Source organism: Psychroflexus longus (assembly GCF_020164595.1).
GTDB lineage: Bacteria > Bacteroidota > Bacteroidia > Flavobacteriales > Flavobacteriaceae > Psychroflexus > Psychroflexus longus.
On the sequence record NZ_JAIQZE010000002.1, the window covers coordinates 57,672 to 262,260 of the forward strand.

The window sequence follows — 204,589 nt, forward strand, 5'->3', positions numbered from 1 at the left end:
ATAAAAAAATCCCGAATGCAATATTCGGGATTTAGGTATTATGAAATTATAAAAAATTAGTCCTGGACTTGAAAAGTAATAGGAAGGGAATAAAGTACCCCTACATTTTGACCTCTTTGCTGGCCAGGCTTCATTTTGGGTAATTTTTTTATGACTCTTTCACCTTCAGATTGTAATCTTGGGTGAGGAGCTCTAGCTGCAACATTTGTAATATTTCCGTTTTTATCAATTTTAAATTGAACGTAAACTCTATTGATACCGCTTAATCCAAGATCGGCAGCAAGACCAGTATCAAAGTTTTTATTTACAAATTGACTTATCTTTTTGCTCATGCATTGCTTACGCTCTTCATTGTTATTTAAGCCTTCACAACCTGGAAAAATTGGCACACTTTCAATAACAGCAAAAGGAACATCACCTATTTCTTCCTCAACTTCCTCTACTTCTTCAACTTCAACCACTTCATTCTGGTCAGTCTCAGTAGACTCAATAACGACTTCTTCCACTTCCTCATCATCTTCAACAACCTCAATTACTTCTGGTGCTGGTGGCGGTGGTGGTGGTGGTGGTGGAGTTTTTTGTATTTCAGTAATTGGCACATCTTCCTCATCTAACATGTCAAGATCTACAACACCAGTATCGATAGCATCTCTATCATAGGTCTTCCATTCGATCATTGTCAACGTAATTGCTAAGACAACCACAAGTCCAATTTGAAAAAAAAGAAGACTTTTTCTGGAAAGATCTTTCTTCGGATTCTTTTTTGGTTCCATATTATTATTTTAAATAGTTTACTAAAGTATAAAAAAAATGAAATTTACTTTCAATTTGAATTTATATTTTCAAAAATCTTTTTTTTGAACAATTGAAATGTAAAATAACTTATTATAACTCCTAAGCTGTTTGCTATGATGTCATAAACATCAAAAACTCTATAATCTGTTGTTACTTCTTGTAAAATCTCAATAACAATACCAAAACTAATAATTCCTAAAGAAATCAAAACATTTTTTTTAAAAGGTTTTGATGAGTAAGGGACTATAGCTAAGAGCCAAACAGTGTTAAGAAAGAAATAAGCAATAAGATGATAAAGCTTATCTTCATATTGAACCTCTAGTTTTGGTAAGCTACTAATATCTGATAAAGACAAATAAAATATTAGAAGTGTACATAAAATTGCAAATACTAGAAGCAATTTACTACTCAATATGAGACTTATAAGTTTCTGCATCCATCAACTCTTTGATCTCGTCTTGATTTGCTATTTTCATTTTGATCATCCATCCTTTTTGGTAAGGCTCCTCATTTACCATTTCTGGCTCATCTTCTAGTTCTTCATTGAATTCTAAAATTTCGCCACTCAGCGGTAAATAAAGATCAGAAACTGTTTTTACTGCTTCTACAGTACCAAAAACTTCATCTTTATCTAAGGTTTCTCCAACGGTTTCCACTTCTACATATACTATGTCTCCAAGTTCACTTTGAGCAAAATCAGTAATACCAATAGTTGCTGTGTCTCCGTTAATCTCGATCCATTCGTGATCTTTCGTGTACTTTAAATTGTCTGGTGTGTTCATTCGTTAGTTATTTATTTAATTTCCAAAGTTATATCTCAACGTAACTCCTGTTCTAATCGTTGTTTGAGGAAATATCGTTGAAATTGCATTTTGCGAAAATACGTGATCGTAGAAAAATAATGCGGTTAAATTCTTAGTAAATGCATAATCTGCTACAAAATTTATTGACCAGATGTCCTGTCCTGAAGTTACTCGATTACTCAGCACATCTAAATTTCTTATAATGGTTTCATTTCTTCTCAAAGAAAGGTCCGCTTTTATGTTCAAATCGCTACTCAACACTCTCCTATTTCCTTCAAATTGAGTCACAACTGTTAGGTCTTTTATCCTGTATCCCAACCCCACGATATACTCATCTCCCTGCATTTCTGTAAGCAAATTATTATTGAAGCTTAGAGACAGAGCCCGGTCTCTTCTTACTTCAGCAATCACACTTATAGAGTTTTTCATTTCAAAATCAAACTTAACTAGAGGACTGAACTCTTCTATAAGGTTGACATTGGAAACAAATAACTCTGGTCTAAAGTTGCCATTTTCATCTAAATTGAAATTTCCGAAGGGATCTCTTCTGTTGAATTCTAGGTTAGATTGAAACTGATTGATTGTATAAGTGGATCTGTAGCCATGTTGAATCGAGAAACGATTGAAGTTTTCTCTGAACCAGGTCAGTCTCATAAATCCTGTGTATTTCAAATTCCATCCTGGTATTGGTATATCTCTGAGTATTCCCAGGTCTTCACTTTCTGGACTTGATCCTGTATAAGCCGATAAGAAAGACGGCAGCAGTACAGCCTGGCTAGTTCTTCCAAACCCAACTGGAAAACCATTTTCATCTATATTATTAGGATCATTAAGATTGATTCCTGCTTGTTCTGCTAATCTATTGGCAACTATAAATCGATTTTCTCTAAACTGTTCAAAATTCTCGGAAACATCTCTTGTACTCGTGCTGAACGAAGTGCGTATCATGTTGGTAGAAATACTGAAGTTCCCAAATGTGTTCGGAATGATGGAATTGTATTCCATCGTTTCCGGATCTACCCTGAAATTCTCAGTATAGGTATCAGAATACAATCTATTGGCGATTAAGTCAACAGTAAGTCCTGGTAAAAGTTTCAATCCTGCCTGGATATCCAGCTGTTGATTATCTGTCCTAGTGTATTGCTCATTGAAATCCTGATACATGGTAAGCCATCCTCTTCTTGCTGCTTCTCGCCTTACGTCGTTCTGGCTCCCAAAAGTAAAACCAGCAGTAGGTTTCAAAGTTCCACCAAAACCAACATCATTGGTATAGCCTGGCAAGAAAATACCTTTTGTGTCAGAATAATTAATTTGTACTCTATCCAAAGCGGTCACAATTCCGATAAGTGTATTCACTGCTTTATCACCAACGCTTAATTCTGTGTCCGAATTTGATGTAGAATTATTTTGATTTCCTCCTTGATTTTCTTGCAGTCCTTGTCCAGGTCGACGTCTTCTTACATTCCTTTTGATCTCTGCCGGATTTTGAGCTCTCTTTTTTGTCAATCCCAGGTAAGAGTAAAGGCTAGACATATTTAGGTTTGAATTGATTTGATGACTCGCCGAATTTTGAACAGAGTTACCTAGGTCTGGTATTCCTTCTAGCCCACGTAAAATTTCTGACCCTTTAGTCCATAGAAAATCACCCGTGTAAGAATATTGTGTCTGAACAAATTTTAAAAAAGGAATTTTATTAAAAGGTAAGGTATAGTTAAGCTGAAGCTGTTGATAGTGCCTGTTTGGTATTCCTACATCAAAGAAATCATCGAAAATACCAATACTGTTGTCCTGGACATTATTTTCGTCTATGTAATTCCTTACAATCCTATTAGTAGAGGCATTAAAATTGAAATTAAGAGCTTTGGTCAGGCTATAATCTATAGCGTATTCCCAGTCAAAAAAGTAATTCCTTTGGAATAACTTCGGAGTTCCAAGGCTTCCTGGAGGCAAATTAAATTCTCTATACCTCAACTCATTGTATTGTCTATTCACATTTGCTCCTGCAGTAATACTATTGGGCAAAAGGTTGACGTTAAAATCTTTAAAAATTGCAAAATACGGACTTTCAAAAAGACCAATATTTTCCAAAGGTTTAACTTCCAATGGCTGGAAATTAAAACCATAGGTAAGTGCGGCATCTACATTTTGATCCAGAGATTGTCTTATTTCGAAATCTCTGTAATCTGTTTGATTATAACTTGCAGATAAAGTGAAATTCTCGATATCATACGGCATTGGTGTTTTATCATCATTGGTCCTGTCTTTTCTAAGACCAATCACACTTATTCCCTGCCTTCTGGTATAAGTTTCTGCCTGTTCTTGAAATTCTGCTCTTTGATCCTCATCAGTAGTGTTATTTAAGAGGGTTTCAAGTTCAAGATCACCATATACAGGGTCAAATTGTGGAGTGATGAGTTCTTCTCCTCTATTGTAATTAAGTGGGATTTTTACGCCCCACTGTTGAGGCAAGACTTGACCTAAATTAAGTCCAGTTACCACATCATATTGTTGTATATCTTCTCTGCTCCTTTGGTTTGGACCTTGCTCAATAGCTCCAAAACCAATGGTAGACATTCTCCCACTTGCGGACACATTTGCGAAATCTGCAAAATTGGTGTCAAGATTTAAAACTGCAGCCCAACCTCCCTCATTTTTCAATCCCGACAGCCTCAACTCATTAAACCAAACTTCACCAGAGACATTTTGACCACTAGAATTCTTTAAGCCTAGCATCATGACTCGTATGTTTCCAAAACTAGGATTACCAATGATTCCTACTTTAAAACCGTCTGTTGTGTTTGGATCAATAATTTCTTTTCCAGATTCATCGAAATATTTAAGTTCAAGGTTATCATTGAGCGTTTTAGCTTTAATCTTTTGAAGCAAATCTAAAGATAAATTCAAATCATTTTCTAAGGGCCAAACTCCTCTAGGTGTGAAGTCTTGTGGGTCCGAAACTTTCAAAGGAATTTCAATTTGATAATAGTTATTTGTGAAATCAATACCCATTCTTATAAACGCCGTAAGCTGGTCGTCTTGAAGCTGTGTGTTTGGTGGTGCCAATGATTGTGCATGCAGATACATTTCTAAGCGTTCGTATTGACGCATGTCTATTTGATAATTTTTGAAAACACCTCTAGAATCTTCAGACTGTAAGTTGCTCACTCTTAAAGCCAATGATTTTTCATCTTCTCTAATGGCCACGTTATTATTCACCAATTCTTCCCTGATGACTCCAGGTGGAGTCACATAATTTGAAGTAATTTCTTCGCTAACTGCTTCAGAGTTGAACTGAGTATTTCCAGTAGTTGGATTCGACCCGTATGGTAAAATGGGTAGGTCGTAAGTAAAATAATCACCTCTAACCAACTCCAATGTTCCAAACCTAAGAATGGTTTCCTGACTGAAGTCTGTCATGAACATTCTCATGAACCTTATAGATCTGAGGTCACTTATTCCCCCGATAGCAAATTCTTCACTAGTTCTCAAAGGAACTCTAAACTGAACCCATCTTGCTTCTATTTCTTGTCCATTCTGAAGCGTCGTAATCACTTCCTGAACATCTGTAATGTAATCTGAATTTATCCCTTGTCTGGAACTTGTATTATTTTCTACACTCATGTTTGGAAAAACAGGAACTTCATACTCAAAGTAACTATCAATCGTATTCATGGTGTTGTCCATATTTACATCTTCAACATCCGGGAAAGCAGAATTACCACGATTATTTTCTGTGACCTCCACAGGATTGTTACCTTCAGTTCCATTAAAATTTCTGTACCGATTCAGAATATCTCCGTTTCTATCCAAATAATACTGGTAATCGTCATTGGAAGGGTCTTCGAAATTTGAAAATTCGGGAAACTTTACGGCTTCATCTTGATTATTCAAACCGTCGAAACCGACGTCTTGATTTATTCTTTCTTGCCCATTCGTATCAAAAGCATAGACCAGGGATTGATTGCTTGGTACTTTAGCGTAATTAGTCGATAAAGTATTGGAGCTTCCGCCATCTTCTGGTAAGCCATTTTCAAATTGCTTTCTTCCATCTTTCAAAATATCTTCAGATATACTTCCAAAGTTGAGCACTACTTTTCCTCCAGTATTTGTAGCGTTTTCAGGATAAATGAAAGGATCCATCACCCAAAATTCCACATACTCTACATTGGATTGTTCAAAATCTGTGGTTTGCAAACCTCTCATTATACCCCCAAAATTTTGATTTGGGTTGGGAAGTGTATTATCGCTAGTGGCTGCCGAATTGTAGTTATACATTCCTCTTTCACTGGGCCTGTACACCAAATCCAATGGAAATAAGGTTTGAATTTGTCCAGGTACGATATCAATATTGGGAAATATTTCATTCACGAGAATTCGTCTTGAGTAGTACTGTGAAAGATCCTCGTCTGTTACATCTCCTGGTCTTTGAAAGCTATAAAAAATGGGGTCTATAGTATACCAATTGAGCTTGGCTCTAAAATCATTTGTGCTTATATCATTGTTGGCATCGTAAGTACCGTTCGCATCATTTGGTCCTCTGTAACCTACAGGAGCGCTTGACAACTTCCAAGCTTGAGGATCTATAACAGAGATAGACGTTTGAGAACCTTCAAAATCGTCTACATAACTTGTAGCATCTCCTTCAAAGTCACTTGCATTTGGGCTTCCAGGCAATAAATAAGCAAATTCTCCTCTAAGAGAAAAATTCGATTCTACATCTGTATCAATATTTGGTAGTTTATTCACCATTCTGGTGAAGAATGGAACTGTAGTATTGTAATTGAAATTAACTCCGTAAATACTATTATTCACAGGTTCGGTCCCGTAATCTGCTTTTTGGGTTATTGGCCTTTCGTTTAAATTTAAAAATGTTCCGCCTATCAGTAATTCTTCACTGAATCTATGCTGAACATCAATTCCTGTAAATCGCTTGGTTTGTCTTCCAAATAAAGCATTATTTTCTGTAGACACCTTAATTGGAGTATCCGAAGCTAGTAAGGCATCATCGAGGATATTTACCCTTCCCAACTCATAATCTACCGTATAATCTATTCCTTCCTGAAGTATTCTGCCTCCTGCGGAAACAGTCACTGAGCCCCTGGGAACGTTGAAGGCGCCAATAGGGATTCCACCCGTATTAGAAGCTTTATAGCGTCCAGATAATTTGAATTTATTTTTCTCAGCTCCTTCTTGCTGAGCCTGTATTTTGGTAGTAGCATAAAGACTTCTGAAAACATACTTGGATTGGTTTTCGTTATAAGTCTGAGGATCATCGTAATTTTCAGAACCAGCGTTTGGATTCAAATCCAATTTGTTAAAGAGGTGCTCGCCAAAAGGCTCTACTTTAGTAAACTTTAAAATTCCGTTTTGGGGATCAATAGTGATATTGGGCACAAAGTCAAAAAAGCCGTCGCCACCATTCACTGGGTCATTATTAAAATTTAAATTATCAAGATCTAAAACCTGCAAAAGATTAGTCTCACTTACATCATCTGGAAGAGGGGTCGTGCTTCCTGGCGCTTCGGTAATGAAGTTGACAGGCTGTGGATCTGCATATAAAACATTGAATCTAAATCCGTCCTGCTCGAGTCCGGAAGCCCCTAGACTGTAGAAGTTTTTCATCATCAGATCCCAAATTGGCTCCTGCACAAAGGTGACTGGACTTTTAAGAAGTTTTACTATTAAGTTTTGATTAAGCGCAATTTGTTCATCCTGTTGTTCCGGGTTTTCCTGAGTTTCTGTTCCTGAACGTCCTCCGTTTCCAAATTCTCCAACGCGAAATACCCGCCCGTCAGTTGTGGTATATTCAAAAGCAACTCCTAAAACCTCGTCATTGTTAAGACGTTGATTCAAAGAAATATATCCTAGCTGAGTGTTTAAGTAATATTCATTGGGCTGCAGCTCTCTTGCATTTTCTAAAATTGCATAATCACGACCTTCAGAAACAGAAGACTGCGCAGAACCGAAGCCCTCTTGTATAGAGGCTAAGTCTCTTATCTGATTTGTCAATACAGACTGCCCAGTGCCAAGAGCGCTGGGATTGAACAAGTTATTAGCATTATTAGGCCTCCCGTTGGGGTTCAATATAAAATTAGGGACTGGAGATGGTATTGGGCTACCTGTATTGTCATCTTGTAATAACCCTAGATTTTCAGGTTCACTTTCACCAAGATCTTGTAAAGCAATAATATTCCTTGCATTGGATGTCGTTGCCGAATTATTTGTCCGATTGGTGACCCAAACCTGGAGTCTTGTGATCTGTATCCTGCTGTTGATGAAGGGATAGTTTTCTAAAGCCCGATCATATTCGTCTCTAAAAAAATGAGCAAGAAAGAAGTGCCTGTTTTCATCATAATCCAAAGCAAATTTATCAAACTCTCGCACTGTCGCTCCACCTTGTATATTTACACTTTGTCTTTCTGAATTTAATTCTGAAAACACTCCTGTTATTGTAGTCTTTCCGAATTGAAGTTGTGTCTTAACACCAAATAAGCTCTGTGAGCCCTGTATGAGCGTACTATTTAAGGGCATTTGTACATTACCTACTTCAATCTTTTGGATGATATCGTCTTCAGAAGGTGTGTAATCCAATTTGATTTGATTCTGAAAATCAAAAGTTGATTCCGTATCATATTCAGCATTAACTTGTAGACGTGTCCCAACAGAAGCCTGTAAACTCATGCTGATACGTTGATCAAAATCAAAAGTGAGATTGCTTTGATTTCTTGGAGATAACGAGGGATTATCCTGTTTACCATATAGAATACCCATGTCTACAGCAACAGACCCCCTGGGTTGTACATCGATTTCATTTCCTCCAAATACTGACTGAAAAAAAGAATTGTTCACGTAAAAAATAGGAATCAAATTCTTTTGATTCTCTTCATCGCCTTTTCCTGATGCAGCATCTGATTTTTGTTTGAAGTAAGCCTTCATTTGCTCTTCAAGTACAAGAGCTTCAAATTCTTCTGGTGTGAGAACAAGTGGATATTTGGTATTTACAGATCCTATTTTTTCTGTGTAGATGTACCGATCTAAAACAGGATCATACTCATATTTAGAAACTATACTTGATGGGTTTGGCATAGATATATTGCCAAAAGAAGGGCCTTTGGGAATAGAATCCTGCTCATCCTGAGCATAAACATCAGATGCAAATAATATGACTGCAACAAGTAAAAATACAGGGCAAGAAATTATGTTGATGAGTCGATGAGTAATCTTCAAATGCTTTATAGATTTTTTAAGGCGAGTTTGATTATCTCTTCAACGCTGGCATTTGGATTATTATTACAAATTTTGGTAATAATTTTTCCAGATTGCTTCCTTGTGTAACCCAGGGTTTCTAAAGCTGATAAGGCTTCTTCTTTATTGGCATGACTTGGGGAGCTAACAATTTCTGTAAGCGCTTCTGTACTTTTAAATTTATCTTTTAAGTCTAAAATAACACGTTGGGCAGTTTTCTTACCAATACCTTTTACACTTTGTATGGTATCTGTGTCTTCACTCGTAATCGCCTCAATCACCTGTTCCGGAGTGAGAGAAGACAGCATTATTCTAGCTGTACTCGCTCCAATACCAGACACAGATAGTAGTTGCCTAAATACCAGACGTTCTGCCTTATCCATAAATCCATATAAAGTGTGGGAATCCTCTTTAACCTGAAGATGGGTGAATATTGTGATTGATTCTTCATCCCTTAAACGAGAAAAGGTATGAAGTGAAATATTCACCTCATACCCTATCCCATTACAATCTACAACTATATGTGTTGGGTTTTTTTCTAAAAGTTTACCTCGAAGCTGAGTTATCATCTTAACTTAATTTTAGGAATCAAATGTAACAAAATTAAGTTTAGAACCTCAAGGTCTTTACCTTTTATAAGCCTCCGAATAACAGGATCTACTAAGCCTTGCGCTTGCTTTTTTGCTGAGCATCTACAACTGCAACGGCAGACATGTTTACCATCTCATCTACACTCGCCCCCAATTGAAAAACATGAGCTGGTTTATTAAGTCCCATCAAAATTGGACCTATTGAGCCTGCACTATTAAGTTCTTTCATTAACTTGTAAGTACTGTTAGCAGAATCAAGATTCGGATAAATTAATGTGTTGACCTTTTTTCCATTAAGTTTAGAAAAAGGAAACTTATCCATTCTCATTTTCTTATTGAGAGCGAAATCAATTTGCAACTCCCCATCAACTGCAATTTCCGGATAATTTTTGTGTAAATATTCTACTGCTTCTTTCACCTTTGATGCATTCGGATTGCTGGATGATCCAAAATTGGAATACGAAGCCATAGCGATAACAGGGTCTATTCCAAACATCTTTACAGTTTTGGCTGTCATCTGAGCAATTTTAGCCAAAACTGTAGAATCTGGATTTATGTTGATAGAAGTGTCACTTATAAAGATAGGCCCCCTTTTGGAGTTCATTAAGTTGGTGGCTGCTACATTGGTAACTCCTTTTTCTTTTCCAATTAATTCTAAAATAGGCTTTAAAACTGCAGGATAAGCTCTAGAATATCCAGATAACATTGCATCTGCATCTCCGTTCTCCACCATCATTGCTGCAAAATAGTTTCGCTCTCTTATCAATTTTTTAGCATCATATAGTGTGACACCCTTCCTACTTCTTTTCTTCCAAAGAGCTTCCGCATATTCATGTCTCTGTTTTTGCTCTTCATCAGATTTAGGGTCTATAATGATAATATCCTCTCCTTCAAATTCAATTTCCCTCATCAATTCAAGAATCACATCTCTCCTGCCAAGAAGTATAGGTGTCGCGATTTTTTCATCATAAACCTGTTGAGCGGCCTTTAAAACATCCAGATGATCAGCTTCTGCATAAACGATACGTTTAGGGTCTTGTTTTGCTCGGTTAATTAGAAGTCTTGTTATCTTATCCTCACTTCCCATGCGTTCCAGAAGGTCTTCTTTGTAAGCTTCCCAATCCTCAATTGGAGTCTGAGCTACACCAGAATCCATAGCTGCTTTGGCAACGGCAGGTGGTACTTCAGCAATAAGTCTGGGATCAAAAGGTTTCGGTATGATATAATCTCTTCCAAAGTTGAGGCGTGTTTCAGCATAAGCAATATTCACTTGCTCTGGTACCGGTTCTTTAGCAAGTCTAGCCAGCGCTTTGACAGCAGCCATTTTCATCTCTTCGTTGATTTGTGTTGCGCGAACATCCAAGGCTCCTCTGAATATATATGGAAATCCAAGAACATTATTGACCTGATTTGGAAAATCTGTCCTCCCCGTTGCCATGATCACATCTTTTCTTGTTTCTAAAGCCAAATCATAATCGATTTCCGGATCTGGATTGGCCATAGCAAAGACAATAGGATTTGGTGCCATTTTTTTAAGCATTTCTGCCTTTAAAACTCCACCCACCGAAAGCCCTAAAAACACATCTGCATTTTCAATAGCCTCGTCTAAATCTTTTATTTTTCTTGTTGTTGCAAACTCTATCTGCTTAGTAGATAAGTCATCTCTGCTTTTATCAATTATCCCCTGGCTATCAAACATCAGGATATTTTCTTTTTTAACCCCAAGCAAGACATAAAGTTTTGTGCAAGCAATAGCAGCAGAACCTGCTCCAGATACAACAATCTTAACTTCATCGATTTTCTTGTCTGCTAGCTCTAATGCATTCAAAAGTGCCGCGGCAGAAATAATAGCTGTTCCGTGCTGATCGTCGTGCATCACAGGGATAGGCAATTCTGCTTTGAGTCGTTCTTCGATTTCAAAAGCTTCCGGAGCTTTGATATCCTCTAAGTTGATACCTCCAAAAGTTGGTGCGATATTTTTTACTGTTTCAATAAAAGCATCTATGTTTTTGGTATCGACTTCAATATCAAACACATCGATATCAGCAAATATTTTGAACAGTAAGGCTTTACCTTCCATTACTGGCTTGGAGGCTTCAGCTCCTATATCACCGAGTCCTAGAACGGCTGTCCCGTTGGATATCACCGCTACCAGATTTCCTTTATTGGTGTATTTATAAGCATTTTGAACATCCTTTTCTATCTCCTTACAAGGCTCGGCTACTCCAGGAGAGTAGGCTAGCCCCAAATCTCTTTGAGATGCGTGTTTCTTGGTAGGCACGACTTCTATTTTACCTGGTCTTGGTTTAGCGTGATAGACTAAAGCTTCTCTTCGTTTTCTTGATGTACTCATAGGTTTCTTACTCTTGTTGAGTTCGATTCAACTTCAACATATATTAAAAAACAAAGGTACGTCTTAAGTCTAATTCTGAAAGAAATCCTTACCAATATTAGGATCGAAACTTAAGAGTTAACAGATTGATGTGCTAAGAATGTTGACTTTAAAATGGAACTTAACAGGGATAGAATGAACCTTTTACAATTGAAAAAATGTCTATTTGGATTGACTTTTAATCAGAATCACTTAAAAATATTAGCTAACTACTTGACTTTATATAACTGATATTTCTCTTTAAGCCTTCAAATTTTGTTCGCTTAACGGCAGATTTTCTAAAGATTTCATTAAACACCTCCTTGGTGATTTCTTCCCACTCCTTCTTATCATTAGACAGTAAATCTGGGTGAGGATTGAAAAGCGGTTCATTATGAGGTTTACTGAAACGATTCCAGGGACACACGTCCTGGCAAATATCACAACCAAACATCCAGTCTTCAAATTTATCTTGGAAGCCGTTAGGAATTTCATTCTTCAATTCAATGGTGAAGTAAGAAATGCATTTGCTCCCATCCACTTTGTAGGGCTCATAAATCGCATCTGTGGGACAGGCATCAATACATTTGGTGCATGATCCACAATGATCGGTCACTGGAGTATCGTACTCTAAGTCAATATCAAGAATCAATTCGGCAATGAAATAAAACGAACCAGTTTGTTTTGAGAGTAAATTGGAATGTTTGCCAACCCAGCCTAGACCACTTTTGGCGGCCCATGCTTTTTCCAAAACAGGCGCAGAATCAACAAAAGCTCTGCCACCTATTTCTCCAATTTCCTCCTGAAGGGTGAACATGAACTCCTTCAGCTTAGATTTTATAACGTGATGGTAATCTCTCCCATAAGCATATTTGCTCACTTTGTAGGTGTCGTCTCTTTGAGTTTCTTCTGGGAAATAATTATAAAGTAAAGAAATCACGCTTTTAGAACCTTCGACAAGTTTAGTAGGATCTAAACGTTTGTCGAAATGGTTTTCCATATACTGCATCTCACCATGAGCATTTTGCTTTAGCCAATTTTCCAATCGTGGGGCTTCTTCTTCTAAAAATTCAGCTTTAGAAATTCCACAAGATAAAAACCCAAGGCGATCTGCTTCAGCTTTTATCAGTTGGGTGTTGGTATCTTTAATTGAGATAAGCTTATCGTTTTGAGAATTTCACAAAGGCATTTTTTGGCTTCAAACTAATGAGAGGCTGGATTTCAATTTCTGGTTTGACTTCTTCGATTTTGAATTTTTTCAAAAGCTGATGAAGAGCTAGAGTGATTTCGTACATAGCAAAATTATTACCAATACATTTACGGGGTCCGGCGCCAAAAGGAATGTAAAAATCGGTTACGCTCCTCGTCTTTGCAAAACGGTCTGGATTGAAATCTGTAGGATTATCCCAATTTTTCGCATTCCTGTGTATTTGATGTACAGAAAAAAGTAATGTGGTATTTTTTGGAATCTCAAATCCTTTAAAAGAATCGTCTTCAATATTTTGCCTGTCGATAAAGTAAACCGGAGGAAATAAGCGCATAGATTCTTCAATCACATGTTGGGTGTATTTACTTTCTTTTAGCACCTCAAAAAGTGATTTCTCCTCGAGATCTTTAATTTCTGAAAATAACTTTTCCTGAACCTTATCTTTTTGTCCGATCAACTGTATGGTGAAAGACAAGGCATTGGAGGTAGTTTCATGCCCGGCAATAAAAAGGATGAGAATTTCATCTATAAGCTGTTCTTCGTTCATCTTTGAACCATCCTCATAGCTCAATCCCATTAGCATATCCAAAAGGTCTTTTCCTTCTTGTTTGGAATCTCTCCTTCTTTTTATAATACCCGATAATAAATCTCTTGCATCCTGACTTAAACCTAAATTCCGTTTAAGTTGGCCACTTAACGTAAACCACCATTTTTTATAAGGCTGTCTCAACTCTTTGACTAGCATTTTCTGAGTCTCTTCAGTGATAAACTGTAATCTTGCTATTTCTTCTGAATTTATGGCGTCACTGAAAAGACTTTTGACTACCACTTTAAAAGCTAAATCATTAAATATTGGAAATATATCAATCGTCTTATCGACTTCAATTCTCTCTAATTCCTTATCAATGGCTTCTACCATAAAATCTAAAAGCGTATAAAGATTTTTTCTATAGAAAGCAGGTTGAATCAATTTTCGCTGAAATTTCCACTCGTCTCCTTCAGAAGTTAATAAACCATGACCTACATATTTAGCCAGATCTTTGGTTTGAATCTCTGTTTTTCTAAAATTCTTTTGATTATTTCTTAGTGCGTATATAGCAAACTCGGGATCTCTAGAAAAGACCACAGAATTTCCAAATCCGAGATTTAATCTGAATGTATCCCCTAGCTTGTTGAAATTTTTTTGATGAAAGGGAAGAGGATTATTCAATATTCCGCCTGCATGTGTGAAAAAATCAATCGAAGGAACTTCTGGAAGTTGTTTTAAATCTGACATAAATAATAATTAAAATAATCCACCCTGGTTACTTTCTCTAAGTCTTCCAAGGTGTTTATAGGCAGATTCTGTCACTTCTCTACCACGAGGAGTTCTGTTGATAAATCCCTTCTGAATAAGAAAAGGTTCGTAAACCTCTTCTATAGTCTCTGCGTTTTCACTCACCGCTGTAGCCAAAGTTGTAAGCCCGACGGGGCCTCCTTTGAATTTATCGATGATGGTGAGTAATATTTTATTGTCCATATCATCAAGACCGAAGGCATCAACATTTAAAGCTTTCAAACTATATTTTGAAATTTCCATATCGATTTTGCCATTGCCTTTTATCTGGGCAAAATCTCTTACTCTCCTTAAAAGTGCATTGGCAATCCTTGGAGTTCCTCTGCTTCTGCCAGCAATTTCGATAGCAGCTTCACTGGTTATAGACACACCAAGAATAGAAGCACTTCTCAAAATAATATCGCTGAGTAACTCAGTCGAATAGTACTCCAGCCTACTGGATATTCCAAACCTTGCCCGCATGGGTGCAGTAAGTAATCCAGATCGTGTAGTTGCTCCAACTAAGGTAAAAGGATTTAAGTTGATTTCGACACTTCTGGCATTTGGACCAGATTCGATCATAATATCAATCTTGAAATCCTCCATTGCTGAATATAAATATTCTTCAACAACAGAACTAAGTCTGTGGATTTCATCAATAAACAATACATCCCTGGGTTCGAGATTAGTCAACAAACCCGCGAGGTCTCCAGGTTTATCTATAACCGGACCTGAGGTAATTTTAATGCCTGTTTCTAATTCGTTAGCAAGAATATGCGCTAAAGTAGTTTTGCCAAGTCCGGGAGGACCATGAAAAAGCGTATGATCAAGAGCTTCACCACGTAAATTAGCAGCTTTAACAAAGACCTGTAAATTTTCCAGTACGTGGGATTGACCCGCAAAATCATCGAATGAGAGTGGTCTTAAAGCTTTTTCAACTTCTTGATCTTGAGGTGTGAAGTTTTCACCGGAGGCATCTAAATTTTCATTCATAAAACAAAGATAAATAAAAAAGCCTCCAAGGAGTTAATGCTTGGAGGCTTCTATTTTATATTGATAAATTATTCATTCATCTCTTCTTCATTGTCTTGGATAGGAACGTTTTGTGGTACGAAGTCCTGACCTGCAATAATATAATCTGTGTCTTCTTTATTCCTTTTACTGTAATCGTAAGACCATCTATACACTTTAGGAATTTCACCTGGCCAGTTACCGTGAATATGTTTCACCGGCGTAGTCCATTCTAGTGTATTTGATTTCCAAGGATTTTGCTCTGCTTTTTTACCATAAAATATCGAGTGAATAAAATTATACACAAAGAAAATTTGAGCTGCAGCTGTGATAAAAGCAAATACAGAAATTAAAATATTAGTGTCTGCTAAATCATCAAAATATGGAAATTCAGTAAACTTATAGTAACGTCTTGGTAATCCTGCCATACCTATAAAGTGCATTGGGAAGAAAATACCGTAAGCACCAACAGCAGTTATCCAAAAATGGACATAGCCTAAATTTTTACTCATCATTCTTCCAAACATCTTTGGGAACCAGTGATATATACCAGCAAATAAGCCATATAATGCTGAAATACCCATAACTAAGTGGAAGTGAGCAATTACAAAGTAAGTATCGTGAACGTTGATATCAAGTGTACTATCTCCTAAAATAATACCAGTCAAACCACCTGTAACAAATGTAGATACAAGACCTATAGAAAATAACATGGCGGGATTCAACTGTAAGTTACCTTTCCAAAGGGTGGTTATATAGTTGAAAGCTTTTACTCCTGAAGGGATAGCAATCAATAATGTAGTAAATGTAAATACAGAACCTAAGAACGGATTCATACCGGACACGAACATGTGGTGACCCCATACAACAGTAGATAAGAATGCAATAGCAAGAATAGAAGCAATCATTGCTCTATAACCAAATATTGGCTTTCTCGAGTTAGTCGCGATGATCTCCGAAGTAATACCAAGTGCAGGTAAAAGGACGATGTAAACTTCAGGGTGTCCTAAAAACCAGAAAAGGTGTTCATACAATACTGGAGAACCTCCTTGATAGGATAAAACCTCACCTTGAATATAAATATCACTTAAAAAGAATGAGGTGCCAAAACTTCTATCCATCAACAATAATAGACCTGCAGCTAATAAAACCGGGAAAGAAACAACACCAATGATGGCAGTAACAAAAAACGCCCAGATTGTCAGCGGGAGTCTTGTCATTGTCATGCCCTGTGTTCTTAGATTTAAAACTGTAACAATATAATTTAATGAACCTAACAAAGAGGAAGCGATAAATATAGTAATCGCTACCAACCATAAGGTCATACCAAGTCCAGATCCACCAATAGCTTGTGGTAAAGCACTAAGCGGAGGATAGACAGTCCAACCGGATGATGCAGGACCAGCTTCAACAAAAAATGAAGAAACGATCACAACGCATGAAAGGGCGAATAACCAGTAAGATAACATATTCATGAATCCAGAGGCCATGTCTCTAGCACCAATTTGTAAGGGAATAAGTAAATTACTGAATGTACCACTAAGGCCAGCAGTTAAAACGTAAAATATCATGATAGTACCATGAATTGTAGAAAGAGCTAAATAGATACTCGGATCCATGACTCCATCTTCTCCAAAACGACCTAATAAAACTTCATAGATCCAGAACGTTTCGTTTGGCCAGGCTAATTGAAGCCTCATGAGCATGGACATGGCTATACCAATGAAACCCATGATAAGACCTGTGATCAAATATTGTTTAGCGATCATTTTATGATCGGTACTGAAGATATACTTTTCTATGAAAGTTGGCTCATGATGTCCTTCCTCGTGTGCATGATCGTTAGCAAGTGGTTGTGCAGCTACTGACATATATATTCTTGTTTAATTTTATAATTAATTTTGGGCTGTTAATTCTCCAAATGTTTGTTGTTCCGAAATCCATTTCTGATACTCTTCTTCTGTTTCGACAACAATTTTCATTTGCATGTTGTAGTGAGATACACCACAAATCTTGTTACACAATAAATAATATTCAAATTCATAGTCCTTTTCATCTGGACCTAGATTGTCATTATTTTGACGAATTTCGTTGATATTTTTAACTTTTTCAACCATGTATTCGCTATTTCGGATTTCTTTAGAAGTTGTTGTAGGGGTGAAACCAAACTGGGTTGTCATACCAGGCACAACGTTCATTTGTGATCTAAAGAAAGGGAAATAGGCAGAGTGCAAAACGTCCTGAGATCTAAATTTGAAAAGGACTTGTCTATCTACTGGCAGGTGAAGCTCTGTGGTAATTATGTCATCTTGTGAGTAAGGATCGGACTCATTAAGTCCTAATTGATTTATACCTTCTATAAATCTAACGTTTGCTTCTCCAAGTGTTCCATCTTCACCAGAATATCTAGCTCTCCAGTCAAATTGGTAAGCATAAATTTCTACAACAAGCGTATCATCTGTTTCCTGAACATTCATGATTTCCGACCAACTGAATAAGCCATAAATAATCAAGGCTGCAAGAGTTATAACAGGTATGATAGTCCAAATAAATTCAAGCTTGTCGTTATCCGCATAGAAGAGGGCTTTCTGACCTTTTTTACCTCTGTATTTGTAAGCGAACCAGTGAATCAAAAACTGTATAATCACTTGTACGAACATGATAAGTCCAAGAGAAATGAAAAATAATTGGTCATAATCTTCTGCATGAGAAGAAGCACCGGGAGCGTAAAATTTACTTAAACTCCAAAACGAATAGATCATTAAGCCATAAAGAAAAACCGTAAAAGCCAGAAATATTTTTCCTTGCTTTTGGTTGTCTTCATTAGTGGCTATTTGTGAATCATCGCTTTCAATGGGCTGAGATAATTTGAAGATTTTTGAAATCTGCCAAATCGTAATCCCTAGTAAGGCGGCGACTAATATGATAAGTAATGCGGTCATCTTCTATCTTTCTTTTAAATAGTTTTAATAATGGAAATGTTTGCTTTCTTCTAAAAAAGCACCGTGTTGTATTGTCAGCGGAGCTTTCGCTAATGCTTTGAAAACAGTAAATATAAATACTCCTAATACCAGTAATATTGAACTAATTTCAGGAATACCGATCGTCCAGGATTCTCCAACTGTACCTGGCATAATCATAACGAAAAAGTTAAGGTAATGTCCCAAAAGGATTATAACCCCAGCAAAAACGATTATCCAATTAATTCTCTTGAAATCTGAATTGATAAGAATAAGCATTGGTAATACCCAATTCAAAATAACAGTACCGAAGAACAATACAGGATAATCTTCTAGCCTTTGTGCGTAATAAGTAACCTCCTCTGGGATATTTGAATACCATATCAAGAGAAATTGAGAAAACCATAGGTAAGCCCAGAATATTGAAAAGCCCATCATGAATTTACCTAAATCATGGATATGACTATTGTTGACATGCTCTAGATAGCCTTTTCCTTTTAAGTAAATAGTTACTATCGCTATAGTGGTTACTGCTGAAACTAAAATACTGGCTAACACAAACCATCCAAACAAAGTACTAAACCAGTGAGTATCAATACTCATGATCCAGTCCCAAGACATCATAGATTCTGTTACGATGAAAAACACCAAAAAACCAGCCGAAAGCTTGAAATTACGCTTGTGAAGCCTCAAGTCAAAACCTTCATCCATTTTTCTAGAATTCTTGATAATCAGTTTAGAAAACAATATCCATCCAGCTAAATATATAAAAGCTCTAATTAAGAAAAAGGGCGTATTTAAATAAGCTACCTTATTCTGAATGATTTCATCGTGAGCGACAACTTCAGGGTCCATCCACACAAATAAATGATTTAGATGTAAACTTGAAAGTATTAAAAGTAAATATACAATGATACCTCCTGGAACTAAGTAGGAAGAAATACCTTCCATAACTCTAAACAGTACCGGAGACCACCCTGATTGCGATGCATTTTGTAATGCGTAGAATACAAAAACACCGAGTGAAATTAGAAATAAGAATAAAGCAGGAACATAAATTGCAGCCCATGGTTTATTTTGTAGTTGGTGATAAATGTGTTCAGCATGCTCATCCTCACCGTGTGCATCAGAATTAGATGAAGAATTAGCTTCCATGGCGACACTTTCACCTTCGTGAGACGCACCGTCTGAATGTAGCATTTCTTTAACCTCTTCTACAGAAGATGGAGCATCTATGAAACTGTAAGCCAAACCAATAGCCCCTAAAACAATAAGGATTAAAGAGAATGATTTTATTTTACTTGACATTGTGTACATAATATCTCAGCTATGTATTATAATTAGTTTTATTCTGATTCTGTTTCAAATTCCCTTGGCTCTTTACCTTCCAATTCAGCTTTCAACTTCATGACATAATGGTCAACAAGCCATAGCTCTTCATTGTTCATTTGTGATGCATAAGAGCCCATAGTATTTATACCATGCCACATCACATGATAAACACTACCTTCTGTAATTGCTCTACCCTGATCATCATAACTAGGAACACCAAGAATTTTTTCTCTTTGTACCAAATAACCTTTACCATTACCATTTTCACCGTGGCATGTAGCACAGTAGATGTTATAAAGTTCTTTTCCTTTAGCTAGGTTTTCTTCTGTGTAAGGAACTTCATTTTTTAATTCTTCCTTCGCTTTTGCATAACCCTCTGCATTATCTTCATATTCGTATGGGGTAAAACCACGGGATATTGAACCCTCTACAACAGTCAACGCTTCCTGCTCATTTGGAAATATCTCATATTCTCCATAGGTATCGTAAGGTACAGATACGTACATGTTTGGAAAGTACTGATAGTTACGCTCCGTTTTATCAGAACAAGAGATAAAAGCTAAGGAAAAAACTATAAGTAATATAGTAATCAAACTTTTCATAAACTTATTTATTATCAATTAATTTAATTTCAGAAGCTCCGTTCTTATGTAAAACTTCAGCAATAGCTTGCACATTATTTTCGTTTACTGAAATTTCCATCAAAAATTTATCGTCTGTAGTTCTTACATCAGGGTTTTCAGATTTTTTAAAAGGCCATAATTTACTTCTCATATAAAAAGTAATAACCATAAGGTGTGCAGCAAAAAATACTGTCATTTCAAACATAATAGGTACAAAGGCAGGCATGTTTTCTATATAACTGAAACTTGGCTTACCACCAATGTTTTGAGGCCAGTCTTCTATCATAATAAAATTCATCATCCAGGTAGCTATAGCCAAACCGACTAACCCGTATAGGAATGAGGTAATCGCCAGACGTGTATGAGATAGCCCCATAGCTTTGTCCAGACCGTGTACAGGAAACGGACAAAAGACCTCATTGATATTGTATTTTTTCTCACGCAAAGCTTTAACGGCCTGCATCAATATATCATCGTCTGTAAAAATCGCATGTAAAGATTTTGATGCCATTATGAGTTTGATTTTGAATTAAACTGTGCTGAAAAGTCTGGTAAAGGTTCTTGTTCTGGTTCATTATACAACTTCGCATCATCCCCCTTTTCAGCCCTTATCTTTTTATATTTTTCTCCTGAAGATTTTAAAATGGACTTCACTTCTGCTTGTGCAATCACAGGAAATGTTCTTGAGTATAGTAAAAATAATACAAAGAAAAATCCAATGGTTCCAACAAAAATACCAATATCAACAAAGGTTGGGGAAAACATTGTCCAGGCAGATGGCATATAATCTCTATGCAATGATGTCACAATAATTACAAAACGCTCAAACCACATACCAATGTTTACTACGATAGATATAAAGAATGAGAACATAATGCTTCTTCTCAACTTTGGAAACCACATAAGTTGTGGAGAAAACACATTACAAGTCATCATTGACCAGTAAGCCCAGGCATAAGGACCTGTTGCCCTGTTAAGGAAAGCATACTGTTCGTATTCTACTCCGGAGTACCAAGCCATGAATAATTCTGTAATGTAAGCAACACCCACAATAGAACCGGTAATCATAATGACTATATTCATCAACTCAATATGCTGAATGGTAATATAATTTTCTAGGTTGGATACTTTTCTCATAATAATAAGAAGCGTATTCACCATTGCAAACCCTGAAAATACAGCTCCCGCAACAAAATAGGGAGGAAATATAGTGGTGTGCCACCCCGGGATTACAGAAGTAGCAAAGTCAAAGGATACAATAGTGTGAACTGACAAAACAAGAGGTGTTGCCAAACCAGCTAGTACAAGAGAAACTTCCTCGAAACGTTGCCAGTCTTTCGCTCTACCACTCCATCCAAAAGCAAGTATTCCATAAATATGCTTTTGGAATGGCTTTACAGCTCTGTCTCTAATCATCGCAAAATCGGGCAGTAAACCTGTCCACCAGAATACTAAAGAAACCGATAAATAAGTTGAAATTGCAAATACATCCCAAAGTAAAGGAGAATTGAAGTTTACCCACAAGGATCCGTATTGGTTTGGAATAGGAAGAACCCAATAAGCTAACCATGGACGACCCATGTGAATAATTGGGAACAAGCCAGCTTGTACTACGGCAAAAATAGTCATTGCTTCAGCAGATCTGTTTATGGCCATTCTCCACTTTTGTCTGAAAAGCAAGAGTACTGCCGAGATAAGTGTTCCTGCGTGGCCAATACCTACCCACCATACGAAGTTAGTAATATCCCAAGCCCAACCAATAGTCTTGTTGAGACCCCAAGTACCAATACCTTCGGAGACAGTGTAGACTATACAGCCTAAGCCCCATAAAAAGGCGATGAGTGCAATTGAGAAAGCAACCCACCATGATTTATTTGCCTGCCCTTCAACAGATCTTACCACATCCAATGTAACATCATGGTAAGACTTATCTCCTGTAACTAAGGGTTTTCTAATAGGCGATTCGTAATGAGACATAATTTAATATAAATTTGTTCCTAATTAGTTGATTAAGCTTCTGTTGTGTTTCTAACTTTAGTATGGTACATGACATTTGGCTTGGTACCTAAATACTCTAGAAGATGATACATTCTATCATCCTGAGTCTTTTTATACACAACACTTTCTTTATCATTAATATCTCCAAATACCATTGCGCCATTGTCACAAGCTGCAGAACAGGCAGTTTGGAATTCTCCATCTTCAATAACCCTTCCTTCTCGCTTAGCGTCAAGTATAGTTTTTTGTGTCATTTGTATACACATAGAACATTTCTCCATGACACCACGTGATCTTACAGTCACATCTGGGTTTAATACCATACGACCAAGATCATTATTCATGTGGTAATCAAACTCATCATTTTGATTATACAAGAACCAGTTGAAACGTCTTACTTTATAAGGACAGTTGTTAGCACAGTATCTTGTACCGACACAACGATTGTAAGTCATGTGGTTTTGACCTTGACGTCCGTGAGCAGATGCTGCAACAGGACAAACAGTCTCACAAGGAGCATGGTTACAGTGCTGACACATTACAGGCTGAAAAATAACCTGCACATCTTCTGCTGAAGCCACTTCAAGATCTCCATAAGTACCAATAGCACTGCTCAATCCAGAAATATCATTTTTCTTGTCATAATCACCCTGGATCGTATCTTCAGAAGAATAGTATCTATCTATTCTTAACCAGTGCATATCCCTACTCTTGCGGATTTCATCCTTACCGACTACAGGGACGTTGTTCTCACTGTGACAAGCAATAACACATGCGCCGCAACCAGTACAGGCGTTTAAGTCGATCGATAGATTAAAATGATGACCAATAGATCTATCAAATTCATCCCACAAGTCAACATCTGGACTCGTTACTTCAACTTCTTGGTGATTCAGAGAAACTTCAGGAACAGCATTCCAGTGTTTTTTATCTTTAGTATTGAATATCTCTAAGGAAGTTTCCTTTACGATATCTTTTCTACCCATCATTGTATGGTGCAACTGGACACAAGCAAACTCATGAACACCATCTACTTTATCAACTTTTACAGTTTGATTGACATCAAAGTTTTGATATAAAGGATAAGCATTTACGCCAACCTGCATTTCTTCTTGTATGGATTCTGTTTTACCATATCCTAATGCAACACCTATTGAACCTGGAGCTTGTCCTGGCTGAATAATCACAGGTAGTTTAGCTAGTTTTTTATCACCGATAGCAACTGTAACGTAATTACCGTTCAAAGCACCATTAGCAACATTGGTATTTACAAGACTTAAGCTTTCAGCATCATACTTAGACATTGTTACATAATTGTCCCAAGAAGTTCTAGTTATGGGATCTGGCATCTCTTGCAACCATGGATTATTAGCCTGACGACCGTCACCCATAGATGTTTTAGTATATAAAGTCAATTCAAATCCTTCTGAATCACTCTTTGAAAGAAGTTTTTTAGCTCCGGCTGAAATATCAATAGTCGAAGTTTCTTCTACTTTTGATAAATCCATGTCGTAAACGAAACTACCATCATGAAGTGATTGATTCCAGGATATGCCTTCAAATGTAGACTTGAAATTATCTTTTACGTATTCATAGTATTTAAATGAACTGTTATTCAGTTTCAACAAACAATCCTCAAATTGCTTTGTATTGAATAACGGTTTTATTGTAGGCTGCATCAAGCTAAAGTCATTCTTAGTAACTCTAACATCTCCCCATGATTCAAGGTAATGTGGGGTTGCCGCAATAAATTTACAAAGTTTAGCAGTTTCGTCTTTCTTCATTGAAAAACTCACTGTAGTATCTACGTTTTCTAAAGCTGAAACAAAATCATCAGCATTAGGAAGAGAATAAACAGGATTCACACCGGCTACCATAACACTTCCAACATTACCTGCATTAATTTCTGAAATCATAGTCTGAATTTCAGAATTTTTGCCTTGACGAATTAGACGAGGATTTTCAATATTGAAAACCTGACTGGATAGTTTTTCGTTGATTTCTAAAGCCATTGACTGTGCTTCGACTGAATCTAATCCAGTAACAAAAATAGCTCCAGAAGGCTTAGATTTCAATTGAGTAATTGCGTTGTCAACGTGGCTTTGTAAGGCATCACTCAAGTTTGTTGAAGCAACTCTACCAACAATCTGGTTATAAACTTCAACCACAATTTGCTTCTGCAGAGAAGGCTTAACAGGAACTCTTTTATCTGCGTTGGCTCCACTCAAAGTCATGTTTGCTTCGAATTGAACGTGGCGAGACATTTTACCATTTTTAGGGACTCTGCTCTTGCTGTAGCCGGAATCAAAAGCACCTCCCTGCCAGTCTCCAAGGAAATCAGCACCAACAGATACAATCATTTCTGATTTTGAGAAATCATAATTAGGTAAAGCTCTGTATCCATATTTAGCTTCAAATGCATTTAAAGCTGCTTCGTCAGAAACCGTATCATATATAACGTGCTCCACATTCGGATACTTTTCCTGAAATTCTTTAATAAGTTTCTCAGTAGATGGAGAAGCAAAGGTCTTAGTTAACAGATAAGTCTTTTTATCAGAATTAGCTTTTAGTTCTGTTTCAAGAGAAGAAAAGAATTCAGTCCATGTTACATCTCTATTCTCAATTTGAGGATTTTGAAGACGCTTTATATCATATAAATCTAGTACAGATGCATGAACTCTAGCTTTACCAGCAGAAAGCCCATTAGATTCTTTATTGGTTTCAATTTTGATAGGTCGACCTTCTCTGGTTTTCACAAGGATACTTGCAAAATCAAAGCCGTCGGCAATGGTTGTCGCATAATAATCCGCAACACCAGGAACAATTCGTTCTGGCTGAACAACGTAAGGAATCGACTTAATAACCGGACCTTCACAAGCCGCTAAAGATGCGGCTGCCGTGCTAAACCCGACATACTTAAGAAAGTCTCTACGCGATGTTTGAGAACTCTCCAGCTTTTCCTTATCACCTAAAAACTCATCTGCAGGAATATGTTCTGCAAATTCATTTTGTTCAAGCGCTTCTACAAGAGGGCTGTTTTCCTCAAGTTGTTCAGCACTTTTCCAATATTTTTTTTCTGATGACATATTAAACTTTAATTTTCTTTATTGATATTAATAATGACACTTCCCACATTCCAGACCACCCATTTCTGCAGCGGTTAACTGATCAACATCGTACTTTTTAGAAAGCTCTTCATGTATTTTTTCGTAGTAGGCGTTACCTTCAACCTTAATGTTGGTTTCTCGGTGACAATTGATACACCAGCCCATAGTTAAAGGCGCGTATTGTTTTTGAATTTCGTAAGTTTCAACCGGACCGTGACAGGTTTGGCAATCAATTTGGCCAACAGTTACGTGTTGTGCATGGTTGAAGTAAGCAAAATCCGGAAGATTATGTATACGAATCCATTTCACAGGCTTGGTGTCTCCAGTAAAAGATTGAGTGGAAGTATCCCAGCCCGTAGCTTCGTAAAGCTTTTGGATTTCAGCGTTGTAATCGACCCCATATTCTTTTTCACCCTCAGCTTGAGTTTCTGGCGCGACTTCAGCAATCTGCTTGTGACAATTCATACAAACATTCAAAGAAGGAATACCTGAGTGTTTAGATACTCTTGCGGAAGAGTGACAATATTTACATTCGATTTGGTTTTCACCAGCATGTATTCTATGAGAGTAATGTATCGGCTGAATTGGCGCATAACCTTGATCAACACCAACTTGCATTAAAAATCCATATCCACCCCAGGCTACTGCCAGCAATAAAAACACCACTGCCACAAGAACTAAAAATTGATTCTCTGCAAATGCTACCCAAATTGGTTTTCCCTTAGGCTTATCAGCTCTTACAGGAATTCCATTAACCTCAGCAAAACGATTTAAAGTTTTATTGACAAGATATAAGATAACTGAAAGTACAAGCAAGACCACTGCAAGTAACCCGAGTACTATTTCAGTAGAAATACCACCACCACCTTGTGCATCTGCAGCTGGAGCAGCAGCTACATCGACTTTAGGCTCTGGTTTAGGCATTTCAACATAAGCTAATATGTTATTGATATCTTCTTCACCCAGCTGTGGGTAAGCATTCATAGCTACTTTATTCCATTCCTCATACAATTGAACAGCTTGTGAATCTCCAGATTTTATCAACTCCTGGCTATTGACAATCCATTTGTACAACCAATCCATTTCTCTTCGATCTGTAACCTTGTGTAATGCAGGTCCAGTTGCATTTTTGTAACGCTTATGACAAGCTGCACAAAGAGAATTGAATAACTCTTTTCCTTTAGCATCATCAGCATTCGCAACTACTTCAGGCACATAATCGCCGTATCCTCCTTCTTCTTCGTCTTGTGCAAATGTTGTAAAGGTGAAAAGCAAAAGAAACATTAAGAAGAAATGTTTCAAATTTAATGGGCGTTCCATCGTCTTTCTCATATGTATTTTATTAATCTTTTTGAATGTGATGCCCGTAAAAATATAGGTTTAAGCACCAAAAAAACTGACTACAAAAGTAATACTTAAAAGACGTTTCTGGAATACCTACATATGTTAAATGGCAATTTATAATCTTTCTAAATTGGAATTTAAATGCTTTATTTTGCGTTAAACTGTACATTTGCTTTAAAACCAATGAGATGTTAAAAAATAAAGTTTTTACCTGTTTATTAGTTGTTTTTTATTTTTCAGTAAATCTATGTGTTGCACAAGATAAATTAAACGCTACTGAACTAAACATGGTAAAAAAATTAATTAAAGAAAAGCATCAATTAGAATCTAACAACGAGTTAAAAAGCTCTTATAAATTACAAATATTTTCAGGTTCTATAGACGATGCCAAGGACACCAAAGCTAAATTCGAGACTTTAGAATTTGACATAGATTCAAAAATAATTTATCAAACTCCAAATTATAAAGTCTGGGTTGGAAACTACAGAAACAGAATCCAGGCCGATAGAGCTTATGATAAAATAAAATCTGAATACCCAAATACGCTTATCATTCGACCTGGAAAATAATCTGAATCTTAAATTTCAGAATAGAGTTAATACATCGAATATAAAATTTAATATATCCTCATAAGGTTTAATTCGTATTGAAGGCTAGACGACTATGGAAAATAAAACAGGCATATTAATTTTTTCAAGATCGACACTTGCCGAATGCTCTGTCAAAAAATTTAATGGTAACCATAGTTTTTTTGAAAGTCAAAAAAAAAGACTTGAAGCCTTATGTGCAAAAACAGGACTTGATGTCATTTGGTTTGGCGAAAAGCATCAAAAAGGAAAAAATTTTGGTGAACGGTTCTGCCATTCCATCGCTTCAGTATTTTCAAAAGGTTACGATAGTCTAATCATAATTGGAAATGATTGTCCACAATTAAAATTTAATCATCTTCAGTCTAGCATAAAATCTCTCGAGTCTGGAAATGCTTCTCTGGGAAGATGTTTTGATGGTGGATTTTATTTATTGGGTATCCAAAAAAAGCACTTCAAATATTCCGAATTTATCAACTTATCATGGAATTCACATAAAGTAAGTAATGAGTTGGTAAAATCACTAAAGCCTAAAGTTGAAATAGATTTTCTATCAATTTTTAAAGATGTTGACAATCAAAGTGACTTCCTAAGTTTACTTGATTTCTCAAAGCAACTTTACACTGATGTTATATTGATATTAAAAAGAATACTCAAATTCTTCAATATTCATTTTCAAGACCCTACTTTGTTTGTAAAAGAAGGTGTTACTGGCGTCTATTTCAACAAAGCACCTCCGTCGGTTTAGAACAAAGTTATTTAAATCAACACTATCTCTATCTTATTCAAAATTATTTAAACCATAGGGTAAGCACCCTTAAAAACTTATTGTATATGGCAGATTCCTATTATGATCCAAAAGACCTAAGAAAATTTCCAAAAATTACAGAATGGAGCGAAGAACTAGGTACAAAATTCTTTGACTACTATGGAAAGGTTTTTGAAAAAGGAGCGCTTTCCGAACGTGAAAAATCACTGATTGCATTGGCCGTTTCGCATGTGGTGAAATGCCCTTATTGCATAGACGCTTATACACAAGATGGATTACAACGCGGTATCACAAAAGAAGAAATGATGGAGGCTGTGCACACAGGAGCAGCTATTGAGTCTGGCGCTACCCTGGTTCATGCTACTCAAATGATGAAAAAATACGACAAGTTGAGTCATTAAAGTTAAATGCAGAACTCTCAACTTCAAATTTTAAAAATACTGAAATGGCAACTAAATCACTTCTAGCAAGAAAAAAGTTGATGGCTAAAGCAGAAGAGCAACTTAAATACCTGTCTAATGGGATTTTTAAAGATGAGCTTCCAACCTTTAGGCATCAATTGGAAAAGATTGACGATTTTCCACTTAAACCCAAAGCCTTGGAAATTTTACAACTCAATCTTGGATATATGTGCAACCAAGTTTGTGAACATTGCCATGTGGATGCTGGTCCAGACCGAAAGGAAATTATGACCAAAGAAACCATGCAGCAATGTCTCGAGGTCATCAAAACTACCAAAGCTCATACGCTTGACCTGACGGGTGGTGCTCCAGAAATGAACCCTAACTTTAGATGGTTTGTAGAGGAAGCCGCTAAACTGGGAGTGAAAGATTTTATTGTGAGATCCAATCTTACCATCATAAGAGCCAATAAAAAGTACTTCGACTTACCTGAGTTTTTTAAAAAACATAATGTCCATGTCGTCAGTTCAATGCCACACTGGACCAAAGGCAAAACGGACAAACAACGCGGAAGTGGCGTTTTTGACAAATCGATAAAAGCCTTGCAAGATTTGAATGCCATCAGTTATGGAATGCCTGACTCGCCTTTACAATTGGATCTGGTTTATAATCCCTCGGGGGCATTTCTACCTTCCAATCAGGAAGCTTTGGAACAAGACTTCAAAAAAGCTTTAAAAGAAGATTTCGACATTCAATTTAATAGTTTGTTTACCATCACCAATTTACCGATTTCAAGATATTTAGATTACCTAATAGCTTCAGATAATTACGAAGACTATATGTATAAACTTGTAGATGCCTACAATCCTGCAGCGGTTAAGAATGTGATGTGTAGAAATACACTTTCCATAAGTTGGGACGGCTGGCTGTACGATTGCGATTTCAATCAAATGCTGGAAATGAGAGTTAATAGTCCTGTACAACACATCAAAGATTACAACGAAGAGCAACTTCAGAATAGATCCATTTGTGTTTCACAGCATTGCTACGGGTGTACTGCTGGCGCAGGCAGTTCTTGCCAGGGAAGTGTTGTATAACAAACAAATTAAAAAGAAAATGAGTTACTTAGAAACAACTTACAATGTCTATAAAGACGCAGCACTTACCCCAGATGTGGGCTTATGTTGCACAACCAATCCTGTATGGGAATTGCCTGGATTGAAGATTCCTAAAATCATGCAGGAAATGAACTATGGCTGTGGAAGCACTGTTCATGCAAGAGACTTATCCAATAATCCAAAAATGCTTTATGTGGGCGTTGGTGGTGGTATGGAATTATTGCAGTTTGCGTATTTCAATCGCCAAAAAGATGGCGTCATCGGTGTTGACATGGTCGATGAAATGCTGGAGGCTTCCAGAAAGAACTTCAAAGAAGCTGAAAAAGTCAATCCATGGTTCGAAAGTGATTTTGTGGATTTGAAAAAAGGCGATGCGCTCAATTTACCAGTCGCGGATAATAGCATTGATGTAGCTGCACAAAACTGCCTCTTCAACATTTTTAAAGCCGAAGAACTTAAAAAAGCTATTAAAGAAATGTACCGCGTACTAAAGCCCAACGGCAAACTGGTGATGAGTGATCCCATTTGTGAGCAGGATATGAATGAGACTTTAAGAAACGATGACAGGTTGAGAGCCTTGTGCCTAAGCGGAAGTTTGCCATTGGCAGACTATGTCAAAGCACTTACCGATGTTGGCTTTGGTACTATCGAAATAAGAGCAAAAAAGCCATACCGCATACTGGACCCTAAACACTATCCAACCGAGGAATTGATTTATATTGAATCTGTAGAAATTGCTGCCATCAAAGATCCAATGCCAGAAGATGGACCTTGCATTTTTACAGGGAAAGCAGCTATTTACTATGGAGATGAGCCGTTATTTGATGATGATAATGGACACATCTTGCTTAAAAATCAACCCCTTTCTATTTGTGATAAAACAGCTGCGGCTTTATCAAAATTGAAAAGAGATGATATCTACATAAGCGAATCCACCTTTCATTACGATGGTGGTGGATGTTGCTAAAGAAACCAATAAATTTAGGTTTTACTAAAAACGAGTCTCTACCTTTGTTGAAATAAAATAGGCTTCTGAAGCTGATTATCATGAATTTAAAATTTAGTTTATTTTTAATTGTATCTCCGTTAATTGGTTTTGCTCAAAGCAAAATGGACGATGCCATCAAGGAATACAATTCTAATTCAGTAGAGTACATTAGTGTAGAAGACTTGATACAGCTGAAAAATTCAAACGCCAACATCAAACTTTTAGACACGAGAGAAGCTTCAGAATATAGTATAAGTCATATTCAAGATGCCGTTTATGCTGGATATGATGATTTTAAATTAAAATCAATAGTAGATAAAATCAATACCAAAGATACCATTGTGGTCTATTGTTCGATTGGTGTACGTTCGGAAGATATTGGAGAACGCCTACAAAAAGCAGGATATAAAAACGTTTTCAACCTCTACGGCGGAATTTTTGATTGGGTAAATAACGATCAAAAAGTCTACGGTCACGAGGGAAAACTAACCAGTAAAGTTCATGCCTACGACAGATTTTGGGGTAATTACTTAGAAAAAGGGCAAAAAGTATATTAATGGATAGGTTGGTTATAGTTTTTGCAAAGAATCCTGAACTTGGAAAGTGTAAAACACGTTTGGCCAAAAGCATTGGGAATGAAAAAGCTTTAGAGGTTTACAAAGAATTGATCAAACACACGGCTAAAACAATCAGCAACGTTAGCGCCAGTCGGGCAATATTTTATTCAAAAGAAATTCAAAAAAATGACTTCTGGGACGATTCTCTATTTCATAAACTAGTACAGAGCGGTGGTCATCTTGGCGAAAAAATGCAAGCTGCTTTTGAGTGGGGTTTTGCTCAAGGTTATTCTAAAATTTGTATTGTTGGCAGTGATTTATTTGAACTGGAAGCCTCAGATCTCGATAAGGCTTTTCAAAAATTAGAACAAAATGATCTGGTTTTTGGACCTGCCAACGATGGCGGTTATTATCTGATGGGTATGTCTGCATTATATAAAGAAGCCTTTTTAGAAAAAGCCTGGAGTACCGAAACCGTCCTTGAGCAAACTCTGAAAGATTTAAAGAATCAAAACATCAGGCTTCTGGAAACCAAAACCGATATTGACATTGTAGAAGATTTGGTGAAACATCCGGAATTTCATCGTTTAATACCACATCGGATTTTAAAAAAACTAACATAACTTATGAAAGACAGACTAGAAAAAACTGTAAGCTACCTTGAAAAAAAAGGATTTGAAAATCCTGAAATCGGGATCATTCTCGGCACTGGCCTTGGAAAACTGATTGACCAAATAGATATTGAAAAAGAAATAAGTTACAACCACATCCCACACTTCCCGACAGCCACGGTGGAATTTCACCAGGGTAAATTTATTTTTGGCAGCTTGGGTGGCAAAAAAGTAGTTGTAATGCAGGGCCGTTTCCACTTTTACGAAGGCTACTCCCTACAAGACATTACCTACCCGGTGAGGATCATGAAGGAATTAGGCATCCAGAAACTTTTGGTGTCCAATGCCGCTGGCGGGATCAACAAAACATACAAAAAAGGCGATTTGATGCTTATCGATGACCACATCAATCTGCAGGGTGGCTCACCATTAGCCTTCAAAGGCGTTTCACAATTTGGCGAGCGTTTTGTCGACATGTTGGCGCCTTACGATAATGAGATGAATACACAATTCAAAGCCATAGCGAAAGAACATGATATCACCCTTCACGAAGGCGTCTACGCTTCTGTTGTGGGACCTCAATTGGAAACTCGCGCGGAATATCGCTATCTCGGCATCATTGGAGCAGATGCAGTGGGAATGAGCACAGTGCCAGAAGTTATCGTTGCCAATCACCTAAAGTTGCCAGTTTCGGCCATTTCGGTTTTAACCGACGAGTGTGATCCCGATAATTTACAACCTGTGAATGTCGAAGAAATCATCGCTGTGGCCAGTAAAGCAGAACCCAAACTCGTACAGCTTTTTAAAAGCCTTATAAAAAATATGTAGGGCGTTTTCGGGCTTTTCGCTACAAGTCCACCTGTGGTTTTGGAGAGTTTTAAAGCTATAAAAAAAGCTTCTTTGCAGTCGCTTTTTTATAGTTACATCTCTATTCCAAAACCACAGTGCGGGCTTTCCACTTCAATCCCTAACGCAAATTTTAAGTTTGATTGATCAATAAAGTTTTAAGTTTGCAGCAACCAATTTAATAGTAATGATCTCCAAGTGCTTTATCAGTCTCAGTATTTTATTGTTGAGCATTTGTGGCTTAGCCCAGAAAAAAAGATCAGATGTCTTTCATGCCGATTACCTCTACGGTAGAATTATGAGGCATAGTCCTCAAATCTTGCATCTTATCCAAGGGCCAACCCATGGAATACTGTTTTCCTGGGAGCGCAAGACATACGGCGACAAAGACTGGCAACAACTGTACAATTACCCAAGTTATGGGGCTTCCCTTTTAATTCAGGATATGGGTTCGCCGGAATTGGGGAGAGTTTATAGTTTACACGGAGAATACAGATTCTTTTTCTGGGAGCGAAAATTGAGTCTTAAAGCTGGTCTTGGTGCTGGCTACATTCCCAACACTTACGATCCCGAAACCAATCCTAAAAATACGGCTTACGGCTCCGCACTAACGGCTTCCATAATCTTTGGCCTCGAATATCGCTTTGAGAATATTTTTGATTTGCCTTTGGACCTTAAATTTGGTGGGTTTCTGGTGCATTACTCCAATGGGAAAACCAAGTCGCCTAACACGAGTACAAACAATTACGGCTTACAAGCCGGCTTAAGCTACAAGCTCTCAGAAGCGGAAAGAGCCTATAAAACATCAATTTTGGAACCCGTTTCTACGTCTTGGTCTTGGGATATTATTGCCGCATCAGGAGCCAATGACAGCGGCATTTGGGGAGAAGCAAACGAAGCATTTTTAACGCTTACGACTTCTGTCAACAAACGCCTTTCTCACCGTAGTAGATTAAACTTAGGACTAGATGCTTTTTTTACACCCTCCGTCAAAACCTTTATTCAATACCGAGCATCAGCGTTTCCAGAAGAAGATCAGTTTCAGGGAGATGAAGACTGGAGACGAGTTGGCTTGTTTTTGGGTCATGAATTATATCTTGGACAGTGGAGCGTTATTTCGCAAGTGGGATATTATGTGTATTACCCCATCGAATACCTGGATAGAGAATACATCAGAGTGGGTTTACGTCGTTACATCACCGATAAGTTTTATGTCTCGCTCATGCTTAAATCGCATTATTCTAAAGCTGAAGCTATAGAATATGGTATAGGTCTACGCTTATGAAAGTTTACACGCTAAGGTCGCTAAGTTCTCCGCAAAGTGTACAAGTCTTAAACGTGAGGGCATTTTTAGTTGAGAACTACGCTAGTCATAAAACCCAGTTGAGTTACATTTGATCTGAACTATGAAAAAAATTACTATTATCCTACTTTTAGTTTTAGCGCTCATGGCTTGTGACGCTGATTCAACGCAAGATTGTTTGCGAGGAAGTGGTGCAGCTGAAACACGTGATTTAAATATTTCAGATTTGGAGAGCATCACCATCAGAGAAAATATTAGGCTGGAAATCACTTATAGTTCTGAAGAAAGTCTTGTGGCTGAAGGAGGAAAAAATCATTTGGATCGATTAAAAATCATTCAAAATGGTAGTGAGTATGAATTCAAAGTTAACGGACTTTGTACCACTGGTTTTTCTAAAGCCCCTATTGTATTAAAATTAAAAAATTCAAAACTAACTTATGTGAGGAATTCTTCACAATTCAAAGTGTTAAGCACCAATACTTTAGAATTCGAAAAACTTACATTGATATCAGAAAATTTTAATGAGCCAGATGCACTAAATCTTGGGGACTTCAATATAAAAGTCAATAATAGAAGGGTAAACCTGGTGGGGAATGGCATATCCGATTTTGAGATTTCGGGAAGGACCCAACAGTTTTACTTTAATACTGCTTCCGGTTCAGGAACAGTTATGGCGAGGCATTTAGAGGCACAAGAAATTACTTTTTTTCACCGCTCCTTCAGAAATGCCATTGTAAATCCTAGCCAGTCATTGAAAGGAGAAATTCGATCCACAGGGAACCTTATCAGCGCAAAAAAACCTCCAAAAGTGGAGGTTGAAGAATTTTATACGGGAAAACTTATCTATGAATAAGTTCATATACTTTTAAATTAATCTCTGGAAACTTCAAGAATTTCAAAGTTCAGTATTCCATTAGGGACTTCTATTTCGGCAGTATCCCCCGCTTTCTTACCCAACAAACCTTTTCCTATAGGAGAATCTACAGAAATTTTACCTGTCTTTAAATCAGCTTCACTTTGTGCAACCAACTTATAGGTCATTTCTTTGTTCATTTTGGTGTTTTTCAATCTCACGTTACTGTGGATTAAAACTTTTGTAGTATCAAGTTGAGACTCATCGATCACTCTGGCATTCGCAACAACCTCTTCAAGTTTTGCAATGCGCATTTCCAACATACCTTGCGCTTCTTTGGCAGCATCATATTCAGCATTTTCGCTTAAATCACCTTTATCTCTTGCATCTGCGATATCTTGGGAAGCCTTAGGCCGTTGTACATCTCTCAATTGATCAAGTTCTGACCTTAGCTTTTTTAAACCATCTTCTGTATAGTATGATACTTTACTCATAATCTTATCGTTTATATATAACAAAAAAAGAATCTCGCGGGTTTCGAGATTCTATATTACAAATATAATATTTTTGTGGCTCTAAAGTCATAATCACCTAAAAATTAATATGAAAGCAATTCTTCTTTTAATTCTATTTACACTTTGTGTCAGTTGCGAGAGCGATGATAATTTAAGAAGAAATCCAAATTTGTTGAATATTAATGTAAACTACGAGATCAATTTAAACTTAACTCAGTTCAATAACCTTAACTTTAGCGGTAACTCGGTTTATGTACCTGGTCAGGGAAATCAAGGTCTTATCATTGTAAATTCAGGTAGTAGTTATTTGGCTTGGGATGCAGCGGATCCTAATCTTGTTCCAAGTGAATGCTCAAGACTTATTATTGATGGTTTGAATGCTGAGTCTACCTGTGATGAACCTCCAAATAGTTATAGCCTGATAACAGGTCAACCCCTAGTAGAAGATTTAAGATATCCACTATTTGCTTACAGGATAACTGAAAGCGGCGGAGTACTCAGAATATTTAATTAAGCCTATTTTTGATTCTATCCCTATCAAAATCAAAATTCACTTTGTCATTTATTTTAAAATTTTCGGTTGAAATCGCAAAAATTGATTTTGAATTGAAGTCGATTTCTATAAGATAATGTGAGCCTTTAAAATAACTCGATAAGACCTTGCCTTGATATTTTTGAGTTGTAACCACCCTAATCTCGTGAGGGAAGATAACAACTCTTTCATCTACTAGGTCGAGATTAAATTCATAGGTGTCAAGCACATTGACATCTCCAAAAAGTGATGCACAATATTCATTTTTGGGACGGTTATACACCTGCTGTGTAGTTCTAAAATCAAGAGCCTTTCCTTCTTTAAGAACCATAGTAAAATCAGAAAATGGCAAAACATCATCTGCATCGTGAGTAGCAAATATGCAGGTAATTTCTTCTTTTTTCAAAAATTGAAAAAGTCGACGCCTTAATCTATGTTTCAAAAATTGGTCAATATGGCTAAACGGTTCATCTAGTAAAATCAGTTCTGGAGGATTTGCTAAAGCTTGTGCAATTGCTACTCTTTGTTTCTGCCCGCCGCTTAATATTTTTAGTTTTTGATGTTTAACCTCATCGAGATCAAACAGCGCAATAAGTTCATCACTTCTTCTCTGATTTTCTTCTGGCGTTTCTCGGGATAAAAATTTCTGAATATTCTCCTCTGAAGTGGTGAATGGCATCAAATCAAATTCCTGAGACAAGTGTTTAAATTTTTTATAGCCAGGAACAAGATTATAGGCAGGTCCCAAAATTTTCTCTGTTCTCCATTTTATGGATCCCTTATCAAGGTCAAAGAGTCCGTATAAGGATTTAATAAGCGTGCTTTTACCACAACCACTCTCACCTATTAGAGCTAAGTGATCTCCTTTTTTTAATTCAAAATTGATATTTGAAACGCCCTTACCATTTTCGTGTAAATAAGTAAGCTCACTAACATTTAACATGGAAGAATTGTTTATACAAAAGTAACTAAAGTAAAAAGACCGAAGTCGTTTGACATCGGTCTTTTAAAGCTACTGTGAAATTAAATTCTATTGAACTATTAATTTCTTAGTATAAGTCTTACTTCCAGATTCTACCATTATGATGTATACTCCCGAATTCAGAGTTTGAATATCAACTTTCTGTTTATTATCAGAAGTTTTTGAAAGAATTAATTTACCTGTCATATCATAAATATCAACTTTAGCGTTCGCAAGATTTCCGTTTGTCAAACTTAAGCTGAAGCTTTCTTTAGCTGGGTTTGGATAAATCCCGAAAGAATCAAATCCAAAACTTTCATTAGATAATGAACAATTCAACACACCAGAAGGTGGGAGATCAAAAGCTTCTTCCTGGTCTTCTCTGTTATCTGTATCCCCTTGTTTAGCACTCCATCCAAGGCCTCGTTTAGCAAAAACTTCCCATATAAGGCATTGGTTTGCACCACCATTCGCAAGCAGGTCTGCTTCCAATATAGCATCGCGTGCATCGATAAAGCCAGGACTACAAGCCTGTAATTTCATGCCATCAATAACCAGCTGCATATTGATATTATTTCCACCTGTTCCTGTATATAGATTTGAGTCAAACCCATAACGCTCTATAAGTGCCCAGTTCAAATCCCATAACATGGAGGCCCAAACAAAACCAATTCCGTGAGGTTGGCTTAAGTCTAGATTGTTTGTAAGGCCGTAAGTTGCAGGATTTATTTCTGTTGATGTGGAATATCTAAATGGTCTTATCCCTACTCCATCAATAGACTGAGATGTGGCAAAGGTACCTATACCTCTGCCCTCAGTAGCAATATCTCCTTCAGAAATTGTCATCATTAGTCCCAACCAATCACTCCATCCTTCACCCATTTGTTCTGCGTTTGTTAAGCAATCGGCTGCAGAAGCACCTCCGGTTAAACGATTAGAAATCCCATGACCATATTCGTGTGCAATAATCCCATTATCAAAATCCCCATCAACTTCATATGGCCCATTATTAGCTAAAGAACCTAAAACGGTCTCACCATTTTCAAGGGCTTGAATTATCATCTCACCATCAGCCTGACTCAACATAATAGATGGAATGGTAATACCAGTATCGTCACCTCCCATAATAATTGGCTCCCCAGCAACATTATTAACCATGATTACTGCTGAAGCTCCAGCAGCTTGTGCTTTCTCAATCTTACTCACAAAAGCGCATTCTCCTCTTCTAATGATCACAATCTTTCTATTTAATTCTGTGGCATTCAGTAATTGTTCACAAGCATCTAAAGGGTCTGAGCTCGAATCCTCATCAAGTGCCAGAGAAAACTCTCGTGAAACTGGTCTTGAAGAGAGACTAGGGCCAAAAGCAGCGGCAACACCATTATAACCGCCAGCTAGATTACTTGGGTCTGTAATTGATAATGGTTCTATTAATGGGCCAGAAGGTGACCATAAAAACATTTGCATTCGTGGACGAGATCCATCTGGGGGAGTAGCAAAATTTGCATTATTAAGACCATCACCATCTTGAGCCTCGGCTCTTACGTAATCATTGCCTAAACCTCTACCTCCATAATTGGTTTGTTGAAAATTACCAGAGGATTCATCAAAACCATAATGAGCCCACATATCGTGAACGATATTATTCCAATAAAATAAATTGGTGATCGCAGCAGCTTGATTGAACTGAGGTTGTCGATTTAAGTCCAAAGGGAAATTGAAATTTAAACTTTCACCACCATCTGGTGAATAACCTGCAATATTTTCATTCGCAACGTCTTCATAAGCATGTACATTATTACCTCTGGTAATAGTATATTCAGCTCCTTCAATGCCATCGGTATCATGCCAACCAAAAGGGGAAAACTCAAGGTCTTCAGGGTTTGATATTATTTCTCTTGACCCGTGATTTGGAGACTCTATAGGATAAGGGAAAACATTGTAACTTGAACTAAGCATAGAGGTGGAAGCTGCATCTAGAAATGCATCATCAGTGTAAGAAGTTCTTAATTTTTTATCTGTAATGCTAGAATGATCAAAATCACAACTTACCATCCAGTCGTTCTTTTCTAAAATCCTTCCATTGATGGCGTCTATTCTTAGACTCCACCAGTGAGAACCATCCAACATGTGAATTGACATATCCCAGGCTAAATTCAAAACACCTTCTTTTGATTTTTGATATACCAGCTTAACAGGAATCGCGTCGATTGAAATACCAGATTTAGAAAGTAGTAAATCCTCTTTAGAGTTAGATTTTAAAACGTGTATTTTATCAGGTTTTTTTATTCCCAGTTGAGTGGTCGCTGCGATTAGAGCCTCTTGGGGAGATAAAGATGGTTTTTTGTTAGAAATATTTTTTTTAAGATTGGAAGTAAAGTTAAAAGTTGCGTGCTCAACTTGACCTTCTCTGATAGCAAAATTCCCAATAGCATTAAAAATTGGAATACCTTCATATGTCTGCTGAACGTAAACATGTTCTACATTTGTGCTTTTAGAAAAATGTTGAGAACTTATATCTAAATTTGCAAGATCATATGGAGATGTCATATGTTTTAATGGTTTCTGCTCCATATAAGCTTTAATGATGTCAATTTCAGTTTGAGCATTGAGTTGAAATAAAAATCCTGAAATGAATAGGAAAAAAAGTAATTTTAATTTCATATGAAGTTTTTATTAATTTTAAGTAACTTAATTATAAAATTTAATAATTTATAACTAACAACTGTTAATTTTATAGAATCAAAAAAAAGACCACTTAATTTTATTCAAGTGGTCTTTTAAATTATTCAAAACGTTCTACTTATTACTTAGCGTCAGCCCACATAGAAGTTTCATAATCAGCTACCTTACCTTTTAGAATTGCTAAATTTTGTTCTTTTGAAGCAGTTGGATCCATTTGAATAGCTTCGCCTTCAGGTGTATAAACCATATAAAATCCATCTTCCATAGAAGCTAATTTTATGAATTCTCCATTTTCATCCATAGCATTCCAGGTTTTATTCTCTGGCGTATAAACCATTTCTAAAATCTCACCTTTATTTTCTCCTGAAAGCACTTCAACAGTAAAATGATTTTTGGTGGCTGTCATTTTCACGTCTTGATTATTTACTTTAGCATACTGAACTTCTTCTTCACCTTCAGTCATTGCTATAGGATTATCACCAGTCCAGAATTCCAATACATTGAAAAATAAAACATCACCAGCAATAAATAACCCATATACTGGTACAATGTTTAAAGCCCAAAATATTAGATTATCTAAGAATTTGTTGTCTGTCACTCCGTCATTCCAATCTCTCAAAGATTTGAAAGCGCTGAAAGAACCCAAGCAACTTGTGCTTAATAAGGTCATAGATAAAGCTCCGCAAATAAAAATTTTCTTTTTCATTATGTCTAGGTTTTAAGTTAATTAACAATATAACTTTATTATGCTGATGCTAGTTTTAGAAAAACAGAAATTTAACATTATTGAGTCTGGCTAAGTTGTCTTGCGCATAAGAAGGAACTCGTCCACGCAGCTTGAAAGTTAAACCCACCCGTCACCGCATCTATATCTAAAACCTCTCCTATGAAGTATAAATCATTATGAAGTTTACTTTGGAAGTTTTTAAAATTAATTTCCTTAAGGCTAACACCTCCAGCGGTTACAAATTCATCTTTAAAGGTACTTTTTCCATTCACATGAAACTCTCCTGCGCAAAGTTCCTGAGCAAGAGATTGGATTTGGTTCTTACTTATGTTAGACCAATTTAAATCCTGATCAATGGCAAGATGATCCAGAAGACTTTGCCAAAATCGTTTTGGCAATCCTTTAATTGCATTGCTATATAAAACCTGTTTGGGGTGTGTTATTTTCATTTCCTCAAACAGCGATTTTAAAGATTCTATATTATGTTGCGGCAACCAATTCACTCTCAGTTGAAATTGATAGTTTAATTCGTGAAATATTCGAGCACCCCAGGCCGAAAGTTTCAAAATACAAGGACCGCTCATACCCCAGTGCGTAATCAAAAGTGGTCCGGAGGATGTCAGCTGTTTCAGTTTTTGTTTTGAGACCCCTCTGTCTTTGGTGGTATAAACCTCAACTTCTGCATCCAGGCTTATGCCTGAAAGATTTAGTAAACGTTCGTCTTTTACATTAAATGTAAATAAAGATGGTACAGGTTCTACAACATTATGACCAAGCGTTTGAATCAGACGCCACATTTTAGGACTACTGCCCGAAGCTATAATTATTTTTTTTGCAAACATATGAAGTTCCTTGCCTTGCAATTCCCAGGAAAACTCATGTCCTTCAAATTTTGTGATAACATCAACTCCTGCATTAGTTTTGACTTCAACACCAAATTTATCGGCTTCATTCTGAAAACAATCGATGATAGTTTGTGAAGAATCTGAAACTGGAAACACGCGCTGATCCTGTTCAATTTTCAGTTCGACGCCTCGCACCTCCAACCAGGCAAACATATCTCCCGTCATGAACTGATGAAAAGGTCCCAGCAATTCTTTATGACCACGAGGATAATTTTTTGTCAGAGCTTTAGGATCAAATTCTGCATGAGTCACGTTACATCGCCCACCTCCTGAAATCTTGACCTTGCTTAGGACTTGCTTTCCCTTTTCAAGAATTATAACTTTTACTGCTGAATTTAATGCTGCTAGATTAATGCCTGCGAAAAAACCAGCTGCCCCACCTCCAATAATGGCTACATCTGTTTCTGTAATTTTCATTCGGCAAAAGTAATGGAATAGATACTTCTTCTCTAGTAAAAAAACCTACGATAGAGTTGAATATCTTTTTATCTAGCTAATAAAGGGATTCGTATGAAATTTAATCTAAAGATGAGGCTATCTGCTTTGCTAAAAACTTTTGGCCAAATTCAGAATTGAGGTATTTCATATCTTCAGGATTGGAGAGGAAACCAAGTTCTACGGTCACTGCTGGACATTTCAAATTTTTCAAAAGAAAGAAATTTGCTGATTGTAATGCTGAAGTTTTAAAATCTTTACGTTTGAAAGATTCCAAAATTTTAGTCCCAAAATAAGACGATTTAACTGTGAATTCATTTTCAGCAACAAAAACCTCCACTCCATTCCTATCTCTATCTGGAGAATAGTTAGCATGAAGAGAAATAACTAAATCAGGAGAAAGGGCCTCAATTTTGGTGAGCCTGTCTTGTAACGACATAAATTCATCTTCAGTTCTCAATAATATAATTTCAATGTTCTTATCTGAACAAAGCTCTTTGAGGTGAGAAGAGACGTCGGCAACAATTTGCTTTTCCAATATTGAATTGCTTTGCGCACCAGTATCTATACCTCCATGACCTGCGTCAATGACAACTTTAATCTTGTTTGGGTTTGTAGGATCCGCAGACATAAAATTAAATCCAACACAAAAAACAAATAAGAAACGGACTAACCTCATAATACACTTTCGAATGAAATTCTAAAGTAAGAAAATTTTCTATAAAATTTAAGGTTTAGTTATGAAGAAATAAATTTTAACATAGCCCATAAATTCAGAATTTTGATTGATCATTTTATAATGACCATGATTAATTACGGGGGTCAGAAGATAAAATAAATTCTTTGTAATCCTCAGCAAACGTATATAGTTTATCGATCAAATCAAGTCTGTTTTCAGACTTAAGGAAAGAAGCATCAAGTTGTTTACTAGCCAGAAAGTCAAAAAACAGTTCTTGTTTATCTTCAGCAATATGAAGTTCCTCTACCAGAAATCTTTCATTTATGTTTATATCTTTTAAAAATAAAGCTTCAAAATCCTCAAATCCCAAATAACTTGTAGCCTTTTCTGGTGGTTTATCAGACTTAAAAGCACTAAAAATTAGTCTTAGAATATTTCCTATGTTACCATTGGAAGGTTGATACAATTCAGGATGCTTTTTGGCGTCTTTTCGAATTTGGGTGGTTAAATTTTTATCCAGATTTTGAACATCTGTTTTGCTTGATTTGTATCCTGTAACCTTGACTTCGTCTAGGCTTGAAATCTTTAATTCTACAACAGTTTTTCTTTCGAGTTGCTTTTGGTTGACTATCAATTCATACAATTCATAAGCAATAGAGGTAAATTGAATTGTATCACCAATTTTAGCCTCAATCCTGAAATAACCATTAGAATTAGAAACTTCAATCCTGTCATGTGACAAATTTTCTATTCGGATTCCTGAGACTCTACCATCAGCATCATAGACATAACCCTCGACTTCTTGCCCGAACAATTGAGTGGAAACTAGTACAATCAAATAGATTAAATTTTTAAGCAAGGGATGAAGTTTCAATTGGCCTGTAAGATAAGAGATTTCAAAAACCTATGAATCATTAAAACTTAAGTTGAACCTGTTTTAAGTTTAAAAACCCTTTCGTTGATTTAAGGATTAATATATTCTCCTAAAGAATCCAAAACTAAGGGATTCAGGAGACTCACACCTTAATAATGTTGCATAAAAAAAGCTTCTCGGAAAGAGAAGCTTTTGAAGTACGGGCGGAGAGACTCGAACTCTCACACCTTGCGGCACTAGATCCTAAGTCTAGCGTGTCTACCAATTCCACCACGCCCGCATTAATTTTGCGATTGTAAATATAGAGAATAAATGGAACTTTCAAATTAAGTTTCAAGAAAATATTTTATATTGTAAAAACTCAAAAAAAGACCATGAATACTAGACCTTATATTGACAAACACAAACAAAGATTTATAGACGAGCTAATCGAATTGCTGAAAATTCCGTCCATAAGCGCTGATCCTAAGTTCAAAAAGGAGGTTTTGATGACGGCGGGAGCTGTCAAAATCAATTTGGAGGCTGCAGGCTGCGATAAAGTGGAAATTTGTGAAACCACAGGCTTTCCAATTGTTTATGCCGAAAAAATTATAGACGAATCTTTACCTACTGTTTTGGTGTACGGGCATTACGATGTGCAGCCGCCAGATCCTATGGATTTATGGAACAGCCCACCCTTTGAGCCTGTGATTCAAAACACCGACATTCATCCCGAAGGTGCCATATTCGCCCGCGGCGCTTGTGATGATAAGGGGCAAATGTATATACACGTGAAGGCGATGGAAGTCATGATTCAGAATGACCAGTTGCCTTGCAACATCAAATTCATGATTGAAGGCGAAGAAGAAGTTGGGAGCGTAAGTCTGGAGTCCTTTCTTGAACTCAATCGGGAAAAGCTTTCCAATGATGTGATTCTGATTTCCGACACAGGAATGATCAGCAAAGACGTACCTTCCATAACCACAGGCTTAAGAGGTTTAAGCTATGTGGAAGTGGAAGTCGAAAGTCCCAATCGCGATTTACACTCTGGACTTTATGGCGGAGCCGTGGCCAATCCCATCAATATTTTGGCTAAAATGATTGCATCACTACACGATGAAAATAAACACATTACTATTCCCGGATTTTACGATAAGGTCGAGGAATTAAGCTCAGCTGAAAGAGAAAAAATGGCAGAAGCCCCTTTTTATCTAGAAAACTACAAAAAACATATCGGCATTAATGATGTTCATGGCGAAAAAGGTTTCACGACCAACGAGCGTAACTCCATAAGACCAACGCTAGACGTTAATGGCATTTGGGGAGGATATATGGGCGAAGGTGCCAAAACGGTGATTCCTAGTAAAGCTTATGCTAAAATTTCTATGCGTTTGGTGCCCAACCAGGACTGGAGAGAAATCACTGAGCTTTTCAAAACTCATTTTGAGAGCATCGCCCCCGATAGCGTAAAAGTAAAAGTCAAACCTCATCACGGTGGCCAGGGTTACGTCACTCCCATCGATGGAATTGAATATCAGGCGGCAGACCTGGCCTTTCAAGACGCTTTTGGGAAGCCAGCCGTTCCTCAGCGCAGCGGAGGTAGTATTCCCATTGTCTCTATGTTTGAAAAGTATCTGGGAAGCAAAACGGTCTTGATGGGCTTTGGACTTAACTCGGATGCCATCCACTCCCCCAATGAGCATTTTGGAATTTGGAATTACCTCAAGGGCATTGAGACCATTCCATACTTTTACAAACATTTTACTGAACTTTACTTAAAAGAAAAGAAGTAGCATTTGGGCGTTACCCCAATCCTCTCTACAAAATTTAGTGGATTGGGAAGGGGTCGGGCTATCCGTTGCAAGCCATTTCAGTAAAGCTATAAAAATATAAGCCTGGCAAGAGCTTCCGCTAGTCGCTTGGCTAGGCTTTATTTTTTAAAAAAGCTTTACTTTATGGGCTTTCCACTTCTATCCCTAACTCAAAACACTCTAACCTCGAGCCGACAAGGCCTTATGAGGTTTTAGAAACCTCACAAGCCTAACCCCACTCTTCAGGAAATTTGAAAAATTAGAATAGTACTTAAGCCTCACACCGACTTCAGTTAAAACTTTACACCCCAGACGCTGCTTTAAGTTTTGACATAGAGCCTGAAGCTCACTATCGTAAAACTTTGAAAGTTAACGGAGGTAAATCAAAAAAAATACCCTCTTCTATAGAATAAAAGAGGGTTGTTTTAGGTGTGTGTGTTTTTTATCTATTTATATTCCTTCACCGCATCTACAAAAGCTTTGGCATTTTCAACAGGAATATTGGGTAGGATCCCATGTCCCAGGTTCACGATGTAGCGGTCTTTACCAAATTCATCGATCATTTGATGCACCATTTTTTTGATGTCTTTGGGTGGAGAAAACAAACGCGAAGGATCAAAATTTCCCTGCAAAGTGATTTTCCCTCCAGATAAATACCTGGCATTTTTGGCCGAGCAAGTCCAGTCCACACCGAGAGCAGTCGCTCCAGATTTAGCCATCGTGTCTAATGCAAACCAGCAACCTTTACCAAAAGCAATTACCGGAATATCCTCCTTCAACGCATCGATGATCTGCTGGATATATGGCCAGGAAAATTCCTGATAATCGACCGGCGACAGCATCCCGCCCCAGGAATCAAATACCTGTACGGCATCTACTCCTGCTTCAACCTTTCCTTTGAGGTAAGCGATGGTAGTATCGGTGATTTTTTGTAATAATTCGTGAGCCATTTGAGGTTCGGTAAAACAAAATTCTTTGGCTTTATCGAAGTTTTTGGAACCTTGTCCTTGCACGCAGTAACAAAAGATTGTCCAAGGCGATCCGGCAAAACCAATTAGTGGCACCTCATCATTCAGCTCTTTTTTGGTCATTTTGATAGCTTCATAGACATAGCCTAACTCTTCATAAACATCGGGCACAATGACCTGATCCAGGGTTCTTCGGTCTCGAATAGGATTAGGCAACCACGGGCCAACTCCTGGTTTCATCTCCACTTCTATGTTCATTGCTTGGGGTACTACCAAAATGTCACTGAACAAAATAGCTGCGTCGGTACCGACTTGATGAATCGGCATGACAGTAATTTCAGTCGCCAATTCCGGGGTCCGGCAGCGGGTAAAGAAATCGTACTTTTCTTTCAGCTTCATAAAATCGGGCAAATAGCGTCCAGCTTGTCGCATCATCCAAACAGGGGGACGTTCTACTGTTTCTCCTTTTAAAGCTTTTAAAAATAAATCGTTTTTTATCATTGAAATTTGATTGAAATCTAATTGTAATTTAAATCGGTAAACTCACTGATTAAAGTAACTTCACCGCGTCTTTAGCAAAGTAACTGGCGATCATGCTGGCTCCTGCTCTTTTGATAGCCGTCAATTGTTCTAGCATCACTTCATCGTGGTTGAGCCAACCTTTTTCTGACGCTGCTTTAATCATTGCATACTCACCGCTTACCTGATACACAGCTACAGGAACTTCGACTTCATTGGCTATATCTCTCACAATATCTAGGTAACACAAGCCTGGTTTGACCATTACTATGTCGGCGCCCTCGTCTAAATCGGCAAAAGTTTCCTTCAAAGCTTCGCTTCTATTGGCTGGATCCATTTGATAAGTTTTCTTGTCTTTTGGAATGTCTTTCACGTCCACAGGAGCAGAATCTAAAGCATCTCTAAATGGCCCATAAAACGCGGAAGCAAATTTAGCCGAATAGCTCATAATACCAACATCAGTGAAATGTGCATCTTCCAACACACTGCGAATTTCCAGGATTCTTCCGTCCATCATATCACTTGGTGCCACAAAATCAGCGCCTGCCTGTGCATGGCTTAAAGACATTTGTGCCAAAAAAGAATTGGTTCTATCATTGACAATTTTACCCTGGTCCACAATACCATCGTGGCCATACATGGAGTATGGGTCCAAAGCCACATCGGTCATCACCAGCATTTCTGGTGCTGCATCTTTCACAGTTTTGATTGCTCTTTGCATTAACCCGCTAGGATTGACAGCTTCCTCTCCTCGGTTGTCTTTGAGTTTTTCATCAACTTTTACAAATAGCAAAACAGACCTCAAGCCCATCTGCCAAAGTTCCTTGACTTCTTTGGAAAGCAGATCCAAACTAAATCGGTAATAGTTGGGCATAGAAGCAATTTCATCTTTTACCCCTTTACCTTCCACCACAAAAAGTGGAACAATAAAGTCGGTTGGGCTTAAGTGAGTTTCTCGGATCAACGAGCGTATAGATTCATTTTGCCGTAATCGGCGATGTCTTTGTAGGGGAAACATATTACTTAAAATTTGGCTTTTGCTTATTTAAAAAGGCTTGAGTTCCTTCTTTAAAATCTTCAGTTCCAAAGGATTTTCCAAAGTTTTTAATTTCAGTTTCAAAACCATTAACGCCATCTTTATAATTGTCATTAATGGCTTCAATCGCCACTGAGATGGCCTGCATGGAATTATTTAAAATTTTATTTGCTAGTTTTTCAGCTAGTGGAAGTAATTCTTCTAGTGTTGTCACGTGGTTGACTAAGCCGTAATTTTTGGCGGTTTCTGCATCAATCATTCCCGCAGTCATGATCATTTCCATAGCTCTGCCTTTGCCAACCAGTTGCGGTAAACGCTGTGTTCCTCCATAACCGGGTATGACGCCGAGAGAGGTTTCTGGGAGACCCAACCTGGCATTATCGCTTGCGATCCTGAAATGCGCTGACATGGCTAATTCTAATCCTCCACCAAGGGCGAAACCATTAACGGCTGCGATGACAGGTTTTGGAAAGTTAGCGATATAGTCAAAAACTAGCTCCTGGCCTTTAGCTGCTAAATCTTTGCCTTGTTCCACCGAATATTCGGAAAATTCTGAAATATCCGCTCCAGCTACAAAGGCTTTTTCTCCGCTACCTGTAAGAATAACTAAAGCTACATCTTCATCACTTCTAAGAGACTGAAAAGCTTTATGAATTTCTTCAATTGTAGCTCTATTAAGAGCATTGAGTTTTTTAGGTCTATCAATATAAATGGTCGCTATTCTGTCTTGTATGTCAACTTTTAGGTTTTCAAATGTCATGAGTATGGGATTTTGGAAATTTTAGTGTAAAGATAGTGCCTTGATCAGATTTTGAAGTCAGTTTTATATCACCTTTATAAGTTTCAACAATATTTTTGACCATACCCAGGCCTAATCCCATGCCACTGGTTTTAGTGGTAAATCTGGGTTCAAAAATGCGTTCCTGCAAATCTTGAGGAATACCAACACCATTATCTTCTACAGTAATAACCGCATTTTCTTCTTCAGAAAAAATATTTACTGAAATAATTGGGTTTTCTAGATGTTCAGTCGCCTGAATGGCATTTTTCACCAAATTGGTGATGATTCTTATCAATTGACTTCTATCAAATTTAATCTGAATATCCTCTTTTTCAGAAGAAAATTGAATTTTGTTATCGTTGAAAATATCAAGAGCCAATCTGATGATTTCAACAGCATTTAAGTTTTCATTGTGTTGAGCTGGCAGTTTAGCAAAGTCCGAAAATGCCCCGGCAATAGCGCTTAAATTATCAATTTGCTGAATGATGGTTTTAGAAAATTCCTTAACTCTTGTCTTTATATCTGGGTAGTCTGGATCAAATCTTCGCTCAAAGCTTTGCATGCTTAGTCGCATGGGAGTAAGAGGGTTTTTAATTTCGTGAGCTACTTGTCTTGCCATTTGTCTCCAGGCCTCTTCACGCTCGGTTTTAGCAAGCTTTAAGGCACTTTCTTCCAACTCGTCAATCATGTCGTTGTAAGCCTTTACTAATGGCTTAATTTCATAACTTATCTCTTCATAAGATATTTTGGGATTGGACTGATCTAGTCTGGTTTTGGTGATTTTTTTGCTAATGCTTTGTAAAGAACTTGTAATGTATTTTGATAAAAAATAAGCTAATACAATTGCAGAAATCAGCATAAATAAATAGACCTGCGACAAAAGCATAAGAAAATCTCTAAGCTCTTTTTGTAAAAACCCATCATCTTCGATGTAGGGTAAATTTAATATTCCAATGGGTTTGAAATAATTATCGAGTATGTAGGTGTAAGAGGACTGGTAATTTTGATTGTCTAATTTAAAATTTTCAACGTACTTTTTTTCACTAGAATTCTGAAGCGCCTGAACTTTTTCTGAATTCATTTGAGTTTCCAGTGAATCCATATAAAAGGTAGCAATAGAAGATTTTAGCAGATTCCCCTCAAGATCGTAAATATTAATTTCGGTATTATGAATATCCTGAATCTCATATATTTTTTCTTTAAAAATAAGAGGCAAACTTTTGGTCTCTACCGGATAGGTGGTTGTCCTTAAGACGTAATTAATGTTGGCTCTTATTGCGTTTTCCTTTCGGTTGAGTTTTTCTCCATGTAATTCTTTGGCTTCTTCCTTAAATTGAAAAATAGTTACACCTGCAATCAATACAGAAGCTCCAACAACCAATGCAATCATGGAGATGAAGATTCGAGTTCGTAAAGATCGCCTGTAATTGAACATCATGAAGAAGGTTTACGATTCCTAAGGCGTTTGTACAATTTAATCCCGAGCATCAGTACGACACCAAGACCAATTAAACCCACCAGACCCCAAATCCAGCTGATGGCACTTTTAAGTATGACCAAGAAAACGACAGCAAATAGAATAAGCGTAGCACCTTCATTCCAAAAACGCATCCCATTGGAAGTCCATCTGATATCATCCTTTTGAAACTGCTTGAATATGAAATGATTTTTGATGTGGTAAGCAAATAGTAAAACCACAAAAGCAAGCTTTACGTGCATCCATCCTTGCTCCAACCAACCTGGAACGAGAATCAAAAGCCATACTGCAAAAATGGTTGCTAAAATCGCAGATGGCCAGGTGATAATGTACCATAAGCGCTTTGCCATAATTTTAAGCTGTTCACTCAAAATGTCACTATCCGGTTGTGGTTTTTGTCTGGCTTCAATGTGATAAATGAAAATTCTTGGAATATAAAATAAACCTGCAAACCAGGTGATTACAAATATGAGATGTAGCGATTTGATGTAGTTATATTCCACTTTATTGAATTGAATTTAGTATATCAAAGATAAGCATAACATGAAGATTTTAGAAGGATGGCAAGCTCAGGCTTAAAATTAGAAAAATAGCGAAGAAAAAGCACTTTACTTTAATAATTCAAAGACTCAAAAACTAAATAACTCACAGAATCAGAAACTCACAAACTATTTCATGTTGCCTTCACTTTCGCCTCATCTTCAACAATAAGTGTCGATTTTACTTCTCGTCTAAGAAACAAACCAGTTATAATCGTGGAAATTAAATCTGCTAATGGAAATGAAATCCAAACCCCAAATTCTCCATAATAATTCGGCAAAATCAAAATCAACGGGATAAATATAAACCCCTGTCTTGATAAAGTGAGAAGAAGTGCAGGCACAGCTTTTCCGATGGCCTGAAAATAAGCACTCCCTATCAATTGAATTGAAATGATTGGAATAGCAGCAAACACCCATCGCATAGCACTGGTTGTATCGTTTACAACTTTTTGATCTTTAGTAAAAACAGATGCAATTTCTCCAGGGAAAATCATAATAATAGCAAAGACTAAAATGGCCATCACCGAAGCATACAGAATAGCTTTATTGATACTTTCACGCACACGTGAATATTGATTTGCTCCGTAATTATAACCAGAAATTGGTAAAAATCCTTGTGTAACTCCTAAAACAGGGAATAAGGCGAACATAAGCATACGCCCAACGATACCATAAACAGCAACTGAAGATTCTCCACCCAATTCAAATAAGATATTATTCAATAATAAATACGTCACACTTACCACAGCTTGTCTGGACAGTGTAACAAAACCAAGCGCTCCAATTTCTTTCAGAATTGTAAAATCAATTCCAAAATCTGAAAATCTAATTTTCAATTCAGAATGTTTTGATAAGAAAAACCAGATGATGTATCCTAAGCATAAAATGTAAGAACCCGTAGATGCCCAGGCAGCGCCATGCATTCCTAAGTCCATTATATTGATGAAAACATAATCCATAATAAGATTACCTACAGAAGGAATAATCATGGCCACCATAGCAAATTTGGGTTTACCCTCAGCGCGTATAACGCTATTACCCATCATAGCTACTCCAAGCACTGGCACTCCGTATAGGACTATCTTATAATAAATTTTAGCAGGATCGAAAATATCACCTTTCCCACCAAATGCAGGAATTAGATCATCTACAAACGAAAGTCCGAAAATGACCATAGTGACAGTCACCAGTAAAGTAATAGTAATTTGATTACCGAAAGTTTTGAGAGCTTTCTTATCATTATTGGCCCCTAGAGCCCGTGAAATAATGGAAGACCCTCCTATCCCAATAGCCATTCCCAGAGCTGCTATGAAAAAAGAAACAGGAAGCACGACATTGATAGCCGCTATAGCTATAGAACCAATCCAATTGCCTACAAAAATAGTGTCCACCAAAATATTGATGGACATAACCAAAATTCCAATTGATGCAGGAACGGCTTGTTTAATAAGCAGCGGACCTATAGCCTTGTTTCCTAATTCTTCAGAGTTAGCTCTAGCCATTTACTATGCGTTGACTTTTTCATTTTGATGCGCCCATTCATCAATCCAGCGGCTCATAGTTTTGATCCAGTCTTCTCTATCGTTGAGACAAGGGATAAACATAAAATCATCACCGCCAGATTCTTCAAAAATCTCACGAGCTTCCATATTGATTTCTTCCAAAGTTTCTAAACAATCAGAAACAAAAGCCGGGGATACTACCGCCAATTTTTTAGTGCCTTCCAGACCTAACTTCTCAACTGTTCTGTCTGTGTAAGGTTTTAACCAGGGATCAAATCCTAAACGGGATTGAAAACTCGTACTGTAGGTCCCTTCTTTTAATCCTAAAGTTTTTGCCACGCCACGAGTAGTTTCAAAACACTGGTGTCTGTAGCAAAACTGATGTGCTTTGGAAGGCGTTTGGCAGCATGACCCATCCACTTTACAATGTGAATTGGTAATATCGCTTTTTCTGATATGACGTTCAGGAACTCCGTGGTAACTGAACAATAAGTGATCGTAATCAAAATTATCTAGTTTTTCTCCAATACTTCTTGATAAAACAGTCACGTAATCTGGATGATTGTAAAACGGAGGTAATGTGGTAAACGACATTTCTGGGAAATGTTCGCGTCTCAACTCCTCGGCCAAAACGAGAATTGTTTCGGTAGTGGCCATCGCAAACTGAGGATACAAGGGCACCAATAATACCTCATCTACACCTTTATCGTGAAGCTCTTGAAGGCCAGATTTTATATTTGGCTGACCGTATCGCATGGCTAACGAAATAGGAACTGTTGTTTGCTCATCAATTCCTTTTTGCAAGCGCTTTGACAACACAATAAGTGGTGAGCCTTCATCCCACCAAATTTTGGAATAGGCTTCTGCTGATTTTTTGGGTCTAGTATTTAATACAATTCCTTTTACAAGAATTGTTCTGAAAAACTTTGGTAAATCGATAACACGCTCGTCCATCAAAAATTCTCCCAAATAGGTTTTTACATCTTTTGGATCTGTTGATTTGGGCGAACCTAGATTAACTAATAGTACTCCTTTCATGTGCTTAATTTTATCATTTTTTTTAATGCTCACACCTACCTGAATAAATTAGCCGGTGGTAATTGTCACTCAATTGATTAAAATTTATTTTAATCAATAAATTTTAATCGTATCGGTTTCATTACATTTTAAACAAGTTCCAAAATTAAAGCACTTAATTTTAACAATAGCTAATTTTGATAGAATGTTATAATAGGTATAGAAGAAAGCGTTATTTTATTTCATTCAAGAAAAGAACAACTTCTGAAGTCCCTTCGTAGACTTTTACCAATTTATTATTCTTACTGTATAGAAAAGCAGTTGGAAATGGACCGACATTATAAGCATCTGCAAATTTGTAATCTTCATCTCTTAGGATCTCAATATTGCTTAAGTTTTGAAGTTTTGGAGCGTATTTTTCAAAAAAAGAACGGGTAAGTTCCTCTGTATTTGCTGAAATTGTATAAATCTGAACGTCTGCTTTTTTGATCTGATCCGATTTAAGATTCAAAACCTTAAAAGTATCTACACAGTGCCCACAAGTTGGATTATAATATATAAAATAACTAAAGCTGTTTTCTTTAATATCTTCTTTCTCAAAGGTTTCTCCGTTGAGTTGATATAATTCAAAATCTACCAAGCGCTCAGGATAGTTTTGAGCTATATAGGACTGAGTAATTAATAAACTAAAAACTAATAAAATGTTCTTCATGATGTTACGATGTATTGTTTATAGGAAATAATTATTATTTCAATTTCAAAATTAGATATATTTAGATCAATCAATTTCAATATTTAGACAAACTTAATGTTTCAAAATAGCATCAAGGTTAAAAAATAGTCAGATAAAAAAGGATTGACAACTTTAAAGGCAACAATACTTATGTTTGTATATGCCAAAATCTCCCGATATATCCTTATTTACCGATTGGTTTAAATCCAAAGGTTGGAAACCATTTGAATTTCAAACTGAAACCTGGCACGCCTTCGCAAAAGGAAAACACGGTCTATTGAATGCGCCGACAGGTAGCGGTAAAACTTATGCCCTTTGGATTCCAATTTTTTTAGAAATTCTGAAACTGAAAGCGCAACAGAAAAGAAAAACTTCCAGTCTGAAAGCGGTTTGGATTACTCCGTTAAGGGCACTTTCCATTGAGATACAACAAGCAGCAGAACAACTTATTTTTGATCTTGATTTGGATCTTAGTGTAGGTATTCGGACTGGAGATACGCCTCAAAAAGAACGTGCAAAGCAAAAACGCAAAATGCCAGACTTGCTTATTACCACTCCAGAAAGTCTTCAGCTTCTACTCGCTTCTAAAGATTACCCAAAAACATTTAAAGATTGCCAGGCTATTGTCGTCGATGAATGGCACGAATTATTGGGTACCAAGCGCGGGGTACAAATGGAACTGGCACTATCGCGCTTCAAAACCATCAATCCAAAATTGAGAGTGTGGGGAATATCTGCTACCATCGGTAATCTGGAACAGGCACGCGATGTGCTTCTGGGCGTTGATTCGGAAATGCTTGAAAATTCAGTTTTAATTAAAGCAGATCTTGAAAAGAATATCCACGTCCTAAGCATCATCCCTGAAACGATGGAAAAGTTTCCGTGGCGTGGACATCTTGGGTTGCATCTTTTGGAAGAAGTGATCCCTATCATCAAAGCCTCCAAAACCACTTTGCTGTTTACCAATACACGGTCTCAGTGTGAAATCTGGTTTCAAAAGATTTTAGAAAAACATCCTGAATTTGCCGGAGAACTGGCGATGCATCACGGTAGCATCAACAAGGAAACCCGACTTTGGGTGGAAGGCGCTATCCGTAATGAAAGTCTAAAAGCGGTGGTTTGCACATCAAGTTTGGACCTGGGTGTTGATTTTGCTCCTGTGGAAACTATTATCCAAATTGGCGGACCTAAAGGTGTTGCCCGATTTCTACAACGTGCCGGCCGAAGTGGTCATCAGCCAGGCAAAACCAGTGTGATTTACTTCTTACCCACCCATGCCATTGAATTGATTGAAGCTTCTGCTTTGCAAAAAGCAGTTAAGTCAAAAACAGTGGAAGACCGCTTGCCTTACCTCAACAGTTTTGATGTCTTGGTACAGTATTTAACAACTCTAGCAGTGTCTGATGGATTTTATCCCAAAGAAATTTATCCTGAAATTAAATCCACCTTTTGTTTTCAAACCATAACTGAAGAACAATGGGACTGGGCCTTGAGCTTTATCACTAAAGGTGGGGAAGCTCTCCAAACTTATGATGAATATCGCAAAGTGGAAATTGAAGAAGACGGCTTATTCAAAGTCAATCGAAAAGGGATCGCGATGCGGCATCGCTTACAAATTGGGACGATTGTAAGTGATGCGGTTTTGACTGTGAAATATATGACAGGCGGTTTTATAGGGTCGATTGAAGAATGGTTTATTTCGAAACTAAAGCCTGGGGATGTGTTTACTTTTGCCGGCAGGAATTTGGAATTGGTTCGTATCAAGCAAATGCAGGTGTTGGTAAGAAAATCCAAATCTAAAACTTCAAAAGTTCCTAGCTGGATGGGCGGACGATTGACGTTGACGTCTCAAATGAGTGAATTGCTTCGTGAAGAACTCTATAACCAGGATGCTAAAGATAAAAGTCCGGAATTGGTGGCTCTAGAACCGATTTTCCAACGGCAAAACCTGGAATCCATCGTGCCCAGACCTCATCAGTTTTTGATAGAAACCTTTAAGACCCGAGATGGTTATCATCATATTTTTTATCCATTTGAGGGACGTTTTGTCCACGAAGCGATGGGAAGTTTACTGGCCTACCGCATCAGTTTGTTATCTCCGATTTCATTTTCGCTGGCGTTCAACGATTATGGATTCGAATTGCTATCTGATCAACCGGTAGATATGCAATCTGTTCTGGATAATGATTTATTTACAGCAGATTACTTGCTGGATGATTTGTCCAAAAGTCTTAATGCTACGGAAATGGCCAGGCGAAAATTTAGAGATATTGCTGTTATAGCTGGTCTGGTCTTTACGGGATACCCCAACAAGCTGATCAAAAACAAACATTTGCAATCCAGTTCGCAATTGATTTTTGATGTGTTTAAAGATTTTGATCCCGACAACCCTTTGTATCAGCAAGCCTTTACAGAGACTTTCGAACATTCCCTGGAGCAAGGCCGATTGCAAAAAGCTTTGGAGCGTATTGCTACCCAGGACATTGTTTGGAAAGCTTGCGAGAAACCAACTCCCTTTTCCTTCCCCATCATTACCGACCGATTGAGGGAAAAATTGTCTTCAGAAAAACTTAGCGATCGCATTCAAAAGATGATTAAAAAGTTGCAAAAGTCGTGAGTCGTGAGTCGTGAGTCGAATATTAAAATAGCAAATTTGAAATATTCCCCAAACCACCTTCAGTTTAAACTTTACTTTTTAGACGCTGTTTAAAGTGATATACAACATCTAAGTTGGATATCGAAAAGCATCTAAACTTGCAGAGTCAAATTCAAAAAAACTAAATAATTTCCACTCCTTCCGCTTTCAATTCTTCTTGTTGCTGTTTGAATTTATCCTGATCCAGAGCCTTGGTCGCCTGTTCTATTAACCTGACTTCGAAGCCTTCCTTCAGCGCATCTTTAATCGTAAAGTAAACGCAGATATCGCCGGCAAGTCCGCAAACATCAATGGTTTCGCAGCCTTTTTCTTTAAGGTAACCTGCCAGGCCAGTGGATTTTTTGTGGTGGTTATCGTAAAAAGCACTGTAACTGTCGATTTTGGGATCAGTTCCTTTTCTGAAAATGGCTTCAATGCAATTGGTTCTCATTTTGGGATGGAACTCAGCGCCTTTTGTGCTCTGGACACAGTGATCTGGCCATAACGTCTGATCATAACCCTCGATTTCCTTGTTTTCGAAAGGTTTATGGCCTTCGTGATTGGAAGCAAAACTCATGTGATGCTCCGGATGCCAGTCCTGTGTAGCCAACACAAGGTCGTACAGAGGTTGAATAAGGTTGATATGAGACACAATCTGGTCGCCATTTTCGACAGCTAATCCTCCGCCGGGCATAAAATCGAGTTGAGCGTCTACGATGAGTAAAGTTTTCATGAGTTTTTATTTTTGTAGTGATCTCTCAGTTTCTCTCTCTCTTCAAGCAATTGATCTGAAATTCCTATTTTATAAATATGTGGATTTTCAAAACGCTGAAATTCTTCTGAAAATTCTGATAAGCGTTTTCTCGAAAAGGCTTTTATATCCTCAAGAGATTTTGGCGGATAAGTTCTCTTACCGTTTTTCATCACCGATGAAAGTAGTGGCTCTGCTGAGCAGCCTGTAAATGATAGCGTTTTGGAAGGTTCGAAAGGATGATTCATGCGATGAACTTCTGTTTCATCTCTTAAAGTAACGGCATCTGCTCCCGCGAGTTCTCCTTTGGAATTTCGTATCCTGTAAACCTGCTTTTTATGGGGCATCGTGAGTTTGGCAAGATTTTCTGAAAGCTTTATACGAGGTTTCCCATTGGCAAATGCCAGTTTATAAACACCATCCAGTGCCGCATCGGGATCGCCTATGACTAGGTTGGTTCCTACGCCAAAGACATCTATAGGTCCTTTTTGCTCTTTCAAGCTCCTAATGACGTATTCATCCAGCTGGTTTGAAGCTGCAATTTTAACGTCCTGCAAGCCCGCTTCATCCAGTGCGTTTCTACATTTTCTTGCCAGGTAAGATAAATCGCCACTATCCAGGCGAACGCCTTTCAATTCCTCACCACGAGACTTCATTTCTTCACCTACAGTAATCGCATTGGGCAAACCACTTTTGAGCGTATCGTAAGTATCGATAAGGAGAATCGTATTTTTGGGATGGCTTTCGGCAAAATCTCGAAAAGCGGTTAGCTCCTCATCATAACTTTGAACAAACGAATGGGCCATCGTTCCTGAAATGGGAATGTTGAAATCCTTACCAGCAACCACATTGCTGGTCGCTTCAAAACCACCAATAAATGCTGCTCTGCTGGCGTGGTAAGCTCCCGAACTTTGAGCCCGTCGCATTCCAAAATCGATAAGCATTTCTTTCCCTGCAGATTTTCTGATGCGGCTGGCTTTGGTCGCAATAAGCGTTTGAAAGTTGAGTAAATTGAGTAAAATAGTTTCCACGAGTTGAGCTTCCACCATATTGGCCTCGACCTGCAATACCGGTCTTGTAGGAAATACAATATCTCCTTCTTTTGTACTGAAAAGATTACCTTCAAATTTGAAGTCTTTTAAATAGTCCAGGAATTCTGAATCTAAACCCTGATCTTTTAAAAATCCTAAATCCTCATCTGAAAACTGAAAATTTTCAAGAATTCCCAATAGGGTTTCCAAACCTGCAAAAATAGCATAACCTCCTTCAAAAGGGAGCTTTCTGAAAAAATAATCAAATACTGCTGTGTGTTTATGCTTTCCTTGCTGGAAATAGACCTGTGCCATATTGATTTGGTACAAATCTGTGTAGGTCGCCGTAAATTGATGCATAGGTTGAGGTTTTCTCAAATTTAAGAATAGTTATCCTTGAAACTTAACCAGGGCTGATAAATAAATGCTAAAAGCATTTTGATTATTCTATTTCCGGAACTTCGAAGCAAATGCGGGTCCCAAATTTTTCTTCTGAATAGTCCACCCAAATGGTTCCACCATTTTCTTCAATAAAAGTTCGGCAAAGCACTGTCCCTACACCATTGCCTTCTTCCTTTTGAGTGCCTACTGAAGAAATAATGGAAGTATTGTTAAAAAGTCTTCTCGCTACATCTTTCGACATTCCTACTCCAGAGTCTTGAATACACACTCTGTCGTAACCATCTTGTTTTGTAGCTGAAATTGAAATTTCATCTCCAGGATGACAAAACTTTATGGCATTAGAAATCAGATTACGAGTCACCAATTTTAAAGCATTAGAATCCATGTAGATTTGAAAATCTTTTGAGATTTTATTATTGAAGACTAATCCTTTCTTTTTTAAAGGCGTGCTAAAAAAATCTTTTATGCTTTCTACTTCCTGGTATAAATCCATCTCAGTTTTTTGCACTTGAGATTCATTCAAAGATTCACTCGCCCATTTGAGGAGATTGTCAATTAAAAGACGAGTGGAGGTTAAATTTTTATTGATTTCTGGCAACCAGTCTTTGAATTCTTTTTCTGAAATCTGATCTGACAGATACATTTCAAAAATCTGACTCAGACTGTTAACAGGGCTTCTTAAATCATGCGAAATGATCGAAAACAATTTGTTCTTCTGAAGATTGGATTCGTTCAATTTGATGTTTTTGGTTTCAATTTCCTTGTTCTTTTGACTTAGAAGCAGATTGGCTCTAGTCTTGTTTTTTCTGATTTTGAGCAAAAGAAATACGACTATGATCAATCCAAATAATGAAACACCGAGTCCGATAATGAAATTTTCTCTTTGGTTTACTTTTACCTGATTCTCCAGCTGCTGATTTTTCTTTTCGAGCTCAAGTTGTTCTTTCAGGTTTTTGAACTCTATTTCTGCTTCAAGTTTACCTAACTCTTTGCTTTTTTCATCGTTGAATAAACTGTCTTTGAGTTGAGCATGAATTTCTAAAAATTCTAAGGCTTCACTTGGTCTGTCGCTAGATTTTAAAATTTTATAGAGCAATTCTGTAGAAGAAGACTCTTCTGGTAAAGCTTTAATATCTTTGGAGATGGCATAGGCTTTCCTAGCGAAGTAGCTGGCAGAATCCAGCTGATTTTCTTTCAAATAAATTTCTCCAAGCCCGTTGTATATAGATAAACTAGAATATTGGTCATCAATTTTTTCAGCAATAGATCTGGCCTTCTCATAAAAGCGTTTGGCTTCACGGAAATCTTCCAACTTTAGGTAATTATATCCAATGTTTAAAAGATTATTCACCATATAAAATTGGTTGCCTTGTTTACTGAATATCGTTAAAGAAGAATCTAAAGACTGTAGAGCAGATTCATATTTTTTTTGATTCGTCTGAATTATAGAAAGGTTCAGTAAGAGAGTGGCATAAGTTGTTTTATCCAAATCTTTAATGATGGAAACCGCTTTTTTATAAAGTGAAGCCGCCTTGTCATCATCATTGATATTGAGGTAAGTATTTGCAAGATTGTTCAATACAATGGCTTGCAAACGCGGGTTGTTCATCTTTTCGGCCGAAGCCAGGGCATTTTCAAAATAGGTGATGGCTTCAAGATAATTCCCCTGTTTTCGTGAAATGTTGGCCAGATTATTATACATCCCTGAAATAAGCTTTTCCTCGTCGAGTTTTTTAAAAATCTCAAGGCTTTGAGTAAGTTGCTGAATAGCCACATCAAAATTTCCTTTTTTCTCTGAAATGAGCCCTTCCCCAGTAAGAATACTGGCTTTAGATTTCAAATCATCCAATTTTACATTGATAGTTCTAGCTTCCTTAAAAACTTCCAAGGCTTCGTCGTATTTTCCTTGGTTCTGAAAAATGTTGCCTTGATTTATTAAATTATCAACAACGCCTTGTTTATTTTTTGCTTTTTCATGATACTTGATGGATAAATCAAATTTTTCAAGGGCATTGTTATTGTCCCCTTGATTTTTTAAAAGAACTCCATAGGACTGTAGTGCTTTGGCTAGTTCTAGGTCGTTTTCGATTTCTTCTAACAACTGAATAGCCTTTTCAATTTTATTTTTACTTTCTTCTTGATTCCCGGCATAAAAATAATAGACAGATTGATTCTTTAAGGCTACAGCTTTGCCTTTAGTAAAATTGATTTTAGAAGAAAGATTAATGGCTTTTTGGGAATATGGAAGAATACTGTCGTAGTTGACGTTCGCATATTGAAACGCAATTTCATTATAAATCCTGACTTTGATAGAGTCTACTCTTTCCTTCGCCAATTCTGTCTTTAAACTATCGATTTTAGGATGATTAGCAAATGAAGACATTGCTAATAACACAATAACAGTGAAGGATAAATAAAATTTCATCTAGTATTTATAAATAGAAGCAATATATAGCAATTTATAAAATTAATAAGGCTTTAAGAGAATTAGTTTTTATATTTTTTGTAACCAAAATAAGTCCATAATACCAGATAGTAAAGTGAACTAAATACAGATAAGCGTTCAACTTTTCTGTAGAATTCCCACTGGTATTTAATAAGTCTATATTTATTCCTAGACAACGAATTTTCTCGAATTCTATAAATGGCATGAGGTTTCTGTATCCCGTATGCATATTTGATCTCTTTGAGATATTTCAACCATAATCCCATGTCTTGACGTTTACGGATAAGCGGCATATACTTTTTTCCTAAAACATGGGTGTCCACTACTGCTGTAAGACAACTTATAGAATTGGACTTAAGGATATCTGTGTAGGACACATTTTCTGGAACAACAAAATCTGAATACACAAATTCTAGGTTTTCGTTTGATCTTTTATAAGAAGCAAAGACGAAAGCATGATTATTAATTTTCATAACATCTAGAGAGGCTTTAAGGTGGAATTCGAACCAAAGATCGTCGGCATCCAAAAAGGCTAAATATCTACCTTCAGCCAATTCTATAGCCTTATTTCTTGCTACAGCAGGACCGCCGTTTTTATCTAATTTGAAGTATTTAATTCTTGGGTCCTTTCTGGCAAGTTCTTCAATAATATTTTGAGAATTGTCAGATGAACAATCATCTACCAGAAGATGTTCCCAGTGTTGGTAACTTTGATTTTGTACGGAGGTAATAGTGTCTTGAATAAATTTTTCAGCATTGTAAACTGGAGTGATAATAGAAACTATGTCCTCCATCAATAGGCTTTTTTCTCGCCTTTTACGGCATTGATAACGGTTTGAAATACAATCTTGATATCCAAAAGCAAGGACCAGTTTTCCAGATAGAAAATATCGAACTTTACCCGGTTGATGATGTCCTGATCGGTTTCAATTTCGCCTCTGTAGCCACTGACTTGCGCTAAACCAGTGATACCAGGTTTTACAAAATGCCTAACCATAAACTTATCTATGTTTTCAGCAAAATTGTGAGTATGACTTACCATATGAGGCCGTGGCCCTACTACGCTCATATCTCCTTTCAATACGTTAAAAAATTGCGGTAGCTCGTCAATACTCGTTTTTCTCATAAACTTACCAATCTTAGTAATCCGCTGATCATTTTTGTTGGCCTGATGCAAGTCCGCCTCAGGGTTAGGTTTCATAGACCTAAACTTATAACAGTAAAACTCCTTGTAATCCAGCCCGTTTCTCTTTTGCTTGAAAAACACCGCACCTTTACTTTCTAACTTAATCAAAATCGCTATTAAAGGTGTTAACCAAGATAGGATAAAAATAATGACTCCTAGGCTTAGCACTATATCCAGGCTTCGCTTTAAAAGCTGATTAACAGTCGAATCTGTTGGTATTTTCCTAAGAGATATAATGGGAAGATAACCATAATATTCAAAATTTAATTTTCTGGTAAATACATCCTTATTATCTGGTAAAAATTTAAGGACCTTCAGATTATTATCAGCAAAGTTGATAATGGCGTTGATTTGGTCGTTGTTGAGCTCAGCCATCGAGCAGTAAATTTCATCAATTTCATTTTGCAAAATGAACTTAAATATATTTTCAATATTAGTATTGGATCTAATTTTAAACTCTTTGATGCAATTATATCCGTATTCAGGATTATCATCAAAAAAAGACTTCAGCTGTAAGCTTTTAGTTGAGTTCCCTAAAATAACGGTTCTCCTAAAATTTCCTCCAAGATCTTTCCTATACTTTTTTAGAAAAAGATGTAACGAGATTTTAAAAAGGAAAATAATTGCAAAAGACTTACTTAGATATAGAAAAACTCTACCTGGTTCCCTAACTAATTCGTAGAAGATTCCAAAAAAACTAAAAACTATAAGCGCAAAAAGCAAAGCCTGAGAGAGGGTTAAAGAAATGATCTTAATGAGTTTTGTAAATCGATAAACCTCATAAAATCCTAAATACGTAGAAAGTATGATCCAACACATAGTGATGTAAACGTCAAAAAGGAGACTCATCTCTAGGTCAAAATCAAATTGAGAAGAGAAAAGAATAAGAATGGCTAAATCAATTAAATATGATAAAGGCCTTATAAATATAGAATATCGTCCTGATTGAGCCATTGGCTATTTCCTGTTGCGATCTGAAAAATCCTTATGTTCGCTTCTTTGTAATTCTTCCTTGGTCAGTGACTTAAAATAGTCGTAAGTCAACTTCATGCCTTCTGCCCTGTTGACTTTTGGTTCCCATCCCAAGATAGATTTAGCTCTCGAAATATCAGGCTGACGCTGCATTGGATCATCCTTAGGTAGCGGTTTAAAAACTATTTTCTGATCTGTTCCTGTCAACTTAATGATTTCTTCAGCAAAATCTAAAATTGAAATTTCATAAGGATTACCGATATTCACAGGCTCCGCATAATCGCTCATTAAAAGTTTGTAAATCCCTTCTACCTGATCATCCACATAACAAAACGAGCGCGTTTGAGAACCATCACCAAAAACGGTTAGATCTTCTCCTCTAAGTGCCTGACCTATAAATGCTGGAATGACCCGTCCGTCATTTAAACGCATTCTTGGCCCATACGTATTAAATATCCTCACAATCCTAGTCTCTAAGCCATGGAAGCGATGATAGGCCATGGTCATGGATTCCTGGAAGCGTTTGGCCTCGTCGTAAACTCCTCTAGGGCCGATGGTGTTGACGTTCCCGTAGTATTCTTCGGTTTGCGGATGCACCTGGGGATCTCCATACACCTCACTGGTGGAAGCAATCAAAAGTCTGGCGCCTTTTGCTTTGGCTAGGCCAAGTAAATTATGAGTTCCTAATGAACCCACCTTTAAGGTTTGAATCGGTATCTTTAAATAATCGATTGGACTAGCAGGGGAGGCAAAATGAAGGATATAATCTAAATCATCCGGGACGTGCACAAACTTACTCACGTCATGGTGGTAAAACTCAAAATTATCTAGTTTAAAAAGATGCTCAATATTCTTTAAATCTCCTGTGATTAGATTGTCCATACCAATCACCTTAAAGCCTTCGTCTATAAACTTATCGCAAAGGTGAGAGCCCAGAAAGCCTGCAGCACCTGTAATTAAAATTTTTTTCATTATGGAATGATTATTTAGGACTACTAATTTGTTCTACGTACAAAGTTATAATATTTAAGCATATGAGCGCTAAAACTGTTATGGAATAAAAAACTGCACAGTTTTAGAGTTGAACTCCGAAACTGTGCAGTTAACTACTCATGAATCTTATAAAAATACTTAAGCTTTTTGTCTTCCTATAGAAATATAGTGTATTCCTTCTTTAGCTAGCTCCACCGTTGGATATAAATTTCGACCATCAAAAATAACGGATTGCTGTAAGTTAGATTTTAAGCGCTTATAGTCCGGTGTTCTGAAAATACTCCATTCTGTACAGATCAATAGGGCATCTGCACCTTCTGTCACTTCATACATGTCTTTTCCAAAACCTATTTTATCCCCATACTTCTGTTCTACATTATCCATAGCTTCAGGATCAAAAGCTTTCACCTTAGCGCCTGCTTCCAATAATTTATCAATCATATACAAAGCTGGGGCTTCACGAATATCATCGGTTTCTGGTTTGAACGCCAGTCCCCAAATGGCAATGGTTTTGCCTTTTAAATCATCATCAAAAAATGATGAGATTTCCGGATATAATATTGTTTTTTGCTTTTCGTTGACGTCTACGACAGCCTCTAAAATTTTGAAGTCATAGTTAATGTCTTTTCCTGACTTATGCAGTGCCTTGACATCTTTAGGGAAACAGGAGCCGCCATAGCCTATACCGGGGAAAAGGAAACGCTTTCCTATTCTGGAGTCCGTTCCCATCCCAATTCTAACTTTATCTACATCTGCGCCAACTTTCTGACAGTAATTGGCAATTTCGTTCATAAAGGTAATTTTGGTCGCCAAAAACGAATTGGAGGCATATTTAGTCAGTTCAGCTGACTTTTCATCCATGATGATGATTGGATTACCAGATCTTACGAAAGGCTGATACAAGCGCTCCATCACTTCAATTGCTTTTTCACTACTAGAGCCAATCACAATACGTTCTGGCTTGAGGAAATCGTCCACCGCAAAACCTTCTCTTAGGAATTCGGGGTTGGACACCACATCAAAATCTGTTTTACAGTCTTTGGCGATTGTGGCATGGACAAGATCTGCAGTCCCCACAGGAACTGTGCTTTTATCCACAATCACTTTATAGGAGGTGATGTATTCACCAATTTCTTTAGCTACGCCCAACACATATTTTAAATCTGCAGAGCCATCTTCACCTTCTGGAGTGGGCAAAGCCAGAAAAATCACTTCTCCGAAGTCCAAGCCTTCTTTTAAGTCAGTAGTAAAATTGAGCCTTCCCGCTTCGATGTTTCTATCGAACAGCACATCCAGGTGAGGTTCATAAATAGGCACCACGCCAGCCTTCATTTGATCCACTTTGTTTTTATCGATATCGACACAAAGGACTTCGTTACCATTTTCTGCTAAACATGTTCCTGTAACCAGGCCAACATAGCCTGTTCCGATGACTGCTATTTTCATAAGATTGTATTAAGTATTGAATTTTATAAATCAATTAAAATTTATTATTTGGTTTTGAATTTTTCTTTAAATGTCAAAAATATGAATTTCGTGTTTCCGATGAGATATCTTTTCCACATTCTTTTGGGTTCTTGAAGAAATCTGTAGAACCACTCCAGTCCAGATTTCTGCATCCATAGTGGTGCTCGTTTTGTTTTGCCTGAAATGACATCAAAACTTCCGCCAACGCCCATTATGAAGTTTACTTTTTTTAGTACCTCTCTATGTTCATAAAGAAAATTTTCTTTTTTGGGCGAGGAAATGGCGACAAACAGCATATTAGCTCCACTATCTGCGATCTCCTGAGCTATTCCTTGCTCTTCCTCTTTTGAGAAATACCCATTTCTATAACCCGCGATGAGTTCTTCAGAATAGTTCTGTTTATAGTCCTGAACAACTTTACCTACAATATCTTCTTTTGCCCCTAAGCAATATATTTTATACCCTTTATGATGAGCTAATTCAACAAGATTCTCCATCAAATCTATACCTGCCACTCGTTCTTTGATGGGTTGCTTTAAAATTTTAGAAGCCCATATTACAGCTTGCCCATCTGCATTGATAATATCTGCACCATTTACACTTTCACGAAGCTGAACATCCTCTTGCATTGAGACTATTTTCCCTGCATTGACTACGGAGTGGTGGATGTGCTTTCCTTTCTGAATAGATTCGTCAATCAAATCTAATGTTTCCAGCATGGAGAGATTGTGGATTTTTGAATTAAGTAATAGAAGGTGTCCAGACATAGGTCTTTATAATTATTTAGCTGATTTTTACTGATTAAATGTTACTACTTCATCAGTAGGATTTAGATTTTTTAAGAATCTATCAATTTGAGAGAGAGAATAGTCAGTAAATGCTTTCGGGTGACCGATTATTACAAAATCTTCAACTTTATTTTTTTTGTGTAACTTATAAGACTTTTTTAAATAAGATGCTTTGTAGCCATCCACCGAAACAACGCTATTGGATGGGGAGAATAAGAGTCTTAAAATATCTTTTTTTGTTTTTGATATGGCTAAACCATCACCAAAGGCTTGATGTTTATCTTGCTTCATTAGTTTTAGAAAACTAAATTTCCAAAAAAACAAGGGACTTACCTTATGCGAGCTGATCGGGATTTCAGTGAAATTACCGCCAGAGTCTTCTTCCGTTAAATTATCTGAGAATTTATACCTGTTTCTAAAAGGTTCTATACCTCTAAAATCGTAATATTGGTCTGATGAGTTGTAGTAACCACCAGGAAACACGGTGCTATCTATTGCAATATTATTCTTTAATAAGGCTTTTCCTATTCCTTTGAAAGGCTGAGCACTCCAACCACCAGCTCTATAAGCTTTTGGGGCTTTACCTGAAATTCGTTTGAGCGTTTCTGTGTATTTGGTTACTATGCTTGTAATTTCATCTGGTGAAAAATCTGCTAGTTTATACCTTAAAGTGTCAAAGACCCATTTGCTTCCGTCATAATAAGAATCTTCCCAATGTGGATGAATGTGTAGATCTATTCCATGTCCATTTTCTGCTAAATGTCGTATTTGGGCAGTTACTTTGTTATAATCTTTTTCAAGGTTTGGGAATTCATCTTTTTGTTCTTCAAGTTTGACTAGATACCCTACATCGACAAAGCAAACTAACTTCACCTTATATATATCTACAATTTTTAAAATAGCTTCGGTGGGTTTAATGATACAGTTCTCTAAACTTCCACTTTTTTCACCAAAAAACAATTCATAATCTAATGTGATGTATATATTCATACTCTGTATTTGTTGATGTAAGTAAAGGGAAAGCAAAGGTAGTAATACATAATCTGTCTTGCACGTGGAATGTTTCTCTGCCAGTCTGTGTCTTTTGATAAGTGAATTCTTTTTTTGGTTTTAATTCTATTACCCCCTACAATATGAGGCATAGTAAAATATTCAGGCATCTTTACTGATGCTTTACTGCTCCCAAAAACATGTTTATATATCTCATCTAAAACCTGTTCCGGTGATTCTACTAAGTCTTCGTATTTGATTTTCAGGATATTTCTATTGTTTCTGGAAACAACTTCGCCAAAAAGATTGATCATATTATAATACAAAATAGCACTTAAAGGTCGTTTCGAAGTTTGCACCTTTTTAGTAAAAGAATTAATGACCCCTCTTGGGTCTCTAACCATATAAATCCCTTTTATGTTGAGCTTTTTACTTTTCTTCAATAATAAATATCTCGCTATGTATTTGGATGAATCTAAGTACCACTTACTTTTTCGGTTTCCAGAGAGAGCTGAAAAAATATGCTCTTGAATTGAAATATAGCGTTTGTCTGCTTTCTTATTAAAAATAAGCGAAGGAATATTTTTATGACTTTCTTTGTTTTCGCAGTAGAGTCTTTCGTCTTTTATATTACTATCCATAAGATCTGAGGACAAATTCCATGTAGAACAAGATGTGAGCTTTTCTCCACAAGAGCAATCTTTATCTTTATCTACATACTCGATAAATTGATGCATTTCACCTAAAGTTTCAATGTCATCGTGATTGTTTAGCAAGGTTGCTAGTAAAGTAGTGCCGCTTCTTCCAGCCCCTAAAAGATAAATAAGGTTAATTTTATTACTCATTTCTATATTTAATAATTTTCGCAGGTACACCTCCTACAATAGCATAAGCTGGGATGTGTTTGGTAACAACAGAACCTGCGGCAATAATTACATGATCCCCAATTTCGGACCCTGCTGTAATAATAACGTTGGCACCTATCCAAACATCGTCGCCAATTTTAGTTTCGTAGTAGTTTTTCCCTTGTTTCTGGATAGGTGTATCTAATCTTTCAAACTTATGATTCCTTGAGTATATCTTAATATCTGGCCCCATAATCACGTGATTTCCAATAGTTACGTTGGCTTGAATAACTGAGTTTGTTCCTAACTCTGAAAAATCCCCGACAATTGAATTAGGTGAGATTTCAGCACCTTTTTTAACACGTAACTCTATCCCACATTTTTTTAGGTAATTTTTCACAAGCCACTGTCTAATTTTCGGAAAAAACAAACTGTAAGGTCTGTAATCTTCAGGAGTATCCTTAAAAAGAAGGATATAAATTAAAAAAAGGAATTTTTTTCTCATTTTACTTATGGAGGTTTTCTTTTTTTGGGTTAGTTTTCATTAAAAAAAGGGATACAAAAATTGAAAAATATTCCACCCCTTTGATCCTTACTAACATTGATTCTGTAAGGTTTGCTACAAAAAATGAAATTATAATAAAAAGAAAAAGGTGATTTTTCCTTTTCAAACTTAATAAAATTAAGTAAAAAAGAACCACTGCATAGATAATACCTCCAACAATACCATTAATCGTTAAATATTCAAAGAATTGATTGTGTGCATTATACTTTTCTCTTGCGGCTAAATCAAAGTCGTATTCACGATATTTCTTTATTCTTACTTCGTCAACTTTTTCAAAACCTGTACCGAGAAGTATATTTTCTTTAAAAATCTTATATGAAATATTTAGGCGATCAAATCTTGAATCTTCCATAATATTTTCTATTGACAACATTCTTTTGTTTAAGTATTCACTTCCAACTGAAAAAATAATTAATGAAGAAAAAAGAAAAATTATAAGACTAACAATGAAGTACTTAATATTTTTTTTAAAAATTGAAAAAATGCATCCAAAGAAAATCAAAATAAATATGAAAATTGCAACTCTACTAGCTAATTGAAGCATTCCAAGAAAGTAAATGGATAATATAAGTATTCTCAACTTAGTATTAAATTGTTTAGATTTAAATAATAGATAATATGTGGAGGTACAAATGAATAACCCTAAATAAGCAGGATGAGTATCTGCAATTTCTGTAAACCTATGGCTTAAGTGTCTCCATCGAAAAATATAAGACCATGGCTCATTGTAAGCTATAATTTCATAAAATGTATTCAAATAACAAATCAGTAATGTTGTAACACATCCCAAAATTAAACCTCGAAAAGCATACTTAATAAGTTTTTTATTTTCTCCACCTGTCATCCAAAAGGCAAGAGGAATCAGGAGAAAAGACCAATATTTTTCTAATTCTTTAAAGTTAAGTATGTCATCATAATTTAAAGAAGCTATTACTGCCAAAAAGAAAAAAGCAATTACTGGAAAGTAGTTTTTAAAAAATGAATTGCTAAAGTTTTCTCTGTCTTTAAGATAATTGAATATACTAAAAACAATAAAGATTCCTAAAAGTAAATTGTTTATCTGCGTATACATTGGCAGCGTAAAACACACTAAAAACAGTAAAGTATAACTGTTTACGATGTTTACTATACGCATTTGTTTGTACATATTAAATGAATTCGACTTAAGAAAGCGATTTGTAGATATTATAAATCTCTCTGCATACATAATTTAATGAGGCATCTTTAAATGAATTCAATGCTCCGTTAGATAATTCCTTATACCTATCATCTTTAATTGAACTCAATTTTAAAAAATTCTCTTTTAATATTTCAGCGTTACCCAAAGGTGATAAAAAACCGTTAACACCTTCTTCCACCTGTTCTTTAAAATTATTAATATCTGAGGTCAATACTGGAACCCCACAAAAGAATGCTTCAGTAGTTGCAGTTGCAAAACCCTCGGCTCTTGACATTAGTAGGAAGTAGCGTGAAGAATTTAATAAATATCTTAACTGATCTTGTGTCTGATTTTGCTTAATTGTAACGTCATGATTTTTTTGAAGCTTTTCTAATTCACTTAAATAATTTCCAGAACCACAAAAACAAAATTTAATATTAGAATTTTCAGGTAAAGACTTAATGGCTTCTATAACTGTATCTATTCCTTTTCTATGAATAAAAGAGCCTACCATAATAAAGTCATATGTTTTCTTTACATCATTTTCTTTATAAAAAACACTCTCATTAACTCCACAAGGGAGTACCTTTATTTTTTCTAATTCTAACTTTTTACTTATTTCTTGTGCAAGAGTAATTCCAACTGGAATAGAAAAATCAATGTCCTTCGCAATTTTTCTGAAAAATTTCTGATTTGATTCATCAATTTGAGAGTTTATATCTCTACCTAAGAATGTAACAACTATTTTAGTTTCTTTATGAATTTTTTTGTTTAGCCATGCTAATAATATTAAAGGATAAAAATAATGCACATGGATTATATCGAATCTTTTGAATAAAAATGGAATAAACCTTATGAAAGCAAAAATATATTTCAGGGCACTTCCAACTTTGGAAGTGAAAGCTCTTTTCATATAAAAAATATCGAGGGTATCCTCATCATCTATTATATCTTTTAATTCTTCAAATTGATTTTTTACAAAAATACCAGCATAGGCTTTTTGTTTGCTAGGATACATGTTAGTAATAAAAAGTATTTTCATTTATAGGGTATTTGTATTATTGATAGAAGCTATCTTTAAAAAGACGGGTAAACTTATGAGTATATATACATTATTAGTTATCATAGGGTTTGTTATGGTGTAAAATAAAAACACAAAAAAAACTGATTTGAGCATGACTCCTCTAGTTCTAAATGTTTTAGCTAGATATCTATAAGTATAGAAAAAAAGTAAGAAATAAAAAATAAGACCAATAAATCCATACTCACCTACTATCGACGCTATATTACTGTCATATAATCCAATATCATTAGCGAAATAATATCTGTCAGCTTGTTCGTAATATTCGTAAACTTTATTGTTAGCCATTACTGATCCGAAAGAAGCTGCACCAGTACCTACAGGAAAAAACTGATAAAAGATTAAACCAGACAAATAAATCATATTCCCTCTAATATAAGTACTTTCTAAAGTAAATGTTTGAAAAATATTTTGGATGATTGAATCAAAAACGTCTGTAAAAACAGCTAAAAAGACAATTGATAATGATAATGTTGAAAAAACATACAACAACACTAACGCATTTTTAAGGAGTAAGTCCCAATAAAATGCTAAAAAGAAAATGGCTGCTGCAATAATTGAAGTCCTAGAATCTGTTAGGAATATTATAGCGACACAAAAGAATATTTGTAAAAAACTATTTAGGTTAATTTTCGTCTTACTAGACTTTATTTTACTCAGTATATATCCAATGTAAAGAACTGCTAAATAAGCCATGTGATTAGGGTGAGCAATAAATCCAGAGTATCTAATGTTAGGTCTTGCAAAAGTTGATATATTAAAAAGGTTATTGAACTGAACACCCGATATTATATGGATAAAAAAAGATAAAAAAGCAATACCAAAGACAACTTTGAAATACAGGTTTAAATATTTAAAATTATTCTTAAAGATTAAGATGAACCCAATAATTAAAATAAAGAACTTGACATTTATTAGAGTTTGCAGAAAAATGTCAATTAAATTTTTGTTGAAACCGAAAAGTAGACTTACAATTACAGAATATGAAATAAAGACTAATAAAATTAAATTAATTATATGAACTTTCTTTGATGTTAAATAGTAAAAAAGAAGATACACTATAACTGAGAAAAAAATTATCTCATCCAGATATCTAAAAATTGACAAGCTAGTAATCTCAGATAAAATTCTATAAAACACACTTAAAGAGCAGAGTAAAACTAAGATCAATCTTAAGGCTGGCATAAATGATTTACTTAACATAATATCAATAGATTTTCTTCGATATATAAATTACACTGGAAAGATTCCAAAATGCCAAACTAATTGCTGTTGCAACTGCTACACCATTGATTCCATATGTTGGCGCCAAAAGAAAGTTTAATACAATATTGATTAAAAATGCAATTGTTAAAATATTACGGAATACAACCTGTCTACCTGTCATCTGTAAAATAGATCCAACAGGGCCGCAAATTGCATTAAATAATTGACCAAGACACAAAATTATTAAAGCCGTAGAAGCTTTAAAAAATTCATCTCCAAAAATAGAAAGGATTAAATCTTTAAAGATAATAATTCCAGTTACGACTAGAATTGAAATTATTGAATTCAAAATCGTGGAAAATTTCACCAGTTTTTTAAATAAGCTCATATCATCAGCATGGTAGGCATTAGATAATTTTGGCGCCAAAATAGAATCTAAAGCTTGAAAAGTGAAACTTGTTACTACCGAAATTTTTAGCACAACTCCATAAATTCCTACATCAGAGCTATCTTTGAAGATTCCAAGAACTATAGTGTCTGACCAGCCTAAAAAAATGATCATTGATGTTGAAACCAACATTGGTAATGATTGTTTTACAAACTTCCTAGTTGTATAGGTTGATTTACGAACAAAAGGATAATTATATTTAAAAATATACCTTAATGATATAAGAAAAAGAACAAAAATTGCTAAAGTATGTGCGATAATAGTAACAAGTGGGTTCTTGTAAAAAATTATTATACCGAAGAAGAAAATTAAAGTGAAAATAAAACGTCCTCCATTAAATAGAAATGCGTACAATGAATTTTTCTTAAGACCTCTAAATACAGAAGCATTTAATAAAATAAACGTAAAAAATATTACACAAGGAGACACCCATTTTAAAAATATATTTAATTCTGGATCATTAAAAACATGTGTGCTTATCTGTCCAGAAAAGAGAAAGATACATCCCGAAACTAAAAAGGTTAAAAGTAAAACATATGGAAGTACTTTGTAATATATACCTTTTGAATCATGAAAATTACCTGGTATAGAATAAATCTTAACAAAATGAATATCTAGACCTAATCTACAAATAAGAGCCCCTATCATCATAAATGAGAAGCTTAAATTTAATCTTCCTTGTGTTTCTGCACCAAATAATTTCACTGTGTAGAAAATAAACAAATACCCTGCAATAAAGCCTGCTATTCTTATTAACAATGCTATACCACCTTTATTTAATAATTCAGTAAAATCTTTATCTATTTTAATCACTTACAAAGCCAATTTTATATTGTAGTCTTATTTACCATTCAATACACCACAAAAATCTAATATTACTTTATTTTTAAGTTCTAGATTCTTAAACTCGTTGTGTGCCACAAGAAAAACAACTATATCGGCTTTATCTGCAGCCGTTCGATAATTAGTCAGTTTAAAAATCTTATGTGACTTTATATTAGGCTCAACGATAAAATATTCTTCGTTGTTGGCATTTTGTAAGACTTTTTGAGCAATGTATTTAGCTGGTGACTCTCTCAGGTCATCTATATTGGGCTTAAACGCCAAGCCCATAATGGCAATGCTTGGCTTTCGTCCGTGTTTTAGTTCGAATTCTAGCTTTGCGGTTTGGACTTTCTCTGCACACCAAAATGATTTATAATTATTAATCTCTCTGGCAGCTCCTATAATTTTAGATTCCATAGGATAATCCGCTACAATAAAATAAGGATCCACTGCTATACAATGGCCACCTACTCCACAGCCGGGCTGTAAGATGTTTACTCTAGGGTGTTTATTGGCCAGCTTGATGAGTTCCCATACATTGATATTGGCTTTGTCACAAATCAGAGATAGTTCATTCGCAAAGGCAATTTGTACATCGCGAGAGGAATTTTCTACCAACTTGCACATTTCAGCCGTTCGTGCATTGGTTCTGTGTAAATCACCTTTAATAAATTCTTTATAAAATTCTATGGCTTTCTCTGTAGATTTTTCATCAACCCCTCCAATTACCCTATCGTTATGAACTAACTCATGCATTACATTCCCGGGTAAAACACGTTCGGGGCAATAGGCGGCATTAAGCTTGCCTTTAAGTTCAGGCCGCTCCTGATAGATGAAATCTACCATCTTTTCAGTGGTCCCGATAGGTGAGGTCGATTCAATGATATATAGATCGCCTTCTTTCAATAAAGGGATTATAGATTTTGTTGCTGCCTCTACAAAGGATATATCAGGTTCGTTTTTGGCTTTAAAAGGTGTCGGTACAACTATCAGATAGGTATTGGCCTGTACAGGTTTAGTATCTGCTTGAAGAAAGCCTTCTGAAACGGCATCAGAAACAGCCTTCTCGAGGTCTGGCTCTACGATATGAACTTTGCCTTTGTTTATGGTTTCTACTACATCAGCGTTAATGTCAACACCATGGACATAGGTTTTATTTTGAGCGATAAGAGCTGCTGTGGGAAGACCGATATAACCTAGCCCTATCATGACAACTTTTGGTTCTGATATCATTGAGGAAGTTTTTTTATAAAGTTTACAATTTTATCGCAAGCTAAGCCATCCCCATAGGGATTATGTAGTAAGCTCATTTTATTATAGAAAAGATCGTCGCTTAATAACTTATTAGTTTCAGAAACTATTTTTTCTTTGTCAGTTCCAACCAACAAAACTGTCCCAGCATCGACAGCTTCTGGACGTTCTGTAGTGTCACGCATAACCAAAACAGGTTTGCCAAGGCTAGGCGCTTCTTCCTGCACTCCTCCACTATCCGTAATAATAATATGAGACTGGCTCATAAGCCAAATAAAAGCAGGATAGGATAAAGGATTTATTAACGAGATATTCGGCACATCGCCTAAAATGTCAAAAACTGGTTTTTTCACATTCGGATTGAGATGAACGGGATAGATAATTTGCACATCCTCATTTGTTCCCACTATTTCTTTTAAAGCACTACAGATATCTATAAACCCTTGACCATGATTTTCTCGTCTATGTCCTGTGACTAGAATTAACTTTTTATTGGACTCTAAAAGAGGTTTCAAAGATTCTATTTCCTCGTCGGTATATTCTGAAGAATTAACTCTTGCATTACTATACTTCAGCGCATCGATGACCGTATTTCCAGTGACTAGAACAGTGTCATCATCTATATTTTCCCTTAATAAATTTTCTTTCGAAGTCTGGGTAGGTGAAAAATGGTAATCTGCTATACGGCCTGTCACAGATCTGTTGATTTCTTCAGGAAAAGGGGAGCGCTTATTGAAGGTTCTTAAGCCTGCTTCTACATGACACACTTTTGCCCCGGAATAGAAAGCAGCAATACTCGCTGCCATGGTTGTAGTCGTATCTCCATGCACGTAAACATAGTCTGGCTTAAACTCTTCTAAAACAGGCTTTAATGAAGTCAGTATATCTGCAGTTAGCGTATATAAATTTTGATTGGCTTTCATTAAATCCAAATCAAAATCTGGTTTGATTTTGAAAAAATCGAGTACTTGATCCAGCATTTCTCTGTGCTGAGCGGTAATACAAACCTTAGTTTCAAAAGAATTCTGTTTACCTTCAAAAGCTTTCACCAATGGTGCCATCTTAATAGCTTCAGGACGAGTACCGAAAATTATGAGATTTCTAACTTTAATCATATAATTATATTTAAAGATTATTTTTTGATTTGTCAGCCAAACCAAATAAAGTACATAAAAAAAATTATTTAACTTTCCTTAATAACCTTTAATATATTTATTTTCAAAAATCTAAAAAAGAAAAACAAAGTATATATGAACAAAAGAGATGCTGGAATAATTAAATTAGAACGATTATCCTCTTCACTTAATACTCCAAAATTAGAGTCAACAATTTTCAACACTTGATCATTAGTAGATAGGTTATTCTTTAATCTAAGATCATTATCTAAAAGCTCTTGCTTTTGGCTTAATAATTCTCTGAGATTTTGGCTTCCTGTAAAATTGATTGCATTATCATTTGTTTTAGGAAAAACACCAATGTCTTTTTGATCTTTAATAATACTATCAATCTGAGATCTTATAGATTTATTTTGCTTCAATTGCTCTTCATAGCTGTTTAAGGCTAATTGTTTTAAATCATTATAATAAGGATTATTAGTCAAGTAATTGTATAATTCTAATGATAGCACTTTATTAAGTGAAACTCCATTCACAAGTAATGATATTTTATGAGTTGGATATTCACCCCTATTAATTGCATTTCCTATAAAGGAAATGTCATCATATTCATCCAATAAAAGTTCAAATATTTCTTTATTCTCTTGTGACCTATTAACTAGAGAATAAATATCTACAACTGGATCAACCCTTACTTCTTCAATCCTTTCGTATTCATCACCAAAAATACTGCTTAAAAAAACAGTGTCTTTATCCTTTATCTTTTGATTGATAGCTTCTGCTTTGCTGTACAAATACTCAGTACTTCCAAAATTGGTTTTAACTAAAAATTCATTTTTATAAATTTTATCTACCTGCGTTGAAAACATCAACTGAATTCCTATGCCTATAATTAAAACTATCAAAAGTCTAAACTTATGATTCCAAAAAAATTGAAAGATTTGGACAAGCCCAATTAAAATGGATTTGAAAATTGATTTTATTTTATCAAAAACTACACTTAAATCAATTTCGTCGTTTTGGGAGGATTGGTCACTCATAACAGTTGATCATAAATTTGTGTGCAAATATATTTAAAAAGAGGAACTAGGAAAGTTAAAACTAAATTTTAATACGCCCTGTCGTTTTTACCTTCGTAAAAGTTCATAAACGCCTTATTAACTACCTTATTGCCTCCTTGTGTTGGGTAGTCTCCTGTAAAGTACCAGTCACCCAGATTTTTGGGGCAGGCTTCATGGAGTTTATCTACAGTTTGATAAATAACTTTTACTTCTGAAGAGATGCTCTCATCGCTTAGAAGCTGAGCAATGCGATCGGAGACTTCTTCGTAAGTAAAAGGCTCATACATCGCCTTGACGTGGTTTTGTTCCGCCTGATGAGCAAATTCAGATTGGTCTTTACATTTATCATAGATCGCATCTACCGTTTCCTTATAAATACCACGCTCCTTTAGAAGGGAAACTGTTGCTTGAAAGGCCACAAAATCTTCCAGTTTTGCCATATCTATCCCGTAGCAATCCGGATAACGGATCTGTGGCGCTGAAGACACAATGATGATTTTTTTGGGATTTAGACGATCCAGCATTTTTAAAATACTCTTCTTTAGGGTCGTGCCACGAACAATGCTATCATCGATCACGACCAAATTATCAGTAGTTTTTACAACACCGTAAGTCACATCGTAAACGTGAGCCACCAAATCATCCCTACTGCTATCTTCCGCGATAAAGGTTCGCAACTTTACATCTTTGACTGCGATTTTCTCTGTTCGCAATCTCAGACTGAGAATATCTGAAAGCCGCTCATCGGTTAAGCCTTCTTTTTCTTTTAGTATCGCCTGATTTTTCTGTCGGTTTAATTCGTCCTGTGCGGCTTCTACCATCCCGTAAAATGAAGTTTCAGCCGTGTTCGGAATGAAGGAGAATACAGAATTCATGGTGTCATAATCGATAGTTTTCAGCACATCCGGCATCAGTAAGCGACCGAGGTTTTTACGCTCTTTATAAATTTCAGCATCGCTGCCTCTGGAAAAATAAATACGTTCGAAAGAACAGGCTTTACGTTCTCTTGGTTTAAGTATGGTTTTGAAATGAACAGAACCGTCTTTCTTGGTAATGATCGCTTCACCAGGCATCAGCTCATGGACATCTTCGTAAGCGACGTTGAAGGCCGTCTGTATCACAGGACGTTCAGAAGCCACTACCACGACCTCATCATCTTTATAATAATAAGCAGGCCTTATACCATTGGGATCTCTTAGTACAAAAGAATCTCCATGACCGAGCATTCCTGCAATAACGTACCCGCCATCCCAGTCTTTAGAAGATTTTCTTAGTATTTTGTGTACTTTCAGCTGTTCAACTATATGAGGAGAAGCTTCTTTTTTATTGTAACCCTCGCTTTTTAGTTTCTTATAAAGCTTACCAACTTCAGAATCCAGGAAGTGGCCAATTTTTTCCATCACTGTCACCGTATCAGCTTTCTCCTTGGGATGCTGACCTAGCTCTACCAGATTTTGGAATAACTCATTGACGTTGGTCATATTGAAGTTACCAGCCACAATTAAGTTTCGGTGCATCCAGTTGTTTTGTCTTAGAAAGGGATGTACACTTTCTATGCTGTTTTTACCAAAGGTTCCGTAACGCACGTGACCCAAAAACACCTCACCTAAATAGGGAAGCTTAATTTTTTCATTGTCAATATCTTCTAAAATCTCGGGGTGCTCCTTAAGCTCACGATTAATTCTTTCATTCACCTGAGCAAAAATATCCTGAATGGGCTGCGCTTCGTTGGAACGGATTCTACTGATGTATCGATTTCCAGGCTTCACATCTAGCTTTACACTAGCCAAACCAGCACCATCCTGCCCTCGATTGTGCTGCTTCTCCATCATCAAATACATTTTGTTAATGCCATAAAAGGCACTACCATACTTCTCCTTATAATAAGAAAGGGGTTTTAGAAGTCTTAAAGTGGCGATGCCACATTCGTGTTTGATCAATTCACTCATTGGTGTATCCTATAAAAATGCCCTGAAATTTCAGGGTAGTAAGTGTTAAGCTAAATTTATTTCAAATTGAGTTAGAGCTTGAAAACTTTCTAAGCGCTGGTCGACTTCGTCTTTATCCAATTCAAGCATTTTTTCAGTCCCAAATTTTTCAACACAGAACGATGCCAGATTGGATCCGTAAATCACAGCATTTTTCATATTTTCAAAAGAAGTGTCTTTAGTATTCGCTAGGTAACCTACAAATCCACCTGCAAAGGTATCTCCAGCTCCGGTTGGATCAAATACTTCTTCAAGCGGAAGCGCTGGTGCAAAAAACATTTCTTCGTTGTGGAACAACAAAGCGCCGTGTTCTCCTTTCTTTATGACCACATAGTCTGGCCCCATATCTCTTATTTTTCTGGCTGCCTTAACTAGCGAATATTCACCAGAAAGCTGTCTCGCTTCTTCATCGTTAATCGTAATGACATCCACTTTAGCAATCACCTGCTTTAGTAAATCCAATTCTGAATCCATCCAGAAATTCATGGTATCCAATACAATTAATTTTGGATTTTCAACCTGGTCAATCACACTTAACTGAACAGCGGGATGCAAGTTTCCGAGCATCACGATATCAGAATTGATATAGTCTTTTGGTACAACAGGACTAAATTCTGCTAGCACGTTCAATTGCGTGTCCAGAGTGTCTCTGGAATTCATATCGTTATGGTAACGGCCACTCCAGAAAAAAGTCTTGCCACCTTTTACTATTTCTAAGCCTTCTAAATTCACATTTCTATCGGTAAGCAAATCCAAATACTCCTGAGGAAAATCATCTCCAACAACTGAAACTATTCCAGATTCCACGTCAAATTGAGAAGCACTTAAAGCGATGTAAGTCCCTGCGCCACCAAGAATTTTATCTGTTTTTCCGAAGGGCGTTTCAATAGCATCAAAAGCCACAGTTCCTACAATCAATAATTTGCTCATATCTATCGAAATTTTTTGCAAATATAGGCTTTCTATAAGAATTTAATCGGCTGAAGGTTTTATTTCAAAGCCTATAAAAATCAATAAGTAAAAACCATATAAAGACTTAGCGGAATTTGATTTTATACTTCTTGAAAAGAAACTTTTTAATTGAAGACTTTTGTTTTTTTATCCACAAAACCATTTGTAAATACCAGAAGAAGATGTCCTGCTTTTAAGGGCTTCAAATTTGGAGCTTAACAAATGGTCCTTTTAATTTAAAGTAGATTAAAAAATTATTAATGTACATTAATTTAAAAAGTAATGTACATTATTTAAGAAGACAGAGAGGTTGAAATTTAAAACCAAGCTTTAGATTTAATAGTTTGCACATGTTGAAGTTCATGTCAGAGGTTCTGGTTACTTTAAATAGTTTATAAAGCAGTTAAAACGATATCTGTCTAGTCTTTTGTTTTCAAAACCGATTAATGGAACACCCTTAAGTATATTAGACTAGATTTTACTATTAAAGCAGGTCACATAGACTTAGGATTTCAACCTGTTTAGAGCCTGAGATAGCTCACAGAAAAGTTTACTTTCTCCCAAAATCAGCAGGAATTTCTCCCCAGCTTTTGGTTTCCCATTTCAGAATAGGGTTTTTAAAGGTGTTTTTTGAAAGCCAGATTTCAGCTCTTTTGATCAATTCAAATAGTTTTTCATTTTTTGAATTCTTATTAAGCTTGGTCTTGCATTTTTTCTGTCGGATCCAGGACATGGCAATTTTGGAGTCAGTATAAATGGGTAATTCACTTTTCTTGTCTTTCAAGAAAGCTAAGCCATGAACTAAGGCCAAAAACTCTCCTATATTATTAGTGCCATTTGGAAAAGGGCCCATATGAAATAAGACCCGTTTCGTTTTGGTGACCACCCCTCTGTATTCCATTTTGCCCGGATTACCACTCGATGCAGCATCTACAGCAATAGATTTCCATTCGATGCCTTCTGTAGAAAAAGATGTGGAAGTTAGTTTTTTTTGTTTTTGATAGCCAAAAAAACCCATTGCGTAAGCATCTTTGGCCACTTCCTGGCTTGAGAAAGATTTGTATTTGGCATTAGGATAGTTCTGGATTTTCAGTTTACACTCATTCCAAGAGGAATAGATTCCTGGTTCATAACCTTCCCATACGACATAATACTTAGAGGATTTGGCCATAAATTAAGTCAACAGCTTTTCAATCACTTTGGGATAGTGCTCATATTCTAGGCTATGAATTTTTTCTTCCAGAGAGTTAAGGTCTTCATCATTATCCAGTTCTAGTTTGATCTGGGCAATAATTTCGCCTTCGTCATACTCTTCATTGACATAATGTATAGTGATTCCACTTTCTTTATCTCTATTCTTTAATGTCTTTCTGAAAACCCGCTCTCCATACATGCCTTCACCACCATATTTAGGGAGTAAAGAAGGATGAATATTTATTATTTGTTTTGGAAAGGCAGCTAAAAAAGACTCAGGAACTTTCAACAGGAAGCCTGCAAATGCTATAATACTGGGATTAATATCTTTTATAACATTTATAAGAGATGGGGAATCGTATAAGTCCTCTTTTTCAAAATGAACACACTTAATACCAAGGTCGTGTGCCCTTCGTAAAACTTTAGATTTTTTATTATTAGAGAATATATGAGAGACCTCAATATTTTTATTATTTCTGAAATAATGATATATATTTACAGCGTTTGTCCCATTACCTGAGGCAAAAACAACAATCTTTTTTTTTGAATTTAAATTTGAATCTTCCATTTTACTTAATGTTGAATTTGAAATATAAGCAATTTCAAAACTAATTTATAAAATATTATTATGTAAATTTAAACACATTTTCAGCTTAAAAACTTGTTTTAAACTAAAGTTTTATATTTTTGCGCACTGAATTTAAACATAAAAAAATACAATCATGTCAGACATTGCATCAAGAGTAAAAGCCATTATCGTTGATAAGTTAGGCGTTGACGAAAACGAAGTTGTTACAGAAGCAAGCTTTACAAACGATTTGGGAGCAGATTCTTTGGATACAGTTGAGCTTATCATGGAATTCGAAAAAGAATTTGATATTCAAATACCTGATGACCAAGCAGAGAACATTTCTACAGTTGGTCAAGCTGTCTCTTACATAGAAGAAGCTAAAAAATAAACAGTCTTATTTCATGGAATTAAAGCGAGTTGTAGTTACTGGATTAGGTGCACTTACACCTATCGGAAATAATATATCAGAATACTGGGATAGCCTAATACACGGTAAAAGTGGAGCAGCGCCTATCACCTATTTTGATACTAGCCTGTTCAAAACCAAATTCGCTTGTGAAATAAAAAATTTTAATGCCAACGATTACTTCGACAGAAAAGAAGTGAGACGGCTCGACAGGTTTGCACAATATGCTTTGGTAGCTTCAGATGAGGCCATCCTGGATTCAGGTGTAGATCTTAATGTCGTCGATAAATATCGTGTCGGTGTCATATGGGGTGCCGGAATTGGTGGACTTGAGACTTTCCAAAATGAAGTTATTGACTTTGCTAAAGGAGATGGAACACCACGTTTCAACCCTTTCTTCATTCCAAAAATGATTGCAGACATTGCTCCTGGAAACATTTCCATCAAACATGGATTTATGGGCCCTAATTATGCAACGGTTTCTGCATGTGCCTCCTCAGCCAATGCTATGATAGACGCTCTCAACTACATAAGGTTGGGATACAGCGATATCATGGTTACCGGAGGAAGTGAAGCAGCAGTAACACAAGCTGGTATGGGTGGATTTAATTCCATGCATGCGCTTTCCACAAGAAATGATGACCCGGAAAAAGCATCCAGACCTTTCGATGCGAATAGAGATGGTTTCGTTCTTGGTGAAGGTGGAGGCGCTCTGATTCTTGAAGAATATGAGCATGCCAAAGCAAGAGGAGCAAAGATTTATGCTGAAGTCATTGGAGGAGGGATGTCCTCTGATGCGTATCACATGACAGCTCCACATCCTGAAGGGATTGGTGTCATCGCTGTGATGAAAAATTGTCTGGAAAATTCTGGACTCAAACCTGAAGATGTAGATACTATAAATACACATGGTACTTCTACTCCTCTTGGCGATGTGGCAGAATTGAAAGCGATTAAACAAGTTTTTGGTGAACATGCTAAAAACATCAATATTAATTCTACAAAATCCATGACTGGTCATTTACTTGGCGCTGCAGGAGCAGTAGAAGCTATCGCTTCTATTCTTGCCATGCAGAATAGCTTGGTTCCACCAACAATCAATCATGAGACTGCAGATGAGAATATTGATTCAGAACTTAACCTGACATTGAACAAACCTCAAAAAAGAGAAATCAAAGTTGCCATGAGCAACACGTTTGGTTTCGGAGGGCACAATGCCTGTGTAGCGTTCAAAAAGATGGAGGAGTAGTTTATTTATTTTGAATGAAATTTTTAAAACATATACTAAACGAATCCCGTTCTCGCAGAGACGGGATTTTTTTTCAAAAAATCCAGAAGATTGTAAAAGTTAAGCCCAGTAACTTATCGATTTACAAGCAGGCTTTTACACATACATCTTTGAAGGCTAAAGATGCAGAAGGACAAATAATAAGCTATGAACGTTTAGAATTTCTCGGAGATTCAATCCTTGGTGCAGTGATTTCTACCTACCTTTTTGAAAACGCTCCTCATGGCGATGAAGGCTATCTTACCAAAATGCGTTCAAAAATTGTAAGCCGTAAACATCTTAACCTGTTAGGTGAAAGTTTTAATCTTACAGACTTGATCCTTTCGGAAATCTCAGCTGAAAGGCTAGGTAAAAACATCAATGGTAACCTATTTGAAGCACTTATAGGAGCTATTTATGTAGACAAAGGCTTCAAAGCCTGCGAGAACTTCATTTATAAAAAAGTAATTCAGGAAGATGTAGATCTAGCTAAACTAGAAAAACGCATCGTCAGCTATAAAAGCCTGATGATAGAATGGTGCCAGAAAAATAAATTTCCGTTTGAATTTGTGATCGAAGATGATTTCGGAAAAGATGAAGAGAAGCATTTTGCTGTAAAATTATTCATCAACAATGAAATTTCCGGAAAAGCAAGGGAAACTTCAAAAAAACGTGCTGAAGAAAAAGCTTCACAAAGAGCATATTTTACATTTCAAAACCACATTAATATCTAAAATACTTTCCACGAAAACGTTTTCTTGATGTCAAGTCCAGCATTAAGCAAGCTAAGAGTTGATGCATCTTGTTTTGTTTCATATATTTACAATTGGTTCTGTCGTAAATGAAGGCAATTTTTGTAAATTTTGATCATGAAAAAAAAGAAATTCAGTTTATCTGATTTTGAAATTTGTGATTTTAAACTTATTGGCATTCATTCCCAACAAGAACCTCACAAATTGGCTTACCTTATAAATACCATTCTAAAGACAAATTTTAAAAGAATGGAATATGATCTGGATCTCAAAATAAACGGACAGGTCGTAGGTTTTCCTGTTTTCGATTATTATAATGAAGATTGGGACACCAAATCTCATTTAATCTGTAATAAAGTAAGCATTGAGCAAGAATTTAAAGCAGCTGAAAATTTATTTGGTACTGACGATTTTATAAAAACTGAATTCTTATTAAAAGACTACAAACAAGTAGATTACCTTTTAAAAATAGAAGATGAGCTTGATATTTTCAACCCTCAACTCATCATAGATAAACTGATAAAACTGCACCAAATATCTATGATATATACCATAGATAACAGTGCACAAAAACACCCTGAACACTTAATTTTAGACTAATGAAAGCAACAAAAAAAACAAAAATAGTTTCCACACTAGGCCCTTCAACTAGCAAAAAAGAAGTCCTGAAAGACATGCTAGATGCCGGAGTAAATATTTTTAGAATCAACTTTTCACACGCTGACCACGAAGGTGTGAAAGAACGTGTGAAAATGATTCGTGACCTTAATGAAGAGTATGGCTATAACGCTGGTATTCTTGGAGATTTACAAGGTCCTAAACTTCGTGTTGGAGTCATGAAAGATGAAGTGATCGTAGAACCGGGAGATGAAATTGTTTTTGCTACAGGAGAAGAGTTTGAAGGGACAAAAACACGTGTGTTCATGAACTACGATACTTTTCCACAAGATGTAAAAGCTGGTGAACGCATATTACTTGACGATGGTAAACTGATTTTCGAAGTTATCAACACTGATCGTAAAAGTGAAGTCAAAACTAAAGTGGTACAAGGAGGACCTCTAAAGTCCAGGAAAGGAGTTAATCTTCCTAATACCAATATCTCATTACCTGCATTGACAGAGAAAGATGTAGAGGATGCAATTTTTGCCTGTGAACTTCAAGTGGACTGGATTGCTTTATCTTTTGTAAGATTTGCAAGTGATCTAAAGCAACTTCAGAAAATAATTAAAAAGCATAGCGAGCATAAAATTCCTATTATATCTAAAATTGAAAAGCCTGAAGGAGTCAAGAATATAGATAAAATTATAGCTTACTGCGATGGAATAATGGTAGCCCGTGGTGACTTGGGTGTTGAGGTTCCTGCACACGAAGTTCCATTAATTCAAAAACAACTGGTCCTAAAAGCAAAGCAGGCAAGAATTCCTGTCATTATAGCTACACAAATGATGGAAACTATGATTGATAGCCTAACGCCAACAAGAGCGGAGGTAAATGATGTTGCTAACTCTGTGATGGATGGTGCCGATGCTGTGATGCTATCTGGAGAAACTTCAGTGGGAAAATATCCAGTACAAGTTATCCAGAAAATGGCTCAGATCCTGAAAAGTGTTGAAAATTCACCACTTATACGGGTTCCACGTGAAGCTCCACAAATTCAGACTAAACGGTATATTACAAAATCTGTTTGTTACCACGCTGCTTTTATGGCGAATGAAATTGACGCTAGTGCAATTTGTACCTTAACAAATAGTGGGTACACTGCATTTCAAATTTCAGCATGGAGACCAGATTCTCATATTTTAGCCTTCACCTCCAACAAAAGAATTTTAACTCAATTGAGTCTATTATGGGGAGTTCGTGCGTTTTATTACGATAAATTTGAAAGTACAGATGTCACCATCGATGATATCAACTCTATTGCGAAAGCTATGAAATATGTTGAAAAAGGTGACTTTACCATCAACCTGGCTGCAATGCCAATTGAAGATAAGGGTATGGTGAACACTTTAAGAGTTTCAGAAATCAATTAATTTTTAAAGCCATAGGATACAGCCCTGAAAATGTAAATTGCTTTTAAACAAGTTACTTTTCAGGGCTTTTTATGCCTAAAAAATTGAAGTCTTCTCTAACTTATGGGGCTATACACTATATCCTTCTGAAGGAACTTTTTAAGCAACTGAGGAATCTTACACCTAATGTATCAAAAAAAAACTCTTGTTACTGCATTTCCCTAGAGATGATAAACAACTTGAAGAATCTCAAAATTTTAGATTTATCAACTCTTACCCGCCAATACGATGACAAATTCCCCTTTTGGTTTTTTCTCTTCAAAATGGGCTATGACTTCTGTCAACGAACCACGAATGGTTTCTTCATAGAGTTTTGAAATCTCCCTGGAAATTGAAACTTGTCGATCAGCTCCAAAATGTTCGATCAATTGTTGAAGCGTTTTTGGTATTTTATAAGGAGATTCATAAAAAATAATCGTTCTATCTTCTTCAGCAAGGGCTTTTAAACGTTTTTGTCTGCCCTTTTTGGCTGGCAAAAAACCTTCAAACACAAACTTATCATTCGGTAATCCACTATTGACCAGAGCAGGAACGAAAGCTGTTGCTCCAGGCAGACATTCAATCTTGATGTCCTGAGCAACACAAGCTCTAACAAGTAAAAATCCAGGATCAGAAATACCTGGAGTGCCCGCATCGGTTATAATTGCCATTTCCCGACCGTTTTTAATTTGCTTCACGACAGAATCTGTCATCCCGTGTTCATTATGCATGTGGTAGCTTTGCATAGGCGTTTCAATGCCGTAATGTTTGAGCAAAATACCACTGACGCGAGTATCTTCAGCAAGGATAACATCAACAGATTTTAGGACCTCAACAGCTCTATAAGTCATGTCTGCAAGGTTGCCAATGGGTGTTGGCACCAAAATTAATTTTGACATGCTTACTCGAATTTGCGTTCTACAATCTCCATAAACCTGGCTTCCGTTGCTTCTTTACCTGCCCAGTGATTATAATCGGGTTTCACTTGGTTTTGAATAAAAGATTCAACTTCAGAAAAAGAAGACATGGTATTGAGTTGAGAAAGTACGCGGTTGTAATCGTCTGTACTCCCTCCAAATAAATGATTTGTAAATGCAATTCTATCGTTAAGTCCTATTTTTATGCCTTTCTTCAATTTGTCATTTAGAGACCGCTTTTCGGAATGGCTAGAATTTAGGTTGGATGTAATTTCTTCAGGTTCCGGCGGCGTAGATTTTGGTTCTTCTTTAGGGACTTCTGGATCTTTCTTCGGGTATTCCTGTTTTGAAGGATCGGAAGTCGTTTGCTCTTCAGGTTTTGGTTCAAAATCGGGCAAATCGTCAAAATGAACCCCGTAATTATTGAAGTCGTCTTCGGTGGGATAAAGTTTATTTGAAGTTGGTTTATCCTCTTCAGCCTCAGAATCCGGTGACTGTTGATCTTCTTCTGAACTTGTCTTATCTCTTTTTGACTGGTTTGTTTCAGAACTAAATTTCGAACTTCCAGTAAGTTTTTGGAATTCTGCTAAAAGCAAATCTACTTGCTCAGATTCTGCAGGCATTTGTGAAACAATGTCCTTGATTTTTTCAGTATTGGGTTCTGATATAGGATCAGGATTGTAATCCATCCCATCGGGTGACTTGTAATGACCACTTTCCTCATCAATATCGCTAAATTGCTGTTCAAAAGCTTCTTTAAATTCAGTTTTAGAAACTTCAGATTTCAAACCACCAAAATGCAATTCAGCAAACGCCAAAATGCTCAACTTTTCATAAAGAATACCTGTTTCTTTTTTCAATTGATGGATGTCTGCTCTATTCTTTAATTTTAGAATTCGCTCTGCCAGACTTATCAGCTCATCCTCTAAAACTCTCTTCATAACATTTGTGATTTTCTTTTTTAAAGGCCCTATATTTTTTGCTAATTTTAGCCTTGATTATTTGTAGTGAAAACTATTTATTAACGCCCTAAATTACAAAATGTTTCTCGAAAACACTGTTAATCATAAAGAGCAATTTGGCTGGATCGAAGTGATCTGCGGAAGTATGTTTTCTGGAAAAACGGAAGAATTGATCCGAAGGCTTAAGCGCGCAAAATTTGCTAAACAAAAAGTTGAAATCTTTAAACCTCAAATAGATAGAAGATATCACGACGAAGAAGTGGTTTCTCATGACGAAAACTCCATTCGGTCCACACCAGTTCCTGCAGCTGCCAACATCAGGCTGCTTGCAGACAGTTGCGATGTGGTAGGCATTGATGAAGCTCAATTTTTTGATGATGAAATCATATCGGTTTGCAACGACCTGGCCAATAGAGGTGTGAGGGTAATTGTTGCTGGATTGGATATGGATTTTAAAGGAAATCCCTTTGGACCCATGCCCAATTTGATGGCTACCGCAGAATATGTGACTAAAGTCCACGCCGTTTGTACTCGAACCGGGAATCTGGCGCAATACAGTTTCAGAAAATCTACCAAAGAGGACCTGGTTTTATTGGGTGAAACTGATGAGTACGAACCCTTGAGCAGAGCTGCTTACTTCAAGGCTATGCTTAAGGAAAAAATAAAGCATATCGACGTTGAAGATCCTGAAGAATTGACCCAACAAAAAAAAGCTGAATAATGTCCAAAGTTCTAGAAACCCGCCTGGAAATTGACCTCAAGGCTTTGGAGTACAATTTCAATTTTCTGAAAAGTAATCTGAGTCCAAAGACCAAAATGATGGGAGTCGTAAAGGCTTTCGCTTATGGAACGGATTCTATAATTATTGGAAAACAGTTGGTAAAACTGGGTGCAGAACATTTGGCTGTCGCCTACATTGAAGAAGGTGTTCGATTGAGAGAAGCTGGAGTTCAGGTGCCTATTTTGGTGTTTTATCCTCAACTCGAGGAAATTCATAATTTAATTGATTATCAACTGACTCCAAGTGTTTATACACATCGCTTTTTGGAAGGACTTTGTAAAGAATTACCTCATCATGAAGTAAATGAGATCGGAATTCATTTAAAAATTAACACGGGATTGAATCGGTTAGGATTTGAATTAACTGAATTGGATTCAATCTTGAACCATTTAGAGGTGGAGCCTAAAATTAAAGTTGCAGGAGTTTTTTCGCACCTGGCAGCCTCAGGAAATACAAATGAAATTGAATTTACCAAAGCTCAGATTAATAAATTTACAGAAGCCAAAACTTTTTTTGAAACTCATTTAGAATATAATTTCCTTTGTCACATCTGTAATTCCAGTGGGATTCTGAATTTTCCAGAAGCTGAATTTGACATGGTTCGTGCTGGCATTGCTTTATACGGCTATGGCAATAACCCAACTGAACACAAACTATTAAAAGCTGTAGCCAGTTTAAAAACGGTGATCGCTCAATTAAGAACTATTGAAAAAGGGGAAAGCGTAGGTTATGAAAGAAAGTTTAAAGCAGAACACACCACCAAAATCGCTACACTACCTCTGGGCTATGCCGATGGAATTTCCAGAATTTTTGGAAATGGCAAAGCCCGTGTTCTGGTCAATGGAAAAAAAGCACCAATTATAGGCAACGTGTGTATGGATACCTTGATGGTAGACGTGACAGGCATAGACTGTAAAGAAGGCGATGAAGTAGAAGTTTTTGGCAAAAACAACACAGTGATTGATTTTGATATAGAACAACAAACCATCCCCTACGAAGTGATTACCAGAATTTCTCAACGGGTGACGAGGGTGTTGGTTTAAAATTTCAAATCTGGTATTTCAAGATCAATTATTCACACACTAACCTGGGAGTCCGCGTCGATTAGGTTATTTCAGTTTCAGAAATTATAGATTATGAAGTTAGTCATTTCATTCTGCTAAATTTTCTCTTACTTCAAGCATATCGATTAACTTTGTAGTGAGATCAATTTATGGAAACTACAGAACTAGATATACAAGTAAAAACCCTCCCAGAACAACCTGGGGTTTATCAATATTATGATAAAGACGACAGGATTTTATATGTAGGCAAGGCCAAGAATTTAAAGAAAAGGGTTTCTTCGTACTTCAACAGAGAGCACGATAGTCATCGTATTGGCGTGATGGTGAAGAAGATCAAAAACATCAAACACATCGTTGTGGATTCTGAGATGGATGCCCTGTTGCTGGAAAATAACCTCATCAAAAAACTGCAGCCGCGATTCAACATTATGTTGAGGGACGACAAGACGTATCCCTGGTTGTGCATCAAGAACGAACGATTCCCCCGGGTTTTTCTTACCCGACAAGTCATCAAAGACGGAAGCGAATATTATGGACCTTATCCAAGTATACGAACTGTAAAAACACTTATGGGTTTGATCAAAGGTCTTTATCAACTCAGAACCTGTAATTACGATTTATCAAAAACTAAAATTGAGCAAGGTAAATATAAAGTTTGCCTGGAATACCACCTTGGCAATTGCAAAGGTCCTTGCGAAGACCTTCAGGACGAAGAAGAATACCTTCAACAAATTCAAGCGATACGGAATATCGTCAAAGGAAACTTAAAAGATTCGCTTAAAGACTTTAGAGACCAAATGAGCAATTTGGCTGAGGAGATGAGGTTTGAGGAAGCAGAAAAAGTAAAGCGTAAAATCACTACTCTAGAAAAGTACCAGTCTAAATCTACTGTAGTCAATCCAAAGATTAGCAATGTAGATGTCTTTTCGGTTGTGAGTGATGAAGGTTATGGCTATGTCAATTTTATGCAACTTTCTCACGGAGCGATTATTCGTTCGCATACCATTGAAATGAAGAAAAAACTGGATGAAAGCGATTTGGAATTATTAGAACTTGGCATCACGGAAATAAGACAACGCTTCGAGTCCAAATCTCCAGAAATCTATGTTCCCTTTGAAGTAGAAGCAGGAGAAAACGTAAGAGTTACAGTTCCAAAACTAGGAGATAAAAAGGCGATTGTAGACCTTTCTACACGAAATGCCAAGTACTTCCGCATGGAACGCTTCAAGCAAATGAAAATTGTAGACCCCGACCGGCATACCAATCGCCTCATGGCTCAAATGAAGGAGGACTTGCGACTCAACGAAGAACCTAGACATATCGAGTGTTTTGACAATTCAAACATCCAAGGTTCCAATCCAGTTGCGGCTTGTGTGGTTTTCAAAAACGGCAAACCTAGTAAGAAAGACTATAGAAAATTCAATATCAAAACCGTCGAAGGGCCCGATGATTTTGCCTCCATGGAAGAAGTCGTTTATAGACGGTATAGGCGTTTGCTGGAAGAAGATGAACCCCTACCGCAACTCGTCATTGTAGATGGTGGCAAAGGGCAATTGTCCTCTGGCGTTACAGCTTTGGAACGCCTTGGCTTAAGAGGTAAGGTACCAATTATTGGCATTGCCAAACGACTCGAAGAGTTGTTTTATCCTGGCGATCAGTATCCATTGTATTTGGATAAAAAAACAGAAACTTTGAAGATCATTCAACAGTTGAGGAACGAAGCTCACAGGTTTGGCATTACATTTCACAGAAATAAAAGGAGTAAAAGTGCAATTGGTACAGAACTGGAAGAAATTGCAGGAATTGGAGAAAAAACATCCATAGAATTGCTTCAACATTTCAGATCTATAACAAAAGTGAAAAAAGCGAGTTTAAAAGAACTAGAAGATGTTATTGGAATCTCTAAGGCTAATCTTGTTTATAAATTTTACCACAACGATCAAAATGAAACTTAACATTTTACTACTGCTTTTTCCTGTATTCATTTGGAGTCAGAATTTGGATCTAAACAGACTTGACAGTCTCAAAAAGTCTGGAAAAGATATCAAAGTAGGCTTGGTATTAAGTGGGGGTGGGGCTAAAGGTCTAGCTCATATAGGGGTTTTAAAGGTTATTGAAGAAGCTGGAATAAAAATAGATTATATTGGCGGGACAAGTATGGGAGCTATTGTTGGCGGACTTTACGCATCAGGATACACAACGCATCAGCTGGACTCAATTTTTAAGGAGACAGAATTTAGCGCTTTGATTCAAGATAACTTACCTCGTAAATCTAAAAGTTTTAATGAAAGAAATGACTCGGAACGTTATGTCCTCAAACTTCCTTTTGACGATTTCAAAATTAATTTTCCATCAGGATTATCCAGAGGGCAAAATATTTACAACCTCTATGCTCAGCTCTTATCTCATGTGAAACAAGACGATTTTTCTCAGCTTCCTATTCCTTTTTTATGCGTAGCTACCAATGTAGAAACTGGAGAACAAGTCGTTATGGAACAGGGTGATCTCGCAACTTCACTTTCTGCCAGTGGCGCTATCCCAACATTGTTTAGTCCTGTTTATATCGATGGCGCTATGCTAACAGACGGTGGTGTACTCAACAATTTCCCTGTAGAAGAAATTCGAGCTAAAGGAATGGATATCATTATAGGAGTAGATGTCCAGGATGACTTAAGAAAAAGAGAGAATTTGAAAAGTGGATTTGAAATTTTGGCTCAAGTAAATAATTTCAGAACAATTAGAGCCGCTGAAGAAAAAAGCCTAAAAACTGACATCTATATCAAGCCAGATATCAAAAAATTTACAGTGCTATCTTTTGATGAGGGAGAAAAAATAATTGAGAATGGAGAAATCGCAGCAACAGAAAAATTTGAGTCTCTCAAGAATGTCGCTGATGCTCAAAACAGAAAAACATACCGCCCCTCTGTAAACGTAAAGGACAGTATTTCTATTGGCAATATTGATATCGTAGGAAATGAAACTTTTCCAAGAAATTATATCCGGGGTAAACTAAAAATTGAATCTTTTGAAGAAACTAGTTTCAAGGAATTAAATGCGGGGCTCAACAATTTATCCGCTACAGGAAGCTTCGAAAAAATCAATTACTCACTCACCGATAATGATGGCTACAAAGACTTAACCTTACAAATTTACGAGAGTGATCAAAATACCCAATTAAAGTTCGGTGTTCATTATGATCAGCTATACAAAACAAGTTTTTTGGCAAATCTAACGCAGAAGAGCTTGTTTTTCACCAACGATGTTGCTTCCCTAGATTTGATTATTGGAGATAACCTTAGGTATAATTTTAACTACTATATAGATAAGGGCCGCTACTGGAGTATTGGAGTTTCCTCAAGATTCAATCAATTTGAAGATGATGTCAATTTTGAGTTTATACAACAAAATATAGGCTCTCAAAATCCTTTGAATTTGAATCAAGTGAGGTTAAAAAATGATGACTTTACCAATCAGATTTTTGCTGAAACCTTCCTGACCAAGGATTTTAAATTCGGATTAGGTGCGGAATATAAATTTTTGGAGGCCACCACTGAAACATTCATTGAAGACCCTGTAATGAACGAAACTGAAACTATTATTGAAAAAAATAACCTGTTCAGCACCTATGGATATGTAAAAGTAGATACTATGGATGATAAGTTTTATCCTCGCTCCGGCCATTTCTTTTCTGGACAGTTAAACATCTATTTCCCGCTTTTTGACGATTATTCTGAATTTGCCATTGCAAAAGGAGAAGCTGCTTACGCCCATCCTATTTCCAATAGGCTTTCTGCTTTTATCAGCTCAGAATTGGGATTTAGAACAGGAAATGAAGATCTGGCTGGGCTTAATTTTTTCTTAGGCGGATTTGGAAATCAAACCATCAATAATTTCTCCCATTTCTTGGGTTACGATTTTTTCACGCTTTCAGCCAACTCTTATATTAAAGGTGTATTGCAACTCGATTATAATTTTTATAAAAAAAATCACCTTATTTTTACCGCCAATTATGCCAACGTTGAAGACGATTTACTCTCCAATGGAAACTGGCTCAGCACACCAGACTTTTCTGGTTACGGAGTTGGAATTGGCTCTCAAACCATACTTGGCCCGGTAGATTTAAAATACTCATACTCTCCAGAAACCAACGATAGCATTTGGTTTATAAGTATTGGTTACTGGTTTTGATGTGAGGTTGAAAATTTAAACTCCTATAACAATTGTTTAGATATTTATTCTAAATATTTCAGTTTACATCAATTTTCACGATATTTGATTAAATCGTAAAAATTATGCCTTTCTACCACAAACTTGGTAAGATTCCACATAAAAGACACACCATCTTTAAAAAACCCGATGGTTGTCTTTATCGTGAGCAGCTGTTCGGAACCATTGGTTTTGACGGCATGTCAACCAATAGTTATCACGAACATCATCCCACCCAAGTCAAAGAAATTCTTGGACATAAAGATGTTACCCCAAAAATTGCGGTAAATACCAATTTAAAATCCTACAAATTTCACGGATTTAAAACCATACCTCAACCCGATTATTTAAACAGTAGGACCACCGTTTTACATAACTCCGATGTAAGCATTATTCTGGCTGCACCCATGGAATCGTCCAAAGATTACTTTTATAAAAATGCGGATGCTGATGAATTGCTTTTCATCCACAGAGGGAAAGGGAAATTGAGAACACATCTGGGTAATCTGGATTTTGAATACGGAGACTATTTGCTCATTCCAAGAGGGGTTATCTATAAAATCGATTTTGAAACTGAAGATAATCGCTTGTTTATTGTAGAATCCAGAAGACCTATCTACACGCCAAAGCGCTACCGAAATCACTTCGGACAATTGCTGGAGCATGCGCCTTACTGTGAACGAGATTTGAGACAACCTTATGAACTGGAAACCAATGATGAAAAGGGTGAATTCTTGATCAAAGTGAAAAAAGAGAATCAGTTGTTTGATATGGTGTATGCCACACACCCCTTTGATGTGGTGGGTTATGACGGCTATAATTATCCTTATGCGTTTTCGATTCATGATTTTGAACCGATTACTGGTAGAATTCACCAGCCACCTCCTGTACATCAGACTTTTGAGACTGATGCTTTTGTGGTGTGTTCGTTCTGTCCGAGATTATTTGATTATCATCCGGAAAGCATCCCTGCGCCTTATAACCACAGTAATATCGATAGCGATGAAGTCTTATATTATGTCGACGGTGATTTTATGAGCAGAAATGATATTGAAGCAGGACATATTTCTCTGCATCCGGCAGGAATTCCTCACGGACCTCATCCTGGTGCAGTAGAGCGTAGTATTGGTCAAACGAAAACGGAAGAACTAGCAGTAATGGTGGACACCTTCAAACCTTTAAAGATAACAGAAGAAGGTATGGCCATTGCTGATGACAGCTATCATAAATCCTGGCTAGAGGACAACCACTAGCGAGTAAGCCCGCGTTAGGGATTGTCGTGGAAAGCTTTCTTTATCTAGTGAAGGAAGTCTTGCAGGACTTGGCGACTGGAAGAAGCCAAAGGACAGCAGTAGACTTGTAAAACTAGAGGAAGAAACTTGTAACAAAAGCCCGACCTTCATCCCCAAAGCGTTGGGGAGGGGTAACGCCCAGAAAATAAATATTGAATTAAAAAAACATAACACCATGAGTACAGATACTACCAGCCAAAAATTACCTAAGGTAAATGCGAAAGCAGAAGATTTCTTACCGATTCTGGGAACTGATTTCGTTGAACTTTATGTAGGAAATGCTAAACAAGCTGCCTATTATTATCAGACGGCATGGGGATTCCAACCTGTGGCTTATGCAGGTCTCGAAACCGGTAAAAAAGACACCACGTCCTATGTGTTGCAGCAAGGAAAAATACGTTTGGTGCTCACCAGTCCAATGAGTCAGTGCGGCGACCTGAACCGACATATCAGTGAGCATGGTGACGGAGTGAAATTTGTCTCGCTCTGGGTAGATGATGCGACCAAGAGTTTTGAGGAAACCGTAAAACGCGGTGCCAAACCTTATGCTGAACCTTACACGATTGAAGATGATAATGGGAAAGCCGTAATTTCCGGAATACATACTTACGGTGAAACCATTCATTTATTTATAGAGCGAAAGGATTATGCCGGACCGTTTTTGCCAGGTTATAAAGCTTGGACTAAGAACTACAAAACTAAAGGGGTCGGCCTAAAATACATCGACCATATGGTTGGAAATGTAGGCTGGAATGAAATGAACAAGTGGGTAGACTTCTATGCCGATGTCATGGGATTTGCACAACTGCTTTCGTTTGATGATAAGGATATTTCTACGGAATATACGGCGCTGATGAGTAAAGTGATGAGCAACGGTAATGGCCGCATCAAATTCCCCATCAACGAACCAGCTGAAGGGAAAAAGAAATCTCAGATTGAAGAATACATCGATTTTTACAATGGCGCAGGAGTTCAACACATTGCGGTAGCAACAGATAATATTATTGAAACAGTGAGCGAATTGCAACGGCGGGGTGTTGAATTTCTAAATATTCCTGAAACCTACTACGATACCGTTCTGGATCGTGTTGGGGAAATCGATGAGGATTTAGCTCCGCTTAAAGAGCTTGGTATCCTTATAGACAGCGATGATGAAGGGTATTTGCTTCAAATTTTTACCAAACCTGTTCTGGACAGACCGACCATGTTTTTTGAAATTATACAAAGAAAAGGAGCACAATCTTTTGGAAAGGGGAACTTCAAAGCGCTTTTTGAAGCCATTGAACGAGAGCAAACCTTAAGAGGAACGCTTTAATAATATTTGTTTCAATTTGAATTAAAAAGAGCTTTAGTTGTACGCTAAAGCTCTTATACTTTGGTAAAACTTTTATTATAAAATCCTCATAAAATAAAGGCATGTTAATTGATAATATTGACATTTGAACAAACGTTATGCATTTATGAAACTTACCCTCAGCCTTTTATTTTGCTTTTTAACCTTTGCAGGGTTTACTCAATCTGCATTTAAAGAAGGAGAGCTGCTCAACTTCAGAATCAAATATGGCTGGTTCAATACCAGCAAGGCAAGCCTTGAAATCAAAAAGGCTAAACTAAATGATGAAGATGTCTTTCATATCATTGGTAATGGGAAAAGTGTAGGTTTATTGGACTTATTCTTCAAGGTGAGAGATCGATATGAAACGTATATCACAACCCAAGAAGGTGAACCACTAAAATTCATAAGAGATATTAATGAGGGGGGGTACAAGAAACACAAAGAATTGTTTTTCAATCACAAGAACAACCGAGTAAAAGTCGTTGACTTCAAGCACAGTACTACAAATTCTTTTGACATAAAACCCAAAACACAAGATATGCTTTCTGCGTTTTATAAACTCAGAAACACCATAGATACAGATGATCTGAAAATCGGTCAAGAATTTTACCTCAATATGTTCTTCGATGATGAGAACTATGATTTTAAAACAAAATTTTTAGGTTACGAAACCCTGGAAACCAAATTTGGGTATGTTGCTTGTCTGAAATTCAGACCTTATGTTATGGCAGACCGTGTTTTCGAAGAAAGTGAAAGCCTTACCTTTTGGGTAACGGCAGATCAGAATAAAATACCTATTAAGATTGAGGCAGAACTGGCCGTTGGCTCTCTTGTAGCTGAGCTAGACGAATTCGAAGGTTTAAAATATCCTTTTAGGACCGTTAGAGATTGATGCAATCTGTAATATTTGGATAATTAGTTTTTTATGATATCTCCTCCCAAAGCACAATCACACTGGTTCGTATTATACACCAAACCAAGGTCCGAAAAAAAACTTGCAGAGCAGCTTCTCGGCGATGGTATTCAGGCTTATTGCCCTACTCGGGTTGAAATCAAGCAGTGGAGTGATCGAAAAAAGAAAGTGGAAACTCCCCTATTACCTTCGATGATATTGGTGAATATCAAAGACGAAGAAAGAGATAGAGTTTTTAATAGAAAACATGCGGTTCGTTATCTGTATTGGCTTGGCAGACCCGCCAGGGTTACTACTGAAGAAGTGGAAAGCCTAAGATCTATGATAGAAGATAGCCAATTTGAGAGTCAAGGCCTGGAAAAACTGAAACCAGGAGAGAAGCTGGATATGACTTCATTAGGTTTTGAACACATCCAGGGCACAGTCCAGTTTGTGAACGATCAGGAATGCTGGATCGTTTTGGAAAATTTGGGCTATGTGGTTAAATTCAAGAGAAATTAAAATTTTAAGTTGAGACCAAATTGGTAAGTCAAGGCCTCCGCATTATAAATATTACTAAAGTGATTGAGGCGATCTACATTCACAAAAAGATTGATTTTCCAGACATCCAGAGCTAACCCAGCTCCGTAGTTTGGCCTATTGAATTGGTCTATCCCTAAACTTACTTTCGCATAAATTGTTTTCCAAAAACTTCTTTCATACATCCCCGTGATGCTGTAGAAAAAATTTCCAGCGCTCACCATGCTAAACCCATGTAAACTCAAGGTTTGATTACCAGCACGCTTTCCGCGTGAGTTGACTCTGCACTCGCACCAACCGCCTTCTCCTCCAAAATTATAGCTCAAGCCTGCATTTAGTTTAGTAGGTTGAACGTAAGTATAAGCATCGGTTGTGGTTTCAGTTGGAAGATCTTGTTCAATGTCATCTCCAAGATTCTGGTAATAGGTTATAAGGTCATCTCCAACTGCGAAATTTGGGAATTGAATGCCAAGTCCGTCGTATTCAAAAAAACCACGAGACACATCTCTTCTTGTGTTTTTATTAAATCTGATAAAACCCAAATCCAGAATACTTCCTGTAAATTCCCATTGGTCATCAAAAAAATAAGATAAACCAAAGTCCAATCCTAAACCGAAATTAGACCCGATAAGGATATTTCCTGTTGACAATTCATCTGCATCTTCAAGTCCAGTACTATCAAACCTTAAATTCAGATTGCTAATGCTTTGCTCAAGCAATAATCCATCGCTTGCTTGTCTGGAGATAAACTGTCCAGTATTTCTTACAGATCTTATATTAACGCTGGAGGTATATAGCTTTGCCCTTGCACCCAGGTGTAAATCTTCATTAACCTGCTCATTGATGCCGAAGTGAAAAACAGTCTGAAGATTCGCTCTAAAGTTGATCTGACCGATATCATAACTTCTGCTTAGCCCAGCATTACCAAAATAAGCCAGCTCCATCAAATCTTTTGGAAAATTCGAAACTCCATCACTTTCTTGATACACTCCAGCTGAGTAATAACGGTCGTTATATCTAAAGCCAAAATTGATGAGATCCAGCTTTTGATTGAACGCCACAAAATCCTTAGGTGAAATCCTATTAATTGCCAAAGCAACATTAGAATTAAAATCATTGTTATTAAAAAAAGTATCTACGTTGAAAATCGTATTTCCGGCTGAAGCATAAATGTTTGAAAGTCCTGGAACTCCTACATGGAAATTTGTTTTTTCGTAAGCTGCTCCAGGATTTAACATCAAAGACTGCGGATTGTGAGTTTGGTTGTAAAGCAAATGCTTATTTTGACCCCACAAGGAGTTAGAAACCACCCATAAAACAATCACTAGTAAATACCTCATTCTCCTGTAAATAAATAACCGCCTTCCACAATACATTCCAACTGCATAGTACCAGAATTAGTGGCTTGAGATGGTTGATTTATAAAAAACTCGGCTCTTACACTAGAGGTGATAATTTCTATTTCTTGAGGGTTGAGATCTACAAAGAACTCTTTAAGAGTTGGATTCCCTATTGATCCTGCTGGAATTGGCTCTGTCACTCTAAAAGTTTCTACATCATTAACATCAAAAAAAACAAAATCTAAAGTTTGTCTTTGATTAATACTGTTTTCTGCCAAAACTGTAAACTTTAGACTTTCTAGATAATCAGCATTGAACTGTGAGTTCAGAAAATCAACATCAATAAAATCATGAATAGTGTTCGGAACCGGAATAGAATCATTTCCGATGTTGATTGATTCCGCTGAATACTGAGTTTGAAAGACATTGGTTTCAAAAGAAGGTTTAGCTTCAAAATCATCTGTATCTAAAGGTCTATCATCCGTACAGCTTAAATAAAATAAACAAATTATAATAAAATACTTCATAGTAGTTAAACAAATCAAATTAAGTCTACCCTAGGTGGCAATTGATAAACGACGGCGAATAAACAAAAATTGCAGCAATATAGATATATAATAATTGTTTTTTTACTAATCGCTTTAACAATAGTTTGATTAATTTACGAAATATATCCTATTGCAGTTCAATACATTAAACACTTTTTTGGGCGTGCCCCTCTCCAAAGTTTTGGGGAGGGGCGAGCTATTCGCTTCAAGCCAGTTCAGAAAAGCCAAAAAAATATAGGCTTAGCAAGAGCTTCTTTTGGTCGCTTTGCCAGACCTTATTTTTTAAAACTTTACTTCCTGGGCTTTCCGCTTCTATCCCTCACGCTTAACTTATTCGCATAATGCTGAACTCTAGCTTCACATAGCCTGACTCAAAAAGACAAATTAATTGATATCTCTCATCCTCATTTAAGGTGTAGAGGAAGTTAGCTTTTTTAGTATTCCACTCCCTAAAATCAAATGTTAGCTGATCGATATCATTAAAATTTAATCGTCTCTTATGATAAAAATGAACATTAAAAAAGACCTTTGCATTTTATACGTTTTATGTCGTAATTTTTAAAAATTCAATAATAATGAACAAAGGTATTTACATAGCTACTAGCGAACCCAACAGTGGAAAATCTATTGTTGCTTTAGGTTTGATGAGGATGTTGCTCGCTAAAACTGCCAAAGTTGGCTATTTCAGGCCCATTATAGATGACAATACAGAAGGGAAAAAAGACAATCACATCAATACCATTTTGTCACATTTCAATTTAGAAATTCAGCACGACGAAGCTTATGCCCTTACGCGGTCAGAATTTATAAACAAACGAAATGCAAATAAAGACGGTGAAATACTGGACATTATTATTGAAAAGTATAAAGCCTTAGAAGATCGAAATGATTTTATGCTCGTAGAGGGCACTGACTTTTCTGGGGAAGGCACTGCGATTGAATTGGATGCCAACATATTAATCGCTCAAAACTTAGGCTTACCTACCATAATTGTTTCCAGCGGTATTGGTAAAAGTTTAGATGAATTTATCAATGGATTAAATTTAGCTTACGATTCCTTTGATGAAAAAGGAGTAAAAGTTTCTGCCGTCATTGCCAATAAAGTTCAAAAAGAAAATATAGATAGAATCATTAATGGCGTTGAGAAAAAACTACCCAAGAATGTTGTTGTCAATGCCATTCCATTAATTCCGAATTTAAAAAATCCAACACTTAGAGAAATTGTAAAATCTGTGGATGCCAAAGTTTTGTTTGGCGAAGAATATTTAAATAATCAAAGCAGCAGTTTTACCGTTGGTGCCATGCAATTGAGGAATTACTTGACTCATCTGGAAGAAGATTGCCTAGTTATTACACCTGGCGATCGGGCAGATATTATTTTGGGAGCGCTTCAAGCCAATATTTCCAGTAAATACCCAAAGATTTCAGGAATCGTTCTTTCTGGGGGATTGATTCCCGAAGAGCCTATCATTAGGCTCATTGAGGGTCTACAGTCCATCATCCCAATTCTTTCAGTTGAGGAAAACACCTTTGAAGTTGCCAATAAAATTGGAGACATGAGATCTCATATGTATGCCGACAATGAAGCAAAGATCCTTTTATCCTTAAATACTTTTGATGAATACTGCGATGTAGATAGACTTTCAGATAAACTCGTCACCTTCAAACACAAGGGAATGACCCCAAGAATGTTTCAGTATAATTTACTGAAACGCGCTAAAACGCAGCGTAAACATATCGTACTTCCTGAAGGTAGCGATGATAGAATAATTACAGCTGCTTCACGATTGGCCATGATGGATTTTGTAGACTTGACCCTTTTGGGGCATAAAGATAAGATCGAAGAAGCGGCTGCAAGATTGAGTATTAAACTGGATTTTGATGTGATCAATATCATCAATCCTTTAGACTCAGACCATATTCAGGATTTTGCCGGAACTCTTTATGAGGAGCGAAAGCATAAAGGGATGACCATAGACATTGCTGAAGATTTGATACGAGATGTCTCCTATTTTGGAACTATGATGGTTTATAAAGGTCTGGCTGACGGCATGGTTTCCGGAGCAGCACATACTACACAACACACCATAAAACCTGCTCTACAGTTCATAAAGATGAAACCTGATGTCTCTGTGGTATCCTCAGTATTTTTTATGTGTTTGGAAAACAGAGTCTCTGTATTTGGTGATTGTGCCATCAATCCCAATCCTAATGCCGAGCAATTAGCAGAAATCGCCATTTCATCCGCAGAGTCGAGTAAAGCTTTTGGTATAGAACCAAGAATTGCTATGCTATCTTACTCCTCTGGTGCTTCTGGAAAAGGAGCTGATGTGGACAAAGTGCGAACAGCCACAGAAATTGTAAAACAAAAACGACCTGACTTAAATATTGAAGGTCCAATTCAGTATGATGCAGCGGTAGATCTAGCCATTGGACAAAGCAAACTACCTGATTCTAAAGTCGCCGGGCAAGCCACCGTGTTGATTTTTCCAGATTTGAATACGGGAAACAATACTTATAAGGCCGTACAACGGGAGACTGGAGCAATCGCTATTGGCCCTATGTTGCAAGGACTGAATAAACCCGTCAACGATTTGAGTCGAGGATGTACGATTGATGATATTTTTAATACTGTTATCATCACTGCTATACAAGCACAAGGTCTTTAATTATGTAATGAGCATAAACTTTTAGTTTTATCATTTTTAGATAACTACAAAATTTTAAACAGATGAAAATTTTAGTCATCAATTCCGGAAGTTCTTCCATAAAATATCAATTGATAGAGATGCCAAGCGAGGCAGTTATTGCTAAAGGTTTGATTGAACGCATTGGCTCAAAAGAGGCCAAAATCTCCTATCAAAAAAGTGATTTTAAAACGCATAAAGTTTTGGAAATACGAGACCATCAAACGGGTTTGATGCAAATTAATCAGCTTTTAATGGATGATGAAATCGGAGTGATTACCAATAAAGACGATATTGAAGTTGTTGGGCACAGAGTAGTACACGGTGGAAAATCCTTTTCTGAAACTGCAGTAGTGACCCCTCAAGTGAAAGAAGCTATTAAAAACTTATCGGCCTTGGCACCGCTTCATAATCCACATAATTTAAAAGGTATTGAAGTTGCCGAGAAGGTCTTTACCAAAGCCCAACAAGTCGCTGTTTTTGATACAGCCTTCTTTCAGTCCTTGCCTCAAAAAGCCTATCAATATGCCATTCCTAAACATTTAATGGAGGAACAAGACATAAGAGCTTATGGATTTCACGGAACCAGCCATAAATATGTATCTGAAAAAGCCAAAACCCATTTGAAAAGCCAAAACCAATCTGCTTCCAAATTGATTACGATTCATTTAGGTAACGGTTGCAGCATGACAGCTTTAAAAGACGGACTCGCTATAGACCATTCCTTAGGTTTTGGACCAGCCAACGGCCTTATTATGGGGACTCGCGCCGGTGACATTGACCAGTCGGTTATTTTTTACCTCATCAATCAATTAGGCTATTCTCCAGATGAAGTCAATGAACTATTGCTTAAAGAAAGTGGGATGTTGGGCTTAACCGGTCATAATGATATGCGGGATATTCAGAAAAAAGCGGAAGAAGGTGACAAAAATTGCCAAATAGCTTTAGACATGAACGCCTACCGCATCAAAAAGTATATCGGTGCTTATGCTGCTGCACTCAACGGTCTCGACGCTATAGTGTTTACAGCTGGAATCGGCGAAAATAGCGCCTTGCTTCGTGATATAGTTTGTAAGGACATGGACGTTTTAGGCCTTGAATTAGATACCGATAAAAACGCAAAGCGTACTAACCATGTCAATGAGGTTAGTTCCGCCCATTCAAAAGCCAAAATTCTAGTCATTCCCACCAACGAAGAATTGGAGATTGCAAAACAGGCTTTTGAAATTGCTTCCAGGTAGAAAAGTTTACTGACTGTCTTTTAAAGTAGGTCACTAGAAAAACTTATTTCACGATCTGACCTCGCGATACATGGTAGAGACGAAACCAAATTAATGTAATGATATTTCTATGCAATTTGGTTTTAGGATCTAAGCCTTTAGAACCTTATTTAATAAGTTTTTTGCAGATTATGTGATTCATCAACGAGTAGTAGACAATAATCATAAACTATATTCAATACCCAGATTAAATACCAAGGACTTAAAACCTCCGTTTCTTTTTACAAGTCCATTATAAGCTCTAAAGTTTAAAGATATATTTTGTGAAATATCGTATCCTGCACCAATCCCAACACCAAAATCAAAATTTCCATTCCCTTTATTCACAAAACTATTGTCATTTCCGTCCAGAAGAACTTGTGAAGAAGTGACATTCCTATCGATGATAAAACCAAATTGAGGCCCGCTTTCGAGATAAAACTTTTCAGACAAATACAGCTTGACTATTAAGGGAATTGAGATTGTTAACTCGTATAACTCGTATTGAAAGTTAAAAGTGCTTGTGCCCGGCAATCGATTACCGTTTATATCGGTAATCGCATTGTCTCTTGAAGTGATTTTGCTACCCTGAAGGGCAAATAAAAGTTCAGGTTGGAATCTCCATTGTTCTTCTATTTTGAAATCATAAAATCCACCGGCATAAAATCCTAGAAGATATTGAAACTCCGTTGAGTTTTCCTCAGGAATAAATTTACCGTAGGTCGTACCAGCCTTAATTCCAAAATTCGACTGATCACCTTGAGCGTAACTTAGTATTGATACTAAAATTAAACTTATAACTAGTATTTTTTTCATTTGGGAATATAAATTTAAATTTCTAAGGGTTTTGTAAATCTGTACTTGTTACATCGACTAGAGGTCATTTTTAACTTTGGAGTATTAATTATTTCGGGTGAATCCATCCTTCTATAAATTCACCTAAAGCAAAGTCTAAAAAGACTAGGGTTAAAATAGTTATAGAAATGATGGCGAAAGTGTTTAAAAGTGATTTGTATTTGGTTGTCATGATTAATTATTATTATCGTTTTATTCTTTTACCTTCTGGAATGTTGATGATCCCAGAGCCATCAACGAAGTATTTTCCCTCGATGATTTTTAACTTTAAAGTCAATTTGAATTCTGGCCAATCTATCCCTTTAACGACTACATATTCAGAATTCTGACTTTCAATTTCAAAACTATTGGGATAATCTTGAGCATCCAAAATAGGATCAAAACCTAATCCCAATTCTGGATCATTGCTTTCAGCTTCTGAAACTATCCTTTCTAATTCTGACCTGAAACTATTAGTGACGTCTTTTCGATTTTGAATCCATTCTAGTTGACTTACTTTTGTGGCTAAGTCATTACAATAAGCCACGTAATCATTAATAAACTCAACAGTAACCTCGTCATCTGTCTCTGTGGCTTGAGAGCTCATAGTATTAAAATTGCAGAATATGAATACAAGAATAAGCGCTATCAAAGGTTTTGTTTGACTCATAGAAGTTATTCAATTTACTGGATTTTATTACGCGAATTATTTCATCAATTCTATTTGAAACTTTGTCGCTTCAAAGGCCATTTGTAGACCTCTTAGGTTGACATCTGATTTATTCTTTTCAAATATGTCTGTCAAGAGTTCAGTTTGTTTTGTTGCCTTATCATTTTCATTTTGAAACATATGGTATTTCAATAGAATCAGATTAGCCAAAATTTTATCAGACAGACTTAAATCACTTTGATTTAAAGCTTCATTCAATAAATTTTCTATCTCAAAATCGTTTTCTAATAATTCATCGAATAAGTAAGCGTTCGCTAAGTCAATCTTATTCATTCCTGAATAATCATTCTGATCCGACATATCTTTTCTGTAAGTCATTTTATTCCCATTTAAAAAATACCATCTTGTATAGGAATCATTTTCTGTTTTAATCCCCTTTTCAAATTCTTTTTTCTTGACACTCCAGTTTGTAAAAGCTATTAAAAGTTCTGTCCCATCATCATTCTTATGAGTTTTGAATCGTATTAAGTAATTTCTTTTTCCAGGTTTTTCAATTTCGATATCTAATTTGTTTTCGGCTGAAACATATGTTTAGAGAGCTTCCAGAATTGAGGAAACATCTTCCAGACTTGCTTCTGGATAAAGATTTTCTCTTAAAAACAGGTCGATATATAAATAATGAGTCAAATAAAAATCTTCGACCTTAAGATAATTCACCTCATTTAAGTTGTTCGTCTTAATGTTGATGTTTCCTGATTGAGCAAATCCAAAATTTGTTAATATTGCTAAAAGTAGGATAGTAAATAGTGTTTTTTGCATCGTTTGATTGATAATGTGATTAGCTTTATTGTAAATGTATTTTTTTATTTAAAATTTAAAATCATCAATTCAGGTGCTATTTTTCTTGAATTGAAAGATTTTCATAGCTAATTGCTAACTCGCTATACATCCCTAAAAATACACATTTATCCATCAGCCTCTCAAAAAACCCCTCTTTTATAAAATCTTTCAACTTGCAAGTCAACTTTATACCTTCAGTTAAAGCTAAAAAACAGACTGGATCTTAAAAGCTAACTCAACCCATCAAGAAATGTATCGTAAAACATCATTTACACGGAGGCAAAATCAACATAACATTGGCTTGGCGTCTGGGCATAAAAAAAGGTGATTTGTTGCCAAACCACCTTTCTCTTACTTTATAAAAAATCGAATCTTAATCTAAATCGAATCTGTCCAGGTTCATCACTTTGTTCCAGGCTTTAGCGAAGTCTTTGACAAATTTCTTGTCGGAGTCTGCACTTCCGTATACTTCAGCTAGAGCTCTCAACTCAGAGTTGGAACCAAAAATGAGATCGGCGCGAGTGCCTGTCCATTTTCTTTCGCCGGTTTTGCGGTCTCTGCCTTCAAACAAATTTTGTTCCTCGTTGATGGAATCCCAAGTTGTGTTTAAATCCAATAAATTGACGAAAAAATCGTTGGTTAAGACTTCCGGTCTGTCGGTAAAAATTCCGTGATTGGAGCCATCATAATTGGTGTTGAGCGCTCGCATACCACCTACCAATACCGTCATTTCTGGTGCGGTGAGGGTCAATAAATTAGCTTTATCGATCAATAATTCTTCATCAGTCACCTTCTTATACCCTTTGGTATAGTTTCTAAATCCATCGGCTCTAGGCTCCAAAGCCTCAAAAGATTCGACTTCCGTTTGTTCTTCGAGCGCATCGGTTCTTCCTGGGTAAAAAGGAATGTGCACCTCATGCCCTGCTTTTTCGGCCGCTTTTTCTACCGCTGCATTACCTCCAAGCACAATCAAGTCTGCCAGAGATACTTTTTTATTGTCTTTCTGAGCTGAATTAAAATCAGATTGCATGCGTTCCAAAACACCAAGTACTTTTAGCAATTGATCTGGATTGTTGGCTTGCCAATTGCGTTGTGGGTTTAGCCTGATGTGCGCACCATTAGCGCCACCACGTTTATCGGAATGTCTAAATGTGGACGCAGATGCCCAGGCTACAGATGCTAATTCTGAAATAGAAACATCGGACTCCAAAATTTTAGATTTTAAATGCTGAATGTCTTGATCATTGATTAATTCGTGATCTACCGCTGGCACTGGATCTTGCCAATTAAATTGTTTTTTGGGAACATCTGGTCCCAAATAACGTTCGATAGGTCCCATATCACGGTGCGTCAATTTATACCAGGCTTTGGAATAGGCTTCTGCAAATTCTTCTGGATTCTCATAAAAGTGTCGGGACACTTTTTCGTAAGCTGGATCTTCCTTCAGCGCCACATCCGTAGTCAACATAAATGGTGCGTGTTTTTTGTCTGGGTTGTGTGCGTCAGGAATAGTTCCTGCGCCACCATCATTTTTTGGTTTCCACTGGTGGGCACCAGCAGGACTTTTGGTCAATTCCCACTCGTATTCAAAAAGATTTTTGAAGTAGCTGTGACTCCATTGGGTTGGAGTGTCGGTCCACGCGCCTTCCAATCCACTAGTGATGGTATGTTCGCCTTTACCAGATTTGTAGTTGTTCTTCCAACCCATGCTTTGCATTTCGATAGGCGCACCGGCTGGTTCTGCTTCTACATATTCCAAATCGTTGGCAGCACCATGGGTTTTACCAAAGGTATGTCCACCTGCAATCAAGGCTACAGTTTCATAATCGTTCATCGCCATACGACCAAAAGTGACACGAATGTCGTGTGCGGCACCAAGTGGGTCTGGTTTTCCATTTGGTCCTTCTGGATTCACATAAATCAATCCCATATGCGAAGCGGCCAGTGGATTTTCCAATTCTCCTTCAGAATAACGGGCTTGGTTATCCAGCCATTCTTTCTCAGCACCCCAATACACATCTTCTTCTGGCTGCCAGATGTCTTCACGACCTCCACCAAAGCCTTGCATTTTGAGACCCATAGATTCATGAGCGACATTTCCTGTAAGCACAATCAAATCTGCCCAGGATAATTTCTTACCGTATTTCTTTTTGATTGGCCATAACAGCAATCTGGCTTTATCGAGATTGGCATTATCTGGCCAGGAGTTTAACGGAGCAAAACGTTGTGAACCAGAGCCTGCTCCACCTCTACCGTCTTGTATCCTGTAGGTCCCGGCAGCGTGCCAAGCCATACGTATAAAAAACGGGCCATAATGTCCGTAATCTGCTGGCCACCAATCTTGACTTGTAGTCATCAATTCGTGTAAATCTTTTTTGACAGCTTCAAGGTCAAGTTTTTTAAATTCTTCCTGATAATCAAAATCTTCATCCATTGGATTGGCCATGGCTGAATTTTGTCTTAAAATATTTAGATTGAGTGAATTTGGCCACCAGTCTTTGTTAGCATAGCCACTACCAGCTGCTGCTTTCATGTCTCCATTAAGAAATGGACAACTTGCAGAAGAGGAATTTACATCCCAAACCTGTGCTTTATTATCATTATTATTTTTCATGTCTTCCATTGTAAGCGTGTTTTAATTAGATTATAAAGAAAAGCAATTAAATCGGCTGATTGTGATAAGTTTTATCTATTAATCTAATTTATACATAAGTAAAATTGATTTTTTGAATCTAGCCCATTAAACTAAATAATTATTAAACGTTTCTAAAATATTTTAAGATTTTTTTATAAATACAAAACGCTTTCCCATAAATGAAAAAGCGTTTTATAATTAAATAAGTCACTTTATTAGTTCTGATTTAACATATCTAGTTCACTTAACAGGTGCAGCAATTGCTTGTGAAATCTTGAAACGAAAGCTACATGATCGTTGATAAATGTTCGACGCTAGTTAATTACTTTAAGAAAGTTTTGATTTGTTTTTTTATCTTTTGATCGTCATACGCTTGATCTTGCAGTTCAAACATATGCATGAACAAAGGCTTATCATCTATGCTTTTTTCCATAAAGATATCTTCTTTATTATCAAAAATAGACTGCCATTCTTCACGCACACCGGCCCAATAGTCATTGTGTTTTGACCACCAGTCTTGTGCGGCCTTACATTTATTGTCGTCAACTTTGGTGTACGTATTATAGCCTTTTTCTTCGGCCAGGACAACCTCATTACCTTCTTCTGTTTTTAGAATTTTTTTATTGTCTTGGTCATGCACCCAGCCAAAATCAGTAAGTTCATGTCGGTTTGTTCTCAAGGTGACATTATAGTCATCTCTTATACTAAATTCACGTCTTGGTAATGGAGCTGGAGCTGTATCTTCCCAGTAATGCTTTCCGTCCACATGCGCCCAGGAAGCTGAACCCTCATAACGTGGGCTATCATCTACTTGATATACTTTTTGTGTCCATTGTCCTATGACTTCATCATAGGGCAACTCTACATACTCCCAGTGATTATCGCCATCATATACAAATATATCCTGGTTTTGATACAACCAGTCCTGGCGCCAGTGCTTTACGATTTGCTGCTGCTCTTTAAGGCCTACAATGAGCAAATGTTGCATGGCAATTTTTTCTGGCTTGTCCTCTACCAGCTGCACCCATTCTAGGCCTCCTGAGATTTTATTCGGCGATGGTGTATACAAAGAATCTTTGGTGTGCTGAAAAGTTTCAGAAAAATTAAACTGTACTTCATAACAACCACACATAGCTTTTATGGCCTGGCGGTCTTCCTCAAATTTGGTCTGGCTCGATAGACTATGCAAGAACAACAGACTTAATAATGTAAAAAAAGTTTTCATGGCATTACGTTTTAAAATTATTGAGCAAAAATATTATTTTTATTTGGAATGAATAAAAATAGTGTAATATATTTGCTCAAAATTATTTGTAATTAGTCTAAATAGATGGATAAGCTGTCAAATACACTATTTAGTTTATTATTCTATCTTCTGACGTCTAGTGCTCTAGCTCAGGAAGGTAAGATACCCACAGACAGTTTATCCATTAATAATCTAGAAGAAGTGGTTATAACAGCAACCCGAACTGAGCGCAATAGAGAGGATATCCCCATGCCTGTTAAAGTCCTCAGCCAAGAGGTCATATCCAACACAGGCTTAAGGCGTGCAGATGAACTACTCAACGAACAAACGGGAATAACTACCATTACAGATCAAAGCGGGTTTCAAGGTATACAGATGCAAGGGATTAATTCAGAATATATCATGATCTTGATTGATAATGTACCGGTGGTAGGTAGACAGTCGGGTAATTTGGACCTCTCCAGACTAGCTCTGGGAAATATTGAGCGCATTGAAATCATCAAAGGTCCGTCTTCCAGTCTTTATGGTTCTGAAGCCCTTGGAGGAGTCATAAATATCATCACTCAAAAAGCCTCAAAAAGCAAGTTAAATTTTGGGGTAGATGCAGCCTTTGGTAGTTTTGAAACTTCCGACTTAAACTTGTCAGCTAAACAAAATTTCATACTCTGTCTTTTTAAACAGACTAAGTTCTGAGGGTTTTGATCTGGATGAAAGTCTCCCTGGAAATACCGTCGACCCTTTTGAAAATTATACATTTTCATCCAACTTAAATTATAAATTCTCAGAAGATTTAACAACCGCTATCAATTATAGATTGTTTTATCAAGATATTGATATTGCTGGTGAAAGCGAAGAATGGGACACCAATTTTACATCGATCACCCGTCATAAATGGTCCCCGAAACTCCATGCCGATTATGAAGTCTATTTCACACAATACAAAGCCAACCAGCTTGAGTTCAACCCTATTAACGATGAGATTCTCTTCAACTCTGATTTTAATCAAAGATTATTTCGTCCCGAGGTCCGCTTAACCTATGATATCAGCTCCAACCAGGAAATGATAGCCGGTATAGGCAGTAATTTTGAATTTTTAGACAGGAATTTATTCGAAAATGAAGTCAGTTTCTATTCCCAGTATATATATGCTCAACATAGCTTTTCACCTCTTCAACAAGTAGATGTTATTCTGGGAGGACGATTTGATGTGCATAGTGAATACGATTCGCAGTTTAGCCCCAAAGCTTCTGCTATCTATAAATTAAATGACCAAATCAGCATTAAGTCTTCTGTTGGCTCCGGTTTTAAGGCTCCAGATTTTAGACAATTGTATTTGGATTTTACTAACTCTGCCGTAGGGTATACAGTTGTAGGTAATCGCGTAGAAGAAGCTGTAGTAGAACGCCTTCAAAACAGCGATCAACTACTCAGTTTAACGCTTGACCTAGAGGACTTAGGACAGCCGCTGGATGCTGAATCTTCAACCGGAATAAATCTTGGGTTGAGTTATCAGAAAAATAAATTCGATTTTAGCTTAAACGCCTTTAGAAACGACATACAAAACCTGATTGACACCAGAATTATAGCCCGTAAAACCAATGGTCAGAATGTGTTTGGGTATGTTAACCGCGACAATATATATACCACCGGTGCTGAAACAGATTTGAGCTACACCTTTACTGAAAACCTAAAACTGTCTGTAGGTTATCAGTTGCTGTACGCCTTCGATAAAGAAGCAGAAGATCGCATTGATGAAGGTGATGTCTTTATAAGGGATCCTGAAACGCTAATTACAAGACGACTAGAACGTTCAGACTATTTTGGTCTGCCTAACCGTTCCAGACATTTGGCAAACTTCAAAATCTATTACAACATTCCCGAGTGGAAGGCTTTTGTCAACTTAAGATTAAACTATAGGTCCAAATATGCCTTGTTTGACACCAATGGCACCGGTCTCATCGATAATTACGATGATTCTTTTGTAGATGGCTTTTCACTACTGAATCTGACATTGAGCAAAAGCCTTTTCAAAAACTACAAGTTTCAACTTGTTGGTGAAAACATCCTGAATAATGAGCAAACGGGTTTACTCAACTTACCAGGTATACGGATAACAGGAAAAATTCAATTTCAATTATAAATTAACCCAAAAACAAAAACTATGAACACTTTAAAATTTACTCCGTTTCTTTTAGTCATGCTAATCATGATGTCATGTTCTGATGATGATGAGGTCGCTCCCTTAGCAGAAGTAGAATCCACCACTTTTGAGAATTTACATGCACCTCAGGAGGGTGGTCGAGGTGAACCTATATCCGGATCTTTTACCAAATTCGATTTTGAAACTGGTCAAATAACAGACAGTGACACCGAATGGGATATAGCCTTTAGAGGCGCCACCATTGCTGTAAATGGCGGAACAGAAACTGGTACGATAGACGAACCTGCAAGAACTTCTGATGCCGGTATTACCATAGTAAACGGCACCTTTGAAGATGTTACGGAGATTGCAGAAGACACAGGTTTTGACCAGGACAGCCAAAATGGTTTTGCCATTCCTACTGGTAGCGGGAATGGCTGGTATAATTACGATTTCACAACCAATATCCTAAGCCCGATTCCAGGCAAAATACTTTTGGTAGAAACTACTAATGCCAACTATGCAAAAGTTGAAATATTAAGTTATTATGAAGATGCACCTTCTGATATTGATCCATTTCAGGATGAGTCCAGGTACTACACCTTCAGGTATGCTTACAACCCTAATGAAAGACAAGTCACCTTTAATTAAGGCTATGAAAATCAGACCTATTTTAATCGTTATTTTACAGTTATTTCTGGGTGGAATGATGATCTATGGTAGTGTTTCAAAATTTGAAACCCCGTTTGCTGAGCCGCAGGAAGTTGTTGACAGAGCCCAGAAATACCTTGATCAGGATCTGGAACACATCAGTAAACTAGTACTCTATGTAAGTGGTATGAAACAAACCGGCTACTTATGGCTACTTTTAGGCATATCCGAATTGATCTTTGGACTGCTCGTGATCTGGAAAAAAACAAGTCTTATTGGTGGTTTACTTTTACTACCCATTACACTCAATATTTTTCTGTTTCATGTTTTTCTAGAACCTGACAATGTAGGAGAATTGTTTCTAACATTTGGCTTACTAGTAGCAAATGTCATCATTGTCTTGTTTCGTTCCAAACCTTACAACTATTTGATAACTCAATAAATAGTAGCGGTTGTAATAGCATCCTTAAACATCTCTTTAAGGATGCTTTTTTATACTGTTAGAGAAACTTGTACTATTTATTCTGATTCACCAAATCCATCAAATCTACATCGTTGCCTAAGAGTATTTCTTTAGAATTGATTCGACCAGCAGGCGTGTCGTTCTCTAATTTTAAAACCCCTCGCGGACACACCGACGCACAGATACCACAGCCGACACAGGAGGATCTTACGATATTTTCTCCTTTTTGAGCGTAAGCTCTTACATCGATGCCCATTTCACAATAAGTAGAACAATTTCCGCAGGAAATGCATTGCCCACCGTTAGTGGTGATTCTGAATTTAGAAAACAAACGCTGCTGAAATCCTAAAATTGCTGCCATGGGACACCCAAATCGACACCAAACCCGGTTACCAAAAATCGGATAAAATCCTACACCGACCACTCCAGAAAACATAGCGCCCACGGCAAAAGCATAGCTAGACCTCAAGGTTTCAGCTTCCAAAATGAAAATATTGTTGGACATTCCAGAAAAATGAAGACCGATCAAAGCCAAAATCAACACGAAAAATCCGATCGCCGCATACTTAGCGTCTTTTTGTAATTCCTGACGCTTATAAACCATCACCCAGGCAAAAACTACTGTCAATAAACTAGCCACACTGATAAGAAAGGCAGTCCCCGACAGCCAGTAATCATCATATCTGAGGTATGAATACACCACGGCTGTTGTAGAAATGACTATAAAAACAACAATGCTGTGCACCAACCAACGCTCAAGTTTCCAGGCGTTTTGGGATTTATCGCTCAAGTGGCGAAAAGGATCTCCGGCAGTTTCCGCCAAACCTCCGCAGCCACATACCCAGGAGCAATACCAGCGTTTGCCATATTTATAAGTCAAGATTGGAGTAATCACTAAAATAGAAAGCACTCCAAAAATCAGTAAGCCAATCCCGACAGTTCCAGCGCTGATGAATTCATCTACTCTGTATTGCTCGAAATTGTAGTAATTTAAAGGCCAAATATTGACCAAATTATAATAAGGAAGTGAGAAGTCATCGCCGTTGAGTCTGGCCATCACTTCAGGGATAATAAACGCAAAGCCTAGCTGAAAAAACATCACCGAAAAAGTTCGTAACCGCTGATAACTATTGTGCCGGTATTTCCAAAGAAATTTAAAGCCAAAGCCCAATATAGCTAGCGTATATAAAGTTCCATAAACAAACCATTGGCTGGCAGGATTCCCGCTCAAGGCTTTACTTAAGGGATCAAATAAAGCTACTACGCCAGTATTAGCTCCCTCACTATTCAATCCAAGAAGACTTGGATAAAAATAAAGCACGATATAAAATCCGGTGAATACCAAGCCCAAAATATAAGCCCAAAACCCTCGATTGGTTAGGGATTTAAAATACACCCCATCATTTTTGATGCCTTCCGGCTTATGAGTATAACTCGCTTTGGTGTACCAAATGATTCCCGCTGCCACAAAGACCAAAGACAAGGTTAGCCAAAGTATTTTAGGTTGGAAACCAATGTTGAAAACAGACAAGCTCATGATCAAAAGACCTGCCAGTCCAAGAGCGGTGGATAGTTTCTGTTGAACGGATAATTGTTCTGGCGCATTCCCCGTCACCGACATATTCACATCTGCACTCATATCGCTTTAGTTTTAGATTCTTCTTTAAATTTATTCTGAATTTGATTCTCGTAATTTTTAAAAAATTCAGGATCAAAATTGGCTTTTCCTAAATTTTCAATCACCTCATCTACCGTGGCGTTTTTCGTCAACCAATGGTCAAAGACCTCGTGCCGAAGCCGAATGCCGAAGGTATTGATGCCAATAAATTGTTGTGACTCCTTTTCATAATGGATATGGATACACTTCTTACCATCCTCGTGTTCCCAGTAAAAATCAGTGTGCCCTTCTTTGGGTTTTGGAAACACCCAACCATAAGTCTGGTATTCGATGTCAAAGAATTTAGCCGAATTGAACCAATGCCCAGGCTTGTATTCCATAGTATTTCCGCAAAGCGTTTGCGCTAAAGTTTCTCCCATCATTCGACCTGTATACCAAACAGCTTCAACCGGTGGTCGATTCCAAATAGGCTCCCGCTGCTCAGCACAATCGCCAATGGCATATACATCTGGCTCGCTGGTTTCCAACATTCTGTTGACCAAAACACCCCGATTTAACTCAATAGAACTCGAATTTAAAAAATCAACATTTGGGGATACTCCAGGCGTTAGGCCCACCAAATCACAATCTAAAATTTCGCCGGTTTCTTTGATTTTCACTGATTTTACTTTTCCGTTGTCATCAGTTAAAATTTCTTCAAGATTAGTATTCAGTCGTAAGTCGATATGATGTTCCCGGATGTGACGGTCAATTAATTGAGCCTCTTCAGCGGGCAAAACATTATTCCAAAAATGCTTCTCTCTCACTAAAAATGTAACGGGAATATTCCTTGTGGAAAGCATTTCTGCCAGCTCTACGCCAATCAATCCTCCTCCAATAATGACGGCGCGTTTACAAGCTTTATTATTCGGGGCCAATTCTTCTAGCTCTTCCAAATCTTGTTTGTTTACAAGTCCGATGACTCCTTTAGCATCCTGACCTGGCCAGCCAAATTTATTGTATTTGGAACCGCAAGCAATCACCAGCCTATCGTAAGCGAAACGTTCCCCAGACTCAAACGTCAATTGCTTTTGCTGAGTGTCGACATGCTTCACGTGCGCTTGCTTTAATTCCAATCTGTTTTTTGCCCAAAACTTATCTTCATAAGGCTTCAAATGGTTCCACTTCATATGTCCCATATAGACATACATCAGCGCAGTTCTGGAAAAGAAATGTTCACTTTCCGAAGAAATTATTGTGATGCGTTTATCGGATAACTTCCGAATGTGTCTTGCCAAAGTCACTCCGGAAATGCCGTTACCAATGATGACAATATGTTCTTGTTTCAAACCTTTTGGATTTTAATTGTAAAGCTAGTCAGTATTCCATTTGAATACTAAACAAAGTTCGTATAAACCAATTATTTTGAGCACAAAACCTTCAGTTGTTTATTTTTTTAGTATAAAATTGATACAATTCGTTCGGACTTGCACCACTCCATTTCTTGAAATAAATCGCCCAAAATAAAAGTTGTAATTTCATAATGCCTTTTGATTTGAACCGCCTGGCTGAAGTTGAAATCCATTCCTGGATCACGTCAAAATTGGTGTGTTTATAAAGTGGTTTTAAAATCTCATGATCCTCATAAATCAAATACTCCTCATTATAACCACCGATTTTTTCAAAAAGGGATTTGGTCACAAATAAACTTTGGTCGCCTCCCCGACAGGATCTGGCTTTGAATTTGGTCAACCAACTAATGAACATCAGCCAAGGATGTTGACTCCTGAATTTCATTTTAAAACAACCAGCTTCATGACCGTTTTTGACAGAACTTATAATCAATTCATCGAAATCTTGTGTAGGAAACGAGTCGACATGTAGAAAATATAAGATGTCACCTTTAGCTAATTTTGCACCAAAATTCATTTGTTTAGGTCTCCCTTTATGACTTTTCAAAACCTGAACTCCTCCTATAGATTTCGCTTTTTCAAAAGTCGCATCTGTGCTTCCTCCGTCGATGACTAGAATTTCTTTCACCAATCTGGACGCGCTTATTTTCTTCTGAATTTCTTGCAAGTTAGCTTCAATAATTTCAGCTTCATTATAAACAGGGATGATAATACTAAGCATTCAGTTTACTTTTCGTTCAATTTCCAGGAATACGGTAAATAACTAATAGAAGCGTTTTCACTAATTTTTTCTTTTGAATATTGATTAATAAAATCAATCACAGATTGGCCGTTTTTTTCAAAATCTGAAGCATACCATTTGAAAATTTTAGACAGTTCAACTTTCGTTTTAGAGAGTTTATTTTCTTCAGAGTTGATAAAATAACTGGCTGAAGCGTCTAATTGCTTATCCAATTTGGAAGCCACATAAGCTTCATTCAGAAGTTTCGGACAGGACTCTGAAGCACAATTCACTGCGAAATGCACCCGTGGGTCGCCCATTTTCAAAAGCATCTCTTTTTCTATGTCGTCCAGTGAGTATTCCTTATCTCCGATTTTTGCAAATTCTGTCGTAAACGGATTATTGAAGAAACCTCCAATATCTTTAATACTCTCCAAAGGATAATTCTCAACGATCAATTTGACGGTAAAAGCATTGTAAGCATTAATCAAGTAGGCTTTCTTTTCATTTTTGGACCAGGACTCTTGAGGTGGGTTTAGATTCAAAAGCTCCAGATAAGTATCAAGTTGAGTTTCGTTTTTCTTGAAGCCCTTATAATTCACATTTCCATCTAGATCAACATGGCTTTGGAGCAAAGTATTCCATTCAGAATGTTTATGCACGGTTTGGCTTTGAGTTGCTAATGTTGAAAACAATACAATGGTAAAAATGAAATTGAAGATTCTCATTAGCTTTTATTTTATGTACGGAATTATCATGATTTTGGATGTTTAGGTGTAATGTCGCAAAACTTATTTTATATGCTGTATTAAATTCAGAATAAAATTTAACTAAAGCGATATCTCTTTCTAATTTGATTAGTCTACCAAATTGGTAGAAATTATATACTTTTGGCAAAAATTAAAATGAATTGATTACTGGAAGGCAAAATAACGCCTCTAAACATTTGATAATCAATTAGAATAAGACTTGACTGATCCTATGAATGAAAATAAACTAAAAGCGATTGAAGCTTCCATAAAAGCCGGTGATGCGATTATGGAAATTTACAAAGAAGATTTTGATGTGGAGTATAAGGATGATGCTTCGCCTCTGACTGAAGCCGACAAAAATGCAAATGCGGTCATCATGTCTTTTTTGGAAACAACTTCAATTCCCATCATCAGTGAAGAAAATAAGCAGACTGCTTATGACGTACGAAAGAATTGGACTTCGTGCTGGATTGTTGATCCGCTGGATGGCACCAAGGAGTTTGTTAAGAAAAATGGTGAATTTACCGTGAATATCGCGTTAATCGATCAACAAAAATCAGTGTTTGGAGTAATTTACGTTCCTGCGCAGCGTTTGCTTTATGTAGGTGATGTAGAGGAAAAAAAGGCTTGGAAGGTTGCTGTTTCTGAAGCTGACACCGCTATCGAAACACTCATGAATTCTGCAACATTACTTGAGCCAAGCAAAGATTCTAATCCCATTCGTGTAGTTGGAAGTCGATCGCATATGAATCAGGAGACACTAGATCACATCGACGACTTAAAAGAAAAATACCAAAAGCCAGTAGAAATCGTTTCTAAAGGAAGTTCCCTGAAATTCTGTTTGGTGGCCGAAGGCAATGCCGATGTCTATCCGCGTTACGCGCCTACTATGGAATGGGACACAGCTGCAGGGCAAGCCATTTGTAAAGCTGTTGGGCTGGAAGTGATAAGCCTGGACACGAACAAAGAAATGCTTTACAACCGAGAAAATTTATTGAATGGATACTTTCACGTAAAAACTGAATTATGAGCGAAAACATCGTCATTCACGATTACGACATTTCCAGATCCAAAAGGAATAAAGTGAACGGCCACGAGTCTTTCGTGCTTTGGTTTACTGGATTTTCTGGCTCTGGAAAATCTACCATCGCCAATAAAGTTGAAGAAGAATTATTTTATAAAGGAATAAGCACTTATGCTTTGGATGGAGATAACATTAGAAGTGGTATCAATAAAGGACTTGGCTTTAGCAAAGAAGATCGACTGGAGAACTTAAGGCGAATTGCAGAAGTTGGAAAACTGTTTGTAGACGCAGGTATTGTGACCATCGCCGCCTTTGTTTCGCCGTTGATTTCAGATCGTGAACAAGTCAAAAAAATCGTAGGCAAAGAAGACCTCATTGAAATTTTTGTCGATACCTCTCTGGAGGAATGTGAGAAACGTGATGTTAAAGGCCTTTATAAAAAAGCAAGAGCTGGTGAAATCAAAAATTTCACAGGGATAGATGCGCCCTATGAAGCACCAAAAGATCCTGAAATTCATATCCAAACAGAACATACCGAAGTGGACGAAGCTGTCCAGCACATCATAAAATATTTAGAAAAAACACACAGAATATAAGCACATGAGTACATATTACTTAAATTATTTAGAAGAATTAGAATCGGAAGCGATCTTCATTTTGAGGGAAGTTTGGGCTCAATTTCAAAATCCGGTTATTTTATTTTCCGGAGGAAAAGATTCCATTTTGGTGACGCATCTGGCTAAAAAAGCCTTTCACCCCGCTAAAATTCCTTTTGCTTTGATGCACGTAGATACTGGTCATAATTTTCCTGAAGCTATCCAGTTTAGAGATGATATCGTTGAAAAACTGGGCGTCAACTTAATTGTAGGTTCAGTTCAAAAATCGATTGACACAGGAAGAGTTGCTGAAGAAAAAGGAAAAAATGCGACTAGAAATGCCTTGCAAATCACCACCCTCCTGGATACAATTGAAGAACATAAAATCGACTGTGCGATTGGCGGTGGACGTAGAGACGAAGAAAAAGCTAGAGCGAAAGAAAGATTCTTTTCTCATAGAGATGAGTTTGGACAATGGGATCCTAAGAATCAACGTCCAGAACTTTGGAATTTGCTGAATGGAAAGTATTTTGAAGGCGAGCATTTCCGAGCTTTTCCCATCAGTAACTGGACGGAAATGGATGTGTGGAATTACCTGACCAAAGAGAATATCGAAATTCCTTCCCTGTATCTAGCTCACGAACGTGAGGTTGTGAAAAGAAATGGTTCCTGGATTCCTAAGTCTGAATTTTTGAAATTGGAACCTAACGAGGAAATCGTCAAGAAGAAAATACGTTTTAGGACTTTAGGTGATATCACCATCACTGGTGGTATTGAATCTGATGCCGATACCATGGATAAAATCGTTAAAGAAGTTTCTACCATGAGAGAAACTGAACGCGGTAACCGAAGTGACGACAAGCGTTCTGAAACTGCCATGGAAGACCGTAAAAAAGACGGTTACTTCTAGATTTCTGCTTTAAAACTTTTTAAAATTCTGATTACAAAAACTGACTTACACGATGAAAATAGATAAAAACCAACTGCTTAGATTCACTACCGCTGGAAGCGTAGATGATGGTAAAAGCACACTCATAGGACGCTTACTTTACGATTCCAAATCCATTTTTGAAGATCAACTCGCTGCTGTAGAAAGCTCGAGCAAACAAAAAGGCATTGAAGGTGTGGATTTGGCCATGTTTACCGACGGACTTAAGGACGAACGCGAACAAGGCATTACCATAGATGTCGCTTACCGTTATTTTACCACTCCAAAACGAAAGTTTATCATTGCCGATACCCCTGGTCATATCCAATACACCAGAAATATGGTAACCGGTGCTTCCACTGCCAATGCTGCAGTTGTCCTCATCGATGCCAGACATGGCGTGATCGAGCAAACTAAAAGACATACCTTCATCGCTTCATTATTGAATATTCCTCACATTATTGTTTGTGTGAATAAGATGGATTTGGTCGACTATTCTGAAGAGACGTTTAATAACATCGTAGAGCAATTCGAAGAGTTTTCTTCCAAATTACTCATTAAGGATGTGCGTTACATTCCTATAAGTGCTCTGAATGGTGATAATGTTGTGAATCGCTCAGAAAATATGTCCTGGTTCCAGGGCTCACCGATGTTACACGAATTGGAAACGCTACACATTAGTAGTGACATCAATAAAATTGATGCGAGATTTCCTGTTCAAACCGTGTTGAGACCTCAGCGTAAAGGTTTTGAAGACTACAGAGGCTATGCGGGGAGAATTGCTAGCGGAATTTACAGAGTAGGCGATGAAGTAGCTGTTCTGCCCTCAGGATTTAATTCTAAAATTAAGTCGATTAACTCTGGAGACAAGGATGTTGAAGAAGCTTTTGCACCCATGTCTGTGGCCATGACCCTTGAGGACGATATCGACATCAGTCGTGGGGATATGATTGTAAAAATGAACAATCAGCCGGAACTATCTCAGGAATTTGACGTGATGTTGTGCTGGTTGAACAATTCTCCTGTAAAACCAAGAACCAAGTACACCATCATGCACACTTCCAACGAGCAGAAAGCAGTAATCAAAGACATCGTTTACAAAATGGATGTCAATACCTTCAAAAGAAATGAGGATGATAAGGATTTAAAGATGAATGACATCGCTAGAGTGAAATTGAAAACTTCACATCGCTTGATGCTGGACAGCTACAGAGATAATCGAAATACAGGAAGTGTGATTTTGGTGGATGAATCGACCAAAGAAACCGTTGCTGCTGGCATGATTGTTTAAGTAAAGGGTGCTGGCAAGTCGCCTAATAGTTACATACTGTTGAACTACGCTGAAGAGTTGATGTTATCCTTTATTCAATGTCCGTTTAAAGGTTAGGAAAGATACTCAAGACTAAACTCAAAATAGACCTCACAGGTTTTGAAATCCTGTGAGGTCTTGATTTGTTTCAGGGTTTTTTAGTTTTTAATAAATTCAATCCGGCTTCAGGTGAACGAAGATTTTGAAAATTCATCACAGCTCAAGTTTATCTTCCACAAACGATCCCAGCATTTAATTTAACTTGATGAATTAAGCTTATGGTCTATTCGACCTAAGGATAACGAAGGCAAAATCAGAAAATTTAGAGAAATAGTATTGAATTTTGGCTTGAAAAATTAAAGGTTAAAAAGTTATTTTAAGAGTTAGTATTGAGCTCAGATGCTGAAACAAGTTCAGCATGACAGAATGAAATTATTATTGACTTTTTTTGTAAATAATTGAGAGCCAAGAATTAGTTATTCATTAACAAAGTCCTACTTTTGCAGCATCTAAAAAAGAATCTTATAATGGCTCAAGCAAAAGGAATAAAATCTGCTTTAATCTCGGTATACCACAAGGAAGGCTTAAGACCTATAGTGGAAATTTTAAACCAACTAGGTGTAAAAATTTACTCCACTGGTGGCACTGAAAAATTCATAACAGATCTTGGCATCAATGTCATTCCTGTAGAGGACATCACTTCTTATCCTTCTATTTTGGGTGGACGAGTAAAAACGCTACATCCTAAAGTTTTTGGAGGTATTTTAAACCGTGGTGAAAATGCACAAGATCAGGAAGAATTAAAGTCTTACGATATTCCTCAGATTGATTTAGTTATCGTTGATTTATATCCCTTTGAAGATACCGTAGCTTCTGGAGCGAATGAACAAGATATTATTGAAAAAATCGATATTGGAGGTATTTCGCTTATCAGAGCAGCTGCTAAAAACTTTAAGGATGTGCTTTGCGTGTCCTCAAGACAAGATTACTCTTCTTTAGAAGAAATTCTGAAAGAAAACAAAGGCGTTGTAAGCCTTTCACAAAGAAAGAATTTTGCAGCCAAAGCTTTTCAAATTTCATCGCATTACGATACAGCTATTTTCAATTATTTCAACACCACTGAAGCCATTCCTACTCACAAGCAAAGCTTTGACAAAGGGAAAGAACTTCGCTACGGCGAAAACCCACATCAGCAAGGTTTTTTCTTTGGAGATTTTGAAAAAGTTTTCAATAAACTACACGGTAAAGAATTGTCTTACAACAATCTGCTGGATGTAGATGCTGCTGTCAATTTAATGTCAGAATTTCATGGAGAAGACCCAACTTTTGCTATTCTTAAGCACAATAATGCTTGCGGATTGGCTCAAAGAAATGCTATTCACCAAGCCTATCTAGATGCTTTAGCTGGAGATCCCGTTTCAGCGTTTGGTGGCATATTGATTTCAAATTCAGAGCTAGATAAAGCTACTGCAGAAGAAATTCATAACCTCTTTTGCGAAGTTGTGATTGCACCTAGCTTCACAGATGAGGCGCTGGAAATCCTAACCAAAAAGAAAAACCGAATTATTCTGGTTCAGAAAGAATTTCAATTTTCAGACAAAATCGTTAGAACTTGTCTCAACGGTGTTTTAGTTCAGGATAGAGATGCAAAAACTGATGCTGTTGAAGATTTAAAAACAGCTACAAAACTATCACCTAGTGATACTCAGGTGGAAGATTTATTATTTGCTTCCAAAATTTGTAAGCATACCAAATCCAATACGATTGTACTGGCAAAAGACAAGCAATTGCTAGCAAGTGGGACTGGACAAACTTCAAGAGTTGATGCTCTGAATCATGCGATTGAAAAAGCTTTGAGCTTTCAGTTTGATTTAAAAAATTCTGTGATGGCAAGTGATGCTTTCTTTCCTTTTCCAGATTGTGTGGAGATCGCCGGAAATGCTGGAATCACTTCTGTGATTCAACCAGGAGGATCCATAAAAGACAAATTAAGTGTCGATTATTGTAATGAAAATAATATTTCCATGGTGATGACAGGAACACGTCATTTTAAGCATTAATTAATTAACTTTATCCTCTTCAAATAACATACTCATGGGATTTTTTGATTTTCTTACCGAAGATATAGCTATAGATTTAGGAACTGCAAATACACTTATCATTCATAATGATAAAGTAGTTGTGGATAGCCCGTCGATTGTAGCCCGAGATCGATTAACTGGAAAAATTATCGCGGTAGGAAAAGAAGCTGCTATGATGCAGGGAAAAACGCATGAGAATATAAAAACTGTCCGTCCATTGAAAGATGGAGTTATTGCAGATTTTGATGCTAGTGAACAGATGATAAGTATGTTCATCAAAGAAATTCCAGCTCTCAAAAAACGTTTGTTTACGCCTTCTCTTCGTATGGTTATTTGTATTCCGAGTGGGATAACAGAAGTGGAGATGCGCGCTGTAAAGGATTCTGCAGAACGTGTCAACGGTAAAGAGGTTTATTTGATCCACGAACCCATGGCTGCGGCTATAGGTATTGGTGTCGATATCATGCAACCTAAAGGAAACATGATTGTGGATATTGGTGGAGGTACTACAGAAATTGCAGTGATTGCACTTGGTGGAATCGTTTGCGATAAATCTGTGAAAATTGCTGGAGATGTTTTTACTAATGACATCATCTATTTTATGCGAACTCAGCATAACCTTTTCATTGGAGAACGCACTGCTGAAAAGATCAAAATACAAATAGGTTCTGCTACAGAAGATCTGGAAACAGCTCCGGAAGACATGAGCGTTCAAGGACGAGATTTGTTGACTGGAAAGCCTAAGCAAGTGGAGATTTCCTTCAGAGAAATAGCTAAAGCTCTTGATAAGTCTATTTTGAGAATTGAAGATGCTGTGATGGAAACATTATCACAAACACCTCCAGAGTTGGCTGCAGATATTTACAATACAGGAATATACCTCGCCGGTGGTGGTTCTATGTTGCGTGGTCTTGACAAACGTTTATCTCAAAAAACAGACTTACCCGTTTATATAGCCGAAGATCCATTAAGGGCCATTGTAAGAGGAACAGGGATCACACTAAAAGATCTGGAAAGATATAAAGCTGTTCTTCTAAAATAAGTTTAAGCTATGCAGCAAATCATTTTATTTCTTATTAAAAATAAGACAGGTTTGGTGTTTATCATTCTTATGACAATAGCGCTTGGGTTAACCTTCAAAGCGCACACCTACCACAATAGCAAGGTGGTTTCCTCTGCAAATTTTGTTACTGGAAATGTTTTAGAAACTTCAGAAGGTATTTCACAATATTTTGGTTTAAAAACTCAAAATGAAATTCTTGCTGAAGAAAATGAAGCCTTGAGAAAAAAATTATTAAACCTTTCTCCTTCTGAAGATACTTTAGAATCTCAATTAGACTTTATCACAGATACCTTATACAGAATCCAAAAGTCGACTGTAATTTCCAATTATTACGACAAGATAGATAACTTCCTTCTCATCAAAGGTGGAGTAAAAGATAGCATCAAAGAAGACCTAGGAGTTATCTCCAGCAAAGGCATTGTAGGGATAATAGAAGATGTAAGTAAGGAGTTTTCGAGAGTGATTTCAATTTTGAATACTAATACATCTATAAACGCTCAACTAAAAAAAACAAATCATTTTGGAACTTTGACTTGGGATGGAAAGGATCCAAATATTTTGAGCTTAGTAGATGTTCCCAGATCTGCACCCGTTAAAGTTGGAGATACCATAACTACTGGTGGTCGTTCTCTCATTTTTCCTGAAAATGTTCCAATCGGAATTATAAGCGAGTATGAGTTGGACGAGAATGTGGGTTATTATAATATTTCAGTGAAATTGTTCAATGACATGACAAATTTAAAACATGTTTATGTCATCGAGAACACGAGAAAAGAAGAAGCTTACAAATTATTAAATCCTGAACAGCCGTAGATGAAAATTTATTTCATAAATAGCATAAGGTTTGTCCTACTTATTCTTGTTCAGGTCTTAATTTTGAATCATTTTGAAATATTCGGTTACGTCAATCCTTATATCTACCCTTTACTCATCATTTTACTACCTTTCAATATCAACTCTATCCAAAAGCTGTTTTTAGCTTTTGCTTTGGGCATTTGCTTAGATTTTTTTGAAGATAGCGGAGGAATTCATACGGCAGCAACTTTAGTTATAGCTTACTTAAGACCTTTATTTCTTAGAAATGCATTTGGCTTAAGTTATGATTATCAAACCTTAAAGTTTTATGATGCACCCTTCAGATCTCGATTTGTTTATGTAAGTTTAATGGTGTTGTTGCATCATACAATCCTTTTTTCATTGGAGATTTTTAGTGTTAATCATTTATTATATCTGTTTGAAAAGATTGTTTATTCTTCGATTTTCAGTGTTATATTAATATTAATCACTTTGAATTTAATTCGAAAAACCAGTAAATGAGAAAGTTACTCCCCATCATTCTAGTCAGTTTTACAGCCTTCCTTTTCTTGATTAGACTATTTTATCTACAAATAATGGATGATAGTTATGATGAAGTTTCAACAAACATTTCTGTAAGGAAAGTTTATGATTATCCTCAGCGAGGTTATATCTACGATAGAAATGGAGAATTGATGGTGGGCAACCAACCTGCCTATGATGTCATGGCAGTTCCACTTGAAGTCAAAGAATTCGACACTTTAGAGCTAGCAAGCTTATTGAAACTAACTCCCGATCGACTTAAAACTCAACTTGAAAGAGCCTGGCGTTACTCTCCAAGGTTAGCATCAGTCATCACACCTCAACTCACAAAAAAGGAATATGCTTACTTGCAGGAGCGTATGCATAAATACCAGGGGTTTTATATTCAGAAAAGATCTTTAAGAGATTATAATGTGGAGCATAGCGCCAACATTTTAGGCTATATAGCAGAAGTTGGTCAGGGAGAAATTTCAGAAAAATCTTATTACCAATCTGGTGACCTCAAAGGAAAACAGGGTGTTGAAGAACAATACGAAGAAGTCTTAAGAGGAGAAAGGGGAGTAAAACACTACCTCAGAGATATTCATAATAAAAACATCAAACCCTTTAAAGAAGGTAAATTTGATACTGTTTCTAAAAAAGGAAGTGATTTACATTTGACTATAGATGCGAAACTTCAGGCTTACGGTGAAAAGTTGATGAAAGGAAAGCGCGGTGGGATCGTAGTTATAGAACCTAGCACTGGGGAAATTTTGAGTTTGGTCACGGCCCCTTCTTACGATCCGGACTTATTGGTAGGAAGGAAACGGTCCAGAAATTTTACAGAGCTGTATTACGACACCATACAAAAGCCGTTATACAACAGAGCATTACAAGCTATTTATGCTCCAGGCTCGCCCTTCAAAGCGCTTACTGGTTTAGTAGCTCTACAGGAAAGTGTTGTAGATTTGGAAGAAAATTTCAGGTGCAATGGAGGATATTCCTATGCTAGAGGAGTAAGGATGGGATGTCATAACCACCCAAGTCCTGTTCAAATGGTTACTGGCATCGCGCATTCTTGTAATTCCTATTTTGCTCAAATTTACAGAAGAACTATTGAAAAATATAATACTCCCCAAAAGGGCATAGACGTCTGGCGTGGCCATATGGCAAGTTTTGGCTTAGGTGATTATTTAGGTTACGATTTACCCGTTGGTAGAGCAGGATTATTGCCAGATTCCGACTATTATAATAGAGCGTACAGATATCCAACATACCAATGGTATGCAAGTGCAACCTTATCAAATGCTATAGGTCAAGGGGAAGTCCTTACCACGCCAATTCAATTGGCAAACGCCACAGCTGCTATTGCCAACAAGGGCTGGTTCTATAGACCTCATATCATTAAAAAAATAGACGACGAATCCATAAAGGAAGAAAAATATACTACTAAACAAGTTACAACCATCGATAAGGAACATTTTAATCCTATAATACAAGGGATGCACGATGTTTTCAATTATGGTACTGCAAAGTTTCTTAGAGTTCCGGGTATTGAAGTTTGTGGAAAAACAGGTACTTCAGAAAATTACACTAAAATTGATGGGGAAAGAGTTCAGCTCACAGACCATTCTATTTTTATAGCTTTTGCTCCCAAGGATGATCCTAAAATTGCCTTAGCTGTTTTTGTAGAGAACGGTTACTGGGGTTCCCGTTATGCTGGTCGAATTTCAAGTTTAATGATTGAAAAATATCTTAAGGACGAAATCGAAAGGACAGATTTGGAAAGATGGATTTTGAGTAATACTCTTGAAGAAGAGTATGCTAAACCTTATTCTGGTGAACCTTTTAAAATTAACCAGTAAAAATGCCCAAAACTTTACTGCAAATTGACTGGCTTACGATTCTTATCATTGCGATTCTTATTGGTTTTGGTTGGGGAAATATTTATTCTACCACTTTTGTAAGCCCTGATGAAAGCATCTTGGATCTTTCCAAGATATATGGTAAGCAGCTGTTATGGATATTCTTAGGGGCTTTAATAGGTATTGTCATCTTAGCCCTGGAAAGCAAATTCTTTGAAAGGTTCGCCAATGTCATTTATCTTTTTGCTGTTTTATCTCTTTTAGGCCTTTTCGCTTTCGGGAAGACCATCGCTGGACAAACGGCTTGGTACTCTTTTGGCTCCTTCAGTATTCAGCCTGCTGAATTTGTGAAAGTAGCAGTTGCTTTAGCTTTGGCAAAGTATATCAGTGATTTAGACAATGACTTGTCACGGTTTAAATCGCAGCTCATAGCTTTCACAATCATTGGAATTCCTCTGGCACTCATTATGCTTCAACCTGATGCGGGTAGCGCTCTTATTTATTTAGCATTTTTAATTCCACTCTACAGGGAAGGTCTTCCACACTTTTACATAAGCATTGGTTTTCTCACTGCAGCCATTTTCATTCTTACACTTAAATTTGGTTTTACTCTATTTGCACCCATTTTTGGTGTTTTAATCATCATCGTATATCTGTTCAATAAAAAGAATAAGCCAAAACTCTGGAAGTACGCATTGATATCATTATTCGGAATTGGATTCTCCTATTCAGTAAATTTTATTCTGAATTCTGTTTTGCTTCCTCACCAAAAGGATAGGTTTGATGTGCTTATTGGTGAGACCAATGATATCAAAGGCTCTGCATTCAATCTTTATCAAAGTGAAGTCGCAATTGGTAGTGGAGGATGGACAGGAAAAGGCTGGCTAAAAGGTTCGCAAACGCAAGGTCGATTTGTACCTGAGCAGCATACAGATTATATCTTTAGCACCGTAGGAGAAGAATGGGGCTTTATGGGAACCAGTATTGTGGTTATTTTATTTACGCTACTTATTTTAAGATTATTTCATCTTGCCGAACGCCAAAAAAGTCAGTTTAGTAGAGTTTACGGCTATTCGGTGATGTCAGTTATTTTTGTACACTTTTTTGTGAACGTTGCCATGGTGATCGGCTTGTTCCCTACAGTGGGGATTCCATTGCCGTTTTTTAGTTACGGAGGCTCAGGCTTATGGGGATTTTTGATCCTTGTAATCATATTCCTAAAACTGGACGCTAAGCGGAAAAGCTTGAATTAAAAAAAGGACAATTTTGTTTATGACAAGATAAAGAAATGCTTAGGTCAACTAATCTTCCAGATACATATCGATTAAGCCTTCAGGAGTTTTGAAGTAGATCGTCTGGTTTTCCTTGTCTACCTTTTGGATAAACCGATCATTCACAGGAATAATGATTTCTTTTCCATTGAAGTCTATAAAGAAAAGCGCCTGTAGGGTTTGATCGTTCACAAACTTGATGTTGCCAATTTCTCCATGAGTCTCATCAACGGCTTTGTAATCGATAACTTCGTGGTAATAGAATTGGTTTTCTCCCAGTTTTGGCAATTGGGATAAGGGTAAGTAAACGTCCCTTTTGAGTAAGTCGTCTGCATCTGCTTCTTCATCTACTTCCTCAAGTTTCACGCGAAGGAGATTACTTTTTTGGAGGTTGGATTTTTCAATAAAAAAAGGAATCAATTTATTGCGGTAATCCACAAAAATTGATTCCAGGTTTTCATAGAGTTCAGGTTCGTCGGTATCGAGTTTGATTTGCAACTCCCCTTTAAAACTAAACTTACTCACGATGTGACCTAAATAAAAACACTGGTCTTTTGTCATCGCAATAAGATTTTTAGTCCTCTTTTTTAGTTTCTTCTTCAGAAGAGTCCTCATCAGCAGGAGCTTCTGCTTCCTCTTCCGCAGCTGCTTTAGCTTCTGATTCTGCTTTTACTTTTGCTTCTTCCTCTTCTTGAGCAGCTTTAGCTTCGGCTTCACGCTTAGCACTCACTTCTCTTTCCGCTTCCAATGCTTTTTGCTTCTCTGCTTCTTTAGCTTTCGCTGTTTTTTCAGCAGAAGTCATTATTTTATCCTCTTTTTCAGTCAACCAAGCCTGGAATTTCTTCTCTGCTTCTTCTTCTGTCAACGCTCCTTTGTCAACACCAGCAAGTAGGTGTTTTTTCATCATAGCGCCTTTGTAAGATAAAATACGTCTTGCAGTGTCAGTTGGTTGTGCTCCGTTTCTTAACCATTTCACAGATGAATCGACATCTAGTTCAATAGTAGCAGGCTGGGTTACAGGATTGTAAATGCCTAATTTCTCAAGGTATTTACCATCTCTTTTTGAACGAACATCTGCAGCGACAATCCAGAAAAAAGGTTTTCCTTTCTTTCCGTGTCTTTGTAATCTTATTTTAACTGGCATAAAAAATTAAATTTTGGAGTTCCCGACTCCCGTTATTAATAATGAGGTGCAAAAATAAGTTTATTTTTTGAAATACAGAGGTTTGGGTTTAAGATAATTACTTTATATTTAAAAGTTTACTTATCTTTTTTTAAATAAAACAATCTGCTCTCCTTTTTTAAGTTTTAACTCATTTTTATTCAGCTTTAGAATTTCATACTTCTCAATTTGATCTTTTATTGCCTTAGGTTTATTGAGACCCTCAGCTAAGTAAACTTCAATTTCATAATTTAATTTTGTATCAATCTCAAAAGAGTGACTACCACAACATAAATCTGAAACTTCAATTGTTTTGTTCCCTGCTTGTTTTTTGAAAGCTAAACGAGCCAGACCGTTCTTTTCTGTTGCTTCTCCATATCTATTTTTTAAATTAAATACGGAAACATTGGAACGAACTTTCTCACTATGGCTAAAAACTCTAACATAAAGTTTTATGGAATCAGAATCATTAACATATGTTTTAAACTTATGAAAACTCTTGGTTTTCAACTCTGTTAAGTCATAATTTAATATCAAGGAATCATTTTTTATTTGATAATGACCTTTACCAAATTCATCATCTCCTAAATCAGCACCCACGTGGTATTCAAATGTTCCATTATCAGAAAATTCAAAATAATTGTAATGCTCTTGATATGGCATCAAGTTGCTATATTTCCCATTTAAAGTAGATTGACTGTAAATCAACTGACTTACCATAAGAAAAATCAATAAAGTCAGATAATACTTAATCACATTCAGTTCCTTTCTCTAATGTTACTTCTTGAGCCGTTACACAGCTTATATTAAGTGCTAGTGCTACTATAAAAATTAGTGTTTTCATTCTATATCAATTCAAAAACAGTTTAGAAAATAAAAAAACAGAGAAAGACTGTATCTAGCTTTCCCTGTTATTTGATGTGCAATTGCATTTTATTAATTTCTGGTCAATATCATCTCTGTGGGGATAGAAAAGCCTTTTATATCATTGTCAGGGTTATAAGATTCTCTTAATTTAAAGGAGGCTTTATTATCTTGAAGTAACTTAAATTCAAGTTTTCCATATTTCTTATAGTCATAATCCCAAAACCTAAATCTTAAAGAACCTTTTTCTAAAACATCCAGGCCATATTCCATTGCACTACATTCATATACTGAATCATTTTTGTAGATATCTGTTTTTCCATCATAATAGTATTTTCCAGCTATCCTATCGATATAAATACCATCTACTTCAGTTTTCTTTTTTGAAATTTTAAATTTGAATGTCTTGTTATTTATAGTCATTGACCAAATCCCGAGGTATTTGTTTAATAAGGCCTTATCAGTCTTGTAGTATGTTCCTCTTTTAACATTTTCAATTTTTCTTCCTTTTTTTAAAGTTACTTCTTGTGCTGTAATACAGCTAATATTCAAAGCTATTGCTAATAAGAAAATTATATTTTTCATTTTTATGCAAAAATCAGATAATAAATATCTGTGATATTCATATTTTCATCCAAGTCGATCACAATAGGGCAACAGGTTCCATTGTTCTTAATAAATAATATAGACTTAGAGCCGTCTCTATTAATGTTAAATTCGATATCATTCCCTAAAACATCAATAGAATCACCAATTTCTAAATGATGCCCCAAAACAGTAATATCTGGCGATTCTAGTCTTCCAATCTCTGCTGGTTCACTTGGCCCCCCTAGACCAAAAAATATTTTAAGCCCACTATTAAAATAGAAATAACGTTGGGGTTCACCTATTTCACTTCCAAATTCATCAAGAGTAAAAGAATCGGGATGAGATCTGTTGGTTGATAATGGAAATAAGTCTTTCATAGCCTGTACATTTCCATTGGTAGCTTTGATGGCTTCAAAAGGCACACCTTGGAATTTTACATTAGCATATTCAGAAGAAGTTAAGCTATGGTAGCCTTCTTGAGCTTTACAGTTGACGATTGATATAAATACAATCATTAAATACATTATTTTTTTCATAATTCTGAAATTTATATTTTTATTAATTACAGTTGCTGTTCGTTGATGATGTCGGATTAGTTCCGAAAAAGTCTTCAGGATCCAATGTATTACTATTAGCATCTTTTATTTTCACATGTACATGTGAAACTACACTACCTTTAGCTATTGCACCAGCTAAATTACCAGAGTCTCCTTGATAACCAATAATATCTCCAGCACTTATTGATCCTGAAACTCTATTGTTTTCTTGCAAATGAAAATATTGAATACTTATCTGCTGACCGTTAACTGTAGCCGTTTGATAAGATATCCATCCTGCCCCTTTTGCAAAATACTTTTGAACAGCTGTTGCAACACCATCAAACATAGCATAAACGGGTTCACCGTAATCATTTAAAACATCTGTACCGCCATGGTCTTTACCTTCTTGGCTATTATCACAAACGCCACCAGTTCTTGTACAGCCATATCTTCCGCCTTCAAAACCTGAAACCCCTTTTTGAGGTGCAATCTCTGGATTAGGCACTGGATCGCCAGGGCAAGGCTTATCCACTTCAGGATCTGGCTCTGGGGTATTATCAGTATATCCAGAACCACTGCCGCCAAGATCCCACTCGTTTGCAGAAGTTTTACCACCGCTCCCGTCTGTATTGTACATATGGGTAATGGAGATATAAGGGGTTGGTATTCGAGGAGGTGTAGATTCTACAACAATGACTACTTCTTCTAATTGACAATAATCACAAACTGAGAATACACATCTGCAACTGCCACGTGTATCTTTAGGTGTGTTATGATTTTCTAATTTATTAGATTCTTTAGATTTAGAATTATTATTTACATACTCTGACACAAAAACGTTTTCTTCAATTCTAAATGCTTTTTGAAAAGTTCCTTCCATAGCAGTAATTAACAGTTCTCCTGAAAAACTAGAGGGTGTAGAGTTTTCAAAAGGGTTTAAACTTACTACTGCGCTTTGTACCTTACCATCAATAGTCAATAAAACCAATCTGCTATTCAACTTAGAATATTGGGTGGTGACAGGAATTACGGCAAGCTCTTCATCTGTGTTGGTGAGGTCTTCATAATTTACCTCCTCCGAAATGGAGGTGATGAAGTTGGCATTAGATTTAGCTAAAATATCTTGTTGAGTTTGCTTCATAATATCTAAAGCTTGGTCTAGTGATACTGTTTTTATTGACTCCTCGCTTCTAATAAATTGATCTTCTTTCTCACAATTCAAGCTTAATGCCAAACAGAAGAGAACAAGAAACAGTTGTATTAATTTTGTTTTCATTTATTATGGGTTTTTGTTAGTTATTCTTTTTTTTTTAGGAAAAAAAAGTAACTAAGTCAACCCATAAGTCAGCTTTAGCCAGTTGTAGAAACTATCCTTTCGCTGTGTGTGTGATCATTTTGTAGCTTATTAACAAAGCAATACTAAAACTTTATGACATAAAAAGATTACGGTTCAACCTTACTTCTGTTGCGGGAAAACCGTAAATTTTGAGTTCAACTATCTCTATTCTAATAAATCTTCAAAAATTCCCTAACTTAGTTAGACTGAAAACACATCCCGAATATGCTACACAAACTCAACCTAGAACACATACTATTTCTGGACATTGAAACCGTTCCAGAACAGGAGGCATTTGAAGACTTAACGCCAGTGAAACAAAAACTATATGCCGACAAAACGCAATACCAGCGCAAAGAAGAATTTACCGCTGAAGAGTTTTACAATCGGGCTGGCATCTGGGCAGAATTTGGAAAAATTGTATGCATTTCAGTCGGGTATTTTAATTTTAAAGGGGACGAAAGAAAATTCAGAACCACCAGCTTTTTTGGTGAGGAAGAGGATTTATTGAAGCGTTTCAAAATTCTAATTGAAGATTATTTTGGCTTGCCACATCACCTCATGTGTGGTCATAATGCTAAGGAATTTGACTTTCCCTACATCGCCAGACGCATGCTGATTCATGGGATTTCTCTTCCAGAGAAACTTCAGTTTTTTGGAAAAAAGCCCTGGGAAATCCCGCATCTGGACACCTTAGAATTATGGAAGTTTGGGGACTATAAACACTACACCTCTTTAAAATTGCTTACGGAACTATTCAACATCCCGTCGCCAAAAGATGACATCGACGGCAGCCAGGTAAGGGATGTGTATTACAAAGAAAAAGACATCGACAGGATTGTGACCTACTGCGAAAAAGACGTTATTGCAGTGGCACAAGTTATTTTAAAACTTCGCCAAGAAGACCTCTTGGAAGATCACGAACTTATCTCTGTATAATGCTTAAAGTCAATAACCTCAACATACATTTTGGAGAAGAACACGTTATCAAAAACATTAGTTTTGATTTGCAACCCAATCAGATCCTTGGCATTGTTGGTGAATCTGGTTCCGGGAAGTCCGTGTCGACTTTGTCTATTTTAGGATTGCTCGGACCAAAAGCTAAAGTGACAGGATCAATTTTATTTCAAGATCGAGAGTTAACTCATTACACTGATTCTCAATTTCAAAAGATTCGAGGCAACGCTATTTCGATGATTTTTCAGGAACCCATGAGCTCGCTGAATCCGTCGATGCGCTGCGGAGCGCAAGTGGAAGAAGTGTTGATTCGGCATAAGAAGTTTTCCAAAAAAAAAGTAAAACAGGAAGTCTTAAGCCTTTTTGAAAAGGTAAAATTACCCAGACCCGAAGCTATTTTCAAAAGTTACCCCCACCAAATCAGCGGTGGGCAAAAACAACGCGTCATGATTGCTATGGCGATTGCCTGCAAACCCAAAATCTTGATTGCAGACGAACCTACCACAGCACTTGACGTTACCGTTCAAAAAGAGATTTTAAAGCTTTTAAAGTCTTTACAACAAGAAACGGAGATGAGTATTTTGTTCATTTCTCATGATTTGGCCTTGGTTTCTGAATTGGCAGATCGGGTGGCGGTGATGTACAAAGGCGAAATTGTTGAACAGGGTGATGTCGTAACTATTTTCAAAAACGCCAAACACCAATATACCAAGGCTCTTTTAGCTTCAAAACCTTCCACAAAACACCGTCTTAAAGTCTTACCTACAGTAAAAGATTATATGCAGGAGGTTCCAAACTCTGCAATAGAAACTTCAGAAGAAAGGAAAAAAAGACATGAAAAGATTTACTCCAAACCTCCTTTACTTGAAGTAAAAAACGTGAAGAAAACCTTTATTTCCAATGCGGGTTGGTTCTCAAAAATTGAAAAGGTAAATGCTGTAGACGATGTGAGTTTCAAAATTTATGAGGGCGAGACATTGGGTTTGGTTGGTGAATCTGGTTGTGGGAAATCCACTCTAGGCAATGCCATTCTTAGGCTCGATGACCCGACTGCAGGTGATATTTTGTACCAAGGCAAGTCCATAACCAAGCTTAAAGGCGAAGCTTTGCGTCAACTCAGAAAGGACATTCAGCTGATATTTCAGGATCCGTTTTCGAGTTTAAGTCCACGACTTTCAGTTGGTAAAGCTATCATGGAACCCATGAAAGTGCATGGTTTGTATGGAAATGCTGAATCGAGACGGCAAAAAACCATCGAACTTCTGGAACGAGTGGGCTTGTCTAGCGCCCATTTTGACCGATATCCACATGAGTTTAGTGGCGGTCAGCGTCAACGTATCGGCATCGCTAGAACCATCGCTGTAGAACCCAAATTGATTATTTGTGATGAATCGGTATCGGCTTTGGATATTTCGGTGCAAGCGCAGGTGCTGAATTTGCTCAACGAACTCAAATCTGATTTTGGGTTTACTTATATTTTTATTTCTCACGATTTGGCTGTTGTCAAGTATATGGCAGATCAACTTTTGGTGATGCACCATGGCAAAATCGTAGAACATGGCGAGGCTGATGCTGTGTATGCCCATCCAGAAAAAGCCTACACTCAACAACTTATAGAAGCGATTCCTAAGGGAATATAACTAAAATAAAATTCCTCCGTGGCCTTTGTGTCTCCGTGATGATATAGAACCACAAAGTAGTATTTACCTGCTACTTTGCGTATTTTTGACAATGGATTTCAACGAACATTTACGCAAGATTATTCACGTCGATATGGATGCCTTTTACGCTTCCGTAGAACAACTGGATGATCCGAGTTTGGAAGGAAAAGCCCTTGCGGTTGGTGGAAGTTCCAAACGTGGTGTGGTTGCCGCTGCGAGCTACGAAGCCAGAAAGTTCGGAGTAAAAAGTGCGATGAGTGGCAGACAAGCGGCTAGACTTTGTCCACATTTGATTTTCGTTAGACCCCGGTTTGAACGTTACAAAGACATCTCTCAGCAGATTCGCAAAATCTTTTTTGAATACACCGATTTAGTCGAGCCACTTTCTTTGGACGAGGCCTATTTGGACGTGACTGTGAATAAATTTGATTTTCCTAGTGCTACAGTTTTAGCCAGAGAAATTCGTGAAAAAATCAAAGCTAAAACAGGACTTAATGCGTCTGCCGGTATCTCTATCAATAAATTTATCGCCAAAATTGCCAGTGACATCAACAAACCCAACGGACAAAAAACCATTCCACCAGAAAAGGTAATCGATTTTCTTGAAAAACTGGACATCCGGAAATTTTATGGGGTTGGAAAAGTCACACAGGATAAGATGTATCGACTGGGTATTTTTACTGGCGCTGACTTAAAGCTTAAATCGCTTGACTATCTGCAAGCGCATTTTAGCAAAAGCGGACTGCATTATTACAATGTGGTTCGAGGGATTCATCTGAGTGAGGTCAAGCCTACCCGAATTCGGAAATCCTTGGGAGCAGAGCGCACCTTTTCTGAAAATATTTCATCAGAAATTTATATGCTGGAAAAGCTGGAAGATATCGCCGAAGAGGTGGAACGCCGCCTTCAAAACAGCAAAGTTGCGGGAAAAACCATCACCTTAAAGTTGAAGTACAGCGATTTCAGCATCCAAACCCGTAGTAAGACCCTGAAGCTGTTTATCGCTTCCAAAGCCTTAATCATGGAAGAAACCAAAGCTTTGCTGTATCAGGAGCCTATCAAAGACTCCATACGGTTGTTAGGGATTTCACTTTCAAACCTCAACACCGAACAATCAAAACCCATCAAAACTGATTCACTTCCTAAAGAAGAACAATTGAAACTGCCATTTTAGAAAAGCAACATCCACACCGCCATCACCAGCATGATGGTATTTTCAATAAAGGTCGCTTCAGTCATGGGTAAATTTAAAGCTGTTCCTAAACAAGCGCATTTGATGACTTTCTTGGAAAATAAGGATCGTGTAACTCCAATCGTCGTTATTCCCAGAATAACAATAGTTGCCACCAAAGCAATATCAATTTCAAATCGCATTAGAAACATGAGTCCGAGAGCGGTTTCGATAAATGGATACACCCATCCGTAAGCTGGCAGAACTTTAGCTAACGGGTCGTACATTCTAAATGATTCCGGAAATCCTGTATAATCCAGAAATTTAAAGAAACTGAACACGATATAGAATAAGCCCATAAAGTCAAACATAAAACTGCTAAGCTCCCAATCTCTAAAGTTCAATAAAATAGAAGCTCCTGTGATATAAGCAAATATCATAAATAGAGGAAACAGTTGCTGCGCTTTAGATTGGTCCTGGATATTTTCTCCGGATTTATCGACAAAATCAGATTTTTGAGAGATCGAATATTTGCTTGAAATCGCACTTTGAAGGGTTTCCACATCAACATGCTGTTCCATATCAATCTCGGCTTCTTCAGCTTCCAAGTCGACGCTTACGGATTTGACATTATCTAACTTTTTAATGCTATCTTCTACACTTGCCCTGCAGTGCTGGCAGGTCATCCCTGAAACTTTATAAGTATGTGTCATTATTTAATTTTAAATAATACAAAGTTAGTCATTGTATAGAATCTATGACACTCCCACACTTCAACATTGAGGCGCCATAATATGGATTTTTAATTTCTTTGGAAAAACTCAGCCAAGTCGCTCCTTCGTTCTGATTTGCCATCGGGCATTTCTGAATATAAATTGCGCTTTCGGTTGGATTTGAAGTTTTTGCAATCGCAATCACTTTTTCTGAAAGTCTAATGAATATCTCTCTAAGTTCATCGATATCTTTCACCTTATTAGCACCTTTAAAGGTGTTGCTATTCAGTTTTGAAAGTGATGAATTCACTTGCTTGTACTTTTGTTTTGAGGTTTCAAAATCATCTTGAACCAGCGCGTCTTTTAATTCAGCATAATCATTAATTAGCGTTTTCACCACATCTGTTTTTTCTGAAATAGTTTCAGAAGAACTATTGACTTTTGATTCTGAAGATGCGTTACTCATGTTCATATCACCATGATTGTGAGCAGACGACGAAGGACCGCCTTCAGGATTCATCATGCTGGGTTTGTCAGACAATTGCGCTTCAGAATCTATGCTGAAAGCGCCACGAGTTACGATTTCATCTCCTGCTTCAATTCCTGAAAGGATTTCAATAAAATCTGACGAAGAACTTCCTGTTTCTACTTCTTTCATTTTGAAATACACTCCGTTTTCATTTTCTAATTGCTGGTAAACAACTGAGCGTTTTCCTGTCCAAAGCACTGCTGATTTTGGAACCATCAAAGCTTGATTTTGAGTTGATTCTGATTTTGAACTTTTCAATTCTGCCGTTATAAAAACGCCTGGTTTCAAATTTTGATTTGGATTTTTAATAATCACTCGTGCTTTTCCAGATCGTGAAGTGGAATTCAGAATAGGTGAAACGAAATCAACTTTCCCCGTTACATTTTCTTGATTGGGAATATTTATTTTGAGTTCATCACCTTCCTTAATTCGATTTAAATCACTTTCATACACATCTACAATCGCCCACAGCGTGGATAAATCTGCAATTCCCATTAGGTTTTGATCAGCTTTTAAATTATCACCTTGCTTCACTTGTAAGTTTGTAACCACTCCCGTTCTCGGAGCTCTTAGTTTCAATCTTGCTTCACTTAAGGATTTAACGTCATTCACCGTCAAACCAAAATTTTCAATTTTTCTAGTGATGCTATTCAGAAGAACTTCATTTTCTTGTCGAGTAGCTAACTCCAATTCTTCCTTCAAGACTTGTATTTCTGGCGCATACAATTCAGCAATGACCTGTCCTCTATTTACCTGCTCGCCTTCTTCATTCACATAAAGTCGTTCTATTCTTGCATTGAAATTTGCCGATATAGATCGCGTTTCATCTTGATTGATTTCCAAACGACCAGAAAAATTCATACTCGTTTTTTGGTCTTCTTTTCCAACGGTCATGGTTTCTACCTGAGCCAACTTACGCGCTGTTTTGCTCATTTTGATGGCATCTGGGTCAACATCATCTTCCATTTGGTTGGCGGGAATCAATTCCATTCCGCAAATAGGGCAATCGCCAGGTTCATCACTACGAATTTGAGGATGCATGGAGCAAGTCCAAACAGAAGCTTCCCCTTGCTCTTGTGAATGCTCATGTTCTTCTTTTTCAGATTCGGAAGAAAATAAAGTAATGCCTAAAAAAATGCCTATGATGAAGGTGATCAAAAAGCCTAAATAATATTTATATTGTGTTTTCATAATGCTGAATTTGATGTGAGGTAACTTAAAGTTTCGTTTATTTTTTGAAGATTTGCCAAGGTTAAAGTCCGTTGTTTTTGATAAAGCAGACGCTCTTCTTGCAAGCGTAAAACTTCTTCAATCTGCATGGTCGCATTAGCTAAAGCAACTTCTGAAAGTTGTAAAATGTCTTTTAAACTCAAAAGTTGTTTATCATATAAATCTAAAAGACTGTACAATTCATCTTGTTTGTATTGAGCGACTTGAATTTCAGTTTCCAAGCGTGTTTCTTCATTTTCCAGCTGAAATTGAAGCGACTCGCCTTGAAGTGAAGCTTGTTTTTTTCTGGATTTATTTTTCTTTCCAAAAATGGGTAAACTCACCGATAGCATAGGCATAATCGCATCCCGACCAGCATCTGCATTCATTGCATTTCGGTCTTGAATGATGGCATAATCCAAGCCTAAACCAAATTGTGGCATGGCTTGTTTTTTAGCCAATACACTTTCTGCTTTGTTGGATTCTTGTAGATTTCTGATGGCTTCCAGTCGTGGGTGATTCTTGGAAATAGAATCCGTTTCCACAACTTCTTTTTGCTCTAGAATTTGTTTCGGATCTGAAATTAAAACGGGGGTTTTCAACTGCCGATTCATCAACTGATTCAATTGAGTGACCAAAGCTTGGTCTTGGTCTTTCAACACCTGAATTACACTCGACTGTTTGTCAATTAGAAGTTCTACTCGTAAAATATCCACCAAATTCGCTTTGTTATTTTCGTAATTTGACTCCACAATGGATTTCAAATCTCTTAAAATCTGAAGTTGCTCAGCTTCAAGTTCAGCGATATATCGTAAAGCAGAAAGATCGTAATACTTCTCAGCGACATCGAGATATAACTTCAATTTTTGATCTTGAAATTTTTCGAATTCAGCTTCAGCTCTATAAGAAGCAATGTCGCCTTTGGCTTTATAAGTCCCAAACCATGGTAACATTTGTGTTAGAGAAAATCTGGCAATTTGCGGACCAACTCGAGTTTCAATCGGACTGATAAAATAGCCAAAACTCAAGTTGGGGTCTTGCCAGGATTTGGCTTGAGTCACATTTTCAAGCTGAGCTTCAAAAGCTTTAAATTGAGCTTTTAAGTCTAAATTATGTTCAGCCGCTTTCACCTTCAAGGTACCCAAATCCTGTGCGTTGGCAGTAAAGCAAAGCAGGCATACAGCTAAAATAAATTTAGTCAGTAACTTATTTAAGTTTATGTATATATGTTTAATCATTTTCTTGTTGAATTAAATTCAGTTGAGATCAATTTCATCTGTGTTTTTTAAAGCTCTGCTATACACTATGTAAAATAAAATCGGTAGCAAGAAGTAGGTTATACTTGCCATCAGCATCCCGCCAAAAGCTGGAATCGCCATCGGCACCATAATGTCGGAGCCTTTTCCTGTAGAGGATAAGACCGGTAAAAGCGCAATAATTGTTGTTACCGAAGTCATCACTGCAGGCCGAATTCGTTTTAAACCGCCTTCCATGACCGCTTCTCTGAGTTCCGCTTTGGTTTTGGTTGTATTATTTTTAAACGATTGCCTTAAATAGGTAGCCATTAAGACGGCATCATCGGTAGCAATACCAAAAAGCGCAATAAATCCCACCCAAACGGCAACACTCAAATTGATCGTTTTAATTTGGAAGATATCCCGTAGATTTTCTCCAAACAGATTGAAATTTAAAAACCAATCCTGACCGTAGAGCCAGATCATGATAAATCCACCGCTAAAGGCTAAAGCGATAGACGAAAACACCATTGTACTGATGCGCACCGACTTAAATTGAAAATACAAAATCAAGAAAATCACGACCATCACCATAGGTATAATCATGGACAAACGCTTTTCGGAACGGACTTGGTTTTCAAAACTTCCAGCAAACCTGTAACTAACACCACTTGGAACTTTCAGGTTACCGCTGTCAATTTCAGTTAAAATCGCATCTCTGGCCGCTTCCACAGCAGTAACTTCCGCTTTGCCATCAGCACGGTCGAACAAGACATAAGAATTGAGAAAGGTTTCTTCTCGTTTGATCATCTGCGGACCGCGCTCGTATTCGATATCCACCAATTCCCCAAGCGGAATTTGAGTGCCGGAACCTGTGGAAATCAGAATATTTTCTATGGCTCCAGGAGTGTTTCTAAGCTCCCGTGGATAGCGAACACGCACGTTGTATCGCTCTCGACCTTCTACTGTTTGAGTTAAAGGCTGTCCACCAATCGCTACTGAAATATACTCCTGAACATCATTGATGTTTAATCCGTAGCGGGCAAGATTTTTTCTGTTTAGATTTAAATGCAGATAAGGTTTGGCCACCACACGATCAGCAAACACAGCTTGCGTTTTGACCTCATCGACTTGTTTTAAAATTCCTTCTAGTTTTTGCCCAAAATCTTCAATAGTTTGCAAATCTGGTCCAGACACTTTGATGCCCATTGGTGCACGCATACCGGTTTGCAGCATGACTTGTCGGGTTTCTATTGGTTGCAATTTGGGAGCAGAAGTAATGCCTGGAATCTTAGTTGCTTTGGAGATTTCATCCCAAATATCGTCTGGCGACTGAATGTGCTTTCTCCAGTTTCTAAAGTACTTACCGTCTTCATCTTCTACCAGAAAAGCTTTGAAATTATTGTCAATTTCATAGAATAATTTAGATTGTATTTGGTCTGAAAGAATTTCGTCAGATGCATTCTGAAATACAAATTCAGCGTTATCAAACCAAATGACATCGTCAGTATTGTAAGTAATTTGCACCTGATTATTTTGAACTTTTAAGCCCTCCACGTTAAAAAGTCCATTGCTATTAACTTTGAAAGCCTGTCGTTTTCCGACTTCATCTAATATAAATTCAGGCTTATAAGTAATCAAATTTTCAAACATCGAAATCGGCGCGGGATCAATAGCTGACTCTACGCGGCCTAATTTTCCGACCACGGTTTCAACTTCGGGAATTTGCTTCACCAGCATATCCATTTGCTGCAATTTTTCTTTATTGAATTCGATGCCAGAATGTGTCATGCTGGTGGGCATCAGGATAAAACTACCTTCTGCCAGACTTGGCATAAATTCCTTACCGATGCCTGGGAAAGTTTCATCCAAAGCATTCCAAATTCTTGTGTTTTCTATTGCAAAACCAACAGCATTGGACGCTTGTTTTGACCAATAGAAAACACTGGAAAAGCCAAGCCAAATCATCAATCCAATCAAGATAGAAAGCAATGGAAGGATCAAAAAGGCTTTGACGTGGTTTAAGAAAAATTCTAAAATCTGAGCGTAGTAGTTTTGCAGCAAAAGATAAAATGCTAACAGAATACCAACTAAAATCGCTACAAAAATGATGTTGGATAACATGGATTGTTGTGGCCCAAGCGGTAGCCAGAAATTCGTGAGCAATACTAAAACACCAACAATCAAGACATGAAAATGCAGGTTTTTGAATCGAAATTTTGCATTGTAAGTTTGGTAAGTCAAGAAATAACAGATTGCATAAATCAAGATAAACAAGCCCAACCAGAAGGCATTAAAAATCGTCCAAAGTCCTATGACGAGCAGAAACGCATTAAGGTAATACGCCGATTTTTGCTTGTTGATTTTTATCCTAAACACAGCATACATCAGTGTTGGTAAAATTAAGACGGTAACTAAAAACGCCGCAATCAGTGCAAAGGTTTTTGTATATGCGAGCGGAATAAACAATTTACCTTCCGCTGCTTCTAAAGCAAAAACAGGGACAAAACTGATGACGGTCGTTAAGACCGCCGTCAAAATCGCTGAACTGACTTCAGCAGAACCTTCATAAATATTTTTTACGAGTGAATCTTTTGGGGAGTCTTCCAATTTTTTCAACACATTTTCAGAAAGTATAATGGCCAAATCAATCATGGTTCCTATGGCAATAGCGATTCCTGATAAAGCCACAATATTGGCTTGTATGTTGAAGAATTTCATGGCGATAAACACCAGTAGAACCGAAATTGGCAACACCGCCGAAATCACCAAAGAAGCTCTCAAATTGAATACAATGATGATGACGACCAAAAGCGCGATAATCAATTGCAGACTAATGGCTTCTTCCAGCGTGCCGATGGTTTCATTGATAAGCTCAGAACGGTCATAAAACGGCACAATTTTAAGTTGACTTTCAGTGCCATCGGCTAAAGTTTTACTGGGTAAGCCAGGAGAAATTTCTTCAATTTTCTCTTTGATATTGGTGATGGCTTCCATTGGATTGAAGCCATCGCGAGCCACGACCACACCGCCAACCACATCAGCGCCAGCTTTATCGAGAATGCCACGTCTTTGGGCTGGACCAGTTTTAATTTGGGCCACATCTTTAAGATAAATCGGCACATTGTTGTTTTCATCAACCACTATAGATTCAAAATCTTCTAGATTTTCCAAATAGCCAAGTCCACGAACAATGTATTCCACTTGATTAATCTCCAAAGTTTTGGCACCAACATCTCGATTGCTTTCTTTCACAGCTTTGGCGACTTGCATCAATGAAATACCGTAGGATTTCAACGCATCGGGATTGACGTCAATTTGATATTCCTTCACAAATCCACCAATGGAAGCCACTTCAGAAATACCTTTGGCACTGCTCAGTCCGTATTTCACATAAAAGTCCTGAACACTTCTGATTTCATCTAAATTCCAGCCGCCTGTGGGTTCGTTGTCTTCATCTCTGGGTTCAAGCGTGTACCAAAACACTTGCCCAAGTGCCGTAGCATCTGGACCTAGTGTGGGTTTGGCTTCAGCGGGCAACAAGCCTTGAGGAATGGAACTGAGTTTTTCGAGAATACGAGAACGCGACCAGTAAAATTCGACATCATCTTCAAAAATGATATAAATGCTGGAAAACCCAAACATAGAATTGCTTCTCACTGACTCCACCCCTGGCAAACCTAATAGATAAGTCGTTAACGGATAAGTAATTTGGTCATCGATGTCTTGTGGCGATCGACCAGGCCATTCGGTAAATACGATTTGTTGATTGGCACCTGTATTGGGAATCGCATCTACAGGAATTGGATTTTTGTGCAAAAAAGAATCTGCCCATTGAAAAGGGGATACCATTAAACCACCGATGATGATGGCTGCTAGTAGAATAAACGAAACCAATCGCTGGTTCAGAAAAAAGTTGATAATCTTATTTAACATGAGAATTTGATATTAAAACATATACACGAATTTTGATCTCTATTCTGAATGTGATTCAGTAAAAATCAATGCGGTAAGTTTTAAACTATCAAATAAGGAAAACTTGATGTAGGAGTTGAAAATCTCGCTTGTATTGAGGGGGATCGTAGACTTCAGTTGAAGCAGACTTTTTAGCGAAAAGATCAGGTGAACTAAAATGTATAAAGCTGAACACAACTAACTCAAAAGGTATTTCTAAATCAAATTCAGCCTTAGTTAATTGTAGTATTTCCTGTCCTTTTATGATTTCAACCTCATCGTCACAGCAATCTGACTTTTCTTCTGAAGGCATTTCCTGATGCATCGCACAGGGTTCTGCCTGAGATAAAATAGCTTTATCCATCATGATGTTACCACAATAGTGAGTTCCAACCGTGAAAGATATGGTTGAAACCAGCACAAGAAGTGCCAGGGAAAGAGATGCTATTTTAAAAATGAACAATTTCACAAAGCAAAGTTAGTTAATTTATAATATCAGTCCTGCTCCTTAACAACTTTCTTTTGATAGTAAAAAGCTGGGAGTAAGATCAATACAAAAATAGGCTGTATCAAAAATCGTCTTATGTAAAAGATGATAAAATGATTTTCAGTTTTCATATCGTCTATAAAGAACCAGAATGCGAGCATCAAAATGGCAAATGCAAATCCATAAAATGTAACTGAAAATAAAAACGTGCGCTTAGTAGGAAATGCAAGCCAAATGATGGAAAGCGAGAGAATTGTGTTCAATAAAAATCTAAAACTCGTACTGGCAATGACTTGAAGAGTGTCGAATTCTGGTGCTTCCGCATAACTGAATTCTGTTTTGTAAAACTCGAGCAAGGGATCTGAAAAAAGATCATGCTCGAAAAAACGTATAAGTGCTAAACCAACCACAAGAAGGCCTATTAAACCAAGTCTTAAAAACTTATTCATGAATTGGTTTTTCTTCAGTTCTATAATTTCTTATCCAGAAAATCCATAGCAAAAAGACAAAGCCGTAGATAAAAATGGGGAATAGAGTCCCATGCATCAATTCCTGGTATTCGGGAATTTCGTAGATACCAATCGTGAGTAGAGCAATACGCAAGATATTGAACGCGTAGATCAAAACACTTCCTGCTAAAATGAAAAGTAAGGTGGTTTTCCAATCTTTTTTGAAAGCTAAAACAAATGAGAGAAAGAGAATAATAACGCTCATCGCATTGCAACCTTCCACAACCCTTACTAAGTAGTTCCCATTTATTCCAAGACGCATTGAAGGGTCATAGTGACTAGGGATGATCTTAGTTTCATACCCAAAAAAACTAATCAAACTTTCGGTTTGTAATGCTACAATATGAGTGATGGGTTCTGGAAAATAGACCTCTGATTCTACGTTATCCAGGTAAAATTGATAGGCCAACGTAAGAACGATGTAGGTTCCGAAGAATACTCCCAGAAATCTAACAACCGCTTTATTTTTCTTTAAAATTTCCAAAGCTTGAGTATTAAATATAAGTTTTAAAACAGTGAATTTTGCTATCAGCTTATTTAAAAATATTTAACAAATTTATAGAAAATACGTCGTCTCTAATGCTTTTGGAATAAATACTTTTGCTTCAAAATATAACATGATGAGCTTAGAAGATCTAAAACCAGCCGTTGAGAAATTGATTTCTCAAAAAAACCTGGACATCAACCATAGACTAACAGAAGTCTGTGACTTACTACAAACTAAGGTTGACACTTACGATTGGGTTGGTTTTTACTTTAAAAATGGTGATAAAAGAGAGCTTATCTTAAAAGCTTTTGCAGGAGAACCGACCGACCATACGATTATTCCCTTCGGAAAGGGAATTTGTGGACAGGTCGCAGAATCCAATCAAAACTTTGTGGTCGATGATGTTGCCGCCCAGGATAATTACATCGCCTGCAGCATCAACGTGAAGTCTGAGGTCGTCATTCCTTTATTTGTAAATGGAGAAAATATAGGTCAAATCGATATTGATTCTCATACTAAACAAGCGTTTTCAAAAGAAGATGAAGATTTTTTGACTTGGGTAAACGATCAAGTAAGTCAACAACTCGAGGCTTAATTAGATCGCATTTTTCTGACGTTCTGCTTCCGTTAATGGAACAAACTCAGGTACTAGTTTTTTGAGAACTTCTATGGATTTAAAAGCATTGTTATTTGAAATCTGATTTTGTAGATTTTTAAGCAAAATCAATTTTTCACTATCAAAATCGTAGCTCGCCTTGGCAATCAATATTTTCTGGTGGTGTGTAGGAAGTGTGTTTTCTTTATCGGCCAGCAGTTCTTCATAAAGTTTTTCGCCAGGCCTTAATCCCGTGTAAATAATATCAATGTCCTCATAAGGAATAAATCCAGATAGTCGAATCATTTGCTTGGCCAGATCGATGATTTTAACTGGTTTACCCATATCAAAAACGTAAATTTCGCCTCCATTCCCCATAGCTCCGGCCTCCAAAACCAGCTGGCATGCTTCATCAATCGTCATGAAATACCTCGTAATGTCGGGATGGGTGACTGTAACGGGGCCAAGATTTTCTATTTGTTCTTTGAAATGCGGAATCACAGAACCATTGGAGCCTAAAACGTTTCCAAATCTTGTAGTGATAAATCGCGTTAATATTGATTTGTTTCTTGCAACAGACTGCAGGTATATTTCAGCACTACGTTTGGAAGCTCCCATGATATTGGTTGGGTTCACCGCTTTGTCTGTAGAGACAAAAACAAACCTTGAAACTTTGTATTGAATGGCAAGATCAGTTAGATTTTTGGTGCCAGTAAAATTCACATCCAAAGCTTCAATTGGATTGGCTTCCATCATAGGGACATGCTTGTAGGCCGCTCCATGAAAAACAATTTCGGGTTGGAAATAATCAAAAATTGACTCTAAACGCTTGTAATTCCTAACGTTAGCTATGATTTTCTCAAAATGAAGGTTGGGGTGTTTGGACTCCATTTCCAGACTCATGTGATGCAATGGTGTTTCTGCTTGATCGAGCATGAGTATTGATTTAGGCTTGAAGCGAATAAGTTGCCTAACGATATCGCTACCTATGGATCCTGCAGCTCCAGTCACCAAAATCACCTTGCCTTTGTAGATGGATTTAAGTTTATCTGGCTGGAGTTTTATGGGGGTTCTTTGCAAAAGATCTTCTAAATTGACTTTTTTAATTTCAGAAGAAATCGATTCACCACTCCAATCTTGAAGGTCCGGGAGTTTATATATTTTAAGGTTAAGCTCCAATAGTTGATTTAATATATCAGAATCTGCGGTTGCTAGTTCTCTAAGTTTCTGGCTTGAAACAATGACAGAGGTTCCTCCTCGTATTTTTTTGTGTTTTAATTGATCAAGGTTTATAATAGGCAGAGTAAGGATTCTGGTCTTTTTCAACTTATTGACTTCACTTATAAAACCAACGATATCAAAGCTAGTTCTGGAATCTGAGATGATACTTTCTGCTATAGCAACATCGGTAAGGCTTGTGCCTAGCAAATAGGCTTTGGTTGACGAAGAATCTGCATGAATAAGCTGATAAGCTCTTTTTACTATAACCCTAAATAAAAACAATATTGAAAAGACAATAAACCCATAGATTATTGCTCCTCCATTCACCAAAATTTTGGTTTGATAGAGGCTGTAAACAATTTCATTGATCACAATGAGGGTCACTACGGTTGTAATAACTGTCTGAAGCTGTTTTATAGAATCTTTAAATCCAGTATATCTCACGATTCCTGAGTAAGATCTAAAAATCAGAAAAAATAAAATTTGTATAGTAACTAGAGAAACAAACTCCCAGTTGAGATGAATAAATTTGAGTTTACCTTCGCCTACAGACGATATTAAGAAAAAGGTGAGTTGAGCAGATAATATCGAAATGCAAATATCTATAAAAAGTATAACGACTCTAGGCACGTAATTACGCGCCATGCGTTTTAATATTTTTAAGCTGAAGCGCTTTACGGATAGGATGAGGTTCATTTCAATTGGTTAAGATTCAAATGCATGACAAACTTAATGATAAATTTTTCATAAGTCTACATTGTTCTTTTCAAAAAACAATTAAGAATCATAAAGAGGGTTTTAAGAGTAAAAGGCTTTCTTTTAAATAAAAAAATGCGCTTATTTGTATTAAATTTGTTTAACTAAAATTTAATGAAACAATTCATCCTACTTATTTTCTCATTATTTCTTTTCAGCTGTTCCACAAAAAAAGATGTGCTTTATTACCAAGACATTGATACGAGAGATTTTGTGTCTATAGAAACTATCAATTCTCACCCTAGAATTCAAATCAACGATATTCTAAATATTTCTACCGCTGCTTTGAATCCAGAAAGTGTATTGCCTTTTAGTTTCAATACTGGAGAAGGTTCGTCGGTACAGCCTAGGCAAGTTGAGCTTTTAAAATTGACAGGCTACCTTGTAAATAGTGAGGGAGAAATCAATTTTCCTCAACTTGGCAAAATTGAAGTTGAAGGGAAAACTACCCAGGAAATACAAGAAATGCTCCAAGAAAAGCTTTCAGTTTATATTAAAAATCCAACCGTTAATGTAAGACTCCTTAATTTTAAATTCACAATCCAAGGAGAAATAAGGCAGCCTGGAACCTATGAAATAATTGAAGAAAATATGACACTTCCTCAGGCTTTAGGTCTTGCAGGAGATTTGACTATCAACGGAAGGCGTGATAATATCATGATTTATAGACAAGAAGGTGATCAACGTGAGGTGAAGCGTATTGATCTTACTCAGAGTGACTGGATGAATTCTGATTATTTTTTTATAAAACCAAATGATATCATTTATATAGAGCCAAATAATCCTAAGGTAAAATCAGCTGGATTTGTTGGTAATGTAGGTACTTTACTTTCTGTCGTTTCTATCATTTTTTCTGCAGTCGTATTATTGGCTCGATAACCTCATTCTATGGAAAACACAAATCTCAATACAACTTCCACTCCAGAAGATAGCAGTGAAGACTTAAAGAAAATTGTACTTCAGTATTTGAAATATTGGCCTTGGTTTATTGTTTGTCTTGTCATTTCGGTATCGATTGCATTTATCTTTTTACGCTACTCTACCAATATCTATCAAACTAATGCTCAAATTAAAATACTGAAGGATCAAAGTGGTCTAGATTTGTCTGGCTTAAGTGGAGGGTCACCACTTATCGATATGAGTAAAGTCAATCTAGAAAATGAAAGAAGTGTTTTAAAGTCTAGAAGAATTGCTTCCAAAGTAGTGGACAATCTTGACCTCACTAGCAGCTATTATAAATCTGGTAGTTTCAAATCGTCTGAAATCTGGAAAAATGAAAAACCTTTCAAAGTAGAGTGGATCGTTAACGATTCTATTTACGATACTTCAACACCACAATACACGGTGATATTTGAAACTCTTAATAAGTTTGAGATAAAAAATCCGGAGACTAGTTATTCTGATACTTATACAGTTGGTGAACCTATGAATGTGGAAGGTTATCCACTCGTCCTCAACTTCAACCCAGATTATAATGGAGATATTACAAAACTGGAGGGGATTAATTTTAGCTTTAGTTTCCGTTCGGTTTCCCAAGCAGTGAGTTCATTAACTAATCAAATAAGTATAGAACCTCTGGGGGATAGGAGTGAAATTTTGAACATTTCAATTAAAGGCCAGAATAAAACTAAAAATGAAGACATTCTGAATTCCTTGATAGATCAATTCAATTCTGATGGAATTGATGACAATCGTTTGGTTGCCAAAAGAACAGAAGAATTTGTAATTGAACGTCTAGAATATCTTGTAAGTGAATTAGATACCGTAGAAAGTGGCCTTGCAAGTTATAAAAGTGAAAATGATCTTGTTCAAATTGAGAATAACGCCACCGCTTTATTTGGAAAAAGTACTGAAGCAGAATTGAGAGTTTTTGAGCTTAGTAATCAACTTGCCTTAACTCAAGATTTTAAGGAGGAGCTTACAGAGCAAGATGAATATGACTTGCTTCCTGCTAGAATTGGGATAACCAATGATAACATCAATAGTTTTACTGAAACTTACAACCAGAAAATTTTAGAAAGAGATCGTTTACTTATTTCTTCTACGACAGAGAATCCAAGTGTAAAAGAGCTTGATAAGCTTATTTTACAATTAAGAAAGAACATTCTCAATACGATCAATAACTACATCAAAAGCCTTGAATTTTCTCTGCAAGAAGTACAGCGAAGAGAAAGGGAATTTGATTCTAACATCAACAAACTACCAGAGCAGGAAAAGGAAATAAGAAACATCAAGCGTCAACAAGCCGTTAAAGAAAAGCTTTACTTGTTTTTACTTCAGAAAAGAGAGGAAGCCGCTTTGTCTTTTGCAATTACCGCTCCTATTATTAAAGTTGTGGACTATGCTTATACTCAACCAGCGCCTGTAAGTCCAAAATCTCAAATTATTTTGCTATCAAGTTTGGTTATTGGACTCGTCATTCCTTTTGGAGTCCTTTACATTCTTTTCTTGTTTGATACAAAGATTAAGACCAAAGACCAGATTAGAGCATTTTTACCAAACCTGCCAATTGTAGCAGAAGTCCCGCAGCATAAAGAAGAAGACAATAAAGTTATCCTTCCAAACGACCGCTCTTCTATTGCGGAGTCCTTTAGAATAATGAGAACGAACCTCAACTTCATGAGTGTCAAAAAGGGAAAGGATACTTCTTCCAAATCTGAGGTTGTTTACGTAACCTCAACAACCAAAGGTGAAGGCAAAACTTTTGTAGCTATCAATCTGGCCTCATCGCTTGTCGCAGCCAAAAAGAAAACTTTACTCATTGGTTGTGATTTAAGAAATCCACAAATTCACAATTATTTGAATCTTAAAAAAGATCAAAGTGGGGTAACAAATTTTCTTTACGACAATTCAGTTTCTATTGAAGACCTAATCATTAAAAACTCGATAGAAAATTTAGACTTAGATGTCATCCTCTCAGGAGATATTCCTCCAAATCCTGCAGAACTACTTATGAGTTCTCGATTTGAAGAATTGATTAATGAAGCAAAACAGAGATATGACTATGTAATTATTGATACCGCACCAACTATTTTGGTTACCGATACTATACTTATATCAAATCATGCTGACATCACCTTATATATCACAAGATCTGGATACACGGATACAAGACTGCTACCACACATCAGAGATATTCATAATCAAAATAAACTAGCCAATATGGGTATCGTTATTAATGGTTTGGATGAAACGGGTATAAATGCATATAATTATGGTTACGGATATGGTTATGGCGAAAATCAACAAAAGAAAAAATCCTGGAAGTTTTGGTAAGCAATACGGTTTTACAAAATAAAATCAATTTCAAGGTTTGGCTATTTGCTCTTAGCCTGGCACTTGCGTCTTGTGGAAGTTCCAAAAGAGCCAAACAGGCTAAAATGGAAAGGGCCAATACGGTCACCAGTGTAGTGAGCTATTCAAAAACTTATTTAGGTACACCTTATAAATACGGAGGAATGGATCCGTCCGGCTTGGATTGTTCCGGACTGCTCCAGCTGTCTTTTATGCGATATGGAGTTGAATTACCAAGGACCACCAGACAAATGTCTAAGATTGGGAACAAGGTGAAACTAAGTCAGGTGGATGTTGGAGATCTTGTTTTTTTTCGAACTTCTAAAACCAGCAGAAGAATAAATCATGTAGGATTAATCGTTAAGAAGACGAACAAAACTATAGACTTTATACATTCCAGCTCATCTCAAGGCGTGATGATCTCTTCCATCAACAATCCATACTGGCGAAAAAGCTACGTAAAAAGCAGACGAGTGATTTATTAATCAAGACTAAAATACGATGAAGTATGCTAACCTTCCTTTATTGCAAGTTTGTTTAGTATTCTTCTTTGGAATTTGGTTTGGTTTCATAGAATTCAGCTTTGAGTTTTTAGCTTATGTTACTACTAGCATAATTCTTCTCATCTTCTTCATAATTTCTTTTTTGGTATCTAAAAAATATTCAAAGTTGAAATCAGTTTTTACGATAGTTTCGCTTTTATTCCTTTTCAGCTTAGGGGTCCTTAATACGAAAACTCACCTGCCTAAACATCAAAAAAATCACTATTCTCATCTCTTATCAACCGATTCTATTCAGAATAAGTATATCACTTTTGAAGGAAAAATAGTCAAATCTTTAAAATCCAGTGCTTTTAAGGATAAATACGAAGTCCGTTTAAATACTTTAAATCAGGCTAAAACCAGAGGCAAAGTTTTGATTCAAGTGCCTGCGAGTAAAGATTCGCTTATAGATGCAGGTTCTAAAATCCTTGGTTATGGCAGGATAAAAGCTTTTACAGACCCGCAGAACCCTCAACAATTCAATTATAGGGAATATATGTCCAATCTGCAGATGAGCCATGTCATTGACTCTGATGTTGATCAATTCTCGATTGAAGTGTCGCCAGGATTCAACTTCAGAAGTCTGGGAGAAAAAGCGAGAGGAGATATCCTAAAATCCCTGAAAAACTACTCTTTTTCAAAAGACCAAATGGATATTATTCAAGCCTTGCTATTAGGTCAAAAGCAAGATATTGATCCTGAAACTTATGAAAGCTTTTCTAAAGCGGGTGTGGTTCACATTCTGGCCGTTTCTGGATTACATGTTGGGATAATTTTACTCATCCTGCAGTTCATCACAAAAGGTTTACTGAGGATAAAATACGGTCGTTTAATGCGACAGGTTCTAGTCTTAATCGGTATCTGGGGTTTTGCTATGCTGGCAGGCTTTACCCCATCGGTGCTCAGAGCTGCTGTCATGTTTTCTTTTTTGAGCCTAGCTCTTAATTATAAGCGAAAAACGAGTGCCATCAATACGTTAGCGCTTTCAGCCATCTTTTTAATTATTATCAATCCTTATTTTATTTATCAGGTCGGTTTCCAATTGAGTTATCTGGCCGTATTGAGCATAGTCTCTCTTCAACAACGGTTTTACAGGCTCTACCAGCCTGGATTTTATTTAGATAGAAAAGTCTGGGAAATCATTTCTGTTACAGTCACTGCTCAATTAGGAGTCTTGCCTTTGAGCCTATACTATTTTCACCAATTCCCTGGCTTGTTTATAGTGAGTAATTTGGTGATTTTGCCTGGACTTGGAGTTTTACTAGGTGGAGGTATTTTGATAATCCTCTTAGGTCTTTTAAATATGTTGCCGGACTTTTTAGCTCACATTTATGGGCAAGCGCTAGACCTGCTTCTTGGTTTTGTGAACTGGATCGCCTCAAAAGAAGATTTAGTTTTTTCAGACATTTACTTTACAAAGCCGATGCTCATCACTAGCCTGGTTTTACTTTTTAGTCTTATTCTTTGGAATAAAAAGCAAAAACTTCTTAGCTATTCTCTTCTGAATTTATCCCTACTCGCTTTGATGATATGTATTCATGTAGAAAAACAAGAGCAACTTCAGCAAGAAGAAGTTGTGATTTTCCAGACCTATAGGAATTCACAGCTTGGAGCTTTGAAAGGTTCGCTTCTGAATTTGTACAGCGATAAGTCTAAAAATCTAGATTCTATAAAAGATGAATATCACATTAAAAACTACAAAACATTAAAAGGTGTTGATAGTATTCAAATAGCGAACTTTAGAAATCTATATGAGCTTAATTCATCTGGAGTTTTATATATAATGGATAGCATTCCTGTGTACCCAAATGAAGATTTCCACCCCGAATATATTTTACTCAAAAATTCACCAGATGTAAATTTTGACAAAGTTTTATTGAATCTAAAACCTTTACAGGTCATCGCAGACGGTAGTAATTATAAAACAGATATTGCACGTTGGCGAGCTTCAGCTGAAAAATTTAAGGTGAAATTCCATTCCACATGGGAAGACGGAGCATTTGTGTTTCCTAAAAATTAATTTTCAAAAGTCCCTTCAAAATTAGCTTGATATTCCTTCCAGGCTTCCTGAGAGGTCAATTCTTTATAAGCGTCTGTAGCGATCATTTTGAGATAAATCTCAAGCTGTTCTGGTGTTCTGTAACCAACCACTGGAGAAATCACATCGGACTGTTCATCAAAAAAAACGACTGTAGGATAAGCTGAGACCTTAAGAGCATTGGCAAAAAAATGCTGTGCATTGCGCTTGCCTTTACGCCCAGGCTTATAGTTTGGATTGGTGTATTCAAATCCTTTATAATCGACCTTTTCAGTACCTTCTGCATTGAATTTTACCGGATAAAAATGTTCATTCACATAATCTGCTACATCTGGATTTGAAAACGTGTTCTTATCCATCATTTTACAAGGTCCGCACCAGTCTGTATAAACGTCTGCAAAGATCTTTTTGGGTTCTTTTTTTTGAGCTTCTAGTGCTTCATTCATGGTCATCCATTCTATTTGCGACTGCATAGAATGGAAAACCAAAAACAATAAACTAAAACATATATATTTCATGATGTTATTTTACTTCGTCATCTGCAATCTCGAACCCTTCTGCTTCAAGTCCTTCTACCTCTTTCTCTTCAGCACCATGGGTTAATCGCTTGAGAGGTTTTAACAATAGAATAACTAATATACCAAATGCGACCGTAAAAACAACAATTCCAGCAAATGTCTTAAACTCAAGATCGGTTTGGAATTGATCTATTGCAATGATTCCATCATACTTCCCGTCTTTATAATCGAATTTTAAATAGGTCAGTAACTGATTTTCTTTTGTAGCGTCATAAGGCTCAATTCTATTCAAGAGTTCAGACTCTGAATTTTCGCCTTGATAAGTAAAAATAGAATTGATTTTTTCTCCAGTGTTTATGTCTTCAAAAACAACTTCACCAGATGAGTTTTTATAAAGTTGAGTTTCAATTGTAAAAGCTTTATTGTTCTGGAAAACATCTTCAGCATCTTCGTTCGCGACAAATTGTGAAAGTTGGCTCTGGTCTGCGCTAAGTTCTATTTCGATACGTTCAGCTTGAGAAGACTCACCTATAATACCAGCTACTTTATTCCCTAAGCCTGTTGCTGCAAAATAGAGCCCCATCATCAAAGCTCCGTAACGTAACGGTGCCAATTTAGTGATGAATGACAAGGCTACAGGAGAAGCTGAAAGTTCTCCAATAGTGTGAAGCAAGTAGGCGAATATAAGCCAGTAAATTGCGGCTTCACCATTGGCTTCATAGTCCATGGTTGCAAAAACCATGAATACAAATCCAAGTCCCATAATAATAACACCTATACCCATTTTAAAAATAGAAGAGGCTTCTTTACCTTTCCTTTTCATCCATGCCCAAAATCCAGCAACTGGAATACCAAATATGATGATATAGGTAGGGTTCAAAGATTGAAAAAATGCTGCCGGTACGGTGTAGTCAAAAACAGGTAGAAATCTGTCTGTTTTTTGCTGAGCGTAAATGTTTAATAAACCTCCAGCCTGCTCAAAAGCTCCCCAGAAGACAATGACAATTAAAAAAGAAAGTAGCAAAACAATGAATCTATCTTTTTCAACTTTACCATTTAAGTCTTCGTAAACCGTCATCATAAATCCTACTACGACAGATAAAAAGATAAAAAAGACAATATAAGCACTTACCTCTGTATCCATAAATTGAATAGGAAGAACAAAAGATAAAGCGACAAGTAAGACGAGTACAGCAAGGGATTTCTTCGTAGAAAGCATCCTTTGAAAAATCTCTTTGATAGAAACCGAAGCGTCATTGGCATTGATTAAGCTTGGCTTATTACCAACATGAGTCAAGTACTTCTGACCATAAATATAAACCAACTGGCCAAGTACCATTCCGATTGCAGCTAAGCCAAACCCATAGTGCCATCCATATTCTGAAGCAATATAACCCACTAAAATGGCTGCTACTGCGGCTCCAACGTTTATACCAATATAAAATATAGAAAATCCCTTATCTCGTCTTACATCACCTTCCTTATAAAGGCCACCAACCATAGTAGAAATGTTGGGTTTCAACATTCCAACTCCGAGTACAATTAATAAAAGCCCACTGAAAAAAGCCCAATCTTGTTCGATAGATAAAACTCCATGACCCGCGACTAATAGCCAACCCCCAATCATCACCGACTTCTTTTGTCCAAGAATTTTATCGGCTATAATTCCTCCAGGAATAGACACGACATAAACTAGCATAGTGTACCATCCATAGGTTGCAAGCGCTTTTCCTTCTTCCCAGCCAAGACCAGGATTATCAGAACTTACTTTGGCAAGCATATATAAGGTAAGTATAGCTCGCATCCCGTAGTAAGAAAATCGCTCCCATAATTCTGTAAAAAATAAAATATAGAGACCCGCTGGATGACCGAATAATTCTTTTTTGTAAGCTGGTTTTACTGTGTCTTCCATAAAGGTTATAAGTTTTCTTCAATAAATTTGGTCATCAACGTATAAAGGTGAAGACGCGTGTTTCCACCATAAATCCCGTGATTTTTATCAGGATAAATCCTCCAGTCAAATTGCTTATTGGCTTGAACCAATGCTTCAATAAGCTGCATGGTATTTTGAACATGCACATTATCATCTGCACTGCCGTGAACCAACAAAAAGTTTCCTTTATCAAACTCATCAACATGGGTGATTGGAGAATTATCATCGTAACCGGAAGCGTTTTCTTGCGGTGTAGTCATGTAACGTTCTGTGTAAACAGTGTCGTAAAACCTCCAGCTTGTAACTGGGGCTACAGCAATTGCGGCTTTAAAAACATCATTTGCCTGAAACATTGCATTGGAAGCCATAAAACCTCCGTAACTCCACCCCCAAATGCCTATTCTATTTTCGTCTATAAATTCTTTTGCTCCAAATAATTTAGCAGCAGAAATTTGATCTTCAAGTTCGTATTTTCCAAGTTCTTTTTGAGTCACTTTTTTGAAATCTCTGCCTTTATAACCCGTTCCACGACCATCTACACATGCGACAATATAACCCTGCTGAGCTAACATTTGATACCAGTAATCATTAGTGCCAAAAAACGTATTTGAGACTGATTGAGAGCCTGGTCCTGAATATTGAAACATCAATAAGGGATACGAATTTTCAGGATTGTAGTTTGGTGGTTTAATCATCCAGGTATTCAATTCATTTCCATTCACATTTATAGTGGAAAGTTCTTTTGGTGATATGTTATAACTATCTAGCTTGTTTAACAAAGCTGAATTATCTTTTATTTCTCTCACCAACTCTCCATTGCTTGCTTTATGAAGGGTGTAAACCGCTGGAGTTTTTGAGTTTGTGAAGGTGTTTACGAAGTAGGTGAAATCTGCACTGAAATCTGCTCTGTGAGTTCCGGTTTTACGCGTAAGTCTCAATTTGTTTTTTCCGTTGGCCAACACTGAGTAAACATCACGATTCACACTTCCATTTTCTGTACTTTGAAAATAAATTCTCCCTGACATGTCATCAAAACCATAAAAATTGGTCACTTCCCAGGCACCATCTGTAACCTGATTGATCAGGCTTCCGTCTTCAGAATAGTGATAGATGTGTTTCCATCCATCCTTTTCACTTGTCCAGATGAAGCTGTTGTTGTTAAGGAAAGTTAAATCATCTGAGACATCTACATAAGCATTATCTTTTTCAGTTAAAACTAATTTAGGTTGATTTGTTTCAGCATTTACTAGATAAAGCTTTAGTTCATTTTGGTATCTATTCAAGGTTTGGATACTAAATAGGTCTTCATCTTGAGTCCATTCCAAACGCGGGAGGTATTCGTAATCTCCCAATTCAATTGCTGAATTTGTTTTAGAATTTAAGTCAAATAAATGAAGGCTAACTTTAGCATTTTCTTCTCCAGCTTTAGGATACTTAAAGGCCTCCTGCTTCGGATATAAACTCTGGCCGTAATTTCCATATAAATCCATTGAAAATTCTGGAACATTTTTTTCATCAAATTTTAAATAAGCAATTTTAGTCCCACTTGGATTCCATTCAAAAGCACGTACAAATGAAAATTCTTCTTCATAAACCCAATCTGTTACTCCATTGATGATTTTATTTTTCACACCATCTGTCGTCACCTTAACGATTGAATTCGTTTCTAAATCTTTATAGAAGATATTATTATTCTTCACATAACCAACTTTGCTTGCTTTCGGTGAAAAAGTTGGAGATTGAATCTTTTCTTCATCAATTTTGACAAGTTCTTCACTTTCCAGATCGTAAACGTAAAATATTCCACGTGTGGAGCGTCTAAAAATAGATTCGACATTGGTTCCTAGAATGACTTTGCTCTCATCGTTACTCAATTGAAATGTCTGAAAAATGGATAAGCCTGGTATAGATTTACTGCTAATTAGCGTTCCCGTTTTTTCTCCTGTCTTATAGCTGTAGATATCCACCTTCATATTTTGACTTGCTCTGTCATAATCCTGGACAATGTAAGATTTGCCGTCTTTCAGAGATTGCAGGCTTTGCATTCTCTCCTGGCTAAACTCTCCACTCCAGATATCCTCCAGGGTAATATCTTTGGTCTGAGCATATACAGAGGCAATTGAACTGGTCAAAAAAATGACTAATAAATTTAAAATGAACTTTTGGCTTTTCATGGTATTTAATTTGGAGGTCAATTTTACTAAAAAAACATCAAAAATCGCTTCCTTTTTTTAATTAAACTCTAATTGATAGTCTCTTTTATGAGAGATTTGGATTATAGTCTATAAAATAGCTTGATTCAAAATAGTATCACCAGGTTAAAGTTTCTTATTAGTTATGAAGTGTATCTTTGTAACCAAATTTTTAAAGAATTAAAATGTCTAAAATATCTGGCTTCTCCAAGTTGACCAAACTCCAAAAAATAGATTGGATCACGGAGCATTATTTATCCCACTATCCCAAAGCAAAAACGATCATAAAACAGTACTGGAATATAGATGAAGCTTTGCAAAAACTTCATGATGAATTCACAGAAAATACAATTTCCAACTATTATTTACCTCTGGGTGTTGCACCTAATTTTGAAATAGATGGAAAGTTGTATGCCATTCCTATGGCAATTGAAGAAAGCTCTGTGATTGCAGCCGCTAGTAAAGCTTCTAAGTTTTGGTTGGATAAAGGCGGCTTCAAAACTGAAATTTTGGGAACGACTAAAGTAGGTCACGTTCATTTCAGTTTTAGCGGTAAGCCTGAGGCACTGAAGGACTTTTTTGAACAGGTCAAACCTCAATTTTATAAGGATACGGCTTCCATCACTAAAAACATGGAAAAACGTGGAGGTGGAATAAAAGATATTGCCTTAATCGATAAAACTGAATCTTTAGACAACTACTTCCAGCTTTACTGTACGTTTGAAACCGTAGATGCTATGGGAGCGAATTTTATTAATTCTTGCTTAGAGCAATTCGGACAGACTCTGGAAGCTGAAGCTAAAATTTATGACTCCTTTACTTCTGAAGGCAATTATCCTGAAGTGATCATGTGTATTTTATCCAATTATGTTCCGGAATGTTTAGTAAAGGCTGAAGTTTCGTGTCCAGTTTCTCAACTTGGAAAAACCCAAGAAGAGGCAGAAAAATTTGTTAGAAAGTTTTCTCAGGCTATCAAAATTGCAGAAATAGAACCTTATAGAGCTGTAACTCACAACAAAGGAATTATGAACGGCATTGATGCAGTCGTGTTGGCAACTGGTAACGATTTCAGAGCGGTAGAAGCCGGCGTACATGCATTTGCTGCCAGAAAAGGGCAATACAGCAGCTTAACTCATGTAAATGTAGAAGATGGACTGTTTAGGTTTTGGATTGAAGTGCCTCTAGCTTTAGGAACCATTGGCGGGCTTACCAGCTTACATCCACTTGTGAAATTATCACTTGCTATGCTTAATGATCCTTCCTCTAAAGATCTGATGAGAATCACAGCAGTTGCCGGACTTGCTCAAAACTTTGCCGCCGTCAATTCGTTGGTGACTACTGGAATTCAAAAAGGACATATGAAAATGCACCTGATGAATATTCTCAATCAATTTGAAGCTAGCGAAAAGGAAAGAACAGAAGCTGTCGACTACTTCAAAACCAATACGGTAACACATTCAGCAGTTATAAATTTACTTGAAAAAATGAGGTCTTAATGGAGTCTCAGCGCTTTTATAGTCACGGCAAACTTTTATTAACCGGGGAATATTTGGTTTTGGATGGGGCAGAAGCACTTGCGATTCCATGTAAGTTTGGTCAGTATTTAGAAGTTACTTCTTCTGAAGAAGAATACTCTACCTGGATAAGTTATGACTATGAAAACCGTGTCTGGTTAGACCTAAAATTTGACCTTCAAAAAGTTTTAAATCAAAGACGTGAAGGAAAAAATGATTTCGAAAAGCGCCTTTTTCAAATATTGATTGAAGCAAACCGACTGAACTCTAAAGTCTTTTATCAGAATTACAATTTCGAGACTCGACTTGAGTTTCCGAGAAACTGGGGGCTTGGTACTTCCTCTACTCTTATTGCAAATGTTTCAAAATGGGCTGGAATAAATCCTTATCAATTGTTGGAAAAAACCTTTGGCGGTAGCGGTTATGATATTGCCTGTGCAGAATCTGAATTCCCATTAGTTTATTCACTAGAAAATAAAAAACAAAAAGTGAAGAAAGCTGAAATACCAGAAGCCTTAAAACCATATCTATATTACGTTTACTTGGAAGAAAAGCAGAATAGCAGAGAAGCTATAGCCAACTATAGGAAGGTGAAACCAAGAAATCTTGAAACTTTGATTTCTAAGATCAGCAACATTACCCAGGAATTTCAAAGCATTGAGTCATATAAGTACGCACAGCAATTACTCCATTCTCATGAAGAATGCCTTTCGCAGATTTTAAAAATAGAACCCATACAATATCAATTATTTCCGGATTTTGATGGGGCTATAAAGAGTCTTGGCGCTTGGGGAGGTGACTTTATAATGGTAATTTGTGAAACTAATCCTTCTTCCTATTTTAAAAATAAAGGCTATAACACCATTCTTAGTTACGATGAAATGTCTTTATAATAAAAGCGCTCTACAACATCATATTGTAGAGCGCTTTTAAGATTGTTTTCTATTTGATTAATAAATCAAATGACGATTATCTTCAATTTCTTTACTGTTCTTTAAAGCCTCAATAATTGGGCTTGTTCTTGGATTCAATAAAGAACGTGTTCTTTTCTCACTTTCTTCTTTTGCAACAGATCTGTAAGAAGGTAATGCTTGCGCTTCGTTCTTCTCAACAAGTCTAAGAACATATACACCGCTATTTCCCTCCAATGGTTTGGAAAGTTCTCCTTCCTTCATTGCGAAGGCAGCTCCAACAATTTTAGGCTCTCTTCCTCCACCTGGGATTATTGGATTACTCATGTTGACAGAAGTTGCTCTTTGTTGTGTAACTCCAAAAGCTGAAGCTACAGTTGCCAATTCATTGTCTTCGATTTGAGAAATGATTTTCTCTGCTTGTTTACGTTTTTTCAAGATTGGAGTCACAACAGCAGAAGCTTCTTCTGGAGATTTCAATCCTTTCTTGATGATGTTGGTTACTCTGGCTACAATATATCCTGAACCGGTATCAAAACTTTTTATATCTCCAACTTTGGTTTTATCTTCAAAAGCCCATTTCACAACAGATCTTTGTCTTCCCTCACCTGGAATGGTTTCATCAAGTTTATTGATTCCGTTTACAGGTTTTACTGTTTTGTCAAATTCTTCAGCTTGCTCCAGAAAATCACCGTCTTTTGCTGCAAGTTCAAATTTACTAGCCGAACGATAAAGCTCGTTTAATGTTTTTTCTGAAGGTTCAACCCTTTTTACAATGGTTGCAAGTTTCAAGACATTCTTTGGAGCTGTTCTATCTTCAATGTAAACCACGTGATAGCCGAAATCTGTTTCTACAACACCGTAGCTATTCACTCTTGCATCATCAAAAACATAATCATTAAACTCAGGAACCAATGCACCGTAGTTGATCCAACCTAAATCTCCACCGTTTTGAGCGCTTTGTCTATCTGAGGAAAATTCAGTTGCCAATTCTGAAAACTTATCTGAATTTCTTTTGACTACAGATGTGATACTGTCTGCAAGGCTTTTTGCTTCTTCTTTGCTTCTTGTCACAGAACCGTCTACTCGAGTACCATCATAAGTCACAAGAATATGGCTTGTCTTAACAGAATCTGGTTTTTGTGTGCGCTCCAAAAGTTTGGTCACTTTATAGCTTTGATTTTCGAAATATGGACCATACACTTCATTTAAGTCTAAGTCCAAAATTGCATCAGCATTTTCTCCTTTGATATCATATTCGAATGTATAGACATCGTTAAAAGGAACTTCAGAGTTAACAGCTAGGAATTCTTCAGCATTTTCGGCAGCTCTAAAGTCCTGATCACCTTCAGTTACAAGTTTTTCAACTTCAGCTAAGACTAGAGCATTATCTTCATCTGAGGCTTGTTCATCAAAAGAAACATATTCTATATCTCTTTTAGCTTCCTGTTGAAAACGCTCCTTGTGTTCGTTGATATAGCTCTGAATATCAGATTTAGTTATTTCAACATCTTCCGCTTTTGTAAATGGAACTTTTACGAATTCAAAAGTAAGATTGTCATTTTCCTGGTGGTAGATTTGTTTTCCTTCTAGAAGGGTTGCTGTAACCCCTGCTTTTACCATGTTGAAGTAAAGTTGAGATTTCGCATTAACTTCCATGGATTTCTCAAAATTTACCCATTGCTGATATTGCTCTGGCGAAGTCACCTTAAGTTCTGCAATAAACTGCTTCAGTTTAGCTTCGTCAAAAAATCCTGCTTCATTAGAAAATCTTGGATCTCCTGCTAATTGCTGAGCCATGACATCTGTAATTTGGTCTGCACCAACTTCAAGTCCTAATTTTTCAAATTCCTGCTTAAGCAAAATACTTCTTAAGTTATTTTCCCAGGCTTGTTTTGCCGCCTGTAGAGTACTTACTCTCCCTTGGCTTTGCTGAACGATGCCTTCGACCTGAGAGGCAAACTGCTCTCTACTTATCTCTTCATCACCAATAACTCCCACTGAGGCAGAAGCTTTATCAGCAGTAAACCCACCGTTTCTGAACAAGTCTGTAAGCACAAAAGCAAACAATGCCAATGCAATGATGACTATAAGGAAAACTGTACGTTCTCTAATTTTACTAAGTATTGCCATTTTAAGATATTTTAAGAAATCTAGGGGGCGAAAATAAGATAATTCGCCCATATAAAAAACCTAGTCGTTCAAAATATTTAATTCGTTTTAGCACAAGGCAAATGCCTCATAAATAATGTTGAACTGCAGGTTTCAATCAATTACTCTCTGTCAAAAATTTTTACTGATACCAGTTCAATTTTTTTATTGGAGGCTTCCAGTATTTTTATTTTGAATTGATCAATAATCACTTCTTCTCCTACCTCTGGAATTTCTTCAGTGGTATTCACGATCATTCCTCCTAGCGTCTCATAATTCTCATTTTCTGGCAAGTTGATGTCATACTTTTCGTTGATGTAATCCACGTCGAGCCTTGCAGAAAATTTATATAAATTCTCGCTTACATTTTCTTCTACCAGAATAACAGAATCATGCTCATCTTCAATTTCGCCAAAAAGCTCTTCTACAATATCCTCGACAGTCATCATTCCACTGGTTCCTCCATATTCATCTACGACCACAGCTATACTTTTTCCTTTTTTGATTAGGATATTTAAGATTTCTTTGACCAACATGGTTTCTGGAACAAATACAACCGGCATTAAAATACTTTGAATGTCTTTGGGTCGTCTAAACATTTCAAAAGAATGAATATATCCAACGATATCATCGTTGCTCTCTTTATAAACCAGTAACTTGGAGAGACCTGTTCTTGTGAATATTTCAGTTAAGTTTCCAGTATCTTCAGAAATATCCACTGCAACAATCTCGTTACGGGGAATCATAACTTCTCGAGCTTTTACTTCTGAAAATTGCAAGGCATTTTGAAATATTTGAATTTCAGAGTCAACATCTTCTTTTGACTCAACCGCCTCCATTTGCTCATTAATGTAGTCTCCCAATTCAACTTTACTGAAATTCAGTTGTACTTTATCACCTTCAATTTTAAATATTTTCTTCAGAATAATATCTGAGATCCAGATGACAAAGCTTGAGATGAAGCTAAATAGATAATAAAATATAAATGCAGGAACACTAAATACTTTCAGAAGAACATTGGCATAGATTTGAAAAAATACTTTAGGTAGAAATTCTGCTGTAAATAAAATAACCAAAGTTGATATTAAAGTCTGTGTAAATAGACTTGCCTCGGTAATTAAGTAGCTTAAAAATTCATTCTGAACAGGCTGCATGCTTAAGAACCAATTCATGATTAAATCTCCCATGAAAAAGCCATAAACTACAAGAGCAATGTTATTCCCTACCAACATTGTAGCGATAAACTTGGAAGGTTTTTTCGTCAACGTTTTCAGGACGCTGGCAATAATATCAGTTTGGTTTTTCTGAAGCTCTATATGCACCTTATTTGAGGACACAAAAGCAATTTCCATTCCCGAAAAGAAAGCTGAAAGTAGCAAGCATGCAATAATAATGAGGACTTCTGTACTCATTACTTCTTGTTTTTGTTTTCAATTTTTTTTCTGAAACGCCTTTTAAAGAAAAACATAAAGCAAGCTAAAACTGAAAAAAACAAATAGAGATAAGCTCTGCTTTCGCTATCTGCCCATACTCTAATGGCTTCAATGATAAAAAAAATGGCAAATGCTATGTAAGCGAATTCAAAGTATTTAAAAAATTTCATCAGTCTTGTATGTATTGGATTCCGGTATTGGATCTGGAATTGAAGGTATTAAATTTCTGGTCAGAATCAAAGCCCTCGCCCTCGTTTCTGGCCCCGTTTGGTAATTGCAGGCTGTAACTATAATCTGTAAATAACCATTCCTGCTGTTGGTCCCAGTACAATTGTGGACCTCTTAGAATTGTACTGTCCGAAGTCACAATTTTTACATTTTTTCTAAGGTCTATAAGGCCGGTTTCCAGGTATTGGATAGCATAGTCAGAATACACAGTATTTTTACTAGAGTCCTGCTCAAAAAAATCCAGTTCTATTCCCTGAGGAAATTCTCGAAAAGGGAATTTTCTATTGGAATAATCGAGCATTTCAGGACTTCTCAAATTGGCTCTCACAGAACCACTATCTGTGTAAAAAAGATTGAGATCATAGACTTTGGATTGGGGCTCCAGGAAATCTTTTTCCATTTCCTTTACCTCCTTTAGATTGCCCTCACATGAAAAAAGCATTGCTGTAAATAAACATACAGCAATGCTTTTGTAAATGAATGTGTTTCTAAATATCATTTTAGAGGTTTGGTACCGTCACGCTTTCTCCAATCCAACAGTTAGAAAATGAGATTTTTTTACCAGCTGCATCTTCTTGGAAGATATCAGATTTTTGCGGAGCTCTACCATTATAGCTTTCAACTGTTGCGGTAACAGTAGAACTTAAAGAAGGATCTACACGTCCAGCTCTCTTTGCATAATCTGCTGCCAACCAGTAAACTGATCTTTTTTCGAAAACAGTTGTACCACAATCGTTTGCACTTTTAGCATACATCTCTGCTATTTTCAAATAAGCAACACCCAAAGATGGCTTGTTGTCCAAAGCTCTTCTGTAATATGATCTTGCTTGAGAAAAACTTCCCTGAGCCTTATAATTGTTTGCTATTCTGTAGTAAATTCTAGATTTTCTTGATTTGTCTGTTGCTAGCTCTGCAGCTTCATTAAGATAAGCCAATGCTTTTTTTCTGTTACCTTCAGCTTCAGCTAGCTGTCCTAACGAGTAAGCAGAATTTGCTGATGGCTCGATTTTATGAAGAGCTTCAGAAACCTTAAAGAATAAAGGATCTTCAGTACAATCTTTTGCAGAAAGTCTCTCGTTGGCATTTCTTAACCAATTAACGTCATCCTTCTTTTCTTCAAAATCCTTGTTATACATAGGAATCAAATTATCACAATCAGCCTTAGAACCCAATAATGAATTTACACTTCCTTTAATCTTGGTGTAATTTCTTAAGTAGATTTCAGAATTTTTAAGGATTCTAGATTCTCTTGAAGTAAGCTCTTCCTGAGCCTCCTGCTTTTCGATAAGAGGCTTAGCTTCCGCTGCCTTATCGTTTTCTTGAGTTTCAATCAAATCAATGACCTCATCATACTTATCAAATAAGAATTGGATATCTCTTTCTCCTGCATCATTTAAATCATTAGCGATTCTGAAATATGCGTAAATAGCAACTGGTGAAGAAAAATTTTCCTTGTCTGTTTCAACAGCCTTTTCAAAAGATTGCAGTCTTTCTTCTAAAGTTCCAATCTCATGCTTATACTTGATCATTGCAACATCTGCTAACATATCGCCTTCCTTAGTATCGTTTGGAAACTTCTCCAAACGCATCATTTGGTTATTGATGTATTCCTGAATTAACTCTTGTTTTCTTTCTTCAGTTTCAGCAACATCTATCATATCTTCAAGCATTTTTGCGCCACGTTGATAGATTAATTTATTGAAATCTGAACAGTTTTCCAGTAATTGCTTATACTTAGGATAAGCATCACTAAAATTGTTGACTTTAGCACTTTCGTTAAACAAACTAAGTGTAACTGTACAATCTTGAGCATTAGCCACGTTAAATGCGAAGAATACTCCCAAAAGTGTAAAAGCGATTTTAAACTTCATAATTTTAAGTATTTAATTATATTTAGATTTAATGAACCATTTGTCGTTGAAAGAGAAACTCATAAACACACTTATAAAATTTTCTTGTATCAAGTTATTTGATGTTGTGCCTCTTTCAAAATATTCAACTCCTATGTTGGCATTGGTGAAAACCCGACCGGCAGGTAATCCTAAACCAAATGATATGCCAAACTCGTTTATATCTTCACCTCTGTATTGCAACCCACTCTCTTCGTATCTTATTCCAGCTCTGTAAACTATTCTTTTGAAGTAACTTACAGGATCGTTATACCTTGGAATATAAAATCCACCGAGTTTGAACGTATTTGCTTCTTTTTGAACAACTTCAGAACCAAAATTGAAACCCAGTTCAGAAAAATCACCTGCTGTGTAATTTTCATACTCCAAACCAACAAACCATTTTCTGTCTTGACCAAGGCCTAAACCAAAGGCGTACATTTCTGGTAAAGCAATTTCTGTATCTACAGGATCTAGATTGATTTGATTTACAACATTTTCTGCTCCATTCTGTCCTTGCTGAATGGTCGCTAATTCTCTTCTTCTGCTTACGTCAAGAGAAGACCCTGTTTCATATCTAACCGACGATTTCAAAGTGATTTTATTGCTTAATTTAACATCGTAAAGCGCACCAATATCAAATGAAAATCCTTTAATATCTGTAAAGTTAGTTTCTCTTGATGCAAACTGAACTTGATTTCTGAAAATTATAGCTTTATTCTCTATATCACCAAAGTTGTAATTTGCTGTACCTCCAAGTCTTAGGTTTTTAATAGGCTCAAATCCTAATGAGAAATAAACTGTATTTAGTCCTCCTCGACCTTCAAATCTAGAAATAGATGTTTGTGATCTTTCTTCCAATTCATATCCTACAGCGCTTCTTGGCTTAACACCAAAGCCAACCCCTAAATTATTGAAAGGCAATCCAATACTTATATAATCTAAAGTGAAGTAATTTATGTCAGTTGATAATGTATTGGTCTTCAATGTAGTTGAATTCGCTGTGACACCTGCAGAAAAAGCTGTTAATTGTAAATCTGAATATGCTGCAGGATTTCTTAAGTTGAGGTGTATACTATCACTAAAAGTGGCTAAACCACCCATCGATCTATTTTCCACCGTTCCTCTAAATGCTTTGGTTCCTATACCCAGGAAAGAATAAGGTGATGAAGAACCCTCTTGTGCTGAAGTAGAAAATCCTGCAATAAGTAGTATCGAGATAAAAAGAATAAATCTTGTGAACATTAATTTGAGTTGAGTTGTAGAATTTTATTTAATCCTTTCAATAGAAAATTAGAAGTGGCAAATATGCTATTTTTTATAGATGCTGACAACAAATAATAATCTCCGCCTGTTAAAACAACTGTTAAATCTTCATAATCAGTGAGATAATCTTCAATATATGCATCTATTTCATAGCAAATTGATTTGTAAACTCCAATATGCATTGCTTCATGTGTAGATTTACCTACATAATGATTGGGCTGGGTAGTTTTTTTGAGTAACGGTAACTTTCCTGTAAAACTATGCATCGCTTTAAATCGCATTTGCAAACCTGGAGAAATGGCTCCTCCTTGATATACCGAATCCTTATCTATAAAGTCGTAAGTAATGCAGGATCCCGCATCAATTACCAAAACATTCTGGTTTGGAAAGAGTTCTGCAGCAGCTGCAACAAGTGCTATTCTATCTAAACCTAAAGTCTCTGGAGTTTTATAAGCATTGGTGAAATTCAAAATACTCTGATGTGAAAATTTCACAAGATGTAAGTTCTCAGATAACATTTTATATAAGCTTGCTGAAATTTCTGCAGTGGAGGAAATAATCCCTTTTGAAAGGTTTGGATAAGTCTGAAGTATGTTTTGAAGGGATTCTACTGCTTGTTCTGGGTCTATGGCAATTTTCTCTATCAATAAACTTTCATCAAACACAGCAAATTTGACCTGGGTATTTCCTATATCGACGATTAAATTCATAACAAAATTAAAGCCCAAAGATAAGGATAAGAATATTTCATGTTTTCTTTTGTTTAATTAAATAATGGTTTTATATTTGCACCCGCATTAAAAATGGTGCCTTAGCTCAGTTGGTAGAGCAATGGACTGAAAATCCATGTGTCCCTGGTTCGATTCCTGGAGGCACCACCTTTTAAACCTCAACGTTCATTTGTTGAGGTTTTTTTATTTTTAGCTTAAGCACTCCGTAACTCAATTTCGTAAAATATACATGGTTAGACTAGTCCCTGGTTACTCCCAAAGCCCTGGAGACTGGTCAAAGCTTCCAAAACCAAAATTTTTGTATTTTTAAGACGTTAATCATCAGTGCGTCAACGCGTTAATTCAATTGACAATTAGTAGGAAAGAGTGCTGTTATGAAATCTTGAAGAGGATGAAGAAAAACAATGGTGTTTTAAATTACTTAAAAGAAATCACTATCGTGGTTATAGGTGTGTTGATTGCTGTTTTTATAAGCAACTATAAAGATAGTGTAGACAATGAAAAATACATTGAAAAAACACTACTGGCCATAGAAAATGACATCAAGTTGAGCCAATCAGATCTGGATACTGTTTATAATCGTCACCTTAAGCTTTTTGAAATACTTAGGGAAAAGTTGGAGGGAAGTGAACCTTTAGATCCTGAATTAACATTCGTTGAATTGATAGCAAGTTCAGGGGGATTTCAAGTCACAACCAGCAAGAATATAAGCCTTAGGTTTTTTATCAATCAAAAAGCAGAGCTGCTGGAATATGATATTATCTCGAAACTCTTAGATATTGAAACTCAATCGGAGTTACTTCAGTTAAAAACAAGAAGATTAACCGACTTTTTCTATGAAAATATTGATGAAGGTGGTGAGGAGGTGTTTATGAAATTGGCCTATTATTTAAATGATATTCTGGACAGTGAACATACGCTTTTAGAATCATATTCAGAATTTTTAGATAAGAACCAAAAGAAATTGGAGTATGAAAAAGAATAAAGCCTATCAACATTAACAATTAAGGAATTAATCAAAACATAAATTGCCGAATGTGAAGGTTACAAGTCTTAAATTTTGTTCGATGGACACATTTGTAACTTGATACTAACATACTTTTCATGGTTGTATCTTCAATGCATAAAATAGTATTCAGCTGTTAGTCATTATTAAATAAACTAAAAATTAAACTCTATTTTACGAATTTAGGAGTTGAACCTATACTTATCTTCCAACTGATTTGAATTTAGAAACTCTTAGATAACTATTAAAATAAATAACACAAAAACGCTATTGTCTTTCTGACTTTGCGCAAATGTGTAAGTTTACCGCCTAGTAATGTAAGACTAGGATTGGATAGGACCTCAGTTGCATTTAAACTTAGAAACTTCTGGTGAAGCGTTTTAAAATCCCCCATATTTTTATTTTCCTTTTTTGGATTATTGTCAGTTGTTCTTTGCTTACCTATATTATACCTAGTGGGGCTTTTGAGCGAGAACAAAAAGACTATGGTGAAATTACACAAACGGTTATTGTTCCCAATAGCTATACAGAGATTCCAAAAAATTACTCGTTACAAGCTGCACTACTGGAAGAAAGCGTAGAAGGAAAGTCCTCTCCAGTTTCTGTATTAGGTACTCTTAGCGCCATACCAAAAGGTCTTGCAGATTCTGCTGTACTTGTCTTTTATCTTTTTATAATCGGCTCCGTGTTTACAGTTGTCCAATACACTGGAGCTATTAATGCGTTTTTATTTGCATTGATTGCAAAGTTCAAAAACAAACCAAAACTACTTTTGTTCCTAGTCTATATGGCAGTCTTTTCGGCATCATCTTTTATGGGGATATTAGGTGAATCTATCGCTTTAATTCCTGTTTTTTTGTTCTTATCCAAGAGTTTAGGATATGACCGGATTTTTGGTTTCGCCCTCATCGGTGTTCCTCTTTTCTTAGGTTGGAGTTCTGGGGTAACTAACCCGTTTACGGTCCAAATCGCTCAAATCATTGCAGAACTCCCCATTGGATCGGGAATCGGTTTTCGATTCTTCGTATATCTGGTGTACGCAATGGTTGGTTTCTATTTTATCATTCGCTACGGCAATAGGATTAAGAAAAACCCTTCCGTAAGCTTAATGAAAGATGATGAATTTAATTTGACTGAATTTGGGTCATTTGAGAAAGAAAACTTAGAACGAAAGCATATATATATTCTCTTGTTTTTTGTATTGTCTTATGCCGCTATACTCCTGGCTGTTCAATTAATTGGCTGGGGATTGATTGAAATGACCGGATGCTTTATAGGAATGCTCATCGTTATTGCTATGATAGCTGGGATGTCTGGCGACGAGCTCATGAAAGCCTTCACCAAAGGACTCAAAATCATGATGGTTCCTGCATTAGTTGTAGGCATTGCTCGCGGTATTTCTGTAGTTCTGGAGGAAGGGATGATTATAGATACAATTCTGTATCATTCCAGTGAAGCCCTATTGACCATACCAAAAGTCTTTGCAGCGGAAGGCATGTTATTTTTTCAAACGCTACTGAATTTTTTCATCCCATCGGCTTCTGGTCAAGCCTTAGTTTCAATGCCTTTGATGACCCCTCTATCAGATATTTTAGGAATATCAAGACAGATTGCAGTATTAGCTTACCTCCTGGGCGACGGACTTTCCAATCTTGTTATACCGACTAACGGAATACTGATGGCTATGATAGGAATGGCTGGAGTACCCTATCAAAAATGGCTTAAATTCATATTTAGACTATTTATTTTCGCTATGATTCTAGCTATGATATTTATAGCCATTGCAGTCATAATTGGTTATTAAATTTAAAAAAGGTTTTTAATGCTAAAGTTTGCTCATTTACCAAAACAACATAAAAGCAATAGCTATATAACCTATTGTGGATTTTGAGTTAAAATATAAAGCAAAATGTGAATTCTAATGATCCCTATGAATAGTGGTATCTCACTTACCTGTCGTATTAATGTCAAGCAGGTCGAGAATCAATTCATATCAAAAATTCTGATTCTCAATTAATCTGCCAGGTAAAGTAAAAGTAGAAATGTCGACTCATTTCAATTATGAAATTCATCCGCCTAAAAGTTTTCGTCGGGCAGGCTTAAATCAACAGAATTTTTCATAAGCCATAACGGTGCTATTAATCATGAATTCTGTAGACCAAACCCTTCAAAAGAGTATAAAATAATATCAAAAAAAATCCCCCTGCTGAGCTCAGCAGGGGGATTTTTCATTCTAATGAAAACTTTTATAGATCCTCGTAGCCCATATTATAAAGGGTAAAGGCAAAAATATCTGCATATTCCTGAATGATTTTTGAAGTTGGTTTTCCTGCACCATGTCCAGCATCCGTTTCAATGCGGATTAAGGTTGGTTTATCACCAGCTTGTTTGCTTTGCAGCTCAGCAGCAAATTTAAAGCTATGTGCTGGGACAACTCTGTCGTCATGATCTCCGGTAGTCACCAAAGTCGCAGGATATTCAGTTCCCTCATTGATGTTGTGTAAAGGAGAATAACCTCTTAAATATTCAAACATTTCCGGGTCATCTTCAGAAGTACCGTAATCGTAAGCCCAGCCTGCTCCAGAAGTAAAGGTATGGTATCGCAGCATGTCCAAAACACCTACAGCTGGAAGAGCTACTTGCATCAAATCTGGGCGTTGCGTCATCGTAGCTCCAACCAAAAGTCCACCGTTGGAACCTCCACGGATGGCTAGTTTATTAGAAGACGTATACTTTTCATCAATCAAGTATTCTGCAGCAGCAATGAAATCGTCAAAAACATTTTGCTTTTTCATTTTGATTCCTGCATTATGCCACTCTTTACCATATTCTCCGCCGCCACGTAAGTTGGCTACAGCATAAATTCCTCCATTTTCTAGCCAAACCGTATTTGCCGTGCTAAATGATGGTGTCAATGAAATATTAAATCCTCCGTATCCATAAAGCATGGTTGGATGTGTTCCATCCAGTTCAATTCCTTTTTTGTGAGTGATGATCATAGGAATTTTTGTTCCATCTTTAGAAGTATAAAATATTTGCTTGCTTGTGTAAGCTTCTGTATCAAAGTCTATAGCAGGTTTTTGATAAACTTCATAAGTACCACTTTCGGGATTGTATTTATAAATCGTTCCAGGTGTCGTGTAGTTTGTAAAAGAAAAATAAAGCTCTTCAGCCTCTTTCTTACCTCCAAAACCACCAACAGATCCTGCTCCAGGAAGTTCAACTTGACGTACTAGTTCTCCTGAATAGTCATATTGTTTGACTTGAGAAACTGCATCTACCATATATTCTGCAAAGAAGTAACCAGATCCTGTAGATGGTGACAATACGTTTTCAGTCTCAGGTATAAAATCCACCCAGTTTTCTGGCTGAGGTGAACTGGCATCAACGGTCACAATTTTTCTGTTAGGCGCCTCTTTATCTGTGACAATAAATAATTTACTGCCGTCATTTTCTATGATATATACATCACTATCGTAGGTGTCTATAACGTCAACAAATTCAGAATTTGACTTGGATAAATCTTTAATCATCAAACGGTTACCAGAAGTCGATTTAGAAGCAGAAACGATCAAGTAACGGCTGTCTTCGGTCACACTTCCGGAAACATATCTATGTTTTTGCTCTTCAGTTCCCCCATAAATAAGTAAATCTTCATCCTGAGAAGTTCCTAACTTATGATAGTAAAGTTTATGTTGATCTGTTTTTGCAGATAATTCACTTCCCTCAGGCTTATCATAACTAGAGTAGTAAAAACCGTCGTTGTCTTTCCAGGAAATACCGCTGAATTTCACATCTACAATGGTATCGCCTTTTTGCTCTTTTGTTTCAGCATCCAGAACAATTATCTTTCTCCAGTCGCTTCCACCCTCAGAAATAGAATACGCCAAAAGCTCTCCATCTTCCGTAAAACTCATTCCTGCCATAGAAGTTGTTCCGTCTTCACTAAAGGTGTTGGGGTTCAAAAATTCTTTTGCCTCTTCTATACTTTCGTCATTTTTATATCGATAATACACGGACTGATTTTGTAACCCATCATTTTTAGAAAAATAAGTATACTCTCCTCTTTTGAAAGGAGCACCAATTTTTTCATAATTCCAAACCTGAGTTAGACGTTCTTTCAGCTTATTGCGATATGGGATATCCTCCAGGTAACCAAAAGTTAGATCATTTTGAGCTTCCACCCACTCTTCGGTCTCATCACTGCGGTCATTTTCCAACCAACGGTAAGGATCTTTTACTTCCGTGTCAAAATACGCATCTATCGTATCAACTTGTTTTGTTTCTGGATATGTCAAACTTGCTTGATTTTTTTCGCCTTCATTGCAGGATGCTAAAAGGCATACAGCTGCAACAGGCATGAGTATATGTTTCATTGGTTTTGATTTTAGTCGTAAATATAAGGAATCATAGCTATCTAACATAGGCTTTGTTTTATACTGAATTCAATACTGCAATGTTATTAGTTTTACGATATAAGATTAAAAAATTAGTTTAAGATAAAAACGTCTTACTAAGTTGAAGAACCTCTCATTCTTTTTTAATAGAGATAGATTTATCAGTTGGTGAAAAACTCCTTCGAAATATAATCGTTTATCAGATTGTATTCTACAAATGATTCAATTTAAAATCAGTACAAGAGCGAGACGATCACAGCAGCAAAGATTGAGTTTTGAAAGTATTGAGGAGATTCCGCTCCAGGCAGGAAATTAAAAAACCGCTCTTCAAAAGTTCTGAAGAGCGGTTGAGTATTGATTAAATTTTAAAGCTTAAGCCTTAAAACGAGTTGTCAAAAGAAATTCAGCTATTTGTATTGCATTAGTCGCTGCTCCTTTTCTTAAATTATCGGAAACGATCCACATGTTCAACGCATTATCTCTGGTGAAATCTCGACGGATTCTACCGATAAAGACATCGTTTTTTCCTTCAGCATAAATCGGCATTGGATAAGTATTGACTTCAGGGTTGTCCTGAAGCGTAATACCATCGGTTTCGCTTAAAATTTTCTTTACATCAGAAACTTCAAATGCATTTTTGAATTCGATATTTACAGATTCAGAGTGACCTCCAACCACAGGAATTCTTACCGCTGTAGCGGCTACTTTTACAGAATCGTCTGAAAGTATTTTCTTGGTCTCGTTGGTCAATTTCATCTCTTCCTTCGTATAGTCGTTTTCCAAAAACACGTCGCAATGTGGTATAGCGTTTTTATGAATAGGATAAGGATAAGCCATTTCGCCAGTCTTGCCCGCATATTCATTCTCCAACTGCTCAACAGCTTTTACGCCAGTTCCAGTAATCGACTGATATGTAGAAATGACGACTCTATCAATTTGATAAGCCTTATGTAAAGGTTGCAATGCCATGACCAGTTGAATGGTAGAACAATTAGGGTTAGCAATAATCAAATCTTCTGCTGTAAGTTCTGAAGCATTGATTTCCGGTACGACCAATTTTTTGGTCGGATCCATTCTCCAAGCAGAAGAATTGTCAATCACCGTAGTTCCAACTTCAGCAAATTTTGGGGCCCATTCTTCAGAAGTATCTCCCCCTGCAGAAAATAAAGCGATTTCGGGTTTTCGTTTCACTGCGTCTGCAAGGCTTACAATTTCGTAAGATTTTCCCTTATAAGTGATTGTTTTCCCAACCGACTTCTCAGAAGCCACAGGAATCAGCTCAGTTAAAGGAAAATTACGCTCCTCAAGAATCTGGAGCATCACTTGGCCTACCATACCGGTAGCGCCGACAACAGCTACTTTCATTTGAATTTGTTTTAAAAAATTATATGGAGCGGCAAAAATATACTTTTGTAATCAAGCTTAGACTGATTTAGCAAATATTTATTGGCTATTTGAAATCCTACTAGGTTTATAATTAGCTATTTCAAGCGGACTTAAGTACTTTTGCAAAAAATTTAGAACATTGAATTATCTATCAGTAGAAGAAGTTTCAAAATCTTTTGGCACACTCGAGCTATTTGAAAACTTGTCTTTCGGCATCAGCCAAGGTCAAAAAATAGCTCTTATCGCCAAAAATGGCACGGGGAAAACCACCTTACTCGACATTATATCTGGCAAAGAAACACCAGATAGTGGACAAGTAGTTTACAGAAAAGGTGTGAGATTTGGCTTTTTACCACAAGAACCAGATCTTGAGCCAACTTTGAGTATTGAGGAAACTATCCTTTCTTCTGATAACGAAATCCTAAGCATCATCAATGCTTACGAAAAAGCGCTTCAAAATCCAGATGATGCTGAAGCTTACCAAAAGGCTTTTGATCAAATGGAGGCTAAACAGGCCTGGGATTTTGAAACGACCTACCGTCAAATTCTCTCCAAACTGAAATTGGATGACTTATCCAAAAAAGTGAGTGACTTGTCCGGCGGGCAAAAGAAAAGACTGGCGCTGGCCAATCTTCTACTTGGTAAACCCGATTTATTAATACTCGATGAGCCAACCAACCACTTGGATCTGGAAATGATCGAATGGCTGGAAGAATTTCTGAAAAGTGAAAACCTTACTTTATTTATGGTCACTCACGACAGGTATTTTCTAGATCGAGTATGTAACCACATCATCGAATTGGAGGACAAAACGCTTTACAATTACAAAGGAAATTACAGCTACTACGTAGAAAAAAGAGCTGAACGCATTGAGGTAGAACAAACGACAACCGCCAAAGCCAAACAACTTTATAAAAAGGAACTGGACTGGATGAGGCGTCAGCCTAAAGCCAGAACAACCAAGTCCAAATCCAGAATAGAAAGTTTTGGTGACATAAAAGACAGAGCTAGCAAACGCCGTAACGATCATAAAGTTGAACTGGAAATCAATATGGAACGTTTGGGTTCCAAAGTTTTGGAAATACATAAAGTGTCCAAAGGTTTTGAAGATAATTACCTCTTTCAAAATTTTGATTACATCTTCAAAAAGAATGAACGCATCGGTATTATTGGAAAAAACGGAACTGGAAAGTCTACCTTTTTAGATGTCTTGACGGGTGGATTGGAGCCAGATCAGGGAAAAGTTGTTCACGGTGAAACTTTAAAAATTGGCTATTACACACAAGGTGGAATTCAGGCAAAAGAAGGTCAAAAAGTCATTGAGGTGATCAAAGATTACGGTGATTATATTCCGTTATCCAAAGGAAGGCAAATTTCAGCATCGCAGTTATTAGAGAAGTTTTTATTCGACCGAAAAAAGCAATATGATTTTGTTGAAAAATTGAGCGGTGGTGAAAAGAAACGTCTGTATTTGTGTACAGTTTTGATTCAAAATCCAAATTTTTTAATTCTCGATGAACCTACCAATGATCTTGATATCGTCACCTTGAACGTTCTTGAAAACTTCCTTTTAGATTTTCCAGGTTGTCTGATTGTTGTGAGTCACGACCGATATTTTATGGATAAAATTGTAGATCACTTATTTGTTTTTGGTGAAGGGAAAATCACAGATTTCCCAGGAAATTATTCGGATTACAGAGACCTTAAGGCTCTTGAGCTTGAGGCTAAATATGAAGAAAGCAGCCAGACCACAACCAAAACATCAGAAAAACCTAAAACCACTTCAGATTCTAAAAATGCATTAAGTTTTAATGAGCAAAAGCTGTATAAAAAACTTGAAAAAGAAATCAATACGTTAGAGAAGAAAAAGGAAAAGATTGAAGCTGAGTTTCTAAAAGACTTGAGTCCAGAAGACATCAAAGAAAAAACGATGACTCTTCAAGACATTCAGCAAGAATTGGAAGACAAAACCGAACAGTGGTTTGAGTTATCTATGAAAATGGAAGCTTAAGCGTTTTCTTCGCTTTGCTTCTCTTCTCTTTCTTTTTTACCGGCTTTTGAAATATAGTAAATCACAAACCCAATAAGGCTGATAATAACGAGTCCAAAAATAGCGGTCATAATAAAAGCACCATTAGACCAATTGACGAAAAGTGTTTGTAGAAACATATCCTTATATTTTATGCAATTTTACAGCTAGATAGGATCAAAAAGAATGATTTTTGTCAGTTAAACTGATTTATTATAAAATGTGGTTTAAAGTTAAAGCGTTTCTAAAGTTTTTATGGCATTCCAAAAATCAGCATGGAATTCATTCTCCATTTGTATATAAATTGATTACCAAGTGTTTTTATGACAAAAGTCAGTATCCTTCTTATAAACTGTGGAATGAAGTTCAGCAGGAGCTTTTGAACTCTGAAGACATTCTAGAAGTTGAAGATGTGGGTGCTGGATCTAAAGTTTTTAACAGCAACAAAAGACCGGTTTCAAAGATTGCAAAACACGTTTCAATTTCCAGAAAGCGAGCCAGATTGATGATTCGGCTGGTGGATTATTTAAAAATTGAAAACGCCTTAGAATTGGGGACTTCCATAGGTTTGGGTAGTATCAGCATTGCTGGATCTGGTCAAGTTGATATGAAAACCATTGAAGCGTGTTCGGTGACTTTAGATTATGCTCAAGACCAATTTGAAAAGTTGAGGTTAACACGAATCACAAGTATTAATTCATCTTTTGCTGAAAGTCTAGCAGGATTAAAATCAGAAGAAAAATTTGATCTTGTTTTTATCGACGGGCATCACGATGGGAAAGCTACGCTTGAATATTTTAAAAGTTTGCTGAAATATAAACACAACGATGCTTTGTTTATTTTTGATGATATCCACTGGTCGCCGTCCATGGAAATGGCCTGGGAACGTATAAAAACTCATCCTGAAGTTCAGGTTACGATTGATACGTTTCAATGGGGACTTGTGTTTTTTAGAAAAGAACAGGTGAAACAGGATTTCATTATCCGCGTTTGATTTTTGAAACACCAAAAACACATTAAGTTTAAAAAAAATTAAGTCATGCTCGAGCAATTTTCACCAGACACCCAATTTATAATTGTTATTGCGATTATCGCAGTGCTTTTTCTTCTGGTTTTTTTCAATAATAAACGTAACAAGCGAAAACGTTACGATCGTAAGAATAGAAATTTTAGAAGAAATTTCTATGAGAAAAAACAAAACAAAAAGGAAGATTAAAAACAGCTTTACAAAAGCTGACAGACCATCAATTTGAGTTTTTCTAGTATCTTTGCGCGCGATGAAAAAAGCTGATATTAAAGAAAAAATCTCAAAAAATCCTGCAGTGGAGGAACTTAAAGAAGCTCTGGCTTCGCAGGAAAATCAATCCATATTTCTGAAAGGTCTTCTAGGTTCTGCTGTCTCTTTTGTGCAGGCAGAAGCTTTCCTTTCTTCGGAACATCCTTTTCTTCTGATTTTTAATGATAAAGAAGAAGCGGCTTATCATCTCAACGACCTGGAACAGCTGGTGGATGAGAAAAATGTCTTGTTTTATCCAGGGAGTTACAGAAGACCTTATCAGATCGAAGAAACTGACAATGCCAATGTTTTGTTGCGATCTGAAGTTTTGAACCGCATCAATTCCAGAAAAAAACCTTCCATTATCGTCACTTATCCTGAAGCGCTTTTTGAAAAAGTCGTGACCAAAAAGGAACTGGATCGCACCATTTTAAAAATAAAACTGAACGACGAACTGTCTATTGATTTCGTCAACGAAGTGTTATTTGAATACAAATTCAAACGTGTCGACTTTGTGACTGAGCCTGGAGAATTTTCAGTAAGGGGAGGGATAATCGATGTGTTTTCTTTCAGTAATGATGAGCCGTACCGAATTGAATTTTTTGGTGATGAAGTCGATAGTATTCGCGCTTTTGACGTTGAAACTCAACTGTCTACCAAGCAAAAAAAGCGCATCGACATTATGCCCAATGTTGAAAAAAAGGAACTGGATGAGGTGCGGGAAACGTTTATCCAATACATCAGCAATTCTACGACGGTGTTCATCAAAAACATGGATGTGTTATCGCAGACCATAGATGATCTTTTTGGCAAAGCTGAAAAAGCTTTTTCTGAACTTTCTACAGACATCAAACACAGTAAACCAGAGGAACTTTTCTGTAAAGGTGAACTTCTAAAAAAACAACTTCTGAATCTAAAAGTCGTTGAATTCGGAACTCAGGCATTTTTGAGTCCTAAGCAAACGATTCTATATCCTACAAGCCCTCAACCGTCCTTCAACAAAAAATTCGATTTACTGATTGAAGACTTAAATTCTAAACACGATAAAGGTTACGAGAACTGCATTTTATGCACAAGCGATCAACAGGCCAAACGTTTCAAAGACATTTTTGAAGATCAAAATCAAGAAGTGCATTACAAAACTTTAGTGCTTTCCATGCACCAGGGGTTTATTGATGAGGTGAATAAATTGGTGTGTTATACCGATCATCAAATTTTTGATCGCTATCATAAATTTCATTTGAAGAACGGTTATGCTAAAAAGCAAGCCATCACTTTAAAAGAATTGACCAGCTTGGAAATTGGTGATTATGTCACTCACATTGATCATGGCATTGGAAAATTTGGTGGTCTCCAGAAAATTGATGTGGAAGGAAAAATGCAGGAAGCGGTAAAGTTGATTTACGGAGATCGAGATATTCTTTATCTCAGCATACATTCGTTACACAAGATTTCAAAGTTTAATGGCAAGGATGGAAAACCGCCTCAGGTTTATAAATTAGGCAGTAAAGCCTGGAAAAGCCTGAAGAAAAAGACCAAAGCCAGAGTTAAGAAAGTCGCTTTCGACCTCATAAAACTTTACGCCAAACGCAGATTGGAAAAAGGTCATCAATACGGTCCGGATTCTCATCTACAACACGAACTAGAAGCCTCCTTTATTTATGAGGACACGCCAGACCAAAGCACAGCCACACAGGATGTGAAAAGTGACATGGAAAAAGAGCAGCCGATGGATCGTTTGGTTTGCGGTGATGTAGGTTTTGGGAAAACCGAAGTTGCCATTCGCGCAGCCTTTAAAGCTGTCGACAATGGAAAACAAGTTGCCGTTCTAGTGCCTACCACAATCTTGGCCTTTCAGCACCATAAAACATTTTCGGAGCGGTTAGAAGAATTTCCTGTGACGGTTGATTATCTCAACCGTTTCAGAACTGCAAAAGAACGCAGAACGGTTTTGGAAGGACTTGAAAATGGAAATGTGGATATCGTCATTGGTACGCATCAGCTGGTGAATAAAGCCGTCAAGTTTAAAGATCTTGGTCTTCTGATCATTGATGAAGAGCAGAAATTTGGAGTTGCAGTAAAAGATAAGTTGAAAACTATCAAGGCAAATGTAGATACGTTAACTTTAACGGCAACACCTATTCCGCGGACCTTGCAATTTAGCCTGATGGCAGCGAGAGATTTGTCCACTATAAAAACCCCTCCTCCAAACCGTTATCCTATTGAAACGCATGTGATTCGGTTTTCTGAAGAACAAATTCGGGATGCGGTGTCTTATGAAATTCAAAGAGGTGGCCAGGTATTCTTTATCAATAATAGAATTCAAAACATACATGAAGTCGCTGGTTTGATACAAAGATTGGTACCCGATGCCAAAATTGGCATAGGACATGGGCAAATGGAAGGTAAAAAGCTCGAAGACCTCATGTTGAAATTCATGAATAATGAATTTGACGTTTTGGTGTCTACCACCATTATAGAAAGTGGTCTGGATGTGACTAATGCGAACACGATTTTGATCAATGACGCCAATAATTTCGGAATGTCCGATCTACATCAGATGCGTGGTCGTGTTGGGCGAAGTAACAAAAAAGCCTTTTGTTACCTCATCACACCACCTTTAACGATGATGACCGACGATGCCAGAAAACGCTTAACCGCTTTGGAACAATTCTCTGATTTAGGTAGCGGTATCAATATCGCGATGAAGGATCTGGAAATCCGCGGAGCCGGAGATTTGTTGGGTGGAGAGCAGAGCGGATTCATATCGGATATCGGTTTTGATACGTATCAAAAAATTCTGAATGAAGCCATTCAGGAATTGAAAGAAAACGAATTCAAATCGGTTTATGAAGAAGAAAACGAGAAGGAAGAAAAAGTGTTTGTAAAGGATGCTCAAATTGATACGGATTTTGAAATTCTATTCCCTGACGACTACATCAATAGCATCAAAGAACGCCTGAGTTTATACACTAAATTAAATAACATTGATGACGAAAAAGGTCTAGAAGATTTCGAAAAAGAATTGAAAGATCGCTTCGGAGATATCCCTAAAGAAGCCCAAGACCTCATCAATAGTGTGAGGTTGAAATGGATTGCCGCCAGTATTGGTTTGGAGAAATTAGTCTTGAAAAAAGATAAAATGATTGGCTACTTCTTGTCCAACCAAGACTCTGGTTTTTATAACTCGAAACGCTTTAGAGATGTGCTTCAATACGTACAAATGCATCCTAGACTGTGCACCATGAAGGAAAAACAAACCCGAAATGGGTTGAGGCTTTTACTCACGTTTGATCGAGTAAAAAGTATTGATAGAGCTTTAGAGTTGCTGCAACCGCTGGAGCAGAAGGAGGAGGTCCTACCTTAACCCTAAACTAGGTGATAGGAATTAGTTATTTTAAATCTATTTAAAAACAACAATTTTAACTAACTATTTTTTATTTGATACTGAATTATAAGCCTAATTCTTATGACCTAAAACCTTCTGAATTCACTTCCTTCAATAAACCGACAAGGCTTTCTCTCCAATGAGGTACTTTATAGTTAAAAGCTTCTTCAACTTTTGTTTTATCTAAAACACTGTATTTTGGTCGTTTGGCTTTCGTGGGATAAGAAAACGTCGCCTTCAGATGAACGTCTTGTTCAAGTTGTTTTTCTTCTAAAATAAGTCTGGCAAAATCATACCACGTGGCTTCACCCTGGTTACTGTAATGGTATAATCCAAAAACATTAGAGTTTTCTGTTATCAAATTCAGAATAAAAAGAGCTAAATCATTGGCATTGGTGGGCGTCCCAATTTGTTCGGTAGTGATATTCAATTCTGCGCGTTCGTCAGCCTTTTTCAAGATGGTATTAAAAAAATTGTGTCCAAATTCAGAATACAACCAGCTTGTCCTAAAAATAAAAAAGCGGTCCATCGTTTCAGAAATCATGACTTCGCCTTGTAACTTAGATGCTCCGTAAATGTTAATTGGGTTTTCTGAATCTGTTTCCAGATATGGACGATGTTTTAAACCATCAAACACATAATCTGTAGAGATGTGTACAAGTTTGGTGTTTTTGGTTTTACAGGTTTCAGCTAAAGTTTTAACAGCTTCAGAATTCACTTGAAACGCAAGTTTTTCTTCACTTTCTGCCGCTTCCACATTGGTATATGCAGCGCAATTGATGCAAAAATCAGGTTGGTGGGTGTTGAAGAATTGAGTTAAAGCTTCTTCAGAAGTAATGTTTAATGTCTGCGATGACTCGAAAAAGAATTCAATTTCTGGAAACTTTTTAGAATGCTTTTGAAGACATTTTCCCAATTGACCATTGGCACCGGTGACTAATACTTTCATGAGTTTAAGTATGCTTCAAGTGTTGGTAAATGTTCATCTTTTTCTGAAATGATCTGGTCTTTCTCAGGAATTTGCCAATCGATGTTTAAGGTTTTGTCATTGAATAAAATGCCACTTTCTGAAGTTTTATTGTAGTAATTATCGCATTTGTAAACAAAAATAGCTTCAGAAGAAAGGGTCGCAAACCCATGAGCAAAGCCCCTTGGCACGAATAGTTGATGATTGTTTTCATCCGTCAATACATAGCTAAATTGCTTGAGATAGGTTTCAGAGTCTGGACGCAAATCAACCACAACATCCAAAACCTCGCCTTTTGCAACTCTTATCAATTTGGACTGAGCAAACTCACCTGTTTGAAAATGAAGTCCGCGTATGGTCCCGTACTGAGAAATCGACTGATTGTCCTGGACAAAATCAATCTCTAAGCCTATATTTTTTTTGAAAGTTTTATAGTTAAAGCTTTCAAAGAAATTTCCACGTTCATCTTTAAACACTTTGGGTTCTATAACAAAACAGTCTTTCAGTGGCGATTGCTTTACAGTCATTTACTTTGGGTTTATGTTTTTGGCATAACCACTTTTCAAAAAGGGTGCTGTGATTTTATGGAGTTGATCTTTAGAAATAAAACCCATTTTATAAGCTGTTTCTTCAATAGAACCAATTTTCAGACCTTGGCGCTCTTCAATAACCTCAACAAATTGTGAGGCTTGCATCAAAGAATTAAAAGTTCCGGTATCTAGCCACGCCGTACCTTTGTCGAGGATACTTACACTCAATTTTCCTTTGTTGAGATAAGCATTATTGACATCGGTGATTTCCAGTTCTCCTCGAGCACTGGGCTTTATCGACTTTGCAATTTGGACGACTTCATTATCATAAAAATAAATTCCAGGTACCGCATAATTTGACTTTGGCGTTTTAGGTTTTTCTTCAATTGAAATCACCTGCCCACTTTCATCAAAATCTACCACTCCATAACGTTCCGGATCATGCACGTGGTAGGCATAAATAATACCACCATCAGGATTTGTGTTATCTTGTAAGAGCTGATCTAAACCTGTTCCGTAAAAAATATTATCGCCCAGAATTAAGGCGACTTTATCGTCTCCTATAAAGTCTTCTGCAATAATAAAAGCTTCAGCAAGCCCGTTAGGCTCAGCTTGAACGGCATATTCGAATTTACATCCTAAATCTGAACCATCTCCTAAGAGCTTTTCAAAAAGCGGTAGGTCATTGGGTGTCGAAATGATCAAAATTTCTTTGATCCCTGCGGACATTAATGTGGACAAGGGATAATATATCATCGGCTTGTCATAAATGGGCATAAGCTGTTTACTGACGGCAAGGGTCAAAGGATGTAATCGGGTGCCGGATCCGCCTGCTAGAATAATTCCTTTCATACTTATGACTTCTGAAGTTGGTTATATTTTGCAAGATACCAGTTTACAGTTTTCTGGATACCAGTTTCAAAAGTTTCATCTGCTTTCCAGCCTAAATTCTTTTCAATTTTTGAGGCATCGATCGCATAGCGAAAATCATGACCAGGTCGGTCTGTCACGTATTCGATTAACTCTTTATGGGGAGTATTTCCAGGTTTTAAATCATCTAGAAGTTCGCAGATTTTGGTAGCGATATAAATGTTCTGGCGTTCATTTTTACCTCCAATATTATAAGTTTCTCCGAGCTGTCCTTGATGAATAGCTTTATAAATTCCTTTACAATGGTCGTCGACATAAAGCCAATCTCTTACGTTCTTACCATCGCCATAAATTGGAATAGGTTGTTTTTGAATCGCCTTTCGAATAATCGTTGGAATCAATTTTTCATCGTGCTGGTGAGGTCCGTAATTGTTGGAACAATTGGTCGTCACGACAGGAAATCCATAGGTATGAAAATAACTTCTGGCGATCATGTCTGAAGATGCTTTAGACGCACTGTATGGACTATTTGGTGCATAAGGCGTGTCTTCTGTAAACAAGCTTTCGTCGTCTTCTAAAGTTCCATAAACCTCATCGGTTGACACATGAAGAAATCTTGAATCTTCAAATCCTTTTCTGAATTTGAATGGCGATTCCATCCAAAGCAAGTAAGCCTGATGAAGTAAATTGAAGGTTCCTGTAATGTTCGTTTTAATGAATGCATCTGGATTGGTGATAGAATTATCCACGTGAGATTCTGCAGCAAAATGAATGACTTTTTCAAATTTATACTGCTCAAATAATTCTTTCAACATTGAAATATCACAAATATCTCCTTCTACAAATGTATAATTTCCATGGTCTGAAACTTCAATATTATTGAGGTCTCCAGCGTAAGTCAATTTATCTAGATTGATGAAATGATACTTTTTTTCAGGGACATATAGATTTAAAAAATTAGAGCCAATAAAGCCTGCTCCTCCAGTGACTAAGATGGTTTTCATAAATTAGGATTTCAAATTCTGAACAGCATCGTTAAAAATCTGTTCTAATATTTTTTCAGTAATTAAGTAAGTTGGTTTCACTCCGGCAGTTCCAAGGCCCCCAGAAGCTAATGTACTTCCAGTTTCTAATGGATTATCACTGGCATAATAAGCATATCTCAGTTTGACTTCTGGAGAAATATTGCTTCTCAATTTGGCTGCTGCTTGTATTGCTTTTTGATAATGAGCCCCTTCCATTTCCAAACCGATCACATTCCAGGTGGAATCATGAAAAAACTTGAGTAGATCTCTATTTTGCAGCGACGTACCCAAAACTGTAACCATCGAACCGTCGTAAACTCCCAAACCTTGACCTTCAAAGTCTGATTTTTTCAATTCATTCGGGAATGGGTAATTATCAGCAGTACCTTCAAACAAGTGAGCGTCTGGTATCATCAAATCTCCTTTTCCGCCTTGCAAAATTCCTGCTTTTCCCATGATAGAAATTGAATCAACATTCATGTATACTTGCTCTTCCTTGTCCTTATAGGGCTTCAATAACTCATCCATGGTTTCATAAGCTTGCTCTCCAAAAGCGTAATCCATAACAATAATGACAGGCGCATCTTTTTTCCCATTAAGGCCTTTATCGCCTTTATAATGACTCAATTTTGCGAGGTCAAAAATCTGGACATCTATGTTAGTACCACTTTTATCGTCAAGAGTAATCATACCCTCCTGAAGTGCTTTTTTAGTAACGGTTTCTCTTAATTTATCATTTTTGGCATTGCTTAACTGTTCATAAACTTCGAAATTGGATTTTTCCTTCAGCATATCTTCCAATGCTAAAGGAGAATACAGCGTATTCATTACACTGTGCATATTAGCACTGATGATATGAAGTTTTCGATTCAACAAACCATGTTTATGTAAGGTCTTTTTGATGGTATTGGCCCAGACTTCACCATGAATGTGATGTCCCAGACGTTCACGTACAATTGGGCTAAAAGTAATGACGCGTTTATCACCACGGATAGCCTCACGAATGGCTAGTTTACCTAGACTGTGAATCAGGTGTAAAAATTTATTTGGATTCTCCAGAGTTGCAAATCGATCATAAACTTGATTGATTTCAGCAAATGTTCTGCCTAAAATATTAGCCGTATGCGTAATAGCGATTTCCTTTTCTTTTTGGGTCAAATCTCCAAATTTTGAAACTGCTACAGATAATTTTTCCCAGTCTCTGGAAGTATGGCCTGCCTCATTGATCACGACATTCTGCATGATTTTATGAGATTCAATAAACATAAATGTGAGGTGAGTTAAAATATCGTAGATTTCTGAACGACCACGGGTGATTTCGATGTTCATTTGCTCTTCATCGATTCTATAGCAGTTTCTTCTTCGCTTTGGCGGAATAATGGGTTTAAAATGCGAATTTGAATAGCCTTCATCACTGGTCAAGTTAATAAAACTACACTCTTCAATGCCTTCCGGAAGCCTTTCAATAATGTATTGAAGTCCGCTAAGTTCCACTTTGGATTCTCCAATACTTCCATAAATTTCTGGTCTAAGTGTCAGTAATGCTTCGCGTAAAGTTTCACCAGAAACTCCCATAGGCTTATAAAATCCGCGTATAAAAAGATGTCTCATGGTAATGTACATGCGCTCTATGGCATTTGTACTTTCTTGTGCTCTATTTCGTCCAATATTTAATAATTCTGTCATATAATGATTATGTTGTTAATCTAAATTTGTTTTTCTAATTCTTGTGCTATTTTTCTATCGTTGGAAAGTCTAGGCACTTTATTTTGACCTCCAAGTTTGCCAACAGACTTCATATATTCCTGAAACCCATTTTTCGGAACATTTGTAATCACCAAAGTCCTTAACATATTTCCTTTAACAAGGTCTTTATAATAGGAATTTTGCTCCTGAAGCAATTTATCGATTCTATCTGCAAATGCTTCAAAATCATTGGGTTCTTTTTGAAATTCTATAAACCATTCATGGTACGGCAGACCTTCTTTTGGAGTGATTTGCGGAGCAACTGTAAATTCATTGATTTGCACATTAAATTCTTCTGAAGCTTGAATGATTGATTTTTCTACTTCTTGGGCAATTACATGTTCTCCAAAAGCTGAAGTAAAGTGTTTGATTCGACCAGAAACTTTCAATCGATATGGTTTTGTATCTGTAAACATGACGGTATCTCCAACATTGTATCGCCATAAGCCCGCATTAGTAGAAATCACCATCACGTAATTCACACCAACCTCAACCTCTCCTATCGTAAGAATATCAGGGTTTTCATCAAAAAATTCATCTGCTTTAATAAACTCGTAAAACATGCCTGAGTCTAGTTGCAAAAGCATACCCTCCTCTTTCCGAGAATCCTGAAAAGCAAAAAAACCTTCAGATGCAGGATATAGCTCTATGCTATCCACAGATTTACCTATCAGGTTTTCAAATTTGGACCGATAGGGTTCGTAATTCACACCTCCGTAAATGAAAAGTTGCAGATTCGGAAACAACTCTCCTATTGTTTTTCCTGTTTTCTGATGAAGCTTCTCGAAGTAAGTTTGAACCCAGGAAGGTATTCCACTTATAATGGTCATATCTTGATCATAAGTCTCCTCAACTATAGCGTCAATTTTTTCGTTCCAGTCGTCTATTGAATTGGTTTTCCAGCTTGGGAGTCTGTTTTTTTGAAGATACGCAGGAATAAAATGAGCAACAATTCCAGATAGTCGCCCAAAGTAGATTCCATTTTTTTCTTCCAATTCCGGGCTGCCTTGTAAGAAAATCATTTTTCCATCTACAAAACTAGAATTTCCTGTTTCCTCGATATAGCTGAGAATTGCATTTCTCGCAGCATTGGTATGGTTTGGAATTGACTCTTTGGTCAGTGGAATATATTTTGCACCGCTGGTTGTCCCTGAAGTTTTCGCAAAATATAGCGGTTTTCCTGGCCACAAAACATCTTTTTCACCATCTACAACTCTATCAACATAAGGCTTTAACTCTTCATAATCCTGAATGGGGACATTATCAAAAAAATCTTTAAATGTTTCGATCTTATCAAAGTTATGATCCTGACCAAACTTGGTTCTTCGACCTTCTTTAATTAGATTTTTAAATACCTTCAACTGAGTTTGCTCTGGTTGAGAAGACCAGCTTTCAACTTGAGATGAAATGTATTTTGCAAATAATTTTGCACCAAACGATTTTATCGACATATATAAATTCTATTCAAAATTGATGTAATCTGAAGGATTTACGGGATATCCATCTACCCAGAGTTCAAAATGCAAATGAGGCCCATAAGAATATTCTCCCGTATCGCCAACTACAGCAATGGCTTCACCTGCTGTAACCAGATCTCCCTGACTTTTTAATAGTGAGTCATTGTGTTTATAAACAGAAATTAGCCCAAAGCTATGTTCTATAATAATGACATATCCTGTATCTACGGTCCACTCTGCAAAAATAACGGTACCGTCTAGTGTAGCTTTCACGGGCTCGTTCTTTTCTGTCACAATATCGACCGCATAATGTTTTTGCTCTGCATTATAAATTTCGGAGACCCTTCCGGAAACTGGAGGAAACAAGGTGAAATTTGTATTGAAGGTAGCCTTTTCAAGCAAACTGTATTTATCTTCCTGCTCTACTTTTACTCTCAAAATAGAATCTTGCTCAGAAGCAGATAGATTAACCGATTCCGGGTCTACAGGCTTTGTATTATTTAAGCTGTAAGACATTTCAGTATCTAGTGAATCCACTTTACCACTTAAAACATTTCGTATAGATTGAAAGTATGCTGAATTTTTATCAACTACCGTTGTGAGAGAGTCTACAACCAGGGTAAGCCGTGTTGCTTTATTCTTTAAAGCTGTGGAAGAGTATCCAGGTATATACTCTCTTACTGGAGTAAAAGCAATTAAAAGAGCAGTTCCTGATACAAGGAGTAAAGCTGAAATTGTAGATAATATAATAACATTAAGTTTTGATAACTGAAAGGATAACCTTTCCTCAAATGTATCTTCATTCAAAATCACCAAACGGTACTTATGAAGCAGTTTCTGCTTGATTTTTCGCTTATCTTTTTTGGGTGATTCCATAGTTTTAAAACTCTTACAAAGATAGAATAAAGTTAATTTATGTAGGTTTTAGATTCATAAACCTTTGATTTAGATTTTTATCACTAATTTTGTAGCAAATTTAAAGCTATGAATGCACTTAATGTTATAATGGGAATGGTAGGACCATGGCAATGGGTTATCATTGGTATTGCAATCCTTCTACTTTTTGGTGGAAAGAAAATACCAGAATTGATGAGAGGTTTGGGTAGCGGCATCAAAGAATTTAAAGATGCATCCAAAGAAGATGACACTAGCGAAACAAATAATGAATCAAAGTCTATCAAATAGATTTTCGATTAACTTTTTATATATGACCCTGTTTACATTGTATTCAGGGTTTTTTATTAAGTTTTTCTAATGAAAACTCGTTCCCGTCAAATACTCCAAAAGTGTAGTGTGCAATCCAATCGCCTAGATTGATATACTTTGAATGTTCTCCAACTTGTATTTCCATTGGCAAATGGCGATGTCCGAATACAAAATAGTCATAATGCTCATCTTCCAGTTTGCGCTTGGCATACTGTGCCAGCCATTCATTTTCCTCACCTAGAAACTTAGCATCTTCGTCTCCAGAAATCAGTTTGTTTTTTACTGAAAGATGCTTAGCTAATCTGACTCCCAAGTCTGGATGTAACCATTTAAACAACCATTTTGAAATAGGATGAGTAAATACTTTTTTCATGCGTTTGTAACCTTTATCGCCTGGACCAAGTCCATCGCCATGACCTAGAAAAAACTTTTTTGAATTAAATTCAAAAACCTGGGGTTTATAAAACACTGGTATATTAAGCTCATCTTTAAAATAGTCTTTCATCCACAAATCGTGATTCCCTACAAAATAATAAATCTCAATTCCAGAATCTTTCAGCTCTGCCAATTTCCCGAGAGTTCTCACAAAACCTTTGGGAACAACTTCCTTATACTCAAACCAAAAATCGAATAAATCTCCAAGTAAGAAAATAGCGTGCGCATCAACTTTGATATGGTCTAGCCAAGAAATAAATATTTTTTCACGCTTGAGGCTTTCAGAATGTGTTGGAGCACCTAGATGATTATCACTGGAAAAGTATATCTTTTTGCCTTCAGGAAGTTTCATTTATTTTAAATCTGGCTCAAATATACTGAAAGGATTAAAAACGTCAAGTCAAAGGGAATTAAGTCTTCGGGTTTTGAATCATGGAATAAAGAATAAATTCACACGATGAAGAAACAGGAGAATAGAACAAAGACACTTGGTAAAGGAATAATTAATACTAATTTCAAAATTTGACATTTTCACTTCACCTACTTTCCTAAATCCTACTGCCTTCTCATACAAGTTTTAGGTTTAATTTAATGTGGCTGCAAGAGATATTCCTGTATTTTTGAAATCAACCAGAATCAAAAGACCATGAAATTCAAGATCAGTATTATAACCTGTTTATTTTTAATAGCCTCTACTTCAGTTTTAGCTCAAGTAAAATCAGTAGTGCCCGGCAAAGACTTTAGTAGCATAAGAGTATCCACGGGACTTTTTGTTGAAATCGTAACCAATTCAGAAGAAAATAAAATTGAGGTGAAAGGACCTCAACGTGATAAAGTGAACATTGAAGTCAAAAAAGGTGAATTGCAACTTAGCTTGCCTGTAGGTCAAATTTTTTCTGAAGCTGAGATTCTTGTTACAGTTTACGCCAAGGACTTCCAGGAACTTAAAGTAAGAAGTGGTTCTGAAGTCGAATTCATTACCAAAGTGAAGCAAAAAGAATTACGCTTAATTGCTTCTGAAGGCAGCTACATTGGTGGCGATTTGGAATTGGAAAGCTTAACGGTGAAATCCGTAACCGGTGCCAGCGTGAGTTTGATTGGTGTAGCCAATACCACTAGCATCGAAGTTAAAACTGGAGGTTCTTTCGACGGAGATGATTTAATTACTAAAACGACTAGCGTAAGTGTAAGCTACGGTGGTGAGGCTACTGTTCATACCACCAACACTTGCTCTGCAAGCGTAACTGCTGGCGGGAATATTACAGTCTACGGAAATCCTGAGACCATAAGCCAAAGTGTAAAACTCGGTGGTGAGATAAATGTTATAGAATAAAAGAGAGTCCTGAGCACATGAAAGAACCTTTACTAGCGTTCAATCAAAATGGAATTTACTGCGCCGCAGCAGATGTCTATCTGGATCCCTGGCGTAAAGTCGATAAAGCAATTATCTCCCACGGTCATGCCGATCATTCCCGGTGGGGGAATAAAAAATACATCACCCATCATGATAATATTCCCATCATGAAACACCGATTGGGAGACATTGATGTGGATGGTAAAGCTTATGGCGAAACCTTTACGATCAATAATGTCAAGTTCAGTTTGCATCCAGCTGGCCATGTGATTGGCAGTTCACAAATTCGTGTGGAACACAAAGGCGAGGTTTGGGTGTTTACGGGCGACTACAAGGATGAAGTGGACGGGGTTTCCACGCCTTTTGAACCTGTGAAATGCGATACATTCATCACCGAATGTACGTTTGGTTTACCTGCATTTAAGTGGAAGCCACAGGCTGAAGTGATGAGTGACATCAATGAGTGGTGGGCAGAAAATAAAACGGAAGGACGAACTTCTGTGTTGTTTGGCTATTCTCTTGGTAAAGCGCAACGCCTTCTCAAACACCTCAATCCCGACATTGGAAAAATCTACACTCACGGCGCTATTGAAAATATGACGGAAGTCTTAAGAGACATCGTCGATTTTCCTGAAACCATCCGAGTAACCAGAGAGACCACCAAAAAAGAAATCAATGGAAACCTAGTCCTCGCCCCTCCAAGCGCTCACGGCGGCACCTGGATCCGTAAAATGGTGCCATATGTGACAGCTTCGGCCAGTGGATGGATGACTTTTCGGGGGGCCAGACGCCGACGTGCTATCGACAAAGGCTTTGTAATGAGCGACCATTGTGATTGGGATGGGTTGCTGAACAGTATTAAAGCAACCGGCTGTGAAAAGGTAATCTGCACCCACGGCTATACCGATATTTTTTCAAAGTATTTACGGGAAATCGGCTACGATGCCAGAACTGAAGCTACGCAGTATGAAGGCGAGTCTGTAGATTCGGATTTATAAATTCCTTAGGTGATTCAACTTAGTTTTTTACATTGACTAAAGTGCTTGACAATAATATTTTACTCGAAATTAAATTTGGATTACAAGACCTCACAGGTTTTTAAAACCTGTGAGATCTTGATACATGATGTTTTTGATAGGTACTTGAAAAGTTTTACATATCGGTATAATAAGCTTGTTGACTTTGAGAACCTTCTTAGCTATCTTTTCGTAAAATTATTCTCTGAACGTCAACTTATTTCGCTTTCTGAAGATTGGTGGTTTAATTGAAATCGATAATCTTCAATCTACGAATATTCCTTTATCTGTAACATTTTACTGAAATTGGTACTTATAACATAGCTTTATATGTTTTAAAAACCAATCCTATGAATCAACTTCGCTTACTCAATGTATCCAAAACTTACAAAAACGGGGTTAAAGCCCTGGATGATGTTTCTATCGAAATTAACTCTGGCATGTTCGGACTTTTAGGTCCCAACGGAGCGGGAAAGTCTACGCTGATGAGGACCATTGCAACTTTACAGCAACCCGACTCGGGGGAAATTTACCTGGATGACATCGATATTCTCAATCAAAAAATGGAATTACGAAAAGTCTTGGGTTATCTACCTCAATCTTTTGGGGTGTATCCAAAACTTTCAGCCGAAAAACTTCTGCACTATTTTGCTGAATTGAAGGGACTTTCCAATAAAGCGGAACGTAAACAGATTGTGGATTATGCACTAGAAGTCACCAATTTGTATGATGTCAAAAACAAACATGTTGCTGGCTATTCTGGTGGAATGAAACAACGTTTTGGAATTGCTCAATTATTACTCAATAATCCTAAACTCATCATCGTCGATGAGCCGACAGCGGGCTTGGATCCCGCAGAGCGTCATCGTTTCCTCAATGTATTGAGGGAAATTGGCACCAATCATATTGTGATTCTTTCCACACACATCGTGGATGATGTGAAAGAATTATGTACCGACATGGCTATTTTGAATGGTGGTAAACTTCTTTGTCACAAAAAACCAATCGATGCAGTTTTAGATCTAAAAGATAAAATCTGGGGGCTTACAATTGATAGGGAAAGTGTTGAAAGATATGAGTCTGAATACAATATTATATCAACGAATTACAATCAGGATAATTCGTTGAACATTCGCGTTTATGGAGAAACCAGCCCGGGCGATGAATTTATGAAAGTAGAGCCCGATTTGAGCGATGTCTATTTTGTTCATCTCAAAGGCGATGAAGTGGAAGCTACTAACCCTCAATCTTAAGCCTTATGTTTTCAAAAATCTTCAAGTTTGAGATCAAGTCCTGGTTCCAAGCTCCTATCACTTACATCTATTCGGTCATCATGTTCATCTTTGCCTTTTTAATGATGGCATCGGCAGGTGGACTTTTCGATAATTTTACGGTAACAACGACCTCACCGACCTATGAAAATTCGGCTTTGGCCATCAACGGTATGATCAACGTTTTGAGCGTTTTTTTATATTTCTTATTGCCTTCCATTGTGGGAGCTTCTATCAACAAAGACTTTAAATACGACATGCATCAAGTGTTGTATTCATATCCCATTTCAAAAGCAAGCTACTTATTTGGTAAGTTTTTAAGCGCCATGAGTATCGTCATCGGCATTATTTTATTGATTTGCCTTGGTGTCTATATCGGTACTATTTTTCCTGGCACTAATCCCGATTTGTTTACTGATTTTGATATTTGGAATTACGTCCAACCTCTGCTCATTTTCGTTATTCCGAACATATTGCTATACGGCGCCGTAGTTTTTGCCGTAGTAACCTTTTCGAGGAATATTTTTATAGGATTCATAAGTGTTTTGATATTGATCACTATCCAAAGTTTTGCTCAAAGCCTTACTGCAGATATTGACAATAAGACACTTTCTGCCCTCATCGATCCCCTAGGTGCTCAGGCTTTAGGTTTGGAAACCGAATATTGGACGGTTTTTGAAAGAAATAATAACCCTTTGCCTTTTGAAGGTTACATCATTTACAACCGCTTGCTCTGGGCAGCTATCAGTATTCTGATTTTTTCTTTTGTCTTTTTCAAATTTAAATTCAATCAACAGGCCATTCAATTCAAACTTTTTAAAAGTAAAGCAGAGCGAGTGATTAAGCGAAATTTTGGAAGTTTGATTCGTATCCAATTACCTCATGCCGAAAAAGCCTACCATTTTAAGCATTGGCTAAAGATGGCCTGGAAACACAGTAATTTTGAAGCGAGATATATTTTCAAAAACTGGGTGTTTATTTCTTTTGCTATCGTGACTTTGATTATTACCTTATCTACGCTGGCAGTCCGGACGCCTATTTATGGTACTTCAACCTATCCCGTCACTCGAGAATTAATGCAAAATGCATCTGGAGTAGTGAGTGGATTTATAATTATCATCACCTTTCTTCTTGTGGGAATGCTGGTCAACAGAGCAAAAAGCTCAAACATGAATCAGCTTGTGGATGTTACCCCTTTTCCTAACTGGTCGTTTCTGCTGGCAAAATTCATTGCTATTTTCAAGATGCAGGCTTCTTTTTACATTTTGGCCTTGGTTTTAGCGGTAGGTGTTCAAGTCTACAATGAATATTACAAGCTGGAGTTGGATTTATACCTGTTTCAGTTTTTTGCCATCGATTACCTGAGAGTACTGGCGTGGACGGTCATGGCCTTCCTGTTTCACAGCCTTATAAAAAATCACATTGTCGGTTTTATATCGCTTTTAGCATTTTTGATATTACTTGGCTTCTTTCCACAATTTGGTATCGAACAAAGTATCTTCAGATTTAATTCAGGTGGTGGTGCTACTTACTCTGATATGGTGGGTTATGGTCCAGGCTTAAAAGTGTTTTATGTCTACAGACTGTATTGGTTTTCTTTAGCAGCCGTATTGTATATACTAGCAATCATATTTTATCGCAGAGGTGTTTCCTATTCTGCGAAACAAAGAATAGAGCTTGCTCAGGAAAAAATGAACCCTTTATACAAATCAATTATTGCGGTTTGTTTGGTCATGTTTGTGGGGCTTGGTTCCTGGATTTATTATAATGATAATGTCATCAATGAACGCCTTTCTGGAAACGAACGCGAGCTGCTACAGGTGCAGTATGAAAAGCAATATAGCCATTTGAAAATGCTGAATTCGCCTCGAATCACCAGCATCAATATTAATTTAGATTTGTTTCCAGACATCCGAGATTTCAAAGCCAAAGGTGAATTTATTCTGAAAAACAAAACTGAACAACCTATTGATTCTATTTTGGTTAATCTAAATGATTATTACGTTCAAAGTTATGCTTTGGATAAGGAAGGAAAAGCGATTTTAAAAGATACGGTTTACGACTTTGAGATTTTCAAATTTGATAAAAGTCTACTTCCAGGTGAGGAAGTGACATTTACTTTTTACATGAGAAATAAACCTAATACTATTTTGAATAACAATTCGCCTGTAAGAACTAATGGCACGTTCATCAACAACCGAATATTTCCAAGTTTTGGGTATAGCGAAGGCTATGAAATCTCCAATAACAAGACTAGAGAGAAATACGATCTTGAGCTTAAAGAACGTATGAAATCCCCCTACGATTCTACCGCTTTAGGCAATACGTATCTTACCGATGATGCCGACTGGATCGATTTTGAAACGACAGTATCCACTTCCAAAAACCAGATTGCTATTGCTCCAGGTTATCTTCAAGAGGAGTGGGAAGACGGCGAGCGGAGGTATTTCCATTATAAAATGGATAAAAAAATACTGAATTTTTACGCGTTTAATTCTGCAGAATATGAAGTTTATGAAGACCAATGGAACGATGTGAATCTTCAGGTGTTCTATCACAAACCCCACGACTATAATATTGATAGAATGATAAGTGGCGCCAAAAAAGCCCTGGACTATTATTCTGAAAACTTCAGTCCCTACCAATTTAAACAGCTGCGTATTTTAGAATTCCCGCTGACTTCTGGGTCGTTTGCACAATCCTTTGCTAATACGGTTCCTTATTCTGAAGCTATCGGTTTTATTGCTAAAGTAGATGATGAGGATGATGATAGTGTCGACTATCCTTTTAGCGTTACAGCCCACGAAGTGGCCCACCAATGGTGGGCACATCAGGTTATTGGTGCGGATGTCCGCGGAGCCACTTTACTTTCTGAAAGTATGTCGGAATACAGTTCACTAAAAGTTTTGGAAAGAGAATATGGCGCACAGCAAATGCGCGTATTCCTGAAAGATGCTTTGGATAGGTACCTAAGAGGACGACGTTTTGAAAGCCAAAAGGAATTGCCATTGATGCTGAATGAAAATCAGCAGTATATCCATTATAACAAAGGCTCTTTGGTACTTTATGCGATGAGTGATTATTTAGGTGAGGAAAAAATGAATAGGATTTTGGAATCATATATCGATAAAGTTGCTTTTCAGGAACCGCCTTATACCACCTCTGTCGAATTTGTGAATCTTCTAAAACAAAACACACCGGATTCACTTCAATATTTGGTGAAGGATATGTTTGAAACGATAACACTTTATGACAACCGAATAACTGAAGCAACGTCTGATACTTTGGATAATGGAACCTATGAAGTAAAATTGAAAGCCTATGCCCAGAAGTACAGATCTTCGGAAAAAGGAGAGAAAATCTTTTCCAATGCTGAAGGCGAAAGCATAGGTTTTGAGACTGAAAAAGACACTTTAGAGTCGCTTCCGCTCCGGGATTATATTGAAATTGGAGTTTTTGGAGAAACCGATGAAACGATAGACGGTGTTAAAAAAGAAAATGTATTGTATCTGAAAAAGCATCTCATTTCTGAAATTAACAATGAATTTACCATTATTGTAGATGAAAAACCTATAGAGGTCGGCATCGATCCTTACAACAAGTTGATTGATACAGATTCTGGAGATAATCGGATGAAGGTGGAGTAAATGTAAGAAGTAGAATATTAGATCTTAGAAAAAAGAGTCAACTGGTCAACCTGCCCGACTAGCGTCAGTCAGGCGGGCTGGTTAACAATTAAAATTCTAGGTCTTGATAAGCAATTTTAAAATGGAAAATTTGAAATATAAAATTCACTACGAATGCTTGCGTGAGGGATAGAAGTGGAAAGCCCAGGATGTAAAGCTTTTTAAAAATAAAGCCTTGTAAAGCAACCAACGGAAGCTCTTGCTAGGCTTATATTTTTTGGCTTTACTGAACTGGCTTGAAACGGATAGCCCGACCCCCAATCCCCAAAGCTTTGGGGAGGGGGTCACGTCCTAAAAACCAAAAAAGCTTCTCAAGAAAATTCCTGAGAAGCTTTTTAATTAGGTCAAAATACCTTTTACTCGTCGTACTTTTCCTTCAGCTTTCTTGATAACAACAAAATAAAGAGTAAAACTATAATACACAGGCATACTAAAATTCCCAGAACACCTGTAAAGCTCTTTTTATCTCCTACCAGATCATCAGGGTTTACAAGAGTCCCGCTGAAAATCATTAGTCCAACTGACGAAAGCATTAAGAAATAAATAAAATACTTCATAAATTTTTAATTGAATAAACTCTGAATGTTCGTTGCGAATAATTTTACCGCAATGGCTAGCAAAATTACGCCAAATATCTTCCTAATCACAGAAATCCCCTGATTTCCAAGAATTTTTTCGATTTTTTTGGATGACTTTAAGACAGCATAAACAACTATGACGTTCAAAATAATAGCAGCAATGATATTTGGTGTATCAAATTCGGATTTTAAAGACAAAATGGAAGTCATCGTTCCCGCGCCAGCAATCAAAGGAAATGCTAAAGGAACAATAGCCGCGGTTTCTGGAGCGTCGTCTTTGTAAAGTTGTATCCCAAGAATCATTTCAATGGCCAGAAAAAATATAATAAACGCTCCTGCCACAGCAAAAGAGTTCACATCGATGCCTATCAAATTTAGGATGGTTTCTCCCACAAAAAGAAAAACAATCATCAAAATACAAGCGACAATCGACGCTTTTTCGCTTTGGATATGGCCTACTTTTTTTCTTAAGTCTACAATAATAGGAATGCTGCCTACAATATCTATTACTGCAAAAAGAATCATTCCGGCAGTGAAAATCTGTTTAAAATCAAACATAATGGTCTTCTGTAATTTTTTGCAAAAGTAATTCTGATCTATGGATTGACAATCTCATAAAATCTTGTGAACAACAATTTTTTGTTAAATATTTTATGCTGAATTCGCCTTAGGAAAAGACTTTAAATTTTGAGTTATAACTTCATAATTGAATTAACTTTGGAAAATGATTAAAATTGGTAAAACCCTTATTTCTGAAGCTATTATAGATAACGAATTTGCATGTAATCTATCCGCTTGTAAAGGAGAATGTTGTGTAGCCGGAGATGCTGGAGCTCCACTGGATGAGCACGAACTGGACATCTTAAAGACTATTTATCCTAAAGTAAAACCCTATTTGAGAGCTGAAGGCATACAAGCCATCGAGGAACAAGGCACTCACATAATGTCCGACTTTGAAGAGCCGGAAACTCCACTGGTTGAAGGAAAGGAATGTGCTTATGTCAACTTTACTGAAAATGGTACTGCACTCTGCGGTATAGAGTCTGCCTACAGGGCTGGTGAGATCGATTTTAAAAAACCCGTTTCTTGTGAACTCTATCCTGTACGTATTCAAAAATTGTCGGAACTGCAAGCAGTGAATTATGACAAATGGAGTATTTGCAGTGATGCCTGCGATCTTGGAAAAACATTACAAATGCCAGTCTATAAATTCACAAAAAACGCTCTGATTCGAAAATTTGGTGAAAACTGGTATTCAAAATTAGAAGCAAGAGCAACAGAAATAAACTCATAGCATTTCTTATGTGTTCTGTTTTACGATTAAAATTCAACAAATCATAAAATTGATTTTTTTAATAATCCATAGCTTATAATTGACAGGGTCCGAGAGCAATTGTGGATAACTTTGTGGATAACTTTAGGCGTGTTTCAATCGATTTTTAGTGTTTTATTTTCATATTTGTTTAGAACATATTCAAATAATAAACCTCTCAAAACCACAAACCTATGGCGCAGATTGAACCTATCTTAGAAGAAAATGAAAATAGATTTGTCCTTTTCCCTATTAAACATCACGATATTTGGGAATGGTATAAAAAGTGTGAAGCCAGTTTCTGGACTGCAGAAGAAATTGATTTACACCAAGACCTTTCCGATTGGAAAAATAAGCTAAATGAAGATGAGCAGTATTTTATAAAACACATTCTTGCTTTCTTCGCTGCATCCGATGGAATCGTCAATGAAAATCTTGCTGAAAACTTCGTGAACGAGGTACAATATACTGAAGCCAAATTTTTCTACGGCTTCCAAATCATGATGGAAAACATCCATTCTGAAACCTATTCGTTATTGATCGATACCTATGTAGATGACGATAAAGAAAAAGATCAGCTATTCAAAGCTATCGAGAATTTCCCAGCGATTAAGAAAAAGGCTGACTGGGCCTTGAAGTGGATAGAATCCGATTCTTTTGCTGAACGTTTGATCGCTTTTGCAGCAGTAGAGGGAATCTTCTTTTCTGGCGCTTTCTGCTCTATTTTCTGGTTAAAGAAAAGAGGTTTGATGCCAGGTCTTACATTTTCAAACGAGTTGATCTCTCGAGATGAAGGTGTTCACTGTGACTTCGCAGTACACCTACATAATGAGCATTTAGTGAACAAAGTTTCAAAAGAGCGAATCAGAGAGATCATTGTGGATGCCCTTAACATTGAAAGAGAATTTGTTACTGAATCACTCCCAGTAAGTTTGATAGGTATGAATTCCAACTTGATGACTCAGTACCTCGAATTTGTCGCAGATAGACTTCTATTCGAATTGGGTTGTGATAAGGAATATGGCACTGCCAATCCTTTTGACTTTATGGATATGATTTCACTTCAGGGGAAAACCAACTTCTTCGAAAAACGTGTTGGTGAATATCAAAAAGCAGGAGTCATGAACAAGAATAAAGAAGAAGACAGCAAAATTAGTTTCGACGCTGATTTCTAGTTTTTTTTAAAAATTCTAGCTTTTTAAAATTACGATTATTAACTACCAGGAGTCCTTGGGCTCTATATATTAAACACTATCTACTATGCACGTCATTAAAAGAAACGGACAAAAAGAGCCTGTAATGTTCGACAAAATTACAGCACGAATTAGAAAACTTTGCTATGGATTAAACCCTCTTGTGGAACCTCCCAAAGTCGCAATGCGTGTCATAGAAGGTCTTTATGATGGTGTAACCACAAGTGAGCTTGATAATTTGGCAGCAGAGATAGCCGCAACAATGACCGTGAGTCATCCGGACTATGCGCATTTAGCAGCTAGAATCTCGGTGTCCAATCTTCACAAAAACACCAAAAAAACGTTTAGTGAGGTGATGACCGATCTTTACGAGTATGTAAACCCTCGTAACAATAAAAAGTCTCCACTTATTGCCGAGGATGTATACAAGATCATCAACGATAATAAAGAAGAAATCGATTCGAGAATTATCTACAGTAGAGATTTCAATTACGATTATTTCGGATTTAAAACTTTGGAACGCTCTTATCTATTAAAATTAAATGGTAAGATAGCCGAACGTCCACAGCATATGTTGATGCGTGTGTCCATTGGCATTCACGGTGAAGATTTGGAATCTGCCATGGAGACTTATGAGCTGATGTCTAAAAAATACTTTACTCACGCCACACCTACCTTATTTAATTCGGGAACACCAAAACCACAAATGTCTTCATGTTTCTTGTTAACAATGAAAGACGATAGTATTGATGGGATTTATGATACCTTAAAGCAAACAGCCAAAATTTCACAATCTGCCGGTGGTATTGGTTTGTCTATACATAACATTAGAGCTACAGGCTCTTACATTGCAGGAACTAACGGAACTTCCAATGGAATTGTTCCAATGTTGAAGGTCTTTAATGATACGGCGCGATATGTTGACCAAGGTGGAGGCAAGCGAAAAGGTTCTTTTGCCATGTATGTAGAGCCATGGCATGCTGATATTTTTAGCTTTTTAGATTTAAAGAAAAACCACGGAGCAGAAGAAATGAGAGCGCGTGACTTGTTCTACGCCATGTGGATTCCGGATTTATTCATGAAACGTGTCGAAGAAAATTCAACCTGGACGTTAATGTGTCCTAACGAATGCCCAGACCTTTACAATGTTCATGGGGATGAGTTTGAAGAGCTATACCTAAAGTACGAAAGCGAAAAGAAAGGACGTAAGACCATCAAAGCAAGAGAGCTTTGGGAGAAAATCCTGGAATCTCAAATAGAGACAGGAACGCCTTACATGCTGTATAAAGATTCAGCTAACCGCAAGTCCAATCAGAAAAATTTAGGGACGATTCGTTCTTCCAACTTGTGTACGGAAATAATGGAATACACCAGTCCAGATGAGGTGGCTGTATGTAATTTAGCATCCATCGCTTTGCCGATGTTTGTGAAAAACGACAGCTTCGATCATAAAGAACTGTATAAAATCACCAAACAGGTCATCAAAAACCTCAACAAGGTTATTGATAGAAACTACTATCCTGTCAAAGAAGCTGAAAATTCCAACATGCGTCACAGACCAGTTGGATTGGGTGTTCAAGGATTGGCCGATGCGTTTATCATGTTAAGAATGCCTTTTACTTCTGATGAGGCTAAGAAATTGAATCAGGATATTTTCGAAACTTTATATTTTGCCGCTGTAGAATCTTCTATGGAATTAGCAAAAGCTGAAGGTCCTTATTCTTCTTACGAAGGTTCACCTATCAGTAAAGGAGAATTTCAATACAACCTTTGGGGATTAAAAGATAAAGACCTCAGCGGTCGATGGGACTGGAGCAAACTGAGAGATAAAGTGATGAAGCACGGTGTGCGTAACTCTTTATTGATGGCGCCAATGCCAACCGCTTCTACTTCTCAAATTTTAGGTAACAATGAGGCATTTGAGCCTTACACCTCAAACATTTATACCAGACGTGTTCTTTCAGGTGAATTCATAGTAGTAAACAAACACCTATTGAAGGATCTTGTTGCTTTAGGTCTATGGAATGACGATGTAAAAGATGCAATCATGAGAGCCAACGGTTCTGTTCAGGGCATCGACATCATTCCAGACGATATCAAAGAGTTGTATAAAACGGTTTGGGAATTATCCATGAAAGACATCATCGATATGTCCAGACATAGAGGTTACTTCATCGATCAATCGCAGTCGCTTAACTTATTTATGGAAGGGGCAACCTTTGCTAAGTTGACGTCGATGCATTTCTATGCCTGGAAAAGCGGACTTAAGACTGGAATGTATTACTTAAGAACTAAGTCTGCTGTAGATGCGATTAAGTTCACATTGAAAAACGAAAAGAAGGAAAAACAAGTTCCTAGTGAGGTTGCTGAAAAAGCAGCTAGAACTTATCAGGAAGCACAAAGCCAACAAGTAAAAGTGTCTGATGATTCTTCATTGAGTCCGGAAGAATTGAAAGCTTTGATTAAGCAATCCAAAGAATCTGAAGGCGATGATTGCCTGATGTGCGGATCTTAAAAATAGGATATTTGTCTCGTCCTAAATAACCGATACAGATTATTAGACATTAAATTTATAATTTAAACCTTAACGATGCTAGCATCGTTAAGGTTTTTTGATTTATACGACTTTATTTTGAGTTTGTTTTGCTTGTGCATTTCCATCGGAGTTAACATATCATTAGATAAATGTGGTCTGAGATTATTGTAAATACTGACTGCATCAGCGATAAGCTTTTTCTTTAATGTCATATCCTTTATGTTTTTAGCAATGTTGAACTCTTGTTTAAGTATACCATTGATTCTC

The 204,589-nt window shown here is 36.8% G+C and carries 169 protein-coding genes, 2 tRNA genes and 1 pseudogene; 66 read left to right on the forward strand and 106 right to left on the reverse strand.

Annotation, left to right across the window (positions count from 1 at the left end; all coding sequences use genetic code 11):
- Positions 1-56: 56 nt before the first annotated feature.
- The 17 genes from LB452_RS02995 to LB452_RS03075 all read right to left on the reverse strand — a co-directional run bounded on the left by LB452_RS02995 (position 57) and on the right by LB452_RS03075 (position 26,689).
- Entirely contained in the window at positions 57-773 is a 717-nt protein-coding gene (locus LB452_RS02995; RefSeq protein WP_224460240.1) for an energy transducer TonB, read from the reverse strand.
- 50 nt (positions 774-823) lie between these two features.
- A complete protein-coding gene (locus LB452_RS03000) occupies positions 824-1,231 on the reverse strand; it encodes a VanZ family protein (protein ID WP_224460241.1) in 408 nt (135 codons plus the stop codon).
- Positions 1,200-1,577, reverse strand: a complete 378-nt coding sequence (gene gcvH / locus LB452_RS03005; protein WP_224455332.1) for a glycine cleavage system protein GcvH — start codon at positions 1,575-1,577, stop codon at positions 1,200-1,202. The genes LB452_RS03000 and gcvH overlap by 32 nt, the downstream gene beginning before the upstream one ends.
- A 15-nt stretch (positions 1,578-1,592) precedes the next feature.
- Positions 1,593-8,798, reverse strand: coding sequence for a T9SS outer membrane translocon Sov/SprA (sov, locus tag LB452_RS03010; protein ID WP_407692603.1), 7,206 nt, complete (start codon positions 8,796-8,798; stop codon positions 1,593-1,595).
- Positions 8,799-8,830: 32 nt separating this feature from the next.
- A complete protein-coding gene (gene ruvA, locus LB452_RS03015; RefSeq protein WP_224460243.1) occupies positions 8,831-9,412 on the reverse strand; it encodes a Holliday junction branch migration protein RuvA in 582 nt (193 codons plus the stop codon).
- A 91-nt stretch (positions 9,413-9,503) separates the two neighbouring features.
- The gene (locus tag LB452_RS03020; protein ID WP_224460244.1) at positions 9,504-11,786 is read right to left on the reverse strand and encodes an NADP-dependent malic enzyme; all 2,283 of its coding nucleotides are present in this window, start codon (positions 11,784-11,786) and stop codon (positions 9,504-9,506) included.
- Between the two features lie 244 nt (positions 11,787-12,030).
- Positions 12,031-12,960 (reverse strand): tRNA epoxyqueuosine(34) reductase QueG, encoded by a 930-nt coding sequence (gene queG / locus LB452_RS03025; protein WP_224460403.1) that lies wholly within the window; start codon positions 12,958-12,960, stop codon positions 12,031-12,033.
- A 4-nt stretch (positions 12,961-12,964) separates the two neighbouring features.
- The gene (locus LB452_RS03030; protein ID WP_224460245.1) at positions 12,965-14,287 is read right to left on the reverse strand and encodes a cytochrome P450; all 1,323 of its coding nucleotides are present in this window, start codon (positions 14,285-14,287) and stop codon (positions 12,965-12,967) included.
- A 9-nt stretch (positions 14,288-14,296) separates the two neighbouring features.
- Entirely contained in the window at positions 14,297-15,319 is a 1,023-nt protein-coding gene (gene ruvB / locus LB452_RS03035) for a Holliday junction branch migration DNA helicase RuvB (RefSeq protein ID WP_224460246.1), read from the reverse strand.
- Positions 15,320-15,387: 68 nt separating this feature from the next.
- On the reverse strand, positions 15,388-17,208 hold the full coding sequence (locus LB452_RS03040) for a cytochrome c oxidase subunit I (RefSeq protein ID WP_224460247.1): 1,821 nt from the start codon (positions 17,206-17,208) through the stop codon (positions 15,388-15,390).
- Between the two features lie 24 nt (positions 17,209-17,232).
- On the reverse strand, positions 17,233-18,279 hold the full coding sequence (locus LB452_RS03045) for a cytochrome c oxidase subunit II (protein WP_224460248.1): 1,047 nt from the start codon (positions 18,277-18,279) through the stop codon (positions 17,233-17,235).
- 24 nt (positions 18,280-18,303) lie between these two features.
- Entirely contained in the window at positions 18,304-19,614 is a 1,311-nt protein-coding gene (locus LB452_RS03050; RefSeq protein WP_224460249.1) for a quinol:cytochrome C oxidoreductase, read from the reverse strand.
- A gap of 29 nt (positions 19,615-19,643) precedes the next feature.
- On the reverse strand, positions 19,644-20,231 hold the full coding sequence (locus tag LB452_RS03055) for a c-type cytochrome (protein ID WP_224460250.1): 588 nt from the start codon (positions 20,229-20,231) through the stop codon (positions 19,644-19,646).
- A 4-nt stretch (positions 20,232-20,235) separates the two neighbouring features.
- The gene (locus LB452_RS03060; protein ID WP_224460251.1) at positions 20,236-20,763 is read right to left on the reverse strand and encodes a DUF3341 domain-containing protein; all 528 of its coding nucleotides are present in this window, start codon (positions 20,761-20,763) and stop codon (positions 20,236-20,238) included.
- Complete coding sequence (gene nrfD / locus LB452_RS03065) at positions 20,763-22,229, reverse strand: NrfD/PsrC family molybdoenzyme membrane anchor subunit (protein WP_224460252.1); 1,467 nt, start codon at positions 22,227-22,229, stop codon at positions 20,763-20,765. Before nrfD ends, LB452_RS03060 begins: the two co-directional genes overlap by 1 nt.
- Positions 22,230-22,261: 32 nt before the next feature.
- Entirely contained in the window at positions 22,262-25,336 is a 3,075-nt protein-coding gene (locus LB452_RS03070) for a TAT-variant-translocated molybdopterin oxidoreductase (protein ID WP_224460253.1), read from the reverse strand.
- A gap of 27 nt (positions 25,337-25,363) precedes the next feature.
- Positions 25,364-26,689 (reverse strand): c-type cytochrome, encoded by a 1,326-nt coding sequence (locus LB452_RS03075; protein WP_224460254.1) that lies wholly within the window; start codon positions 26,687-26,689, stop codon positions 25,364-25,366.
- A 299-nt stretch (positions 26,690-26,988) separates the two neighbouring features.
- Between LB452_RS03075 and LB452_RS03080 the strand changes: the two genes are divergently transcribed.
- From LB452_RS03080 to LB452_RS03125, 10 genes are all read left to right on the forward strand, one after another.
- The gene (locus LB452_RS03080) at positions 26,989-27,270 is read left to right on the forward strand and encodes an SPOR domain-containing protein (protein ID WP_224460255.1); all 282 of its coding nucleotides are present in this window, start codon (positions 26,989-26,991) and stop codon (positions 27,268-27,270) included.
- Positions 27,271-27,364: 94 nt separating this feature from the next.
- On the forward strand, positions 27,365-28,036 hold the full coding sequence (locus tag LB452_RS03085) for a DUF2064 domain-containing protein (protein WP_224460256.1): 672 nt from the start codon (positions 27,365-27,367) through the stop codon (positions 28,034-28,036).
- Between the two features lie 86 nt (positions 28,037-28,122).
- Positions 28,123-28,458 carry an arsenosugar biosynthesis-associated peroxidase-like protein gene (locus tag LB452_RS03090; protein ID WP_224460257.1) on the forward strand — a complete coding sequence of 112 codons (336 nt, stop codon included), beginning with the start codon at positions 28,123-28,125 and terminating at the stop codon, positions 28,456-28,458.
- A gap of 44 nt (positions 28,459-28,502) precedes the next feature.
- Entirely contained in the window at positions 28,503-29,555 is a 1,053-nt protein-coding gene (arsS, locus tag LB452_RS03095; protein WP_224460258.1) for an arsenosugar biosynthesis radical SAM (seleno)protein ArsS, read from the forward strand.
- A 19-nt stretch (positions 29,556-29,574) separates the two neighbouring features.
- Entirely contained in the window at positions 29,575-30,543 is a 969-nt protein-coding gene (arsM, locus tag LB452_RS03100; RefSeq protein WP_224460259.1) for an arsenosugar biosynthesis arsenite methyltransferase ArsM, read from the forward strand.
- A gap of 80 nt (positions 30,544-30,623) precedes the next feature.
- Positions 30,624-31,121, forward strand: a complete 498-nt coding sequence (locus LB452_RS03105) for a rhodanese-like domain-containing protein (RefSeq protein ID WP_224460260.1) — start codon at positions 30,624-30,626, stop codon at positions 31,119-31,121.
- Positions 31,121-31,744, forward strand: a complete 624-nt coding sequence (locus LB452_RS03110) for a TIGR04282 family arsenosugar biosynthesis glycosyltransferase (RefSeq protein ID WP_224460261.1) — start codon at positions 31,121-31,123, stop codon at positions 31,742-31,744. Before LB452_RS03105 ends, LB452_RS03110 begins: the two co-directional genes overlap by 1 nt.
- Positions 31,745-31,747: 3 nt before the next feature.
- Positions 31,748-32,560: a purine-nucleoside phosphorylase gene (locus tag LB452_RS03115; protein ID WP_224460262.1), complete on the forward strand. Its 813-nt coding sequence runs from the start codon at positions 31,748-31,750 to the stop codon at positions 32,558-32,560.
- A gap of 205 nt (positions 32,561-32,765) precedes the next feature.
- On the forward strand, positions 32,766-33,863 hold the full coding sequence (locus tag LB452_RS03120; protein ID WP_224460263.1) for an acyloxyacyl hydrolase: 1,098 nt from the start codon (positions 32,766-32,768) through the stop codon (positions 33,861-33,863).
- A gap of 121 nt (positions 33,864-33,984) precedes the next feature.
- On the forward strand, positions 33,985-34,734 hold the full coding sequence (locus tag LB452_RS03125) for a GIN domain-containing protein (protein ID WP_224460264.1): 750 nt from the start codon (positions 33,985-33,987) through the stop codon (positions 34,732-34,734).
- 17 nt (positions 34,735-34,751) lie between these two features.
- Here LB452_RS03125 and greA read toward each other — a convergent pair whose 3' ends face one another.
- The gene (greA, locus tag LB452_RS03130; RefSeq protein ID WP_224460265.1) at positions 34,752-35,228 is read right to left on the reverse strand and encodes a transcription elongation factor GreA; all 477 of its coding nucleotides are present in this window, start codon (positions 35,226-35,228) and stop codon (positions 34,752-34,754) included.
- Between the two features lie 109 nt (positions 35,229-35,337).
- On the opposite strand from greA, the gene LB452_RS03135 reads away from it, so the two are divergent.
- Positions 35,338-35,763 carry a hypothetical protein gene (locus LB452_RS03135; RefSeq protein ID WP_224460266.1) on the forward strand — a complete coding sequence of 142 codons (426 nt, stop codon included), beginning with the start codon at positions 35,338-35,340 and terminating at the stop codon, positions 35,761-35,763.
- Here LB452_RS03135 and LB452_RS03140 read toward each other — a convergent pair.
- The 7 genes from LB452_RS03140 to LB452_RS03170 all read right to left on the reverse strand — a co-directional run bounded on the left by LB452_RS03140 (position 35,756) and on the right by LB452_RS03170 (position 43,327).
- On the reverse strand, positions 35,756-36,724 hold the full coding sequence (locus LB452_RS03140) for an ABC transporter ATP-binding protein (protein WP_224460267.1): 969 nt from the start codon (positions 36,722-36,724) through the stop codon (positions 35,756-35,758). The genes LB452_RS03135 and LB452_RS03140 overlap by 8 nt on opposite strands.
- 87 nt (positions 36,725-36,811) lie before the next feature.
- The gene (locus tag LB452_RS03145) at positions 36,812-39,406 is read right to left on the reverse strand and encodes a T9SS-dependent M36 family metallopeptidase (RefSeq protein ID WP_224460268.1); all 2,595 of its coding nucleotides are present in this window, start codon (positions 39,404-39,406) and stop codon (positions 36,812-36,814) included.
- A gap of 142 nt (positions 39,407-39,548) precedes the next feature.
- Positions 39,549-40,133, reverse strand: coding sequence for a DUF3332 domain-containing protein (locus LB452_RS03150; RefSeq protein ID WP_224460269.1), 585 nt, complete (start codon positions 40,131-40,133; stop codon positions 39,549-39,551).
- Positions 40,134-40,210: 77 nt separating this feature from the next.
- Entirely contained in the window at positions 40,211-41,476 is a 1,266-nt protein-coding gene (locus LB452_RS03155; protein ID WP_224460270.1) for a BaiN/RdsA family NAD(P)/FAD-dependent oxidoreductase, read from the reverse strand.
- A gap of 100 nt (positions 41,477-41,576) precedes the next feature.
- Complete coding sequence (locus LB452_RS03160; RefSeq protein WP_224460271.1) at positions 41,577-42,173, reverse strand: N-acetylmuramoyl-L-alanine amidase family protein; 597 nt, start codon at positions 42,171-42,173, stop codon at positions 41,577-41,579.
- 130 nt (positions 42,174-42,303) lie between these two features.
- Positions 42,304-43,011, reverse strand: a complete 708-nt coding sequence (locus LB452_RS03165; protein ID WP_224460272.1) for a hypothetical protein — start codon at positions 43,009-43,011, stop codon at positions 42,304-42,306.
- Positions 43,012-43,245: 234 nt separating this feature from the next.
- Positions 43,246-43,327 (reverse strand) — tRNA-Leu (locus LB452_RS03170).
- A gap of 94 nt (positions 43,328-43,421) precedes the next feature.
- Here LB452_RS03170 and LB452_RS03175 point away from each other — a divergent pair.
- Positions 43,422-44,819 (forward strand): dipeptidase, encoded by a 1,398-nt coding sequence (locus tag LB452_RS03175; protein ID WP_224460273.1) that lies wholly within the window; start codon positions 43,422-43,424, stop codon positions 44,817-44,819.
- 464 nt (positions 44,820-45,283) lie between these two features.
- Here the strand turns inward: LB452_RS03175 and hemE are convergent, their stop codons facing one another.
- The 8 genes from hemE to LB452_RS03215 form a co-directional block, all read right to left on the reverse strand.
- A complete protein-coding gene (hemE, locus tag LB452_RS03180; protein ID WP_224460274.1) occupies positions 45,284-46,306 on the reverse strand; it encodes a uroporphyrinogen decarboxylase in 1,023 nt (340 codons plus the stop codon).
- Positions 46,307-46,355: 49 nt separating this feature from the next.
- The gene (gene hemB, locus LB452_RS03185) at positions 46,356-47,342 is read right to left on the reverse strand and encodes a porphobilinogen synthase (protein WP_224460275.1); all 987 of its coding nucleotides are present in this window, start codon (positions 47,340-47,342) and stop codon (positions 46,356-46,358) included.
- Position 47,343: 1 nt separating this feature from the next.
- Entirely contained in the window at positions 47,344-48,120 is a 777-nt protein-coding gene (locus LB452_RS03190; RefSeq protein WP_224460276.1) for an enoyl-CoA hydratase/isomerase family protein, read from the reverse strand.
- A complete protein-coding gene (locus tag LB452_RS03195; RefSeq protein ID WP_224460404.1) occupies positions 48,110-49,576 on the reverse strand; it encodes a sensor histidine kinase in 1,467 nt (488 codons plus the stop codon). The genes LB452_RS03190 and LB452_RS03195 overlap by 11 nt, the downstream gene beginning before the upstream one ends.
- Positions 49,576-50,121, reverse strand: a complete 546-nt coding sequence (locus tag LB452_RS03200) for a CopD family protein (protein ID WP_224460277.1) — start codon at positions 50,119-50,121, stop codon at positions 49,576-49,578. The genes LB452_RS03195 and LB452_RS03200 overlap by 1 nt, the downstream gene beginning before the upstream one ends.
- Before the next feature lie 170 nt (positions 50,122-50,291).
- The gene (locus LB452_RS03205) at positions 50,292-51,662 is read right to left on the reverse strand and encodes an MATE family efflux transporter (protein WP_224460278.1); all 1,371 of its coding nucleotides are present in this window, start codon (positions 51,660-51,662) and stop codon (positions 50,292-50,294) included.
- Between the two features lie 3 nt (positions 51,663-51,665).
- Positions 51,666-52,700, reverse strand: a complete 1,035-nt coding sequence (gene hemH / locus LB452_RS03210) for a ferrochelatase (RefSeq protein WP_224460279.1) — start codon at positions 52,698-52,700, stop codon at positions 51,666-51,668.
- A 211-nt stretch (positions 52,701-52,911) separates the two neighbouring features.
- Positions 52,912-53,391: a peroxiredoxin family protein gene (locus LB452_RS03215; protein WP_224460280.1), complete on the reverse strand. Its 480-nt coding sequence runs from the start codon at positions 53,389-53,391 to the stop codon at positions 52,912-52,914.
- Between the two features lie 181 nt (positions 53,392-53,572).
- Here LB452_RS03215 and LB452_RS03220 point away from each other — a divergent pair, with 181 nt between their 5' ends.
- Positions 53,573-56,029 (forward strand): ligase-associated DNA damage response DEXH box helicase, encoded by a 2,457-nt coding sequence (locus tag LB452_RS03220; RefSeq protein ID WP_224460281.1) that lies wholly within the window; start codon positions 53,573-53,575, stop codon positions 56,027-56,029.
- A 160-nt stretch (positions 56,030-56,189) separates the two neighbouring features.
- Here LB452_RS03220 and pncA read toward each other — a convergent pair whose 3' ends face one another.
- The 22 genes from pncA to purN form a co-directional block, all read right to left on the reverse strand.
- Positions 56,190-56,780, reverse strand: a complete 591-nt coding sequence (gene pncA / locus LB452_RS03225; RefSeq protein ID WP_224460282.1) for a bifunctional nicotinamidase/pyrazinamidase — start codon at positions 56,778-56,780, stop codon at positions 56,190-56,192.
- A complete protein-coding gene (locus LB452_RS03230) occupies positions 56,777-58,189 on the reverse strand; it encodes a nicotinate phosphoribosyltransferase (RefSeq protein ID WP_224460283.1) in 1,413 nt (470 codons plus the stop codon). Before LB452_RS03230 ends, pncA begins: the two co-directional genes overlap by 4 nt.
- Before the next feature lie 82 nt (positions 58,190-58,271).
- Positions 58,272-60,656 (reverse strand): tetratricopeptide repeat protein, encoded by a 2,385-nt coding sequence (locus LB452_RS03235; RefSeq protein ID WP_224460284.1) that lies wholly within the window; start codon positions 60,654-60,656, stop codon positions 58,272-58,274.
- 62 nt (positions 60,657-60,718) lie between these two features.
- A complete protein-coding gene (locus LB452_RS03240; protein WP_224460285.1) occupies positions 60,719-61,471 on the reverse strand; it encodes a glycosyltransferase family 2 protein in 753 nt (250 codons plus the stop codon).
- The gene (locus tag LB452_RS03245; protein ID WP_224460286.1) at positions 61,471-62,817 is read right to left on the reverse strand and encodes an undecaprenyl-phosphate glucose phosphotransferase; all 1,347 of its coding nucleotides are present in this window, start codon (positions 62,815-62,817) and stop codon (positions 61,471-61,473) included. Before LB452_RS03245 ends, LB452_RS03240 begins: the two co-directional genes overlap by 1 nt.
- Before the next feature lie 3 nt (positions 62,818-62,820).
- On the reverse strand, positions 62,821-63,807 hold the full coding sequence (locus tag LB452_RS03250; RefSeq protein WP_224460287.1) for a UDP-glucuronic acid decarboxylase family protein: 987 nt from the start codon (positions 63,805-63,807) through the stop codon (positions 62,821-62,823).
- 159 nt (positions 63,808-63,966) lie between these two features.
- Positions 63,967-65,274 (reverse strand): UDP-glucose dehydrogenase family protein, encoded by a 1,308-nt coding sequence (locus LB452_RS03255; protein WP_224460288.1) that lies wholly within the window; start codon positions 65,272-65,274, stop codon positions 63,967-63,969.
- Positions 65,275-65,318: 44 nt separating this feature from the next.
- A complete protein-coding gene (locus tag LB452_RS03260) occupies positions 65,319-66,014 on the reverse strand; it encodes a WecB/TagA/CpsF family glycosyltransferase (RefSeq protein WP_224460289.1) in 696 nt (231 codons plus the stop codon).
- Between the two features lie 75 nt (positions 66,015-66,089).
- The gene (locus LB452_RS03265; RefSeq protein WP_224460290.1) at positions 66,090-67,073 is read right to left on the reverse strand and encodes a polysaccharide deacetylase family protein; all 984 of its coding nucleotides are present in this window, start codon (positions 67,071-67,073) and stop codon (positions 66,090-66,092) included.
- Positions 67,070-67,918 (reverse strand): sulfotransferase, encoded by an 849-nt coding sequence (locus tag LB452_RS03270; RefSeq protein WP_224460291.1) that lies wholly within the window; start codon positions 67,916-67,918, stop codon positions 67,070-67,072. Before LB452_RS03270 ends, LB452_RS03265 begins: the two co-directional genes overlap by 4 nt.
- Complete coding sequence (locus tag LB452_RS03275) at positions 67,911-68,423, reverse strand: acyltransferase (RefSeq protein WP_224460292.1); 513 nt, start codon at positions 68,421-68,423, stop codon at positions 67,911-67,913. The genes LB452_RS03270 and LB452_RS03275 overlap by 8 nt, the downstream gene beginning before the upstream one ends.
- A 1-nt stretch (position 68,424) precedes the next feature.
- Entirely contained in the window at positions 68,425-69,630 is a 1,206-nt protein-coding gene (locus tag LB452_RS03280) for an O-antigen ligase family protein (protein WP_224460293.1), read from the reverse strand.
- A 16-nt stretch (positions 69,631-69,646) separates the two neighbouring features.
- Complete coding sequence (locus LB452_RS03285; RefSeq protein ID WP_224460294.1) at positions 69,647-70,684, reverse strand: glycosyltransferase family 4 protein; 1,038 nt, start codon at positions 70,682-70,684, stop codon at positions 69,647-69,649.
- Positions 70,685-71,419 carry an O-antigen ligase family protein gene (locus tag LB452_RS03290; protein WP_224460295.1) on the reverse strand — a complete coding sequence of 245 codons (735 nt, stop codon included), beginning with the start codon at positions 71,417-71,419 and terminating at the stop codon, positions 70,685-70,687.
- A gap of 511 nt (positions 71,420-71,930) precedes the next feature.
- Entirely contained in the window at positions 71,931-73,190 is a 1,260-nt protein-coding gene (locus LB452_RS03295) for a flippase (RefSeq protein WP_224460296.1), read from the reverse strand.
- Positions 73,191-73,217: 27 nt separating this feature from the next.
- Positions 73,218-74,435 carry a UDP-N-acetyl-D-mannosamine dehydrogenase gene (wecC, locus tag LB452_RS03300; RefSeq protein WP_224460297.1) on the reverse strand — a complete coding sequence of 406 codons (1,218 nt, stop codon included), beginning with the start codon at positions 74,433-74,435 and terminating at the stop codon, positions 73,218-73,220.
- Positions 74,432-75,568 carry a non-hydrolyzing UDP-N-acetylglucosamine 2-epimerase gene (wecB, locus tag LB452_RS03305; RefSeq protein WP_224460298.1) on the reverse strand — a complete coding sequence of 379 codons (1,137 nt, stop codon included), beginning with the start codon at positions 75,566-75,568 and terminating at the stop codon, positions 74,432-74,434. Before wecB ends, wecC begins: the two co-directional genes overlap by 4 nt.
- Positions 75,569-75,636: 68 nt before the next feature.
- Positions 75,637-76,608, reverse strand: coding sequence for a hypothetical protein (locus tag LB452_RS03310; RefSeq protein ID WP_224460299.1), 972 nt, complete (start codon positions 76,606-76,608; stop codon positions 75,637-75,639).
- Between the two features lie 68 nt (positions 76,609-76,676).
- Positions 76,677-78,578, reverse strand: a complete 1,902-nt coding sequence (locus tag LB452_RS03315) for an amidophosphoribosyltransferase (RefSeq protein WP_224460300.1) — start codon at positions 78,576-78,578, stop codon at positions 76,677-76,679.
- Positions 78,579-78,623: 45 nt separating this feature from the next.
- Positions 78,624-79,547 carry a PfkB family carbohydrate kinase gene (locus LB452_RS03320; RefSeq protein WP_224460301.1) on the reverse strand — a complete coding sequence of 308 codons (924 nt, stop codon included), beginning with the start codon at positions 79,545-79,547 and terminating at the stop codon, positions 78,624-78,626.
- 571 nt (positions 79,548-80,118) lie between these two features.
- Complete coding sequence (locus LB452_RS03325; protein ID WP_224460302.1) at positions 80,119-80,739, reverse strand: ribonuclease H1 domain-containing protein; 621 nt, start codon at positions 80,737-80,739, stop codon at positions 80,119-80,121.
- Between the two features lie 3 nt (positions 80,740-80,742).
- On the reverse strand, positions 80,743-81,330 hold the full coding sequence (purN, locus tag LB452_RS03330) for a phosphoribosylglycinamide formyltransferase (protein WP_224460303.1): 588 nt from the start codon (positions 81,328-81,330) through the stop codon (positions 80,743-80,745).
- Positions 81,331-81,484: 154 nt separating this feature from the next.
- On the opposite strand from purN, the gene LB452_RS03335 reads away from it, so the two are divergent.
- The 5 genes from LB452_RS03335 to pyk all read left to right on the forward strand — a co-directional run bounded on the left by LB452_RS03335 (position 81,485) and on the right by pyk (position 85,788).
- Positions 81,485-81,721: an acyl carrier protein gene (locus LB452_RS03335; RefSeq protein WP_093364943.1), complete on the forward strand. Its 237-nt coding sequence runs from the start codon at positions 81,485-81,487 to the stop codon at positions 81,719-81,721.
- 13 nt (positions 81,722-81,734) lie between these two features.
- Positions 81,735-82,988: a beta-ketoacyl-ACP synthase II gene (gene fabF, locus LB452_RS03340; RefSeq protein WP_224460304.1), complete on the forward strand. Its 1,254-nt coding sequence runs from the start codon at positions 81,735-81,737 to the stop codon at positions 82,986-82,988.
- A 14-nt stretch (positions 82,989-83,002) separates the two neighbouring features.
- Positions 83,003-83,740, forward strand: a complete 738-nt coding sequence (gene rnc / locus LB452_RS03345) for a ribonuclease III (RefSeq protein ID WP_224460305.1) — start codon at positions 83,003-83,005, stop codon at positions 83,738-83,740.
- A gap of 135 nt (positions 83,741-83,875) precedes the next feature.
- On the forward strand, positions 83,876-84,358 hold the full coding sequence (locus tag LB452_RS03350; protein ID WP_224460306.1) for an IPExxxVDY family protein: 483 nt from the start codon (positions 83,876-83,878) through the stop codon (positions 84,356-84,358).
- On the forward strand, positions 84,358-85,788 hold the full coding sequence (gene pyk, locus LB452_RS03355) for a pyruvate kinase (RefSeq protein ID WP_224460307.1): 1,431 nt from the start codon (positions 84,358-84,360) through the stop codon (positions 85,786-85,788). The genes LB452_RS03350 and pyk overlap by 1 nt, the downstream gene beginning before the upstream one ends.
- Before the next feature lie 245 nt (positions 85,789-86,033).
- Here the strand turns inward: pyk and rsmI are convergent, their stop codons facing one another.
- Together rsmI and LB452_RS03365 are read right to left on the reverse strand one after the other, a co-directional pair.
- Positions 86,034-86,705 (reverse strand): 16S rRNA (cytidine(1402)-2'-O)-methyltransferase, encoded by a 672-nt coding sequence (gene rsmI, locus LB452_RS03360; RefSeq protein ID WP_224460308.1) that lies wholly within the window; start codon positions 86,703-86,705, stop codon positions 86,034-86,036.
- A gap of 2 nt (positions 86,706-86,707) precedes the next feature.
- Positions 86,708-87,664 carry a hypothetical protein gene (locus LB452_RS03365; protein WP_224460309.1) on the reverse strand — a complete coding sequence of 319 codons (957 nt, stop codon included), beginning with the start codon at positions 87,662-87,664 and terminating at the stop codon, positions 86,708-86,710.
- Positions 87,665-87,764: 100 nt separating this feature from the next.
- Between LB452_RS03365 and LB452_RS03370 the strand changes: the two genes are divergently transcribed.
- The 8 genes from LB452_RS03370 to LB452_RS03405 all read left to right on the forward strand — a co-directional run bounded on the left by LB452_RS03370 (position 87,765) and on the right by LB452_RS03405 (position 97,778).
- A complete protein-coding gene (locus tag LB452_RS03370) occupies positions 87,765-88,406 on the forward strand; it encodes a thymidine kinase (protein ID WP_224460310.1) in 642 nt (213 codons plus the stop codon).
- A complete protein-coding gene (alr, locus tag LB452_RS03375; RefSeq protein ID WP_224460311.1) occupies positions 88,406-89,509 on the forward strand; it encodes an alanine racemase in 1,104 nt (367 codons plus the stop codon). Before LB452_RS03370 ends, alr begins: the two co-directional genes overlap by 1 nt.
- Before the next feature lie 170 nt (positions 89,510-89,679).
- The gene (gene uvrC / locus LB452_RS03380; protein ID WP_224460312.1) at positions 89,680-91,485 is read left to right on the forward strand and encodes an excinuclease ABC subunit UvrC; all 1,806 of its coding nucleotides are present in this window, start codon (positions 89,680-89,682) and stop codon (positions 91,483-91,485) included.
- Positions 91,475-93,718 carry a patatin-like phospholipase family protein gene (locus tag LB452_RS03385; protein ID WP_224460313.1) on the forward strand — a complete coding sequence of 748 codons (2,244 nt, stop codon included), beginning with the start codon at positions 91,475-91,477 and terminating at the stop codon, positions 93,716-93,718. Before uvrC ends, LB452_RS03385 begins: the two co-directional genes overlap by 11 nt.
- Positions 93,719-93,822: 104 nt before the next feature.
- Positions 93,823-94,989 carry a homogentisate 1,2-dioxygenase gene (locus LB452_RS03390; RefSeq protein WP_224460314.1) on the forward strand — a complete coding sequence of 389 codons (1,167 nt, stop codon included), beginning with the start codon at positions 93,823-93,825 and terminating at the stop codon, positions 94,987-94,989.
- 214 nt (positions 94,990-95,203) lie between these two features.
- Complete coding sequence (gene hppD, locus LB452_RS03395; protein WP_224460315.1) at positions 95,204-96,343, forward strand: 4-hydroxyphenylpyruvate dioxygenase; 1,140 nt, start codon at positions 95,204-95,206, stop codon at positions 96,341-96,343.
- A 145-nt stretch (positions 96,344-96,488) separates the two neighbouring features.
- On the forward strand, positions 96,489-97,256 hold the full coding sequence (locus tag LB452_RS03400; RefSeq protein WP_224460316.1) for a DUF3108 domain-containing protein: 768 nt from the start codon (positions 96,489-96,491) through the stop codon (positions 97,254-97,256).
- Positions 97,257-97,289: 33 nt separating this feature from the next.
- Entirely contained in the window at positions 97,290-97,778 is a 489-nt protein-coding gene (locus tag LB452_RS03405; protein WP_224460317.1) for a UpxY family transcription antiterminator, read from the forward strand.
- Here the strand turns inward: LB452_RS03405 and LB452_RS03410 are convergent.
- Positions 97,775-99,136: a DUF5723 family protein gene (locus LB452_RS03410; RefSeq protein WP_224460318.1), complete on the reverse strand. Its 1,362-nt coding sequence runs from the start codon at positions 99,134-99,136 to the stop codon at positions 97,775-97,777. The two genes, LB452_RS03405 and LB452_RS03410, sit on opposite strands and share 4 nt — an antisense overlap.
- Entirely contained in the window at positions 99,133-99,663 is a 531-nt protein-coding gene (locus tag LB452_RS03415; protein WP_224460319.1) for a hypothetical protein, read from the reverse strand. Before LB452_RS03415 ends, LB452_RS03410 begins: the two co-directional genes overlap by 4 nt.
- 596 nt (positions 99,664-100,259) lie before the next feature.
- Between LB452_RS03415 and pta the strand changes: the two genes are divergently transcribed.
- Both pta and LB452_RS03425 read left to right on the forward strand, forming a co-directional pair.
- Positions 100,260-102,353 (forward strand): phosphate acetyltransferase, encoded by a 2,094-nt coding sequence (pta, locus tag LB452_RS03420; RefSeq protein ID WP_224460320.1) that lies wholly within the window; start codon positions 100,260-100,262, stop codon positions 102,351-102,353.
- Positions 102,354-102,415: 62 nt separating this feature from the next.
- A complete protein-coding gene (locus LB452_RS03425) occupies positions 102,416-103,612 on the forward strand; it encodes an acetate/propionate family kinase (protein ID WP_224460321.1) in 1,197 nt (398 codons plus the stop codon).
- A 201-nt stretch (positions 103,613-103,813) separates the two neighbouring features.
- Here LB452_RS03425 and LB452_RS03430 read toward each other — a convergent pair whose 3' ends face one another.
- The 6 genes from LB452_RS03430 to LB452_RS03455 all read right to left on the reverse strand — a co-directional run bounded on the left by LB452_RS03430 (position 103,814) and on the right by LB452_RS03455 (position 109,834).
- Positions 103,814-104,446, reverse strand: coding sequence for a porin family protein (locus LB452_RS03430; protein ID WP_224460322.1), 633 nt, complete (start codon positions 104,444-104,446; stop codon positions 103,814-103,816).
- 223 nt (positions 104,447-104,669) lie between these two features.
- Positions 104,670-105,134 (reverse strand): hypothetical protein, encoded by a 465-nt coding sequence (locus LB452_RS03435; RefSeq protein ID WP_224460323.1) that lies wholly within the window; start codon positions 105,132-105,134, stop codon positions 104,670-104,672.
- A gap of 36 nt (positions 105,135-105,170) precedes the next feature.
- Complete coding sequence (locus LB452_RS03440; RefSeq protein WP_224460324.1) at positions 105,171-105,512, reverse strand: hypothetical protein; 342 nt, start codon at positions 105,510-105,512, stop codon at positions 105,171-105,173.
- Between the two features lie 213 nt (positions 105,513-105,725).
- Entirely contained in the window at positions 105,726-105,953 is a 228-nt protein-coding gene (locus LB452_RS03445; RefSeq protein WP_224460325.1) for a hypothetical protein, read from the reverse strand.
- Positions 105,954-106,347: 394 nt separating this feature from the next.
- Positions 106,348-108,597, reverse strand: coding sequence for a catalase/peroxidase HPI (gene katG, locus LB452_RS03450; protein ID WP_322965931.1), 2,250 nt, complete (start codon positions 108,595-108,597; stop codon positions 106,348-106,350).
- Between the two features lie 334 nt (positions 108,598-108,931).
- Complete coding sequence (locus tag LB452_RS03455; RefSeq protein WP_224460326.1) at positions 108,932-109,834, reverse strand: DUF6607 family protein; 903 nt, start codon at positions 109,832-109,834, stop codon at positions 108,932-108,934.
- A gap of 105 nt (positions 109,835-109,939) precedes the next feature.
- Between LB452_RS03455 and LB452_RS03460 the strand changes: the two genes are divergently transcribed.
- Genes LB452_RS03460 through LB452_RS03475 form a run of 4 tightly spaced genes read left to right on the forward strand, consistent with a single transcriptional unit; the run spans position 109,940 to position 113,088 of the window.
- Positions 109,940-110,548, forward strand: a complete 609-nt coding sequence (locus LB452_RS03460) for a TonB-dependent receptor plug domain-containing protein (RefSeq protein WP_224460327.1) — start codon at positions 109,940-109,942, stop codon at positions 110,546-110,548.
- A 10-nt stretch (positions 110,549-110,558) separates the two neighbouring features.
- A complete protein-coding gene (locus LB452_RS03465) occupies positions 110,559-111,995 on the forward strand; it encodes a TonB-dependent receptor plug domain-containing protein (protein WP_224460406.1) in 1,437 nt (478 codons plus the stop codon).
- A 21-nt stretch (positions 111,996-112,016) separates the two neighbouring features.
- Positions 112,017-112,646: an HmuY family protein gene (locus LB452_RS03470; RefSeq protein WP_224460328.1), complete on the forward strand. Its 630-nt coding sequence runs from the start codon at positions 112,017-112,019 to the stop codon at positions 112,644-112,646.
- A gap of 4 nt (positions 112,647-112,650) precedes the next feature.
- Complete coding sequence (locus LB452_RS03475) at positions 112,651-113,088, forward strand: DoxX protein (RefSeq protein WP_224460329.1); 438 nt, start codon at positions 112,651-112,653, stop codon at positions 113,086-113,088.
- A 73-nt stretch (positions 113,089-113,161) separates the two neighbouring features.
- On the opposite strand, the gene LB452_RS03480 is transcribed toward LB452_RS03475, so the two are convergent.
- The 4 genes from LB452_RS03480 to LB452_RS03495 form a co-directional block, all read right to left on the reverse strand.
- Positions 113,162-114,748 carry a 4Fe-4S binding protein gene (locus LB452_RS03480; RefSeq protein ID WP_224460330.1) on the reverse strand — a complete coding sequence of 529 codons (1,587 nt, stop codon included), beginning with the start codon at positions 114,746-114,748 and terminating at the stop codon, positions 113,162-113,164.
- A complete protein-coding gene (locus tag LB452_RS03485) occupies positions 114,745-116,055 on the reverse strand; it encodes an NAD(P)/FAD-dependent oxidoreductase (protein WP_224460331.1) in 1,311 nt (436 codons plus the stop codon). The genes LB452_RS03480 and LB452_RS03485 overlap by 4 nt, the downstream gene beginning before the upstream one ends.
- Before the next feature lie 91 nt (positions 116,056-116,146).
- Positions 116,147-116,839, reverse strand: a complete 693-nt coding sequence (locus tag LB452_RS03490; protein WP_224460332.1) for a TIGR04283 family arsenosugar biosynthesis glycosyltransferase — start codon at positions 116,837-116,839, stop codon at positions 116,147-116,149.
- Between the two features lie 5 nt (positions 116,840-116,844).
- On the reverse strand, positions 116,845-117,567 hold the full coding sequence (locus LB452_RS03495) for a DUF547 domain-containing protein (protein WP_224460333.1): 723 nt from the start codon (positions 117,565-117,567) through the stop codon (positions 116,845-116,847).
- 253 nt (positions 117,568-117,820) lie between these two features.
- On the opposite strand from LB452_RS03495, the gene cysQ reads away from it, so the two are divergent.
- The 10 genes from cysQ to rodA all read left to right on the forward strand — a co-directional run bounded on the left by cysQ (position 117,821) and on the right by rodA (position 129,027).
- Entirely contained in the window at positions 117,821-118,621 is an 801-nt protein-coding gene (gene cysQ / locus LB452_RS03500; protein ID WP_224460334.1) for a 3'(2'),5'-bisphosphate nucleotidase CysQ, read from the forward strand.
- Positions 118,618-119,211, forward strand: a complete 594-nt coding sequence (cysC, locus tag LB452_RS03505) for an adenylyl-sulfate kinase (RefSeq protein ID WP_224460335.1) — start codon at positions 118,618-118,620, stop codon at positions 119,209-119,211. The genes cysQ and cysC overlap by 4 nt, the downstream gene beginning before the upstream one ends.
- A gap of 4 nt (positions 119,212-119,215) precedes the next feature.
- Positions 119,216-120,121 (forward strand): sulfate adenylyltransferase subunit CysD, encoded by a 906-nt coding sequence (gene cysD / locus LB452_RS03510; RefSeq protein ID WP_224460336.1) that lies wholly within the window; start codon positions 119,216-119,218, stop codon positions 120,119-120,121.
- Between the two features lie 52 nt (positions 120,122-120,173).
- On the forward strand, positions 120,174-121,430 hold the full coding sequence (locus tag LB452_RS03515; RefSeq protein WP_224460337.1) for a sulfate adenylyltransferase subunit 1: 1,257 nt from the start codon (positions 120,174-120,176) through the stop codon (positions 121,428-121,430).
- 545 nt (positions 121,431-121,975) lie between these two features.
- Positions 121,976-123,508, forward strand: coding sequence for a bifunctional phosphoribosylaminoimidazolecarboxamide formyltransferase/IMP cyclohydrolase (purH, locus tag LB452_RS03520; RefSeq protein ID WP_224460338.1), 1,533 nt, complete (start codon positions 121,976-121,978; stop codon positions 123,506-123,508).
- A 34-nt stretch (positions 123,509-123,542) separates the two neighbouring features.
- Complete coding sequence (locus tag LB452_RS03525; protein WP_224460339.1) at positions 123,543-124,571, forward strand: rod shape-determining protein; 1,029 nt, start codon at positions 123,543-123,545, stop codon at positions 124,569-124,571.
- A gap of 9 nt (positions 124,572-124,580) precedes the next feature.
- On the forward strand, positions 124,581-125,405 hold the full coding sequence (gene mreC / locus LB452_RS03530) for a rod shape-determining protein MreC (RefSeq protein WP_224460340.1): 825 nt from the start codon (positions 124,581-124,583) through the stop codon (positions 125,403-125,405).
- Positions 125,406-125,909: a rod shape-determining protein MreD gene (locus tag LB452_RS03535; RefSeq protein WP_224460341.1), complete on the forward strand. Its 504-nt coding sequence runs from the start codon at positions 125,406-125,408 to the stop codon at positions 125,907-125,909.
- A complete protein-coding gene (mrdA, locus tag LB452_RS03540) occupies positions 125,906-127,774 on the forward strand; it encodes a penicillin-binding protein 2 (RefSeq protein ID WP_224460342.1) in 1,869 nt (622 codons plus the stop codon). The genes LB452_RS03535 and mrdA overlap by 4 nt, the downstream gene beginning before the upstream one ends.
- A gap of 2 nt (positions 127,775-127,776) precedes the next feature.
- A complete protein-coding gene (rodA, locus tag LB452_RS03545; protein WP_224460343.1) occupies positions 127,777-129,027 on the forward strand; it encodes a rod shape-determining protein RodA in 1,251 nt (416 codons plus the stop codon).
- Between the two features lie 48 nt (positions 129,028-129,075).
- Here the strand turns inward: rodA and rimM are convergent, their stop codons facing one another.
- The 6 genes from rimM to LB452_RS03575 all read right to left on the reverse strand — a co-directional run bounded on the left by rimM (position 129,076) and on the right by LB452_RS03575 (position 133,474).
- Positions 129,076-129,606 carry a ribosome maturation factor RimM gene (rimM, locus tag LB452_RS03550; protein WP_224460344.1) on the reverse strand — a complete coding sequence of 177 codons (531 nt, stop codon included), beginning with the start codon at positions 129,604-129,606 and terminating at the stop codon, positions 129,076-129,078.
- 13 nt (positions 129,607-129,619) lie between these two features.
- On the reverse strand, positions 129,620-130,189 hold the full coding sequence (locus LB452_RS03555; RefSeq protein ID WP_224460345.1) for a 30S ribosomal protein S16: 570 nt from the start codon (positions 130,187-130,189) through the stop codon (positions 129,620-129,622).
- Between the two features lie 120 nt (positions 130,190-130,309).
- A complete protein-coding gene (locus tag LB452_RS03560) occupies positions 130,310-130,870 on the reverse strand; it encodes a hypothetical protein (protein ID WP_224460346.1) in 561 nt (186 codons plus the stop codon).
- Between the two features lie 273 nt (positions 130,871-131,143).
- Entirely contained in the window at positions 131,144-131,656 is a 513-nt protein-coding gene (locus LB452_RS03565; RefSeq protein WP_224460347.1) for a DUF6705 family protein, read from the reverse strand.
- Between the two features lie 2 nt (positions 131,657-131,658).
- Positions 131,659-132,195, reverse strand: a complete 537-nt coding sequence (locus tag LB452_RS03570) for a hypothetical protein (protein WP_224460348.1) — start codon at positions 132,193-132,195, stop codon at positions 131,659-131,661.
- Positions 132,196-132,217: 22 nt separating this feature from the next.
- Positions 132,218-133,474 carry a M23 family metallopeptidase gene (locus LB452_RS03575; protein WP_224460349.1) on the reverse strand — a complete coding sequence of 419 codons (1,257 nt, stop codon included), beginning with the start codon at positions 133,472-133,474 and terminating at the stop codon, positions 132,218-132,220.
- 285 nt (positions 133,475-133,759) lie between these two features.
- Here LB452_RS03575 and LB452_RS03580 point away from each other — a divergent pair, with 285 nt between their 5' ends.
- The 3 genes from LB452_RS03580 to dinB all read left to right on the forward strand — a co-directional run bounded on the left by LB452_RS03580 (position 133,760) and on the right by dinB (position 137,326).
- Complete coding sequence (locus LB452_RS03580; RefSeq protein WP_224460350.1) at positions 133,760-134,473, forward strand: 3'-5' exonuclease; 714 nt, start codon at positions 133,760-133,762, stop codon at positions 134,471-134,473.
- Positions 134,473-136,131 (forward strand): ABC transporter ATP-binding protein, encoded by a 1,659-nt coding sequence (locus LB452_RS03585; protein WP_224460351.1) that lies wholly within the window; start codon positions 134,473-134,475, stop codon positions 136,129-136,131. Before LB452_RS03580 ends, LB452_RS03585 begins: the two co-directional genes overlap by 1 nt.
- A gap of 91 nt (positions 136,132-136,222) precedes the next feature.
- Positions 136,223-137,326: a DNA polymerase IV gene (gene dinB / locus LB452_RS03590; RefSeq protein ID WP_224460352.1), complete on the forward strand. Its 1,104-nt coding sequence runs from the start codon at positions 136,223-136,225 to the stop codon at positions 137,324-137,326.
- Here dinB and LB452_RS03595 read toward each other — a convergent pair.
- The 7 genes from LB452_RS03595 to xrtF all read right to left on the reverse strand — a co-directional run bounded on the left by LB452_RS03595 (position 137,323) and on the right by xrtF (position 146,443).
- Entirely contained in the window at positions 137,323-138,036 is a 714-nt protein-coding gene (locus LB452_RS03595) for a heavy metal translocating P-type ATPase (RefSeq protein WP_224460353.1), read from the reverse strand. The genes dinB and LB452_RS03595 overlap by 4 nt on opposite strands.
- Before the next feature lie 28 nt (positions 138,037-138,064).
- On the reverse strand, positions 138,065-139,756 hold the full coding sequence (locus LB452_RS03600) for an efflux RND transporter periplasmic adaptor subunit (protein WP_224460354.1): 1,692 nt from the start codon (positions 139,754-139,756) through the stop codon (positions 138,065-138,067).
- Positions 139,753-141,012, reverse strand: coding sequence for a TolC family protein (locus LB452_RS03605; protein WP_224460355.1), 1,260 nt, complete (start codon positions 141,010-141,012; stop codon positions 139,753-139,755). The genes LB452_RS03600 and LB452_RS03605 overlap by 4 nt, the downstream gene beginning before the upstream one ends.
- An 18-nt stretch (positions 141,013-141,030) precedes the next feature.
- Complete coding sequence (locus tag LB452_RS03610; protein WP_224460356.1) at positions 141,031-144,945, reverse strand: efflux RND transporter permease subunit; 3,915 nt, start codon at positions 144,943-144,945, stop codon at positions 141,031-141,033.
- A gap of 88 nt (positions 144,946-145,033) precedes the next feature.
- Positions 145,034-145,432, reverse strand: coding sequence for an HYC_CC_PP family protein (locus LB452_RS03615; protein WP_224460357.1), 399 nt, complete (start codon positions 145,430-145,432; stop codon positions 145,034-145,036).
- Positions 145,433-145,458: 26 nt separating this feature from the next.
- The gene (locus tag LB452_RS03620; protein WP_224460358.1) at positions 145,459-145,899 is read right to left on the reverse strand and encodes an exosortase F system-associated membrane protein; all 441 of its coding nucleotides are present in this window, start codon (positions 145,897-145,899) and stop codon (positions 145,459-145,461) included.
- The gene (gene xrtF, locus LB452_RS03625) at positions 145,892-146,443 is read right to left on the reverse strand and encodes an exosortase family protein XrtF (RefSeq protein WP_224460359.1); all 552 of its coding nucleotides are present in this window, start codon (positions 146,441-146,443) and stop codon (positions 145,892-145,894) included. Before xrtF ends, LB452_RS03620 begins: the two co-directional genes overlap by 8 nt.
- A 136-nt stretch (positions 146,444-146,579) precedes the next feature.
- Between xrtF and LB452_RS03630 the strand changes: the two genes are divergently transcribed.
- A complete protein-coding gene (locus tag LB452_RS03630) occupies positions 146,580-147,041 on the forward strand; it encodes a GAF domain-containing protein (protein WP_224460360.1) in 462 nt (153 codons plus the stop codon).
- Here the strand turns inward: LB452_RS03630 and LB452_RS03635 are convergent, their stop codons facing one another.
- Complete coding sequence (locus LB452_RS03635) at positions 147,042-148,958, reverse strand: polysaccharide biosynthesis protein (RefSeq protein WP_224460361.1); 1,917 nt, start codon at positions 148,956-148,958, stop codon at positions 147,042-147,044. It abuts the gene before it with no gap.
- A gap of 174 nt (positions 148,959-149,132) precedes the next feature.
- On the opposite strand from LB452_RS03635, the gene LB452_RS03640 reads away from it, so the two are divergent.
- Genes LB452_RS03640 through LB452_RS03655 form a run of 4 tightly spaced genes read left to right on the forward strand, consistent with a single transcriptional unit; the run spans position 149,133 to position 154,874 of the window.
- Positions 149,133-149,897, forward strand: a complete 765-nt coding sequence (locus tag LB452_RS03640; protein WP_224460362.1) for a polysaccharide biosynthesis/export family protein — start codon at positions 149,133-149,135, stop codon at positions 149,895-149,897.
- A 9-nt stretch (positions 149,898-149,906) separates the two neighbouring features.
- A complete protein-coding gene (locus tag LB452_RS03645) occupies positions 149,907-152,294 on the forward strand; it encodes a GumC family protein (protein ID WP_224460363.1) in 2,388 nt (795 codons plus the stop codon).
- Positions 152,288-152,797, forward strand: a complete 510-nt coding sequence (locus tag LB452_RS03650; protein ID WP_224460364.1) for a C40 family peptidase — start codon at positions 152,288-152,290, stop codon at positions 152,795-152,797. The genes LB452_RS03645 and LB452_RS03650 overlap by 7 nt, the downstream gene beginning before the upstream one ends.
- Before the next feature lie 16 nt (positions 152,798-152,813).
- Positions 152,814-154,874 carry a ComEC/Rec2 family competence protein gene (locus tag LB452_RS03655; RefSeq protein ID WP_224460365.1) on the forward strand — a complete coding sequence of 687 codons (2,061 nt, stop codon included), beginning with the start codon at positions 152,814-152,816 and terminating at the stop codon, positions 154,872-154,874.
- On the opposite strand, the gene LB452_RS03660 is transcribed toward LB452_RS03655, so the two are convergent.
- From LB452_RS03660 to LB452_RS03670, 3 genes are read right to left on the reverse strand one after another with little or no spacing between them, the layout of a single operon-like run.
- Positions 154,871-155,410, reverse strand: a complete 540-nt coding sequence (locus tag LB452_RS03660) for a thioredoxin family protein (RefSeq protein ID WP_224460366.1) — start codon at positions 155,408-155,410, stop codon at positions 154,871-154,873. The genes LB452_RS03655 and LB452_RS03660 overlap by 4 nt on opposite strands.
- 4 nt (positions 155,411-155,414) lie before the next feature.
- Positions 155,415-157,322 (reverse strand): peptide MFS transporter, encoded by a 1,908-nt coding sequence (locus LB452_RS03665; protein WP_224460367.1) that lies wholly within the window; start codon positions 157,320-157,322, stop codon positions 155,415-155,417.
- Positions 157,323-157,327: 5 nt separating this feature from the next.
- A complete protein-coding gene (locus tag LB452_RS03670; RefSeq protein WP_224460368.1) occupies positions 157,328-159,517 on the reverse strand; it encodes a S9 family peptidase in 2,190 nt (729 codons plus the stop codon).
- Between the two features lie 203 nt (positions 159,518-159,720).
- Between LB452_RS03670 and LB452_RS03675 the strand changes: the two genes are divergently transcribed.
- Both LB452_RS03675 and LB452_RS03680 read left to right on the forward strand, forming a co-directional pair.
- Positions 159,721-161,031 (forward strand): hydroxymethylglutaryl-CoA reductase, degradative, encoded by a 1,311-nt coding sequence (locus LB452_RS03675; protein WP_224460369.1) that lies wholly within the window; start codon positions 159,721-159,723, stop codon positions 161,029-161,031.
- Positions 161,031-161,942 (forward strand): GYDIA family GHMP kinase, encoded by a 912-nt coding sequence (locus tag LB452_RS03680; protein ID WP_224460370.1) that lies wholly within the window; start codon positions 161,031-161,033, stop codon positions 161,940-161,942. Before LB452_RS03675 ends, LB452_RS03680 begins: the two co-directional genes overlap by 1 nt.
- Positions 161,943-161,999: 57 nt before the next feature.
- Here LB452_RS03680 and LB452_RS03685 read toward each other — a convergent pair whose 3' ends face one another.
- The 7 genes from LB452_RS03685 to LB452_RS03715 all read right to left on the reverse strand — a co-directional run bounded on the left by LB452_RS03685 (position 162,000) and on the right by LB452_RS03715 (position 169,637).
- Complete coding sequence (locus tag LB452_RS03685; RefSeq protein ID WP_224460371.1) at positions 162,000-164,093, reverse strand: peptidylprolyl isomerase; 2,094 nt, start codon at positions 164,091-164,093, stop codon at positions 162,000-162,002.
- Between the two features lie 140 nt (positions 164,094-164,233).
- Positions 164,234-165,523 (reverse strand): hemolysin family protein, encoded by a 1,290-nt coding sequence (locus tag LB452_RS03690; RefSeq protein WP_224460372.1) that lies wholly within the window; start codon positions 165,521-165,523, stop codon positions 164,234-164,236.
- Positions 165,523-165,714: a hypothetical protein gene (locus LB452_RS13620; protein WP_224460373.1), complete on the reverse strand. Its 192-nt coding sequence runs from the start codon at positions 165,712-165,714 to the stop codon at positions 165,523-165,525. The genes LB452_RS03690 and LB452_RS13620 overlap by 1 nt, the downstream gene beginning before the upstream one ends.
- Positions 165,714-166,271, reverse strand: coding sequence for an LPS export ABC transporter periplasmic protein LptC (gene lptC, locus LB452_RS03700; RefSeq protein ID WP_224460374.1), 558 nt, complete (start codon positions 166,269-166,271; stop codon positions 165,714-165,716). Before lptC ends, LB452_RS13620 begins: the two co-directional genes overlap by 1 nt.
- A gap of 1 nt (position 166,272) precedes the next feature.
- Positions 166,273-167,643 carry a tetratricopeptide repeat protein gene (locus LB452_RS03705; protein ID WP_224460375.1) on the reverse strand — a complete coding sequence of 457 codons (1,371 nt, stop codon included), beginning with the start codon at positions 167,641-167,643 and terminating at the stop codon, positions 166,273-166,275.
- Positions 167,644-167,655: 12 nt separating this feature from the next.
- A complete protein-coding gene (locus LB452_RS03710; protein WP_224460376.1) occupies positions 167,656-168,906 on the reverse strand; it encodes a lipid outer membrane transport protein FadL-like protein in 1,251 nt (416 codons plus the stop codon).
- Positions 168,906-169,637, reverse strand: a complete 732-nt coding sequence (locus LB452_RS03715; protein WP_224460377.1) for a type III pantothenate kinase — start codon at positions 169,635-169,637, stop codon at positions 168,906-168,908. Before LB452_RS03715 ends, LB452_RS03710 begins: the two co-directional genes overlap by 1 nt.
- Positions 169,638-169,732: 95 nt before the next feature.
- Here LB452_RS03715 and LB452_RS03720 point away from each other — a divergent pair.
- The 3 genes from LB452_RS03720 (at position 169,733) to LB452_RS03730 (ending at position 172,468) form a co-directional block, all read left to right on the forward strand.
- Positions 169,733-169,805 (forward strand) — tRNA-Phe (locus LB452_RS03720).
- 244 nt (positions 169,806-170,049) lie between these two features.
- Positions 170,050-170,643 (forward strand): hypothetical protein, encoded by a 594-nt coding sequence (locus LB452_RS03725; protein ID WP_224460378.1) that lies wholly within the window; start codon positions 170,050-170,052, stop codon positions 170,641-170,643.
- 391 nt (positions 170,644-171,034) lie between these two features.
- Complete coding sequence (locus tag LB452_RS03730) at positions 171,035-172,468, forward strand: YfcC family protein (RefSeq protein WP_224460379.1); 1,434 nt, start codon at positions 171,035-171,037, stop codon at positions 172,466-172,468.
- A 442-nt stretch (positions 172,469-172,910) separates the two neighbouring features.
- Here the strand turns inward: LB452_RS03730 and LB452_RS03735 are convergent, their stop codons facing one another.
- A complete protein-coding gene (locus tag LB452_RS03735; protein WP_224460380.1) occupies positions 172,911-175,040 on the reverse strand; it encodes a prolyl oligopeptidase family serine peptidase in 2,130 nt (709 codons plus the stop codon).
- 393 nt (positions 175,041-175,433) lie between these two features.
- Positions 175,434-176,426 (reverse strand): aspartate-semialdehyde dehydrogenase, encoded by a 993-nt coding sequence (locus LB452_RS03740; protein ID WP_224460381.1) that lies wholly within the window; start codon positions 176,424-176,426, stop codon positions 175,434-175,436.
- 160 nt (positions 176,427-176,586) lie between these two features.
- Here LB452_RS03740 and LB452_RS03745 point away from each other — a divergent pair, with 160 nt between their 5' ends.
- Positions 176,587-178,458: an ABC-F family ATP-binding cassette domain-containing protein gene (locus tag LB452_RS03745; protein WP_224460382.1), complete on the forward strand. Its 1,872-nt coding sequence runs from the start codon at positions 176,587-176,589 to the stop codon at positions 178,456-178,458.
- Here LB452_RS03745 and LB452_RS03750 read toward each other — a convergent pair.
- A complete protein-coding gene (locus LB452_RS03750; protein ID WP_224460383.1) occupies positions 178,455-178,616 on the reverse strand; it encodes a hypothetical protein in 162 nt (53 codons plus the stop codon). The genes LB452_RS03745 and LB452_RS03750 overlap by 4 nt on opposite strands.
- A 53-nt stretch (positions 178,617-178,669) precedes the next feature.
- Here LB452_RS03750 and LB452_RS03755 point away from each other — a divergent pair, with 53 nt between their 5' ends.
- Together LB452_RS03755 and mfd are read left to right on the forward strand one after the other, a co-directional pair.
- Positions 178,670-179,470 carry an O-methyltransferase gene (locus LB452_RS03755; protein ID WP_322965943.1) on the forward strand — a complete coding sequence of 267 codons (801 nt, stop codon included), beginning with the start codon at positions 178,670-178,672 and terminating at the stop codon, positions 179,468-179,470.
- A gap of 283 nt (positions 179,471-179,753) precedes the next feature.
- Entirely contained in the window at positions 179,754-183,119 is a 3,366-nt protein-coding gene (mfd, locus tag LB452_RS03760) for a transcription-repair coupling factor (protein ID WP_224460384.1), read from the forward strand.
- Between the two features lie 100 nt (positions 183,120-183,219).
- On the opposite strand, the gene rfbD is transcribed toward mfd, so the two are convergent.
- From rfbD to LB452_RS03795, 7 genes are read right to left on the reverse strand one after another with little or no spacing between them, the layout of a single operon-like run.
- Entirely contained in the window at positions 183,220-184,089 is an 870-nt protein-coding gene (rfbD, locus tag LB452_RS03765) for a dTDP-4-dehydrorhamnose reductase (protein WP_224460385.1), read from the reverse strand.
- Positions 184,086-184,634: a dTDP-4-dehydrorhamnose 3,5-epimerase gene (rfbC, locus tag LB452_RS03770; RefSeq protein ID WP_224460386.1), complete on the reverse strand. Its 549-nt coding sequence runs from the start codon at positions 184,632-184,634 to the stop codon at positions 184,086-184,088. Before rfbC ends, rfbD begins: the two co-directional genes overlap by 4 nt.
- Entirely contained in the window at positions 184,635-185,489 is an 855-nt protein-coding gene (gene rfbA / locus LB452_RS03775; protein ID WP_224460387.1) for a glucose-1-phosphate thymidylyltransferase RfbA, read from the reverse strand.
- Positions 185,490-185,491: 2 nt separating this feature from the next.
- Complete coding sequence (gene rfbB / locus LB452_RS03780; RefSeq protein ID WP_224460388.1) at positions 185,492-186,511, reverse strand: dTDP-glucose 4,6-dehydratase; 1,020 nt, start codon at positions 186,509-186,511, stop codon at positions 185,492-185,494.
- A 3-nt stretch (positions 186,512-186,514) separates the two neighbouring features.
- A complete protein-coding gene (locus LB452_RS03785) occupies positions 186,515-188,218 on the reverse strand; it encodes a DUF6909 family protein (protein ID WP_224460389.1) in 1,704 nt (567 codons plus the stop codon).
- A gap of 20 nt (positions 188,219-188,238) precedes the next feature.
- Positions 188,239-189,729 (reverse strand): GH3 auxin-responsive promoter family protein, encoded by a 1,491-nt coding sequence (locus tag LB452_RS03790; RefSeq protein ID WP_224460390.1) that lies wholly within the window; start codon positions 189,727-189,729, stop codon positions 188,239-188,241.
- 9 nt (positions 189,730-189,738) lie between these two features.
- On the reverse strand, positions 189,739-190,611 hold the full coding sequence (locus LB452_RS03795; protein WP_224460391.1) for a M23 family metallopeptidase: 873 nt from the start codon (positions 190,609-190,611) through the stop codon (positions 189,739-189,741).
- Between the two features lie 108 nt (positions 190,612-190,719).
- Here LB452_RS03795 and LB452_RS03800 point away from each other — a divergent pair, with 108 nt between their 5' ends.
- Positions 190,720-190,920: a Sec-independent protein translocase subunit TatA/TatB gene (locus LB452_RS03800; RefSeq protein ID WP_224460392.1), complete on the forward strand. Its 201-nt coding sequence runs from the start codon at positions 190,720-190,722 to the stop codon at positions 190,918-190,920.
- A 43-nt stretch (positions 190,921-190,963) separates the two neighbouring features.
- Here the strand turns inward: LB452_RS03800 and LB452_RS03805 are convergent, their stop codons facing one another.
- On the reverse strand, positions 190,964-191,728 hold the full coding sequence (locus LB452_RS03805; protein ID WP_224460393.1) for a UDP-2,3-diacylglucosamine diphosphatase: 765 nt from the start codon (positions 191,726-191,728) through the stop codon (positions 190,964-190,966).
- Positions 191,729-192,022: 294 nt separating this feature from the next.
- On the opposite strand from LB452_RS03805, the gene LB452_RS03810 reads away from it, so the two are divergent.
- The 4 genes from LB452_RS03810 (at position 192,023) to LB452_RS03825 (ending at position 198,664) form a co-directional block, all read left to right on the forward strand.
- A complete protein-coding gene (locus LB452_RS03810) occupies positions 192,023-192,709 on the forward strand; it encodes a head GIN domain-containing protein (RefSeq protein ID WP_224460394.1) in 687 nt (228 codons plus the stop codon).
- A gap of 17 nt (positions 192,710-192,726) precedes the next feature.
- Positions 192,727-193,728 (forward strand): ligase-associated DNA damage response exonuclease, encoded by a 1,002-nt coding sequence (locus LB452_RS03815; protein WP_224460395.1) that lies wholly within the window; start codon positions 192,727-192,729, stop codon positions 193,726-193,728.
- Positions 193,729-194,096: 368 nt separating this feature from the next.
- Complete coding sequence (locus LB452_RS03820) at positions 194,097-194,999, forward strand: ABC transporter ATP-binding protein (RefSeq protein ID WP_224460396.1); 903 nt, start codon at positions 194,097-194,099, stop codon at positions 194,997-194,999.
- 5 nt (positions 195,000-195,004) lie between these two features.
- Complete coding sequence (locus LB452_RS03825) at positions 195,005-198,664, forward strand: M1 family aminopeptidase (protein WP_224460397.1); 3,660 nt, start codon at positions 195,005-195,007, stop codon at positions 198,662-198,664.
- A 602-nt stretch (positions 198,665-199,266) separates the two neighbouring features.
- Here the strand turns inward: LB452_RS03825 and LB452_RS03830 are convergent.
- Positions 199,267-199,839 (reverse strand): MarC family protein, encoded by a 573-nt coding sequence (locus LB452_RS03830; protein ID WP_224460398.1) that lies wholly within the window; start codon positions 199,837-199,839, stop codon positions 199,267-199,269.
- 166 nt (positions 199,840-200,005) lie between these two features.
- Here LB452_RS03830 and LB452_RS03835 point away from each other — a divergent pair, with 166 nt between their 5' ends.
- The 3 genes from LB452_RS03835 (at position 200,006) to LB452_RS03845 (ending at position 204,301) form a co-directional block, all read left to right on the forward strand.
- On the forward strand, positions 200,006-200,575 hold the full coding sequence (locus tag LB452_RS03835) for a DUF3109 family protein (RefSeq protein WP_224460399.1): 570 nt from the start codon (positions 200,006-200,008) through the stop codon (positions 200,573-200,575).
- Between the two features lie 212 nt (positions 200,576-200,787).
- Positions 200,788-201,768, forward strand: a complete 981-nt coding sequence (locus tag LB452_RS03840; RefSeq protein WP_224460400.1) for a ribonucleotide-diphosphate reductase subunit beta — start codon at positions 200,788-200,790, stop codon at positions 201,766-201,768.
- Between the two features lie 85 nt (positions 201,769-201,853).
- Positions 201,854-204,301, forward strand: a complete 2,448-nt coding sequence (locus LB452_RS03845; RefSeq protein WP_224460401.1) for a ribonucleoside-diphosphate reductase subunit alpha — start codon at positions 201,854-201,856, stop codon at positions 204,299-204,301.
- A 62-nt stretch (positions 204,302-204,363) separates the two neighbouring features.
- Here LB452_RS03845 and LB452_RS03850 read toward each other — a convergent pair.
- A pseudogene (locus LB452_RS03850) lies at positions 204,364-204,589 on the reverse strand (hypothetical protein); the annotation flags it as partial.

Bases quoted from the DNA above. Each gene is read 5' to 3' on its own strand.
- LB452_RS03805 (WP_224460393.1), bottom strand. From the start codon at position 191,728: ATGAAACTTCCTGAAGGCAAAAAGATATACTTTTCCAGTGATAATCAT.
- rodA (WP_224460343.1), top strand. From the start codon at position 127,777: ATGCCCAAAACTTTACTGCAAATTGACTGGCTTACGATTCTTATCATT.
- LB452_RS03630 (WP_224460360.1), top strand. From the start codon at position 146,580: ATGAGCTTAGAAGATCTAAAACCAGCCGTTGAGAAATTGATTTCTCAA.
- LB452_RS03570 (WP_224460348.1), bottom strand. From the start codon at position 132,195: ATGAAAAAAATAATGTATTTAATGATTGTATTTATATCAATCGTCAAC.
- LB452_RS03660 (WP_224460366.1), bottom strand. From the start codon at position 155,410: ATGAAATATATATGTTTTAGTTTATTGTTTTTGGTTTTCCATTCTATG.
- LB452_RS03400 (WP_224460316.1), top strand. From the start codon at position 96,489: ATGAAACTTACCCTCAGCCTTTTATTTTGCTTTTTAACCTTTGCAGGG.
- LB452_RS03020 (WP_224460244.1), bottom strand. From the start codon at position 11,786: ATGAGTACATCAAGAAAACGAAGAGAAGCTTTAGTCTATCACGCTAAA.
- rfbC (WP_224460386.1), bottom strand. From the start codon at position 184,634: ATGACTGTAAAGCAATCGCCACTGAAAGACTGTTTTGTTATAGAACCC.
- LB452_RS03150 (WP_224460269.1), bottom strand. From the start codon at position 40,133: ATGAAAAAGAAAATTTTTATTTGCGGAGCTTTATCTATGACCTTATTA.
- LB452_RS03270 (WP_224460291.1), bottom strand. From the start codon at position 67,918: ATGAGTAATAAAATTAACCTTATTTATCTTTTAGGGGCTGGAAGAAGC.
- pyk (WP_224460307.1), top strand. From the start codon at position 84,358: ATGAAAGCAACAAAAAAAACAAAAATAGTTTCCACACTAGGCCCTTCA.
- LB452_RS03220 (WP_224460281.1), top strand. From the start codon at position 53,573: ATGCCAAAATCTCCCGATATATCCTTATTTACCGATTGGTTTAAATCC.
- LB452_RS03105 (WP_224460260.1), top strand. From the start codon at position 30,624: ATGAATTTAAAATTTAGTTTATTTTTAATTGTATCTCCGTTAATTGGT.
- LB452_RS03215 (WP_224460280.1), bottom strand. From the start codon at position 53,391: ATGAAGAACATTTTATTAGTTTTTAGTTTATTAATTACTCAGTCCTAT.
- fabF (WP_224460304.1), top strand. From the start codon at position 81,735: ATGGAATTAAAGCGAGTTGTAGTTACTGGATTAGGTGCACTTACACCT.
- LB452_RS03455 (WP_224460326.1), bottom strand. From the start codon at position 109,834: ATGAAAACTTTTTTTACATTATTAAGTCTGTTGTTCTTGCATAGTCTA.
- LB452_RS03735 (WP_224460380.1), bottom strand. From the start codon at position 175,040: ATGAAACATATACTCATGCCTGTTGCAGCTGTATGCCTTTTAGCATCC.
- LB452_RS03725 (WP_224460378.1), top strand. From the start codon at position 170,050: ATGAAGAAAAACAATGGTGTTTTAAATTACTTAAAAGAAATCACTATC.
- LB452_RS03605 (WP_224460355.1), bottom strand. From the start codon at position 141,012: ATGATTAAACATATATACATAAACTTAAATAAGTTACTGACTAAATTT.
- LB452_RS03415 (WP_224460319.1), bottom strand. From the start codon at position 99,663: ATGAAGTATTTTATTATAATTTGTTTATTTTATTTAAGCTGTACGGAT.
- LB452_RS03140 (WP_224460267.1), bottom strand. From the start codon at position 36,724: ATGTTAAATGTTAGTGAGCTTACTTATTTACACGAAAATGGTAAGGGC.
- hemB (WP_224460275.1), bottom strand. From the start codon at position 47,342: ATGTTTCCCCTACAAAGACATCGCCGATTACGGCAAAATGAATCTATA.
- LB452_RS03135 (WP_224460266.1), top strand. From the start codon at position 35,338: ATGAAAGCAATTCTTCTTTTAATTCTATTTACACTTTGTGTCAGTTGC.
- LB452_RS03195 (WP_224460404.1), bottom strand. From the start codon at position 49,576: ATGTTCAATTACAGGCGATCTTTACGAACTCGAATCTTCATCTCCATG.
- LB452_RS03685 (WP_224460371.1), bottom strand. From the start codon at position 164,093: ATGGCAATACTTAGTAAAATTAGAGAACGTACAGTTTTCCTTATAGTC.
- LB452_RS03790 (WP_224460390.1), bottom strand. From the start codon at position 189,729: ATGTCGATAAAATCGTTTGGTGCAAAATTATTTGCAAAATACATTTCA.
- LB452_RS03680 (WP_224460370.1), top strand. From the start codon at position 161,031: ATGGAGTCTCAGCGCTTTTATAGTCACGGCAAACTTTTATTAACCGGG.
- dinB (WP_224460352.1), top strand. From the start codon at position 136,223: ATGGATTTCAACGAACATTTACGCAAGATTATTCACGTCGATATGGAT.
- ruvB (WP_224460246.1), bottom strand. From the start codon at position 15,319: ATGAATGAAAATTTAGATGCCTCCGGTGAAAACTTCACACCTCAAGAT.
- ruvA (WP_224460243.1), bottom strand. From the start codon at position 9,412: ATGATAACTCAGCTTCGAGGTAAACTTTTAGAAAAAAACCCAACACAT.
- LB452_RS03265 (WP_224460290.1), bottom strand. From the start codon at position 67,073: ATGAATATATACATCACATTAGATTATGAATTGTTTTTTGGTGAAAAA.
- LB452_RS03115 (WP_224460262.1), top strand. From the start codon at position 31,748: ATGAAAGACAGACTAGAAAAAACTGTAAGCTACCTTGAAAAAAAAGGA.
- LB452_RS03250 (WP_224460287.1), bottom strand. From the start codon at position 63,807: ATGAAAAAAATTTTAATTACAGGTGCTGCAGGCTTTCTGGGCTCTCAC.
- wecB (WP_224460298.1), bottom strand. From the start codon at position 75,568: ATGATTAAAGTTAGAAATCTCATAATTTTCGGTACTCGTCCTGAAGCT.
- LB452_RS03315 (WP_224460300.1), bottom strand. From the start codon at position 78,578: ATGAGTGAATTGATCAAACACGAATGTGGCATCGCCACTTTAAGACTT.
- LB452_RS03840 (WP_224460400.1), top strand. From the start codon at position 200,788: ATGGCGCAGATTGAACCTATCTTAGAAGAAAATGAAAATAGATTTGTC.
- arsS (WP_224460258.1), top strand. From the start codon at position 28,503: ATGGCAACTAAATCACTTCTAGCAAGAAAAAAGTTGATGGCTAAAGCA.
- alr (WP_224460311.1), top strand. From the start codon at position 88,406: ATGTCCAAAGTTCTAGAAACCCGCCTGGAAATTGACCTCAAGGCTTTG.
- LB452_RS03470 (WP_224460328.1), top strand. From the start codon at position 112,017: ATGAACACTTTAAAATTTACTCCGTTTCTTTTAGTCATGCTAATCATG.
- rimM (WP_224460344.1), bottom strand. From the start codon at position 129,606: ATGACAAAAGACCAGTGTTTTTATTTAGGTCACATCGTGAGTAAGTTT.
- LB452_RS03800 (WP_224460392.1), top strand. From the start codon at position 190,720: ATGAATGCACTTAATGTTATAATGGGAATGGTAGGACCATGGCAATGG.
- LB452_RS03445 (WP_224460325.1), bottom strand. From the start codon at position 105,953: ATGCAAAAAACACTATTTACTATCCTACTTTTAGCAATATTAACAAAT.
- LB452_RS03575 (WP_224460349.1), bottom strand. From the start codon at position 133,474: ATGAAAACAAAATTAATACAACTGTTTCTTGTTCTCTTCTGTTTGGCA.
- LB452_RS03715 (WP_224460377.1), bottom strand. From the start codon at position 169,637: ATGAATTTAATCGTCGATATAGGAAATACCCAGGTCAAATTTGCTGTG.
- LB452_RS03245 (WP_224460286.1), bottom strand. From the start codon at position 62,817: ATGGCTCAATCAGGACGATATTCTATATTTATAAGGCCTTTATCATAT.
- LB452_RS03555 (WP_224460345.1), bottom strand. From the start codon at position 130,189: ATGCCAGTTAAAATAAGATTACAAAGACACGGAAAGAAAGGAAAACCT.
- pncA (WP_224460282.1), bottom strand. From the start codon at position 56,780: ATGAAAACTTTACTCATCGTAGACGCTCAACTCGATTTTATGCCCGGC.
- LB452_RS03710 (WP_224460376.1), bottom strand. From the start codon at position 168,906: ATGTTCACAAGATTTATTCTTTTTATCTCGATACTACTTATTGCAGGA.
- LB452_RS03390 (WP_224460314.1), top strand. From the start codon at position 93,823: ATGCCTTTCTACCACAAACTTGGTAAGATTCCACATAAAAGACACACC.
- LB452_RS03075 (WP_224460254.1), bottom strand. From the start codon at position 26,689: ATGAGAAAGACGATGGAACGCCCATTAAATTTGAAACATTTCTTCTTA.
- LB452_RS03490 (WP_224460332.1), bottom strand. From the start codon at position 116,839: ATGCTTAGTATTATCATCCCTGTTTATAATGAAGCTGAAATTATTGAA.
- LB452_RS03310 (WP_224460299.1), bottom strand. From the start codon at position 76,608: ATGAGTGACCAATCCTCCCAAAACGACGAAATTGATTTAAGTGTAGTT.
- LB452_RS03335 (WP_093364943.1), top strand. From the start codon at position 81,485: ATGTCAGACATTGCATCAAGAGTAAAAGCCATTATCGTTGATAAGTTA.
- LB452_RS03055 (WP_224460250.1), bottom strand. From the start codon at position 20,231: ATGAAAAGTTTGATTACTATATTACTTATAGTTTTTTCCTTAGCTTTT.
- LB452_RS03160 (WP_224460271.1), bottom strand. From the start codon at position 42,173: ATGAGGTTAGTCCGTTTCTTATTTGTTTTTTGTGTTGGATTTAATTTT.
- LB452_RS03320 (WP_224460301.1), bottom strand. From the start codon at position 79,547: ATGAGCAAATTATTGATTGTAGGAACTGTGGCTTTTGATGCTATTGAA.
- purN (WP_224460303.1), bottom strand. From the start codon at position 81,330: ATGGAAGATTCAAATTTAAATTCAAAAAAAAAGATTGTTGTTTTTGCC.
- LB452_RS03405 (WP_224460317.1), top strand. From the start codon at position 97,290: ATGATATCTCCTCCCAAAGCACAATCACACTGGTTCGTATTATACACC.
- pta (WP_224460320.1), top strand. From the start codon at position 100,260: ATGAACAAAGGTATTTACATAGCTACTAGCGAACCCAACAGTGGAAAA.
- LB452_RS03750 (WP_224460383.1), bottom strand. From the start codon at position 178,616: ATGTTTCTACAAACACTTTTCGTCAATTGGTCTAATGGTGCTTTTATT.
- LB452_RS03125 (WP_224460264.1), top strand. From the start codon at position 33,985: ATGAAAAAAATTACTATTATCCTACTTTTAGTTTTAGCGCTCATGGCT.
- LB452_RS03705 (WP_224460375.1), bottom strand. From the start codon at position 167,643: ATGAAGTTTAAAATCGCTTTTACACTTTTGGGAGTATTCTTCGCATTT.
- rfbD (WP_224460385.1), bottom strand. From the start codon at position 184,089: ATGAAAGTATTAGTCACCGGTGCCAATGGTCAATTGGGAAAATGTCTT.
- arsM (WP_224460259.1), top strand. From the start codon at position 29,575: ATGAGTTACTTAGAAACAACTTACAATGTCTATAAAGACGCAGCACTT.
- LB452_RS03205 (WP_224460278.1), bottom strand. From the start codon at position 51,662: ATGGCTAGAGCTAACTCTGAAGAATTAGGAAACAAGGCTATAGGTCCG.
- gcvH (WP_224455332.1), bottom strand. From the start codon at position 1,577: ATGAACACACCAGACAATTTAAAGTACACGAAAGATCACGAATGGATC.
- hemH (WP_224460279.1), bottom strand. From the start codon at position 52,700: ATGAAAGGAGTACTATTAGTTAATCTAGGTTCGCCCAAATCAACAGAT.
- LB452_RS03230 (WP_224460283.1), bottom strand. From the start codon at position 58,189: ATGCATCAATTTACGGCGACCTACACAGATTTGTACCAAATCAATATG.
- purH (WP_224460338.1), top strand. From the start codon at position 121,976: ATGGCTCAAGCAAAAGGAATAAAATCTGCTTTAATCTCGGTATACCAC.
- LB452_RS03580 (WP_224460350.1), top strand. From the start codon at position 133,760: ATGCTACACAAACTCAACCTAGAACACATACTATTTCTGGACATTGAA.
- uvrC (WP_224460312.1), top strand. From the start codon at position 89,680: ATGGAAACTACAGAACTAGATATACAAGTAAAAACCCTCCCAGAACAA.
- LB452_RS03825 (WP_224460397.1), top strand. From the start codon at position 195,005: ATGTTTTCAAAAATCTTCAAGTTTGAGATCAAGTCCTGGTTCCAAGCT.
- LB452_RS03030 (WP_224460245.1), bottom strand. From the start codon at position 14,287: ATGTCAGATTTAAAACAACTTCCAGAAGTTCCTTCGATTGATTTTTTC.
- cysQ (WP_224460334.1), top strand. From the start codon at position 117,821: ATGAATGAAAATAAACTAAAAGCGATTGAAGCTTCCATAAAAGCCGGT.
- LB452_RS03260 (WP_224460289.1), bottom strand. From the start codon at position 66,014: ATGCTGGAAACATTAGATTTGATTGACGAATCTATTCAGAAAGGAAAG.
- LB452_RS03690 (WP_224460372.1), bottom strand. From the start codon at position 165,523: ATGAGTACAGAAGTCCTCATTATTATTGCATGCTTGCTACTTTCAGCT.
- LB452_RS03370 (WP_224460310.1), top strand. From the start codon at position 87,765: ATGTTTCTCGAAAACACTGTTAATCATAAAGAGCAATTTGGCTGGATC.
- LB452_RS03000 (WP_224460241.1), bottom strand. From the start codon at position 1,231: ATGCAGAAACTTATAAGTCTCATATTGAGTAGTAAATTGCTTCTAGTA.
- LB452_RS03475 (WP_224460329.1), top strand. From the start codon at position 112,651: ATGAAAATCAGACCTATTTTAATCGTTATTTTACAGTTATTTCTGGGT.
- cysC (WP_224460335.1), top strand. From the start codon at position 118,618: ATGAGCGAAAACATCGTCATTCACGATTACGACATTTCCAGATCCAAA.
- LB452_RS03090 (WP_224460257.1), top strand. From the start codon at position 28,123: ATGGCAGATTCCTATTATGATCCAAAAGACCTAAGAAAATTTCCAAAA.
- LB452_RS03820 (WP_224460396.1), top strand. From the start codon at position 194,097: ATGAATCAACTTCGCTTACTCAATGTATCCAAAACTTACAAAAACGGG.
- LB452_RS03145 (WP_224460268.1), bottom strand. From the start codon at position 39,406: ATGAAATTAAAATTACTTTTTTTCCTATTCATTTCAGGATTTTTATTT.
- katG (WP_322965931.1), bottom strand. From the start codon at position 108,597: ATGGAAGACATGAAAAATAATAATGATAATAAAGCACAGGTTTGGGAT.
- rfbB (WP_224460388.1), bottom strand. From the start codon at position 186,511: ATGAAAACCATCTTAGTCACTGGAGGAGCAGGCTTTATTGGCTCTAAT.
- LB452_RS03190 (WP_224460276.1), bottom strand. From the start codon at position 48,120: ATGACATTTGAAAACCTAAAAGTTGACATACAAGACAGAATAGCGACC.
- LB452_RS03255 (WP_224460288.1), bottom strand. From the start codon at position 65,274: ATGAAAATAGCAGTCATCGGAACAGGCTATGTTGGCCTGGTTACAGGA.
- LB452_RS03600 (WP_224460354.1), bottom strand. From the start codon at position 139,756: ATGAAAACACAATATAAATATTATTTAGGCTTTTTGATCACCTTCATC.
- LB452_RS03110 (WP_224460261.1), top strand. From the start codon at position 31,121: ATGGATAGGTTGGTTATAGTTTTTGCAAAGAATCCTGAACTTGGAAAG.
- LB452_RS03560 (WP_224460346.1), bottom strand. From the start codon at position 130,870: ATGCCATATCAAGAGCATTACAATTATTTTGAATTTTCTGATAATGGA.
- LB452_RS03835 (WP_224460399.1), top strand. From the start codon at position 200,006: ATGATTAAAATTGGTAAAACCCTTATTTCTGAAGCTATTATAGATAAC.
- LB452_RS03275 (WP_224460292.1), bottom strand. From the start codon at position 68,423: ATGAGAAAAAAATTCCTTTTTTTAATTTATATCCTTCTTTTTAAGGAT.
- LB452_RS03120 (WP_224460263.1), top strand. From the start codon at position 32,766: ATGATCTCCAAGTGCTTTATCAGTCTCAGTATTTTATTGTTGAGCATT.
- LB452_RS03620 (WP_224460358.1), bottom strand. From the start codon at position 145,899: ATGAATAAGTTTTTAAGACTTGGTTTAATAGGCCTTCTTGTGGTTGGT.
- LB452_RS03830 (WP_224460398.1), bottom strand. From the start codon at position 199,839: ATGTTTGATTTTAAACAGATTTTCACTGCCGGAATGATTCTTTTTGCA.
- nrfD (WP_224460252.1), bottom strand. From the start codon at position 22,229: ATGTCTCATTACGAATCGCCTATTAGAAAACCCTTAGTTACAGGAGAT.
- wecC (WP_224460297.1), bottom strand. From the start codon at position 74,435: ATGATATCAGAACCAAAAGTTGTCATGATAGGGCTAGGTTATATCGGT.
- LB452_RS03610 (WP_224460356.1), bottom strand. From the start codon at position 144,945: ATGTTAAATAAGATTATCAACTTTTTTCTGAACCAGCGATTGGTTTCG.
- LB452_RS03785 (WP_224460389.1), bottom strand. From the start codon at position 188,218: ATGACAGAATTATTAAATATTGGACGAAATAGAGCACAAGAAAGTACA.
- LB452_RS03480 (WP_224460330.1), bottom strand. From the start codon at position 114,748: ATGAGTGCAGATGTGAATATGTCGGTGACGGGGAATGCGCCAGAACAA.
- LB452_RS03280 (WP_224460293.1), bottom strand. From the start codon at position 69,630: ATGTACAAACAAATGCGTATAGTAAACATCGTAAACAGTTATACTTTA.
- LB452_RS03655 (WP_224460365.1), top strand. From the start codon at position 152,814: ATGAAGTATGCTAACCTTCCTTTATTGCAAGTTTGTTTAGTATTCTTC.
- hppD (WP_224460315.1), top strand. From the start codon at position 95,204: ATGAGTACAGATACTACCAGCCAAAAATTACCTAAGGTAAATGCGAAA.
- LB452_RS03175 (WP_224460273.1), top strand. From the start codon at position 43,422: ATGAATACTAGACCTTATATTGACAAACACAAACAAAGATTTATAGAC.
- LB452_RS02995 (WP_224460240.1), bottom strand. From the start codon at position 773: ATGGAACCAAAAAAGAATCCGAAGAAAGATCTTTCCAGAAAAAGTCTT.
- LB452_RS03410 (WP_224460318.1), bottom strand. From the start codon at position 99,136: ATGAGGTATTTACTAGTGATTGTTTTATGGGTGGTTTCTAACTCCTTG.
- LB452_RS03290 (WP_224460295.1), bottom strand. From the start codon at position 71,419: ATGGCTTATTTAGCAGTTCTTTACATTGGATATATACTGAGTAAAATA.
- LB452_RS03495 (WP_224460333.1), bottom strand. From the start codon at position 117,567: ATGAGAATCTTCAATTTCATTTTTACCATTGTATTGTTTTCAACATTA.
- LB452_RS03535 (WP_224460341.1), top strand. From the start codon at position 125,406: ATGAAAATTTATTTCATAAATAGCATAAGGTTTGTCCTACTTATTCTT.
- LB452_RS03430 (WP_224460322.1), bottom strand. From the start codon at position 104,446: ATGAAAAAAATACTAGTTATAAGTTTAATTTTAGTATCAATACTAAGT.
- LB452_RS03635 (WP_224460361.1), bottom strand. From the start codon at position 148,958: ATGAACCTCATCCTATCCGTAAAGCGCTTCAGCTTAAAAATATTAAAA.
- LB452_RS03670 (WP_224460368.1), bottom strand. From the start codon at position 159,517: ATGAAAAGCCAAAAGTTCATTTTAAATTTATTAGTCATTTTTTTGACC.
- LB452_RS03440 (WP_224460324.1), bottom strand. From the start codon at position 105,512: ATGACTTACAGAAAAGATATGTCGGATCAGAATGATTATTCAGGAATG.
- LB452_RS03515 (WP_224460337.1), top strand. From the start codon at position 120,174: ATGAAAATAGATAAAAACCAACTGCTTAGATTCACTACCGCTGGAAGC.
- rsmI (WP_224460308.1), bottom strand. From the start codon at position 86,705: ATGTCAAAATTAATTTTGGTGCCAACACCCATTGGCAACCTTGCAGAC.
- LB452_RS03070 (WP_224460253.1), bottom strand. From the start codon at position 25,336: ATGTCATCAGAAAAAAAATATTGGAAAAGTGCTGAACAACTTGAGGAA.
- LB452_RS03050 (WP_224460249.1), bottom strand. From the start codon at position 19,614: ATGTACACAATGTCAAGTAAAATAAAATCATTCTCTTTAATCCTTATT.
- greA (WP_224460265.1), bottom strand. From the start codon at position 35,228: ATGAGTAAAGTATCATACTATACAGAAGATGGTTTAAAAAAGCTAAGG.
- cysD (WP_224460336.1), top strand. From the start codon at position 119,216: ATGAGTACATATTACTTAAATTATTTAGAAGAATTAGAATCGGAAGCG.
- LB452_RS03740 (WP_224460381.1), bottom strand. From the start codon at position 176,426: ATGAAAGTAGCTGTTGTCGGCGCTACCGGTATGGTAGGCCAAGTGATG.
- rnc (WP_224460305.1), top strand. From the start codon at position 83,003: ATGAAATTTTTAAAACATATACTAAACGAATCCCGTTCTCGCAGAGAC.
- LB452_RS03795 (WP_224460391.1), bottom strand. From the start codon at position 190,611: ATGGAATCACCCAAAAAAGATAAGCGAAAAATCAAGCAGAAACTGCTT.
- LB452_RS03365 (WP_224460309.1), bottom strand. From the start codon at position 87,664: ATGAAGAGAGTTTTAGAGGATGAGCTGATAAGTCTGGCAGAGCGAATT.
- mfd (WP_224460384.1), top strand. From the start codon at position 179,754: ATGAAAAAAGCTGATATTAAAGAAAAAATCTCAAAAAATCCTGCAGTG.
- LB452_RS03045 (WP_224460248.1), bottom strand. From the start codon at position 18,279: ATGACCGCATTACTTATCATATTAGTCGCCGCCTTACTAGGGATTACG.
- LB452_RS03810 (WP_224460394.1), top strand. From the start codon at position 192,023: ATGAAATTCAAGATCAGTATTATAACCTGTTTATTTTTAATAGCCTCT.
- LB452_RS03060 (WP_224460251.1), bottom strand. From the start codon at position 20,763: ATGGCATCAAAATCTTTACATGCGATTTTTACAGACGATGATATATTG.
- LB452_RS03385 (WP_224460313.1), top strand. From the start codon at position 91,475: ATGAAACTTAACATTTTACTACTGCTTTTTCCTGTATTCATTTGGAGT.
- LB452_RS03240 (WP_224460285.1), bottom strand. From the start codon at position 61,471: ATGGAGGACATAGTTTCTATTATCACTCCAGTTTACAATGCTGAAAAA.
- LB452_RS03595 (WP_224460353.1), bottom strand. From the start codon at position 138,036: ATGACACATACTTATAAAGTTTCAGGGATGACCTGCCAGCACTGCAGG.
- LB452_RS03435 (WP_224460323.1), bottom strand. From the start codon at position 105,134: ATGAGTCAAACAAAACCTTTGATAGCGCTTATTCTTGTATTCATATTC.
- LB452_RS03235 (WP_224460284.1), bottom strand. From the start codon at position 60,656: ATGAAATTTTATTTATCCTTCACTGTTATTGTGTTATTAGCAATGTCT.
- mrdA (WP_224460342.1), top strand. From the start codon at position 125,906: ATGAGAAAGTTACTCCCCATCATTCTAGTCAGTTTTACAGCCTTCCTT.
- LB452_RS13620 (WP_224460373.1), bottom strand. From the start codon at position 165,714: ATGAAATTTTTTAAATACTTTGAATTCGCTTACATAGCATTTGCCATT.
- LB452_RS03675 (WP_224460369.1), top strand. From the start codon at position 159,721: ATGTCTAAAATATCTGGCTTCTCCAAGTTGACCAAACTCCAAAAAATA.
- LB452_RS03080 (WP_224460255.1), top strand. From the start codon at position 26,989: ATGGTAAAAAAATTAATTAAAGAAAAGCATCAATTAGAATCTAACAAC.
- hemE (WP_224460274.1), bottom strand. From the start codon at position 46,306: ATGATAAAAAACGATTTATTTTTAAAAGCTTTAAAAGGAGAAACAGTA.
- mreC (WP_224460340.1), top strand. From the start codon at position 124,581: ATGCAGCAAATCATTTTATTTCTTATTAAAAATAAGACAGGTTTGGTG.
- LB452_RS03640 (WP_224460362.1), top strand. From the start codon at position 149,133: ATGAAACAATTCATCCTACTTATTTTCTCATTATTTCTTTTCAGCTGT.
- LB452_RS03845 (WP_224460401.1), top strand. From the start codon at position 201,854: ATGCACGTCATTAAAAGAAACGGACAAAAAGAGCCTGTAATGTTCGAC.
- rfbA (WP_224460387.1), bottom strand. From the start codon at position 185,489: ATGAAAGGAATTATTCTAGCAGGCGGATCCGGCACCCGATTACATCCT.
- LB452_RS03085 (WP_224460256.1), top strand. From the start codon at position 27,365: ATGGAAAATAAAACAGGCATATTAATTTTTTCAAGATCGACACTTGCC.
- LB452_RS03460 (WP_224460327.1), top strand. From the start codon at position 109,940: ATGGATAAGCTGTCAAATACACTATTTAGTTTATTATTCTATCTTCTG.
- LB452_RS03040 (WP_224460247.1), bottom strand. From the start codon at position 17,208: ATGTCAGTAGCTGCACAACCACTTGCTAACGATCATGCACACGAGGAA.
- LB452_RS03585 (WP_224460351.1), top strand. From the start codon at position 134,473: ATGCTTAAAGTCAATAACCTCAACATACATTTTGGAGAAGAACACGTT.
- LB452_RS03350 (WP_224460306.1), top strand. From the start codon at position 83,876: ATGAAAAAAAAGAAATTCAGTTTATCTGATTTTGAAATTTGTGATTTT.
- LB452_RS03645 (WP_224460363.1), top strand. From the start codon at position 149,907: ATGGAAAACACAAATCTCAATACAACTTCCACTCCAGAAGATAGCAGT.
- lptC (WP_224460374.1), bottom strand. From the start codon at position 166,271: ATGATATTTAGAAACACATTCATTTACAAAAGCATTGCTGTATGTTTA.
- LB452_RS03285 (WP_224460294.1), bottom strand. From the start codon at position 70,684: ATGAAAATACTTTTTATTACTAACATGTATCCTAGCAAACAAAAAGCC.
- LB452_RS03565 (WP_224460347.1), bottom strand. From the start codon at position 131,656: ATGAAAAATATAATTTTCTTATTAGCAATAGCTTTGAATATTAGCTGT.
- LB452_RS03525 (WP_224460339.1), top strand. From the start codon at position 123,543: ATGGGATTTTTTGATTTTCTTACCGAAGATATAGCTATAGATTTAGGA.
- LB452_RS03815 (WP_224460395.1), top strand. From the start codon at position 192,727: ATGAAAGAACCTTTACTAGCGTTCAATCAAAATGGAATTTACTGCGCC.
- LB452_RS03325 (WP_224460302.1), bottom strand. From the start codon at position 80,739: ATGGCCAAATCCTCTAAGTATTATGTCGTATGGGAAGGTTATGAACCA.
- LB452_RS03155 (WP_224460270.1), bottom strand. From the start codon at position 41,476: ATGAAAATTACAGAAACAGATGTAGCCATTATTGGAGGTGGGGCAGCT.
- LB452_RS03665 (WP_224460367.1), bottom strand. From the start codon at position 157,322: ATGGAAGACACAGTAAAACCAGCTTACAAAAAAGAATTATTCGGTCAT.
- LB452_RS03425 (WP_224460321.1), top strand. From the start codon at position 102,416: ATGAAAATTTTAGTCATCAATTCCGGAAGTTCTTCCATAAAATATCAA.